The sequence below is a fragment of the Ferrimonas balearica DSM 9799 genome (assembly GCF_000148645.1).
Taxonomy (GTDB): domain Bacteria; phylum Pseudomonadota; class Gammaproteobacteria; order Enterobacterales; family Shewanellaceae; genus Ferrimonas; species Ferrimonas balearica.
Window position 1 is genome coordinate 4,063,671 of record NC_014541.1, and the last position, 215,489, is coordinate 4,279,159.

The window sequence follows — 215,489 nt, forward strand, 5'->3', positions numbered from 1 at the left end:
ATCGTTCTCGAAGAAGCGGTCGACCAAGTCCGCCCGGGCGAACCGGTCTGGGTACAACCTTTCGCCGATCTGATGTAGGAGAAGCCAATGGCTTTGATCGACGGTTTTGGACGCAAAATCAGCTACCTGCGCATGTCCGTTACGGACCATTGCGATTTTCGCTGTGTCTACTGCATGGACGAAGACCCCACCTTCCTGCCCCGTGATCAGGTGCTGACTCTGGAGGAGCTGCACCAGATCGCCCAGGCCTTTACCGAGCTGGGAGTGGAGAAGATCCGCCTGACCGGTGGCGAGCCGCTGGTGAAGAGCGACCTGACCTACCTGGTGGAACAGGTTGCCGCCCTGCCGGGCCTGAGAGACCTGTGCCTGACCACCAACGGTTCACGCCTCAAGAAGTTTGCCCAGCCGCTGCAGGCGGCGGGCCTGAAGCGCATCAATATCAGCCTCGACACGCTGGACCCGGAGCGTTTCACCGCAGTGACCCGCAACGGCAAGCTGGAGCGGGTGCTGGCCGGCATCGATGCCGCCATCGAAGCGGGCTTTGAGCGCATTAAGCTCAACACCGTGGCGATGAAGGGCAGCAACGATGATGAGATCCTCGACCTGGTGGCGTTCGCGCGCGACAAAGGCGTGGACATCAGCTTTATCGAAGAGATGCCGCTGGGCCAACTGGACGCCAACCGCCGCCAGCAGAGCCTGCTGACCAGCGATGAGGTGCGCGCCATCCTGTCTGAGCGCTACGAGCTGGTGCCCACCACCGAAAACACCGGTGGCCCCGCCCGTTACTACCGCATGCCGGACAGCGACATCCGGGTCGGCTTTATCAGCCCCCACAGCCACAACTTCTGTGACGAGTGCAACCGGGTGCGGGTGACCACCACCGGCCAACTGCTGCTGTGCCTGGGCAACGAGAACGCGGTGGACCTCAAGGCCATCGTTCGCGCCCATCCTGGCGATACCGAGCGCCTGAAGCAGGCGATCCTCGACGCGATGATGAAGAAGCCGGAGAAGCACGAGTTCCGCACCGACGGCGAAACTCAGATCCTGCGCTTTATGAGCTTTACCGGCGGCTGACGGTCCGCCCGGTACAAAAAAAGGCCAGCCCCGAGGGGCTGGCCTTTTTGTTGGTGTGCACCGGTCTCAGGCGAAATCGTCGTCACCGCCGAAGTCATCCCCACCAAAATCACCACCAAAGTCGTCACCAGCGTACTCATCACCGAAGCCGCCACCACCCGCGTACTGGGTGAAGTCCTGTTCTCCCGGGGCCTCGCAGTATTCGGAGGCGAAATCGCTGCCGCCGAGGAAGCTGCCGCCTTCGCTGGCCATCTCACTGCCGCTGTCAGCCAGATCGGCCGGAGCGTCGGTGACCTCATTGATGGTTTCGTTCACCACCTCGGTGGGGGCGTCATGGCTGAACAGCATGTCGCTGATCAGGTGGCCCGCCACCATACCTGCCGCCACACCAGCCGCGGTCTGCATAAAGCCGCCAAAGGCGCTGCCCTGGCTCACCGGCTTGGGCGGTTGTGGGGCCGGGCGCTGGGCACCAAACATCTTGCTCATGGCACCACGCTCGCTTTCACTGCGGTAGTGCGCGGCGCTCTGTTCCAGGTAGTCGTTCTTCTGCTTCAGCTCTTTGAGGGCCAGTTCCTGAACCAGAACCGCCTGGGTCAGTTTGTAGATCGCGTCAGGCTGCTGACCAATACGCTCGGCAATCAGGGCCGCCGCCTCAGCATCCTGAGGTTGGGACGGGGCCTGGCTCAGCTTAGTGGCCACATTTTCAATCAGTTCGCGCTCTTGCGGGGTCATGCTCTTTCTCAACAGGAAGGACTGAAACTTCATTTAGCACCCCGAAAACCGGCCTGTCCAGCATAAAGCTCCGCAATAACAGGGCGTTACAGAGCCGACAAACTTCCATCAACGGTTCCGCTGCCGGACCACAACAGAGCGGGCTCTGCGGGCATTTTTCCCCACCCTGTCTATACCTTAAGCGTGACTGTGCCAAAGGAGACCACCATGCGACTGCCCCTGATTGCCCTGGCCCTGTTGAGTCTGTTGCTGCTGCCCGCTCAGGCCAAGGACGACTTTCCCGATGTGACAGACGACGGCCTTAAACGGGTGCCCTCCAAGCAGGTGGAGGTGCTGTACTGGCGCGATGGTGCGTCGTTGGCGCCCTATCGCCGGGTGGCGATCCTCGACTGCTTTGTCGCCTTCCGCAAAAACTGGGAGCGAGACTACAACAGTGGTCGACGGGAGCTGTCGCAGCGGATTGACGGCAAGGACATGGCACGGATCCAGGCGGACCTGGCCAAGGAGTTCAGGGTGATCTTCACCCGCGAGCTGGAGCAGCGGGGCGGCTACGAGATCGTCAGCACCGACGTGGTGGACGATGACGTCCTGCTGCTGCGTCCCGCCATCATCAATCTGGATGTGGCGGCGCCGGACATCCCAAGCTCAAGCCCACAGCGTAACTATGTGGCGTCGGCCGGTTCCATGACGCTTTACCTGGAGCTTTATGATGCTGCCACCAAGGACCTGATTGGCCGCGTCGTGGACGCGCGCCAGGCTCGGGACAACGCCACATTTCAGTATGCTAACCGGGTGACGAACAAGGCAGAAGCGGATGCGATGTTGCGGCGCTGGGCTGACCTGCTGGTCAAAGCGCTGAATGAAGCGAAGAAGTGAAAGGCAGAAACGAAAAACCCCCGCAGTGCGGGGGTTTTTCTGAATAATGGGGTGGCTGACGGGACTTGAACCCGCGACAACCGGAATCACAATCCGGGACTCTACCAACTGAGCTACAGCCACCACTGTCGGGACTTCTGGCGTGCCAGAACTGTCAAAGAACCTCGGAATGGCGCGCCCAAGAGGATTCGAACCTCTGACCTCTGCCTCCGGAGGGCAGCGCTCTATCCAGCTGAGCTATGGGCGCTCTCTCTTTGACGGCGGACATAATACGTAAGCCCTATGGCGCCGTCCATGCTTTTTTGGCCCAATATCGGCCAAGTGGTGGAATTTTAACTAGCAATGGTAAAAAAGCATAGTAAAAACAACAAAAAACATTGAAGCCAGCTGCTTTTTTAGTCAATCTGTCTCGAATTACATTTTGAAACATCACATCGGCAAGGATCGCGGTGGCATGCCCAACCGGAAGGCGCAAACGTCGCAATCGGAACTGACGTTTCTAAAGCGGCGTATCAATCGATTGAAAAAAATGGCCAGTCGTTACAAGACGGCGGCCTCCCTGCAATCGATCCTGTTTCGCGTCTCCGAACTGGCCAATCATTGCCCCACCATGGAGCGGTTTTATCAGGAACTGGCCCCGCTGGTGCAGCAGTTTCCCGGCACCGAGAACTGCTACGTCGCCCTCTATAACCCGGCCGAAGAGCGCTTCGACTTCCCCTTCTTTCTGGATCAGCAGGACCCCCGTCCGCACATTGACGCAGAGCGTCTGATGGCGGGCTGCACCGGCTACGTCTATCGCCACGGTCAGCCCCTGTGTGTCGACAGCCAGGGGCTGGCCGCCCTGGTGGAGCAGGGCGAAGTGCAGCGCCTTGGGCACCCCGCTCAGGCCTGGCTGGGCGTGCCGCTGAAACAGCAGGACACCGTGGTGGGGGTGTTGGTGTTGCAGTCCTACCAAATCGGCTTCCGCTACAGCGATGCCCAGCGGGAGTTCCTCACCTTTATCGGCCAGCACCTGACCACCGCCATGGCCCGCCTGACCCAGCGCGAACAAACCGAACGTTTGATCGAACACCGCACCCAGGCCCTCAGTCGCGCCAACAAGGCACTGCAGGCTGAGGTGGCACAACGCCGCCGGGCGGAACGGCTGCAGGGCGCCCTGTTGGAGATCACCGAGATCACCGCCAGTGGCCGGGACATCAACAGCTTCTACCGGGCCATCCACTCGGTGCTGCGCCACCTGTTGTACGCCGACAACTGCTTCGTCGCCCTGCTCGCCCCTGACAATCAGTGGCTCACCTTTCCCTATTTCGAGGCCGGAGACGCCCTTGAAGCGCCCGTCACCCGCCCCCTCGGTGACGGCCTGACCGAACGGGTGATGGCCGCACAACGGCCGGTTCGACTCAGTCGCGAAACCATTGAGGCGGCCTACCGGGACGGCTCCCTGGGCCAGAATGTGGATCGCTGCCTGATCGACCTTCAGGACTGGATGGGTGCCCCGCTGCTGATCGAGGGTGAGATCCGCGGTGTGTTGGCGGTCTTCAGCCAGCACCCCCACTACGGCTACGACGACAAGGATCTGGAACTGCTGGGCTTTGTCTCCCAGCACATCAGCACCGCCATTGAGCGGCGCCAGGCGCTGGAGCAGCGGGTCCGCTACCGGGAAGAGCTGGAGCGCAAAGTGACGGAGCGCACCCGCGAGATGCACGCCATGAACGTCGACCTGCAGCGCCAGATCCAGCAACGGCGCAAAGCGGAGAACCGACTTCGCCACGATGCCCTGCACGACGCCCTGACCGGCCTGCCCAACCGGGCGCTGCTGCTGAACCGGCTCGATCAGGCCCTCAAGCACATCAAGCGCCACGCCAATGAACGCTTTGCCCTGCTGTTTATCGACCTGGACCGCTTCAAGCTGGTGAACGACTCGCTGGGCCACCTGGCCGGCGACCTCCTGCTGGAAACCATCGCCCGGCGCCTTGGCGAGTGCATCCGGGACAACGACACCCTGGCCCGGCTGGGCGGCGATGAGTTTGTGATCCTGCTGGACAGCATCCGCAACCGCCAGCATGTGGAGGAGGTGTCAGAGCGGATTCTGGAGCGGGTTCGCCAGCCCCTGCAGCTGGAAGGCAAAGAGTTCTTCCCCGGCGCCAGCATCGGCATCGCCCTGGCTGACCCACACCACAACGCTTCGCCCCAAAGCCTGCTGCGGGACGCCGACGCGGCGCTTTACCACGCGAAGTCGGCGGGACGCGGTGGCCTGCAGTTCTTCGACCGCAAAATGCACGCCGAGGCGGTGGCTGACCTGACCCGGGAGGCGCAGTTCCGCCAGGCCCTGAGCCAACGCGAAATCACAGTGCACTACCAGCCGGTGATGGATCTGGACCAGCAGCAGGTGGTGGGAATGGAAGCGCTGGCGCGCTGGCACCACCCGCAACTGGGCGAGCTGACCCCGGACCAGTTTCTGCCCTGGGCCTGCCACAGTGGTGCGGTGGCCGAGCTGGACCGCTATGTGCTGGAGCAGGTGTGCCGCGATTACCCCCACCTGCGCAGCAAGATTGGGCGCCACGGCTGGGTGCACGTCAACCTCGACCTCACCCACCTGCGCTCCAGCAGCAAGCTGGAACAGCTGGAGCAGTGCATCGAGTCACTGAGCATGCCCAAGGCACAGCTCGCTCTGGAGTTCTCCGAACGGGATCTGCTGGTCGATCAGCGCACCCTGCACGAGGGGCTGAACCGCTTACAGCGGTTGGGGGTGAAACTGGGGCTGGATGATTTTGGTACCGGCTACAGTGCCCTCACCCTGCTGCCCCAGCTTCCGCTGGACTTCGTCAAGGTGGATAAGGGCTACAGCCACAAGAGCACTCACTGCGAACGCCATCGGGCGGTGCTGGAGTCGCTGGTGGCGCTCTCCGCCGAACTGGGCTTTGTGCTGAGTGCCGAGGGGATTGAGCAGCCGGGTCAGCACCAGCTGCTCAAGGGCCTGGGGTGTCGCTGGGGCCAGGGCTACCTGTTTAACAGCCCGCAAGCCCTGGCGAAAGAGACGGCCAGCGAGTCCGGCTGACCCGTTACTGCTTATTGAGCATCGCCCGCAGCATCGCCACGTTGGTGCGGCCGGTGTTCATCCGCTCCTGCTCTGACGGCTGCTTCTGACGGTTTTCCCACACCAGATCATCCTGTGGCAGCTCCAGCAGGAAGCGGCTGGGCTCACAGCGGATCTGCTCACCGAACTGGCGACGCTCCCGGCACAGGGTGAAGATAAGCTCGCGCTGGGCCCGGGTGATGCCCACATAGGCCAGCCGGCGCTCCTCCTCCACATTGCCCTCATCAAGGCTGCTCTGGTGGGGCAGCAGGCCCTCTTCAGTCCCCACCATAAAGACGTAGGGGAACTCCAGGCCCTTGGAGGCGTGGAAGGTCATCATCTGCACCTGGTCCGCCTCCTCTTCTTCAGAGTTGCGCTCCATCATGTCCCGCAGGGTCAGACGGGTCACCACCTGACTCAGGGTCATCGGCTCCTCCAGATCATCCCCTTCGATCATGTCGGTGATCCAGCGATACAGCTCGGACACGTTCTTCATCCGCATCTCCGCCGCCTTGGGGCTGGGGGAGGTGTCGTAGAGGTGATCCTCGTAGTTGATCTCGCGCACCAGGTCCTTCAGCGCCGCCAGAGTGTCACCCCGCTCGGCGCGGTCACCCAGCTCCACCAGCCAGCGGGTAAACACCATCACGGTTTCCGCGGCCTGAGGCGGCAACACCTGCTCCAGCGCCGGGTCAAACGCCGCCGCAAACAGACTGATCTGACGCTCGTTGGCCAGTCGCCCCAGCTTCTCCAGGGTGGCCGGGCCCATGCCCCGCTTGGGCACGTTGCAGACCCGCAGGAAGGCGTTGTCGTCGTCCGGGTTCACCAGCAGGCGCAGGTAACCCATGATGTCCTTGATCTCAGAGCGGCTGAAGAAACTGGTGCCGCCGGAGAGCTTGTAGGGGATGCGGTTGGTCATCAGCGCCTTTTCAAACAGGCGTGACTGGTGGTTACCGCGGTAGAGAATGGCGTAATCCTTGAACTTGGCGTGGTTCACAAACTTGTGGCGCACCAGCTCTGCCACCACCCGCTCCGCCTCATGGTCCTCGTTGTTGGCCATGATCACCTTGAGCTTTTCGCCGTAACCCAGCTCGGAACGCAGGGTCTTGTCGTACACGTGCGGGTTGTTGGCGATCAGGATGTTGGCGGCATTCAGGATGCAGCCGGAGGAGCGGTAGTTCTGCTCCAGCTTGATCAGCTTCAGGGCCGGGAAATCCTTGCCCAGCAACACCAGGTTCTGCGGCTTGGCACCGCGCCAGGAGTAGATGGACTGATCATCATCCCCCACCACGGTAAAGCGGGCACGCTCACCCACCAGCAGCTTCACCAGCTCATACTGGCTGGTGTTGGTGTCCTGATACTCGTCCACCAACAGGTAGCGCAGCCGGTTCTGCCACTTCTCCCGCACCTCGGCATGGGAGGCCAGCAGCAGGGTCGGCAGCATGATCAGGTCATCGAAATCGAGGGCGTTATAGGCGGTCAGGTGGGCCCGGTAGCGCTCATACAGCTGGGCATGCAGGATCGCCTGCGGGTCACGCGCCAGCGTCAGCGCCTTCTCCGGCAGCACCAGATCGTTCTTCCAGTTGCTGATCTGGGTGATCAGCATGCGCAGCTGGTCTTTGTCTTCGTTCAGCTCGTCGGCGGTCAGCTCCTTGAGCAGCGCCAGAGTGTCCTGATCGTCAAACAGCGAAAAGCCGGGCTTCAGCCCCAGCACTTTATGTTCGCGACGGATGATGTCGAGGCCCAGGGTGTGGAAGGTGGAGATCCAGAGACCACGGGCCTCCGCTTTACCCAGGGTTTGGGCCACCCGCTCCTTCATCTCGCGGGCCGCCTTATTGGTGAAGGTCACCGCCGCGATGTTGCGCGCCTTATAGCCGCACTGCTGCACCAGGTAGGCGATCTTGTTGGTGATCACCCGGGTTTTGCCACTGCCGGCACCCGCCAGTACCAGGCAAGGCCCGGAGACGTAGTTCACCGCTTCTTGTTGCGCCGGATTGAGTTTCATCGTCCTACCTGTGAGCACACCGCATCGAGGGCGCGCATTCTATGCAAAATCGGGCCAGTTTGGCCACCTGTACTGCGCCGCTTTTCTGGTACCATGAAGCTATCAGTGACCAATGGAAGTCTATTATGATCACCCCGAACAAACTGGAGCAACTGGCACAACAACTGGGCGGCGCCCTGCCCCCGGGTCTGAAGAGTGCGGCGGACGATTTTGAAGCCAAAGCCAAGACCATTCTGCAGAGCCAGCTGTCCAAGCTCGACATGGTGTCGCGCGAAGAGTTTGACCGTCAGGCCGCCGTGCTGGCCAAGACCCGCATGATGGTGGAGCAGCTGGAAGCCCGCCTGGCCGCGCTGGAAGCCGAAAAAGGCGCCAACGACGATAACGCCTGATACTGACGCGGGCGCCCGCCCGTGGACAGGGCGGTGGAACCACCCGGTATCCACCGCCGGTTGTTGGCAAAACTGGCCAGCAACGACAACCCGCCGTATTCTTTAAGTATCTTCATTCGCCACCTAGGGAGTACACCGTGGCCCTTGAACCCATTCTGATTTTCATCGCCCTGCTGACCCTGTTCCTGGCCTACAAGTCCCGTCAGTTCCAGAAAGAGCACAAAGCCGCCAATGCCCTGGCCGAATCCCGCCTCAATGAGCTGGAAGCAGACGCCAAGGCACAATGTCAGAACTGGGACCCGGAGACGGAACCGGACCACGACCAGAAAGCCGCCATGAAAGCGGGCCTGGTGGCCGCATTTGAATTTGGCAGTGGCCTTAAAGGCGAGCCGCTCAAGCCTGACTCCCGCGATGTTCGCACGCTGTTGGCGGATTTTCTGGAGGGGGTCAGTAAGGCCCATGTCCGGGAAACCTGGCCGCTCTACCATCGTGCCCTGCACTGTGCCCTGCTGAAGGGCCAGCAAGCCGCTGAGCCGAAGATGGCGGAGCGGATTGGCGAGCAGGAGGGGCGTTTGCGCACCGCACTGAAAGCGGGCCAGGCACCTCTGTCGCCCAATAATCCGGCCAGTCCGGACTACCAGGAAAAAACCTGACTCTGAAAAGGGCGGCCGATGGGCCGCCCTTTTTGTTGGGTTACTCCCGCACCACGTGCAGGAAGTGCAGGTGCTTCTCGTACTGGTCGAGCATATCGCCCAGTACCTGCTCCCGGCTCCAGCCCATCACGTCATAGTCCTGGCCACCCTCGCGCAGGTGAACCTCGGCACGGAAGTACTTACTCTCTTCGTCCGACTCGTCCTCTTCGGTCATCACGAAGGAGGGGCGCATATAGGCGCGGGGCAGCACTTCGTATTCGAAGTCCATCTCATCGCCAAACAGCACCTCAAGCCGGGTCCGGTGGGTCTCTTCATCCTTATGCAGGTTTACCTCAACCCCCTGCTTGCGCAGCTCCAGCAGCATCTCCTCCATCGCCGGGTACACCACTTCATCAATAAAGCGGTTGACGTGGCTGCGTCGCGGAAACTGCATGGTGTTACGCAGGCGGCGCTGCCAGGGCACCGGATTGCGGGTCACCCGTGGCGCCAGATTGGCGGCCTGCTGGCTGTTCTTCTTATGAAGGTCCACCCGCAGCGCTTCCAGCAAACCGTAGGCGGCCACCATCAACACCACTGAGAAGGGCAGCGCGCTGGCAATGGCGGCAGTTTGCAGGGCCGACAGACCACCGGCCATCAACAGTACGACGGCGACGATGCCCATGGTGCTGGCCCAGAAGATGCGCTGCCACAGCGGGGTTTTGTCGTTACCGCCGGAGGCCAGCATATCCACCACCATGGAGCCGGAGTCGGCGGAGGTGACGAAGAACACCACCACCATCAGCATGGCGATGGCGGACAGCAGTGCCGACATCGGGAACTGCTCCAGGAACACAAACAGCGCCAGTGCGGAGTCCTGACTGATCACCTCGCCAAGCTGACTCATCCCATGGTGCAAGATCATATCGATGGCGCTGTTCCCAAACACGGTCATCCAGGCCAGGGTGAAGCCCGCCGGCACAAACAGCACCCCCATCACAAACTGGCGAATGGTGCGGCCCCGGGAGATGCGGGCGATAAACATGCCGACAAAGGGTGACCAGGAGATCCACCAGCCCCAGTAGAACAGAGTCCAGCCGCCAAGCCAGTCGGTGGGGTCATAGGCGTACAGATTGAAGGTTTTGCTGACGATCTCGGACAGGTAGCTGCCGGTATTCTCAACAAAGGTCTGCAGCAGCAGCACGGTGGGGCCCAACACCAGGATCAGGCCCATCAGGCCGACGGCCAGCAGCAGGTTCAGCTCAGACAGGCGGCGGATCCCCTTCTCCAGGCCCGAGACCACCGAGAGGGTGGCCAGTGCGGTGATGGCGATGATCAGCACCACCTGCACATTCTCGCTGACCGGGATACCAAACAGGTGCTGCAGGCCGCTGTTGACCTGCAGGACGCCAAAGCCGAGTGAGGTCGCGACCCCAAACACCGTGCCGATGATGGCAAAGATGTCGACCGCGTGGCCGATGGGGCCATAGATCTTGTCACCAATCAGCGGATAGAGGGCGGAACGCAGGGTCAGCGGCAGGCCGTGGCGGTAGGCAAAGAAGGCCAGGATCAACGCCACAATGGCGTAGATGGCCCAGGCGTGCAGGCCCCAGTGGAAGAAGGTCAGCTTCATCGCTTCCTTCGCCGCTTCCACGGTACCGGGTTCACCCACCGGGGGCGCCATAAAGTGCATCACCGGTTCGGCAACGCCGAAAAACATCAGGCCGATGCCCATGCCTGCAGAGAACAGCATGGCAAACCAGGACTTGTTGTTGAAGGCGGGTTCGGCGTGGTCGGGGCCCAGTTTGATGTCACCAAAGCGGGACAGCCCCAGGAAGGCCACGTAGAGCAGGATCAGCGCCACAGTCAGGACGTAGAACCAGCCCGCGTTGGCGATGATGTTGCTTTGAATGACGCTAAAGCGTTGGGCGGCAGGCTCGGGGAACAGGGCGGCATACCCCACCAGAGCCAGGATAAGTGCGGTTGACCACGCAAATACGGGTCGGTTCAGTGTTGAGCGCTTACTGGGCGCATCAGACATGATTCCTCCTTTGCCTCAGACACCGAGGCGATTGCCCCGGTACAACATGTCGGCGCCAGACGGGATCGACACTAAACCCAATAGATGACAAAGAGGGGGATGCAGAAAGGCACTGAATGACCCGGGCGGAAGCCCAGAGATCGCATCGCTCGAACCACGTCGGCGCATTGTAGGCGATCCGATCCGGGGTAAGAGCCCGCACCGCACCACAAGTAGCGGAAAGCCATAAAAAAGGGCTCTCCGGGGGGAAAAAACGGCATTGAGTATGTTCAATCGTTCAGTTTCGTGCAAATTGGCGACTCACAGAAACCAGAATTGGGTATCTGTCATTCTAGCTGGTGAGAGACGGCTCACACTTTTGTGCCAATTCTGGCCCGGTCCGGGTAACAATGATCGTGACAACAGTTGTGCCCGGTTGGGCCTGCTAGGCTTGCACTAATCTGGCTTCATCAATGGCAATACCATGACCCTAATCCGCACACTCGGCACCAAGTGGGCCGTTGCAGAACTGTCCGAATCCCTCAGCAAAGAGCTGGCCAAGGACATGCAGATCCACCGTTATTTCTCCGGCGCCACCACGCTGGATCAGGTGGCGGATAAGGTCATCACCCTGACCATGGCGGAAGCCCCGGAACTGCTGAAGGACGGCCCGGTGGATCAGTGGACCCTGCTGCCGGTGATGTCGATCGCCTTCCAGTCGATGATCGTGAAAAGCCTGCAGGGCGATGCCATGAGCCAGGCGGAGCACCTGATCATCCCGGTAACCCGCCATATCGCCCAGCAGCCGGACAGCGACGACCTGCCCGCCCCATACCGGGCGATGAAGTCCCGTATCCTGACCCTCTATCAGCAGTGGGACGCGGCCAAAACCGAACAGCGCAACGCCAGCCGCAATATGATGCGGCACCAATAAAAAAGGCGGGTTAATCCCGCCCTTTCAGCCATGCCGGGTCGCTGACCAGGCCCACCGTCTGCTCCGCCTCGAAGTCCGGGGCAAAATCATCCAGTTGCAGCACCAGCTCGCCGGTTTCGGCGTTGTAGCTAACCACCCGGCCGTGACCACGGCGACGGGGCAGGTGCTGGCCCATCTCATCCGGCCCACCGACCCGGTCAATCCGGCCATTACTCATGGTAATGATGGGATCGCACAGGTGCAGGGTTTCCGACACCGAGTGGCTGATAAACAGCATCGGGATCTTTTCAGATACCTTGGCCAGAAACGCCATCAGGTGTTGGCGGCTGGCCAGGTCCAGCGCCGCCAACGGCTCATCCAGCAACAGCAGTCGGGGCGACGCTGCCAGCGCCCGGGCGATGGCCACCCGCTGGCGCTGGCCGGCGGAGAGGGAGGGCGCAGGCTGGTCCAGCAGTTCGCGGAAGCGGCAGGCGTCCGCCAACTCCTCAATGCCGAACAGGGGCTGCTTCGCCTGCTGCTGCGCCAGCCGCAGGTTTTGCCGGACGGTCAGGTGGGGGAACAGGCGGCTGTCCTGAAACACCACACCGATGCGGCGGTGCTCCGGCAACATAAAGCGCCGTTGTTCGGTATCCTGCAACACCTCGCCATCAAGGGCGATGCGGCCATTCAGTCCCCGCTCCAGACCACAGATGGCGCGAAACAGGCTGGTTTTTCCCACCCCGGAGGGGCCAAACACGCCGATGATGCCGTTCACCGGCACCGACAGTTGCAGGTCAAAGGCGAATTCACCCAGCTGCCCTTTCAAGTCGAGCTCGAGACTCACTGAGCGTTCTCCTTACCAATAGCCCCAGGCGCGCTTACGCCGGTCCATACCGACGTAGATAAACAGCAGCAGCGCCAGGGAGGTGGCCAACATCAGGCCAGCCAGCATATGGGCACTGGCATAATCCAGCGCTTCCACGTGTTCAAACAGGGCAATGGCGATCACCTGGGTTTCCCCTGGAATGTTGCCGCCAATCATCAGCACCACGCCAAACTCCCCAAGGGTGTGGGCAAAGCCCAGCATCCCCGCCAGCACAAAGCTGTGTCGGGTCATCGGGAACACCACGTAGTGAAACCGTTTCCAGCGGCTCATGCCGAGGGTGGCGGCCGCTTCCAGCTCCCCTTTGCCCAGAGTGGCAAAGCTGGATTGCAGTGGCTGCACCACAAAGGGCAGCGAATAGATCATCGAGCCGATGATAAGGCCGGTAAAGGAGAAGGCCAGGGTGGTGCCGGTCATCGCCTGCACCCACTGTCCGGGCAGGTACAGCGGGGAGAACAGCAGCAGCAGGTAAAACCCCAGCACCGTGGGAGGCAGGATCAGCGGCAGCGCCACCAGCGCTTCCACCATGGGGCGCCAGCGCGCGCGACTGTGGGCCAGCCACCAGGCCAGTGGCGGCGTTACCAATAACAGCAGGCCGGTACTGATGGCCGCCAACTTCAGGGTGATCCAGAGGGCTTCCAGATCAGAAGGATTAATGGTCATCCGGGATAGCGTATCCAGCGGCGGACAGAAGTTCGTCCTGGGCCATAAGATAGTTCAGTAGCGCTTTCGCCTCGTCAGGGTGCGCACTGCGCTTGAGCACCACCGCCTGCTGACGCAGGCTGTCGTGCCATTGCGGCGGTACCAGCCAGTATTGCTCCACCGGCACCTTGGCCTGGCGCAGCTGAGCCAGGGCCACCAGCCCCGCCGGCACGTTACCGCTCTGCACGTATTGGAAGGTTTGCAGGATGTTGGTGCCCCGCACAACGTTGCCTTTCAATCGTTGCAGAATATCAAGATGTTCGGTGACTTGCTCGGCTGCTGCGCCATACGGTGCGATGCGGGGGTTGGCGATGGCCAAACGCCCCTGCCAGTCACGCAGGGTCTGCTCATCCGGGTGCTGGCCGGGAACCCAGAACGCGAGTAAGCCGATGGCGTAATCCTGCAGGGTCTCCTCCAGGCCAAGCCCCTGCTCTACCAACAGAGTGGGGCGCTCATCGTCTGCGGCCAGGAACAGGTCATAGGGGGCACCGTGCAGGATCTGGGTGTAGAGCGCACCGGTGGCGCCGGAGGAGACCTGCACCTTAATGCCGGTCTCCTCAGTAAAATCAGCGGCCACCTGATCGAGGGTGGTTTTGAAGTTGGCTGCCACTGCCACCGTCAACGTGGTGGCCTGCGCCGGTAACGCCAATACACACATTATCGCGAGGATCATCCCCCGCCACTGTTGCACCATGTCACCTCCTAGACGGGCTTGGCCCGGAACAGCTCGTAGTGACGTCGTGCATCACTGCCCAGCTGGGCTTTCAGAGCGCTGTAGTCCAGCAACTCGAGAGAACCGTAGTGGTTGATCAATATGCCATTCTGGCACAGCTCGGTGATCACTTTACTGCAATACTGACGGGTACTCCCGGTCACGGTGCACAGTTCTTCAATGGTGATTTTTATGGCGTTTTCGTTGCGTCGCAGCTTGGCCGAAAAAATCATCGCTAAGGTAATCATGAGGTGTTCTTTTTTACTCAAAATGGTTCTGAGCAATAAATGGTCTTCAACCATTCTTGAGTAGCGATGTTTTTTCTCAAGATAGCGTTCGAGAAAGCCATTATTTTCCCGACACAACTGATAAATGATATCCATTCCCAACCACTCTATTTCCGTGAACTCCAACGCACGAAAACAGACATTGTGATCAGCGCCACTGGTGGTGCCGCCGGAAAAGAGAAATTGATCGGAAAAAAGCAGTTCGGTACTGGAGACCGTGCCATCGTGGAAGCCCACCTGGCGGATCAGGGTGCCCTGACACACCAGTGCCAGTCCCATATTTTCGCAAGCCGGACAAAGTGTCTGCCCTTTGGCCAGTGTGATGTGATGCGTGTGCTGCGCCAGGGTGCGGATCACCCCAGCGTCCAGGCCCACCGAGCGCAACCGCGCTGGCAGAATCCCGTTCCCCCGGTAACTCATGACCACTCCCCCCTGTGTCGATGAAGCAGGGTAACGAGCCAGTCACTGTCATAAAGTGACTCAGGTTCAAATTGCAAAAGTGGCATTTCAAAGGCCGGAAATTCTGCCCCGAAGAATTTTTATTATCCGGATCACAGAACGGATTCGCCTCACCCTCAAATGCAAACAGGATGACATTCTGCCAAACACGCTAAATCCATAATTTCCGCCGTTCCTTTCCCCGGGAACAATATAGGTCTGGTTGAAACTGGAATCTCTGTGCCCCCGCACCTTGTCAGGACGACAAATACGGTTTTTGCCGTACCTAAAACTCAAATAAGAACGGTTTTCATTTATTAGGTGGTTAACCGATGATTCAATTATCCCGTCTTGTAAGCACCGGTTTGCTCGTCAGTGCGATGGCCTTCAGTGCCCACGCCAGTGACGACGTTCAGGCCCAGCTTATCGACAAGTTCCAGCAGGGACAGTACTCCGGCAAAGGCGCCGACGGTTGCCTGATGTGCCACGGCCGCGACGAGCAGGTCACCGCTCTGTTTGCCTCCCCCCACGGCAGTCTCGACACCAGCGCCAGCCCGATGGCCAAGCTGCAGTGTGAAACCTGCCACGGCCCGCAGGGTAAACACCGCGGCAAGAATGAGCCGATGATCAACTTCGGTGACGAGGCCAACGTCAGTGCCGAGCTGCAAAACTCCGTGTGTCTGAGCTGCCACGAAGACACCGAGCGCCGCGACTGGCACGGCAGCCGCCACGACTTCTCTGAAGTGGCCTGCACCGATTGTCACCAGATCCACACCGCCGACGACCCGGTGCTCTCCCCCGCGGGCGAAATCGCCACCTGCACCAGCTGCCACAGCAGCGAAGCGGCGGACATGATGAAGCGCTCCGCCCACCCGATGGCCGGCCAACACAGCGGCAGCGACATGAGCTGCACCAGCTGTCACAGCGCCCACGGCAGCCTGACCGAATCCGCCCTCAAGGAGGTCAGCCTCAATGACACCTGCTACAGCTGCCACGCCGAGAAGCGCGGCCCGGTGGTGTGGGAACACGCGCCGGTGACCGACAACTGCGCCAGCTGCCACAGCGTACACGGCAGCGTCAACGACGCCATGCTGACCCGCCGCGCTCCGCAGCTGTGTCAGAGCTGTCACGCCAGCGACGGTCACGCCAGCCGCGTCTACGACGGTCAGAGCAACGCCTTTGTCTCCGGCCAGAGCTGTCTCAACTGCCACAGCCAGGTGCACGGTTCCAACCACCCCGCTGGCAGCCTGCTTGAGAAATAAGGACGTCCGTGATGAAAGCGCAACTCTCCATGACTGCCCTGGCCATCCTCTCCGTGATGGCCCCGGCCCAGGGCGCCAGCTTCGCCCTGTCGCAAGCCAACACCCAGAGCCTGGACACCAGCAGCTGGGCCTGCAAACGCTGTGACGCGCCGCAGGCCAGCGGCACCATCGGCCTCAGCGCCGGTGCGGTGCAGAGCAACGACGACCACGTCGCCAACCGCTTCGGCGCCCGCGACGGTGCCGTGGCCGGGGTCAACGCCAACGCCACCCTCAACGGTGACGAAGAGGGCCGCCTCGACCTCAACGCCGACCAGCTCGGTATGAGCAGCGGCTACGGCCAGGCCCGCTACCGCGACAACCACCTCGACGCCCAGTTTGACTACGCCAAGCTGCGCACCGTCGACGCCACCGCGCAAACCCAGTACGGCTTTGACGGCCGCAACCTGGTGGCACTGGACCAGCCCATCGACGTGGACCTGGAACAGCGCCGTGAGCGCACCGGCCTGGGTCTGGCCTATCAGGACGTGATGGCGGGCCTGAACTGGCGCACCTACGCCCGTTACGACCACGAGTCCAAAACCGGCTTCAAATCCAGCAGCACCAGCTTCATCAAGAGCCCGGTCAACATCGCTGCGCCGGTGGACACCACCACCCAGACCTTCAACGCCGGCGCTGAGCTGGGCGGTGAGCAGTGGCACACCGCAGTCAGCTACCAGGGCTCGCTGTTCGAGAACAGCTACGACGGCCTCTACAACGGTGAGCGCGGTGCGGTTCAGGCCCTGGCGCCGAACAACGAAGCGCACCTGGTGGCCCTGTCCGGCCAATACCGGATGGGCAAAACCCGCCTGACCGGTCGCCTGACTCAGGGCTGGCTGTACCAGAACGACACCGACTTCGTTGACCCGCTGGGCGCACCCAACGGCATCACCAACGCCAACGGCGAAGTGCGTACCCAGGGCGCCAACCTGCGCCTGACCAGCGCCCTCTCCGGAGTGCGTCTGGCCGCCAAGTACGACTACTCCGACCGCGACAACCGCACCCCGGTGTTCGCCTACGACCAGAGCCTGTCCATCGACAGCCTCAGCGGCACCGCGCGGATGAACACCCCGCTGGACATCACCCGTCACCGTTACGGACTGGACGCCAGCACCCGCCTGTCCCAGCGCGTGGCGCTGGAAGCGGGCTACCAGGGTGAGCGCACCGAGCGCAGCCACAGCGTGCGGGAAACCACCGAGGACAACACCGTCTGGGCCCGCACCCGGGTCAGCGCCATGGACAACCTCGAGCTGGGCCTGAAAGCCAGCTACGGCCAGCGTGACGGCTCCCGTTACCAGGCCAGCGAAGCCACTTCCAGCGAAGACAACACCCTGCTGCGCAAGTACTACCTGGCCGACCGTGACCGCACCGAACTGAGCTTCGACGCCAGCTACAGCCCGTTCGCGGCGCTGAGCCTGGACGCCACCGTGCGCTACGCCAAGGACGACTACAGCGAGTCCGAGATTGGCCTGCTGGACGCCGACGACCTGAGCTACGACCTGTCCGCCAACTACCGCGTGACCGAGGCCCTGAACCTGCATGCGTTTGCCGGTCAGCAGTGGATTGAGTCCAACCAGGCGGGCAGCCAGAGCTTCGCCAGCGCCGACTGGACCTACCGCATCGAAGACCAGTTCGACTACGCCGGTGTGGGCGCCAGCTACGGCGGCCTGATGGACGACCGCCTGACCGTGGGCGCGGACTACCAGTACACCGAGTCCAGCTCCGACACCCAGGTGTCCGAGGGCCAGCCCTACGGTGACTACTTCCAGTGGGCCCACAGCGTGCGCGCCTACGCCGATTACGCGGTATCCACCCGCACCAGCGTGCGCCTGGATTACCGCTACGAACGCTACTACGACACCGATTATGCCGATGTCGCCAGTGACAGCATCCCCGGGCTTATCACCCTGGGCGACCTGGGCCACAACTACAACGCCCACCTGCTGATGCTGACCCTGACCTATTCGCTTTAACCATTGAGGTGACCTATGCAACGTCGTGACTTTCTCAAACTGAGTGCCACCGCCGGGGCGGTGTCCTGCCTGTCCGCCTGTGGCGGCAAAGATACCGAAAACGTCATCCCCGAGGTGCCGGCGGATGAGAACGTAAACTTCTCTGCCTGTCTGGTGAACTGCGGCTCCAACTGCCCGCTCAAGATCTTCAGCCAGGACGGCCGCATCGTCCGTGTTGAGACCGACCACTCCGGCACCGACCAGTACGGTGACCACCAGGTTCGCGCCTGTCTGCGTGGCCGCTCCATCAAGCAGCGTACCTACGCCGCCGATCGCCTCAAGGCCCCGATGAAGCGTAAAGCCGGCACCAAGCGTGGTGCAGGCATGTACGAAGAGATCACCTGGGAGCAGGCCTTCGCCGAGATCGGCCAGAAGGTGATGGATCTGCAGGGCACCTACGGCCCGCGCTCCATCTACCACCACTACGGTTCCGGCGCCTACTACGGCTTCGCCAGCAGCTCCTGCGTGCAGCGTGCCCTGCGCCTGTCCGGTGGCCACCTGAACTACTACGGCAACTACTCCTGGGCCCAGCTCAACGTAGCCAGCCCGGCCACCTTCGGCACCGGCGGCACCAGCGGTACCCGCCTGTCCGAGATCCGCAACTCTGACCTGGTGGTGGGCTTCGGCTTCAACCCGTTTGAGATCCGGATGTCCGGCTCCGGCGAGCAGATCGACTTCCTGCACGCCATCGAAACCCGTCGTCAGACCGGCGATCTGGAAGTGATCATCGTTGACCCGCGCTACACCGACACCACCCTGGGTAAAGAAGACCAGTGGCTGCCGATCCGTCCGGGCACCGACGGTGCGCTGGCCGAAGCGATCGCCTACCAGATGATCAGCACCGGCTGGGTTGACCAGAACTCCAAAGCGTTCCTCGACAAGCACGCCATCGGTTACGACAAGGCGTCCCTGGAGCAGGCCAAAGTCGACAACCCGGACTACGCGGACCTGATCAACTCCGACGAGAACTACCACGACTACATCATGGGTGTCGGCATCTACTCCATGCCCCACACCCCGGAATGGGCTGCGGCCAAGTGCGGTGTTCCGGTGCGTCAGATCGAGGCCCTGGCCGACAAGATCATGAACGCCAAGACCCCCTACATCACCATCGGTGCCGGCTGTAACCGTCACGCCTGTGGTGAGCAGACCATGCGCGCCCTGTACATGCTGCCGATCCTGACCGGTAAGCTGGGTGAGAGCGGTGTGAACAACGGCGAACTGCCGCGCAACTTTGGTCTTGGCCGCTCCGGCATGAGCGCAGGCAGCAACCCGGAATCCGCTTCCATCTGCTTCCACACCTGGGCCGAAGCGATTGAGCGCGGTGAAGAGATGGACGCCCTCTCCGACGGCGTTAAGGGACTGGCAGACGGCGAGAAGCTGGGCGTGAACATCAAGGCGGTGTTCTCCTCCTCCGGTAACGCGCTGATCAACCAGCACTCCGAGATCAACCACACCCGTCAGATCCTGGAAGACGAATCCAAGTGTGAGCTGATTGTGGTGACTGACTGCTGGATGACCGCCAGTGCCCGATTCGCAGACTACATCCTGCCGGACACCACCTGGGTGGAATCCAACGACCTGGCCAACGACAGCTACGCCTCCGGCGAAACCGGCTACCTGACCTTTATGTCCAGCAGCCTGGACCCGCTGTACAACTGCCGCAACCTGTACCAGATCGGTCTGGGCCTGGCTAAAGTGTTTGGCAAGGAAGCGGAGTACACCGAAGGCCGCAGCGAGCAGGAGTGGCTTGATCACCTGTACCAGGGCACCGTCTCCAGCAACCCGGAGCTGAACCTGCCGGCCACCTACTCCGAAGCACAGAAAGTGGGCTTCTACCGTCGCCACGCGCCGGACACCCACGTAGCGCTGAAAGACTTCGTCAAAGACGGCAAGGCGCTGTCCACCCCGTCCGGCAAGATCGAGATCTACTCCCTCGACTGGGCCAAGAAGCGCGCTGAATGGATCCCGGCGTCTGACAAAGACTACGACCAGATCACTCCGCTGCCCCACTACACCGAGGCGTGGCAGGGCTTTGAGGACACCGAAACCCGCGACGAATACCCGTTGCAGGTGGTGGGCTATCACACCAAAGGCCGCACCCACTCCAGCTACCACAACGTGGAATGGCTGCGCGAAGCGGTGGAAGACGCCGCATGGTTTAACCCGGCCGACGCCGCCAAATTCGGCATCAGCAAAGGCCAGATGATCACTCTGACCAGCCCGCAGGGCGCCATCCGCGTACGCGCCAAGATCACCCCGCGCGTCATGATGGGTGTTGTCGCTATGGCACAGGGCGCCTGGTACCAGGGCACCCGCGCCGGTGAAGTGGACCAGGGCGGCTGCATCAATGCGCTGACCAAGTACCACCCGACCCCGGTTTCCAAGGGCAACCCGCAGCACACCATCCGGGTAAAAGTGACCGCTTAAGATTTTGGAGAGATTGACCATGAACGAACCCAAGCAGTACGGCTTTTACGTCGATACCACCAAGTGCACCGGCTGCAAGACCTGTCACGTGTCCTGCAAAGACCGCAAGGATCTGCCCAAGGATGTGAAATGGCGTCGTGTGTACGAATACGGCGGCGGCAGCTGGCAGGAGAACGCGGACGGCTCCGTTGAGCAGAACGTGTTCAGCTACTACGTCTCCATCGGCTGCAACCACTGCAGCAACCCGGTGTGTGTGAAGGCCTGCCCCACCGGCGCCATGCACAAGCGTCGCAGCGACGGCCTGGTGCACGTTGACCAGGGCATCTGCGTTGGCTGTGAAGCCTGTGCCCGCGCCTGTCCTTATGACGCCCCGCAGATCGACAAAGATCGCGGCGTGATGACCAAGTGCGACGGCTGCTACGAGCGCATCGCGGAGAACCGCAAGCCGATCTGTGTGGAATCCTGCCCGCTGCGCGCGCTGGACTTCGGCCCCATCGACGAGCTGCGCGCCAAGTACGGCAGCAACGCGGACATCAACCCGCTGCCCTCTTCCAGCATCACCGCGCCCAACCTGTGCATTAAGCAAAACCGCAATGCCCAGGCCGGTGGCGAAGTGCTGAACTGGTTCGAAGTGTAAAAACCCCAACGGGGGTCGGCGCCCGCCGGCCCCCGTTACGCTATCCTGACTCCATCGTTCGTGGAGACGCTTATGACTGAACAGTTCCCTTACGCCGCGGTTGCCTGTGGCGTGCTGCATAATGTGCTTTACCGTAAACCCACCAGCGCCTTTCTGGACGAGCTGAAAAGCGCCGAACTGCCCCAGCAGTGGCCGCAGTTTGGCAGCGACGTCAGCGCCGCCCTGGCGATGATCCAAACCAGCCTGGAGCAGGACGATTTCGATGCCATCGAGCGTGACTACTACCAGCTGTTTGTGGGTCCGGGTCCGATGCAGGCCTACCCCTGGGGTTCGGTCTACACCGACAAGGAAAACCTGGTCTGCGGCGCCACCACCGTGGCATTCAAGCAGTTCTGCCGTGACCACGGCATCGCCTTTGAGCTGGCTCATAACGAGCCGGAGGACCATATCGGTCTGGTTCTGGCGGTGCTGGGCCAGTTGTTTGAGCAAGGCAATCAGGACGCGATCAAGGCCCTGCTGGCCCACCATCTGCTGCCCTGGAGCCACCGCGTTACCGACGCCATGGCGGAACAGGCGCAAACCGGCCTGTACCGTGGCTTCGGTCAGCTGACCGCAGCCCTGCTTAAGGACTGGCAGACGACCCTGCAGGTGACGCCGGATTCGATTCGGTTGTACAAATAAAAAAACCGCCCCGAGGGGCGGTTTTTTTTGGCCTTTTCACCGTCAGAAATTGACGGCCTGGGGCACGTGGCAAGCGCGGCACTGGTAGTACTGGCCCGCCACTTTGCGGCCCTCGAAGTGGGTCGCTGCCATCTTATGTTTGCCACCGCGGTGGCAGTTGATGCAGCTGTTCTTATCAAGGTTGATCGGGTAATCCGCCTTATGGGGGATCACCGGCGGCTGGGCGATCACCGAACGCTCAACCGAGGTGCCTTTGGCCGGGTATTGCGGCAGCGGCGCCACCGGGGACATCTCGGCCACCGGCACCGCACCGCGCATCGATTCCGGTGCGCTCTGGCTCGGTTCGCCACCGGACTGACAGCCCGCCAGGGCCAACACCAGGGTGATCAGCGACAGGGTCTTTTTCATGGTGTGCTCCTCAGGCCTTGGTCACTTTGACAGGGGTCTTCTTGAAATCGGTCTCTTTCGAGATCGGGTCGGTGGCATCCAGAATCAGCTTGTTAACCAGCTGGCTGGAGTCAAAGAAGGCCATAAACACCACACCACGGGGCATGGTATTGCGGTTTTTGGTGCTCACCCGGGTGCGCACTTCGCCACGGCGGTTGGAGACGATCACCTCATCGCCGTCCACCAGGCCACGGTCCGCCGCATCATCGGCGTTCATCACCACCTGGGCATGGGGCACCGCTTTGCGCAGCTCCGGAATGCGGGTGGTCATGGTGCCGGTGTGCCAGTGCTCCAGCACGCGGCCGGTGCACATCCACAGGTCGTGTTCGGCGTCCGGGCTCTCTGCCGGCGGCTCGTAGTCGTTGGCGATGATCACCGCCTTGCCATCCGGTTTGCCGTAGAACTGGAAGCCGGTACCGGCTTCGACGTACGGGTCCAGCCCTTCACGGAAGCGCCACAGGGTCTCTTTGCCCTTCACCACCGGCCACACCAGGCCTTCACCGAAGTAGGCGTCGAAGTCGCCCAGATCGTGACCATGGCCACGGCCAAAGCTGGCGTACTCTTCAAACAGACCCTTCTGCACGTAGTAACCGAACACCTGGTTCTCGTCGTTGAAGCGGCCCTTGCACTCGCGGGTGTGGTACTTGTCGATCTCGCCGTTGGCGAAGATCACCTCGTACAGGCTCTTGCCCCGGTACTGCGGCGCCAGCGCCAGCAGCTCTTCCGGCCACACATCTTCCATCACAAAGCGCTGGGAGAACTCCATCACCTGGCGCAGGTCAGAGCGGGCACCAGCCACCGGTTTCACCATCTGGTGCCAGTACTGGCCACGACGCTCACCGTTGCCGTAGGCGCCCTCTTTCTCCACCCACATGGCAGTGGGCAGCACCAGATCCGCCATGGAAGCGGTGACGGTCATGTAGGCGTCAGAGACGGTGATGAAGTTGTCCGGGTTGGTAAAGCCCGGCAGCGCTTCTTCGTTGATGTTCGGACCCGCCTGCAGGTTGTTGGTGCACTGGGTCCAGTAGCAGTTCATCACCCCATCCTTCAGCATGCGGCTGTGCTGGACGGCGTGGAAACCTGGCTTAGCCGGGATGGTGCCAGCAGGCACTTTCCAGCGGGCTTCGGTCAGGGCGCGGTGCTTGTCGTTCATCACCACCATGTCGGCGGGCAGACGGTGGGCAAAGGTGCCCACTTCCCGGGCAGTACCGCAGGCGGAGGGCTGGCCGGTCAGGGAGAAGGGGCTGTTGCCCGGCTCGGAGATTTTGCCGGTCAGCAGGTGCAGGTTGTAGATGGAGTTGTTGGCCCAGACACCACGCACATGCTGGTTGGCCCCCATGCACCACAGACTCATCACTTTGCGTTTCGGGTCGGCGTAGACCTTGGCCAGTTTCACCAGCGCATCAGCGGGCACACCGGTGTGCTCGACGGTGTACTCCAGCGAGAACTTCTCCAGGAACGCGGCGTACTCTTTGAAGCTGATGCCGGTGGTTTTGCCGGAGCCCGGGTTCTTGGCCGCTTTCTCACGGGGATCTTCCGGGCGCAGGCCGTAGCCGATGTCACCCTGAGCCATGGCGAACTTGGTGTGTTTGTTGACAAAGTCCCAGTTCACCGCGTCGTTCTGGATGATGTAGTTGGCGATGTAGTTGAGCAGGATCAGGTCGGACTGCGGGTGGAACACCATGCCGTTGTCGGCGATGTCGAAGCTGCGGTTCTGGAAGGTGGACAGTACATGCACTTCGCAGCCCTTATGGGACAGGCGGCGGTCGGTGATGCGGTTCCACAGCACCGGGTGGGCTTCGGCGGCGTTGGAGCCCCACAGCACGAAGGCATCAGCGTGGTCGATGTCGTCGTAGCAGCCCATTGGCTCATCAATGCCGAAGGCGCGGAGGAAGGCCACTACGGCAGAGGCCATGCAGTGACGGGCATTGGGGTCGATGTTGTTGGAGCGGAAACCGGCCTTCATCAGTTTGGCGGCGGCGTAGCCTTCCCACACGGTCCACTGGCCGGAACCGAACATGCCCACGGAGGTGGGGCCTTTGGCTTTGAGGCTGGCTTTCCAGCGCTTGGCCATCTCGTCGTAGGCGCGGTCCCAACTGACCGGGGTCAACTCGCCGTCTTTGGCGTACTCGCCATTTTTCATCCGCAGCAGCGGGGTGCTGAGGCGGCCTTCACCGTACAGTACTTTGGACAGCATGGAGCCTTTTACACAGGCCATGCCCTTGTTGACCGGGCTGTCCGGGTTGCCCTTGGTGGCAACAACGCGGTTGTCGCGGGTGCCCACCAGGATGTTACAGCCCACGCCACAGAAGCGGCATGGCGCCTTGTCCCAGTGCAGGTTGTCGTCGCCTTCGGCGGCTTGCACCATGCGGGTGGGCAGTACAGCCCCGGCAGCCGTGGCGGCCGCCAGTGCCGCGTTGGCCTTGATAAAGTGTCGGCGATCCAATTTCATCCGTTGTTTTCCCCCAGCTCGTCCAGGTTTTCTACCCGGTGGTAGGTCAATGAGGCAGACAGCACACCGGGCAGCGCAGACAGCGCATGCATGCCGGTTTGCAGGTCAACTCGGTTGTTTCGCTCCAGGGTCACCACCAGCTTGCCCTCTTCCGTCGCAGCATGGATCTCGGCGCCTTCCATCGCAGTGATGGCCTCACACACCGAAGCGCGCGACTCAGCGCGGCAATGCACCACCAAAGCGGCAATGTGATATTCGTTTGACACAGGGCTCTCCCATCACGAAACAGACGGCACATGATGGGTTTCGGGGCGGGACAGAGGTATACCCCAAGGGGGATAAATGAGGGAAAAGAGGGTGCCAAATCAAACTATTGGCACCCTTTAAGTAAAGGCTTTCACGCCACGCAGGGCGGGGTGGGATCCACCTCAACCCGCACAGCAAAGTGATGGCGGGATCACGCCCCACTGGCACGGCCTGCGGGGCGCTGTGGCTCAGAAGTTACGGGCCTGGGGCACGTGGCAGACCTGGCACTGGTAGTACTTTCCGGCCACCTTGCTGCCCTCAAAGTGGCTGGCCGCCATCTTCTGTTTGCCACCACGGTGACAGCTGATGCAGCCGTTTTTATCCAGGGTAATCGCATAGTCGGCGGAGTGCGGAATCACCGGCGGCTGGCCGATGGACACCACCTCAACGGCGCTGCCTTTGGCCGGGTAATCCGGTATGGCCGCCACCGGCGCAGTGCTGGCGACCGGCACCTCACCGCGCAGCGACTGCGGCACCGGCTGGCCATTGTCCGAGTTGCTCTGGCATCCGCTCAATCCCACCAGAACGGCCATCAGGGTCAGTGTTTTTTTCATCATCCTTTCCTCCTCAGGCCTTGGTCACTTTGACTGGCGTCTTCTTAAAGTCGGTCTCTTTCGAGATCGGGTCAGTGGCGTCCAGCACCAGCTTGTTGATCAACTGGCTGGAGTCGAAGAAGGCCATAAAGATCACCCCCGGGGGCATGGTGTAACGGCTGTCGGTGGTAACCCGGCTGCGGACCTCACCCCGGCGGTTGGAGACAATGACCTCATCCCCTTCAGCCAGACCGCGGGCGGCCGCATCATCGGCGTTCATAAACACCTGGCCGTGGGGTACCGCCTTGTGCAGTTCCGGTACCCGTCGGGTCATGGAACCGGTGTGCCAGTGCTCGAGAATTCGGCCGGTGCACATCCACAGGTCGTGCTCAGCATCCGGGCTCTCCGCCGGTGGCTCGTAGTCGTTGGCGATGATCACCGCCTTGCCATCCGGTTTGCCGTAGAACTGGAAACCCGCGCCGGCTTCGACGTACGGGTCATGCCCTTCGCGGAAGCGCCACAGGGTCTCTTTGCCGTCGACCACTGGCCAACGCAGCCCCTCACCAAAGTAAGCGTCAAAGTCGCCCAGATCGTGCTGATGGCCACGGGTAAACCCGGCGTACTCCTCGAACAACCCCTTCTGCACGTAGTAACCAAACGCCTGGTTCTCGTCGTTGAAGCGGCCCTTGCACTCGCGGGTCGGGAACTTGTTGATCTCGCCGTTGGCGAACATCACCTCATACAGGCTCTTGCCCCGGTACTCCGGTGCCAGTGCCAGCAGCTCTTCCGGCCACACGTCTTCCATCACAAAGCGCTGGGAGAACTCCATCACCTGGCGCAGGTCAGAGCGGGCTCCCGGCACCGGTTTCACCATCTGGTGCCAATACTGGCCACGACGCTCAGCGTTGCCGTAGGCGCCCTCTTTCTCCACCCACATGGCGGTGGGCAGCACCAGGTCGGCCACCGAGGCGGTGACGGTCATGTAGGCGTCGGAGACGGTGATGAAGTTGTCGGGATTGAGGTAGCCCGGCAGGGCTTCTTCGTTGAGGTTCGGGCCCGCCTGCAGGTTGTTGGTGCACTGGGTCCAGTAACAGTTCATCACCCCGTCTTTGAGCATGCGGTTGTGCAGTACGGCGTGGAAGCCCGGCTTACCCGGGATGGTGCCGGCGGGCACTTTCCAGCGCTGCTCGGTGATCTGGCGGTGCTTCTCCTTCATCACCACCATATCGGCGGGCAGACGGTGGGCAAAGGTGCCCACTTCCCGGGCGGTGCCACAGGCGGAGGGCTGGCCGGTCAGGGAGAAGGGGCTGTTGCCCGGCTCGGAGATCTTGCCGGTCAGCAGGTGCAGGTTGTAGATGGAGTTGTTGGCCCACACCCCACGCACGTGCTGGTTGGTGCCCATGCACCACAGGCTCATCACTTTGCGTTTCGGGTCGGCGTAGACCTTGGCCAGTTTCAGCAGGGCATCGGCGGGCACGCCGGTCTGCTCAACGGTGTACTCCAGAGTGAACTTCTCCAGGAACGCGGCGTACTCTTTGAAGCTGATGCCGGTGGTTTTGCCGGAGCCCGGGTTCTTGGCCGATTTTTCGCGGGGATCGGTGGGACGCAGGCCATAACCGATGTCCGGCGTGGCCATGGCGAACTTGGTGTGCTTGTTGACGAAGTCCCAGTTCACCGCATCGTTCTGGATGATGTAGTTGGCGATGTAGTTGAGCAGGATCAGGTCGGTCTGGGGATGGAAGATCATCCCGTTATCGGCCATCTCGAAGCAGCGCTGACGGTAGGTCGACAGGGCGTGGATCTCGCAGCCCTTGTGGGACAGGCGGCGGTCAGTAATGCGGTTCCACAGCACCGGGTGGGCTTCAGCGGCGTTGGAGCCCCACAGCACAAAGGTGTCGGTGTGCTCGATGTCGTCGTAACAGCCCATCGGCTCATCAATGCCGAAGGCACGAAGGAATCCGACCACGGCGGAGGCCATGCAGTGACGGGCGTTGGGGTCGATGTTGTTGGAGCGGAAACCCGCTTTCATCAGCTTGGCGGCGGCGTAGCCTTCCCACACGGTCCACTGGCCGGAGCCAAACATCCCCACGGAGGTGGGGCCTTTGGCTTTGAGGCTGGCTTTCCAGCGCTTGGCCATCTCGTCGTAGGCGCGGTCCCAGCTGACCGGGGTCAACTCGCCATCTTTGGCGTATTCGCCGTCTTTCATCCGCAGCAGCGGCGTGGTCAACCGGCCTTCGCCGTACATCACCTTGGACAGGAAGTAGCCCTTGACGCAGGCCATGCCCTTGTTGACCGGGCTGTCCGGATTGCCGCGGGTGCCCACAATGCGGTTATCACGGGTGCCCACCATAATGGAGCAACCCACCCCACAGAAACGGCATGGGGCTTTGTCCCAATGCACGTCATCCGGTCCTTCCGCGGCATTGACCATGCTGGCGGGGAGACTGGCTCCCGCTGCCGTGGCGGCCGCCAGCGCGGCATTGGCTTTAATAAAGTGTCGACGATCCAATTTCATTATTGATTCTCCCTCGGCTCATCTGGGGCTTCTACCCGGTGGTAGGTCAGGGATGCCGACAGGACGCCGGACAGGGTGGCAAGTGCTTCCATGGCCACCTGCATATCGGTGCGGTTGTCCCGCTCCAAAGTGACCACCATCTTGCCGTCATCGGTGCAGGCATGGACCTCACTGCCCTCCATTGCACCAATGGCACGACGTACTCCCCGAATGTCATCGGGCAGGCAATGCACGACAAAACTGCTGATGTGATATTCGTTGCTCACCCGGCCTCTCCTATGGCTGACCTCACAAACCCATAATGAAAATAGGGCTATTAAGTCGATATACCCCCTTGGGGGTAACCGAACAAAAAAGCGTCTGAGATCAAAAAAAACGGATTGTTGCCGAAATGTTGTTTCCACTTTTCTTCGGCAAGAGTGGGAGCCGGAGGGCAGATGTGAATCAGAGCTGGGCGAGAGAGGGGGCCAGGGAGTAGCCGGAACGGGTCAGCAAAGCATGTTGTTGCAGCAGGTAGTCCAGCAGCGCGCGGGCCGCTTGCGGGTGCGCGGTGCGCTTGAGGATCACCGCCTGTTGCTCCAGCGAACCGTGCCATTGGGGCGGCACCGGCCAATACTGGCTGGCGTCCACACCGCGGGCTTTCAGCAGGGAGAGCGCCACCAGACCGCCATTCACATTGCCGCTGTCGACGTACTGGAACGCCTGCACCACGCTGTTGCCACGCAACAGTTTGCCCTGCAGCGCCGGCCCCAAAGCCAGCCGCTCAATCACCGCCTCCGCGGCCGCGCCGTAGGGGGCAGTACGGGCATTGGCGATGGCCAGTCGACTGTGCCACTGGCGCAGCTCCAGCTCCGTTGCCGGGGCATTGCGGCACCAAAAGGCCAACACCCCCACCGCGTAGGTCACCCGCGAGTCGGGCAGGATCAGGTCCAGCTGCTCAAGCCGTTGCGGCCGGTCACGGTCGGCGGAGAGGAAAAGGTCGAAGGGGGCACCATGAACGATCTGGGTAAACAGGGCACCGCTGGCGCCACTGGAGACCCGGACACGGATGCCGCTGTCACGCTCAAAACCCTCGGCAATCTGCTCAAACAACGGGTGGAAATTGGCCGCCACCGCCACTTTCAGCTCGGTTGCCATTGCCGGTCCACCGGCCAAGCCACAGATCACCAGGCAGATTTGCCACAGCCGTTTCACCACGCTCTCCTCAACATAACAACGCGGCGCCATCATAGCAGGCGCCGCGCCGGACAGGTGAACGACATTACTTGGCCTCGCTGGTCAGCGTTTGCTGTGGCACGTGGCACTGTTTACAGAAGTAGTAAGCGTCGTTCAGCTCCCCTGCCGAGTCGTAGTGTGAGGCGTGGGTCGGCGTAGCCTTCATCTTGGCGGCCCGTGCAGGGTCATGGCAGCCCTTACAGCTGTTGCGCTCCCGGGTGATGGGGTAGCTGGCCTTATGGGGGATCAGCGGTGGCTGATGCACAAAGGTGCGGGGCAGCGCTTTACCCTTGGCCGGGTACTGCGCCATGGGGGGCGGGGACGCGCTGTCCGATACCGGGGTCGTCCCCCGCAGGGACTGCGGTGCCTCAGCCGCCCAGGTTAGTCCGGACAGGCCCAGAGTGGCCACCACGATCAGTTTCCAATGGGTCATGATGGCCTCCTCAGGCTTTGCTCACCTTAACCGCACACTTCTTAAAGTCGGTCTCTTTGGAGATCGGGTCCGTGGCATCCAGCATCAGCTTATTGACCAGCTGGCTGGCGTCGAAGAACGGCATAAAGGTCATGCCCTGGGGCGGCTTGTTGCGCCCTTCGGTTTCCACCCGAGTCTGCACCGTGCCCCGTCGACTGGTGACGGCCACCGCGTCCCCGCGCTTCAGGCCCCGCGCTTTGGCGTCCTCCGGATGCATGTAGAGCTTGGCGTTGGGGTAGGCGTTGTGCAGCTCCGGTACCCGGTTGGTCATGGTGCCGGTGTGCCAATGCTCCAGCACCCGTCCGGTGCAGAACCACAGGTCGTACTCTTTGTCCGGTTCCTCAACCGGCGGCTCATAGGGACTGGCGATCGCCACCGCTTTGCCGTCGGCATGGCCGTAGAAGTTAACGCCATCGCCCTTGGCGTAGGGGTCCTCGCCAACTTTGAAGCGCCACGGCGTTTCCTTGCCATCCACCACCGGCCAACGCAGCCCGCGGGTCTCGTGGTAAACCTCGAAGGGAGCCAGATCGTGGCCATGGCCTCGGCCGAAACCGGCGTACTCCTCAAACAACCCCTTTTGAACGTAGAAGTCGAAATCATCCGATTCGTCATTGAGCGGAGATTTGCATTCCGAACGGGGGAAGCGGTTGGTGGTGCCATTGGCAAAGAGCACCTGATAGAGGGTTTTGCCTTTCAGCTCCGGCGCACTCTCCAGCAGCTCTGCCGGCCACACCTCATCGGTTTTAAAGCGCTTGGAAAACTCCATCAGCTGCCACAGGTCAGAACGCGACTCCCCGGGTGCCTTCACCATCTGGTGCCAGAAGTGGGTGCGGCGCTCGGAGTTGCCGAAGCCCCCCTCCTTCTCCACCCACATGGCACTGGGCAACACCAGATCCGCCACCGAGGCGGTCACCGTCATGTAGGGGTCGGACACCACCAGGAAGTTGTCGGGGTTGAGATACCCCGGCAGCACTTCGTTGTTGGTGTTGGCGCCGGCCTGAAGATTGTTGGTGGTTTGGGTCCAGTAGCAGTTCATCACCCCGTCTTTCAGTTTGCGGCAGTGTTCAACGGCGTGGAAGCCGGGTTTCGGGGGAATGGTGCCGGCGGGCACCTGCCACACTTTCTCCACCTTGGCCCGATGATCCGGGTTCATCACCACCATATCGGCAGGCAGTCGATGGCAGAAGGTGCCCACTTCCCGGGCGGTGCCACAGGCGGCGGGCTGGCCGGTCAGGGAGAAGGGGCTGTTGCCCGGCTCTGAGATCTTGCCGGTCAGCAGGTGCAGGTTGTACACCGAGTTGTTGGCCCAGACGCCCCGCACATGCTGGTTAAAGCCCATGCACCACATGCTCATCACTTTGGTTTTGGGGTCGGCGTAGGCTTTGGCCAGCGCTTCCAGCTTGTCCTTGGGCACGCCGGACATCTCGGCCGCTTTCTCGAGGGTGTAGTCGGCGAGGTACTTTTTGTATTGTTCAAAACTGATCTCGGTGGTTTTGCCGGAGCCGGGATTTTTGGCTTGCTGCTCTCTGGGATCGTCCGGTCGCAGGCCGTAACCGATGTCCGGTGTGGCCTCGGCAAACCTGACGTGTTTCTTCACAAACGCCTCATTCACCGCACCACTCTGAATGATGTGGTTGGCGATGTAGTTCAGGATCACCAGGTCGGACTGGGGCTTCATGATCATGACGTTGTCCGCCAGATCCGCCGACCGGTTTTCCATGGTGGTCAGCAGGTGTACGCGGCAGTCGGGGTGGCTTAATCGCCGGGCTGTCACCCGATCCCACAGGATCGGATGCATCTCTGCCATGTTATGGCCCCAGGAGACAAACACGTCGGCGTGCTCGATGTCATCGAAATTGCCCATCGGCTCATCGATGCCGAAGGCCCGCATAAAGGCCACTACCGCAGACGCCATGCAGTGGCGGGCATTGGGCTCGATGTTGTTGGAGCGGAACCCGGCCTTCATCAGCTTAACCGCGGCGTACCCCTCCCAGATGGTCCACTGGCCGGAGCCAAACAGCCCGACGGAGGTCGGTCCCTTGGCCTTCAGGCTGGCTTTCCATTTCTCCTCCATCACATCAAAGGCCTGCTCCCAACTGACCGGAGTCAACTCACCACCCTTGTGGTATTTGCCCTCCTTCATTCTCAGCAGGGGCTGGGTCACCCGGCCATCGCCGTACATGATTTTCGACAGGTAGTAGCCCTTAACGCAGTTCTTGCCGTGGTTGACCGGACTCTCCGGGTCCCCCTGCGTAGCCTTGACCTGGCCATCCTGAGTGCCCACCAGCACCGAGCACCCGACTCCGCAGAAGCGACAGGGGGCTTTCTGCCATTTCAGGTCTTTGCCGGCCTCAGCTGCGCGCACCAGCGCCGCAGGCAACGTAGCACCAGCAACGGAAGCGGCAGCCAGAGCGGCCTTGGCTTTCAGAAAGCTGCGACGTGACACCTTCATATCCACTCTTCCTCTGTCAGGGGTTCGACCTGTTGGTAAACCAGCACGGTACTGAGCACGCCCGGGATGCCACGGATGTCATCCACCTTCGCCTGAATGGCGGGGCCATTGGTGCTTTCCAGGGTCACCACCAGTTTGTGTAAGGGGGTTTGCGCATGAACCTCTGCACCTTCGATGGCGGACAGGGCCGCCAGCACAGACTGCTGCGTGTCCGGGCGGTATTGCACCACCAGGCTGCTGATATGGTATTGAGACGCCATGACTCTCCCGAACGGCGGCTGGACGTCTTTACAAGATAGTTGAAATGGTTGAGCCCGCCGGATGGCGGGCTCAGAGGAAGAAAGTGAGGATCAGGTGTCGAGGTTGGCAAACTGCATCAGTGCGGCCAGCGAGTCGACTTCGAGCTTTTTCATCAGGTTGGCGCGGTGCACTTCGATGGTTCGCACCGCGACACAGAGGCTGTCTGCCATCTGCTTATTGGTGTGCCCCTTGATCACCAGTTTGAACACCTCGCGCTCACGCTCACTGAGGGAGTCGAGGCGGGCCCGCTGTTGCTGCTGGTCATAGCGGGACTGGCTGTGCTCCAGCCCCTTGCGCAGGGCCGCCGCCAGATCCTGCCCCTTCACCGGCTTCTGGAAGAAATCGAAGGCGCCGGACTTAAAGGCATCCACCGCCATCGGCACATCACCGTGGCCAGTCAGGAAGATCACCGCCAGCGGACTGTTGGCCGCCACCAGTCGACGCTGCAGGTCCTGACCACTGAGGCCCGGCATACGACTGTCGAGAATCACGCAACCGGGCTGGGACAGATCGACCTCCTGCAGGAACCGCTCACCGTCGTTGTAAGGCGTCAACGGCAAGCCGTAGCTCTCCATCAGAAAGCCGAGTGAATCGAGAATGGCGCTGTCGTCGTCAACCAAGTAGATGGCTGGAGCGATGGTCATGTGGAGATCCTCTGTGAGTGAACCTACGATAGGTATCTCATTTTGTGCAGCGGTGCGAATTGTGGATCGGTAACAGTGAGGCAGTTCACATCTGCGCAACAGTTAAGCCGATAAGCTGAGCCGATTCACCGCCCTGGAGTGCCCCCTTTGCCGTCGCTGCCCAAATACCTTCTGCCACTGCTGATGAGCCTGTTGGTTTTTCCGGTCAACAGTGCCGAACTCACTGTTGGGGTGCTGGCCAACTGGGGCTATCAGGCCGCCCAGGAGCGCTGGCAGCCGCTGATGCGACACCTGGAATCGGAGCTGCCCGGCACCACCTTCTCGGTGTTCCCGGGCACCTTTGAGCAGCTGAACCAGGCGCTGGAGTCAGGTCAGATCCAGTTTATCGTCACCAACCCGGGGCAGTACCTGTACCTGTCCAACCAGTACCCGCTGTCCTGGCTGGCCACCATGCGCTCGCGCCAGCACCAGGGCACCACCTACGCCATTGGCTCCGCCATTCTGGTGCGCGCCGACAGCCCCTATCGCACTCTGTATGACCTGAAAAACCGCACCGTGGCCGCCTCCGGCCCCCACGCCCTTGGCGGCTATCAGGCGGCGGTGGGCCTGATGCGCCAGCTGGGGATGCGACCGGAAACCTACTTTAAGCAGGTGAACTTCCTCGGCTTCCCGCTTGACCCGCTGGTGTATCAGGTGCGTGACCGTCAGGTGGACGCCGCCATCACCCCGTTCTGCACGCTGGAGGAGATGGTGAAGCGCGGCCTGGTCAACCCGGACGATTACCGCATCCTCAATCCCAGCCACCCGCCGGGTTACGACTGCGAGGTGAGCACCGCGCTCTACCCGAACTGGTCATTTGCCGCCAGTGAGAGTGTCGACACCCGCACCACCAAAGCGATCACCCAGGCGCTGCTGGATATCCAGCCGGACCACCCGGCCGCCATCGCGGGCCAGTTCTGGGGCTGGACCTCGCCCATCAGCCAGCTCAAGGTGATCCAGCTGTTTTCCGAGCTGCGTGGCCCCACCGAGCGGCTGACTTACTGGCAGCATTTCCAAAACTGGCTGAAGGACAACCGCCACTGGGGCCTGCTGGCGCTGGTGATCTTCCTGGCGGCCACTTTCTACCACTTCTGGCTGGAGTATAAATTCCGCCAGAAAAGCGAAACCCTGGTGCGCACCGAGCGTGCCCTGAAACAGAAAGCACTGCAGATGGAGCGGCTGCAGAGCGCCGCCATTATTGGCGAGATTGGTGCTGGCCTGGCCCATGAGATCAACCAGCCCATTGCTGCCATCACCAACTACAGCGAGGGCGGTATGGTGCGCCTGCAGAGCCAGACCAAGCCCGACACCGAGCTGTTGGCCCTGCTGGATAAGATCCACCAGCAGTCCTCCCGGGCCGGCGCCATCGTGCACCGCATCCGCGGCCTGCTGAAGCGCCGTGAAGCGGTGTTTGGCAAAACCAACCTGCTGACCCTGGTGGACGAAAGCCTGGCCCTGCTGCGCTCCGAGAGCGAACGCCACGGCATCCCAATCCGCTCCCGGGTTACCGGCGAACCCTACGTGGTGGAAGCGGATGCGGTGGGGATGCAGCAGGTGATGGTGAACCTGCTGAAAAACAGTCTGGATGCCCTGAAGGAGCATCCGCCGGAGCAACCGCTGATCTGGATTACCCTGCACTTCGACCCCGACCAGGTCACCCTGCAGGTGACCGATAATGGCCCGGGCCTGAGCCTGCCAGCGGAGCAGCTGATGGCCACCTTCTCCACCACCAAGGCCGATGGCCTGGGGCTGGGGCTTGCCATCTGTGCCGATATTGCCGCCGCCCACGACGGTCAGTTCAGCATCGACAATGGCCCGGAAGGGGGCTGTCAGGCCACCCTGCTGCTGCCCCATCAGCGCCGCTGATCCCCCCTTGTGGTTTACCACAATTGACGCCAACAAACGGCCCCGCTAGGGGCCGTTTTGCTGTCGATCCGGTTCACATTTTCACCACAACCCCCATTCGATATGTGGTTTACCACAATGTCCGCCTCCCACCCCCTTTGGGTATCTCTAGTGACGAATCCGGTGGCAGCGCCACCATCGCAATCGTCAGCGCCCGGCACGGAGCCGGGCTGAACAAGGGGAATCACGATGAAACTCGATCGGCGAACGTTCATCAAAGGGGCCGGTGCCAGTACCGCCGGCTGCGCCCTGGCCACCATCCTGCCGGGCAGCGTCGGGGCGATGGAGCCCGGTGCACTGAATGCCAAGGGCGAGGAGATCGCCAGCATCTGTGAAATGTGCTCCACCCGTTGCCCCATCTCCGCCCGGGTGGTGGGAGAGAAAGCGGTGTCCATTCTCGGCAACGCCAAGGCCAAGTCCTTTGGTGGCGCCGTGTGTGCCCGCGGTGGCGCCGGTCACAGCCTGCTGTACGACAAGCAGCGCATCGTGAAGCCCCTCAAGCGCACCGGCGCCCGGGGCGAAGGCAAGTGGCAGGAGATCGAGTGGAGTGAGGCCTACCAGCTGATCAGCGACAACCTCAACCGCATCAAGGCTGAGCACGGCCCGGAAGCGGTGGCGTTCTCCTCCAAGTCCGGTTCCCTGTCCGGCCACCTGTTCCATCTGGCCAAAGCGTTTGGCAGCCCGAACACCTTTACCCACGCCACCACCTGCCCGGGGGGTTACGTGATCGCCGCCAAGGCGATGTTCGGTGGCAAGATCAAGCGTGACCTCGGCAACTCCAAGTACATCATCAACTTCGGCCACAACCTGTACGAAGGGATCAACATGTCGGAAACCCGCGGCATGATGAAAGCCCAGATGGACAAGGGTGCCAAGCTGGTGGTGTTTGAGCCGCGCTTCTCCATCGTTGCCGACAAGGCAGACGAGTGGTTCGCCATCAAGCCCGGTACCGACGTCACCGTGGCACTGGCACTCTGTAACGTCCTGATCGAAGACAACCTGTACGACAAGGCGTTCGTGGCTCAGTACGTGGAAGGGTTCGAAGAGTTTGCCGCCGAGGTGAAAGCCTACACCCCGGAATGGGCTGAACGGATCAGCGACGTACCCGCCGCCGACATCCGTCGTATCGCGCACGAATACGCCGCTGCGGCGCCGCACGCCGTGGTGGATTTCGGCCACCGCGCCTCCTTCACTACCGAAGAGTTCGAACTGCGCCGCGCCCTGTACGCTGCCAACGTCCTGATCGGCAACATCGAGAAGAAGGGTGGCCTCTACTTTGGCAAGAAAGCCAAAACCTACAACAAGCTGGCCGGCGCTGATGTCACCCCCAGCCTGGGTAAACCGGGTGTGGAAGGGATGCCGAAAGCGACCGCCAAGCGCATCGACCAGGTGGATGAGCAGTTCGCCATGTGCTGGTCCTCCGGCGGCATCTACCAAACCGTGCTGGACGCCACCCTGCAGGGCGTGCCCTACCACCTCAAAGGTTGGGTGATCAGCCGCTCCAACCCGATGCAGACCATGACCGACCGCAAGCGCGTGGTAGAAGCCCTCAACAAGCTCGACTTCGTGGTGGCCTGTGACGTCTACATCAGTGAAACCGCCGCCTACGCCGACGTGATCCTGCCGGAGTGCACCTACCTGGAGCGCGACGAAGAGATCAGCGATAAGTCCGGCAAGAGCCCGGCCTACTACGTGCGCCAACAAGTGGTGGATGTGCTGGGCGACGCCAAACCGTCCTGGCAGATCTGGAAGGAGCTGGGCGATGCCCTGGGTCTGGGCCAGTTCTTCCCCTGGGACAACATGGACGCGCTGCAGATGGTGCAGGTGAAGGGCGATGCCCAGTGGCTGAACACCATCAAGACCGAAGGCTTTGTCAGCTACGGCGTACCGCTGATGCTGCGGGAAGCGAAGATGGTCAGCAAATTTGTGGAGAGCTACCCGGATGCCCGCACCCCGGACGCCGATGGCACCTACGCCAGCGCCCTGACCTTCAAAACCCCCAGCGGCAAGATCGAGCTGACCTCCGCCAAGGTGGAAGCGATGGCCCCGGGCCGTGGCGTGATTCGTTACCGTGAAGTGCGGATGAAGAAAGCCGACGAGCTGTTCTTTATCCAGGGCAAAGTGGCCATCCACACCAACGGCGCCACCCACAACATCCCGATGCTGGCCAACCTGATGTCCGACAACGCGGTGTGGATCCACCCGCTGACCGCATCGCAGCTGGGCATCGAAAATGGCGATCCCATCCGCCTCCACAACGACACCGGCAGCGAAGAGGGCCACGCCCTGCTGACCCCGGGCATCCGCCCTGACACCGTGTTTGCCTACATGGGCTTTGGTTCCAAGAACAAGGAGCTGGCACGGGCCACCGGACGCGGCGTGCACTGCGGCAACCTGCTGCCCCACGTCACCTCACCGGTGACCGGGATGAACCTGCACACCACCGGCGTCAAGATCAGCAAGCGTTAATCGGAGATGGCTATGAACAAGCGTTATGTAATGGTGCACGACGAGAATAAGTGCATCGGCTGTCAGGCCTGCAACGTGGCCTGCCGCAGCGAAAACCAGGTGCCGGAAGGGGTGACCCGCATTCAGGTCCGCATCGAAGGGCCCCACGGCAACTTCCCGCACCTGCACTTTAAGTACAACCGGGTCTCCTGCGAACAGTGTGAAAACGCGCCCTGTGTGCATGTCTGCCCGACCGGCGCCGCCTACGTGGGCGAAGACGGCATCGTCTCCATCAAGGAAGACAAGTGTGTGGGCTGTCTCTACTGCGTCGCCGCCTGCCCCTACAAAGTGCGCTTTATCAACCCGGAAACCCGGGTACCGGACAAGTGCAACTTCTGTAAGGACACCCGTCTGGCCCGTGGCGAACAACCGGCGTGCGTCAGCGTCTGCCCGACCCAGGCCCTGACCTTTGGCGACGCCAACGACCCCAACAGCCCGGTACGCGAGCTGCTGGACACCACCATCAACTTCCAGAACAAGGCTCACCTGGGCACGCAGCCTCGGGTCTACCGCATTCCTGGCCGTAAAGGAGGGATCTCCGCATGAACAATATCTGGGGCGACATGGCGCAATACGATCCCGTCGTTTGGAACTGGATCATCGCTGTATACCTGTTTATGGCGGGCCTCTCTGCCGGCAGCCTGCTGGTGGCCATCGGTCTGCGTTGGTACAAGGAGAAGCGCGGTTTGCCGGTGGAAGGTCTGCCGGTGATCAAAGCGTCGGCACTGATTGGCCCACTGGCGATCTGTGCCGGTATGGGACTGCTGGTGCTGGACCTGACCAAACCGTTCCACTTCTACCTCATCCTGATCAACTACAACCTCACCTCGGTGATGGCCTGGGGTGTGATCGCCCTGCTGGTCTACATCCCGCTGGTGTTCGTTTACGCCGCCCTGGTGTTTGAACGTCCGCTGGTGGAGAAGGTGCCGGCCCTGGCCGGGATGCTGAAGGTGGCCCGCACCCTCGAAGGCACCCTGCTGAAGGTGATCTTCGCACTGGCCCTGGCGGTTGGGGTGTACACCGGCTTCCTGCTGTCGGCGATGATCAGCTACCCGATCCTCAACACCGCAGTGCTGCCCGCCCTGTTCCTGGCCTCGGCCCTGAGCGTGGGTTCGGCCGGTAACATCCTGGTGGCCACCCTGTTCTTCAACAAGAAGGCCTCCGACTGTATCGAACAGGTGCACCGCATCGAGTACCCGGTGGCCTTTAACGAAGCGCTCTGCCTGGTGCTGCTGTTTGTTGGCCTGAACTTCTCCGGTCCGGCTGCGCAAGCCGCCACCGCCGCCATCACCACCGGCACCTGGGCCAGCGTGTTCTGGATTGGCGTGGTGGGTCTGGGCCTGGCGGTACCGGTACTGGCGAGTGTCTTTACCCCGGCCAAGCTGAAGCACAGCCGCGGCTTCCTGATTGCGGTGTCCTGCTGCACCATCATCGGTGTGCTGTCACTGCGTCACTTCGTGGTGTACGCCGGACAGAGCTACATCAGCTGAATCCGCCCCTCCCCTGAGGCAACCCAAAGCCCCCGCTTAAGCGGGGGTTTTTTCGTTGATGCAAACACCGAGATCCTGATTGTAAGAACCGCTGAATAATTACACTGCCAATACAAATTTCCTAAGTGCTCACCTATTCCTCGTCATGCTCACCATGATAGAAAAGAGTTCCGAAACCACTTCGCGTTTTATAAAAGGAAGCTGTCGCGAGTAGTCGGATAACTAAGACTAACCTTAAGTAATATTTGATAAGGAACATTGATTATGAAAGAGCTCAATCAACAAGAACTGCTGGAAGTTAATGGCGGAGTGATCCCACTGCTTATCGGCTTGGCAGCACTGCTTTATTCTGCTGAGGCACATTAACTTGACAGTGGCAGGAAGGAGTTTTCTTCCTGCCTTTTAGAAAATGATAAAAGTTGAAAACCTCCTCTACTCAATCGGCTCCAACACCATAATTAAAAATCTAAGCCTTGAATTTGGTCATGGGGATACACTCGTTACTGGCCCCAATGGATGTGGGAAAACCACATTACTTATGATCATTTGTGGCCTGATTAATCCAACACGCGGCTCTGTAACCGTTGATAAGGCGTTCCAGTCGGGAACACAAACATTTTCCCTATCTACTGAAGCCATCACTCCACCGCAGAACTTTACGGCCTCACAACTTCTATCGCTATTCAATCGGTATAATCATGTTGACGCAGAAAGGCAATGTGAGCTCATTGATAAAACAGAGATGTGCCAATTTCTCAATTTCAATATTGGAGAGTTATCCACTGGCTCAAAAAAGAAGCTATCGTTGATTACCGCAATATCTAAACGATCAAAAATACTGCTGCTTGATGAACCTTTTAATGGGCTGGATAATGAAAGTCTCTTAGTATTTGAGTCAACCCTTTCGGATGACACCCGAGGAAAAATCATTGTTGATCATAACAATAAATTGAAGATTAACAACACCTTCCATCTTGGCTGAGCATTCATCAGTGGTAAACTACATATCTAAATCGAGAAGGAAACCAAATATAAAACCAGACTCTGGTTCCTTAGCTATATTTTTGACCATTATCCTTATTTCCCCATTGGTAATGTTCTTTATCCCTGTACCTGGTTATATAATTCTGTCCGAAAACCAAATCCATACAAAAATAATATGCATTGCCGTCTATATAGCATTCGGGTTTGGAGAGTCGGTTTATTATCTATCGAGCTGGAACAGAGAAGAGATAATCTACTTCGTATACAGCTACGGAAAGCGTAGAACCGCAATCAAATTTGCCATAACGTTTTTTAGCCAAGGTTTAATATATCATTTCATCGTTCTCTCACCATTTTTTGTCGATTCAAGCATAGAAATGAATCCAGTATACATTTCACTGGCCTACCTCGGACTTCTAGTGATTTTGCTAATCAACTTAAACTTAAAAATACGCGGATTTAATATATCATTTAAGATTGATTATTTATCAATAAAACTACTTCTGATAGGTTTATCATCGGATATGATTCCCAGTGCAGTCGCTTTGGTTACTGCGTCCATAATATACCTATGGATAAAATCAGCGATTCCCATCAATGAGATGTATGCTTTTTATGCCCTGTTTATTTCAATAGTCAACCTTTTACTCGTGATATCGATAATAAGAAAAATGAAAAGTAATCTTAACGCTCACCGCCATTTCATCAATGTAACAAATCCTTTTCTGTTCAAGAAAATCATGCTTTGTCATAAAGTATTGAGTTTCTCGCTATTTTCTATCTTTATCCTAGTCATCCAGATTATTTGACGTTTTGCGTAGTAACACCATCCCCTTGCATTGGCTCTGGCCCCTCGCCGGCAGCCCCATGAACGGCACCGGATGACTGCGGCGCTTCGTGATGTACGCCCTACAATCCGACACTCTCTGGTCCTCCCCCTCTCCTTGCGATCGCCACTTCCCCGCGGAGGCCGTTCTTATATTCCTACTCAAGAATAAAACGCGAATATTCAGACAAATAGAGAATAAAGCGATTGATTATTCCAATTATTTACCTTAATTATTATCAATGTGTCATTAACCCGTCATACAAATCATAAGCTTACGATTTTCCCACAGTAACATTAACGTGACTTAAATTAGGATTGGTTAAACAAGATCATTCTGTTGAATAAATTCAAAAAAACTGACAAAAAGCCTCATGCCAAGGGCTACAGCGCGGCGCAATGCCACTTCATCAAGTCAGTAAAAGCATCAGATTCAAAAATAATATTGTCAAATAATATCAGCAGATTAACCGCGAGAAGATTATTCTCATTTTTCACCTTCCCAACGTTAAATAAGGCGTCATATATTGATCATAATCAATAGCGAAAAATCATCGTCTTAGTCGCTCTGCTTTACTTGTTTTTGGAGGCATCCAAGCCAAGGAGAGCATTATGAAAAAAAGCACGCTTTTTCCATCACTGATATGGGCCTCGCTGTTCCTCCCAACTCTGGCTCTGTCGCAACCGGTGCTCAGTCCAACCGGAGCCCCCATCCTGCTATCCGGTGGGGAGGGTGAACAAACCCCCGATCTGGACGCCACCTCAAAGACCAAGCTGGTCCGGCTGACCAACGGCGGCGCCTCAGATGGGCGCCTGATCACCGTCTTTGCCGATGGTTGGGGCAGCAGTGCATTCCCTGCCGGACATCGGGTGTATGACGTAAAAGCCGACATCGAGCGACCGGCCCGCGACATCTTTGCCCGTTATTCGGATGACGATGGCCAAACCTGGTCAGACACCGTCAACCTGTCGCAAACCGCTGCGCTGAGCTCCATCGCCACGCTCTGGCAGGGTGAAGACAGCGCGATCGCGCCGTTCTACGGCGACTCCGACAAACCCAACATCTTCAACTCCGGCACCATGGTGGTGGTCAGTTGGGTCGATAAGTATTGCGATCCGGACCAGCAAGGCAGTGTCAGCTACATCGAGCGGGACTTTCGCGAGATCCCCTTCAGCTGTGTCTACAGCGTCCGCTCCATCGATGGCGGCGCCACATGGCAACCTGCCCAGCGCCTCACCTCCGGCATCCGGGATGCCAAACAGGACGTCAATCGTGGCAGCAGCAAAGCCTGGGTCATCACCTGGCAAGAGGACCCGGCCGGATTGCTGCTCGGTGAAGCCGAAGGGCCCGGTCACGGTGCCTCAGGCGCCATCGTCTCCCACGGCACAGACATCTGGTACAGCTCGATCAGCACCGCATTCCCGGAAGGGGGCAAGCTGTCAGATAGTCCCTTTGGCAAAGGGATGCCGTTCTCGCCGCCAAGCCGAATCACCAACAACTGGACCAAGATGGAAGACAAGCGCAACGACGGCGACCCTATTCAGTCGGGGACCGAGGGCGCTTCCCGGGCCAATCTGGCTCTGGTCGGCGGTACCGTCGTCGTCGCCTATGAGGAGACCAAGGGCACCGAGGGGATCGACGAGGGGAAATACATCCGCTATCACAGCTTCCCCTTCAATCAGCCCCCCGCCAGCGTTGCCAATGCCTGCCTGAGTGAACTCAATGGCACCCCGCAGGATTGCCAGGATGACAACCTGCCCCCCAACGCCCAACTGCCTCAACGCATGGGCTGTATCCTCAGCGCACCGGAGCAGAACGGACGCCGGGTTCGCTTCCTGCCTCAAGCCAAACCGGGCCCTTCCGGCACCAAGTTGTTTATCTTCTGGAAGCAGGGTGAGTATGACCAGGGCGGCCCCTCCGACATCGTTGGACGACTGGCCACCGATTTTGCCGACCTGTCCAGCTTCCATCCGGCGCTGAACGTTGCTCCCGCCGATATCGTGGGCGGCTGCCTGATACGGGGTGAAGACGACGCCACCGAGCCGCTGCTGCAGGGCGCTTTTGCCAATGCACCCGCCATGAACCTGAGCCACGAGACCCCCCTTGGCGGTGATCTGGCCGCGCACAGCGACGACAATCCGATCGAGGATGCCCGCGCCCACCGGGGCTACATCCGCGGCGATACCCTGATCCTGGGCTACAGCTATACCCCCGATCTGGTGTTGGCACGCGCCACGGATCTGGAGCACTACAACTTCTGGATCCGGCGCTCGCTGGATGGTGGCCACAGCTGGGAGGCCGCCAGGGACATCACTTCCGAGTTGATCCTGGCGTACGTCAATCAGCACCCGGACTACACCGCAATGGCCCAGATCGACGTCAAAGAGCCTCGCATCGTCAAAGCCCCCGGCAGCAGCCCGGTGGCCTGCCCGACCGGCGATCCTGACGACCCCAGCACCACCGACCCGTCATTGTGCAGCAACCCGGAAGGCTTCATCGTTGCCGGTGGTCTGGTGGAGAACACCTATGAACACCTCGGCGCAGGCCGGGAGTTGGAGCTGTTCGTGACTCGCTCTCTGGACGCGGGAGCCACTTACGAGACGCCGCTCATCTTCACGGCCGCCAACAGTGAGGATTATGAGTCGCAACTGCGGGTCAGCCCCGACCTGAGCCAGACTTACGTGGTCTGGAACAGCGCCACAGAGGCACAGGGCGTTAACGGTTACTTCGTCACCCTGGCACCCCAGGAACCGGCACCGCAACCGCGCCGCATCACCTCCTCGGGGACTCTCGGCATGCTGGCACTGCTGATGTTGGGCCTGGTGCTGGCCATTATCCGTTTCAACTCAACGAAGCGGTGACAATCCACAGGGGGAGGCACCGCCTCCCCCCTTACGCCTGGCCATGCCAGCCATCCGGTTGATTATCTTCAGGCTCTGACTCCCCCCCAAAAAACGACAGCACGCCAGTTTACGGACACCCGGTTTCGACGCGCTTTGGCAGCGAAGTAATTGCTTGCCTTAATGGCCAAAATCCCTACAATCCGCCGCCTTCTCTTTGTCGTACTACTGAACGTTTTCATGACCAAAATGATTCAAGCCATGCTGATTCTGTCGGTACTGGCGCTCTCCGGCTGTGTGACCTTCCCGACTCCGGAGTCGGAGCAGGTCACCGTGATTTGGGATCATTCCGAGGCCATCACCCAATGCCAGCACAAAGGCACGGTGATTGGCTCTGAAGGCCACTTCTACGATTACTGGCTGCACGCCGATAAGGACATGGTGTGGGGTGCCCTGAACCAGATGCGGATCAAAACCGCAGCAATGGGCGGCGACACCCTCTACCTGTATCAGCCACTGGGGTTTCGAACCTCGGTGACGATGTTTGGTAATGCCTATGACTGCCGCCAGCAGCCCCAGGCAGCAGAGTAAAAGCGCCATAAAAAACGGCCCCGATATGGGGCCGTTTTTTGTTGGAGTCTGCCGCGCTTACTGGCGGGCTTCGTTCATCACCTGTTCCAGTGCCGCCAGGCACAGGGTGACGTTCTCTTCCCGGGCGGCGTAGCCCATCAGGCCGATGCGCCAGGCCTTACCGGCCAGGTCGCCAAGACCGGCACCGATCTCCAGATTAAAGCGGTTGAGCAGGGCGCTGCGAACGGCGCCATCGTCGATCCCTTCGGGGATGTAGACCGCGTTCAGCTGCGGCAGGCGATAAGCCTCCTCCACCACAAAGCCCAGGCCCAGCTTATCCAGACCCGCTTTCAGCTTGTCGTGCATGGCACGATGGCGGGCCCAGGCGTTCTCCAGGCCTTCCAGCTGCAGCAGGCGCAGGGACTCGTGCAGGGCGTACAGGCTGTTGACCGGCGCGGTGTGGTGGTAGCTGCGCTTGCCGTCACCGGACCAGTATCCCATCACCAGAGACTGGTCGAGGAACCAGCTGGAGATGGGCGCCTGACGGGCTTTCAGCTTCTCCACCGCGCGGGGGGAGAAGGAGACCGGCGCCAGGCCCGGCACGCAGGAGAGACACTTCTGGCTGCCGGAGTAGATGGCATCAATGCCCCACTCGTCGACGCGCAGCTCCACCCCACCCAGGGAGGTCACCGCGTCCACGATGCTCAAGACATCGTGCTCACGGGCCAGGGCACACAGGGCCTTGGCGTCAGACAGGGCGCCGGTGGAGGTTTCGGCGTGAACAAAGGCGAGGAACTTGGCGTCCGGATGCCGGTTCAGCGCATCCGCCACCTTATCCACTGACACCGGGGTGCCCCAGGCGTCGTCCACCACCACCGCTTCACCGCCGAGGCGTTCAACGTTCTGACGCATCCGTTCACCGAACACGCCATTGCGGCAGACGATCACCTTGTCGCCGGGCTCCATCAGGTTGACGAAGCAGGTTTCCATGCCGGCACTGCCCGGGGCGGAAACCGCGATGGTAAAGGCGTTTTCAGTCTGGAACGCATACTGCAGCAGCGCTTTGACCTCATCCATCATGGCGATGAAGGTGGGGTCGAGGTGGCCCACGGTGGGCTTGCCCAGGGCCTGCAGCACCTGCGGGTGAACGTCGGAGGGACCGGGGCCCATCAGGGTCCGGCGTGGCGGGTTGAAAGGTTGGATTGTCATCACTGGCGATTCCTGCTCGTTGACGCAAAGTTCCGGGTCAGATTGACCAAGTTATCATAGTTTTCTCACCCGTTTCGTTGATGGGACCATAAAAAAACCGGCGCCTGAGCGCCGGTTTTGTATCGGGATTTGTCGACCCTTATTCGGTGGTCTCTTTGGCCAAAGCCGCCTCGGCATCGTTATCGATGGTCTTGGCGAACAGGGTGTACATCACCGGCACCACGAACAGGGTAAAGAAGGTCCCCACGGACAGGCCCACGGTGATCACCAGGCCGATGTTGAAGCGGGATACCGCACCGGCGCCGTCAGCCAGTACCAGCGGCATCACACCCAGTACCATCGCAGCGGTGGTCATCAGGATCGGACGCAGACGCAGGGAGGCAGAGGCAATCACCGCCGCCGCTTTGTCCAATCCGGTCCGCTGCAGCTGGTTGGCGAACTCCACGATAAGAATACCGTGCTTGGAGATCAGGCCCACCAGGGTGATCAGGCCCACCTGGGTGTAGATGTTCAGGGTGGCCACACCCAGGAACAGCGGGATCATCGCACCGAAGATGGAGAGCGGTACGGTCACCAGTACCACCACCGGGTCGCGCCAGCTTTCAAACTGGGCAGCCAGTACCAGGAAGATCACCACCAGCGCCAGGGCGAAGGTGACGTACAGGGCAGAGCCCTCCTGCTCGTACTGACGGCTCTGACCGCCAAAGTCGTAGGCGTAGCCGGACGGGGCGATCTCCAGCAGCTTGCTGGACAGGAACTGGTGCGCGTCACCAATGGTGGCGGAGCCGGGCATCGGCATCGCTTCAATGGTGGCGGAGTTCAGCTGCTGGAACTGGGTCAGCGCGTTGGGGATCACCTCTTCGGTGATCTTCACCACGGTGGACAGCGGCACCTGCTGGCCGGATTCGGTCAGCACGTACAGGTCAGCAATGGACTCCGGGGTCATCCGGAACGGGCCATCGGCCTGCGGAATCACCTCGTAGCTGCGGCCCTGCATGTCGAAGTAGTTGGTGCGGAAGTCACCCAACTGGGCTGCCAGCACGGCACCGATGGACTGCATGGAGATGCCGAGCTGGCCGGCTTTCTCGCGGTCGATCATCACGTGCACCTGCGGCTTGTTCAGCTTCAGGGTGTTGTTCACCACCATAAACATGCCGGACTTGAGGGCTTCCTCTTTCAGCTGTTCCGCCACTTCATACAGTTGGGCGTGGTCCATGGTGGAGGTGATCACAAACTCCACCGGCAGGCCCATGGCGGTACCCGGCAGGGCGGGCGGGTTCACGGAGAACACGTCCATACCCGGGATCGACTTCACCATGTTCTGCAGGATCGGCTGAACCTCCATCTGGGTGCGCTCACGCTCACTCCAGGGCTTCAGCACCATACCGGACATAAACTGGTTTTCCGTCGGGTAGCCAGCAAACATAAAGGTTTGCTCGTACTCCGGCAGGCTTTCCGCCATCTTCTGGAACTGCTTGGCGTACTCGAAGCTGTAGTTCACGTTGGCGTTATCGGGGCCGGTGGCGATGTTGAAGATAAAGCCACGGTCCTCGGTGGGCGCCAGTTCAGAACGGGTCAGCATAAACATGGCGCCAATGGCGAACAGCAGCAGAACCGCCGCGCCCAGGATGGGGCCTTTGTAGTCGCGGACAATGTGCTCCAGCAGGCTGTGATAGCCGTCCTTCAGGCGACCGAAGTTCACGTCCAGCCAGTGAACGAACTTGCCTTCCAGCGCCTGCTTGTTCAGCAGCTTGGCACACATCACCGGGGAGAGGGTCAGCGCGATAAAGCCGGAGATCAGTACCGAACCCGCCAGGGTAAAGGCGAACTCAGAGAACAGAGAGCCGGTCAGGCCGCCCATAAAGCCGATGGGGGCGTACACCGCCGCCAGGGTGATGGTCATCGCGATAACCGGCATGGCGATCTCGCGGGCACCAATCACCGCAGCACGCACCGGAGAGAGACCCTCCTCCAGGTGTCGGTGCACGTTCTCCACCACCACGATGGCGTCATCCACCACCAGCGAGATGGCCATCACCATCGCCAGCAGGGTCAGCAGGTTGAGCGAGAAGCCCATGCCCATCATAAACAGACACACGCCCACCAGGGAGAGCGGTACGGTCACGATGGGGATCAATACCGAGCGCAGTGAACCCAGGAACAGGAACACCACCATGATCACGATGACCACGGCTTCGCCCAGGGTTTTCACTACTTCGTAGATGGACTCTTCGATGTACTCGGTGGAGTCGTGGGACAGGTGCTGCTCCATGCCCGGCGGCAGATCGCGGGCGATGTTCGGCAGGATCTCACGAACGTCCTTGGCCACATCCAGCGGGTTGGCATCCGGGGTGGTGTTGATGCCGATGTAAACCGCCGGCTTACCGGTGTACACCACGATCACCTTGTCGGACTTGGACGCCAGCTCAACGCGGGCCACGTCCTGCAGCTTCACCACCTGCTGACCATCGGTCTTCACGGTGATGTTGCGGAAGGACTCCACGTCCTGCAGTGAGGTGGAGGCACGCACCGGGGTCACGGTCAGGGAGTCACGGATCTCACCGGCCGCAGACTGGAAGTTGTTGCTGGCCAGAGCACGGTTGATGTCATCGGCAGATACGCCGTTGGCACGCATCCGCACCGGGTCCAGCCAGATCCGCATGGCGAACTGCTGCTCACCAATGATCTCCGCTTCCGCCACGCCATCCGCTTCGGTCAGCTTGGGCTGAACCACACGGCGCAGGTAGTCGGTCACCTGCACGCCACTCATGTTTTCACTGGTGTAAGCCAGGTACATGATGGCGCCACCACCGGCGGTCTCCTTAGCGATGATCGGCTCATCGATGTCGGTCGGCAGGCGGCCTTTCACCTCGTTCAGTTTGGTCAGCATCTCCGCCATCGCGGTGTTGGCGTCGTAACCCAGCTGCAGGTACACCTCAAGCTGGGAGAAGCTGGCCCGGGAGGTGGCCTTGATGTAGTCGATCCCTTCGGTGGAGGCGATCGCCTCCTGGATCGGGGTGGTCACAAAGCCCTGCACCAACTCCGCGTTGGCACCGGGGTACGTGGTGGTCACGTTGATCTGACCGATCTCCATGTCCGGGTATTCCCGGACCTGGAGATCCATCAGCGCTCGCACACCAAACACCAGCAGCAGTACGTTCAGTACCACTGCCAGCACCGGGCGGCGAATGAAAATATCAGTAAACATCCAGGATGCTTCCTCTTACTGCTTGGCCAGCTGAACCAGCGCTTCGTTGGCCAGCTTCATGGTGCCGGCGGTAACGACCTGCTCACCGGCAGTCAGACCGGACATCACCGCAACGGTATCACCGCGACGCTCACCCACCTTGACGTACTGGCGGTAAGCACGCAGCTGGCCTTCGTTGTCCTTGCGGACCACGAATACGGCGTCACCAAACGGGCTGTAAGTGATGGCGGTGGAGGGCACGGTAACCGGGTTGATCGGGTCGCGCTTGAGCAGACGGATGTCAGCGTACATACCCGGGGTCAGGCGACCGTCGCTGTTCGGCACTTCGGCACGAATGGCGATGTTACGGGTGTTCTCATCCACCTTGGCGTCCAGTGCAATCACCTTGCCCTGGAAGTCCACGTCGGAGTAAGCACTGGTACGGAACAGCACGGTCTGGCCTACGTACAGGGAGGGCAGGTATTGCTCCGGCACGGAGAAGTCAGCGTACAGGCTGGACACATCCTGCAGGGTCACCAGGGACTCACCGGCCTGAACGTACTGGCCCAGATCCACTTTACGGATACCCAGCACACCGGAGAACGGCGCAGTCACCGCTTTCTTATCGATGGTGGCTTCGGTTTGCGCCACGGCAGCCAGGGCCACTTTCAGGTTGGCGCTGGACTCATCGAACTCGGTCTCAGAGATGTTGCGGCGCTCAAACATGGTCTGGTTACGCTCAAACTTCACCTTGGCCAGCTCCGCCTGGGCGCGGTAGCTCTGCAGGTTGGCCTGCTCAACGCCGTCGTCCAGTTGCAGCAGCAGATCGCCTTTGTTGACCTTCTGGCCACTGCGGAAGTACAGGCCTTCCACCAGTCCGCTCACTTCGGCAGACATCTCGATGCCCGCTTTGGCAGTCAGGGTACCCACTGACGCAATTTCAGGGCGCCACTGTTCAGATTTGGCTTCCACCACGGAGATGGTGGCTGGCGGCGGCGCAAAACTGGCCAGCTGGGCCATGCCCTGCTGGATCTGCTGATATTTGATGCCACCCAGCACCAAAAGGAGGATCAGAAGGCCTCCAATGACCAACGCACTGCGTTTAAACATCCACTGCTTTCCTTTCTAAAGAACCGGCCTGCCGCCGTTGCGGCAACAATGCATAACCGAGAATTGATGGGAACGAGAATTCCGTTCCGGGGAACAAGTTAATCCGACCGTAAATGAAACCACAGGGATGCTGAAATTAAGCTGAACTGTCTCACTGTTTTGTTAATGAGCAGAACATTTTTTCGACCCAATCTCAGTAGGTTGCTAAGAAGATTACGAAAAAGGGGGCGAACGCCCCCAGATGTGATGATTTTGCTTTAGCCTCGCAAGAAAAAGCGGTATGCAGGACTGTTGCTGACCTCTTCGCAATCCATATCAAGGGCACACAGCTGCGCCCACAACTCGGCAAAGTCGGCGTCGCTCACCTCCATGCCCAGCAATACGCGGCCCGCCGCGGCACCGTGGTTGCGGTAATGGAACAGCGAGATGTTCCAGCGACTGCCCAGATCGGTGAGAAAACGCTCCAGGGCCCCCGGCGCTTCCGGGAAGCGGATCTGGAACAGTCGCTCATCCAGCGGTTCCGGTGGCAAGCCGCCCACCATATAGCGCACATGCAGTTTGGCGGTTTCGTCCGCCGACAGATCTTCGTGGGGATAGCCCGCCTCGCTCAGGGCATGGAGGATCTGCGCTTTCTCCTCGCTGTGCTTGAGACGGATGCCGACAAAGACGTTAGCGCGGTCGCGGCCGGAGAGTCGATAATTGAATTCGGTGATTAACCGCCTGTCCAGTAATCGACAAAACTGCAAGAACGCCCCTTGCCGTTCAGGAATGGTCACCGCCAGCACCGCCTCCTTGCCCTCGCCCAGTTCACAGCGCTCCGACACGTAACGCAGGCTGTGGAAATTGACGTTGGCGCCGGAGAGGATGGCGGCCAGATTCATCCCCGCGCCGCCCTCAGCGCAGTAGCGTTTCAGTCCGGCCAGGGCCAGTGCTCCGGCGGGTTCGGCAATGGCGCGGCGATCTTCATAGATGTCCTGTACGGCCGCGCAGATCTCGTCACTGTTGACGGTGATCACCCCATCCACACAGTGGCGGGCCAGCTCAAAGGGCGCGTCACCAATGCGTTTTACCGCCACACCGTCGGCGAACAGGCCCACCCTCGGCAGAGTCACCGGGGCATCGGCATCCAGCGCAGCCTTGAGGCAGGCCGCGTCTTCCGGTTCCACCCCATACACCTTGATGTGTGGCGCCAGCGCCTTGAGATAAGCGGCGATGCCGGCGATCAGCCCGCCGCCCCCCACCGGCACAAACACCGCGTCGAGGTCCCGCTTCTGTTGCAGCAACTCCTGCCCCACCGTGCCCTGCCCGGCAATCACCGCCGCATCATCAAAGGGCGCCACCATGGTCAGCCCCTCGGACTCACTCAGTTGGCGGGCATGCTGGTAGGCCGCATCAAAGTTATCGCCGTGCAGCACCACTTCGCCGCCATGGCGGCGTACCGCATCCACCTTAATGTCCGGGGTGGTTTGCGGCATTACGATCACCGCCCGTATCCCCTTGGCACTGGCCGCCAGCGCCACCCCCTGGGCATGGTTGCCCGCCGAGGCCGCAACCACCCCGGCCCTGGCCTGTTGCACGCTCAGACTGTGGATCTTGTTGTAGGCACCCCGCAGCTTAAAGGAGTGCACCGGCTGCTGATCTTCCCGCTTCAGCCAGACCGAACGGCCCAACCGACCGGACAGGCGATTCAGTGGGTCGAGCGAGGTTTGCACCGCCACATCGTAAACCGGCGCCAGCAGGATCTGACGCAGGGTCTGTTGCACCAGGCCTTCACCACCATTCATGCCCCATCCTCCAGCTTGCTGAGATCCCGCACGGCCCCCTTGTCTGCGCTGGTGGCCAGGTGGGCATAGGCTTTCAGCGCCGGCGACACCAGGCGCTCACGGTTGGGGCGATAACGGCAGTGTTCGGCGCGTTGGGCCAGCACTTCGGCGCTCACCTGCAGCTCAATCCGCCGGTTGGGGATATCGATGGCGATGACATCGCCCTCCTCCACCAGCGCAATGGTGCCGCCGCTGGCCGCTTCCGGTGATACGTGGCCGATGGAGAGGCCGGAGGTGCCGCCGGAGAAGCGGCCATCGGTGATCAGGGCGCAGGCCTGACCCAATCCCATCGACTTGAGATAGCTGGTGGGGTAAAGCATCTCCTGCATGCCGGGACCGCCTTTCGGCCCCTCGTAGCGGATCACCACCACGTCACCGGCCTGCACCTGACCGCCCAGAATGGCGCTGACTGCCGCATCCTGGCTGTCGAACACCCGCGCGGGGCCGGTAAAGGTGAGGCAGGATTCCGCCACCCCCGCGGTTTTCACCACGCAGCCATCGGCAGCCAGATTGCCGGACAGCACCGCCAGTCCGCCGTCCTGACTATAGGCGTGGTCAATATCGCGGATGCAGCCGTTTTGCCGGTCCACATCCAGGGTGGGCCAGCGGCAATCCTGGGAGAACGCCTGGGTGGTGCGGATCCCCGCCGGGCCCGCCCGGTAGAACTCCGCGACGCTGGCACAGGGGGCGTTGGCCACATCCCGCTCGGCCAGCACGGCCGCCAGCGACTGCCCCGCCACGTGGGGCACCTGAGTGTGGATCAGGCCGCCCCGGGCCAGCTCGGACAGCAGGGCCATCACGCCCCCGGCCCGATGCACATCTTCCATATGGTATTGCGGGGTGGCGGGAGCCACCTTGCAGAGATTGGGCACTTTGCGCGACAGCACGTCGATGTCGCTCATGGTAAAGGGCACCTGGCCCTCCTGAGCGGCCGCCAGCAGGTGCAGAATGGTGTTGGTGGAGCCGCCCATGGCGATGTCCAGCGCCATGGCGTTTTCAAACGCCTGGCGGTTGGCGATACCGCGCGGCAGGGCGGTGTCATCCTCCTGTTTATACCAGCGGTGGCACAGTTCAACGATGCGTCGACCCGCTTCCAGAAACAGCCCTTTGCGGTCGGCGTGGGTGGCCAGCATCGAGCCGTTGCCCGGCAACGCCAGGCCCAGCGCTTCGGTCAGGCAGTTCATGGAGTTGGCGGTAAACATGCCGGAGCAGGAACCGCAGGTGGGGCAGGCGCTGCGCTCAACTTGTTCGCTCTGTTCGTCAGAGACATTGGGATCCGCCGCCTGCACCATGGCGTCCACCAGATCGAGCTTGATGATCTGATCCGACAGCTTGGTTTTGCCCGCTTCCATCGGCCCGCCGGAGACAAAGATGGTGGGGATGTTGAGGCGCATCGCCGCCATCAGCATACCGGGGGTGATCTTGTCGCAATTGGAGATGCACACCAGCGCGTCGGCGCAGTGGGCATTCACCATGTACTCAACCGAGTCGGCAATCAATTCCCGGCTGGGCAGGGAGTAGAGCATCCCCCCATGACCCATGGCGATGCCGTCGTCCACGGCGATGGTGTTGAACTCCTTGGCCACCCCACCCGCTTCCTCAATGGCGCCCGCCACCAGTTCCCCCATGTTCTTCAGGTGCACATGGCCGGGCACAAACTGGGTAAAGGAGTTGGCGATGGCGATAATGGGTTTGCCAAAGTCGTCGTCGGTCATGCCGGTGGCGCGCCAGAGGGCACGGGCCCCCGCCATATTACGGCCGGCGGTGGTGGTGGCGGATCGAAGCTTCGGCATAACGGTGTCCTTGGTCGGGGTTGGCCCCGCACAGATGGTGAAAAAAAGGGGGCCGCCCACGCCCTGGTGTCGGCCCCGTCAGCACAAGCGTGGCGGTTACAGTTCCACCGCCATGGTGTGAGCGGCAAACGCCTGCTCATCGCTGGGAGTGTGGACGTAATCGAGCCAGCCCCACTTGTCTTCGGTGTCGCCGGTGAACAGGCCAAAGAACGCCTTTTGCATGGCGCCGGTGATCTCACCGCGGCGGCCCTCACCGATGGTGATGCCATCCACCGAACGCACCGGCACAATCTCGGCGGCGGTGCCGGTCATAAAGATCTCGTCGGCCAGGTAGAGCGCTTCCCGCGCCAGTGCCTCTTCACGCACGGTATAACCGGCGTCACGGGCCAACGTCATGATGGTGTCGCGGGTGATGCCCGGCAGGATGGCGGCGGTCACCGGCGGGGTGTAAAGCACGCCGTTTTTGACGATAAACAGGTTCTCACCGGCCCCTTCGGAGATCTGGCCGTTGACGTCCAGGGCGATCCCCTCGGCATAGCCATGACGTCGGGCTTCGCCGGAGATCAGCTGGGACGAGAGGTAGTTACCACCCGCTTTTGCTGCGGTGGGCATGGTGTTGGCCGCCAGCCGGTTCCAGCTGGAGACGCACACATCCACGCCAGTTTCGGCACTCTCATCACCGAGGTATGCGTTCCAGGGGAAGGCCGCCACAATCACCTCAGCCTGGCTGCCGGCAGGCACATTCAAACCCAGGCCGACATGGCCATAGAACGCGAGAGGGCGGATGTAGGCGCTGTCGAGGCCGTTCTGGCCTACCGAGTCGCGACAGGCCTGCTCAATCTCCTCCACACTCCAGGGGATCGGCATGCGGTAGATTTTGGCGGAATCAAACAGGCGCTGAATGTGTTCCTTCAGACGGAACACCGCCGGGCCCTTGGGGGTGTGGTAGGCGCGAATCCCTTCGAACACCGACGAACCGTAATGCAGGGCATGGCTGAGGACGTGCACCTTGGCATCCTGCCAGGGCACCATCTCTCCATTAAACCAGATGTAATCGGCTTGGCTCACGGTGAATACTCCTTCAAATGCTTAAGCGTTGGCTGCGGCGGCCGGGGCCGACTCGCAAGCCGTTTCGATGCGACAATCGGTCACATCGAACAATTTATCCAACTGACGGGTGAGTTGGTCAATCGGGCGTTCGCTGCTCACCGTTACCGCCATCTGCGATTGGTTGCCGGCGTACGCCATGTTCATATTGCGGACGGTGAAGCCGCGATGGCGGGTCACCCGCAGCACGCGCTCCAGTACATCCGGGCTGGGGTTCATCTCGATATACAGGGTGTGCTCGCTCATCGCTTTTCCTCCATCATCTCGTCATTTGACGCACCCGGCGGAACCAGGGGCCAGACGTTTTCCTTTTCTGAAATCGATACGTGCAACAGGTAGGGGCCTTCCGCTGCCAGCATCTCGGCCATCGCTTCCTCTACCTGGTCTTTGCGCCAGATATGGCGGCCGGGGATATTGAACGCCGCCGCCATGGTGACGAAATCCGGGTTGTCGGACAGGTCGGTTTCGCTGAAGCGCTCCTCGAAGAACAGCTCCTGCCACTGCTTCACCATGCCCAAGCGCTGGTTATCCAGCAGCACAATCTTGAGGGGCAGGCGAGCCCGCTTGATGGTGGTGAGCTCCTGCACGTTCATCATGAAAGAGCCATCACCGGAGACCAGCAGCGACAGGTCATCGGGACGGGCCAACTGGGCGCCGATGGCCGCCGGCAGACCAAATCCCATGGTGCCCAAACCGGCACTGGAGAGGTGGTTGCTGGGGCTGTCGAACCACATATGCTGAGCCACCCACATCTGGTGCTGCCCCACGTCGCAGGAAACCATGGCGTTGCGCGGCAGGGTTTCCGCCAGACGCTTCAGCAGGGCTGGCGCGTAGATGGTGGCACCGGGGTGGTCGTAACGATGGGCACACTGCTGTTTCTGCTCATCGCAGTGATCGCGCCATTCCGACACGTCCATCGGCATCGCCAGAGCGGGCAACACCCGGCGCAGATCGCCACAGTAGGAGACCATGGCATCCCGACGCTTGCTGATTTCGGCCGGGTCGATGTCCAGGTGAATCACCTTGGCGGTGGGGGCAAACGCATCGAGCTTGCCGGTCACCCGGTCATCAAATCGGGCGCCCACCGCAATCAGCAGGTCACACTCCTGAACCGCCTGGTTGGCCGCCCGGCTGCCGTGCATGCCGAGCATGCCGAGGAAGCCCGGTGTGCCGTGAGCAATGGCGCCAATCCCCTTGAGGGTGGTGACCGACGGCATGCCGGTGACCCGGATAAAGTCACGCAACTCCGCCACCGCACCGGCCATGCCGACACCACCACCCACGTACAGCAGCGGCTTGCGGGAATCGGCCAGCATCGCCTGGGCCGCTTCCAGTTCAAAAGTGTCATTGGCCGCCTGCGGCAGGGCACGAGGCCGGCCGTGATACGCCACCATCGCCTGCTGCACATCCTTGGGGATGTCCACCAGAACCGGACCAGGACGCCCTTCCGCCGCCAGCTCAAACGCCTGATGCAGGGTGTCACAGAGGGTGTCGGGCGAACTGACCAGGAAACTGTGCTTGGTGCAGGCCAGCGACAGGCCCAACACATCAATCTCCTGGAACGCATCGGTACCGATCGCCGCACTGGGCACCTGGCCGGTGATGGCCACCACCGGGATGGAATCCATCATGGCGTCCGCCAGCGCGGTGATCAGGTTGGTCGCGCCCGGCCCGGAGGTGGCCATGCAGACCCCCACCTTGCCGGAAGCGCGAGCGTAGCCGATGGCGGCAAACGCTGCGCCCTGTTCATGCCGACACAGCAGATGCTCTACCGGGCTGTCATACAGGGCATCGTAAATTGGCATGATGGCACCGCCCGGGTAGCCGAACAGAGTGCGAACTCCCTGTTCTGCCAACGCGCGTACTACCGCCTCCGCTCCGCTTATCATGGGTTTACTCTCCCCGCTTCAACCAGCTCATACGGCCACGCAAGTCCGCACCCACCGCTTCGATCGGGTGGCTGCACTCTTCGGTCTTGCGACGGTGGTAGTCCGCGTTACCGGACTGGTACTCATCGATCCACTCACGGGCAAACTGGCCGGTTTGGATCTCGGTCAGCACCTGCTTCATGGTCTCTTTGGCGCGGTCATCAACGATGCGATCGCCCCGGGTCAGTGCGCCGTAGGAGGCGGTGTCGGACACAAACTGGTGCATCCGGCTGATGCCGCCTTCGTACAACAGGTCAACGATCAGCTTGAGTTCGTGCAGGCACTCAAAGTAAGCCAGCTCCGGCTGGTAACCGGCTTCCACCAGGGTTTCCCAGCCTTTGCGAACCATCGCGATGGCGCCGCCACACAACACCGCCTGCTCACCAAACAGGTCGGTTTCGGTTTCCTCTTTGAAATTGGTGGTCAGTACCCCACCGCGGGTGCCACCTACGGCATCGGCGTAGGCCAGAGCCTTGGCGTGAGCACTGCCGGTGGCGTCCTGGTGCACCGCCATCAGACAGGGCACACCGGCACCACGCTCGTACTCGGTACGAACCAGGTAGCCCGGGCCTTTCGGCGCCACCATGGTCACGTCGATCTCGGCGGAGGGTTTGATCAGGTCATACAGGATGTTGAAGCCGTGGCTGAACATCAGCATCGCGCCCGGCTTGATGTTGGGTTCGATGTGATCGCGGTAGATCTGGGCCTGAGCCATATCCGGAGTCAGCATCATCACGATGTCGGCGTCCTTCACCGCTTCCGCAAAGGGCACCGGCTGCCAGCCCTCGGACTCGGCCTGTTGCCAGCTCGGGCCACCCGGACGCAGACCGATCACCACGTTGGCGCCACTGTCCCGCAGGTTCAGAGACTGGCCGCGGCCCTGACTGCCGTAACCGAGCACGGCAATGGTTTTTCCTTCCAGCAAACTCGGGTTGGCGTCCGCTTGGTGATACATCTGGGTCATGGTGTGGCTCTCCGTAAGTTAATGACCTGAAAATAAAAAACCCCCCGGACCTTTCGGTGCGGGGGGCTTGGTGTCGTTTTGGCTTCGTTGTTAGCTTCTGCTACTGCCTCGTGCCACACCCTGACCCCCGCAGGTGACGATAATCACCACGGTAATCACGACTAGCACTAGTTCGATGGCAGTACGGAACATTGGATTCACTCTCAACAAAACGGAAAAATTTGGTGCTCAAGTTCTGAGCTTTTTTAGAGTTAGCACAGCGAATTTTCAGATGCAAAGATTAATTTGCACTCAACCGAAAACGACTATGTAACAAATCGTTTCGTTATAGAACCATAGGCAACAACAGAGAAAAATGCTTGAATAACCAATACCTTTTTTGACTAAGGCAGGGGTTGGCTCACCACTTGGAGGTGGAAACATGAGTCTTTCCCGTGTGTTAAGTCGTGGCCAGTTGGGCATCGAAGCACCCCGGGTCACGGTGGAAGTTCACCTGGGCGGTGGCTTGCCCAGTTTTACCATTGTCGGTCTGCCCGAAGCCTCGGTGCGGGAGTCCCGCGAGCGGGTTCGGGCCGCCCTGCAGATGGCGGGGTTTGAGTTTCCGGCCCGACGGATTACCGTCAATCTGGCCCCCGCGGATCTGCCCAAACAGGGGGGGCGGTTCGACCTGCCCATCGCTCTGGGAATTCTTGCCGCATCAAAGCAACTTCCCGACATTTGCCTGCACAATCGTGAATTTTATGGCGAACTCAGCCTGTCCGGCGCCCTGCGCCCCATCCCCGGAGTGCTGCCCGCTATTGTCGCCGGCCATCAGGCCGGTCACCGTCTCTATCTGCCCGAAGAAAATGGCCCGGAAGCGGCCCTGGTCAGCGACGCCGATACCCAGCTCAGTCCCTCCCTGCTGGCGCTGGTGGCCGGGTTATTGGGGCAACAGCCCCTGCCCGGCCCTCCGGCTGCCAGTGCACCGCCACAGCCGAGTGAACACTGCCTGAGCGACATCATCGGTCAGGGCCACGCCAAGCGGGCCCTGATGATCGCCGCCGCGGGTCATCACCATCTCTTGCTGATGGGGCCTCCAGGCACCGGAAAAACCCTGTTGGCAAGCCGACTGGCCAGCCTGTTGCCCCCGCTGACCACCGAACAGGCTCTGGCCGTGGCAGCAATTCACTCGGTAGCAGGGATGAGCCGTACGCCGGCTCAACTCCATCAACGGCCATTTCGGGGACCTCACCATTCCAGCTCTGCGGCTTCCCTGGTGGGGGGCGGCAGCATTCCTCAACCCGGGGAGATCTCTCTGGCCCACCACGGCGTTCTGTTTCTCGATGAACTGCCGGAGTTTGCCCGCACTGTGCTGGACAGCCTCAGAGAGCCCCTTGAAAGCGGCGAAGTGGTGATCTCCCGGGCCAGCGCCAAGCTGACGTTTCCGGCCCAGTTCCAGCTGGTGGCCGCCATGAACCCTGCTCCCTCCGGCGAAACCGGCCAGCACAGCCGGGATACCCCGGAGCAGATCCGACGCTACCTCTCCCGCCTCTCCGGCCCCTTCCTAGACCGTTTCGATCTGACCATTGAGGTGCCCCGCCTGCCCCCCGGCAGCCTGACTCAGGGGCAACGTGAGGGCCCCACCAGTGACGAGGTCCGGGCCTTGGTGGCAGCAGCGCGACAGCAGGCGCTGACCCGCCAGGGCTGTCTCAATCAGGCGCTTGCCGGCCATCGGCTGGGCCCCGGTGTGGGGATCCCGGCAGCGGGCTTGCAGTACGCCGAACGGGCCGTCAGTAAGCTGGGATTATCGGTGCGTGCCTTTCACCGCATCCTGCGGGTTTCCCGGACCATCGCCGATCTGGCGGGTGAAGATCAGGTGGGCAAAGCCCATATGGCGGAAGCGCTGGGTTACCGGGCGATGGATCGTTTACTGAAAGAGTTGTCATCAATGACTGGATAATGCGGCCAAATCCCGGCTTGTTCGCTGCAGATAGCCTGAATTACCATAACCCCAGAGATGGATTTGAAGGAGTGGTTATGGTGTCCACGCTGCGTGGGCTGCTGTCGTTCAGCGGCTACGTCATCAACACCTTGTTCTGGTTTCCCTGGGTGATTCTGCTCGGCCTGCTGAAGCTGCTGCCCATCGCCCCGTTGCGACGGGGCTGCACGGTGCTGCTCGATGGCATCGCCGGGATCTGGATCGGCATCAACAACCTCAATCAGCGGCTGTTGTCCCGCACCCGGGTGATCACCCATGCCCTGCCGGAACTGAACCCCAAGCAGTGGTATCTGGTGATCGCCAACCATCAGTCCTGGGTCGATATCCTGATGTTGCAGCGGGTGTTTAACGGCAAAATCCCCTTCCTCAAGTTCTTTCTCAAGCGCGAGCTGTTGTACGTGCCGTTCCTGGGACTGTGCTGGTGGGCCTTGGATTTCCCCTTTATGCGCCGTTACAGCAAAAGCTTCCTGGCCAAAAATCCGCACCTGAAAGGCAAGGACCGGGAAGCCACCCGCAAAGCCTGTGAGAAGTTTCACTACCAGCCCGTCAGCATCATGAACTTTGTCGAGGGCACCCGCTTTACCCCGGCAAAGAAGGCGCGGCAGGAGAGTCCCTTCCCCACCCTGCTCAAACCCAAGGTGGGCGGCGTGGCCATGTCCCTGGACGCCATGGGGGGCAAGATGAAAAGACTGCTGGATGTCACCATCTACTACCCGGCCGGTATCCCCAGTTTCTGGGATTACCTGTGTGGCCGGGTACCGAAGGTAGAGCTGTGGATCGAGGAACACTGCCTCGAACCCATCAACCGGCTGGATTACCAGAAACGTGAAGACAAGGGGACGTACCAGAGCTGGTTAAACCAGATCTGGAGTGAGAAAGCGGGTAAGCTTGCCGCCCTGGAGCATCAACAAGAGAGACAGGATTGCTGAATGTTGTCGTTTTTGCCCGCGCCGATTCTGGCGCCGCTTAACGCCGTACTGGCCTGCCTGAGCGTACTGTTCTGGGGTGGCCTGATCATTCTGCTTGCCCCCATCAAACTGCTGCCCATCCCGGCATTGCGGCGGCAGATCAGTGCTCTGTGCAACGCCTGCATGCACGGCTGGGTCGCGACCAATTACGGGGTGCTGCGGCTCACCACCAAAACCCGCTGGGAAGTGGATGGCCTGTCCGAAAGCCAGCTTTCCAAGCAGGGCTGGTATCTGGTTCTGGCCAATCACCTGAGCTGGGCCGACATCGTGGTGGTCACCGTGGTGCTGCGCAACCAGGTGCCGATGCTGAAGTTCTTCCTCAAACAGCAGCTGCTCTATGTGCCCGTGATGGGACTGGCTTGCTGGGCGCTGGATATGCCCTTTATGCGGCGCTACACCAAGAGCCAGATCGCCAAAAATCCGGCCCTGAAAGGTAAGGACATTGAAACCACCCGCCGCAGCTGCGAGAAGTTCAAAGACCTGCCCACCTGCGTCATCAACTTTGTCGAAGGCTCACGCCTGACCCGCTCCAAGCACCAGCGTCAGCGCAGTCCGTTCCGCTACCTGATGAAGCCCAAGGCCGGTGGCATCGCCTTTGCGCTCAATACCCTGGGCAGTCAGTTCGACCAGTTGCTGGACGTCACCATCGTCTACCCGGATGCACCGGAAAACATCATGTGGGCGTTGCTGCAGGGCAAACTGGACCGCATCCATGTCAGTGTCCGCACCCTGCCTATGAGCGAAGTCCCCGTCGGCGACTACGACAGCGACAAGGCCTACCGCGTGACCTTCCAGCACTGGCTCAACGGCCTGTGGCTGGAGAAGGACCGCACCATCGCCAATGTGATCAATCAGCAGCAGGCGCCGGCGCCGTTCTATCAAGAGCTTGAGCCAACTGGTCAAGCTGAGTCTCGTTAAACACCTCGATGCCGTGCTGCCGAAGCAGCGCGGCCGTCACCCCCTCTCCCACCACCAACTGACCATCGAAACGGCCTGAATAGATGCGGGTATTGCCGCAGGACGGGCTGTTGGCTTTCAGCAGTGCCAGGCGAATCCCATAACGCTGGCACAGCGCCAGGGCCACCCGGGCCCCCCGGTGGAAGGCCAGACTGACGTCGTCGCCCCCCTCGGTTCTTACCCGGCCCTTTTCGCCAAGCTCTGCGGCTGGCCGGGGCACCGGCAACCCGCCCGCCACCTCGGGGCACACCGTCAACAGCAACCCCGCCTTCTCCCACTGGGCTAAACGGGGGTCTGCCAGCCCTTTGGCCTGGCCGTCATAACGTACCGGTTGGCCCAGCAAACAGGCGCTGGTCAGCACTCGGAAACCGGACGATTGTTGACAATCCATCTCATTCTCCATTCGTCGAAAGTCTAACCCACCCTGAGAAAGCCCCAATTTTAGCGGCTTTAATCGTAATCCGTTGCGAAAGATTGCCACTGATTCGATGACGCAAGCGTCAACATTTTGTTGACAATAATGGTGATCGCGCGCACAGTTTCTGCACCTTTTTTCATCAGCGCCCTGCGCAAATGGACAGTCTGTGAGCGAAAGCAAGCAACCGACCTTAGCCGACCGCACCCTGAGTGAGCTGCAAAATGCCATCATTCAGGGCGACCTTGCACCGGGCAGCAAGATCAATGAGCAGGAGCTGGCAGCCCGCTATGGTGTCAGCCGCGGCCCGCTGCGGGAAGCCCTGCAGCGACTGGAACAGCGCCGCCTGGTGGAGCGCATCCCCCATGTCGGCGCCACGGTGGTCAGGCTGACGCCGGAAAAGCTCCGCGACCTTTACCAGGTCCGGGCCGAGCTCGAGGCGATGGCCTGCCGGCTTGCCGCGCAACGCATCACCCCATCTCAGGTCAACGCCCTGACCGAACTGCTCGACCGCCAGCAGGTGGTGTTCTCACAGCCTGAGCTGCCCCCCATTCAGGACGACATCGATTTCCATTTTGGCCTGATCCAGGCCAGTGGCAATTCCACCCTGATCACCACCCTCACCGGTGATCTCTACTACCAGCTACAGATGTACCGCAACCAATGCAGCAGTGGACGACGTCCACTCGAGGCGCTGGCGCAACACCGCCGCATCCTCGACGCCGTGGCCCAGGGCGACGGTGAACTGGCCGCGCTGCTGATGCGCCGCCATATCGAGGCCGGCGCCCGTCACACCGCCCAGCTGCTGCGTCAAACCATGGAGGAGTTAACCGCATGACCCCAGGACAGAAATTTCGCCACGCCGTCGCCACCGCCAAGCCGTTGCAGATCGTCGGTACCGTTAACGCTTACTTTGCCCTGATGGCGGAGCGGGTTGGCCATCAGGCGCTGTACCTCTCCGGGGCCGGTGTTGCCAACGCCTCCTACGGCCTGCCGGATCTGGGCATGACCTCCATGAATGACGTGCTGATCGACGCCAGCCGCATCACCTCCGCCACCGATCTGCCGCTGCTGGTCGACATCGACACCGGCTGGGGCGGCGCTTTCAACATCGCCCGCACCATCAAAGAGTTCGAGAAAGCCCGTGTCGCCGCCGTGCATATGGAAGACCAGGTCGCCCAGAAGCGCTGCGGTCACCGCCCCAACAAGGCGGTGGTCAGCATCGACGAGATGTGTGACCGCATCAAAGCCGCCGTGGACGCCCGTACTGACGAAAGCTTCGTCATCATGGCCCGCACCGATGCGGTGGCGGTTGAGGGATTGGAGTCCGGCATTGAGCGCGCCCAGGCCTATCTGGAAGCCGGTGCCGACATGATCTTTGCCGAAGCGCTGACCGAACTGGACCAATACCGCCAGTTCAAGGCCCAGGTAAAAGCCCCGATCCTGGCCAACATGACCGAATTTGGTAAGACCGAGCTGTTCGACAAGGCCGACCTGTATGACGCCGGTGCCGACATGGTGCTCTACCCGCTGGGCGCCTTCCGGGCCGCCAACGCTGCCGCCCTCAAGGTGTTCGAGGCCCTGATGCAGGACGGTCACCAGCGCAGTCAGGTCGCGGCGATGCAGACCCGCGCGGAGCTGTACGACTTCCTCGGCTACCACAGCTACGAGGACAAGCTGGACACCCTCTTCAAAGAAGGCAAGTGAGCGGTCACTGAGAAGACTGACGGATTAGAACAAGGATAAGGAGCGTTAACATGACTAAGCCCATTGGTGGCGCCGGCCTGCGTGGCCAGAGCGCCGGTGAAACTGCACTGTGTACCGTTGGCAAAACCGGTGCCGGCCTGACCTACCGCGGCTACGACATCGCCGTACTGGCTGCCAAGGCCGAATTTGAAGAGGTGGCCTACCTGCTGCTGTACGGCAAGCTGCCCAATGTGACCGAACTGGCTGCCTACAAAACCAAGCTGAAGGGGATGCGCGCCCTGCCGGAGGCCCTGAAAACCGTGCTGGAGCAGATCCCGGCCGACGCCCACCCGATGGACGTGATGCGCACCGGCTGCTCCATGCTGGGCAACCTGGAAACCGAGCAGGACTTTGCCGAGCAGCACGACCACATCGACCGCATGCTGGCGATCTTCCCGGGCCTGATCAACTACTGGTACAACTACAGCCACCACGGCAAGCGTGTCGACGTGGTGACCGACGCCGATTCCATCGCCGAGCAGTTCCTCTGGACCCTGCACGACGCCAAGCCGGACCCGCTGCATGTGCAGGTGATGCACGCGTCGCTGATCCTCTATGCCGAGCATGAGTTCAACGCCTCCACCTTCACCGCCCGCGTCTGCGCCTCCACTCTGTCCGATATCCACAGCTGCGTGACCGGCGCCATCGGCTCCCTGCGTGGCCCGCTGCACGGCGGCGCCAACGAAGCCGCCATGGACATGATTGAGCGGTGGCAAACGGCCGACGAAGCGGAAGCTGAGATCATGGGTATGCTGGCCCGCAAGGATAAGATCATGGGCTTCGGCCACGCCATCTACCGCGAGTCCGATCCCCGTAACGCCATCATCAAGGCCTGGTCGCAAAAGCTGGCCGAGCAGGTGGGCGATACCCGCCTGTACGCGGTGTCTGAGCGTGTTGAAGCGGTGATGTGGCGCGAGAAGAAGCTGTTCTGTAACGCCGACTTCTTCCACGCCAGCGCGTACCACTTTATGAACATCCCCACCAAGCTGTTCACCCCCATCTTCGTGTGCTCCCGCGTTTCCGGCTGGACCGCCCACGTGATGGAACAACGCGCCAACAACCGCATCATCCGCCCCAGCGCGGATTACACCGGCCCGGAAAGCGCCGAATGGGTGGCCATCGAAGATCGCCCCTGAGTCACAGCGGGGGCCAATCGGCCCCCGTTTTGCCCCCAGCCGGGGGCCAGAACGAACAGTAAGGTGCCCGCAGTGAATAACACCGAATACCGCAAACCCCTGCCCGGAACCGGCCTGGATTATTACGATACCCGCGCCGCCATCGACGCCATCCAGCCCGGCGCCTACGCCACCCTGCCCTACACCGCCCGCGTCCTGGCGGAACAGCTGGTGCGCCGTTGCGACCCGGCCGAACTGACCGCCAGCCTGGAGCAGATCGCCCTGCGCAAACGCGACCGGGACTTCCCCTGGTACCCGGCCCGGGTGGTGTGCCACGACATTCTTGGCCAGACCGCGCTGGTGGATCTGGCCGGTCTGCGTGACGCCATCGCCGAGCAGGGCGGCGACCCCGCCGCCGTCAACCCCGTGGTCCCGACCCAGCTGATCGTCGACCACTCACTGGCGGTGGAATACGCCGGGTTCGACCCGGACGCGTTCGAAAAGAACCGCGCCGTGGAGGAGCGTCGCAACGCCGACCGCTTCCACTTTATCGACTGGTGTAAAACCGCCTTCAAAAATGTCGATGTGATCCCCGCTGGCAACGGCATCATGCACCAGATCAACCTGGAGAAGATGTCACCGGTGATTCAGGCTCGCGATGGCATCGCCTTCCCGGACACCTGTGTTGGCACCGACAGCCACACCCCGCACGTGGACGCCCTCGGTGTGATCGCCATCGGTGTCGGCGGTCTGGAAGCGGAAACCGTAATGCTGGGCCGTCCCTCGATGATGCGCCTGCCTCAGATCGTCGGCGTCAAGCTGACCGGCCAGCGCCAGCCCGGCATCACCGCCACCGACATCGTGCTGGCCCTGACCGAGTTCCTGCGCCGCGAGCGCGTGGTGTCCGCCTATCTGGAGTTCTTTGGTGAAGGGGCCGACAGCCTCACCATCGGCGACCGCGCCACCATCGCCAACATGACCCCGGAGTTCGGGGCCACCGCCGGCATGTTCTACATCGACCAGCAAACGCTGGATTACCTGACCCTGACCGGCCGCGAGCCGGAGCAGGTCAAACTGGTGGAGCAGTACGCCAAAACCACCGGACTGTGGGCCGATGACCTCAAGACCGCCCAGTATGAGCGGGTGCTGGAGTTTGATCTGGCCAGCGTCTGCCGCAATATGGCCGGCCCATCTAACCCGCACCGTCGCCTGCCCACCAGCGCCCTGACCGAGCGTGGCATCGCCACCGATCTGGCCGAAGCGCAGCAGCAGGAGGCCGCAGGCCAGCTGCCGGATGGCGCCGTCATCATCGCTGCGATCACCAGCTGCACCAACACCTCCAACCCGCGCAACGTAGTCGCCGCCGGGCTGGTGGCCAAAAAAGCCAATGCGCTGGGGCTGATCCGCAAGCCCTGGGTGAAATCCTCCTTTGCCCCCGGCTCCAAGGTGGCCCGACTCTACCTCGAAGCCTCCGGGCTGCTGCCGGAGCTGGAGAAGCTGGGCTTTGGCATCGTCGCCTACGCCTGCACCACCTGTAACGGCATGAGCGGCGCGCTGGACCCGGTGATCCAGCAGGAGATCATCGACCGCGATCTGTACGCCACTGCGGTGCTGTCCGGTAACCGTAACTTTGATGGTCGCATCCACCCCTACGCCAAACAGGCGTTCCTGGCCTCGCCGCCGCTGGTGGTGGCTTACGCCATTGCCGGTACCGTCCGCTTTGATATCGAGCAGGATGTGCTGGGTCACGACGCCCAGGGCAACGCCATCACCCTGAAGGACCTGTGGCCCTCAGACGACGAGATCGACGCCATCGTGCGGGATTTCGTCAAGCCGGAGCAGTTCCGCTCGGTGTACGAGCCGATGTTTGACCTCAGCGTCGACTACGGTGAATCCAACCCGCCGCTGTACGACTGGCGCCCCATGTCCACCTACATCCGTCGTCCCCCTTATTGGGAGGGCGCGCTGGCCGGTGAACGCACCCTTAAGGGGATGCGCCCGCTGGCGGTGCTGGGTGACAACATCACCACCGACCACCTCTCCCCCTCCAACGCCATCCTGGCCAGCAGTGCAGCAGGGGAATACCTGGCGAAGATGGGCCTGCCGGAGGAGGACTTTAACTCCTACGCCACCCACCGTGGCGATCACCTGACCGCCCAGCGCGCCACCTTTGCCAACCCCAAACTGCTCAACGAGATGGTGCGGGACGCCGGAGGCGAAGTGCGCCAGGGCTCACTGGCCCGCATCGAGCCGGAGGGCAAGGTCACCCGCATGTGGGAAGCGATTGAAACCTACATGGAGCGCAAGCAGCCGCTGATCATCGTGGCTGGCGCGGATTACGGTCAGGGCTCAAGCCGCGACTGGGCCGCCAAGGGCGTGCGTCTGGCTGGGGTGGAAGCGATTGTGGCCGAAGGGTTCGAGCGCATCCACCGCACCAACCTGGTGGGCATGGGTGTGCTGCCGCTGGAGTTCCAGCCTGGCACCACCCGCCTGAGCCTCGGCCTGGACGGCACCGAAAGCTACGATGTGCTGGGCCAGCGCACCCCGGGTGCCACCCTGACTCTGCTGGTGCACCGCCGTAATGGTGAAACCCTTGAGGTGCCGGTGACCTGCCGCCTCGACACCGCCGAAGAGGTACGGGTTTACGACGCCGGTGGTGTACTGCAGCGCTTTGCCAAGGATTTCCTGGCCAGTGAGGGGGCACGATGAGCCACCAACCGCAACGCCGCATCGCCGCCACCTACATGCGTGGTGGCACCAGCAAAGGCGTGTTCTTTAAGCTGACCGACCTGCCCGTCGAGGCGCAGGTGGCCGGGCCGCAGCGGGATGCCATCCTGCTGCGGGTGATCGGCAGCCCGGATCCCTACGGTAAGCACACCGACGGCATGGGCGGCGCCACCTCCAGCACCAGCAAAACCGTGATTCTGTCCCCCAGCGAGCGCCCGGAGCACGATGTCGACTACCTGTTTGGTCAGGTCGCCATCGACCAACCGGTGATCGACTGGAGCGGCAACTGCGGCAACCTGACGGCGGCGGTGGGCGCCTTCGCCATTGAGCAGGGGCTGGTGGCACCGGAACGGGTGCCGGACAACGGCTTCTGTACCGTGCGGATCTGGCAGGCCAACATCGGCAAGACCATTCTGGCCCGGGTGCCGATCACTGATGGTCAGGTGCAGGAGACCGGCGACTTTGAGCTGGATGGGGTGACCTTCCCCGCCGCCGAAGTGGCCGTCACCTTTACCGACCCCGCCGACGGTGCACTGTTTCCCACCGGCGCCAAGGTGGATGAGCTGGAGGTGCCGGAGTCGCTGGTGGCCGGTGGCCGCCTGCCAGTGACCTTGATCAACGCTGGCATCCCCACCGTGTTCGCCCGGGCCGAAGACCTGGGCTACCAGGGCACCGAGCTGCAGGAGGCGATCAATGGTGACCCGGCCGCACTGGCGCGCTTCGAGCAGCTGCGCGCCTACGGTGCCCTGAAGATGGGGCTGATCAGCGATTTGAGCGAGGCTGCCAGCCGCGCCCACACACCGAAGATCGCCTTCGTTACCGGCCCGAAAGCCTATACCGCCTCCAGCGGCAAAGCGATTGAAGCCAGCGACATCGATCTGAACGTGCGGGCCCTGTCGATGGGCAAGCTGCACCACGCCATGATGGGCACCGCCGCCGTCGCCATCGCCGTGGCCGCCGCCATTCCGGGTACCCTGGTCAATGAGGCCGTCGCGGGAGAGGTATCGGGTCAGGTCCGATTTGGCCACCCCTCGGGCACCCTGAAAGTGGGGGCGGAAGTGGTGGAGCAGGACGGCCAATGGCAAGCCCGTTCGGTGACCATGAGCCGCAGTGCCCGGGTGTTGATGGAAGGCGCGGTGCGCATCCCCATCTAACACCCTGACTAAAAAGCAAAAAGCCCCGTAATAACGGGGCTTTTTTGATGTCCGGTTACGCGACGGCTTACTCAGCCTGTTGCGCGCTGTCGTCCTGAGCCGCTTTCATTTCGGCGATCTGCTGCTCCAACTGCAGTACCCTCAGCTCCGCCTCCAGCTCATCCGCCCGCTTCTCGGCATCGCTGCGATTGTCCTGCCGCAAGGCATCGGCGGTTTCGGCATTACGGGCGTTCTCCCGGGCCTGCTCAGTGTCGTGCATGGTACCCGCCACCCCACCGGCCACCGCCCCGGCCACGGCCCCTTTGGCCGCCAACTCCGCATCACCGGTCAGCGCCCCGGCAGTCAGCCCCAACAGCGCCCCACCGGCCGCGCCCTTGTTGCGGGACACGTTCTCATTGTCGTGGTCAAAAGCGGGGCTGGCACAGCCCATCATCAGGGTGCTGGCAAACAGGGCAATCAGGATGCGTTTCATGGCGTCGTCCTCCGGTCACTGGTTCGGTGTCAGGCTCGAAACCGCTGGCCTGGGTTCAGGTCAGGCAGTGTGCAGGAGGACGACTGCAGTCGCGACTTAATTCAAAATTAAGCAGGCTCGGAGGGGACCATCTCCTGGGCGCCCATGTCGGCCTTGTTCTGGTACATCAGACGGTCGGCTTGCGCCAGCAACTGGTCCAGTGTTGTCGGCTGTTCGGGGTCCCAGGTCACCGTGCCGCAGGCAAACTCGATCTCATAGGGCTTATCCTGGCACAGCTGGTGTAAGCGGATACGCAACCGCTTCAGCAGCGCTTCCGCCGCCTGAGGACGACTGCGCGGGAACATCACCACAAACTCGTCGCCGCCCAGGCGGGCGGTCAGGTCATTCACCCGGAAGGTCTCCTGCATCGCCTGCGCCATCAACTTCAGTGCCACGTCGCCCTCGGCATGGCCCAGTTCATCGTTGATCGCCTTAAAGCTGTTGAGGTCGAGATAGGCGAGCATGGCTGACTTATCCCGGCTGGCACACAGCGTCAGGGCGTGTTCCGCCATCATCATAAAGCCGCGACGGTTGGACAGACCGGTCAGCTCATCCCGGGTGGCCAGTTCGGTCACGTTGATCTCGCGCTCGGTGATGCGGGCCAGGTCCCACAGCGCCTGACGTTCGGACTTCGACAGGGTACGCGGACGGGTGTCCTTGATGCAGAACGCGCCGATGCGCTGGCCATCCAGCGAGGTCAGCGGGCAGGCGGCGTAGAAGCGGATATAGGGCTCGCCGGTGACCATGGGGTTATCGACAAAGCGGGGATCATTGAGGGCGTCCGACACTTCGAACAGACCATCATCGAGGATCACGTGGCCACAGAACGAGATGGCACGCGGGGTCTGGGTCACGTCCACGCCGATGCGGGATTTGAACCACTGGCGATGCTCATCCACCAGACTGATGATGGCAATGGGGGTGTCGAACAGGCGCTGGGCCAGCCGGGTCAGGCGATCAAAGCGTTCTTCAATCGGCGTATCCAGCAGGTGCAGGCCACGCAGACTGGCCAGTCGCTGAGCTTCATCCAGGGGCCAGGCCGGTACAATCACAACAATTATCCTCTTGTCACCGGCCCACGTTGGAAGCCAAAAAGCGCCACTTTAACTGACGTTTAGTCTGGCGCCAGAGGCAAGCGCCGGATCTGAGAGATCGTTGGCAATTTGAACACGTTAGTGGGAACTGACTTACTCCTGCAACGCGGTTAATGAGGCCAAGTCCAGGGTAAACGGCCCCGCCTGCTTATCCGCGATCAGCAACCCCAGCTGCTGCACATCCTGCCAATCCAATGCCGGCGCGGAAGGTACCGGACGTCCGCGATAGGTGGCCTGAAAGTCATCCAGGGTGAAACGCAGCGTTTGCCACTGGCCCGCAACGGTATCGAAGCCCGCCGCATACACGACCCCGTCAAAGCCACCGTGGGTGCGCAGACGCAGCTGGTAACGCTGGCCATCACCGCGCACCCGCAAACTGAGCGCCACCATCTTCAGCGGTAGACGAACCGGTCGCCGGATGGAGGCAAAACCGCCCCCGTAAGCCAGCGACACCTCACCCTCAAAGCGGGCGCCCTCCTCAATCCGACGATAACGGGCCTGGGAGATCCCCCCCATTACCCCGTCGTTGACCGCCAGCCAGGGGGCCACCTCCTGTAAGTCCAACTGCCACATGCCGTTACCTCAATATCGGGTTCCATCCTGCTCTTATACTGAACTCAGGAGGGCATCATGCCAAATGGGTTCTGGCACGCTGCCGCAGATGCGATTCTGCTGCTGCACCTGCTGTTTGTGCTGTTTGTAATTATCGGCCTGCTGGCCGTGTGGCTGGGCCATCTCTTTGGCTGGCAATGGGTACGTCACCGCCGCTTTCGCCAACTTCACCTGCTGGCCATCAGCGTGGTGGTGGCACAGGCGTGGCTGGGGCAGCTTTGTCCGTTAACGATGCTGGAGCAATGGCTTCGTCAACAAGCGGGAGCTGGCCAGTTTGACGGCAGTTTCCTGGCCCACTACCTGCATCAGTGGCTGTTTTTCCAGGCGCCATGGTGGGTGTTTGTGCTGGCCTATTCGCTGTTTGCTTTGGCGGTGTTGCTCAGCTGGTGGTGGGTTCCCCCCAACCCCGGCAGAAAACGCTGATATTGCGGGAACATTTGCCCCTGTACAATCCCTCGCCACTCGTCTGAAAAGGCGTATCCGACCGGCTTAGGTATTGCTAGAATCGAGCCCTTAACCGTAGTAAGGACTGACACAGATGAGCCTGGAGTTACTGGAGCAACTGGAGTCCCGGGTACAAAATGCCCTGGACACCATGGAGCTGATGCAGCTGGAGCTTGAGGAAGAGAAACAGCGCAGCAGCGAACTGGCGTCACAGCAGCAGCAGTTGGAGCAGGAAAACCAGCAACTGCGGCAGGAACTGGCCGCCTGGCACAATAAGATCGAAGGTTTGCTGGGGCGTCTGCCCAGCGACAGCGCAGCCTGATGATCAAAAAAGGGTGGGACTTGTCCCACCCTTTTTGTTTCCGCTTTGTTTTCGCTTAATACCCCGGCGCGGGGGTCAGGATCTCATTCAGCTCGGTAATGGCCGAGCGAACCTTGGGCAGTGGCCGTTGCGGCATCACAAATCGCCCATTACGAAACTCCAGCATGCCCAGGTGTTTCACCATCACTACACCGTCACGAAAAATGCGCGCGTGCTTTGCGATCAACCGTGGTGCATAGAGCGGAAAAATTCTCACGACGACATCCCTTAATCGTTGATTCTCTTACGCCAGTTCAGACCGATCTTAGCGCAAGCCAGTTCCTTGTCAGAACAAATATTCGCTGCTGCGGGCAGGTTCAGTTCAGGCTGCTTGGTCAGACCTTCAGCATCCCTAAGATTTGCCTGAACTTGTCCGCAAAAACCGCGGGCATAGTACGGCCTTTTGACACAAAAAAAAGGCGGGCCCCGCTCCGGAGCCCGCCTTTTCTGTACAGAAAAGCTTACAGCAATTGCGTTACTTAGCCTTTTTTGGCCAGGTAGTTGAGCAGTTCAGTCAGCTCAGCGAGGGACTGTACGCTGCCCACGTCAACCACGTACTTGCTGTTGACCATCAGCGCCGGAACGCCGCGAATGCCGCTGTCCTGCTGGGCCTTCTTCCACTTCTTCATCATGCTGTTGACCATAAAGCTGTTGGCCGCCTTATCGAAGTCGGTGGCGGACACGCCGTTGTCGACAAACAGCTGACGGACGTCATTGCGGCTGGCAAAGGTACGGCGGGCATCATGGATGGCAGAGAACATGGCCGGTTTGATGGTGTCTTCCACCTTCAGCACTTCGGCAACCGCCAGGGCACGGGTCATCTCCGGGCCCATCTCACGGCCGATAAAATCCACGTGGTTCTGTTCAAACTTCACGCCTTCCGCCAGGCCAGCCTTAATCTGCGGCACGTAGTTCTTTTCGAAGGTGTAGCAGTGCGGGCAGTAGAAAGAGAAAAACTCGGTTACGGTCGGCTGCCCGCTGTAGGGGCTCTGGTTGAAGGTGGTGTAGTGGGTGCCTTCCTTGAAATCCGCAGCGTAAGCACTCAGGGGCGCCAGTACCAGGGCAAAGGCGAGAGCCAGCAAGTTCTTCATTGGGTGTTCTCTTTTAGTTAACAATTCAACGCAGCACCAAGAGTGCCACAGGAAGCTTAGGGAGTGTAGTCTGGCGTCAATGACAGCGGCGGTTCATCCAGCGCGGCCAATTGCTCCTTGAGGGCCAAAACCTGTTGCTCCCAAAATTTGTCCGTACCAAACCACGGAAAGTTCCGGGGAAAAGCCGGGTCACTCCAGCGTTTTGTCAGCCACGCCAGATAGTTGATCATGCGCAGCGCCCGCAGCGGCTCAATCCATTTCAGTTCCCGGCTGTCGAGGCTGGCAAAGGTCTCGTAGCCCTCCAGCAAGACATCCAGTTGCAGCAACTGGCTGGCCCGATCGCCGTTCAGCATCATCCACAGATCCTGAATGGCCGGGCCGGTCCGGGCGTCATCCAGATCGACAAAGCTGGGCCCCTCATCGACCCAGAGAATGTTGCCCGGATGCATGTCACCATGCAGGCGCAGTTGGGTCATCGACTCCGCCAGCGGCGCTTCGATGCGCGCCAGCACCTGATCCAGCACGGTGAAGAAGGGGGTTTCAATGTGGGGGCCCAGCTCCGCCTGTTGCTGCAGCACCTCGCGGGCTTCAAAGCCGAACTCCGCCACACTGAGCGCCGGACGGTGCTGAAACGGCTGACGCCGGCCAACCTGGTGCAAACGGCCCAGAAAACGGCCAACCGCTTCCAGCTGGTCGAGATTATCGACTTCGAACTGGCGGCCGCCCACGCTGTGCCAGAGAGCAAAGCGATAGCCGTCATGTTCAAACAGCGTTTCTCCATCGATGGCGATGGGGGCGGCTACCGGCACCTCGCTCTCCATCAGCTCCTGAGCAAACTGGTGCTCTTCGCGGATCTGAGCTTCGCTCCAGCGCTGCGGCCGGTAGAACTTGGTGACGTAGCGACGGCCATCTTCGGCCCGGAACTGATACACCCGGTTCTCATAGCTGTTCAGGGGCAGCAGGCCGGTGTCCGGATAAACCCCCAGAGACTCCACCGCATCCAGCACCCGGTCCGGGGTCAGCGAGTGAAAATCGAAGCGCGCTTCAGACATGCTCGGCCCCCACTTGTGCAGCGAGGAAGGCGAGGGTTTCGGCACCATCGAGCGCCCCGTCACTGGCCTCCAGCCACAGGCTGTCGCACAAGGCTTCAAACTGCAGGCCCAGTACCGTGTCCTCAAACCGGGCGGGCCAGAACAGGCGGTCAGCCCCCTGTTCCAGCGCCCCAAGCTGGCACTCCAGCCGGGCCATCAACTGCGGTGCCACCTCTGCGGCCTGCTCCTGAGTCAGCGGGCAGGGCCAAAGCAGCTGACCACGGTCAGCGCTGTATTGCGGGCGCCCTAGCTTGAGCAGGAGAGCGTTAACTGTTGGCTCCATGATGGGGCATCGCCTCGTAAATCGTCGAATTCTGGCTCGGGATCATAGGGGCGGCATAATGCCCGGTGCAAGCGATGCAGTGGGTCATTATCGCCCTGTTCCGCCGCCGCAATGGCCTCCTGGGCCAGATGAGTCCGTAGGATCAGGGCCGGATTGGCTTCGCTGCGGCGGGCCTGCCAGTCCGCCAGCCCATCCACTCCACCCAGACGTTGCTGGTAACGCTGCCACCAGTCGCTGAACCCGGCCACTCCGGCAAAGCGGCGATGCAGCGGGGTGTCCTGACTGGTCGGGTCCAACTGCGCGAACTCCCGCAGGGTATTGCTGTAATCCAGCCCGCCTTCGGCCATCCGGTTAAGCAACTCTGCGATCAGCGGCAGGTCCTCTGCTGTCGGGTCCGGCAGGCCCAGCCGCGCCCCCATCCGCGCCAGATAGCGCTCAACCAGCACCGGCTCATAGCACGCCAATGCTTGTCGAATGGCGGTTTCGTCGAGCCAGGGCGTGAGGGTGATGGCCAGTCGGTTGAGGTTCCACAGCCCGATGCCCGCCTGTTGGTCGAAGGCGTAGCGACCCTCGTGGTCGGAGTGATTGCAGATGTAGCCGGGGTCAAATCGGTTCATAAAGGCGAAGGGGCCGTAATCAAAGGTCTCCCCCAGGATCGACATGTTGTCGCTGTTGAGCACGCCATGGCAGAAACCGAACGCCTGCCAATCTGCCACGGTTCGGGCGGTGCGCTCCACCACCTCAACCAGCCAGGCCAGTTTGGCATCCGATTCGCTCCGCACCCCGGCAAAGTGGTGATCGATGGTGTCCTCGATCAACGCCTCCAGCTGAGACTGCTGACGGGTATAGAGAAAATATTCAAAGTGGCCAAAGCGCAGGTGGCTCTCGCTGACCCGTACTGTGATGGCGCCAGTTTCCTGCTCCTCCCGCCACACCGGAGTATCCGAGCCGATCACCGCCAGCGCGCGGGTGGTGGCGATCCCAAGATGGTGCAGGGCCTCACTGGCCAGAAACTCCCGCACCGCGCTGCGCAACACCGCCCGGCCATCGCCGCCACGGCTGTACGGGGTCGGGCCACTGCCTTTCAAAAAGACTTCCAGGCCATTTCTCTCACCCAGGTGCACGCCCCGGCCATCCCCCAGACGTGGGGTATAGCCACCGAACTGGTGCCCACTGTAGACCTGGGCAAAGGGCGGCCAGGGCAGGGAAGCGGTGGCGCCTGACAACTGAGCGAGAGCGGCGTCATCCTGCTCCAGGCCCAACCGCTGTCCCATCTCATCACTCCACCCCACCCACCTTGGGGCATCCAGAGGAAGCGGCATCACAGCGCTTCCCAACCAGGGCAACCGTTGGCCAATCCCCCCTTGCCATGCGGTATCCTTTTCCTTCAGAGTCCTACTCAAGCAACATTCCTTTTGATCATTTGGAGTATTCATGACATCCATCCTGCTGGTTGCACACGACAGTCCTTACGGCAGTGAACGTCTCTACAACGCGCTTCGGATCGCCCTGGCGACGCAAGAACACGCCGAACAACCGGTGCAGCAGAAGCTGTTCCTGATGTCCGACGCCACCGTCGCCGCCCTGTCTGGTCAGCAAACCCCGGATCTGAGCTATCACATCGGTCAGATGCTGGAGATCCTTCTGGCGCAGGGCGTCGAGATCGCCGTTTGCCGCACCTGTGCCGAAGCCCGCGGACTGACCCCGGATCGACTGATCGAAGGTGTCACCATCGGCACACTGGTGGATCTGACCCGGCAGACCCTCGCTGCCGACAAGGTGATCCACATTTGATCTCGATCGCGAATTCGGTGCATTACCCTTAAGCCCCCGGTTCACCCCGGTTAGGATAATTAAATCCGAGTTCAACACTAGGTTATACCATGAAGAGCGATCGGCTGGAGGGGCGACTTGCCCAGGAATTCCGCACCATTGGCCATATGATGCAGATCTACTGCAAAGGCCAGTGTGGTGACGTCTCGCGGGAGCAAGGCCTGTGTCAGGGCTGCCGTGAGCTGCTGGCGTACGCGGAACAGAAACTGGATCGCTGCCCCTACGGCGACACCAAGCCAACCTGTGCCAAGTGTCCGATCCACTGCTACAAGCCCGAGCCGAAAGAACAGATCCGCCAGGTGATGCGTTACGCCGGGCCACGCATGCTGCTGCGCCACCCTGTAGAGGCGATCCGCCACCTGTTGGACGAACGTCGCCCGGTGCCGGAAAAGCCACCGATGCGCGCAAACCGGCGGCGCAGCCGCCCTGCCAACGGGAGCTGACCGATGACAGTGCCGCCAGTCCCCGATTTACTCACCTGGCTGCACTTGGGAATCGCGCTGATTGGCTGCTTCAACTGCCTGCTTTTGGCCATTCTTCTGCTGTATTTCTATCGGGATCCGCTCCGGTCAGAGAGATATCTCGCCAGTTGGCTCGCCTTGCTGGCGCTCTACTTCGGACTGATGCCGGACCTCCTGCCCCCGGCAATGCTGCTGCCAGCCTACGCTTTGCAGTTTTTTGCCTTACCCTGTCTCTACCTGTACCTCTGCGCCCAACTTCGCCAGCGCAAGGTAAAAGCAGAACGGCACCTGTTGCTGCCTGCGTTGTTGTTTCTGTATGCCCTAATCACCTCGCTATTGCACGACAACCATCGTTTGTGGAGCCATACAAATGCGGAGGGATTACTTCTGTTCCTGCTGCCGGTGGGTGCCGTAGCGCAGTATCTCTACTACGCTGGCGTCACCTGGTTGCTGTGGCGACGCTGGGCCCACCCCGGCGCCACCGCTGCCGCCAAGCGCAGTACCCCGCATTACTCCTGGCTGCTGGTTCTGATGATCACCTCTGGCCTGGTCTGGTTACTGCGCCTGATTGGCGTGTCTGTACCACTGTGGACCGGACAACCCATCCCCCCTTGGATGCTGGTCAGTAAACGCATCACCATCATCAGTCTGCTGCTGTTTGGGCTGGCTTACGGACTCAGCCAAATCACCGCGTCCGCCTGGGGATTGCGCCGCCAGGCCCAAACCAATTCAAAGTCCAAAAGGCAGCCTCCCGAATCCGTATTGAGCTCCGAGGAGCTGGCCTTTTTGCGGGACCTCAATAAAAAGCCCTAACCCTTCTGCTCTTTGCGCTTTTTCGCTACCCTCGGCGATAAACACAAGGAGTTAAAACAATGACAACAGGACGTCTACCTTTGGCGCTGTCGCTGCTGGCGATGGTCGCTTCAGTTCACGCCGCCCCCCGCGACCATCAGATCACCCCGGAAGACTATTTCACCATCGCCCACCCCAGCGGCGTCGCGCTCTCGGCCGACGCAAAGCAGGCGGCTTGGGTCCAGTCCTATTGGGATAAGGAAAGTGATGGCCAGAAGCGCGACCTGTGGCGTATGGCCCTGCCCGATGGCACCCCGGAGCGACTGACCTTCAGCGAAGCGAACGAAGGCGCCCCCCAGTTCAGTGCTGACGGTCGCTACCTGTTCTTCCTGAAGGCGGAGCAGCGTGGCGAGGACGCCAAGGCCCCCTACAATGGCAAATCCCAGGTGTGGCGCCTGTCTCTGGCCAACGGCGATGTGGTGCCGGTCACCCGGGAAAAAGCCGGGGTCAGCCAGTTCGCCCTTGGCCCACAGGGTCAGGCGCTCTGGTTTACCGGCAATAAAACCCACCGGAACAGCGACCCCTTTGCCGCCCTGCGCAGCACGCACAGCGCCCCTCAGTACGGACATGGGGAAGTGACCGTCAATCCACTCTATCGCCTGGACCTGACCAGCTACCGCACCGAACTGGTGCTGGACGACAACAAGGTGGTGTGGGGCTTTGATATCAGTCCGGATGGAAACCGCATCGCCCGGGTCATCACCGACGATAATGAGCTTGTGCACCTGGAAGGCTGGTCAGATATCGCGATCTATGACCGCCAGCAGAACCGTGGCTGGACCCTGCCGGACCAAGCCTGGCGGGCCGATGCCCCGTCACCCTACGGCTGGCTGATGCAGCCACGCTGGAGCCCGGATGGCGAACGACTGGCGTTTCGGATCGACTACGACGGCTACCCCGGCCAGCTGTTCGTCACCGAACTCGACAGCGCCGGCGACGTCATCCGCCAAACTGACCTGCGCCGCCCCGGCGACGTTACCCTCAACGGCGACAACATCGCCTGGCGCCCGAACAGCGACGAAATCTGCTATCGCGGCAGTGAACATGCCCGGGTGCGGCTCTACTGCACCGACATGGACGGCGCTGAACAGGGGGATACCCGCATCCTGACCGAGGGCGATTTCGTGGTGGGTGGCTACGCCTTCTCGGCCAAAGGGCGTGACCTGGTGCTGACCCACAATGGCCTCGACCACTTCTACGAGGTGTACAGTGGCCGGGTCGGCAAAACGCCGCAGCAACGCACCGACATCAATCCCCAGGTCGCCCGCTGGCAACTGCCCCAGCTGAGCATCGTGCGCTGGACCGCGCCGGATGGCAGCCCGGTTGAAGGGATTCTGGAGCTGCCCCCGGGCTATCAGAAGAGTGATGGCCCGCTGCCGCTGGTGGTTCAGATCCACGGTGGCCCCACTGCCGCCACCCCTTATGCCCTGCAACACCGCACCTATGGCCGAAGCACCTTTGCGGCCCGCGGCTGGGCGCTGCTGTCACCCAACTACCGCGGCTCCACCGGTTACGGTGATAAGTTTCTGGTGGATCTGGTGGGCAAAGAGCACGACATCGAGGTGGCCGACATCGTGGCGGGCGTGGATAAGCTGATCGCCGATGGTGTGGTGGACGGTGACAAGATGGCCGTGATGGGCTGGAGTAACGGCGGCTACCTGACCAACGCCCTGATCAGCACCACCGATCGCTTCAAAGCGGCCAGCTCGGGCGCCGGTGTCTGGGACCAGCGCCTGCAATGGATGCTGGAGGACACCCCCGGCCACGTCATCAACTTTATGCAGGGTCTGCCGTGGGAGCAGCCGGAAGCCTATGACCATGGCTCCAGCCTGAGCCACGCCGCCAGCATCACCACTCCCACAGTGATCCATATGGGGGAGAACGACGCCCGGGTTCCTGCGCCTCACGCCTGGGGCCTGTATCGCACCCTGCGCACCTACCTCAACGTACCCACTGAGTTGCTGATCTACCCCGGTGAAGGCCACGGCCTGACCACCTATCAGCACAAACTGGCCAAGATGGAGTGGGACCTGCGCTGGTTTGAACATTACGTATTGGGTAAACCGGTGGAATAACCCCAACACCGAGGGCCGCAACTGCGGCCCTTTTTTCTGCCGGGCAAACACAAGAAAGGCCGCCTGGGCGGGCGGCCTTGGGACTTGGGCATTGGAGGGACCGATTGGGCTCGGCCCCAAGACCTGCGCTGGCACTGGCCGATAGAGCATCGGCTGAGCTTCCCTGCCCGTCCAACGGGGTCTCAGAGAATCAGAACGACCCCCTGTTGCGCAAACTTAAACCTTTTTATTAACCCACCAGCAAAAGTTTTAAACCGATGCCCCACATCAGTGCCCACACCAGCAGGTCGATGCCACGCCATACCGCCGGACGGGCCAGTACCGGGGCCAACCGGGCCGCGCCCAGGCTGAGGCCAAAGAACCAGAGGGTGGAGGCAGTCACCGTACCGGCGAAGAAGAACCAGCGCTCGTCGCCAAACTGGGCGCCGATGGACCCCAGCAACACCAGGGCATCGAGGTAGACGTGCGGGTTCAGCAGGGTCACGGCCAGGGTCGCGATGATCACGGTACGGCGGCAGCCCAAGGTGTCGCCACTGGCTTCCAGCTGGCTGCCCTTAATCGCCCGACGCAGCGATTGCAGGCCAAACAGCAGCAGGAAAGCCCCGCCGCCATAGCGGGCCACAGCCATCAGCAACTCACTCTCGCTGATCATCGCGCCCACACCGGCCACGCCGAGGCCAATCAGAATCGCATCACACAGCAGGCAGATCATCGCGACCAGCAGGTGATGGTGGCGCTTGAGGGCCTGGCTGAGCACAAACGCCCCCTGGGCACCGATCGCCATAATCAGTGCTGCACCAATACCCAAACCATTAAAAAACGCCGTAACCATCGAACCCTCCTGCCTGTTTAGGCGGGCAGTGTAGGGTTGCAGCAAATTGGAGAAAATCTAATAATCCTTAATCAATATCAGTTTTTTTAATTAACAAATCGGCGCTCGAATTATGCTCGATTACAAGCAGCTTCATGCCCTTGCGGAAGTGGTGCGACAAGGCAGTTTTGATAAGGCTGCCCGTAAGTTAAACCTGACCCAGTCGGCGGTATCACAGCGGGTCAGCACCCTGGAGCAGCGGGTCGGCCGGCCCCTTCTGGTGCGGGCCAACCCAGTGCGGGCCACCGAGGCGGGATTGTTGTTGCTGCGCCATCAGCAGCAGGTCGCGCTGATGGAGGCCAACCTGTCGGAAGCGCTGCTGACCGGCGAGCGCTCCGAGTTTGAGCGGGTGGCGCTGGCGGTCAACGCCGACAGTCTGGCCACCTGGCTGCCCCAGGCGCTGAGCCGCCTCTTCAATCAGCACCAGTTGTTGACCGAGCTGATCGTCGAGGATGAAGACATCACCCTGAACCGGCTCAAATCCGGGGAGGTGGCCGGCTGCATCTCCGCCATCGCCAAGCCGGTACAGGGGTGCCGTACCCAACCGCTGGGCACCCTGCGCTACCGTATGGCCGCTTCCCCAGCCTTTATCGAGCGCTACTTCGCTGGTGGCGTGGACGCCGCCAGCCTGGCCCACGCCCCCACCGTGGTGTACAGCCAGCACGACGACCTGATGAGCCGCTTTCTGGCCCGACACTACCCCACCCTGGGACACCTGCCGCCCCATCACCAGGTGCCCTCAGCCCAGGCTTTCGTCAACCTGGCCCTGCAGGGCATCACCTGGGCCCTGATCCCGGAACTGCAGCTGGCCCCACTGCAGGCCACCGGTGCGCTTCAGTCACCCAGCCCGCACCATCTGGATGTGCCCCTTTACTGGCACAGCTGGCGCCTCGAGTCCCCCACCATGACCCGCATTGCAGCGGTCCTGAAACAGCAGGCCCGAAGCCAGCTACTGAACGCCTGAATCCGCCTTTCATCAATTGGGGTGGCAAGCCTGAGAGAACCTGCCACCCTTACCCTCAGGGACCAAGAATGAGGGAAAAGTCATGATGTTACGGATCGTCATCCTGACCCTGGCACTGCTGGCCCTGCCCAGCCGGGCCGACTGGGACTTCAGCGCCATTAACCAAGGCAACTGGTACATCGGCGGGCAGCTCAACTACGGTTGGGTGGACACCAATTTTGGTGATGCCAACCCCGTCGCCCTGCACGTCCTCGGCGGCTACCAATTCAACCCCTATATCGGCATCGAGAGCCGCATCGGCCTTGGACTGGCTGACGATGAGGCGGCGGACAACATCCATATCGAAGTGGACTCCTATTACGGCCTCTATCTGACCGGCACCCTGCCGATGGGGGATTGGGTCAGGCTGTACGCTTTGGTCGGCGTGACGGATCTGTCACTGGAGCAGGATCTGGACAGCCAGAGCGACACTTTTGGCACCTCTGATCTCAGCTATGGCCTCGGTCTGAGCCTGCTGGCCACCGAGCGACTGTCGTTTTCGCTGGAGTTTATGCAGTGGCTGGATAAGGGCGAGTTTGATGTGGCGGGACTGAACCTGGGTGTGCGTTACGATTTCTGAGCCTCCTGCCACCTTACGTTTTGATATTCAATAACAAAACACCCTGCCCGGGGATGGCTTAGTGCGGTCGAATGCGGCATGATCTGGTCGGATTTTCAACAAGGAAGTGACCATGAAACGTTCTCTTATCGCGCTCGCTCTGGGTGGCGCAATGATCTCCGTCCCCGCCGCTGCCAACCTGGCTCAGGGTTATGGCTACATCGGCGGTCAACTGAATTACTTTGATCTGGATACCGGCCTCGCCAGCATCAACCCGATGGCACTGACTTTTCTGGGGGGCTACCAATTCAACCCCTATCTAGCCCTCGAAGGCCGGATTGGCGTCGGGATCACCGATGATGACCTGGACTTTTGGGGCGAGACCGTCAGCCTCGAAGTTGACCACTACTATGCGGGCTATCTGGTCGGTACCCTGCCGCTGACCGACTGGGTATCGGCCTATGGACTGCTGGGCTACGCGGAAACCAAAATCAGCGCCAGCTCAGGAGGCAATTCCGAGTCCGAAAGCGACAACGATTTGAGCTACGGCCTGGGGCTGAAGATGAACGCCTCCGAAAACGCCGGGTTCACTCTTGAGTACATCGAACTGTACGACGACGTCTCCAGCCTGAACCTGGGATTCACCTACCAGTTCTGATCGCCGAAAAACAAAAAACCCGCCAATCGGCGGGTTTTTTCGTTGCTCAGCCGCTTACAGCTTGTAGCTCAGCTGAGCACCGGCCAGCCAGACGCTGCCGGTCACTTCGCCATTGAACTGGGCCAAAGTGGCCTCACCCACGGTGAAGGACTCGGAGATCGGGGCATCACCCTGAGAGTGGATGTAGGTCACGGCCAGGTCCAGATTCAGACGGTCACTGAAGGCATAGCCCATACCGGTGCTGAACCACAGACGGTTAGAGTCCGGGATGCTCAGGGTACGGTGCTCATCTTCCACCGCGGTCATGTCGTAAGCCACACCGGCACGCACCACCATCTTATCGTTCAGGCGGTAGTCGGTGCCCACGGCAAAGCGCCAGTTGTCTTCGAACTGTTCCGCTTTCACCAGATCGCTGCTGCCATCCGGGAACTCGGCCACCAGGTCATCAAAGCGGCTCCACTGGGTCCAGTTGATGGACGCAGACAGGCGCCAGGCGTCGGTCAGCTGGTGGCTGGAAGCCAGTTCAGCGAACGCCGGCAGGGTCAGGGCCAGCTGGCCCGGCTTGGCCATGCCATCCGGAGCGTACAGCAGACCGCCTGCGTCACCTTCGAGGTTCAGCTCCACTTCGGAGTGATAAGACAGACCGATGGTGTGACCCTTAGCCGGCTGCCAGGTGGCACCCAGCTTGTAGCCCCAGGCGTAGTCGTCGCCAGAGAGGGACTTCAGTTCAGTGCCCGGCGCCACCGGCGGCAGGCCAACCATGCCCAGCAGCGGCGCTACGTCAGCGTCGGCCACCCAACCAGGAACGGTGCCACTGATGGCGCCATCGCCGTAAACAAAGCGCACACCGGCGCCGAGGCTGAACTGCTCGTTGACCGCGAACGCAATGTTGGGGTTGAACTCGACGGTGGTGATCTCGGTGTTGCTGCCGAAGATCGCCGCCGGGTGAGTGGCCGGCAGCTCACTCTTCAGGCCGTAGTTGGAGTTAATGGCCAGACCGTAGGCCCAGCGCTCACTCAGACGGTTGCTGTAGAAGAAGTTCGGCACCACGGCGTTGGGCACCAGATCGTCTTCGCTGGCATCGATGGTGCGCATGCCAAGGCTCATGTCCGGGTTCAGATGGGGATGGGTAATGGTACCCTCGGCCGCCACATCCGGCGCGACCAGAATGGCGCCCACAGACAGTTGGCGACCTTCCAGTTGAGTCAGCAGCGCCGGGTTACGGCCCTGTGCAGCAGCGTTATCTGCGATGGCGGCTTCACCGGCAAAGGCACGGCCCAGACCAGAGGCAGAGGTTTCCGCCAACTGGAAGCCAGCAGCATTCGCCTGACCGGCCAACAGCGCCGCAATGGCGCCAGACAACAAACGGTACTTCATACACTTCCCCATTCCAAAAATTGGCTTTTTTGTGATCCGCGCCATCATAAGAGCGAAACCAGCAGACACAACGCCTCAACATTGATTCGGGCTAACCTGCTGTGGATCCGGCGCAAGGCGGGGGGTTGTACCAGATATTAGAGTTTAAGCTCTAGCTTTTTTGAAAAAATTAGAGCGAACACTCGTAACATGAAATTCTATCTCTTTGATACAACGTGTTTTTATTTCGGGGTGGTGGGAAGTGGTAGGAGGAGTTGGGGGCAGTGAATTTCACTGCCCCGATACATTGTCACGACTTATCGCCAGCTCGGCGACTCGGCCTCGAACGCTTCAATGGCGGCCATATTGGCCAGAGTCAGGCCGATGGCGTCCTTACCTTCAAGCAGATTACAGCGAGCCGCCGCATCAAGGCTGAAACCATAGCGCTGGCCCTGATCATCCACCACCTCACACGCCTCCAAATCGACCGTGATTGAGACCCCGGGGTGGGCCACCACCCGGCTGGTCAGAGCCTGAACCTGAGCCTCTGGCAGCACCACCGGCAGCAGACCATTATTGATGGCGTTCTGGTAGAAGATGTCGGCAAAGCTGGGGGCGATAATGGCGCGAAAACCAAAGTCGGCCAGCGCCCACGGAGCGTGCTCGCGGCTGGAGCCACAACCAAAGTTCTCCCCCGCAATCAGGATGCTGGCACCGGCATACTGAGGCTGGTTCAGGGCAAACTCCGGATTGGGCTGATGCCCCTCATCATCGAGGTATCGCCAGTCGTGAAACAGGTGTACCCCAAAGCCCTCACGGGTCACTTTGGCCAAAAACTGCTTGGGGATCAGCTGATCGGTATCGATGTTGGCGTGGTTTAACGGCACCGCCACGCCCTGGTGTTGAACAAAAGCCTGCATCACTGAATCTCCTCAAACTGGCGCACATCGGCAAAGTGACCGGTCACCGCCGCGGCAGCCGCCATGGCCGGGCTCACCAGATGGGTGCGGCTGCCACGTCCCTGTCGACCTTCAAAGTTGCGGTTGGAGGTGGAGGCGCAGCGCTGTCCGGCAGTAAGACGGTCTTCATTCATCCCCAGGCACATGGAGCAGCCCGGCAGGCGCCATTCAAAACCCGCTTCAGTAAAGATGCGGTCGAGTCCCTCGGCTTCCGCCTGGGCTTTCACCTGATGGGAGCCGGGCACCACCATCGCCTGTACCCCCTCGGCGACTTTGCGGCCCCGGGCAATGGCGGCGGCGGCGCGCAGATCCTCAATCCGGGAGTTGGTGCAGGAGCCGATAAACACCGCATCCACCCGCACCTCCGACAACGCCTGATGCGGCTCCAGCCCCATATAAGCCAGCGCTTTGATCGCCGCACTCTGCTCAATGGGGTCAGCGAAGCTGGCCGGGTCCGGCACCCTGTCACCAATGGCCATCACCTGGCCGGGGTTGGTGCCCCAGGTGACCTGGGGGGCGATACTGGCGGCATCGATCACCACTTGTGCATCAAAACGGGCGTCGGCATCGCTGTGCAGCTCGGCCCAATCCTGTCGGGCAGCGTGCCAATCCTGGCCTTTCGGCGCATAGGGCCGACCCTCAAGGTAATCACTGGTGGTCTGATCCGGAGCAATCAGGCCCGCTTTCGCGCCCAGCTCAATGGCCATATTGCACACTGTCATCCGCCCCTCCATCGACAGAGCACGGATCGCCTCGCCACAAAACTCCACCACATAACCGGTGCCACCACCGTGGCCCACGGTGCCGATGATCGCCAACACAATGTCCTTGGCGGTGATGCCCGGCGCCACCTGTCCGCGCACCTCAATCTTCATGGTTTTGGCCCGGCGCTGGCGCAGGGTCTGGGTGGCCAGCACATGCTCCACTTCCGAGGTGCCGATGCCAAAGGCCAGAGCGCCAAACGCGCCGTGGGTTGCGGTATGGGAATCGCCACAGACAATGGTGCTGCCCGGCAGAGTCAGGCCCTGCTCCGGCCCCATCACATGGACGATGCCCTGATTGGGGTGGTGGATATCGAACAGCGTGATCCCAAACTCCTCGCAGTTTTTCTGCAGGGTCTCCACCTGGGTGCGGGCCAGCGCGGGCAGAGCCGAAATGGAAGCGCTGGTGGTGGAGGTGTTGTGGTCCATGGTGGCGATGGTGCGGTCGGGGCGACGCACCGGACGGCCGGCCTGGCGCAGACCATCGAAGGCCTGGGGCGAGGTCACCTCGTGCACCAGGTGGCGATCAATATAGATAAGTGGGGTTTCCCCCTCGGCCGTAGCGATCTGATGGCGTTGCCAGATCTTGTCATACAGGGTCTGGGCCATCAGCGGGCCTCCTTGATGCGTTGAACAATGGCGTCACCCATCTCACGGGTGGAGAGGGGGCGTTGCTGTGAGCCCGGCGCCAGCAGTTCACCGGTCAGGCAGCCATCGGCCAACGCGGCACTGACGGCACTGTCGATGGCATCCGCGGCAGCGCCTTCCCCGAGGCTGTGGCGCAGCATCAGGCTGGCAGAGAGGATCTGTGCCACCGGATTGGCGATGCCCTGGCCAGCAATGTCCGGGGCACTGCCGCCGGCCGGTTCGTACATACCAAAGCCGGACTCATTGAGGCTGGCCGAGGGCAGCAGGCCCATGGAGCCGGTAATCATCGCCGCTTCGTCGGAGATGATGTCGCCAAACAGGTTGCCACAGAGGATCACATCAAATTCACTGGCCCGGCGCAGCAGCTGCATGGTGGCGTTGTCGATGTAGATGTGTTCCAGAGTCACATCGGGGTAATCGGCGGCAATGGCAATCACCTCTTCCCGCCACAGCATTGAGGTGGTCAGGACATTGGCTTTGTCCACCGACAACACCCGGCCACGACGCTGACGGGCAGCATCAAACGCCATGCGGGCGATGCGGCGGATCTCAAAGCGGCTGTAGCGCATGGTGTCATAGCCATACTCCTGCTCACCCTCCCCTTCGCGGCCGCGGGGCTGGCCAAAGTAGATGTCGCCGGTCAGCTCGCGCACCACCAGCACATCCATGCCCTTGGCGGCGATATCGGCACGCAGGTAGGAGAGCGGCTCCAGACCCGGGTGGATCTTGGCCGGACGCAGGTTACAAAACAGGTTGAAGTGCTTGCGCAGGGGCAGCAGCGAGCCGCGTTCCGGCTGCTCGTTCGGAGGCAGGTGCTCCCACTTGGGTCCGCCCACCGAACCAAACAAAATGGCGTCCGCCGCTTCACAGCTGGCCAGAGTCTGGGCCGGCAGCGGCGTACCGTGGGCGTCGATGGCGGCGCCTCCAACCAACTGATGCTCGGCCCGAAAGGAAAAGCCAAACTGCTGACCCGCGGCGGCCAGCACCTTTTCCGCTTCCGCCATCACTTCAGGCCCGATGCCGTCACCGGCCAGGATGGCGATATTGTGCTCCCTCATGCGTCCCCCATGGCTTTATCTTGCTTCTGCTGATCGATGCGCTGCTGGCGATGGATCAGGTTGTAAACGTGGATCAGCGCCCGCGCGGACGCTTCGATGATGTCGGTGGACAGGCCCATCCCGTGGAAGGTGCGGCCCTGGTATTCCGCCGTGATGTCCACCTGGCCCAGAGCGTCATGGCCCTCGCCGGTGGCGCCGATATCAAAGCTCTGGATCGCGATTTTCTGGCCGGTCGCCCGCTCAATGGCCCGGTATACCGAGTCCACCGGACCGTTGCCGGTGGCCGCTTCGGTCACCACCTGCTGGCCAATGCCAATCTCAATGGAGCCGGTGGCAAAGTGGTTGCTGCCGGCCTGCACATTCAGTTGGCGCAGTACGTAATGCGCGTCGTCCTCTTTCTGGTTCTCGAAGAACAACAGCGCTTCCAGGTCGTAATCGAACACCTGGCCCTTCTTGTCGGCCAGCTCAAGGAAACGCTGGTACAGAGTGTCGAGATCGAAGTCCTGCTCCTGGTAGCCCAGCTCAGTCATGCGGTGCTTGATGACGTGACGGCCGGAGCGGGAGGTCAAATTCAGGGTGTTGCGCGGCAGGCCAACCGACTCCGGGGTCATGATCTCGTAGGTGTTCTGAGCTTTGAGCATTCCATCCTGATGGATGCCGGAGCTGTGGCTGAAGGCGTTGCTGCCGACAATCGCCTTGTTGGGCTGGATCGGCATATTACAGAGGCGGCTGACCTGGGAGCTGGTGCGGTAGATTTCGGTGGGGCGGGCGTTGGTGGTGAGGCCAAAGTGGGTCTGGCGGGTGTTAAGGATCATGATCACCTCTTCCAACGCCGCGTTGCCGGCCCGTTCGCCAATGCCGTTGATGGTGCCCTCCACCTGGCGCGCCCCGGCTTCAATGGCGGCAATGGAGTTGGCCACCGATAACCCGAGGTCATCGTGGCAGTGCACCGAGATCACCGCCTGATGGATATTGGGCACCCGCTCAAACAGGTTGGTGATGATGCCGCCGAACTCGGTTGGGGTGGTGTAACCCACGGTGTCGGGAATGTTGACCGTGGTGGCCCCGGCTTTGATGGCAGCCTCAACCATGCGGCAGAGGTTATCGATGGGGGTGCGACCGGCGTCTTCACAGGAAAACTCAACGTCATCGGTAAAGCGGCGGGCGTAGCGAACGGCTCCGGTGGCCATCTCCAACACCTGGTCGAAGTTGCGCTTCAGTTTGCTTTCAACGTGGATACTGGAGGTGGAGATAAAGGTGTGAATGCGGAACTGATCCGCCACTTTCATCGCTTCGGCGGCGGCGTCGATGTCGCCCTGAACCGCCCGGGACAACGCACACACCCGACTGTCGCGCAGGGTTCTCGCAATCTGCTGCACCGAATCAAAATCCCCCGGTGAAGAGACCGGGAATCCCGCTTCGATAATGTCGATGCCGGTGCGTTCCAGCGCCCGGGCGATCTGCAGCTTTTCATTCACTGACAGGCTGGCGGCCAGCGCCTGCTCACCATCGCGCAATGTGGTATCAAACAAAATGACCCGATCTGACATCCTTTCCTCCGTTCGTCGCTACACAGAACGCGGGCTTTTGCTTGTGGCATAAAAAAACCCGCGCAATCTGCGCGGGTTAGAGTCTGTTGCTCGAGCTCTGTCAGCCGGCCACACCCTCTGATCCCACGCAGCGTCCTGCTAGGATTAGAGTTAGTAGGTGGTGGCGGGCGAAGTGCGTCATCAGTCTCGTTATAGTGATTTGGTCTAAAAAGTCCTTTCCATAGTTGCGATGCTCAGCACGTTTGTCAACCGCTTTTTGTACCAAAAATAAACAGCGGACACGGCCAGCCGTTTGCCACTTGATCGCTCTGGGTGACCACGCTAGCCTGCCGATGTAATCAGGATGATAACCACGCTAAGGATTGACGGATTGGTAACCCTCCTCCGAGCCAGCCTGGGGCTGATGCTGCTGTGGCTCAGCAGCACCCTGCCGGTGCTGGCAAATGGTCCCATTCCATCGCTGGATTCTGTTGATTTAGCGATATCCAATATGGACACCTCTCAGGGTGACGTATTGGATGACTATTGGTCCAAACACTATGCTCAGGCCCCGCCGGACTGGCAGATGCGCTGGCACCTGCTGCGTTGTGAGGTGGCCCATATGGAGTCCGATGGTGCTGAAGTCCAGCGCCAGGTCTCTGAAGGCAAAGCGTTGGCAGCCCGCGCGGGCAATACGGTTGTTCCCCTCTACCTGTCACTCTGCGAATCCCGCTATCAATACTCCCAGCTCAACCTGGAAGTCGCACTGGCCATGCAGGACGACGTGATAAACCAAGCCATTGACCAAAATGATCCGGCCCTGCTCGCCCTTGCCTACACCGACCGTGCCATCACCCGCTCAGACTCAAGTTACGTTGCCCGGGCCATTGATGACCTGACCCTGGCTCTGCGCCAGGCGGAGCTTGTGAAACATGCACCGTGGCAAAGCGTGTCACTGCCCCAGATCTACTTCGTTTTTGGCCGCACTTTTTATTATCTGGAAAACTACGCCCGAGCTGACGAATCGATAAAGCAGGCCATTCAGCTGGTTGACCCGGACACCCCTCTGGCCTGGTTTATCCGCTTTAACTACGCCAACGTCCTGTCCTCTCAGGAGCGTCTGCAGGAAGCCCAGCATCAGCTGGATCGGCTCAATGATAATCCCCCCCATTTCGGTAAGTTTTACCGGGGCTACGTGGAACTGTTCCGGGCTGAGCTGCTGCTGCAGCTTAACCGTCCGCAGGAGGCCATCCCACTGGCGCGCCGGGCGGCCATGGATTTTGCCCGGGTGGACCTGACGGCCCCCTACGCTAAGGCGCTGATCATCGAAGGTCAGTCCAATGTGATGCTGGGCAATCGCGAGCAGGGCTGGGCCAAAATCGAACAAGCCCAAACCCTGCTGGCCGAGGTGGAGGAGAATCGGGGCGACTGGGGGTATCTGGCGAAAAGCTGGCGCTGGGCGGCCCGCTACCATCATCAACAGGGCAACGACACCGACGCCTATCTGGCGATGGAGCAGTACGCCAAGGTCTACGCCCGGTTTCTGGAGAAGCAACAGTCCGACCAGTTGGCCCAACAGCAGCAAAAGCTCAGTCAGGAGGTGGACCGCCACCGTCAACGCCTGGTCAGCAGCAGTGAAGCGCAGTTCCAGCTGGAGCAATCTCTGTTGATGTGGCGGGGCAGCACCGTGGTATTGGGGTTGATCGTGATGGGGGTATTTATCTGGCGGTTCTGGCCGGTTACCCATAACAAGGCGGCAGAAACCCCGCCGGAGGATTGGCGTGAACACCTGGTGCAGCTGATGAACCTGTCGCGGCAGAATGAACGCCCGCTGTCGGTGATCCTGGCCCGCGATACCGACCACCCGATCAGCCGTTTGGTGGCTCAGCTCGAGCGGGACCTGCGCCCCTCAGACCGGGTACTGCAGCCGGACCGCCACACCGCCCTGTTGTTGCTGGATCAGGCCACCGAAGGGGAGCTGGCCTGGCGTCTGGCCTCGCTGACGGACTTGATGCGCAACAGCGGTCGCACTGATGTGATGCTGGCCAAAGCCCGGGTGCACGGTTTTGATGACCCGGAGTCCCTGCTGTCACGGCTGGAGTATGAGCTGATAAGCCAGAGCATCCCCAGCCGTTCCGACCCCCAGAGCGGCGTTTAAACCACTTCGCTGTATTCGGCAATCAGGGTCAGGAACGCGTCACCATAGCGTTCCAGCTTGCGCTCACCCACGCCATTGATGGCCAACATCTCCCAGCGACTGCCCGGCAGTTGCGCCGCCATCTCCGCCAGAGTGGCGTCGTTAAACACCACGTAGGGCGGCACCCCCGCCTCGTCAGCCAGCTCTTTTCGCAACGCCTTCAACTTGGCGAACAGCTTGCGATCGTACTGGCTGGGCAGAGCACGACTGCGTCGGCTGGAGGGTTTCTTCAGCGCCAGGCGCGGCTCCGCCAGCTCCAATGAACGTTCCCCCTTGAGCACCGCCCTGGCGGCGGGATTGAGGGTCAGCACCATGGAGCGGGTAATGTCCTGGCTCAGCAGGCCGTGGTGGATCAACTGACGCAGCACCGACAGCCAGTGGTCGTGGCTCTTCTCCTTGCCGATGCCCCAGGTGGAGAGTTTATTGTGGCCCCGGTCCAGCACCGGCTGCGCCTGACTGCCACGCAGCACCTCAATCACGTGGCCCATGCCAAAGCGCTGCCCCACCCGGTAGACACAGGACAAGGCCTTACGCGCCTCCTCCGTGCCATCGTACCGTTTCGGCGGGTCCAGGCAGATATCACAGTTGCCACAGGGCTCATGGCTGGGCTCATCAAAGTAGTTGAGCAGCACCTGGCGACGGCAGATCTGCGCCTCCGCAAACGCCGCCATGGCGTTCAATTTGTGGATGTCCACCGGGTTGGGTTCACTCTCCCCCTGCTCCAGCAGGTGGCGAATCCGGGCGATGTCCGCCGGATCAAACAGCAGCAGAGCCTCTGACTCCAGGCCGTCCCGCCCGGCACGCCCCGTCTCCTGGTAGTACCCTTCAATCGATTTGGGCAGGTCCCAGTGCACCACAAAGCGCACGTTAGACTTGTTGATTCCCATGCCAAACGCCACCGTTGCCACCACGATGTCGACACGATCGCGCAGGAAACCCTCCTGAACCGCCGCCCGCTCATCCGAGGCCATGCCGGCATGGTAACCGGCAGCGACAAAGCCTTTCTGGCGCAGCTTCTCCGCCACCTCATCCACCCGGCGGCGGCTGCCGCAATAGACGATGCCCGCGTTACCCTTCTGCTGTTTCAGGTACTCGGTCAGCTGCTCCAGCGGACGCAGTTTCTCTGCCACGGTGTAGCGGATGTTGGGCCGGTCAAAGCTGGATTGGTGGTGGAACGGCTGCTGCAGGTTGAGGCGCTGGCAGATGTCCTGTCGGGTGGCGCCATCCGCGGTGGCGGTCAGCGCCATGATCGGCACCTGGGGAAAGCGCTGTTTCAGCCAGCCCAACTGGGCATACTCGGGGCGGAAATCATGGCCCCACTGACTGATGCAGTGAGCCTCATCCACCGCCACCAGAGACAGCGGCCAGTGGGCCAGGCGTTCCTGAATGTCGGCGCTGAGCAAGCGCTCCGGTGAGATGTAGAGCAGCTTGATTTCACCCCGATGAATGGCGCCCATCAGCTCCACCACCTCATGCCGCTCCAGGCTGGAGTTCAGGGCGGCCGCCGCCACGCCGGACTCACGCAGCGCGTCCACCTGGTCCTTCATCAGCGAGATCAGGGGGGAGATCACCACGGTCAGCCCCGGCAACACCAGCGCCGGCAACTGGTAGCACAGACTCTTGCCACCGCCGGTGGGCATGATCACCAGGCAGTCGCGCCCGGCCAGAGTCTGCGCCACCACCTCATCCTGACCCGGACGAAAGGCACGAAAGCCAAACACCTGCTGCAGGGTGTTCAGTGCAAGTTGTTGATCGGTCGACATGGCAGGGGCGGTGGCTTCCATCAAGGCGGCTAGAGGTGGTCACGAATGGGCGCTATTCTACTTATCCCGTCCCGGGTTGTCTGCCCGGTGACCGGAACCTGGCCAAAGGAGGGCCCATGACATCTCAACTGATCCTGGACAAGGTGTCCGCCATTTTTAGCGAGCAACTGCCGTTCCACCGCCATCTTGGCCTGAAAGTGGTGCGTTACGACACCGAGGGCGTTGAGGTCGCCATCGACATGGCTGACCACCTGATTGGCAATGTGCATCAGCAGATCCTGCATGGCGGAGTGACCGCCACTCTGCTGGATGTCACCGGCGGCCTGACCGCCTTTGCTGGCGTGGTCGCACGGGAGGTGGACCCCGGCATTGAGCTGCTGCAACAGAAGCTGCCGAAACTGGGTACCATCGACCTGCGGGTTGATTACCTGCGCCCCGGCCGTGGCCAGCGTTTTATCGCCACCGGTACCATCATCCGAACCGGTAACAAAGTGGCCGTGTGCCGGATGGAGCTGCACAACGAAGAGGGCAGTCACATCGCCTTTGGCACCGGCACCTACCTGGTTGGTTAGGCCGCTGGTGGAGGCAACACCGGCAGTGGCATAATGCCTGCCCCTTTCTGTCCAAACACCAGAGACCATGCCAGAGACCGAAGCCCGTAACGGCACGCTGTACGCGATCAGCGCCTACCTGATGTGGGGTTTTGCCCCGCTGTATTTTAAGGCGATCGCCTCTGTCGCACCGGATGAGATCCTGATGCATCGGGTGATCTGGTCCTTCTTTCTGGTGATCGCTCTGGTGTGGTTTGGCGGGCGCATGGGGGAAGTGCGGGCCCTGCTCAGGCAGCCGAAAAAAGTGGCACTGCTGGCCCTGACGGCGGTACTGGTCGGCGCCAACTGGCTGATCTTCATCTGGGCTGTCGCCAATGACCACGTGCTGGATGCCAGCCTGGGTTACTTTATCAACCCGCTGTTCAGCGTGGCGCTGGGCATGCTGGTGCTGGGTGAACGGCTGGGCCGCTTGCAGATGCTGGCCGTGGGCATCGCCACCCTCGGCGTGCTGGTGCAGCTGATCCAATACGGCTCAGTGCCCTGGATCTCGCTGGCGCTGGCCGGCAGCTTCGGCATCTATGGCCTGCTGCGCAAACAGGTCAATCTGCAGGCCAGTACCGGGCTGTTGGTGGAGACCGCCATTCTGCTGCCGCTGGCTCTGGCCTACTGGGCCTGGATCGACAGCCCGACCGCCAATTTTGCCAACAACCCGCTCTCCCTGAACCTGTTGCTGCTGGCCGCAGGGGTGGTCACCACGCTGCCGCTGCTGGCGTTCTCCGCCGCCGCCATCCGCATTCCGCTCTATCTGCTGGGCATGTTGCAGTACATCGGCCCCAGCATCATGTTCGTGATGGCCCTGACCCTGTTTGGCGAATCCCTGTCTGGCCCACAACTGCTGACCTTCGGCTTTATCTGGAGTGCGCTGGTGCTGCTGTCATTTGATGGCATCAAAAAGGCCCGACGCAAGCGCCGGGCCTTGAAACACGCAGTCTGAGCTCAGCTCAGGCTCAATAACTGGCGGTAGCTGTGCAGCGCCCCTTCGCGCTCGCCCAGCTGCTCCTGCACTCTGGCCAGGGCACGGTAGCGTTCGGCACTGGGTGCCTGCTCCACCGCTTTCTGGCGCCACTCTTTAGCCCGGCGCCAGGCCCGGTCCTGCTCCGCCAGCGCGGCATAGCAATCCTTCAGCTCCAGCAGGTCCGAATCCGGATATTTCCGTTGCAGGATATGGCTGACCGCCTCCGCCGCGTCCTCAGACAGAGCAGGCAACACCGCCAACAACGCCGGCTGCGGCGTCTCCTTGTCGAACCGATCCAGTACCAGCTTGCGGCCCGCGGCCGCGTCACCAAACCGGGCCAGGCCATTGGCGTAGGCCACCAACACCGATTCGGACCGCTTCAGCCGCCGTGACAGCCCCTGCCAGCGCTGCTCCAACGCTTCGCGATCCGGGCTCTGACTCAGGCAGACCACTTCGATCTCTTCCGGCAACGCCGCCAGCTCGGCTTCCGTCAGCACCTTGTGTTTGCTCAGGGCCGGCATCAACCGGGCCAGGGCATCCCAATCCTGCTGACGGCGATACAGCTCCAGCGCCAGTTTCAGCACCTGGGGCTGCTGACGCAGCTTGGCATCCAGCGCTTCCAGGCCCTGACGCGCTTGTGCCAGTTGCCCATCATCCAGCTGGTAACGCAGTCGGGTGACCTGCACCGCTTTCTCCGCTCCCGGCTGTTTCTGGGCTTCCGCCAGGTAGCGCTCACAGGCCTCGGGATCACCGCCATGGTGGGCCGCACGGGCCGCAGCCAGGTAGTTGATGACTGGGTATTCCCCCGCCTGGGCGCCTCTGGCCATCGCCTTTTCGGCCGCCGCCCAGTCTTCCTGAGCCAGTGCCAGTGCGCCCTGCAACGTGTGCTTGCGGCTGCGTTTGCGGCGCCAGCGTTGCGGTGAGGAGAGGGTGAAGCCGGTCAGGCCAATCAGCTTGACCACCAGATACTCCAGCAGCTGCAGCAGGCCAAAGAGCACCAGCAGCATCAGCACGCCTTTCACCACCGAGGTTTCGATGGTGTAGTCGCCGACGGCGATCAAAACATAGCCCTGGTTGGCCACCAGCTTAGGGCCGGCATAGAGGCCGGCCAGCACCAACAGGGTGTAGAACAGGATGCGGATCATGGCGCCACTCCCTGGCGACCAAGACGCTCGGACACCAACTCAGCAAGCGGGTCGGCGACGCTGAAACGCACCGGACTGGCGAGGCCAATCTGAGTATCGTGCCACTGATCCAGCTGGGCCAATGCCCCCTGCACCGCGCTGTCATCCAGATCGAAGTAATCCCGCATCCAGCCGCGAGCGGTGCCAACCGCTTCCCGGAACGCTTCGCTGTGGCCCTGGTACAGCGACAGCTGAGCCTGCATCAGCTTGCCCTTGATGTGCTCACGCAGGTACCACTCCTGCTCCGGCGCCATCAGCGGTTGCACCTGGCCCTGGCGGCGGCGCACGGTGATGAAGTCTTCGGTCAGGGCGTGCCAGCTGCTCGCCAGGTTGGTGCGCCAGTCGCTGACGGAATCGGTAGGGGTGGTCAGTTCCACCGGGTCGACCACTTCCGGCAGCTCGGCGGTGTTCAACGGCAGGGCGTCGATGCGCTTAATCAGGGACTCAATGCCCAGCGACAAACCGGCGCGATCCACCCGCGGCAGCGCCGACAGGGCGGCCATATCGTCGGCCAGTGCCTCGCGCAGCGGCAGCAGGTCGTTCTGACCCAGCATCTTCAGACGGTTATCGGCATCCTTAAGCAGGGCCAACGCGGTATCGGTGTCGTGCTCCAGCCAGACTTTGCGTGACGCCATCCGTACCAGGTAATCGGCCTCGGCCAATACCCAGTCGCTGGGCTGACGCTGAGCCGCGCGGCGCTGCGCTTCCAGTTGTTGTTCGCGCAGCGAGACCAGCGCCTGTTGCTGGTCGCTCTGGGCCGACTCACCGCGCTCGATACGGCGCTCCAGCGTTGCACTGCGCTCGTTCATGGCCTGGCGCAGCTCCTGCAACTGGCCACTGAGCTGGGCATTGTCCTGACGCAGCTGCTGCTCCTGCTGCCACTGCCAGCCAACAAACACCGCCGCGCCGATGGCGATGATCAGCGCCACCAGGCCAACAAACAGCCCACCATTGCTGGTGCTGTGCTGGATCACGGGAGTGGGTTGCGACTCGGGGGGGCGAACCGGCTCGGGCTCAGGAGCAGAGGCGGTTTCAATTTCGGGCTCGGGTTGGGTTCCCGGAATGGGCCCGGACAGGTCGGCCGAACCCGGGTGCGGTTCGGCCGAATCGGAGACACGGACAGCCTTGTCCGGTTGGGCATTGGACTCGGAAGCCGGCTCATTCGCCGGTACGTCAGCCTGATCGTCAGGACGGGCCTGGGGATCCTGCGGATCCTTCGGGGTCTTCTCCATAGTGATTCATACTTCCTAGGCAGCGGACAATGGCGTCATCCCCCGCTCCGCCCATTACCTGAATGCGCTGACAACCGCGCTGTTGCGCCAGTTCAGCAACTCGCTCCACAGGCACCAGCCACAAGCAATTGCGCAGCCAGTCGTGGTCAGATAAAGGCGTTACTGCAAAGAGGTTTGCAAGGATTTCGCCGCTGGTAGCCAGTATGACGTCTACCCCGTTTTGGCGCCAGCTTTGCACCGTTTGTGCTGGCCATTCAGGACGTTGGCGACGGTAAAGTTCCCAGAATTGTACGTCAAAACCGTCCGCCCGCAGGGTGGCGGCCATCACTTCACGCCCGCCAACCCCTCGTACAATCGCCATACGCTTGCCGGTCAGGTATTGCCAGTCCGGCAACGCCAGTACCCCTTCGGTGGTCTCTTCACCGGGCGGTGGGCAGATCGGTTCAACACCATAGCGCCGCAAGGCTGCGGCGGTGCCGCCCCCTACCGCGAAGTAGGCGATGTCCGGCCACTTGCCCTGCAAGCGTTGATGAGCGCAATCCACCGCAGTCGGGGACACAAAAAAAGCCCCGTCCACCGTATCCAGCGGGCTGGGGCCTGCGTCGGGGTTATCCACCAGGGTCACCATGGGAGCGCGCGTGGTGCGCACTCCCAAGGCCGCCAGCTTGTCCGCCAGCGGTCCGATGCGCCCGTCGGGACGGGTCAGCAACAGGTGCATCAGGCGTCTCCGTACACCCGTTTCAGGATCTCACCAGCACCCTGAGCCAGCAGGCGCTCAGCCAGTTCGATACCCAGTTTCTGAGCGTCCGCGACCGGACCACGCAGTTCGTCCTGGATGATCTTGCTGCCATCCGGGTCACCCACCAGGCCACGCAGCCACAGGGTGTCACCTTCGATCACGGAGTACGCGCCGATCGGCACCTGACAACCGCCTTCCAGGTGGGTGTTCATGGCGCGTTCCGCGATAACACGGGCGTGGGTCGGGGCGTGGTTCAGCACACCGATCAGCGCCAGCAGCTCGGCGTCGTCGAGACGACACTCGATGCCCACGGCACCCTGGCCGTTGGCCGGCAGTGACTGCTCCGGCTCAATAAAGGCGGTGATGCGCTCTTCCAGCTCCAGACGCTTAAGGCCCGCAGCAGCCAGGATAATGGCGTCGTACTCGCCGGCATCCAGCTTGGACAGGCGGGTGCCCACGTTGCCACGCAGGTCGCGCACGTCCAAGTCAGGGCGCATGGCGCGCAGCTGGCACTGGCGACGCAGAGAGGAGGAGCCCACGATGGCGCCGTGCGGCAGGTCATCCAGGTTCTTGTAGGTGTTGGAGACGAAAGCGTCACGCGGGTCTTCACGGTCACAGATGACGGCCAGACCCAGACCTTCCGGGAACTCCACCGGCACGTCTTTCATGGAGTGGACGGCGATATCGGCTTCGCCGTTCAGCATGGCCACTTCCAGTTCCTTAACGAACAGGCCCTTACCGCCCACTTTGGCCAGCGGCGTGTCCAGGATCCGATCCCCTTTGGTGGACATCTTCAGCAGAGTAACGGTCAGTCCCGGATGGGCCTTTTCCAGCTCGGCCTTAACGAACTCGGCCTGCCATAAGGCCAGCGGACTCTTCCGGGTTGCGATACGGATCTCTTTACGGGCCATCAGATCTTTCCCTTGGCTGTCTGAACTTTGTACCTTCTGGGTACGCTTGTGGCGGTCATGTTGCCAGTCTTTGCGCCCCCAGAAAAGGAATCGGCTCTCACCCTGATCACAAAAGCCGCCGCTTTGCAGGCAAAAGGGTGAACCAACTCACGCTTTCCTCTCCAGCAGGGAAAAGTGTTACCATGGTCACAATTTTCCCCAGTTAACTCTTTGAAAGCCGTTGCGAGATCTGCAGTCCGACATCGCGCTAAGCGAAACGCTTAATCAACACCGCCTGACCCTGGCCCAGCAACAGCTGGGCCAGGATCGCTTGGCGGCGTTTTTTCAGCTGCCGTGGCTGCTGCATCTCAACCAGCCCCAACTTCCCGGTTATCAGCCGGATGCCCCCAGTGGCTTCCCGCAGGCGCCCCTGCTGCCCTGCCCCAAAGCGTGGCAGCACTACGCCCCCGGCGCCCCGGAGTTGCTGGGCCTCTACACCATGGGCAGCACCGGCACCTTTGGCCAGGGGCCGGAGTCGGATCTCGACTGCTGGCTGGTGCATCCCCTCGGCCTGAGCGAGTCTGCCCGCGAAGCGCTGGCGCGCAAATGCGAAGCGCTGGAGCGCCACTTCGCCGCCAGCGGCCTGGAGCTCCACCTCTACCTGATCAGCCCCGACATGCTGGAGCAGGGCCAACCGGACCAGTTGTCGGCGGAGCACAGCGGTTCGGCACAAAACTGGCTGCTGCTGGAGGAGTTCTACCGTACCCAGATCCGACTGGCGGGCCACGCGCTGGCGTGGTGGCCGGGGGCGCCCCAGAACCACCCGGACCTGCTCAGTCTGGGCCAACTCAGCCATCTGCCCGCGTCGGAGTTCTTCGGCGCCGCGCTCTGGCAGCTGTTCAAGGGCCTCGACAAGCCCCACAAAGCCGGCCTGAAGGTGCTGCTGCTGGAAGCCTATGTGGCCGACTACCCGGACCAGCGCATCCTGCGCGATCAGCTCTGGTACCGCTTGCGGGCGGGCCACTCGATGGTGGTTCTGGACCCCTACCTGATGCTGTACCAGCGGGTCAGCGACTACCTGGAGCGGGAGAGTGACCGACGCCGCCTGACCATGGTGCAGCGCAGTTTCTACCTGAAGTGCGCGCTGCCCCTGAGCGATCCCAACAGCACCAAGGATTGGCGCTACCCGACACTCAGCGCCCTGACCAAGCAGTGGCGCTGGACCCGTGAGCTGATCCTCAGCCTGGACCAGGCCCGCCATTGGCACGCCGGCCAGCTGCGCTGGTGCAATGAGCGTCTCGACCAACTGATGCTGGCCAGCTACCAGCGCCTGACCGGTTTTGCCGCCCGCCAACGCTTCCGCAGCCGGCTCAGGTTTGATGAACTGGGGATCCTCACCCGTAAGCTCTACACCAAGTTCGAGGCCGAACCCGCCAAAGTGCCGCTGCTGAACCCGCTGTGGAGTGGCGATCTTGAGGAGGAGGCCCTGACCCTGGTGGCGGTGCGCGACAATCCCCACCACGCCAAGGGCTGGTACCTCTATCGCCGCCCTCCGCAGGACAACCAGCTGTTTGGTGAGAGTCCGCTGTACCATGCAGACTCCCGACTGGCCTGCATGGCCTGGGCCCTGAACAACGGCCTGATCGGCGAAAACACCCGCATCTACTGCCATCAGGGCGGACAAAGCTGGCACAGCCGCAAACTGTCCGATCTGTGCCAACGCCTGCGCCACGTTATCGTGCCGCCGCAGCAACCCACCATGGAGGCATTGCAGGCGCCCTGGCGGTACACCCGGGTGGTGGTGCTGTGCAACGTGGAGCAGGACCCGACACTCCACTGGCATGGCCAGAGCCTGATGATGGACCTGCAGGGTGCCCCGGTATTCGCCACCGGCCGGCCCAAGCGCAACCTGGTGGGCAGCCTGACCCTGCTGACCGAGAACTCCTGGGGGGAGCGTCACTGCTACCGCTTCGAGGAGGAGGAGGGGCTGCTGAAGCTGTTGGCCCAGCTGCTCAGCGGACTGGACCGCGCCAACGGGCCGCTGGCCATCGAGGTGTTCTGTGCCGCCAAGCGGCTGCGCAGCCAGATTGAAGACGCCATGGTGCAGTTGCTGGACCGGGTTCAGCGGCTCTACTGCCAAACCACCATGGAGCGCACTCAGGTCTGGCCGCTGGCCATTGGTCATCGCCAATATGGCCTGTTTATCGACCCCCGTGGCCTGCGCTGGCAGCGTCTCGACAAGGGCGCCGCGCTGTTGGGGCAACTGCGTCGCCACGGTGTGGTGGAGCTGCCCAAGCCTGACCTGGGGGATGACCCCTACGCCGGTGCACCGGCCATCCTGGGTCACTATGCCCGTAAGGGACTGGTTCAGATCTTCGTGCGTGAGCGCCCCTCCGGTATGGACATCTACCTGCTGGATGAACACAACGAACTGAAGCGGCTGAAGAGTGACAGCCAGGGATTGGACAGCCTGGTGGATGAGTTCAGCCACCTCTACGCCTTCCGACGAAGTAACCAGCGCGCCACCTTCGGGGCCGGGGGTTGCTTTAACCTGCCCCAGTTCTACCGCCTGAGTCGGGACGACGACGGCGAGCTGATGGTCGAACCCCTGGCGATCTGATCCCGTCTACGCTTCGTAATCAGGGATTTGGTTAACGAGGACGCCCATGCACCCCCACGCTCATTGGCTCGGCATCGCCGGCCTGACCCCTTTCTGGGGTCTGCCGCTGTTGGCCGGACTGGACCTGATCACAGCGGACAGCGCCCGCTACGGGTTGATCGCCTACAGCGCCGTGATCCTCTCCTTTCTCGGAGGCATCCACTGGTATGCCGGAGTGATCGCCCAGTCGCGCCCGACCCAAACCTACGTGGCGATGCTGCCCAGTATTGTCGCCTGGCTGGCGCTGGTACTGCTGCCCACCGGGCTGGCTCTGCTGGTGCTGCCTGTGGCCTTTGTCGCCCTGCTGCTGTACGACTTCCGCACCCTCAACCCGCCACCGGGCTACTGGAACCTGCGCGGCGTCCTGACCGCCGTGGCGGTGTTGTGCCACGGTTGGGCAGCGCTGCTGCACTGAACGGGTGACGACGCTTTGGCCAGGTCCTATGCTGGGGGTTTTCGGCAGGGAGCCCCCATCATGTTGAACCGTCTGCGCCACAGCCTCGTTGCCCTGGTCCTGCTGGTACTGCCAGCCTACGCCGACCCCGTCACCGTGGCTGACCAGATCCGCCACACCTACCAAACCCAGCTCTACACCCTGCCCGCCACCAAGGCGGGGCATTTCGGTTTGCGCATGTACCGGCAAAGCGGTGATCCCAAGTACGCCGCCGCCATCTGGCAGGATATGGCCCGGGTGGCCAGCACCCTGAACCAGATCAGCGCAGAGTTCACCACGCCGGATGCGATGCGCCAGGCCGGTGCCCAACGCCTGGCCAACTATCAGGACAGCGACGACGACCGCCGCCAGGCGCGTCAGCAGGCCACCGCCGACAAACCGGAATACCTGGTGCTCGGTGTATCACTGCTGGGGGCAATGGCACGCGCTGACGAGTATGGTCTCAAACACCGGGACGATGCCCGCCTGCGCGCCCTGATACGCCGCTTCGACTTTGCGGATTACAGCGAAGATCCAGCACTGGTCCGGGTCTGGGCAGCGCAACTGGCCAACCAGGTCTACTGGCTGCGCCAACTCAATGAGGGGGAGTACGTGGAGGGGTTTGTGCGGGCGTTTCGTGCCGCGTACCCGGACGTCGCGGACAGCACCCTGTCGGAGCGCGAGTACGGCAACAAGATCTACGGCATGACTCACCTGATATTCGCCGCATCCGGGTACTACCAGTATCCGGTCAGGCAGAGCGACCACGCTTGGATCTACGACTACTTCCGGGCTGAAATCGACACCATTTTGCGACGCTGCAAGGAGGACATCATTGCCGAAGTGGGACTGAGCTTCCTGCTGGCGGGGCTGGAGGATGATCCGGTGGTGGCGAAAACCCGGCAGGCCATCGCAGCAGCGGTGGACAAGCAGGCGGGGTTGATCCCCTCCGTGACGGGCAGCCTCAATCTGAAAGGCGGAGAGCACCGCAACGTGCTGGCGGTGATGCTGCTGGATTGGCAGGGTGTTCGACCCGGCCCCGACGTACCGGCCAACGCCGACTGGTTTGCGCCCTTGCCCTATGGCCTGACAGCCAAGTAGGACCGGGGCCATCGGGGAAACAGACAGCGGGCCGAACAGCCCGCTGGAAACGACTCAGAAGCGGATAACCTCACCGCCCTGCTTGGTGATCGCTTCGGCCAGGAAGCCGTACAGCTCAACGCCACTGCGGTCATCCTTCCACTCGCCCTCCTCGTAGGAGAAGTGGAAGCCGCCGAACTTGGTGGCCACCCAGATCTGATTCATCGCCTCCTGTTTGTTGATGATGATCTGGCTGTCGTCGGCGCACTCCAGCTCCAGCACGTTCCCTGCCTGCTCATAATCGAGGTCCAGGTCGGCGTCATCAATGGTGGCGGTGATGTGGTCCAGCACCGCGTCAGCGAGCTGGTGGTATTGGCTGTGATCCAGGGCCATAAAGGTTGTCTCTTTGCAATTGGCTGTGTCGATGCGATTATACGACCATCGAGAACAAAATCTGCCCCAATAATGCAACGACTCACCCTCGCACTGCTGTTGCTGCTTGGGCTTGCCGCTTGCGGCCAGAAAGGTCCGCTCTATCTGCCGGACGAGCCTGACACCAACCAGACCCAAACCCAGACGGAACCGGCTCCGGCCGAGGCCAATAACGACCAAAGGAATTGAGTTGGACCATTTCAGCTATCGACAGGGAGCGCTGAGCGCTGAAGAGGTGCCCTTGGCCGAGGTTGCCGCGGCTTACGGCACCCCCTGCTACGTCTACTCCCGCGCCACCATTGAGCGCCACTTTCACGCTTTTGATCGGGCGGTGGGCGACCACCCGCACCTGATCTGTTACGCCGTTAAGGCCAACTCCAACCTGGCGGTATTGAACCTGCTGGCTCGTCTTGGCAGCGGCTTCGATATCGTATCCGGAGGGGAACTGGCCCGGGTGATCCAGGCTGGCGGTGACCCCGGCAAAGTGGTGTTCTCCGGCGTCGGTAAAACCGCCGACGAGATGCGCCAGGCCCTGCAGGCCGGGATCTACTGCTTTAACGTGGAATCGGAAGCGGAACTGGAGCGCCTCAACGAGGTGGCCGGTGCCATGGGCCTGAAAGCGCCCGTGTCCCTGCGCATCAATCCCGATGTGGACGCCGGCACCCACCCCTACATCTCCACCGGCCTGAAAGAGAACAAGTTCGGCATCGCCATGGCGCGGGCGGAGCAGGTATTCCAGCGTGCAGCCAGCCTGCCGAACCTGCAAGTCAAAGGAGCCGACTGCCATATCGGCAGCCAGCTCACCACCCTGCCGCCCTTTATTGACGCCCTCGACCGCCTGCTGGCGCTGGTGGACCGTCTGGCGGAGCTGGGCATTGTGCTGTCCCACCTGGATGTGGGTGGCGGTCTCGGCGTGCGTTACGACGAAGAATCGCCGCCACTGCCGGACGAGTATGCCCGCGCCCTGCGCGAGCATCTGGGCAACCGGCCCCTGACCCTGATCCTGGAGCCGGGCCGCGCCATCATGGCCAACGCCGGGGTACTGCTCACCGAGGTGGCCTACCTCAAGACCGGGGAAGACCGCCACTTCGCCATCGTCGATGCGGCCATGAACGACCTGATCCGCCCCAGCCTCTACAGCGCCTGGCAGGCGATCATCCCGGTTGAGCCCCGCGACGGCCCCCATCAGACCTACGATGTGGTGGGCCCGGTGTGTGAAACCGGCGACTTCCTCGGCAAAGGGCGCGAACTGTGCATCGAGCCGGGTGACCTGCTGGCCGTCCGCAGCTCCGGGGCTTACGGCTTTACCATGGCATCCAACTACAACAGTCGGCCCCGGGCCGCCGAGGTGATGGTGGACGGTGACGCCCACCACCTGATCCGCGCACGGGAAACCGTGGAACAACTGTGGCAAGGCGAAAGCCTCCTGCCGTAAACTAGCCGGATAACCTCAGGATTAAGGCGTATCAACTTGATACATTTCAGCAAGATGCACGGGCTCGGCAACGACTTTATGGTGGTGGATGGGGTCACCCAGAACCTCTATCTGTCGCCGGACAAGATCCGCCAGTTGGCGGATCGCCACCTCGGCATCGGCTTCGATCAACTGCTGGTGGTGGAACCGCCCTACGATCCGGAACAGGACTTTCACTACCGCATCTTCAACGCCGATGGCAGTGAAGTGGAGCAGTGCGGCAATGGCGCGCGCTGTTTCGCCCGTTTTGTCCGGCTGAAGGGGCTGACCCACAAGAACCGCATCCAGGTCTCCACCCAGGGCGGCCCACTGGTGCTCGACCTCGATGGCGAGGACCGTGTGACCGTCAATATGGGCGTGCCCAACTTCGAGCCGGCATCACTGCCGTTTCGCGCCAACAAGGTGGAGAAAACCTATCTGCTGCCCACCGACGTGCAAACCGTACTGGCGGGCGCCGTGTCGATGGGCAATCCGCACTGCGTGATCCGGGTGGAGGATATCGACAGCGCCCCGGTGGAGAGCGTTGGCCCGCTGCTGGAGCGGCATGACCGCTTCCCCAAAGGGGTGAACGTGGGCTTTATGCAGGTGATGAACCCCAACCACATCCGCCTGCGGGTGTTTGAACGGGGGGCCGGCGAAACCCAGGCCTGTGGCACCGGCGCCTGTGCGGCCGCCGTAGTGGGCCAGTTCCAGGGCCTGCTGGGCGACAGAGTGCGGGTGGATCTGCCGGGCGGCAGTCTGCACATCCGCTGGGCCGGCGAGGGCAAACCGGTGTACATGACCGGCCCGGCTGTACACGTCTACGACGGACAGATCGAACTATGAGTCATGGATTGACCGACCCCAGCCAGCTGGATCCGATCCTGGTGCGTGAGTACCTGCTGGATCATCCGGACTTCTTTACCCGCTACCCGGACCTGCTGGTGTCGATGCGCATCCCCCATCCGGAGCGGGGAACGGTGTCCCTGGTGGAGCGGCAGATGATGATGCTGCGCCAGCGGGTCGGACAGCTGGAGGAGGAGATCACCTCGCTGTTGGCGATCGCCGCCCGCAACGAAGAGATCTACCGCTTCTACGGCAAGCTGATCTTTGATCTGCTGGCCTGTGAGTCGCTGGATCAACTGCAACGGGAGATGGCCGAGCAGCTGCGTCAGCGCTTTCGCTTTGGTCGGGTTCGGCTGCACGTCGCTCGTCCCGCCAACGAGTTTGAACACGAGGCGATGCACGGCATCCTGCGCCGCCGCCTCAGCAGTGACAACTACTACCTGGGGCGCCTGCCGGCGGCCGAAGCGCAGCTGATGGTCGGTCTGGAAACCGGCTCCGTGGCTCTAATCGGACTGGGTGAGCACAACAACTGGCACGGCGTGGTGGCCATCGCCTCCCACGACCCCGGCCACTTTGTTGCCGACATGGACACCCTGCTGCTGGACCAGCTCAAGCATCTGCTGACTTACCAGGTCAAGCAACTGCTGGCCAATGAATAACGCACTGCAGGCGTTCCGGGGCTACCTCGAAAACGAGCGTCAGTACTCGGCGTACACGGTACGCAACTACCTCAAAGAGCTGGAGCGCGCCCTGCCGCTGTTGCAGGCCCAGGGCCTGACCGACTGGCAAGGCCTGCGCACCCAGCACTGCCAGGCCCTGCTGGCCAAACTGCATCGCCAGGGGCTGTCGCCCCGCTCACTGTCGCTGACCCTCTCGGCACTGCGCCAGCTGATCAAATTCCTGCTGCGCGAAGGCACCCTCACTCACGACCCCATGGTCGGCGTGCAAGCGCCGAAGCAGGGGCGGCCACTGCCGAAAAATCTGGATGTGGACCAGGTCAACCGCCTGCTGGAGCTGAATGACGATGACCCGCTGGTTATCCGTGACCGCGCCATGATGGAGCTGTTCTACTCCTCCGGCCTGCGTCTGGCGGAGCTGGTGGCGCTGGATTGCCCACAGCTCAGTCTCACAGATCGTGAGGTGCGGGTGATGGGGAAAGGGGGCAAGGAGCGGATCCTGCCGGTGGGTAATAAAGCCTCTGAGTGGCTGGCCAAATACCTGGCATTGCGCCCCGCGCTGCTCAAGGGCAAAGAGTGTGCGGCCCTGTTTCTCTCCAACCGCGGCAGCCGCATCAGCCGTCGCAGCGTGCAGGCCCGACTGACCGAGTGGGGCCAGTCTCAGGCCCTCGACAGCAAGGTGCATCCCCACAAGTTGCGCCACAGCTTTGCAACGCACCTGCTGGAAGCCTCAAAGGACCTGCGCGCGGTGCAGGAGCTGCTGGGCCACGCCAACCTCTCCACCACCCAGATCTACACCCACCTGGATTTTCAGCACCTGGCCTCGGTGTACGACACCGCCCACCCCCGCGCCAAAAAGAAGTGATGGGCTGACGGCACCCGACCCAAACCGGGTGCCGTGTTATTGCCTTACTGCCAGGCCCCGAGATGCTCGGCGACAAAGCCAGCCAGATCCTGTCCGGGCTGTCCGGTCATCGCTTCCAGATCTGAGGTCACAGCACCGAACACCCCGATCCGGGTCAGTTCATACAGGAACTGGTAGAAACCCACCTGGGAATCCGTCAAACCCGCCTTGGTCAGTAGCGCACCATACTCGACAGGCGCGATATCCAGGTGGCTTACCTTATGCCCCAATGCCGACGACAGTGCGGCAGCCACTTCGGCGTGGGTCACCGCCTGCGGGCCGGTCAGTGTGTAAGCCGCGCCGTTATGGCGGGAATCCAGCAGGGCGGCAATGATGGCCGCGGCAATGTCCCGGGCCGCGATAAAGGACCCTTTGCCGTCGCTGGCCGGCGCCACCAAAACCCCCTGACGAATGCTGGCCACCTCGCCGGGTTTCAGGAAGTTATCGAAGAACCAGCTGGGGCGCACCACGGTGTAATCCAGCCCGCTGGCAAACAGCGCCCTCTCCACCTTGCGCAGGGGCGCTTCCTCATTGGCATCCACTCCCAATGCTGTGGACAGCACGATCTGTTTTACCCCGGCGGCTTTGGCCGCTTCGATAACCGGGATCATCACCTGATCGGCAATGACATCTGCCGGGCGGGGAATCATCACCAGCTTGTCGACGCCCTTCAGAGCTTCGAAGGTCTGCGGGCGGTCATAGTCAAAGGCCACCGCCTGAATTCCAGGCTGCGGTTTCGGGGTACGACTGCCAGCAATCACGGTCAGCCCGGTGTCGCTCAACTGTTGGATAAGGGCCTGGCCCAGGGCGCCGGACGCGCCGGTAACGAAGACGGTTGTCATGAGGTTTCTCCTAGCGAATGGGGCAACGGCGGAGAGTATGGCGCGATCCATTGGCAAAGATTATCCTGACAAACCGGAATTCATTGATCCGAAAAGGTGACAAGTCATGCAGGAGAGTCTGGCCCAGATACGGCGCTTGGCGATATTTGCCACGGTGGTCGAACAAGGCTCTTTCAGTGCCGCCGGGCGCAAGCTGGGGCTGGGGAGGGGTAAGGTCAGTGAACAGATCTCCGCTCTGGAGCAAGCCCTGTCAGTGCGCCTGCTGCAGCGCTCAACCCGGCAGCTCAGCGTCACCGCCGAAGGTCAGGTGCTTTATCGCCACTGCCGGGACCTGTTGCCCCAGGCCAGTCAGGGGTTGCGGGAAGTGCAGGATCTTGGGCCGGAGCCAATGGGACGACTGCGGCTCACCACCACCTCTGACGTGGCCCAGCAGGTGCTCAGTCCCTTTTTGAGCCGCTTTTGCCAGCAGTATCCGGGCATTCAGCTCGACCTTCAGCTGGCCGATGCGGTATTGAATCTGGTTGAAGAGGATATCGACATCGCCATTCGCATCGGCACGCCGGTGGACTCATCGATGGTCGGCATCGAGCTGGGCGCACTGCCCATGGGGCTGTACGCCGCCACCTCTTATCTGGCGCAATGGGGCGTCCCCGAGAGCCTGCCGGACCTGTCCGCCCACCGTGGCGTTCAGATGACCCGGATGCCCAATCTCAGCACCCTGATGCTGAGCAATGATGAGGGGGTCAGCCAACCTGCCGGGCTGCCGGTATTCCACCGGACCGATACGCCTGCCGGTAACGCCACGCTGGTGGAGCAGGGCTTGGGGATCGGCCTGTTGCCGCACTTTACCCTGAATCAGGCGGTCAGCGAGGGGCGGGTTCGTCCGGTGCTGCCTCAGTGGCAATACCGCCAACTGGCCATTACGCTGCTGTTTCCCTCCCGGGCCCAACTGCCTCGTCGAAGTCGCCTGTTTATCGACGCCCTGCGGGACTGGCTTCGTGATGGTGAGGGCAAAATGCGATTGCAGCCGGCTCAGCTCAACAGCAAGTAAGCCGCAAAGCCTGCCCAGCTCAACACCAGCAACGCCCATGCCACTCGGCCTGAGCTGGCTGGGCCCGCCCCCTCCATGACCACCTCTTCCGCCTCTTCGGCATCGCGGGCTTTGGCCCGTCGGGCCTGCTTGCGGGCCTTATCCGCGGCGCGGGCCTTGGCTTTCTGCTGCTTCTTGTACTCAGCGATGCCCTTCTCCAATCTAGGAGAAATGTTATGAACAATGATTCTCGGACTTTACAAGTGGTGATTTATCATTAACATCTTACTCAATGGCATTACCAATGGATTGAGTGGGTTACATGATTCAAACCGAGCAAGGATGCGTTGTTGAGACCTCAGTCATCACCAACTGCCGCTACAAAAAACCAATCGCAACCATCAACGAAGATGGTGAGGTTGTTATTGTGTACAGCCCGCATGATCAGAAGACTGGCGGAACTCTGATCAAAAAGGTCACGCTGCTAAACATGGTTGCGTACAACGACAAGGGGGAGGTGCTGTCCTTTAAGCCCATTGACGTAGCCAACAACTTCATCCTCAGCAAACACCTCAATGACGGCGTACAAAAGTCGGATCGGTACTCACAGGGATTGGCAATGTACTTCCAGTTCGTTCTGGATAGCCAAGCTGAGTGGGATGCCGCCTTCGAGCGGGGCGATGTCGACCCCGAGTGGGGGGATGTGCGTCCTGACTGGAACCACTTCCCACGCGCAAAGTCAGAACGCCTGACTTATCAGTTTCGCGACAAACTCAAAGAGCTTGCCACAGCCAGTGATGGGGCAATGGCCAAAAGCGTGGCCAAGAGCTACCTAAGTGCCGTTGTAAGCTTTTACAAATACTGGCTCCATCGCTCCCCCCATCTGATCTCAGGTGAACCGTTCGAGTTCGAGAACATCAGCCTACTTCTCGATGCTGGCGCAACGAGCATGAAACGCCATTACGCCAAGCAAATCCAAACCACAGATCTGCGCCTAAAGTTCGCTAAACCAAGCCTTTCCGGTGGAACATCGCTCGACCACCTCCGTCGTGACCTCAAGCCATTCACAAATGAAGAGTGGCGAGTACTGCACAATGTCATCGAGAAATCACGCCGAGTTATTCGCAAGGGAAAAAGTGGCAGGTTGGAGTCACTCCCCATCGAGTATTCTCTGCACTTCATGACTTGTCGCTTCACCGGATTGCGTTCCGAAGAAGCAGCCAGCCTTCACCTTGGCCAAATAGTTCGACCTGCCACCAAGATTGAAGAGGGGCGGGAGGTGTTCACACGAGGGATATTGAGTTTGGGTGTGGGCGATCAGTACGGCTCATGGACGAAAACGCCTGAGGCTGGCAACAAATCACGTACCACCATCATTCCCGCCAAACTGATGCAATCCCTCTATGAGTACACGCAGTCTGAGCGTTACAAGAAACGTCTGGCCAAGTTTAAGCTCTGGTGTGAGCAGCAACATGAATCAGGCAACACGGCGTTGTTTGAGGGGCATGACGGCGTTAACCGAGATCGGCATTACCTGTTCATTTCACAGACGGGTAAGCCGATGATGCTCAGCGTCAATGAATTCAGCAACCGCTGGACAGAAGTCCGGGACACAGCCAATCGCACCGAGGGGGTGCAGCGCCCAATCGTTGGCTCGCTCCACAACTTAAGAGCCACCTTTGCCGTTAATGTGTTCCGCCACCTCCTGAAAACGATAACACCGGACGATGCACTCGCTCGGGTTTCCTCCCTGTTGGGTCACGAAAATTACGACACCACTTTGATGTATCTGAAGATCGCGCAAGACCATCCTAGTGCGGATGAAATTTACGAAGACATTCTGAATTACACCGGGGTATTCGATGACTGGGAGGGTGCCCAATGAGCCGCAGACGCATCAGGATCGAACCCACCCAAATCGTTAAAACGGCCAGTGTCAGCACCCTGTCCATTGATGGCATGGAGTTCCGCACAAGTAATGGGAGGTCATTTCACCTAAAGCGTCTGCGCTATCGGTGGGTGCCAACACTGAGGCAGATCGAAAAGCACCCCGAGGCGCTGGTGAATGCGGAGCGAGACGACCAGATCCGTAGCTTACACAAGTTGCTGCAATCAAATCCTAACCGGGCATTGGCTGAGCTTAGAACTGGTGGGCTAGTCTATTTTCGCTACCTCGATAGCTTCAATTATTCAGGCGACCTGTTTGATATAGACACCATGGATGCAGCCCTCAAACACTTCAACAGGCTCGCATTAACAGGGGAAGCACCATCAGCAGCAACGCATGTTCTAGCCTTTCTACAGTATTGCCTCGGCTTGATGGGGCGAGCAGCCGACCGCCGCAAGTTGCCCAAAGTGAAGAAACCTGAAGCCAGCGGCAGACAGGGGGCATTGGATGCTGCGTCCATTAAGCTCGTTGCCCAAGTGCTGAGGAAGGGTCAATCGGGGTTCGCCAAGCACATTGAGGACGGCACGATACCGGAGATCCATCCCTGTTTTGACGAAGCGATCTTTAATAACACCGCCAAAGAGCAGGGTTGGTCGCCGAGGCAGTGTGCCGATAAGAAAAAGGGGCTGAGGTACTTAATGCGGCCATCGCAACGAGGAGGGAGCGAATACTTGCAGTCCTCGGCTCTGACAGCGCAGCAGCTTGAGTTTAAGCCTATTGCCGATCATGCCAGCCGCTGCGCCCTGTACACCTTCTTCATGCTCACTGGCATGAACTTCAGTGTGCTGGCCTCAATGACATTTGGCGATGTCACATTTACCAGCATCCACGGTGGGCGATACATTTTTCGTGGCCTAAAAGCCCGAGCTGGCTACAAAGAGATCGACAACTCTTTGGGCCTTAGCAAACACACCAAAGAGATGATCGAGGCTTGGTTTTCGACATCAAAGCAGATCTATCGGCGAATGGGCCATGAGCCAACAGCGGGCAAGCCGCTGTTCCCGTATTTCACTCGCAATAACGAGGTTTGGGATTTCACCCAGTGTGGCACCAGACCTCAAAGTATCAACTTAGTGATTGAAAAGGTGGTTGGGATCCCAATCTCTGCCAGCAAGTTCAGGAACACCAAAGCGGACATGCTGATGCGTGCGACCGAAAGTGTGTTTATTGTCAGTCAGGGCTTAAACAACACCGTCAAGGTCGTTGAACGTAGGTATACCAGTGGAGTGCAAGGTGACCATGAAAACAACCTCAAAGCCGTAAACGACGCTCAGTACGCCATTGCCAAGGGTGAGGAATTTTCAGCGGCGGTACAACAGGCAAAAGTGCTCAACAGCGACATTCTTTCCGACTATGACTACAAACAACGTCTGATGCGTGGTAATGCCCCGAAAACCACACTGACACCCTCGGGTATCCGCTGCCAAGGAGCCAGCCCGGACAAACTGATGTCCGAGTCTCGGAAAGCAAAAAATATGGGGTTCCCGCTGTCAGAGGGAGCGGAAAAATGCACCGACTTCCTAGCCTGTTATGACTGCGATAAGCATATGCTGATCGCCTCTGAGACGGACATTTGGCTGATGCTGTCCTTCCAGACTCAACTGGCGAGGATGGAAGACATTCCCGCCAAAAACTCTGCGCCAAAAGACAAGGCGAGGATGATTGAAGCGGTGATCGCAAGAACCCTGCAAAGAATGCAGGAAAAGGCTCCTAAGGCATATCAGCAAGCGGTCGAACGGATTGACCGAGCCGAATATCACCCGCTCTACAAGAGCCACATCAGCATCCAGTATTTAGTGGGGTAAGAATCGATGAACATGGCATTGCATCAGGTACTGCCTGAGCAGGAAGAAAACCCGTTTGTCTCGTTCAATTCAGCGGGGGAAGGTAAGTCCCGACTGTACGATGAAATCTGGGATTTCACAGCGCTAGCGCAACCAAAGCGGGAGGTTCGATTCACTGGGGTTGACCTGACCCACCGGCACAACATTCAGCGCCTGACCGCCCAGTACATGCAGCACAAAATAGCCCAGTCGAGCGCCAATCACTTCACCGTACACGCACTGGCTAGGTTCAAGGATAAGTTATGGGGCATCGCCAAGCACTGGGGCAAATCGGATTACTCTTTACTCTCTCATGACTGGGAGTGGCGTGACTGCAAAGCCTCTTTGAAGGGGAAATACGGTATCGAGACTCTGAAAGCTTTTGCAGGGATCATTAACGCACTGCATGACTTGGGGGTGACGTCCCGCCATACCACAGAGCGGGAAATGGTGGTGCTGAAGCATGTGGAGAAAACCGAACAACAGCATGTGGCTTTCCCTCCGGCCATGCATGCCCATTGGTTGACCGCAGCGGTTGAAATTGTTGAGAAATATCATCCTTACCGACAGGAAATCTCAACCTGCATGATGGAGTATACACGCCAGATGCTTGCCATTTATGACCAACATTTGGTGGAGAGTGGTACTACTGATTTCACACATGACGAACAGGTGAAGACTAGTGCTCGTTGCTGTAGAGCAGCACGCAAAATTGAGGCTGGTTCTAGCGTGCCGGGGCTGAAATGCGACTCGGATGCCACCTTTGTTTCCCGATTGGTGATGGCCAGCTTTATGGTGGTGGGGTTGTTTTCCGGGGCAAGAAAAACCGAACTCGTCTCGATGAATCCAAAAAGTTACCAGATAAAAGACGGTATCCCGGTGCTGATGGGTTTGACCTCGAAAGGTAACGAAGGGCAACCCATCACAGCGGTTTGGCAGACCCATCCCATTGCCAAGCAAGCGCTGGAGTTGGCCTACGACGCAACACAGTATGCACGAGAACTGCACAAGGTAATTTTGAGTCGGCATCGGGCCAAAGGACGTATTGATGAGGATCGCTATCAACGCGCCATGGTCGAATTGGGAGCTGCGTTCATACCAGCAGCCCTGCGCAACACGGCATTCGATGGCCAGCTCCGTACCTCTTATCACCTGAGCAGTATTGATAAAAGCTTTAACGCAGAGCGCTATTTCCAACCCGCAACGGCTGATGACGTCCGAGAGTTTGATTTGCTTAACCCATCCAGAGCCGGAGAGCTGGAAGTCGGCGGTTACTCCACCAAGTTTTCACCTCACGATATGCGGCGGTCTTTCGCTGTTTTTCTGGTGCGGAACAAACTGGGGAATTTGCTGACCATCAAGCACCAGTTCAAACACAAAAACCTCTCGATGTCTGGGTGGTACGCCAACAATGCCGAACTGGCCCGCATGGAAGGGATCATGCTGGATGGCGAATTGACGGCAATGTTTGATGAAGCCATGGAAGATGTGGCTGTCGATGCGCTGGATGAGGTGTACAACGAGTCGAGCCACTTATCTGGGGTGGAGGGAGAGCGCATTGCCAAGTCCAAGGAGGAAGCGCTACGTAGGGGTGAAACCATCCTGTTAAGTCGCAGCGAATTGCGGGCTCTGGTCAGAAGTGGCGACAAGTCCATCGTTATGCTCCCAACTGGATCTTACTGCACCAACCCCACCTGTGAGCGCCTGTGCTCCATCAGTCAATTCCACACTGAGAGCAAGCCCTGTGAGCACGAGATCATCACAGACCGAGGGGCACGAATTAAAGCCAGAGAGCACCGGAGTCTGGTCGAGAGCTTCAGGGAGATGAACGCCATGGAGGACTACGCGCTCTCCTCCATTCTGGAGGGGGAAAGACAGAAAATTTTGTATTTGGAGCAGACGTTGACCCAACACAATATCGACTTTGAACCCTTCAAGGATGAGATTAAGGCGGTAATGGCATGAGTGAGCAACTGAAATTATCCGAGGCACGATTACAGGCGGCTTTTGAGCGTTTGGTGTCGGGAAAGCCGCTTAAGGTAAAGGCCAGCGGCAGGCTGACACTGAACAAAATCAACAATGAGGCTGGATTCGCCAAAGGCTATGTCCACAAGTTCCCTGAGTTTATGGAGCGGATTAAGCCGCTGATCGAGGACTACAACTATAAACGCGAACAAGCACTGGCATCTGGACTGGACATCGAGATTGATGCCCCGTTGTCGGAGATGGATGTCCTCAGAGCCAAATTGAAGAAAGCTGAAAGGCTTAAAGAGAAATACCGTACTGAGCGTGACAATGCGGTTGAGGCAAGAAAGCAGTTGGAGATGAACTATTCAGAACTGTCATTCCGATACTACGAATTGCAAGAAACAGTTAAAGCGCAAGGTTCCGTTATGACACCAATCAAGCGTTAATGGAATTTTGAGTGAGGCACTCACAAATCTCACTTTCACTGTGAGTGCCTCACATTGGTAAAGGGACACCAATATGTCAGAAAATATGAAAAAAAAGCTACTTGGCCACTATGAAGAGGGGCTTATTGATTTCTATTACCTCTCAAACTGGGCAAACAAAAGGGTTGTAGACTTTTTTTATCTTGATGATGACTGCGTTAATGGTGACAAATACGAGATGAAGGATCATTTCGAACTTAAAGTGAGAAAAATTCATAGCACAGAGTTGTATGCGAAAGCACAAATCTGGGCAGGAAAAGATAAGCGACGCTCTCTGACAGATGAGGAAAAGGCAAACATTCGTTTTCAAGAGTACTCCGCTATGATGGATTTAATCTGTGAGGTATTCACAGATAAAGAGCTTAACAAGCTGTACGCCTCTGTTCGTAAAATCAAATCTGAGCGGAGTAAGAGAGGTGACGATAAGCCCACCAAAATCACCGTACGCTATGGAACAAGAGATGCCCTGAACAGCCTAGCCAAAGAGCGTGGATTAACCATGGATGCTTTGCTTCAGGAGTTGATTAAGGGATGCAATGTGCCTTCTGCGTGAGGTTAAGTGTGACTCTGTAGTTGCACCCTCCATACAGTTGCGCTTCGGGGAGATGATTCGGGTAAGAAGGAAGTTGGCGTTTCTTCCAGAAGGCTTTAAGCCTTTTTTGGCACCTAAATTGGATGATTTCTAAGCTCTATTTTGATACTTTGTAATAGTGTCAAATGAAGTCGAATCTAGGAGAAGGAGAACTTAGTGCGAGTCCACATTATGTCCGATCTTCATTTAGAGCATTTTAATAAGCCTTCTGACTGGATTCCTCCCATAGTCGAAGCTGATGCTCTTGTCCTCGCAGGTGATATTGGGGTCCTCGATGAACCCTATATCGATTGGCTTTCCTCCGTCTCCAAACGATACTCTGCGGTAATAATGGTTTTAGGGAATCATGAGTACTATCAAGATGGATTGACGGTGCAAACCGCTCATAGTGCATGGCTTAATGCTATAGAACGACTAGGGAATGCCTACTGCCTTCAAGACGAGTCTGTAATTATAGATAATGTTCGTTTTGTTGGAACGACACTGTGGACTGACTATAGCGTTCATGGTGAAGAAAGTCGTGGAGTCGGTATGCGACTCGCCGAGCAAAAGATGAATGATCATCGACGTATATCGATGTCAGATTCCATGGGCCAGAGAAGGTTCTTCCCCGATGATGCGCTGTCATTACATCTGAGCTCGAGAAAATATATAGAGAAGACACTAACAACTACTCATTCCGGCCCAACGGTTGTAGTGACACATCATGCGCCTCACCCCGTCTGCATTCATCCTAGATATCAGAATGACCTGCTTACAGTTGCGTACGCTAGTGATCTTGATGAGCTCATTAAACAGCACAGGCCAGAACTTTGGATCCATGGGCACCTCCATAACTGTGTAGACCGTGATGTGCATGGAACAAGAATAGTTTGTAATCCAAGAGGGTATCCTCTAGATATGTGGACTCCGCAGAATCAATGGTTTAAGCCTGACCTTGTCATTTCGGTTTGAAATATCACCCTCCCTTCTCTTAGGTTGACGTCAAAAAAATAATAGTCAGTCAACACTAAGTTCTGCTCACGATTCAGACGTGTCCTAACATCCGCAATGTGCTCAGCTCAAAATACAGAATGACTGCTCGAATCCAGACCAATAAAGAATCATTTCAAGGGCTATTTTTCGCTGAGGTTTTCGCATAAAGAAAGGGGCCATTCGGCCCCTTGGTTGGTGATTGCTTTAGTTGGTGAACACCGCTTTGTGCTCGTGGCCCTGTCCACACATCCAAGTGCGCTCTTTTACGGACTGGATGGAGTTACCGTCTTCGTCTTGTGCTGACGGCAGGGTGCGATACCAGTCTGCTGCCTGAGCCGTGTGACGAGCCATCGCAGCTTCGTCTCCGAGTTCAAAGTTCAACTCTTCGAACAGGGTGCCCGGAGGGTTGTTGTAAAGCACTTCCAGCGCACGACGACCAATTTCGCCGGTAAAATCATCGTAAACCGTGTCTCCACGGTTCTCGCCATGCCCAGTGAAGCCGAGGGCGTGCAGAAGTTCGTGGAAGGCGATTTCTCGCAGCATGTCGTAATCGTCACCAATAACGGCATGGTTCACCATTGCCCAGATGATGTTTACCTTTTGCTTCACATTAGCGGGGAAGGTGAACGATGACCAATCCGCCGGGGTGTTGTATGTCCACATCGTACCGTGGTCTACAAGGCCCGTGGTGCTATCAAAACTGAATGCAGTTTTGATAATGTAGTCACTACGTGAAAAATCCCACGGGTACGGGCCAGTTTGTCCCCACACTCGTTCTGACGGGATTTCAGCAGCAACATCTCCCTCAAAGTCATTGGACTCCCAATTTGCTTCATTTACGAACGGTGAGAGTACGATTGAGCCCTCTATTTCGAGGCCAATTGCTTCGTACGCCCGTTGTACTCGACCGGCTCCACCCCACTCCCAAATGTTCATTGTCATTTCAAGGTGGTTGTATGGGAAGGCGGTGATGCCATCTACATCGAGGGCTTCGAAGCCAACGATTTCATTGATCTCGTTAGCTGCGTCAATGTATGCACGGTAAACCACGGCATCGGTGCCCATGTCGCCGTTGTGGTTGTTCCAGTACAGTTTTACCGGCTCTGGTTGTTGTTCGCTACCGATCCATCGGTGCGTTCGATCTTCGTAACTGTACAGTCCAATGTCGGTGCAGCTGCCCGCATAGATTGCACCGGGTTGCTTAAAACCGTTTGAGCACTGAACGTCACGCAGGAAGTTCAGAACGCGAGTGTCGTCCACTTCCGGGTCAGGATCTGGGGTCGGGTCCGGATCAGGATCTGGGGTCGGATCAGGATCAGGATCAGGATCTGGGGTCGGGTCCGGATCAGGAGTCGGATCGGGATCTGGGGTCGGGTCCGGATCAGGAGTCGGATCAGGATCGACTACCGGAGGCGGGGTAGGGTTCGGGGTGTCGTCACTGGAGCCACCGCCACAACCGATGAGCATCAGTGACAGTAGAAGTGGATAGGACAGTCTTTTGAGTTGTTGCGACATGCTTTTCATCCTGAATTTAGTCGCGGGACAAATAGCATAAAATCACTTAACCAATTCATATTTAGTTAATTATTGTCATCAAGGTCATGAATTCACGTCGTTGGAGCATCCGCCGAAAGATGGGTATCTTTCCACAGCTGATGGCACGTATTCCTCAAGCCAATGGCCAGTTTCAGTGTCAGAGCGGACTTTGGGATGACGAAGGCTTGAGCCGTCTGTGCTCACACGATTAAGCTGGCGAAGAGGCGGCGGTAGGGACCGGCCCCGCGTTAACAACAGAAGCCCCCAGCGACCAGAAGCAGCGGTAGGCGATGGCCCTGCGTTAACAACAGAAGCAGCCAACGAAAACGGAGACGAAGATGAAGATGAAGGCAGAGCGCAAGATCACAGAGGCCAAGAAAGCCAAGCTCGGTGGCATGACGAAGTTGCGTGCGGCGTATCTGGAAGCCAAAGCGGAAGGGCGCGTTCGCAGCTGTCGAATCACAGGTGTGAGACTCAGTTTGTGAACCCCTCACAGCGCTGGCTAGAAATGTGAGGTACTCACAACCAAGAGCTACCCACTGCTAGTCTGGTGTAATAGTGGTGAGCTGGAAGAAAGAATTTCACCACAATTTTTCCAATTAAACCTTATTTGACTGAGTGGTGGCGAAACTCTCATGAAACATAGGGTCTCACCACTTTACTTCAAAGAAAAAACCTAGACTGTTAGTCGATGCCCTTGGCGATCAGCTTGGTTTGCTCTTTGGTCTGGCCCGGCTGCTGAGTGCCACGGGCGATCTTCATCGCCTCAGCGACCACTTCAGGGGAAACGGATTGTGCATTGGTGTTGGCTTTAGCCATGAATGGACCCTCTGTTGCAGTGGCGGCCATTGTAACCAGCGCCGGCAAACTCCTGCCACTGCCCGTCACAGCCGCGCGGCCTGATGCTTGGTCTGAATCGCGGCGGACTGGACAGCCCGGAGACTCAGCGCCATCATCGGGCCAAGCCACAGGAGAGCCCAATGCGCTTTTACCGCCGCCTGCAACCGGTGCAGGCCCTGAGTTTTGACCTCGACGACACGCTGTACGACAACACCCCGGTGCTGCAGGCCGCAGAGCGCCGCCTGTTGCAGCGCCTGCAAACCGAATCCCGGGACCCACGCGCCAGTGACCCTCAGTGGTGGCAGCAGCAGAAAGCCCAAACTCTGCAGCGTTCACCCGAACTGGGGCACGACACCACCCTGACCCGCCAGGCCACACTGGCGCATGGTCTGGCCGAACTGGGCCATCCCGCTCCGCAGGCCGCCAGCAAGGCACTGATGACGCAGTTCCTGATTTGGCGCAGTGAAATCGGCGTGTCGGAGCCGGTGGTTAATCTGCTGCTTGAGCTGGCCGAACGTTATCCGCTGGCGGTGATCACCAACGGCAACGCTGATGTGCGTCGATTCCTGCCCCAGGTGCCCTTTGCCACGGTGCATTGCGCTGGCCCCGACGGACCTCAGAAACCGGCACCGGCCCTGTTCCACCAATGCTGTCAGGCATTGGCGATCGCGCCAGCACAGCTGCTTCATATCGGTGACCACCCCGGCACCGACGTGCTCGGCGCCATCCGCGCCGGCTGCCAGGCGGCGCTGCTGCAGCCGGGCGCCAATGGTCGCATCCGCCCGTCAGGCCCCGCGTTGCCGACCCTGGAGTTTGACTCACTGGAAGCCCTGCGCCAGTGGTTATGACAAGGTATAATGGCGCCCCCTAGAGACTCCGCAGGCGCCAGACATGACCTCCAGATTGCAGCTCGACACCCTTAACGACAAACAACGTGCCGCCGTAGAAGCGGCACCCGGTGCCGTGCTGGTGCTGGCAGGGGCGGGCAGTGGCAAAACCCGGGTGCTGACCCATCGCATCGCCTGGTTGCTGGAGGAGCAGGGCGAAAGCCCCTACGCCATTCTGGCGGTGACCTTTACCAATAAAGCCGCGGCCGAGATGCGCCACCGTATCGAAGATCTGGTGCATGGCCCGGTCAACCGGATGTGGATCGGCACCTTCCACGGCCTCGCTCACCGTCTGCTGCGCGCCCACTATCAGGAGGCGGGTCTGCCCGAGGGGTTCCAGATCCTCGACAGCGACGATCAGCAGCGCCTGGTCAAACGCATTCTCAAAAGCCTGCAACTGGATGAGAAGCGCTGGTCACCCCGTCAGGCGGTGGGCTACATCAACGCCAAGAAAGATGAGGGGTTACGGCCCCAACACATCGACGCCGGTTACCACCCGGTGGAGAAAACCTTTCTGCAGATCTATCAGGCCTATCAGGAAGCCTGCGACCGGGCCGGCCTGGTGGACTTTGCCGAGTTGCTGCTGCGCGCCCACGAGCTGTGGCTGAAACAGCCGCACCTGCTGCGCCACTATCAACAGCGTTTCCGCCATATCCTGGTGGACGAGTTCCAGGACACCAACGCCATCCAGTACGCCTGGATCCGCATGCTGGCCTCCGATGGCAGCCACATCATGATCGTGGGCGACGATGACCAGTCCATCTACGGCTGGCGTGGCGCCCGGGTGGAGAACCTGCAAAAGTTTCTCGACGATTTCCCCGGCGCCCAGACCATCCGCCTGGAACAAAACTACCGCTCCACCAGCACCATCCTCAGCGCCGCCAACGCCCTGATCGCCCACAACGCCGAGCGGATGGGCAAAGAGCTGTGGACCGAGGGGGCCACTGGTGAGCCGATCAGCCTCTACTGCGCCTTTAACGAGCTGGAGGAAGCCCGTTATATCGTCGGCCGCATCAAGCAACACCTCGACGGCGGCGGAGCCCTCTCCGACTGCGCCATTCTCTACCGCTCCAACGCCCAGTCGCGGGTGCTGGAGGAAGCGTTGCTGCATCAGAGCGTGGCTTACCGCATCTACGGCGGCCTGCGCTTCTTCGAACGCCAGGAGATCAAGGACGCGCTGGGTTATCTGCGCCTGATCGCCAACCGCCACGACGACGCCGCCTTTGAGCGCATCGTCAACACCCCGACCCGGGGCATCGGTGATCGCACCCTGGACATCGTCCGCGCCACCGCCCGCGCCGAGGGCATCACCCTGTGGCGCGCCTGTCAGCGCCTGCTCAGTGAGCGCGGCCTGGCCGGTCGGGCCGCCTCGGCGGTGGCCGCCTTTATCAGCCTGATCGACCAGCTCGAAGAGGAGGTGATGGACGCGCCGCTCAAGCGCCAGGCTGACCACGTGATCAACCACTCCGGCCTGCGTGCCATGTACGAGGCGGAGAAGGGCGAGAAGGCCGAAGCGCGGATTGAGAACTTGAACGAGCTGGTGACCGCCGCCGGCTCCTTTGAGCGCCCGGAAGACAGCGAGGAGATGAGCGAGCTGAACGCCTTTTTGGCCCATGCCGCGCTGGAAGCCGGGGAAGGCCAGGCCGATGATAACGACGATGCGGTGCAGCTGATGACCCTGCACAGCGCCAAGGGGCTGGAGTTCCCGCTGGTGTTTATGTGCGGCGTGGAGGAGGGGATGTTCCCCAGCCAAATGGCCCTGGACGAGGGAGACCGACTGGAGGAGGAGCGCCGCCTTTGCTACGTGGGGATGACCCGGGCGATGCAGAAGCTCTACATCACCTACGCGGAATCACGCCGCCTGTATGGCCGTGAAACCTTTGCCAAGGCCAGTCGCTTTATCCGCGAAATTCCGCAGGAGCATCTGGACGAAGTGCGACTGACCACCCAGGTGTCTCAGCCGCGCCAGTACAACCGCTTTAATCAGTCAGAACAGCGCTTTAACGACACCGGTTTCAGCCTGGGCCAGCGCGTGCATCACCCCAAATTTGGTGACGGGGTGATCATCAATTACGAAGGCTCCGGCCCGCAAAGCCGGGTTCAGGTGGCGTTCGACGGCATGGGCGTCAAGTGGCTGGTGGTGGCGTACGCCCGTCTGGAAGCCCGGTAACTCAGGGGTTAATCCGGATCTTAGCCGGTGCCGGTTCGGCATCGGCTGAGCGCCAGATCAGCGCCCCGTTGGTTTCATAGTCGTTCTTGGGCAGGCAGTAGAGCAGTTTGCCCCCCACCTCCAATGGCGCCCCTTCAGAGTACTGCTGGCCCTGATACCAACAGGCACGAACAAACTCGGCACCATCCACCACCGGGATCGGTTTCGGACCTGTGCTGATCACCCGTGCGGGTCGCTCCACCTGAGCCAGGGCACCAGTGGTCACCAGCAGGCCAATCATCAAGACACGGATTTTCATCACTTCTTTCCCCCAAACGACTCATTCCAGACCTTGCCCCGAAAGCGCGGCGACTGTCCAGTCAGTAAAGCGACCCTGAGCCCGGCTCACTGCATCCCAACAATGGTGAAACTTTGTTCTCTTTTACCTGTGCAAAATGTAGCCCACAGCAAATTTTGTCACTTTTCACCTTGTAAATCGTGGGGTTAACCAACAAACAATGCGCTGAAATGTTGACCAGATCGCATTTTTGACAATTGCCTACCCCCCGAACACTCACACTGTGACCCACCCACTCCCCAGTCACGGGTGTAACCAATATGCTGGACCACCTAACAAAGAACGTGACTCACGCGCAACCAAACAATGGCGAGAATCGCCACAACGCCGTCACCGAGGAGACTTCATGTCGTTAGCCGAACGCGCACTCAATAACGCCGCCATCCGCGAAAGCAACAAGATCACCACCCCGCGCTGGATGCTGGACAGTCTTGAGCACGTGATGCAGTACTACACCAAGCGTCACCTGTGTCTCGACACTCAGGCGTGCGATGCGTTTCCGGCGCCGATCCCGGGCCGAAAGTACATGCTCTACATGCATGTGCCGTTCTGCCACACCCTGTGCTCCTTCTGCACCTTCCACCGCTTCCTGTTCAAGGAAGAGAAAGCCCGGGCGTACTTTATCAGCCTGCGCAAAGAGATGGAGATGGCCAAGGCGCTGGGTTACGACTTTGAAGAGCTGTACATCGGCGGTGGCACCACCACCGTGCTGGTGGACGAACTGGCGCGCACCATTGAGCACGCCCGCAACCTGTTCCCCGGCATCAAGCAGGTCTCCTGTGAGTCTGACCCGCTGCACCTGACCTCCGCCGAGTTCACCCAGCTGCATGGCCTGGTGGACCGTCTGTCTGTGGGCGTTCAGAGCTTCAACCGCGACATCCTGGCCCGCACCGACCGCCTGGAGAAGTTCGGCGAGCCGGAAGTGGTGTATGAAAAACTGCTGCGCGCCAAAGACAACTTCCCGATCCTGAACGTCGACATGATCTTCGGCTTCCAGGGTCAGACCGAGGAAGTACTGCAGAACGATATGGATATGCTGACCCGCCTGGGCCCGCGCCAGATCACCACCTACCCGCTGATGGTGACTCACCAGACCCGCAAGAGCGCCAAGGGCAACCTGGCCGCGGCGGATCAGGACATCCGTAAAGATTACGAGCTGATCCTCAACAGCCTCAAAGGCCATTACGATCAGCTTACCGCCTGGTCCTTCGGCAAGAGCAATGAAGAGGGCTTCGACGAGTACGTGGTCAACTACGACGACTACCTCGGCCTGGGTTCCGGCAGCTTCAGCTTCCTGCACGACACCCTGTACGTGAACAGCTTCTCGCTGCGTCGCTACCAGGAACGCATCGCGGCGGGCAAGATGGGCGTGGAGTCCTCCAAGCACTACAGCCGCCATGCGGTGATGCAGTACCGCTTCCTGCTGAACCTGTTTGGTGGCCGCATCTCCAAGAGCTACTTCAAGGATCAGTTCGGTGTCAGCCCCTACCTGGGCCTGGCTAAAGAGATGGCGTTTATGCACGCCACCGGCTGCCTGAAGCAGGACCCCACCGACGCTGACAAGCTGCAGGCCACCCCCAACGGCCTGATGATGGGCCTGCTGATGATGAAGAACTTCTACGCCGGCATGGACAACGTCCGCGCCGAGCTGCGCCGCCCCCTGGGCGCCAAAGACATGTAATGGTTATCGCGAAAAAGGGCGCCCCTGGGGCGCCCTTTTTTTATGACCGGATAATGACAACCCGGACGCCGCTGGCGATAATCCGGTGCACTAAATGTGTACCGAGCGCCAGCATGAGCCGAATCCTGATCATCGCCAACCTGAACTGTGACCACATTCTCCGCCTGAGCCGCCCGCTCAGCTCCGGTGCCCGGATCCACTACGAAGATCTCGGCCATCGCATTGGCGGTGGCGCCACCAATACCGGTCTGGGACTGGTTTGGGCCGGTCATCAGGTGGCCCTGTTGAGCCAGGTTGGCAATGATAAGTTGGGCGATTGGCTGCTGGATGAGGCCCGCCAACTGGGGCTGAACTGCGATCAGGTGCATCGGCTGGTTGGGCCGACCCAACCGCTTCAGTTGCTGATGGAGCCGGATGGCGAGCGCACCATTTTACGCCCCAACCGGCCACGCCTGTTGCTGCCCCAGCGTCTCGACTGGCAAGCCACTGACGCTCTCTACGTCAATCTGTCGGCCGAGCACCTGCCTAATCTGATGGCGGATGCCCTCGCCAGTACCTTGGTGGTGGCCCAGCTGCCCAAGGACCTGGCCGTCCGCCCCAGCCACTACCTGATCACCTCACAGGATGACCTGGCCCAACACGGCGTTGAGCCCAGCTTCGAGTGGGCCCAAAGCATTGCCGGGCCCAGCCTGCGCGCCTTTATCGTCACCGCCGGGGCGGAGGGCGCCTGTGCTTACCTGCCCGGCACCAGCCTGCAACAGAGCGCCGTGGCGGCCACGGTGGTGGACAGCACCGGTGCCGGCGACTGCTACGCGGCGGGCTTGATCCACGGTTTGCTGAGTCAGGGTGAGTTGAGCCAAGCGATGGCGGAAGCCGCCCGCTGGGCAGCGTTTGCGGTATCGGCGGAGAGCTCCATTCCCCCGCAGGCTCTGCATTCTTACCTGGCTTCGGCTTGACGCCTGACCACTTTGTGGTCAATAACCATTTAACCTGTCTGCACTTTCACCACGAACAACGGAGCCGGATGGAACTGGATCCCAGGCCAGTGCAATACAAGGGACTGCAGTGGCTGCTGATTTTTGCCACGTTGACGCCATTGGCCAGTGTCTTTCTTTACGAATGGTCCCAACCGCTGGAACGCCAGGCCCCCTACCTGCTGAACGCCACTCTGGCGGTTCTGCTGTGGGGCCTTAACCGTCGCGCCCACCGGCGCAAACGCTTTCAACTGGCGATGCCCATTGAGGTTCAGGGGCTGCTGCTGGGGCTGGCGGTCTCCACCGTGGTAGTGGCACGCCTCACCGGTAACGACGGGGGCCCCATCCTGCCGGTGTTCTCCGCCTACGTGATGTTTGTGTTTGCCTCAGTATTGGGGCTGCACAGCGCCGACCGCGCATTGTTGATGTGCCTGGCCCCACCCACTCTGGTGCTGCTATGGCCCAGTGGCGTGCTGTGGTGGCAGGAGTTGGCGGTGCTGGTGATCACCCTCTATCTCGGCTTTGCCGCCCGTCGTCAAATCAACCTGTGGATGCGGATGAGCCAGGCTCAGTTGCGCCAGAACAAACGCCTGCTGGAGAAGTTTCGCACCCTCTCCAATCAGGACCCACTGACCGGCCTCGGCAACCGTCGCTGCTTTGAGCAGCGTCTGGCCCAGTCCGTCAGCGAGGCCAAGCGCAGCAAAAACGCGCTGAGCCTGATCCTGCTCGATGTGGATTACTTCAAGCGCTACAACGACCACTTCGGCCATCAGGCCGGTGACGAGTGTCTGCGCACCGTGGCCCAGATCCTGCGCCTGTCCAGCCGTCGTCAGTCCGATACCCTGGCCCGCATCGGCGGTGAAGAGTTCGTACTGCTGCTGCCCAACACCGATAAGCGCGGCGCACAGCGACTGGCGGAGGAGATCCAGAGCCGGCTGCTGCAGGCGGATCTCGACCACCCTCAATCGGGCATTTCAAAGCGGGTTACCCTGAGTCAGGGCATCGCCCAGTGGCACCCCGGCCTGTCCGGTGACGCACTGATGCACCAGGCCGACAAAGCGATGTACGAATCCAAACTGGCGGGCCGAAACACCATCTCGGCCGCCTGAACCCTCGATAAAAAAGCGCGCCGGATGGCGCGCTTTTTTGATCACATATTGGGGTAGTTAGGACCGCCACCGCCCTCCGGCGTGACCCAGGTGATGTTCTGGCTGGGGTCCTTGATGTCGCAGGTTTTGCAGTGGATGCAGTTGGCCGCATTGATCTGCAGTCGCGGCGTTCCGCCCTCTTCAACAATCTCATACACCCCGGCCGGGCAGTATCGCTGCGCCGGTTCATCAAACTGGGCCAGGTTCACCTGCACCGGAATCGCCGCGTCAGTCAGCTTAAGGTGACAGGGCTGGTCCTCTTCGTGATAGGTGTTGGACAGGAACACCGAAGAGAGGCGATCAAAGCTCAGCTTGCCATCCGGCTTAGGGTACTGGATGGCCACAGCCTGGGCGGCGGGTTGCAGCTGGGCGTGATCACGATGCTCATCTTTAAGGGTGATGGGCAGGCGACCGCCAAACAGGTTCTGATCCAGGGTGTTAAACGCGCCCCCCAGCATGCTGCCGAATTTGTGCAGCGCCGGGCCAAAATTGCGGGAGCGATACAGCTCATCGTAGAGCCAGGAAGCTTTAAAGTGCGCTTCAAACTGGGTCAGGTCCTGCACACCGGCTTCAGCATCGCTCAGGGCTTCGGCCACCACTTCCGCCGCCAGCATGCCGGACTTCATCGCGGTGTGGCTGCCCTTGATCTTGGCGAAGTTGAGCGTGCCGGCGTCGCAGCCAATCAACAGGCCGCCGGGAAAGCTCATCTTGGGCAGAGAGTTGAAACCGCCCTTGGCGATGGCCCGGGCACCGTAGCTGATGCGCTCGCCGCCCTCCAGATGTTTGGCAATCTCCGGATGGGTCTTAAAGCGCTGGAACTCCTCAAAAGGGTTCAGGTTGGGGTTGTCGTAGTTCAGGTCGACAATCAGCCCCACCAGCACCTGGTTGTTGTCGGCATGGTAGAGGTAGCTGCCGCCGGATGCGCCATGCTCGGACAATGGCCAGCCGGCAGTGTGCACCACCTTACCGGGCTTGGTGGCGCCCTCCGGCAGCTGCCAGATCTCCTTAAAGCCCAGCCCATAGTGTTGCGGGCTGCGCCCGGCATCCAGCTGGTAACGGGCGATCAGCGCCTTACCCAGGTGGCCACGGCAACCTTCAGCAAACAGCGTATAACGGGCGCGCAGCTCCATGCCCGGCATATAGCCATCCTTCTCGCTGCCATCCAGACCGACGCCCATGTCGCCGGTGATCACGCCACCAATCACGCCATCCTGCTCAATCAGCTCGGCAGCACTGAATCCCGGGTAGATCTCCACCCCCAGTCCTTCGGCCTGCTCCGCCAGCCAGCGACACAGATTGCCCAGGCTGATGATGTAGTTGCCGTCGTTGTGCATCGTTTTTGGGGTCAGCCAGTTGGGGAACTGGCGTCCGCCTTTACTGTCCAGCAGCCAGATCTCATCATCGGTGACCGGGGTGTCCAACGGCGCCCCCTGTTCGCGCCATTCCGGCAGCAGTTCATTCAGGGCGCGCGGCTCAAACACCGCGCCAGAGAGGATATGGGCACCCACTTCGGAGCCCTTCTCCACCACGCAGACATTGAGTTCCGCGTTCAGCTGTTTCAGGCGGATGGCAGCGGACAGGCCAGCCGGGCCGGCACCCACCACCAGGACGTCAAATTCCATCGACTCGCGTTCCATCACTCTTCCTCGTGTGACTCTCTGCTGGAGCTTACGTTTACGTTATCGTCAGCTTACTGAAAAAGTGACCAAGTTCACAGAGGGAGGCGTAGGAACAGTACAGGAGGGCGGCAAGAATCGGACAAATTCGGCAAGATCCTCTCACGGCGGCCCGTCAAAATGTGATCCCAACTGATTGTCCGAGTCGCTGGCTATACTTTACACTGCAAGCAGTTGTTAACCGAGCCCGTCGGTACCTAAGTCCAGCAAGGGATATGGTCGTCGGGCCGTGGCATCAGGCCACCGGGGTAGATTGAGAAAGTTAATCTGCCTTCCTCTATTTTAGGAAAGGTGACACATGCGAGAGCTCCAGGACCGATTCGGTCGCAGCTTCCCATACCTGCGCCTGTCGATCACAGACGCCTGCAATTTTAAGTGCGAATACTGTCTGCCTAACGGCTACCACCCCGACGGCAAGCCCCGATTTATGACGCTGGACGAGATCCGGCGGGTTTTGCATGCCTTCTCCACGGTGGGCATGCGCAAAGTGCGCATCACCGGCGGCGAGCCCACCCTGCGTAAGGACTTCGAAGAGGTCCTGCAGCTGGCCGCCAACACCCCCGGCGTTGATACCATCGCCACCACCACCAACGGTTACCGCCTGGCCGAGCATGCCCGGGCCTGGCATCAGGCCGGTCTGTCTCAGGTCAACGTTTCGGTCGACAGCCTCGACCCTGCCAATTTCCAGCGCATCACCGGCGACAGCCGGTTTGATCTGGTGATGAAGGGGATCGACGCCGCCCTGAACGAGGGCTACCGCAAGGTGAAGATCAACGTGGTATTACTGAAGGGGCTGAACGGTGGCGAGCTGCCGCTGTTCCTCGACTACATCAAGCACCAGCCGGTCGACCTGCGCTTTATTGAGCTGATGGAAACCGGCCTGCACCACGACTACTTCCAGGCCCATCACTTGCCCGGCACGGTGATCCAGGCGCAACTGGAACGCCAGGGCTGGCAGTTGGATCCCCGCGGCCCGGACGATGGCCCGGCCCTCAACTACAGCCACCCGGATTACGCCGGCCGTATCGGCCTGATCATGCCTTACGCCAAAGATTTCTGTGCCAGTTGCAACCGTCTGCGGGTCTCCGCCATCGGCAAACTGCACCTGTGCCTGTTCACCGAGGCCGGCATTGAGCTGCGTGATCTGCTCGGCAGCGACGACCAGCAGGAAGAGCTGATCGCCCGGCTGCACGCCGCCCTGGGCCAGAAACACCAAACCCATTACCTCCACGAGGGGGACGCCGGAGCCACACCACACCTGGCCTCCATCGGCGGATAACGACAAAAAGCGACGCAAAGAGACACCTTATGGGACACCTTTCTCAAGCCAACTTTATCCCTTTGAACATCGCCGTTCTGACCCTGTCCGACACCCGCGACTGGGACAGCGACAAGTCCGGCCAATATCTGGCGGACCACCTGCAAGAGGCCGGTCACACCTTGGTGGATCGCCGCATCGTCAAAGACGACAAGTACACCATTCGTGCGGTACTGTCGGAGTGGATCGCTTCCGATAACGTGCAGGTGGTCATCACCACCGGCGGCACCGGCTTTACTGACCGTGACTCCACTCCGGAGGCGGTGATGCCGCTGTTCGACAAAGCGATCGAGGGCTTTGGTGAACTGTTCCGCCACATTACCTATCAGGAGCTGGGCACCAGCACGGTACAATCCCGTGCCGTTGCAGGAATGGCCAATAAAACCGCCATCTTCTGCCTGCCCGGTTCAACCGGTGCCTGCCGCACTGGCTGGACCAAGATCCTCAAGGAGCAGCTGGACGCCACCCACCGCCCTTGCAACTTTGTGACCCATTTGAAAGCAGTAAAGGAACCAGCATGAGCGGCTTTACCCACATCAACGCCCAGGGCGATGCCCATATGGTGGACGTGACCGAGAAGTCCGTCACTGAGCGCGAAGCCCGCGCCGAAGCCACCATCGTGATGGCACCGGACACCCTGGCCATGATCATGGAGGGGCGTCATCACAAGGGCGACGTGTTTGCCACCGCCCGCATCGCCGGCATTATGGCCGCCAAGAAAACCTCTGACCTGATCCCGCTGTGCCACCCGCTGATGCTGACCAAGGTGGAAGTGGATCTGGTCGCCGAGCCCGAACTGAACCGGGTGCGGATCCAGTCTGTCTGCAAACTGGCGGGCCAGACCGGGGTGGAGATGGAAGCCCTGACCGCCGCTTCCGTCGCTGCACTGACCATTTACGACATGTGCAAAGCGGTTCAGAAAGACATGGTGATCGAAGGGGTCCGCCTGCTGGAGAAGCGCGGCGGCAAATCCGGTCACTTTAAAATCGACCAGCAGTAAAGGCTTATCATGATCAACGTGTTGTTTTTTGCCCAGATCCGGGAAGTGATTGGTGTCGACAAGCTGGCGGTGGACGCCAGCGAAGGGCTGACCGCCGAAACCCTGCGTCAGCAACTGCTGGAGCGTGGTGACAAGTGGCGCCTGGCGCTGCAGGACAAAAACGTGCTGGTGGCAGTGAATCAAACCCTGTCCGGCTGGGACACCGCTCTGACCTCCGGTGACGAAGTGGCGTTCTTCCCGCCGGTGACCGGAGGCTGACATGATCGCGGTACAAACCCAGGATTTCAGCGTTGCCGACGAGTACGCCAAGCTGGCCGATAACCCCGGTTGCGGCGCGGTGGTGACCTTTGTGGGCAAGGTGCGTGACTTCGGCGACAGCCGCGGCGTCAGCGCCATGACCCTGGAGCACTACCCGGGCATGACCGAAGCGGTGTTGCACCAGATTGAAGCGGAAGCCCGCCAGCGCTGGCCGCTGGATGAGGTCACCATCATCCACCGTGTGGGTGAGCTGCAGCTGTGCGACCAGATCGTCTTTATCGGCGTCTCCAGCGCGCACCGTAAGGCGGCGTTCGCGGCCTGTGAATTCCTGATCGACTTCCTCAAGACCCGTGCCCCGTTCTGGAAGAAAGAGACCAGCGACGATGGCACCGTCTGGGTGGACGCCAAGGACGCGGACCAGCAAGCCGCCGAGCAGTGGCAGCGCTGAGCGTGTTCTGAACGCCATAAAAAAGGCCCGCGATTGCGGGCCTTTTTGCTGACGTGATTCACGTCAATTATTGGTTCCACTCCGCCATCAGGCGGTTGGCCAGCGCTTCGTCACGGGTCAGCAGTGCCGGCAGGCCGCCACGCTCCTGCTCCAGCACCAGGGTCAGTTTGTCGTCCTGAGCGGCCAGAGCCATCACCATGTCACGATCGCCCGGTTCCGCATCTTCCGCCTGGGTGAACTTCACCCACAGGAAACCTTCCTTCACTTCGTAAGGCAGGCACCAGTCCGCCTCATCGCCTTCGGCGATGCAGACCTGGTTGTTGTCCTTGAAGGTCATGGCCGCCATCATCGGATCAGCCTGAGAGCCGGAACCGGCGTCATCACTGATGAAGTACCAGGTGCCCAGAGCCGCTTCGGTGGTCCAGGATTGCCAGGTGCTTTCGTCAGTGAAATCGGTCTTGGCGTAAGCGTTCAGGTCACCGGCATCCGGCACGGACAGCGCCAGTTTGTCGCTGAAGTAGATAAAGCGATCGTTCTCGGTGGTGCCGTCAAAGAACAGCTTGTCGTCTTTGATTTCGTAGGTGCCGTCTTCCAGCATCTGGCCGTTTTCTTCGAAGTACAGGATACCGTCAACAAAGGCCACGCCCATTACGCCTTCGTCCTGGAAGTAGTAGGCGTTCATGCTGGCCAGGTAGCGCGCATCCGCCGTCGCATCGGTGCCTTCCAGGAAGTCAGCCAGGGTGAACTCCGGCACGGTAACCGCTTCCACGGAGACCTTCAGTACCGCTTCCACCGCCGCGTGAACGCCGTCGGTGGCGGTAACGGTGATCAGGTAATCACCACCTTTGCTCGGGGTGCCCTTCAGCACCAGGTCGTCGTCGCCTTCGATGGCGGCGGTGATGCCCGGCAGGGTGGTGGTCACGGTCAGCTTCAGCTGGTCATCTTCGTCGTTGAACAGGTCATCCAGGTCGATAACCTCATTGATCGCAACGCCTTCAGACAGCGCCAGTTTGGCCAGCTCCGCTTCCAGTTCCGCTTTCTCTTCCAGGTCCACGGTCGGGGCCTGGTTCGGGGTGTTCACCTCGATCTCAATCTCAACCGGGTAGGAGCGCGCACCATGCTCATCCGTGGCGTAAACGTGCAGCTCAATCTCGCCCGCTGCAACCGGGGTACCGGTCAGGGTGTTGGTGCTGGCGTTAAAGGCCAGGCCCAGCTTATCCAGCGCACGGCCCTCTTCGTCCACCACGGACAGGGTGATGGCGTCGTTGTCACGGTCAACAAAGGCGCCCGCCAGTTCGATGGTCTCGATGGCATCACCCAGGTCGATCTCGATCGCTTCCAGCGCGTCCTGCTCGGCCTCGGTCAGGGCGATAGCCGGACGGTGGTTTTCAGTCACCACGCCACCGGAGATCACCGGATCAAAATCTTCCAGGTCGTCATCGCTGGACTCCACCTTGTCCGCCACGATGTCGATCAGCTGCTCCAGAACGTCGTCCTGTACGGCTTCGTCCACCAGGGTTTCACCAATCACGGTGATGCCCTGTGCGGTTTTGTCACCCTTGGCGGCGTCGGCGATGTAGTCGCCGAACAGCTGCTCAGAAGTGGTGCCCAGCGCCGTGAACTGTTCAACCACAGCGGCTTCGGCGTCGGCCTGGGTGGTCACGCCATCGGCCATCTTGGCCACAACCAGGTTGGTCATCGGGCTGACCACAGCGGAGTCCGCCGGGGCTTTCAGCTCAAAGGTTTTGGTGACCAGGCCACGGCTGCTGTCGAGGGTCTTGCCTTCGATGGCCTTCACGCACAGGGCTTCACCCTTGTGCTTGGCCGGCACCTTGATGTTGCCTTCCACGTCGGTGGTGCCGATCAGGGTGTCGCACTGCTCACCCGCGTAAACCTCGGCATTCACCAGGTAGCCGTCGATGGCTTTTACGGTAAAGGAGACCTCTGGCGCAGCATCGTCGCTGCCACCACAACCGCTGAGTACCAGGGCGATGGACGCCGCCAGCAAACTGATTTTTTTCATTGTTATTCCGTCAATTTTGTTTTGTTCAGAGCCGTGTCCCGACTCCGGCCCACGACACGTTGGCGTATCGAAAAAAGGCGCGGCCATGCTAGACCAACATCGGGATTAACATGTTGAACTCAGGCACATTTTTTGGCAGGGAGGCGGGGTTTCGTTGGCGTTAGGACAGGAGTTGAACAGGAACCGTCGAGAAAATCATCGTGGGTCGCAACATGAACAATCGTTAATCTGTCCGCCACCTTGGCGAAAGGGGCAAGTCTCTATATTGGCGACAGTTATTCAGACAACCGATACAGAGCATCCCATGAAAAAACTGATCATCCCCACTCTGATGGCCACCACTCTGGCCGCTTGTGGTTCCAGCTCCAGCGACGGCAGCAACCCGCTGCCGCCTCAGGCCACTCTGCCCAGCGCCATTCAGGGCGCCCTGCAGAAAGTGGAAGGCAGCAACCTGTATGTGAATGGCGCCAAAATCCCCGCCTCCACCGCTCAGGTGGAGATGGATGATCAGCGCGCCAGCCTCGGTGACCTCAAGCCGGGCATGGTTCTGGACATCGACACCAACGGCTTCGAAGCCGTAGAAGTGGACTACGACGCGCTGCTGAAAGGCCCGGTTTCCGAGGTCACTGACAGCAGCCTGGTAGTGGCTGGCCAGACCGTCATGAGCGCTCAGGCCAACCAGTTCCACAGCGGCGACTTTGTTGAAGTAAGCGGCCATTACCAGGCCGGTGGCATCCAGGCCAGCTTTATCGAAGGCACCGATGACCTCGGCATCGTTGAGGTAGAGGGCCAGATGACCAACCTGGACACCCAGGCAAAGCAGTTCAATCTGGGCCAGCTGACCGTCAACTACGCCAACGCGGCGCTGGACGGTCGTCTCAGCAACGGCGCCTGGGTCGAAGTGGAAGGCAGCATCAACAAGCTGACCATGACCGCCACCGAAGTGGACGTTGAGCAAGCCCCGGGCTTCGACGAAGACGACAGCGTGGAACTGGTGGGCACCATCAGCTGGATCAACGACGACCAGTCCCTGATGACCCTGAACCAGCAGTGGCAGGTGGCCATCGACACCCAGACCCAGTTCGATGACGGCGAAAACCGCAGTCAGCTGAAAGTGGGCCAGCTGGTCGAAGTGGACGGTCTGTGGCAGGCGGAGCACAACCGCATTCGTGCCACCGAGATCGACATTGAAGATCAGGACCACGATGGCGATGACACCGCGTCCAGCCGTCAGTTCCAGGTGGAGGGCACCGCTCAGTACGCTGATGGCACCCTGTCCATCAACGGCATTGAACTGGTGCTGACCACCAACACCCAGTTCGAAGACGGCCTCAACCTGGCCACCCTGAACGGCAGCTATGTGCAGCTGGAAGGGTATGTGCAGGATGACCAGTTCCTGGTGATGGAAGTGGAAAGCGAGCAGCCGGAACTGTCCATCGACCTGCAGGGTCCGGTCAGCGCCAACCCGGTCAGCCTGTGGGGCTACAGCGCCACTGACGCCAGCCTCGACAGCCACGCCGGCCAGTGGGTTGACCTGGAGTGTCGCTTTGACCCTGCCAGCCAGCAACTGAGCGCCTGTCAGCTCGACCATTAATCTCCATCCGGCCCGGGAGCCTTCCCGGGCCGCCTGACCCTTTCCCTATCGAGGTATTGTTATGTCCCCCCTCCTCACCCGCAGCGCCGCGGCCCTGACCATCGCCCTTTCCCTTGCCAGCGCCCATGCTGCCAGCCAACCCAACACCGCAATCCAGTCTTTTCAGGTGGAGGGGATCGCCCACTACCAGGATGGCACCCTGCGGGTAAATGGGGTCACTCTGACGCTGGATAAAAGCAGCAAATTCGATGACTGGTGGCTGGGTAAATCCACCCTGGATGGTCGCTGGATCAAAGTGGAGGGCTTCCATCAGGCGGGCCAGTACCGGGTCAGCAAGGTGGATGGTGAAAACCGGGATAATGACATCGAGCTGAACGGCATGGTGCACGACAATGCCCTGTGGGGTTATCCGGCCAGCGATGAGAGTCTGGCACCGTTTAATAACCAGTGGGTGGCGCTGGAGTGCCAACTGGATGAGAGCGGAAAACAGATCAGCCTGTGCCATCTGGACGACTGATCCCATCGAAACCCGCAGCCCTGTGATAGAGTTCAGCCACAGGGCTGATTTGCGACCACGACACCGATGAAATACCTGATTTGGCTCCCTCTTATGCTGGCTAGCACTCTGCCAGCCCAGGCCGTGCCCCGGCTGTATGAACAGCTGGCCAGCAACGGGCCGCCAACACCGCTGCAGATCCTGCGCCAGGTGGAACAGCACTACCAGCACGAAGGCCGCATCGTCGAGTTTGAGCTGGAGGTGGAGAAAGGGGTGATCACCTACGAGATCAGCCTGGCCCGCAGCGACGACAACAACTTCCTCGAGCTGACCCTCGACGCCAGCGGTAAGGTGCTGGATCGGGAGCGTGAGCCCGGCGAAATGGATGATGAGTCCGAACTGGAAGCGCTGGCCGCCCTGGAGGACCAGGATTGGCAGGTTTCCCAGTTGGTGGAGCGTGCCATTGGCCAGCAGCAGGGCTACCTTATCGAAGCGCAACTGGAACACAACATCGGCATCAGCTACCTCGAAGTCGAATTGCTGACCGAAAAGGGCAAGCGCAAACTGGCGGTCGATCTGGCCACCGGGGAGCCACTGCCCATCCTGCAGTGGGACTGATATGAAGATCCTGATCATTGAAGACGACGCCACCAACCGCCAGTACCTGAGCAAAGGCTTCAGCGAACAGGGCTACGTGGTGGATTGCGCTGAAGACGGCCAGCAGGGGCTGATGCTGGCCACCAGCGAAAGCTACCGCCTGATTGTGCTCGACCGCATGCTGCCCAAGCTCGAGGGGCTGGCCCTGCTGGCCGCCCTGCGCGCCACCGGCAACACCACTCCGGTGGTGATCCTGTCAGCGCTGGGGGATGTGGATGAACGCATCAAAGGGCTGCGCGCCGGCGGCGACGACTACATGGTCAAACCCTTCTCCTTTGCCGAGCTGCTGATCCGGGCCCAGCGCCTGATGGAGCGGCCCAGCAACGACAGCCGCCCGAGCCAGCTCAGCCTAGCCAACCTGCATCTCGATCTGTTGGCCCACAAAGCCCGGGTGGATGACCACACCATGACCCTGCAGCCCAAGGAGTTCCAACTGCTGCGCTTTCTGCTGGAGCACCAGGGCCAGCTGCTGACCCGCACCCTGCTGTTCGAATCGGTGTGGGACTACCACTTTGACCCCGGCACCAACGTGATCGACGTGCACATCGCCCGGCTGCGCAAAAAACTGCAGGAAGCCGGTGCACGGGTGCACATCGAAACCGTGCGCGGCGCCGGTTACCGCATCGGCCCGGCAACTTGATATGGGCATTTCCGCCACCCCTCGCCGCAGTTCGGTCTGGCGCCTGACCCTCGGCCTCTCGGCCCTGACCGCCGCCATGCTGGTGGTCACCATGCTGCTGCTGTATCAACTGCTGGTGGGCGCCCAGCAGCGCGAGATCGACCGCCGCCTCAATGACGAAGCGCAGGAGCTGGCGGAGCTGGCCGAACAACTCTCCCCCCAACGCTTTGCCGACCAGCTGGTGATCAAGCTCAAAGAGAGCACCGTGCTGTTTGCCTGGCAGGGCCCGGACGGCATGATCGGCCCTTTCAGCCTGCTGCCCCCAAACGTCCCCAAATTGCCCAATACCGCCGCGGTTCCGGTGCTGGACCCGCGCCAGAAGCAGTTGCTGCTGTTCACCTCTGGACTGGTGGATACCCGCCATGGTCCGGTGATGGTGGCGGTCTCGACCCAGCAGCTCAGTCGCCTCAACCAGCAGTTTGTGCAAACCGCCGCGGTGGCCAGTGGCGCCACCTTGTTGCTGACCCTGGCCCTGGGCTACCTGTTTGCCCGCCGCCAGCTGCGCCGCCTGCGCCAGTTCAACCAACTGGCGGAACGGGTGGAGCAGGGGCAGCTGGATGCCCGCCTGCCGTTTCGAACCGATGGGGATGAGTTTGACCAGCTGGCCCGCCACTTCAACCGTGTGCTGGACAACATGACCGCCAGCCTCGATACCGTGCAGGGCATCAGTGACAACATCGCCCATGACCTGCGCACCCCGTTGACCCGCCTGCGGCTGGGGCTGGAACAGCGGCTCGACGCCGACCCCAGCCTGGGGCAGGAGCTGGAGCAACTGGACACCATTCTGGCCACCTTCGAAGCGATGCTGGCCCTGACCCGACTGGAGAAAGGCCAAAGGCAGGTGGAGCGTCAGCCGGTCGACCTGGCCGCCCTGGCAGAAGACGTGGTGGAGATGATGCAGCCCTCAGCGGAGCTGCACGACCAGACCCTGCAGATTGAGGGCGCCATGAACCGTGCGCTGGAGGGGGACCGGAACCTGTTGTTCCAGGCCCTGTTCAACCTGGTGGATAACGCCATCAAGTACGCCGGACCCGGTGCCACCATCACTCTCAGTGCCGATGGCAACGGCATCACCGTGGCCGACAATGGCCCGGGCGTCAGTCCGGCGGAGCGTGACAAGCTGACCCAGCGCCTCTATCGCGGCGATACCAGTCGCCAGCAACCGGGACTCGGGCTGGGTCTGGCCATGGTGCGGGCCATCTGCCACGCCCACGGCGGCACCATACGCATCGAATCCAACCACCCGGGACTGCGCATCACGCTGGGGCTGCCCAGCGGCGAACCGGCCCGGCTATAATGTCGGGCCCTTTGCCAAGCGAATTCACCATGCCGAGCCTCACCCCCAGCGTTATTCACCAACACCCTGACTTTGTCGTCGTCGTCAAACCGGCGGGGGTGCATTTCCACAGCCAGGATGGCAACGCCGGCCTGGTGGCCCAGCTGGAAGCGCAGCTGAATGAATCCCTCTATCCGGTGCATCGGCTCGACACCCCCACCTCCGGGCTGCTGGTGTTAGCCCGCCATCCGGCGGCGGCCGCCACCCTGACGGCGCTGTTCACCGCCCACCAGGTGGAGAAGCGCTATCTGGCTCTGTCCGGCCACAAGCCGAAGAAAAAACAGGGCACCGTGAAAGGCGGCATGGCCAAGGCCCGCCGCGGCGCCTGGAAGCTCACTCCCGGCCAGGAGAATTGGGCCATCACCCAGTTTGTCAGCCACAACCTGCGCCCCGGCATACGCGCTTTCCTGCTGCGTCCCCGCTCCGGCCGTACCCACCAGATCCGGGTGGCACTGAAAAGCCTGGGCGCCCCCATCCTCGGCGATGCCCTGTATGGCGGCAGTGACGCGGACCGCACCTACCTGCACGCCTGGAGTCTGGGGTTTGACTGGCAGGGCCAGTGGCAACAGTTCTGGCTGGCGCCGCAGCAGGGGGAGCAGTGGGGCGAGGAGTTGGCGCCGTTGCTGGCGCAGTGGCAACAGGACGATCCCGCCTGGCCAAAGGGCTGAGTCGCTATACTGGAGGCTCTGTCTCTGGGAGTCATCGCGATGGACGTCAACAAGCTGATCCTGGTTTTACTGGCCATTTTGCTGCCGCCCGTGGCGGTGTTTCTGCACCGCGGCATCGGCAGTGATCTGGTGATCAATATCCTGCTTTGCCTGTTCTTCTGGCTGCCCGGCGTATTGCACGCCCTCTACATCATCACCCGCTAAAAACGCAAAACGCCAGCCCGAAGGCTGGCGTGGTATGCCGTGAATTGGCCGCTTAACCGCAGACCGGACAACCCGGTCGCTTGGGCAGGCCCATTTCGCGGAACTCCATGGTCATGGCGTCGATCATCAGGATGCGGCCCGACAGGGTGCGCCCCATACCGGAGATCTGCTTCACCGCTTCGGTCGCCTGCAGACAGCCCACCATGCCCACCACCGGGGCCAGGATGCCACTCTCCACACAAGACAACTGTTGCTCGCCGAACAGGCTGGCAAAGCACTGATAGCAGGGCTTGTCCTCACCATAATCAAAGACGGTGACCAGCCCCTCCATGCGGATGGCAGCAGCGGAGATCAGCGGCACCTTCGCCTCGAAGCAGAACCGGTTCAGTTGTTCGCGGGTCATCAGGTTGTCGGTGCAATCCAGCACAATGCTGTGCTCGGCCACGGCGGCCGCCAGCTCCGGCTCATCCAGCAGACGGTCCACCACGTTGATGGTGACGTGGGGGTTCAGGCCGGACAACTCTTCGGCGGCGGAGCGCGCCTTATTGATGCCGATGCGGCTGTCCCGGTGCAGCACCTGCCGCTGCAGGTTGGACAGCTCAACATGGTCAAAGTCCACCAGGGTGATCTCACCGATGCCGGCGGTCACCAGATACTGAGCAGCGGCACAGCCCAGGCCCCCCGCCCCCAGCACCAGCGCTTTGGCCTGTTTCAACGCTTCCTGGCCATCCATGTCGAACGCCCGGATCACGATCTGGCGGTTGTAACGCAGCAGCTCCTGATCGGAGAGGATCTCGTCCATTACAAGCCTCCCAGCACCGCGTTAAAGGGCTCAACCGTGACCCGGCTGCCTGCGGCGGTGTCGCCCTGCTCGCGCGGCAGGATAATAAAGCAGTTGGCCCGGCTCATGGAGGTGGTCATGTCGGACCCCTGAGCGCCGGTGGAGGTGACGATCAGAGTGCCGTCTTCGGCGCGGGACAGAATGCCGCGTTGGTACTCCTGGCGGCCCGGCGCTTTGCGCAGGTCATCCTGCAGCACCGCGTCGAGGGTCAGAGCCGGACGGAAGGGCTCACCGGCCAGGTGGGCCAGCAGCGGCTGCACCAGCTGGTAGCAGGTCACCATGGAAGAGACCGGGTTCCCCGGCAGGCCGCAGAACCAGGCGTTGGGCAGACGGCCAAAGGCAAAGGGTTTGCCCGGCTTGATGGCCAGCTTCCAGAAGCTGATCTGGCCCATCTCGTCCAGCACTACCTTGATAAAGTCCGCTTCACCCACCGAAACGCCGCCGGAGGTGATCACCACATCCGCTTCCGCATCGGCGCGGCGGAACGCCGCACGCACCTGCTCAAGGTCATCGGGGATCACGCCCAGATCTCGCACCTCGCACCCCATGGCGGTCAGCATGCTGCGCAGAGCGTGGCGGTTGGAGTCATAGATTTCCCCCACCGCCAGCTCAGTGCCCGGGGCTTTCAGTTCATCACCGGTGGAGAACAGCGCCACCACCAGCTTGGGCCGCACCGGTACCTCAGCCACACCAACGGTGGCCAGCACACCCACTTCGGCGGCACTGATGCGGGTGCCCGCTCTCAACACGACAGTGCCGGCACGCAGTTCACTGCCGCGACTGCGGACAAAGTGGCCCGCACGGACGGACTCGGTAAATCGGACCCGGTCTTCGCCTTCGGCTTCCACCACTTCCTGCATCACGATGCTGTCCAGACCGGCGGGCAGGGCTGCACCGGTCATAATGCGCACGCACTGGCCCGGGCCCACTTCCCCCTCAAACGGCACCCCGGCAAACGCCTTGCCTGCCACGGTCAGCACCGCGCCCTCTGCCACGTCGGCAGCGCGAACGGCGTACCCGTCCATGGCAGAGTTGTCGAAGGGCGGCAGGTCGATGGCGGCGGCAATGTCCCTGGCCAGTACCCGACCCGGGCACTGTTCCAGCGACACCCACTGCTCCGTGTCCAGCGGCGCAACCTGTTCGCGCATCCGCGCAAGGGCATCAGCGGGCAGCATCAGCCCGGGTTGGCTACAGCAATCGTGACTCATCGGCTTGTCTCAAATTCCTGGGGTTTAACCGACATTATGCCACCGCCAGCACAATGTGCTGCCACATCGATCAACAAAGCCTTGCATTGGCGCCCGCGCTGCCTATAATTTCGCCCCTCGCTGGCCCCTGCCAGCAACCGAAACCGTAGTCCGGGTTCCCTCACCCCGTTAACCAAAAAGGTGACATTGATGCTTTCCTTGAGTGACGCGCAGATGAAGCGCGCCCTGGCCGTTCTGGTCAGTTTTCACATTCTGATTATCGCCTCCAGCAACTTCCTGGTGCAGCTGCCATTCCAACTGTTTGGCTACCACACCACCTGGGGCGCATTCTCATTCCCCTTCGTCTATCTGGCCACCGACCTGACGGTACGGATCTTTGGTGCCAGCGCCGCCCGTCGCATCATTTTCGGTGCCATGTTCCCGGCCCTGGTGATCTCTTATCTGGTTTCCGTGGTGTGGCATAACGGCGAGTTTGTCGGCCTGTCCGGCCTTAGTGAATTCAACACCTTTGTCGGCCGTATCGCCCTGGCCAGTTTTGCGGCCTACCTGTTTGGCCAGCTGATGGACATCAAGGTCTTTGCCAAGCTGCGTAAACAGGCGGCCTGGTTCGTGGCGCCGGCCGCCTCCACCGTGATCGGCAACTTTGTCGATACCGCGGTGTTCTTCTCCGTGGCGTTTTACGCCAGTGCCGATCCCTTTATGGCAGAACACTGGGTGGAAATTGCGACCGTCGACTACTTCTTTAAGCTCGCCATCAGTTTGTTGCTGTTTTTGCCGGCTTACGGGGTGCTTTTGCGCCTGTTGACCGATAGGATTCTGCGCCAGAACCCACAACAACATCCTCTGGCCTGATGAGCACTGCGCAACACTTCTCTTCCGACTGGCAGCAACGCTGCCGCCAATGGGCCGCCGCCGCAGGCAGCGACGGTGCCCATGACCTGACTCACATCGAACGGGTGGTGGCCACCGCCACCCGCTTGGGCCAGCACGCCAACGCCAACCTCGATATCATCCTGCCCGCGGCCTGGCTTCATGACGTGGTGCTGGTGGACAAGCGCGACCCGCGCCGCAGCCAGGCCTCCCAGCTGAGTGCTGATAAGGCGGTGGCCCTGCTGGCCGAGGCCGGGTACCCGACCCAGCTGCTGGACGCCATCCACCATGCCATCGCATCCCACAGTTGGTCGGCCGGCATCGAGCCCACCAGCCTGGAAGCCCAGATTGTGCAAGACGCCGACCGGCTGGATGCGCTGGGCGCCATCGGCCTGTCCCGCTGCCTGATGCTGGGGGGGCAGTGGAACCGCGAGCTGTACAACGCGGACGATCCGCTGGGCCAACAGCGCGACTGGGACGACAACCAGTACAACCTGGACCACCTGTTTATTAAACTGCAGCACCTGCCCGGTCAGCTTCGGACGGAAGCCGGTCGCATCGAGGGCCAGCGCCGCTGGGCCTGGATGCAGGGTTATCTCGACCAACTGGCCATCGAACTCGGACTCAAGCCATGATTCAGCAAACCATTCGCCCAGGCACCATCGAAGAGGTGGTGGCCATCAGTCAACAGATCCCGGAATTCAACGCTCCCTACGGCCGCGATGAGTACCAGCGCCGACTGGCCGATACCACTCACCTGATCCAGGTGGCAGAGGTGCAGGGCGAGCTGGCGGGTTTCAAGGTGGGCTACCAGCTGGACGATGGCGTGTTCTACTCCTGGATGGGCGGCATTGTGCCGGATTTCCGGGCATTGGGACTGGCCAGCCAGATGCTGGCGCAGCAGGAGCAGTGGGCCACTGAGCAGGGTTACCACAGCCTGAAAGTGAAAAGCCGCAACCGCTACGCCACCATGGTGGCGATGTTGCTGCGTCACGGATATCAGATAGAAGCCTTTGAAGATAAAGGGGAAACGGTGGCAGACCACCGCATCCACCTGCACAAAGAACTGAAAAAATAAGGATCCGAGCTTGCAAGAGTAAATGATATTGATTATCGTTTACTTGCGTTCCAATCCGGTGAGCCGCTCACACTCACCACCAACGCACATTGCTCACACATTGGCAGGCCAGCGCTCACACTGGCCTGTTTTTTTTGCGTTCAGCGCTGGCACATCGCCACAACCTGCTGCACCAGCTTATCGATGCCCTCAGCCGCCTCAGCAACATTGCCCGCCAACATATAAGCCGGTGACGACACCACCTGATGCACCTCATCCACTACGATGTCGGTCACCAGGCAGTCCTGGTGGGCGCCGCCCATCTGGGTGAACGCCTCAGCAGTGCCGGCGTCGGTGCCGATGGTGCCCTTTACCCCTTCACCATAAAGCTTCGGCAGCATGATCGGCGCGATGCAGAGAAAGCCACTGGGCTTGCCGGCGGCGGTAAAGGCCCGACAGGCCGCCATCACGTCCTCTTCCACCTCGCAGCCGGCACCGGCCACGGCAAAATCACACAGGTTTTTGGCGGCACCAAAACCGCCGGGCAGGATCACCGCGGCAAAGTCATCCACCACCAGTGCAGACAGTGGCTGGATCTCGCCTCGGGCGATGCGGGCCGATTCGACCAGGATATTGCGCTGTTCACCCTCGGCCACCTCGCCAGTGAGGTGGTTCACCACATGGCGCTGGTCGCGGTCCGGAGCAAAACACTGATAAGCCACACCCGCACGGGACAATGACAACAGGGTAAGGACCGATTCATGGATCTCGCTGCCGTCAAAAACGCCGCAACCACTCAAAATCACTGCGATGGGTTTCATGCCAAGACTCCTCTTTATTCCTTTAGTAGATTCAAACATATGTTCTATATGACTAAGGGTTTTAACAAATTTTTTACCGCGGGGTGGACCTGGTTAAATAGTATGCTAAGTTATCCTTCGACTTCAGGAAGGAACCTGTCGTTGTTCCCCCCTTCCCTGCCGATATCAGTCCAGTGCCAATGTCAATATCCACATTGCAGTGATCGGTCAGATCGCATTTTGAAGTCAAGCGATGATCCCTTGGATCCCGCATGGAAACTGGGTTTGCAGGAAAAACAGAGATCCCGATCACGGATCCCGATCCTTTTGTCCACAACCACTGTTCACAAAGTTATCCACAGCTTGAGCGCTGCGCTTTGCCATGCCTGACTCACTGGCAAATCGCCCCAGTAACATGGCATCCTAGCTGCCTTATATCCACAGATGAAACTGGCTTCTATGTCCCACTCAGCTCAAGCCCCACTGATCCTGGTTGATGGATCGTCCTACCTGTATCGCGCCTACCATGCGCCACCGCACCTGACCAACTCCCGTGGCGAACCCACCGGTGCGGTCTATGGTGTGGTCAACATGCTGCGCAGCCTGCTGAAGCAGTATGGGCCAAGCCATATGGCAGTGGTGTTTGACGCCAAAGGCAAGACCTTCCGGGACGAGATCTATGCCGAATACAAAGCCCACCGCCCGCCGATGCCGGACGATCTGCGCTGCCAGATCGAACCACTGCACGCCATCATTCGTGCCCTGGGCCTGCCGCTGATCTGCATCAGCGGTGTGGAAGCCGATGATGTGATCGGCACTCTGGCGCAACAAGCTGAGGCGGAAGGCCATGATGTGCTGATCAGCACCGGCGATAAAGATATGGCCCAGCTGGTCACCGATAAGATCACCCTGATCAACACCATGACCGATACCGTTATGGACGTTGAGGGCGTACACAACAAGTTTGGTGTGGGCCCGGAGCTGATCATCGATCTGCTGGCGATGATGGGGGATAAGGTCGACAACATTCCCGGCCTGCCGGGTGTCGGTGAGAAAACCGCGCTGGCCATGCTGCAGGGGATCGGCAGCCTGGAAGCGATCTACCAGGATGTCGACGCCGTGGCCGCTCTGGGCTTCCGTGGCGCCAAAACCATGCCGAAGAAGCTGGCCGAACACAAAGAGGCGGCCTTCCTCTCTTACACCCTGGCCACCATCAAGACCGATGTGGAGCTGGATCAGAAACCCTCGGAACTTCTGATTGGTGAGGCCGACCGTGACGCGTTGGCCAAGTTGTATGGCGATCTCGAGTTCCGTCGCTGGCTCAACGAAGTGCTGGATGGCGGCGCCATCCTGCCCGCCGGCAATGGCGATAATGGCGCCAGCGCCAAAGCCCCGGCCCAGAATGGTACGGAGCACGAGCTGATCCTGACCGAATCTCAGTTAGATACCTGGATCGAGAAGCTGAGCCAGGCCGAACTGTTTGCCATCGACACCGAAACCACCAGCATCGATTACATGGCCGCCGAACTGGTGGGCCTCTCCTTTGCCGTGGAAGCCGGAAAAGGCGCCTACCTGCCGGTCGCACACGATTACGAAGGGGCACCGGTTCAGCTGGACCGCGACACGGTCCTGGCCAAACTCAAACCGCTGCTGGAAGACACTGCGCCGCGCAAAGTGGGCCAGAACCTCAAGTACGATATGTCTGTGCTGGCCAAGTACGGCATCGCCCTGAACGGCATCGCCTTTGACACCATGCTGGAGTCCTACTGCTTTAACTCCACCGCCGGCCGCCACAATATGGATGATATGGCGCTCAAGTATCTGGGCCATAAAACCATCCACTTTGAGGACATTGCCGGTAAGGGCGCCAAGCAGAAGACCTTTAACCAGATCCCGCTGGAGGAGGCCGCTCCCTACGCGGCGGAAGACGCGGACATCACCCTGCGTCTGCACCAGCACCTGTGGCCACGCCTGCAGGAGCTGGCGGGACCGACCCGGGTATTTGAACAGCTGGAGCGCCCGCTGGTGCCGATCATGTCCGCCATGGAGCGTCACGGCGTACTGATCGACACCGATCAGCTGCACCAGCAAAGCAGCGAGATCGCCACCACCCTCGACAGCCTGGAACAACAGGCCCACGAGATCGCCGGCGAGGTGTTTAACCTGGGTTCCACCAAGCAGCTGCAAGCGATCTTCTTCGACAAGCTGGGCTACCCGGTCCTGAAGAAAACCCCTAAAGGGGCGCCCTCCACCGCCGAAGAGGTGCTGCAGGAGCTGGCACTGGATTACCCGCTGCCCAAGATCATCCTTGAGCACCGCAGCCTGGCCAAGCTGAAGAACACCTACACCGACAAGCTGCCGCAACTGGTTAAGCCGTCCGGTCGGGTGCACACCAGCTACCACCAGGCGGTGACCGCCACCGGTCGTCTCTCCAGCTCCGATCCGAACCTGCAGAACATCCCGATCCGTACCGCCGAGGGACGTCGCATTCGACAGGCTTTTATCGCGCCTGAAGGCTATAAGCTGCTGGCGATCGACTACTCCCAGATCGAACTGCGGATCATGGCGCACCTGTCGCAGGACAAGGGTCTGCTGGAGGCCTTTGCCGCCGGCAAGGACATTCACAAAGCCACCGCCGCCGAAGTGTTTGGCGTGGATTTTGACAGCGTGACCACTGAGCAGCGTCGCCGCGCCAAGGCGGTCAACTTTGGCCTGATCTATGGCATGTCGGCGTTTGGCCTGGCCAAGCAGCTGGATATCGGCCGTGCCGAGGCACAGGAGTACATCGACCGTTACTTCCACCGCTACCCGGGCGTACTGGAGTATATGGATCGCACCCGTGCCCAGGCCCACGATAAAGAGTATGTGGAAACCCTGATGGGCCGTCGCCTGCACCTGCCGGAGATCAACGCCCGCAACAAGATGCGCCAGCAGGCGGCAGAACGTACCGCCATTAACGCGCCGATGCAGGGCACCGCCGCCGACATCATCAAGAAGGCGATGCTGCTGGTGGCCGACTACCTCAGCCAGCAGGCGGAGGACGAAATCCACCTGATCATGCAGGTGCACGATGAACTGGTGTTTGAAGTGCGTGAAGGCGTGGCGGAACAGCACAAAGACGCCCTCTGTGAGCTCATGAGCCAGGCTGCCGAACTCGACGTGCCGCTGCTGGCAGAGGGGGGGCTGGGAGACAACTGGGATCAGGCCCACTGATCGAGTGAACCACTGCGGACGCACAACCCCGTGCGTCCGCGTGAATTTCATCACAAAAAATCGAATTCACCAGCGGCAGGGCTTTGACCTTGCCGCCGCTTTGGGTATCCTGTCTCGGTAGGGTACAGAGGTAAGATGTTCTATCTTTCAGACCTATTTATGATCGCCTTTTATGGTGATCGCCAAAATTTGGCACCCCGGCGACACTGTCGTCGGGGTTTTTTTGTGCCTGAATTTGGGCAAAGGGCCGCCAAAAAGTTAGAGCAAATACTTTAAATCGGGATTTGGGTAGGTTACATTGTCACCACTAGGCCTTCCCAAGTGACGGTTTAGTCTTGTTATCGTTGAAAAGCTTCTCCCCATAAAAGCTTTTATTACGCCGGCGACCACCTTTGGTCACCGGCTTTTTTCTTATTCGGGCTGGTCAATCTGGTTGGCCATATCGTCACGATGCAGCCACTCGTTCAGCACCTTCAGCGCCGGCTCTCGGCCAGTGCCCTTCAGTGACGAGAACAGTTGCACCACCACTTCGCCTTCCAGCTCCGCCAACTCCGCCTTTACATGGCGCAGAGTCTTGTTCTTTTCCGCCTGCTTCAGCTTGTCAGCCTTAGTCAGCAGCACCAGTACCGGCATACCGGCCGCCACACCCCAGCGGATCATATTGTGGTCCAGATCCTTGAGCGGATGACGCACATCCATCAGCACCACCAGCCCTTTCAGACAGCGACGATGCTCCAGGTATTCAGCCAGTGCCTGTTGCCACTTGATCTTCATCTCCAGCGGCACTTTGGCAAAACCGTAGCCGGGCAGATCCACCAGGCGCTTGTCCTCCGTTAAAGAGAACACGTTGATCAGCTGGGTACGGCCAGGACGCTTACTGGTGTGCGCCAGACCATTGTGATCGGTCAGGGTATTCAGGGCACTGGATTTACCAGCGTTGGAACGGCCTGCAAAGGCGATCTCCACCCCTTCATCGGGCGGCAGATGATGGATATCCGGGGCGCTGGTAACAAAGCGGGCCAGACGGAAATCGACTTGGAATTCGGTCACGGGGGTCTCCAATCAGGTCAGCAGAGCAGCGGGCCGGGATCACAAAACGACCCCGAGCTTAGACCTGGCTCAGATTTCGTGTAAAATGCCGCTGCGTGCTCCCCACAGTGTAACAGGGGACCCATGCCGCAGGGAAAGAAACGCCACCGATATAATAAGTTGGAACACCATGAAAAAGTTTGCTGTTGTCTTTGCTGTGCTGTCCATGTTCTCCACCCTGGCCCAGGCTGAGGGCAACCCTGAAGCGGGCAAGGCGAAAGCCGTGACCTGCATCGCCTGCCACGGAGCGGATGGCAACAGCCCCATTGAGATGTATCCGAAAATCGCCGGCCAACACACCGGCTACCTGGTTAAGCAGTTGAAGGAGTTCCGTCAGGCTGCCAAAACCGGTGGTCAGGAAGGCCGTAACGACCCCATCATGAGCGGCATGGCCATGGCACTGAGCGATGAAGACATCGCCGACGTGTCCGCCTACTTCGCCAGCCAGGCCATCAGTGAAGGCCCCGCTGCCGATGCTGCTGTACAAGAGAAAGGCCACCAGCTCTACATGGGCGGTGACGCTTCTCGTCAGATCACTGCCTGCGTTGCCTGCCACGGCGTCAAAGGTGAAGGCATGGGCCTGGCCGGTTACCCGGCACTGGCTGACCAGCATCCCGCCTACCTCAAGGCGCAGCTGGAGAAGTTCCGCAGCGGTGACCGCAACAACGATATGAACGGCATGATGGCCGGCGTCGCCAAGAACCTGAGCGACGAAGACATCGCCATCCTGGCGCAGTACATCTCCGCCATCGAGTAAGACTCCCTCGCGGAGAAAAAGCGGGCCATCTGGCCCGCTTTTTGTTTTTCAGTCACTTTATCTACCCAGGGTCCAATTCCCAGAGATTCCCCTAAATGGTCAGACCCTTTTCCAGGCGGACTCACCAATGGATACAATTTGGATACAGACAAGACCCATTGAGTTTGTAAGACATTTGCCATAGTTGGTGGCGGTAATGCCTGCGTTGTTAAAACCCCTTCTGCTGATAACCTTCGTTAAATCATTACCTTAGTGATTTAACAAAAAATATTGCGTTACATCTCATCACAAAAAAAGTTGCGATCCAGCTCAAATTACGTAGAGTAGGCACCGAAACGGAGCGGGTGACTGGTAACGGATATCAGCACCCACCAGGAAACTCTTTAGGATGAAGAGCGGCACTGGAAGCCACACTTAGGATAAGACGGGCCGGAGAGTCCGAACCCAAGGAAATTGGGTTTACAAGGATGGTACCTTGAACGTCAGGATGACGTGGTCGTTAGGAAGACGACTGACACTGTGTTACGGATGACGACACAGGAAAGAGAATAAAGGTCCGGAGTGACCACAAACAACAACTGCACGCATGGAAGCAGGCAATAATAAGACGGAAGTCAGACCGGGAAGTCTCATCGCAGGTAGGGAATGCCTGGTTAAAGAATAGGGGAGTGTCTAAGACACCCTTGGTAAGGCGGCAGAGTAATCTGCCGCCTTTTTTATCATCGTTTTGCATATAATGGCCCCCATCGACGTCCCGACAGGAAACCCCATGCTCTGCCCCCTGTGCCAGCACCCCGATACCGGCCATTACCACCAGGACAAGCGACGCCACTATTTCCAATGTCAGCGTTGCGATCTGGTGTTTGCCGATCCCGCCGCCCTGTTGCCTGCCCAGGCAGAGAAAGACCAATACGACAAGCACAACAATGACCCCGCTGACGCCGGTTACCGTCGCTTTCTGGCACGTCTGGCCACGCCACTGCAGGAGCGCCTGTCGCTGGGTGCTGAAGGGTTGGACTTTGGCTGTGGGCCGGGCCCCACCCTGTCGTTGATGATGACCGAAGCGGGTTTCCCCAGCGCCATCTATGATCCCTACTTCGCACCGGACCGCACTCCGCTGCGCCGCCAATACGATTTCATCACCTGCACCGAGGCGATCGAACACTTCTATCGCCCCGCGCGGGAGTGGCAACTGTTGGTGAGTCTGCTGAAGCCCGGCGCCTGGCTCGGCCTGATGACCAAGCTGGTGCGCGGCCCGCAGGCGTTTGCCCAGTGGCACTACAAGAACGACCCGACCCACGTCAGCTTTTTCAGCCAGCGTACCTTCGAGTATCTGGCCAAACGCGATGGCCTGGTGCTGGAGTTCATCGGCGCCGACGTTATTCTGCTGCAAAAACCGGCATAATCTGGTATAAACCCGCCCCCTATTGGAGGCTCTATGACCCGTATTAAGAAATCCCGAAAAGTAAATTCCAACGGCCCGACCCGGCCGGCCCGGGAGAAGGCCAACGCCGCCAAGGCCAGAGCCGGCAAGAAAGCCGGTAAAGGCCAGGCCAGCGGCAGCCGCCACAGCCAGTCCAAGCTGGCCCTGGCCCGCCAGGAGCGCGCCGAGACCGATCCGCGCCTGGGCAGCAAAACCCCGGTCGCCCTGTTCGTCGACAGCACCGCACCGGCCAAGCCGGCAGCCAAGGCACTGGCGCCGGATGTGGAACTGGCCAAGCTGGAGGCGGATCCGCGCCTGAACCTGCTGCTGGAGCGCACTGAAGCCGGTGAGACCCTCAAGCCGAAGGATCAGCAGTGGCTTGACGCCACTCTGGACCGCATCGCTGACCTGATGCAGCAGCTGGGCCTGGATGTGGAAGAAGATGACGCGTTTGAGGAAGAGAACGCCGACGGCGAGCCGGATCTGTTCAGCCGCTTTGAGCAGGGTGCCGACCTGCTGGATCAGTACAAGGAGTAACAATGCCAACATGGATGGTGGCCATCGCCACCGGGATCATCATCGCCCTGGCTGGCTACGCCGCTGCCCTGTTATGGCAATTGCGCCAGCAACGCCAACGTCAGGCCCGACTCAAGACTGAGCGCCGGGCCACGCTGGCGGAGCAGATCCAGCTTATCGCCAAAGCCTGTCTGGAAAAGCAGTGTGAGCCATCCGAAGGTGCACTGCGCCTGGTTAACCTGCTGCGCGCCCTGCCGGACAGCGATATGGACGCCCTGCGTCAGCAGTATCCGGTACTGCACGAGCTGTTCGACAAGGTGGCCGACCACCCCATTCTGGACGCGCGCAAAGCGCTTAAGCGCAATGAGCGCATGAAGCTGGATATGGAGCGCGCCCACTGGGAAGCTCGCCTGGGCCCGAAGCTGGACCCGGAGCTGACCCAACTGGCCGCGCTGCAGTAGGCCCTACTCGGGACACTGAGGGGGCGCCAGCGAACGTGCCTCCAGCAGCCCCTTCAGTTGTCTGAGCTCGCCGGTGCAGGCGTCCAGCGCTTGCTGTGACGCCCTGGCCACCGAGTGCCAGCCCTTATCCTGATATTTGTCCACGTCCATGCGGTGCAACCCCGCCAGTGACGATACCCGACACCAGCGCTTCTGCAGTGCCGCGTCATCCACCTGCTGCCAATGGCTTATCGGCTGCACTTTTTTGCCGATTTCACACACTCCGGCCTGCGCCAGCGGCGTCAAAACGACGCAAAGTGCCACGGCTGTCACAACTCTCCCTAGCATTAACAACACCTCCTTCGCAATTCTGTTGCCACATTGGTCAAATTTGGGGCCATGATCAATGGCGAGGTCGGCCAAAAGGTGCATAATGCGGACAGTCCGATCCCAAGGAGACGCTTTCGTGCAGGATAAAATCAGCTGGAATCAGGCCCTGATTGAGAAATACAACTACTCTGGGCCCCGCTACACCTCATACCCGACCGCCATCGAATTCCATAAAGATTTTTCCGATGCCGATCTCCGTCAGGCCATCATCGGCTCTGACAAGCGCGACCTTTCCCTTTATATCCACGTGCCCTTCTGCCACAAGCTTTGCTACTACTGTGGCTGCAACAAGATCATCACTCGCCACCCGCATAAGGCAGACCAGTACCTGGACTACCTCGAGCGTGAGATCAAAAACCGGGCACCGCTGTTCGCCGATTACACCGTTACCCAGATGCACTGGGGCGGCGGCACCCCGACCTTCCTCAACCACGAGCAGATCCGTCGCCTGACCGGCCTGTTGAAGCAGCACTTCAACTTCGCCAACGAAGGGGAGTTCTCCATCGAGATCGACCCGCGCGAGATTGAGCTGGAAACCGTGGATGTGCTGAAAGAGGTTGGCTTTAACCGCATCTCCGTTGGCGTCCAGGACTTCAATAAGGACGTGCAGAAGGCGGTCAACCGCGAACAGGACGAGCAGTTTATCTTCGACCTGGTGAAGTACGCCCGCGAGCAGGGCTTCCAATCCACCAACGTTGACCTGATCTACGGCCTGCCGCACCAGACCCCGGAAAACTTCCAGGAAACCCTGGAGCGCATCAAGGCGCTGAGCCCGGATCGCCTCTCCATCTTCAACTACGCGCACCTGCCGCACCGTTTTGCCGCACAGCGTAAGATCCACGAAGAAGATCTGCCGAGCCCGCAGCAGAAGCTGAAGATCCTGGAAAACAGCATCAACACCCTGACCGGTGAAGGCTACCAGTTTATCGGCATGGACCACTTCGCCAAGCCGGACGACGAGCTGGCCAAGCTGCAGCGCGCTGGCAAACTGCACCGTAACTTCCAGGGCTACACCACTCAGCCCGACGCCGACCTGCTGGGCCTGGGCGCTTCCGCCATCTCCAGCATCGGTAACGCTTACGCCCAGAACCAGGTGGCGCTGAAGGACTACTACGACGCCATCGACGCCGAAGGCCATGCGCTGGTGAAGGGCTGCTCTCTGGAGCGTGACGACTTTATCCGTCGTGCCGTGATCAAGCAGCTGATCTGCCACTTCGAGCTGGACACCACCACCATCGAGCGTGACTGGGACATCAACTTCAACGAGTACTTCGCCGAAGACCTCAAGCTGTTGACCCCCTTCATCGAAGACCAGCTGGTGGAAGTGGAAGGCAACATCATCCGCGTCACCGCCCAGGGCAACCTGCTGATCCGCAACATCTGCATGTGCTTCGACCGCTACCTGCGTGAGAAAGCCCGCCAGCAGCAGTTCAGCCGGGTTATCTGATCCCCGGGACAAAAAAAGCCGCCAGCAGGCGGCTTTTTTTATGTCCGGTTACCCCCCGCGGGCAGCCTTGCGAGCCCGCAGCTGCGCACGTTCCGCCTCGCTGATAAAAGCCAGCTCCAGGCCGTTGTGCTGGATCTGGCGCAACTGCTCAAGGGTCAGGCCGATACGCTGGTGCGCCATACGGTACTCAAACGGTACCGAGTTGGCGGAGACACCCGGGTCATCGGTGTTGAGACAAACCTTGATGCCCGCCTCAACAAACTGACGAATGGGGTGCACCTCGTAATCCGCCACGGAGTTTGCGTGCACATTGGAGGTGGGGCAGGATTCAATGCCGATGCCGCGCTCCGCCAGCATCGCCAGCAAACGGGGATCCTGAGTGGCGGTGGTGGCGTGGCCCAGACGAGTGGCGCCCAGCTCATTCACCGCCTGCCAGATGCTGCTCGGCGGCCCCGGTTCACCGGCATGGATGGTGACGTTCAGGCCAGCGTCACGCACCCGCTTAAAGTGGTCCACAAACAGGTCGCCCGGGAAGCCCTCTTCATCTCCGGCCAGATCACAGGCCACGAAGTGATCACGCTGGCGCAAAATCGCGTCCAGTTCACGGTGGCAGGCCTCCTGACCATCCCCCCGGCACAGAATGCCGATCAGGTTCACCTTCACCCCTGTGGCGCGGGCAGCGCTTTGAACGCCATCAATCACCGCTTCCACCACACCGTCCATGGCCAGGCCATGAGGCCCCGCCATATAGGCCGGGGAGAAACGCAGCTCGGCGTAATCCACCCCTTCCAGGGCCAAATCTTCCACATTCTCCCGCGCCACCCGGTGCACCGCATTGAGATCCCCCAGTACCGCCACCTGATAATCCAGCTTGGCCAGCAGGGCTTCCACGGAGGGGCAACGGTCCACGACCTGAAGATAGGGGCGCAGGGCGGCGAGGGTATCGGCGGGCAGCGCGATATTAAAACGGCGACCAAGGTCCAGTACGGTTTCCGGACGGACGCTGCCGTCCAGATGGCGGTGCAGATCGGTCAGCACCAGAGAAGCATCAATCATGGGTACAGTTCTGTTTTCTTATTGACCCGTTATGCCATCCCAATTGGCACAACGAATCCGCTACAATGGCGCAACCCCGCTCCCAGGAGTCGGTGGAAAAGGATAACGAAAACAAGGAAAAAAACGATGAAAAAGTGCCTGGGACTGGTGCTGTTGCTGCTGGCCGGCTGCGCCTCCACTCCGCCCCCCACCGAGCAACTCAACCAACTGATGGACGACACCTGGGCACAGCAGTTGGCGGCCTCACCGTCGCTGGCCCATCGCTATGGTGATGCCGACGCGGCCGGCCGGCTGTCTGACGTTTCTCCGGAATCCCTGGCGGCCCAAAACCGCGCTTACCAATCTCTGCTGGAGCGGGCCGAGGCGATCGACAGTGACAGTCTGTCGAGCCAGTCTCAGGTGGACCTCGCCATTCTGCTGGGGATCCTCAACAACCAGGTCGACAGCTACCAGTACAAAGAACACCTGCTGCCCATCTCCTCAGAAGGCGGCTTCCACGCCTATGTGGCCAGCTTTGCCCGCAGTGCCCGACTGGATGACGCCGAAGCGATCGAGCACTACCTCAGCCGTCTGCAGGCTCTGCCGGTCTACTTCGATCAACAGATAAGCTGGATGCGCCAGGGCATGGCGGAAGGGATCACCGTGCCCCGGGTGGTACTGCCGGGCTTTGAAGACAGCATCACCGCGTTTATTCCCGACAGCCCTGAGCAGAGCCTCTACTACCGCCCACTGGACGCATTGGGTGAGGAGCATGCCGATGCCAAAGCCCGGGGACTGAAACTGGTGTCTGAAGCGGTCATCCCCGCTTATCAGGGCTTCTACGACTTCTTCGTCAATGAATACCAGCCCGCTGCGCGCCAGACCATTGCCGCCAGCGACCTGCCCAACGGTCAGGCCTACTACGAAAACCGGGTACGCCACTTCACCACCCTGGGCATGAGCGCCGACGAGGTGCATCAACTGGGTTTGAACGAGGTGGCCCGTATCCGTGCTGAGATGGAGCAGGTGATTGCCGACCTGGGCTTTGAAGGCAGCTTTGCGGAGTTCCTCACCTTCCTGCGCACCGACCCCCAGTTCTATGCCACCAGCCCGGATGAGCTGCTGCGCTACGCCGCGTTCCTGTCCAAGCAGGCCGACGCCATGCTGCCCCGCTTCTTTACCACCCTGCCACGCACCCCCTATGGCATTAAGCAGGTTCCGGCCGAAATCGCGCCGAAATACACCACCGGACGTTACTCCGGCGCCAGCCGCGATGACCAGCCTGGCTACTACTGGGTCAACACCTACGCCCTCGATAAGCGCCCACTGTACGAGATGGAAGCCCTGACCCTGCACGAAGCGGTACCGGGCCACCACCTGCAGATCGCCCTGAGCCAGGAGCAGGAGGTGCACCTGCTGCGCCGTAACCACTACATCAGCGCCTTTGGTGAGGGTTGGGGCCTGTACGCTGAGAAGCTGGGCCTGGAAGGGGGCTTCTACCAGGACCCCTACAGCAACTTTGGCCGATTGACCTACGAGATGTGGCGGGCCTGCCGCCTGGTGGTGGACACCGGCATGCACGCCAAAGGCTGGAGCCGCGATCAGGCGCTGGCGTTCCTGGCGGACAACACCGCCCTGTCGCTGCACAATGTCGGCACTGAGATTGACCGCTACATCTCCTGGCCGGGTCAGGCGGTGTCCTACAAAGTCGGTGAACTGACCCTGTGGCGCCTGCGTCAGAAGGCCGAGGCGGAGTTGGGTGACCAGTTCGACCTCCGTGCCTTCCATGACCAGATCCTGGGTGGCGGCTCCATGCCGCTGGCCGAACTGGAGCGACAGCTGGATTTGTGGATCAGCAGCCAGCGCCAGGGGTAAACTCAAATCAGATTTCGCGGGGCCTCGGCCCCGCCTCACGTTGGGAGCCCTTATGGACAAGCACACCGAAACCGAAGTGCAGGCCGCCGTTTTTCGCCGTCTGCTCAGCCACCTCGACAGCCACAAAGAGGTGCAGAACATCGACCTGATGATCCTCGCGGATTTCTGCCGCAACTGCCTGGCCAAATGGTACATGGCGGAAGCCGGTGAGCGGGGTGTTGAGGTGGATTATGATGCTGCGCGGGAAGCGATCTACGGCATGCCCTACAGCGAGTGGAAAGCCAACCACCAGCAACCAGCCACGCCAGAACAACTGGCCGCTTTCGAGGCCCGTCAGGCCGCTAAGAAAGCCAATTCATGAGCGTGGATTCACTGTGGCAGCAGGTCGAACAGGGCCAGTTTGCCGGTGTCGATGGGGTGGCGGTGCACTACGCCATATTGCGCCACCCCAACGAGCGGGGGGCCGTGGCTCTCTGTACCGGCCGGGTGGAAACCTACCTGAAGTACGCTGAGCTGGTGGCTGAACTCTACGGGGCGGGCTTTACCCTCTACCTGTGGGACCACCGTGGGCAGGGCCTGTCCGGCCGGATGCTGGATAATCCCCACATCGGCCACGTGCGCCGCTTTGACGACTACATCGAAGATTTCCACCGCTTCTACCAACAACATATCGCCCCGGCAGGACACCGCTACCGCGCCCTGCTGGGTCACTCCATGGGTGGGGCCATTGCCACCGCTTACCTGCAGCGCTACCCCGAGCACTTCCAGGCTGCGGCCCTGTCTGCGCCCATGTACGGCATCCGGCTGCCGGTGGCCAAGGCGATACTGCAACCTCTGGTGTCGCTGTTGGCCAGCCTGACCCCGGGACGCTACGTCCCCGGCGGTCACGATTACGAGCCGGTGCGGTTTGAGGAAAACGAGTTAACCGGTGATGCCGGGCGATACCAAAGCTTTCGGGCCCTGTATGAGGCGCAGCCTCAGCTGCAGTTGGGTGATCCCAGCCTGAACTGGCTGAAAGAGGCGCTGCAACAGGTCGACCACCTGGCGGTGGCCGAGGTGACGGTGCCGATCCTGGTGATGCAGGCGGGACAGGACAGCATTGTCGACAATGCTGCGCAATGCGCCTTTTGCGCGCGCCAGCCCCAACACCAGCTGATCCGCTACGACGGTGCCCGCCATGAGATCCTGATCGAGCAGGACCCCATCCGCAGCGCCGCCATTACGGCGTCGATGCAGTGGTGGGAACGGCATGGAGCTGCTGCACCTTCAACAGTTTCAACAGCGAATCAAGCGGCCGTGGCGCGCTGAACAGGTAACCCTGGAAGCGACGTCCTCCCTGGCCCAGCAACACTTCGTAGCACGCTTCCTCATCAACGCCGTGGGCGGTCCACGGCAGCTCAAGGGCGCGGATCACCTGCACCTGAGCCCGCAGCAGGGCCTGGGCCTGGGGCCGCGCCAGTGAACCAAAGTGGCGGCAATCCAGTTTCACCTCGGTCAGCGGCAGCGCCAGCAGTTGCGCCGGGGCCATCAGACCGCTGCCCAGGTCATCCAGCACCAGGTCAACGCCCAACGCCACCAGTGCTTCCAGCCGGCTCAGTTCGTCATCCTCGCAGTTCAGCAACTCCCGCTCAGATAACTCAATCGCCAGCGCCTGACGGCCGATACCGTGGCGTTCCATCTGGTGGCGAAGCTGATCAATAAAATCGGTGGCCATCAGCTGACGCAGTGACAGGTTCAGACTCATACGGTCCACGCCATGTCGGCGCAGCGACGCCAAATCCCGGCAGGCTTGCTCCAGTTGCAGCTCAGTCAGCTGGTCGCTCATGCCGTAGCGCTTCAGCACCGGCAGGAACTGGTCAGGCAGGATCTCGCCTCGTTCCGGGTGGTGCCAGCGCAGCAGCGCTTCTACCGTCAGGATCTCCCGGTCCGGGTCCATCACCGGCTGGTAATGCAACCGCAATTGATTGTGTGTCAGGGCCTGGTGCAAGCCATCACGTAACCACAGCAGGCGACGCGCCTCCTGGTGCAGGGCGGGGCGGTAGACGCGGGTGCTGCTGCGTTCGTACTCTTTGGCGTCAAACACCGCCAGCTCAGCCTGTGCCAGCACCGTGTTGGTGTCCTGATCCGGCCCCGGCACAAACACACTGATGCCGATGGTGGCCCCCATATGCAACGGGGAGCCCTCCAGCAACCAGGGCTTGGCCAGACCATCATGAATTCTGCGCCCCAACTGCTCGGCCTGCTCCATCGGGGTATCTCCAGGACGACACGCCACCATCAGGGCGAATTCGTCCCCCTCCAGTCGCAGTATCATGCTGGCTTCCGGCACCAGCTTGTGCAGCCGCCTTTCCACCTGTTCCAGCAGGCGATCACCGGCCTGGTGGCCGTGGACATCATTGATCACCTTAAAATCATCCAGATCGAGGTAGAGCAGCAAAGCCCCATCGTTGGCCACATCAGCGGCCTGGACGGCGGGCTCAAGCCGACGCAGCAGGGCCGGGCGATTGAGGCCAGAGGCATGGCTGTCGCCGCTGAGCCCCAGCTGCGGCTGTCCCAGTTCATTGGTGATGTCGGTGTGGGTGCCAATCATGCGGCGGGGGCGGCCATCGCGGTCCCAATCCACCATCATCGCTTTGTCCAGTACCCAGATGTAATGACCATCCCGGTGGCACAACCGATGCAGGTTCTCAAACTCGCCAATATGGCCCTCGATGTATTCCTGCAACTGGCGCAGTACCCGGCCGCGGTCCTCCGGGTGCAAACGCTGTTCCCAGGCATCGAAGCTGGACACCAGCTCATCGTCACGGTATCCCAGCATCGCCTTCCAATGGTGGGAGAGGAACACGGTGTTGGTGTCCAACTGCCAATCCCAGACGCCCAACTTGAGCCCTTCGACCGCGTACAACCAGCGCTGCTCACTGGCCACCAACTGGGCATAGCTCTCGCGCAAACGCTGATTGCTCTGGGCCATGCTGTCACTGAGGTCCACCAGCTCCGCCAGCCCCTGATCGGTGGGCAGTTTCAGCTCGGGCTCGCCCAACCGCGGCACTTGTCGGGTCAGGGCATTCATTGGCACCACCAGATAGCGGTAACCCAGCATCAGTAAGCCCACGGCCAGCACCAGCGCCACCACCCACAGCCAGGAGAGGCGATCGGTAAACTGCTTTTGAGTGATGGTATTGAGGGGGGTCAGATCCTGCTCAAGGTAGAGCAGGCGAGGTACCAGCTGGGGCTTTAGCTGCACCAGGGGATAGTAGATCTGCAGGCTGCCGCGCATCGGATCCTGATGAAACTGCGCCCGCCCGGCCAACAGCGCTTTGCGCGCCAGTTCACTCTGGTAGCCATCCAACAGGCGGTTGGCCTGGCCTCCACGCCAGATCAGCTGGCTGCCGAAATAGATGCGTTGGTCCCGGTCGACAATCGCGGCTGACAGCAGACTGCTCTCCTGCGCCCACTGCAACATGATCTGCTCCGCCACTTCGGCGGTTCGGCTGCTGCCGCCGGTCACCAGCATCTGTTCCAGCTGTTGGGCCCGCTGCTTCAGCAGGTGGCGCTGGGCGTCCTGCAGATGGCTGCGCATCATGTCCCGTCCCAGGACAAAATCCACTCCCACCAGCGTGACGACATAGAGCAGCAGCGATACGCTCATCACCAGCAGTAACGGCCAGCGGGGTTTAGGCAACCGGGCCAGCAACGGCCAGCGCGTTGATGGGGTCACGGCCTGACTTCCTTGTTGGGTTCCTGCTTCCTAGCATACCGATCCGTTCAGGGCGATGATAGGGTCAGAAAGTGAACACCATTACCTGCCAGAAAATCCCGTTAAGGGCAGTGATTCTGCCCATCAGAGAAACACCAGAGAAGACGAGAAAAAGGCGTGAAAACCATCCCGGCAGGTTGCGGCAAGGGACAGGTCGGTTTAGGTTGAAAGGATGCAGCCCCAATTCCGCCACTTAAGCTTTCGAATACCCCCGGCAAACCGTGATTTTGCCGGGGACGTAGCTCAATGGTAGAGCAGCGGGTTTATACTCCGTAGCGCCAGATAAGCGGCTGGTTGTGGGTTCGAGTCCCACCGTCCCTACCATCTCAATCAGGCGTGCTGGCCCGCCACATAGCCGCTGCTCCAGGCCCACTGGAAGTTAAAGCCCCCCAGCCAGCCGGTTACGTCCATCACCTCTCCCACAAAAAACAGGCCAGGTACTGACTTGCATTCCATGGTTTTGGAGGAGAGTTCGTCGGTGTCGACGCCGCCCAGGGTCACTTCGGCAGTGCGATAACCCTCATCACCGGCCGGTTTCAGTTGCCAGCCATTAAGCTTGCCCGGAATGGTCTCCAGTGCGGCCTTGTTGAGCTGGCCCAGAGGCAGGTTCTGCCAGCCGTGGTAGGCCACCAGGGCTTCCGCCAGGCGCGCCGGGAAGTGCTCAGACAGCCAGGTCAGCAGCTGTCGCTTGGGCGAGCGCTGGCGGGCTTCGGTCAGGGACTGGGCTGCATCCAGTGACGGCAGCAGGTCGATGGTGACGGCCTCACCGCTCTGGCGGTAGTTGGACGCCTGCAGCACCGAGGGGCCGGACAGGCCACGGTGGGTGATCAGCATCTGCTCGGTAAAGCTCGGCCCCCGGGCAGCCTGAACGCTGGTGGTCAGACTGATGCCGGACAGCGGCTCGAAGTGCTGTTTTTCAACGGGTTGCAGGGTGAAGGGCACCAGACCCGCACGGGTAGGGCGCACCTTCAGGCCAAACTGCTCAGCAATTTGGTAGCCGAACGGGGTGGCGCCCAGCTTCGGCATCGACAGGCCACCGGTCGCCACCACCAGCGATTCACACTGGATGCGACCGGCGCTGGTGGCGAGGCTGAAGCCGCCCTCCACCTGACTGACCGCTTCGATGGTGGTACGCAGCCGGATCTGCACCTGGCCCTTGTCGCACTCCGCCAGCAGCATGCTGACGATATCTTTGGCGGAATCATCACAGAACAGCTGGCCGTGGTCGCGCTCGTGGTAGGCGATATTGTGTCGCACCACCATATCGAGGAAATCCCACTGGGTGTACTGAGCCAGCGCCGACTTGGGAAAGTGCGGGTTGGCACAGAGGTAGTTGGCCGGCTCCATATACAGGTTGGTGAAGTTGCAGCGGCCGCCGCCGCTGATCAGGATCTTCTTGCCCGCCTGTTTGGCGTGATCCAGCACCATGACCCGGCGACCACGGGCCGCCGCGGTGGCTGCACACATCAAGCCGGCGGCACCGGCGCCGATCACTACCACATCTGTCTGCATTATTGATTTCCGTCAGCAGTCTGAATGAACAAAAAGGGGATGCCTCGGCATCCCCTTATAACCTTAGCGCCGCATCACTCCGGCTTCATGTCCCGCCCAAGCAAGGCCCGGGCGGCATCCTGTACCGGTTTGCCCTCATAGAGCACCTGATACAGTTGATCAGTAATCGGCATTTCGACCCCCTGACGTTTGGCCAGCAGGTACACCTCTTTGGCGTTACGGTAGCCCTCGACAACCTGACCGATCTCCTCCATCGCCAGCTCCACCCCTTTGCCCTGGCCCAGGGCCAGACCGAAGCGGCGGTTACGTGACAGGTTGTCGGTACAGGTCAGCACCAGATCACCCAGACCGGCCATGCCCATAAAGGTGTCCTTGTCGGCACCCAGTGAGCAGCCCAGTCGGCACATCTCCACCAGACCACGGGTGATCAGGGCAGTACGGGCGTTGGCGCCAAAGCCAATGCCGTCGGACATGCCGGCGCCAATGGCGATCACGTTCTTCACCGCACCACCGAGCTGCATGCCGATAAAGTCCGGGTTGATGTACACCCGCATCCAAGTGCCGCAGTGCAGCAGCTGGGCCATCTCTTCGGCAAACTCCGGGTCGGTGGCGGCCAGGGAGATGGCGGTAGGCAAACCGGCGGCCATCTCTTTGGCAAACGTCGGGCCGGACAGCACCGCCAGCGGGATGCTATCGCCGAGGATCTCACGGGCCACATCCTGAAGCAGGCGACCGGTTTCCGGCTCCAGCCCCTTGGTGGCCCAGAGGATTCGGGCGTCATCACGCAGCAGCGGCTTGGCGCGGCTGAGCACTTCACCGAAGACGTGGCTGGGCACCACCACCAACACATCGCGGGAGGCGGCCAGGGCTTTGGCCAGATCGGCCTCTACCACCAGCGGGTCAGGGAAGGCGGCACCGGGCAGGAACGCGTCATTGCAGCGGTCCTGTTCCAGCTGGGCCATATGCTCGGGCTCGTGGCCCCACAGTACGGTGCGATGGCCGTTGCGGGCCAACGAAATAGCAAGGGCGGTGCCGTATGACCCCGCCCCGAGTACCGTAATCGCGGCTTGTTCAGTCAACTGAAAAGCTCCTGAGGTAATTAGGCGTCTGCCTGAGCACCTTCAGCGGCGGCTTCTTGCTGACGCTTCTGCAGGTATTGGGCAAACAGGGCATCGAAGTTCACCGGCGCCAGGTTCAGCGGCGGGAAGGTGCCACGGTTAACCAGGCTGGCCACGGCTTCGCGGGCGTACGGGAACAGGATGTTGGGGCAACCGGCGCCCAGGGCGTGGGCCAGTTGCGGCTCAGGCAGGTTGGAGATGGTGAAGATACCGGCCTGCTGCACTTCGCACAGGAACGCCACGTCTTCGCCCACTTTGGTGGTCACGGTGATGGAGATCACCACTTCGAAGGTGTCGTCTGCCAGCTTGCTGGAGCGGGTGTCCAGGTCCAGCTTCACTTCCGGCTTCCACTCTTTCTGGAAGATGGTCGGAGAGTTCGGAGTCTCGAAAGAGATGTCCTTGGTGTATACGCGCTGGATCTGGAACTGCGGAGCAGCTTGTTCGTTAGTGGCGGCGTTGTTGGTTGCTTCAGCCATTGTTTTTCCTACCTTAAATTTGTTCGTTATGTCGGGCTTCCATTCGCCGAGCCGGACGCCAAAGTGTCAGGCGACCAACGTTGCTGCGGACGGGTCCCCGTTATAGGGGTCGTTGATGGGGGCTGCGGCCGCCTCTGCGACCGCCATCCAATCAGCGTTTTTTCTTCCGTACCACCGGCAGATTCGCGGCGTTCCAGTCGGTCATGCCACCGTGCAGGTTGTAGACCTGCTCGAAACCGGCTTTAACCAGTACCTGGGCCGCCTGGGACGAACTGATCCCGGCGTTGCACACCACAATGATGGGGTCGTTCTTAAACTTTTCAACCGCCCCCAGCTGATTATTTTTGATCTGGGACAGGGGCACATTGATGGCGTCGACGATGTGGCCTTTCTTAAATTCGTCGGCACCGCGCACGTCCAGCACCTTGGCATCCTGACGGTTGATCAGCAGGGTAGCTTGCTGGTGAGAAACGGTTTTGAACTTGGTCAACTTGCTCTTAACCAGAGACATGATGAACATCGCCAACAGGGCGACCCAGATCAGGCTGAGTACCGGGTTGCGGGCGAAAAAGTCGATGTATTCCTGCATGAAAGTGCCTGTTAACTGACGCTATGAGTGAAATAACGGGCAGCAAGTATACCCTGTCATTTCCAAGGATGCAGCGTTGATGCGGCGGGATGGGGACGGCGCTGGTTTGCAGCGGAGCCCTCGGTGTACACTGAGTCACACTCAGCTAATCGACATCGGCGCCCCCGATAGTGACGGCGCCCAACGCAAGGACTCACCATGACTGTCGCCCGCAAACCCCTGGCGCTGATCATCCTCGATGGTTGGGGCTACCGCGCCCCCAGTGCCGACAACGCCATTACCAACGCCAATACGCCCGTACTCGACGCCCTGTTTGCCGAGCGTCCCAGCACCCTGATCTCCGGTTCCGGCCTGGATGTGGGCCTGCCGGACGGGCAGATGGGTAACTCCGAAGTGGGCCACATCAATCTGGGAGCCGGCCGTGTGGTCTACCAGGAGCTGACCCGAATCGGTAAGGCGATCAGCGACGGTGAGTTCCAGCACAACCCGGCAATGGCCAAGGCGGTGGACGATGCCGTGGCCAAGGACAAAGCGGTGCACATCATGGGCCTGCTCTCCCCGGGCGGCGTGCACAGCCATGAGGATCACCTCGAGGCGATGGTGCGCATGGCCGCTGAGCGTGGTGCTGAGCGCATCTACCTGCACGCCTTCCTGGACGGTCGCGACACCCCGCCGCGCAGCGCCGAAGCCTCCCTGGCCCGATTTGACGCACTGTTTGCTGAGCTGGGCAAAGGCGCCATCGCCAGCATCGTCGGTCGCTACTACGCCATGGACCGTGACCAGCGCTGGGAGCGCGTCGAGCAGGCGTACCAGCTGCTGACCGAAGGCAAAGGCGCGCATCAAGCTGACCACGCCGTCGACGCCCTGCACGCTGCTTACCAGCGCGATGAAAACGACGAGTTTGTTGCTCCCACCGTGATTGGCAGCCCGGCACCGATGGCCGATGGCGACGCACTTATCTTTATGAACTTCCGCGCCGACCGCGCCCGCCAGATCACCCGCGCCTTTGTCGACCCCGGTTTTGACGGTTTTGCCCGGGCCGCCACGCCCAAGCTGAACTTCGTGATGCTGACCCAATACGCTGCGGACATCGACGCGCCCTGCGCCTTCCCGCCGGTGGACCTGGTCAACACCTTCGGCGAGCTGATGGCCAAAGCCGGCAAGAAACAGCTGCGCATCAGTGAGACCGAGAAGTACGCCCACGTGACCTTCTTCTTCAATGGCGGCGTGGAAACCCCGTTTGAAGGCGAGCAGCGCATCCTGATCAACTCCCCCAAGGTCGCCACCTACGACCTGCAGCCGGAGATGAGCAGCGAAGAGCTGACCGACCGCCTGGTGGCCGCCATCGAGTCCGGTGAGTTCGACGCCATCATCTGTAACTACCCCAACGGCGACATGGTGGGTCACACCGGCAATTTCGACGCGGCGGTCAAAGCCTGTGAAGCGGTCGACCGCTGCATCGGCCGGGTGGTCGAAGCGCTGGAGAAAGTGGGGGGCGAGTGCCTGATCACCGCCGACCATGGCAACGCCGAACAGATGAGCGACGTCAACACCGGTCAGGCCCACACCGCCCACACCAGTGAGCCGGTGCCGCTGATCTACGTCGGCCGCGACGCCGAACCCCGCCAGGGTGGCGCGCTGTCTGACATCGCTCCCACCATGCTGTACCTGATGGGCCAACCAATCCCCGCCGAGATGACCGGCCAGCCACTGCTGACCCTGAAATCGTGAAACGACTGCTCTCCCTGACCCTGCTCCTCCTGCTGGCCACCCCGGTGGCCAGCCAGGAGGACGTGGCGCAACAACAGGCCCAGCTGGACAAGCTGAGCCGCGAAATCCAGCAGCGCCAAGCCAAGCTGTCCAAAGCCCAGGTGGCCAAGGACGGCCTGCAGGCGGAGCTGCGCCGCACCGATAAAGCGATCAGCGACAGCGCCCAGGCGCTGAAAGGGCAACAGCGCGCCCTGGCCAAAAGCGAAGCCACCCTGGCGGAGCTGGGCCAGCGTCAAAGTGAGCTGGAAGCCTCGCAGCGACGCCAACGCGACCAGCTGGCCGCCCAGGTGCGCACCGCCTGGATGAGCGGCGGGCAGGACCACACCGCCCTGCTGCTCGGCAACGATGACCCCGCTACGCTGGAGCGGATGCTGGTGTACTACCAGTACCTCAACCAGGCCCGCATTGACGCCATCGAGGCACTGAAAGCCACCGCCGCCGAACTGGCGTCGGTGATCAGCCAGCAACAGCAGGAGCGCGACCGACAGGCCGATCTGCTGCGTCAGCAGGAGCGGGAGCGGAGCCGCCTGGCAGAGCGTCAGAAGGAGCGCCAGACCGCCCTGGCCAAGCTGGAACGCCAGCTTCAGCGCGACAGCAACCAGCTGGCGCTGATGCAGGAGGACCGGGAAGTGCTGGAGCGAGCCATCACCGAAGCGCTGGAGGCCCTGGCCCGCAGCGCCACCCTGGATGGATTGGCCGACAGCAAAGGGCGTTTGCCCTGGCCCACCTCGGGCAAGGTCTCGAAGGGTTTTGGCAGTCACCGTGAAGGTCAGCTGAAGTGGAATGGCTGGCTGATGAGTGCTCCGGCAGGCCGGGAGATCAAAGCCATCAGCGCCGGTCAGGTGGTGTTTGCCGACTGGCTGCGCGGCTTTGGTCTGGTGGTGGTGGTGGACCACGGCGAGCATTACCTCAGCCTCTATGGCCACACTCAGGCCCTGCTGAAACAGGTGGGGGATGACGTCAAACCCGGCGAGGTAATCGCCCTGACCGGCAGCTCCGGTGGCCTGCGGCAACCAGGTCTATACTTCGAAATACGCCATCGAGGGCGCGCCGTCGATCCCAAGCCGTATTTGAAAAAGGGATAGCGTCGCCGGCCCTCCTGATCAGGAGGGCAGCCCATGCGGCGCATTATCCCCTTTCTGGTCGGCCTCCTGCTCTGCGCGTCCAGCGCGTTTGCCGGGCAGGAGTATCACAAGGATGCGGCTTCGCCGACCCAGCAGGATACCCAGGCTTTGGTCAACGCGGTTCAGGAGTTGATCGAGGATTACTACGTCGACGAGGTGGATCAGCAAGCCCTGCTGGACGGCGCCCTCAAAGGCATGCTTGAGGTTCTCGACCCGCACTCCACCTACCTGCGTCCCCACACACTGTCCCTGCTGCGCGACAACAATCGCGGCCACTATTACGGCTATGGCCTTGAGGTGTCCGTGGATGAGGGCGAGATCCGGGTGGTCTCCCCCATGGCGAACTCCTCAGCGGAGTACGCCGGTGTGCAGCCCGGCGATGTGCTGTTGAAGGTCGATGAACTGGAGGCCGATCCGGACGACCTCGACCCCATGATCGCCTACATCAAGCAAGCCAGCCTGGATGACCGTCCGGTGCACCTGACCCTGCGCCGGGACAGCGAACCGGAACTGCTGGTGCTGAGACTGCTGCCCTCCGAGGTGGAGGTGGTGTCCAGCGAATCCCACCGTCTGCCGGGCAACATCGGTTACCTGCGCATCACCAGCTTTAACCAACGCACCGCCTCTGAGATCCGGCTGGCAGCACACCAACTGTCACAAGCGCCGCTGGATGGGCTGGTGCTGGACCTTCGCAACAACCCCGGTGGCTTACTGGATGCCGCGGTGCAGGTGGCGGACATGTTTCTCAGTGAAGGGGTGATCGTCACCACCCACGGCCGTTTCTTCGATGCCAACAGCCAGTACAGCGCCAGCCGCTTTACCCTGTTCCGTGATCTGCCGGTAGTGGTGATCATCAACGAAGGCAGCGCCTCCGCCGCCGAGATCCTGGCTGGCGCCCTGCAGGACCAGGGCCGGGCCCTGCTGGTGGGGGAACGCTCCTTTGGCAAGGGCACGGTGCAGAGCCTGATCCCGCTGCTGTCCGGCGGCGGCGCCATCAAGCTCACCACGGCCCGCTACGCCACCCCAAACGGCACCTTTATCGATCAACAGGGCATCGATCCCGACGTCGCAGTGGAAGCCAAGGAAGATGGCGATATACTGAGCAATAACAATCCCTTGCTGAGTCTTCAGGATGATCCTCAGTTACTGGCAGCGTACGACCTTCTGGTCCCCAAATCGGCTCAGCTGGGCCGCCCTTAGTCTCGCCCTGTTCTGCGGCCTGGCCCATGCCGGGCCGCGACTCTCCCTGATCATCGACGACATCGGCGCCCGCGAAGCGGACCGCGCCGCCCTCACGCTGCCCACTGAGGTCACTCTGGCGTTTCTGCCGCACACCCCCTGGGGGCGGGAACTGGCCCTGCAGGCCTGGCGCCAGGACCGGGAACTGATGTTGCACCTGCCGATGGGCACCACCGGTCCCAAATCCCCCGGCCCCTGGGCCATTGAGCCGGGCCAGGACCGCTGGCAGGTGCAGTACCGGGTGAAAAAAGCCCTGGCGGACATCCCCTTTGTAACCGGCGTGAACAACCATATGGGCAGCGCCGTCACTCCCGATCCCGACCGTATGGCCTGGGTGATGGAGGTGCTCAGCCTGAAGGGACTCTACTTTGTCGACAGCGTCACCACCTCAGACAGCCGCGCTTACGAACAAGCGCTGGCCTGGGGGGTCGCCACCAAGAAAAGGGATGTGTTTCTCGACCCGGACCGGGCCGAAGGGACGCTGGAAAAGCAGTGGGCTGAAGCATTACGCCAGGCCGATAAGTTTGGCGAAGTGGTGGTGATCGGGCATCCCTACCCGGAAACCCTGACGTTTCTTGAAGCGACCCTGCCAACCCTGGCCGAACAGAATATCCAGCTGGTGCCGCTGTCGACGCTGTTTACCCCGCCCGTACTGTCGCCGCTTCCAGTTCAGTCAGCACGCTGAGGGCCACCGCATCGGTGCTGCCACAGATGTCCGGGTCGGGCTTAAAGTCACTGCACACCGCCGGACGACCCGGTTGGCCGAAGATTTTGCACAGATTGCGGTCATCCAGCTGAATGCAGCGCACTCCGGCGGGCTTGCCGTTGGGCATGCCCGGAATGGGGGAGGTGATGGATGGGGCGATGCAACAGGCTCCGCACCCCAGTCGACACTGCATAATGGACTCCAAACAACAGAAAAACGGGCCGTTTGGCCCGTTTTTTCAACAATTCAAAAGCTTACACTTCCATCGCTGACTTCAGCTTCTTGATGGCGTTTTTCTCCAGCTGGCGAATGCGCTCTGCTGAAACCTGGTAGCGATCAGCCAGCTCCTGCAGGGTGGCCTTTGGCTCATCCAGCCAGCGGGCCATCAGGATATCGCGGCTGCGCTCATCCAGAGTATTGAGCGCGGCGTGCAGACGCTGCTGCGACTGGCGGTCCCAATCCTCCTGCTCCAGCGCTTCGGCATGGTCAGACTGCTTGTCCTCCAGGAACAGGGCCGGAGCAAAGGCGCCTTCATCGTCGTCACGTTCCGGGGCGATATCGAAGGCGGCATCGACGGCGGCCATGCGGGCCTCCATCTCCATCACTTCGCTTTCGCTGACCCCCAGCTCGTCGGCGACGGTGCTGACCTCTTCGGCACTGAACCAGCCCAGGCGTTTCTTCGCCTTGCGCAGATTGAAGAACAGTTTGCGCTGGGCCTTGGTGGTGGCCACTTTAACGATGCGCCAGTTCTTCAGCACGTATTCGTGGATCTCTGCTTTGATCCAGTGCACCGCAAAAGAGACCAGGCGAACCCCGATATTGGGGTCAAACCGCTTCACCGCCTTCATCAGGCCGATGTTGCCCTCCTGGATCAGGTCCGCCTGGGGCAGACCGTAACCGGCATAGCTGCGGGCCACATGCACCACAAAGCGCAGGTGCGCCATGATCAGGTGCTTGGCGGCGTCCAGGTCACCTTGCTCCACCTGGCGGGCCAGGTATTGCTCCTCTTCCGCGGACAGCATGGGGATGGCATTCACCGCCTGGATATAGGACTCCAGGGTGCCGTGCCCTTGGGGCACCACCATCAAGGCCATATTTGGGCGGGTGTCGCTCATGCTGTACCTCGTTCGTTGCGGGATGGGGGAGTCTAGCACGCCCCAACGGTAAAGGTTAAGGGAGGCGCCAATCGACGGATTCCGGGTTCAGACTCCATTTGGCTGGCCCGGTTCCCTCAACGTGGTTCGATGGCGCGCAGATGACGACGGACCGACAGCCAGGCCCCCAGCCATCCCAGCCCGCAGGCGAACAGGATCAGCAGGCCGCTTTGGCTGCCGCTCAGCCCCTCCAGCCGGATCTGACTGCGGTAGAGGCTGAGCAGCTGAGCCACCGCCCCGTCGAGCCAGATCAGCATGGCATTGACCAGCACCATGGCGATCAACGCCGCCAGCAGGCCCAGCCAGATACCACCGTACAGGAAGGGACGGCGGATAAAGGCTTCGGTAGCCCCCACCAGCTTCATCACTTTGATCTCGTGGAAACGCTGCATGATCGCCAACCGGATGGTGTTTCCGGTGATCAGCACCACCGCCAGGATCAACAGGGCTGCCAGGGCACTGCCGGACTGGCGTCCAACCTGTCCCAGAGCCTGCAGTCGCTGCAGCCAATCCAGGTCGAGTCGCGCCATCGCCACCTCCGGCAACTGCGCCAGCTTATCGCGCAGATCCCGCGCGGCATCCGCTTCGCTGTAACGGGAAGAGGGCTGCACCCGTACTACTGCGGGTAGCGGGTTACTGTCGAGGTATTTGAGCGCTTCACCAAACTGGCTGTGGGACTGGAACTCCGCCAGCGCCTCATCCGGGCTGAGGTAGTGCACCTCAAGAATCTCCGACATGGAACGCAGCTGAGTCACCACACTCTGGCGCCGGGTTTCGTTGCTGTCGAGGCGCAGAAACAGGCTGATCTCGGCGGCACTCTGCCACTGTGCCTCCACTTTGGCGGCGTTGTTGGAGAGCACCATCAACAGCGCGGGCAGAGACAGGCTGAAGCCCAGCACCAGCATGGTCATCAGCGAGGTCATCGGGGTGCGCCAAAGCTCACCGAGGCTGCTCAGTGCCTGGCGCAGATGCTGTTGCAGGCCGCTTTTCAGGCGCTGCGAGAAAGGCAGTTTGGCTTTCACAGGGCCACCTCCTCGCTGACCATACGGCCCTGACGCAGGGTCAGGGTGCGGTAGCGCATGCGGGCAATCAGGCCCAGATCGTGGGTGGCGATCAGTACAGTGGTGCCGGACGCGTTCAGGGTTTCAAACAGGCGCAGGATGTCCATCGACAGCTTGGGGTCGAGGTTGCCGGTGGGTTCATCCGCCAGCAGCAGCGGCGGGCGGTTGATCACCGCACGGGCGATGCCCACGCGCTGCTGTTCACCACCGGACAGTTGGATCGGGGCGTAAGCGGCTTTGTCGCCGAGGCCAACCATATCCAGCGCCCCCTCCACCCGTTTGCTGATCTCACTGCTTTTGAAGCCTTCGATCACCAACGGCAGCGCCAGGTTGTCGTAGACGCTGCGGTCCATCAACAGGTTGTGGTCCTGAAAGATGATGCCGATATTGCGGCGCAGATAGGGCACATCGCCGCGCTTCATCTTGGCGATGTCCTGACCGTGAATGGTCACCTTGCCGGTGGTTGGGCGCTCAATGGCGGTAATCAGCTTGAGCAGGGTGCTCTTGCCTGCGCCGCTGTGGCCGGTGAGGAAAGCCATCTCTCCCGGTGCCAAGCCAAAGGACACATTTTCCAGCGCCATACGGCCGCCGGGGTAGATCTTGTTGACCTGCTCAAACTGGATCATCGCTTACGCGGACTCCTGCTCGCTGAATAGCGCGTCGATAAAGGCCTGGCTTTCGAATGGACGCAGATCGTCAATCCCTTCACCAACGCCGATGTAACGTACTGGTATACCAAACTTATCCGCCAGAGCGAAGATCACGCCGCCCTTGGCGGTGCCATCCAGTTTGGTCAGGGTCAGGCCGGTCAGCCCCACCGCTTCGTTAAAGATCTGGGCCTGGCTGATGGCGTTCTGGCCGGTGCTGGCGTCCAGAGTGAGCATCACTTCGTGCGGCGCGTTCTCATCCAGCTTCTTCATCACCCGGACGATCTTCTTCAGCTCGTCCATCAGGTGGGCCTTGTTCTGCAGGCGGCCGGCGGTGTCCGCAATCAATACATCCACGTTACGCGCTTTGGCAGCCTGCAGGGCATCGAAGATCACGGAGGCACTGTCGGCACCGGTGTGCTGGGCAATCACCGGAATGTTGTTGCGGTCACCCCAAACCTGCAGCTGCTCAACCGCCGCGGCACGGAAGGTATCCCCCGCCGCCAGCATGACGGATTTGCCTTCCGCCTGGAACTGCTTGGCCAGCTTGCCGATGGTGGTGGTCTTACCCACGCCATTTACCCCCACCATCAGGATCACGAAGGGGCCGTTGGGATTCTCAATCACCAGCGGCTGATCCACTTTGGACAGGGTGTCTTTCAGCTCAGATTTCAGGTGAGCAAACAGCGCGTCGGAATCTTTCAGCTCGCCGAAGCTGGCTTTGTCGGTCAGGCTGTCGATGATGCGGGAGGTGGTTTCCACCCCAACGTCCGCCAGCAGCAGCTGGGTTTCCAGCTCCTCAAACAGCTCATCGTCGATCTTCTTGCCCTTAAACAGGGCCATAAAGCCGCCACCAATGTTTTCACTGGTGCGACGCAGACCGGCTTTCAGGCGGGCAAAGAAACCCTGCTTTTCCGGCGCTTCTGCGGCGGATTGCTCAGCCGCAGCGTTTTCGGCAGCAATGCGCTCGGCTTCAGCCTGTTCAGCCGCTACGCGCTCGGCCTCAAGGCGTTCCGCTTCAGCTTGCTCAGCAGCAACACGCTCGGCTTCGATGCGAGCCGCTTCAGCTTGCTCAGCAGCAGCACGCTCCGCTTCGATGCGAGCCGCTTCAGCCTGCTCAGCAGCCACACGCTCCGCTTCGATGCGAGCCGCTTCGGCCTGCTCGGCAGCAACACGCTCCGCTTCGATACGAGCCGCTTCAGCCTGCTCGGCAGCAACCCGTTCCGCTTCGATGCGAGCCGCTTCGGCCTGCTCGGCAGCCACACGCTCCGCTTCGATGCGTTCCGCTTCAGCCTGCTCAGCAGCAACCCGTTCCGCTTCAATACGGGCCGCTTCGGCCTGCTCAGCAGCTACACGCTCGGCTTCGATGCGGGCCGCTTCGGCCTGCTCGGCGGCAACACGCTCGGCTTCGATACGGGCCGCTTCAGCCTGCTCGGCAGCCACACGTTCGGCTTCGATGCGAGCCGCTTCGGCCTGCTCGGCAGCCACGCGCTCCGCTTCGATACGGGCCGCTTCGGCCTGCTCTGCGGCCACACGCTCGGCTTCGATACGGGCCGCTTCGGCCTGCTCGGCAGCAACACGCTCGGCTTCGATGCGCTCCGCTTCAGCCTGTTCGGCAGCAAGGCGTTCCGCTTCCAGACGCTCCGCTTCGGCCTGTTCTGCACTGGCCTGCTGGGCGGATTCGGTTACTTCGGGGCGCTGCGGCGCCTCCTCCTTTTTCTCCCGGCGAAACCAGGAAAATAAGCCTTTGGCCATCTTTTCTTACCCTTTACTGCCGGCCGGGCTGACAACACCCGCCCGGGCCTTGCTAAAATAGCGATTTTTCTGGGGCCTTAGTCTACCCAGAATTACCGCAAAAACCGAGGTCACCATGGCGAGAGCCCCCCGTCGTAACGCCAATCCACGCTCCGAATCCCGAACTCCGGGACAGATCCGCCTTATCGGCGGCCAGTGGCGTGGTCGCAAGCTGCCGGTGACCGATGTGGTAGGTCTGCGCCCCACCACTGATCGGGTGCGGGAAACCCTATTTAACTGGCTGATGCAGGACACCCGTGGTGCCCGTGTGCTGGACTGCTTTGCCGGCAGCGGTGCGCTGTCACTGGAAGCGCTGTCCCGCTTTGCCGCCAGCGCCACCATGCTGGAACTGGACAGCGCTGCGGCGCGCCAGTTGATGGCCAACCTGGCCACCCTGAAGGCCGACAACGGCAAAGTGATCAGCGGTGACAGTCTGGCGTTTCTGGCCAAACCGGCCGAGGCGCCTTACGACATCGTGTTTATCGACCCGCCGTTCCGCAAAGGGTTGTTGGCGCCCTGCATCGAACACCTGAGCCAAAATGGCTATCTGCGCCCCGGCACCTGGATCTATCTGGAAACCGAATCCGAACTCGATATGCCTGCGCTGCCCGCCGGCTGGTCACTGCATCGGGAGAAAGTGGCTGGCCAGGTGGCGTTCCGTCTCTATCAATACCGACCCACTGAGAACCCTGTATGACCCAGTTCCTGTCCTGGGCCAAGGCCGGCATGGCCGCCGCCTGGCTGATCATGATCGTTAACCTGATTTTCCCCTGGCCAGCGCCCTATCATCTGGCGCTGCAGATCCTGTTGCAGATCACCCTGGCCGGCCACCTGGCGATCTGCGGCGGTTTCCGCGTGCGCCAGGGCAAGCCGTTGAGCTGGGCCCACTACCGCGAACTGATGCTCTACGGGGTGTTTGCCCTGCTCAGCTGGCGCCATCAGGCGCGTTCCGGCGAGTAAACGAATGCGGGGGCCTATTGGCCCCCGTAAGTTACTTTCCGATCGCCAGGTATTGGGCGATGCCATCGAGGAACATCTGCACCGAGATCATCACCAGCACCATCCCCATCAGGCGCTCCAGCGCCACCAGGCCACGCTCACCCAGCAAGCGGTGGAACAGGCCGGAGAACATCAGGATGGCGGCGGAGATGCCCCAGGAGAGCAGCAGGGCGATGGTCCAATCCATCATCTTGCCTGGTTCGGTATGTGCCAGCAGCAACAGCGCGGCCAATACCGAGGGGCCCGCAATCAGTGGGATCGCCAGTGGCACCAGAAACGGTTCCTGACCGGCATCGAGTCCGGTTACCCCTCCGGGGGTGGGGAAGATCATGCGAATCGCGATCAGGAACAGGATGATGCCGCCGGCAATGGACACCGACTCGGTACGCAGGTTGAGGAACGACAGCATCGCTTCACCGGCGTAGAGGAAAAGCAGCATAATGCCGAGGGCAAACAGCAACTCGCGGATCAGGATGATGCGACGGCGCTTGGGATCAACGTGACGCAGGACCGACAGAAAGATTGGCATATTGCCCAGCGGGTCCATGATCAGGAACAGCATCACCGCCGCAGACAGGATATCCATTAAGAAAACTCCAATTTATCGACTGCACACTTCTGTTTTACTGAACAAAAGTATAATTTATTCGTCTCCGCAAAATGGTACCACCCGACCAGGACGATTCGGTTGGGAATGCAAAAACTATGATCAAAACCCTGCCGGTCAACCAAGTGACTCTGGGCATGTACGTGGTGGATATCCCCGGCCATTCAATGATGGCCATCCGCCAGCAAGGATACATTCGTACACCGGAAATGCTGACCCTGCTGCGTAAGCAGGGGGTGAAACGCGTTGTTATCGACACCAGCCGCTCGCTGACCCGTGTGGCAACACCGACCGCACCCAAAGCGCCGGAACAGGCCAAGTCTGCCCCCGCCAAGGCTTCCCTCAAGGAGGAGATGCCCCGCGCCCGTAAACTGTACAACCAGGCTCGCCAACTGCAGCACCGGATGATGCACGACGTCAAACTGGGCAAACAGCTTGAACTGGAGCCGGTTGAGCAGATGGCGGATCAGTTCATCAGCAGCGTATTCCGCAATGCCAGCGCCCTGAACTGCCTGCGCCTGATCAAGGACAAAGACGACTACCTGTTGGAACACTCCATCGGCGTGTCGATCCTGATGACCCTGTTCGCCCGCCACCTTGGCTACAGTGGCAGCGTCCTGCACAAAATCTGTGTGGGTTCACTGCTGCACGACATCGGCAAGGTGATGATCCCAAGCGAGATCCTCAACAAGCCCGGCAAACTCACCGATGAAGAGTTTGTCATTATGAAAAGCCATGCCGCCCACAGCCGCGACATCATCCAGTCCACGCCCGGCATCAGCCCCATCAGTCTTGATGTGGCCGCGATGCACCATGAGAAACTGGATGGCACGGGCTACCCCGATGGGCTCAAAGGCGAAGAGATCACCACCTATGGCCGTATGATTGCCATCTGTGACATCTACGATGCCATTACCGCAGACCGCAGTTACCACAAGGGCGCGCCACCGACGGTGGCACTCAAACGCTTGCTGGAGATGACCCCACACCAGCTGGATCGGGAACTGATGCAGGCGTTTATTCAGTGCATCGGTGTTTATCCGCCGGGCACCATGGTGGAGCTGTCCAACGGTTTGCTGGCGGTGGTGCAGGAAACCAATGAGGGTAAACCGCTGAAACCCATCGTTAAAGCGGTCTACAATCCGAAGAGCCGAACCCACGTGATGGCCACGGTGATCGACCTGTCGTCACCGCACTGCAGCGACAAGATTGTGCGGGCCGTCAGCCCCCGTGATTATCGGTTGGAACTGGACAACTACCTCTAACGCTTATACCTTGGCGCCCCCCCGCCAAGGTGTGTCCGGAGACCACAATGAACTACCTGATCGCCAGTGTTCTTATCCTGGCCGTTGGCCCGTTGCTTTATCACGGCTTTCGCCACCAAACCCGCGTGCTCGATGCCATTGGTGCCTTTGTGGTGGTGTCGCTGTTTGGCCTGGTGCTGTTCGATATCCTGCCGGAACTTTGGCATCACGGCGGTTTCTGGGTGGTGCCCGCCATCCTGCTCGGTTTCTTTGGCCCCACGCTGGCGGAGAAGGCGTTCCATCGTCACTCCCGATTGGCCCACAACCTGACCCTTGCGCTGGGCCTGACCGGCCTGCTGGTGCACACCTTGACCGATGGCAGTGCCATCTACCTGGTCAGCCAGCAGCAGGCCAATGACCTGCTGGCGCTGGGGGTGGTGCTGCATAACCTGCCGGCGGGCCTCGCTATCTGGTGGCTGCTGCGACCGCAGTTTGGCCGGGTGATCGCCGCCGCCATGTTGGGCACCCTGATGTTCTTTACCGTGGTGGGCTTCTTCCTGGGCGACGAACTGCTGGCGATGATCAGCGTTTCGGGTTCGGTATATCTGCAAGCCTTCGTCACCGGTTCTATCCTGCACGTATTGGTGCATCGTCCCCATGAACACCATCATGAGTCGCATCACCATCATGACCACGGTCATGGCCACCGTCGCTGGCGACCGAGCCGAGGCCACTACCTGGGCAGTGCGCTGGCACTGATCTTCCTGGTGCTGGTGATGCTGTCCCATCATGAACATGGCCACCACGGCCACCTGCACGGCGACGCAGATCCGACCCATAACCACAGCCACTAAGGAGACTGGTGATGCTGGCGACCCTCTCAGCCTTTATCCTCAAATGTGCCGGTTGGCGCATCGAAGGCGCGCTGCCGGAACGCCGTAAGTACGTCGCCATCGTCGCCCCGCACACCAGCAACTGGGACTTTATTATCGGCCTGCTGGCCCGCTTCCAGCTCGACATTCCCGCCCGCTTTATCGGCAAGCACCAGCTGTTCCGGCCACCGCTGGGGTGGCTGATGCGGGCCTTGGGCGGACGTCCGGTGGTGCGCACCCAGTCCAATAATCTGGTGGAGGATGTGGTCGCCATGTTCCGGCAGGAGCCGGAATTTGTGCTGGCCCTGGCGCCCGAAGGCACCCGCAGCCCGGTGTCCCACTGGAAAACCGGCTTCTACCACATCGCCCGGGGCGCCGGCGTTCCCATCGTACCGGTGGCTCTGGATTTCCGTCATCGTGCCATCGTGATTGGCCAGCCCCTGACCCCTGGCGAGTGCAAAGCCGCTGATATGGCCCAGTTGCTGGCCTTCTTCCGTCCCCACCGGGGCCGCTTTGCCCAGCCCATCCCGCATTACCAGCCACGGGATAAACGATCCTCATAAAAAACGCCCCGCAGATGCGGGGCGTGCTCGTTTTAGTGCCCAAAGGGGCGTCCCATCTGCCTCAGGTCAGCACCGGTGGGTTTCTGCATCGCGCGCAGCTCAAACTGCGGCAGCACCGCCAGGGCGTGGTCAAAGATGTCCGCCTGTATCCCTTCGTAGATCGGCCAACGGGTGTCGTTGGTAAAGCAGTAGATCTCCATGGGCAGGCCATTTTCCGTGGGCTCCAGCTGGCGCACCATCAGGGTCATCTCCTTGAGGATCATGGGATGATGCTCAAGGTAGGCCTGCAGATAAGCCCGGAAGCAACCCAGGTTGGTCAGCTTGCGGCCATTGGCCGGCTGCTCCAGATGGGGCACGCCCGCATTCGCTTCGGTCAGCTCCTTGCGCTTATTGGCCAGATGCGGACGCATCAACTCGATCTGATCCAGGCGCTCATACAGGGCTTCATCGAGAAAACGCACGGAATGCAGGTCCAGCAACAGGGAACGCTTAATCCGGCGTCCACCGGCCTCCTGCATCCCACGCCAGTTACGGAAGGCATCCGCCACCATGGCATGCGCCGGGATCATGGTGATGGTCTTATCAAAGTTCTGCACCTTCACCGTGGTCAGGCTCACCTCAATCACGTCACCATTGGCGCCGTATTTGTCCATCTGCACCCAGTCACCGCGACTGACCATGCGGTTAGCGGACAACTGCACCCCGGCGACAAAGCCGAGAATGGTGTCGCGGAACACCAACAACAGCAAACCGGTCGCCACACCCAAACCGGACAGCAGGTAAAGCGGTGACTTTTCCAGCAACACCGAGATAAACAGGATGGCGGCAACCAGAAACAGGAACAGTTTGCCCAGCTGGATAAAGCTCTGTACCGGCAGACGACGGCTGACCGGGCTTTGCAGCGCCACAGCCTGCACCGTATCCAATACCGCGAAAATCAGGCGGATCACCACCACCAGAATCAACAACTCCAGTGCCATGGTGGCGGCATGATCCCACCAGGGCCAGGCCGCAAACACCAGTGGGGTAAACAGGTCCAGAATCACCAGCGGGACAATGATGGCGGTCTTCTCCACCACCCGGTTTTGCTTAAAGGGCCCCGCCCATGGCCCAACCAGCCGGTCACTCAGCGTGCTGATGGCGCGTCCGGCTACCCGTTTCAGCACCGCATGTCCTACCCAGGCGATCACCAGTGCGATCAGAGCCAGGATAACGAAGGTTTGCCAGTCGCTGCTCTCCACTGGCAGGCCCCATTGCTGCAACGTATCCACCAGGCGGTGGCGCAGCCCGGAGCGAATTTCAGTGTCCAAATCTGTATCTCGTTTGTCAGGTGATTACCCATCAGGATAGCGACCGAAACCGCCTTAAGAAACCAAAAACCCCCGCAATTGCGGGGGTTATCAATGGCCGGTTCGACGATTACAGCGAGGGCAGCAAGGTGGCTGGGATCAAGCTGTTGTAGCGGGCCGAAGCCAGCAGAGCGGTGGCCTTTTCAATATCGGGCGCAAAGAAGCGGTCCTTATCGTAGAACGCCACGGTTTCCCGCAGCTGGGCCTTGGCGGTTTCCACCGCTGCACTGGCTTTCAGGGGCGCACGGAAATCGAGGCCCTGGCAAGCCGCCAGCAACTCCACCGCCAGCACCCCCCGGCTGTTGGCCGCCATCTCCCGCAGACGACGGGCGGCAAAGGTCGCCATCGACACGTGGTCCTCCTGATTGGCGGAGGTGGGCAGGCTGTCCACGGAAGCCGGGTGGGCCAGTGACTTATTCTCACTGGCCAGGGCGGCGGCTGTTACCTGGGCAATCATAAAGCCGGAGTTCACTCCGCCGTTGTCCACCAGGAATGCCGGCAGTCCAGACAGGTGGCGGTCGATCAGCAGGGCGATGCGACGCTCAGCCAGGGCACCAATCTCGCTGATCGCCAGCGCCAGGTTGTCGGCGGCCATGGCGACCGGTTCGGCATGGAAGTTGCCGCCGGAGATGAAGTCCGCCCCCTCATCGGTGGGGAACACCAGCGGGTTGTCGGTAACGCCGTTGGCTTCCACCAGCAGCACCTCGGCGGCCTGACGGATCTGGGTCAGGCAGGCGCCCATTACCTGCGGCTGGCAGCGCAGAGAGTAGGGGTCCTGCACCTTATCGCAGTTGGCGTGGCTGTCGCCCAGTTCGGATTCTGTCCCCAGCAGGTGACGGAAGGTAGCAGCAGCATCAATCTGGCCATGCTGGCCGCGGACTTCGTGCACCCGCGGGTCAAACGGACGGCGGCTGCCCAGAGCGGCTTCCACACTGATGGCACCCACTACGGAACCGCCAGCCCACAAGTCTTCGGCGTGGAACAGCCCCTCAAGCGCCAGTGCGGTGGAGGCCTGGGTGCCGTTCAGCAGGGCCAGGCCCTCTTTGGCGGCCAGGGTCATCGGTTTGAGTCCCGCCTTGGCAAGGCCATCTGTAGCCTTGATCACCTGGCCGTGATAGCGCACTTCACCTTCACCGAGCAGCGGCAGCACCATGTGGGACAGCGGGGCCAGGTCACCGGACGCGCCTACCGAACCTTTTTCCGGCACGATGGGGTAAACCCCGGCGTTGACCAGCGCAATCAGAGCGTCGATCACCTCACGGCGGATGCCGGAGAAGCCACGGGCCAGAGAGTTGATCTTCAACACCATCATCAACCGCACGGTGGCGTCGTTCATCGGCTCACCGGTACCGGCGGCGTGGGACAGAACGATGGAGCGTTGCAGCAACTCCAGATCATCCTTGGCGATGCGGGTGTTGGCCAACAGACCAAAGCCGGTGTTGATGCCGTACACCACCTGGTCACGTTCAATCACCTGGGCCACCGCAGCGGCGCTGGCATCGATGGCCGGGTAGGCGGCCTCATCCAGTACCAGGTTGACACCCTCGCGGCTGATGGCACGCAGTTGGGGCAGGCTCAGCTGGCCAGGATTCAGGGTCAGGTTCAGCATCAGTCGTTCTCCAGCATCGGCAGGTCGAGGCCCTGCTCCCGAGCACAGTTTTTGGCAATCTCATATCCGGCGTCAGCGTGACGCATCACCCCGGTGGCGGGGTCATTCCACAGTACCCGGCTGATGCGCTTGTCCGCCGCATCAGAGCCGTCACAGCAGATCACCACCCCAGAGTGCTGGGAGAAGCCCATACCGACACCACCGCCGTGGTGCAGGCTGACCCAGGTGGCGCCACCGGCGGTGTTAAGCAGGGCGTTCAGCAGCGGCCAGTCGGAGACCGCATCGGAGCCATCCTGCATGCTCTCGGTTTCCCGGTTCGGAGAAGCCACGGAGCCGGAATCCAGGTGGTCACGGCCGATCACCACCGGACCTTTCAGTTCACCGTTTTTGACCATCTCGTTAAAGGCACGACCCAGGCGGGCGCGGTCCTTCAGGCCCACCCAGCAGATCCGGGCTGGCAGTCCCTGGAACTGGATGCGTTCGCGGGCCATATCGAGCCAGTTGTGCAGGTGTGGGTCGTCCGGGATCAGCTCCTTCACCTTCTGGTCGGTTTTGTAGATGTCTTCCGGATCACCGGAGAGGGCCACCCAGCGGAACGGGCCAATCCCCTCGCAGAACAGCGGACGGATGTAGGCGGGCACAAAGCCGGGGAAATCGAAGGCGTTGGCCACGCCCTCTTCAAACGCCATCTGGCGAATGTTGTTGCCGTAATCGAGCGTGGCGGCACCACGCTCCTGCAGGGTCAGCATCGCCTGCACCTGCACCGCCATGGAGGCCTTGGCCGCGGCCACCACGGTTTTGGGCTCAGATTCGCGCATCGCCTTGGCCTGTTCCAGGGTCCAGCCCTGGGGCAGGTAACCGTTCAGCGGGTCATGGGCGGAGGTCTGATCGGTCACCACGTCCGGCGTAATGCCACGTTCAACCAGCTCGGCAAACACATCGGCCGCATTACCCAGCAGGCCCACGGAGATCGCCTGGCCGTTAGCCACGGCGTCATCGATCATCGCCAGCGCCTCATCCAGGGTTTTGGCTTTCTTATCGACGTAGCCGGTACGCAGACGGAAATCGATGCGGGTTTCATCGCACTCTACCGCCAGACAGGCAAAACCGGCCATGGTGCCGGCCAGCGGCTGGGCGCCGCCCATGCCCCCCAGACCACCGGTCAGAATCCAGCGCCCTTTGGCCACACCGTCAAAGTGCTGCTTGGCCACCGCCACAAAGGTTTCATAGGTGCCCTGAACGATGCCCTGACTGCCGATGTAGATCCAGGAGCCCGCGGTCATCTGGCCGTACATGGCCAGGCCCAGCTTATCCAGCTCGTTAAAGTGGTCCCAATTGGCCCAGTGCGGCACCAGGTTGGAGTTGGCGATCAGCACCCGAGGCGCATCGGCGTGGGTTTTGAACACCCCCACCGGCTTACCGGATTGGACCAGCAGGGTTTCATCCTCTTCCAGACGTTGCAGAGTCGCGACAATCTGGTCAAAGCAGGGCCAATCCCGCGCCGCCCGACCAATGCCGCCGTACACCACCAGGTCCTCCGGACGCTCGGCCACCTCGGGATCCAGGTTGTTCATCAGCATGCGCAGCGGGGCTTCGGTCATCCAGCTTTTGGCGGACAGCTCACTGCCTCGGGGGGCGCGGATCACCCGGCTCGGGTCATGGCGCGGATCCTTAGTCATCGTTACTTCCTTATCGTGATGTTGACTCAACCATCAGGTGGCCACCGAGCCGGAACCGGCTTCCCGGGTGCAACAACCTGGCATAACTCACCACGCCCTGGGACGACCAGGTGCGGCGACAGATCTGTAAACAGGGCTCGGCCCCGGCCAACTTCAGCAGCGTTTGCTGGGTATCGTTGGGGGCCACCGCTTCCACCAGGTGGTGCGCCTGAGTCAGCGGTGCCACCTGGGACAGGTATTCATGGGGGGTCTGGCTGGTAAAGGGCTGGTCCAGATAATCGGGCACCAGTGCCGGGTTGACGTAGCGGTCTTCCAGCTGGACCGGCTGCCCGTTCTCCAGGTGCAACAGGCTGGAGCGATAGATGGTGCTGCCGGCCGGCACGGCCAGGGCAATGGCCACTTCCGTCTCCGCTGCCACCGGCTTGAGCAGCAGCAGTTGCGCACTGTGCTGATGGCCACGCTCGGCAATCTCCTCGGCAATGTTGCGGATCGCCATCATGCTGCCCTGAGATTTAAAGGGCGCGACAAAGGTGCCCAGCCCCTGACTGCGCACCAGTACGCCTTGCTCCACCAGTTCGGTCAGAGCACGGCGGGCGGTCATGCGGCTGCAGGCAAAGCGCTGCGCCAGCGCATTTTCAGAGGGCACCTGCTCGTGCTCCTGCCAACGCCCCTGCTCAATCTCATCACTGATGGCCCGCTTAATGGCCTCGAATTTTGGGATCACCCCAGCCTCTCGCTCCGTCGATTTCGGTTATCACCATGTCATACCGAGGTTGTATATACAAGAATATACCGCCACAATGCCATTACAACCCTGGCAGTGGAGAGACGCAGAATGGATTGGGATCAGCTCTGGATTGAGGTCAACCTGGCGACCATGGATCCGGCTCAGAACGGGCCCTACGGCGCCATTGAAGACGGTGCCGTCGCCATTAAAGACGGCAAAATCGCCTGGCTGGGACCGCGCAGTGCACTGCCGGAATTCGATCCCTTCTCTTTGCCGGTTTACCGCGGCCATGGCGGCTGGCTGACACCGGGATTGATCGATTGCCATACCCACCTGCTGTTTGGCGGCAATCGCGCCAACGAGTTTGAGCAGCGCCTTAATGGCGTCAGCTATGCCGAGATCGCCCAGGCGGGCGGCGGCATTCTCTCCACCGTTCGCGCCACCCGTGCTGCTGACGAAGAGACCCTGTTCCAGGGCGGGCGTAAGCGCCTGAACAGCCTGCTGCGTGAAGGAGTGACCACGGTGGAGGTGAAGTCCGGCTATGGCCTTGACCTCGACACCGAGCGACGCCTGCTGGAGGTAGCCCGCCACTTGGGGGCCATGCACCCCATTGAGGTGGTCACCACCTTTCTCGGGGCTCACGCTCTGCCGCCGGAGTTTAAGGACAACGCCGACGGTTACATTGAGCATGTGATCAACCAGCAGTTGCCCGCCATTGCCGCTGACGGGCTGGCGGACGCGGTCGACGTCTTCTGTGAACACATCGCCTTTGATCTGGACCAGACCGAAGCGGTATTTCAGGCCGCCAAGGCCCACGATCTGCCGGTCAAGCTCCATGCTGAGCAGCTCTCCAATATGGGCGGCTCCGCGCTGGCGGCCCGTTATCAGGCCCTGTCGGTGGACCACATCGAATGCCTCGATCAGGCTGGGGTGGAAGCCATTGCCCAATCCGGTACCGTTGCGGTACTGCTGCCCGGCGCCTTCTTTACCCTGAAAGAGACCCGCCTGCCCCCCATCGACCTGTTGCGTCAGCATAAGGTGCCGATGGCGCTGGCATCCGACTTTAACCCCGGCAGCTCCCCCCTTTGCTCCACCCTGTTGATGCTCAATATGGGCTGCACCCTGTTTGGCCTCACTCCGGCAGAAGCGCTGGCCGGGGTCACCCGCCATGCCGCCCAGGCACTGGGCCTGCAGGAGCGAGTGGGGCAGATCAAGGTGGGGATGGAAGCGGACCTGGTTCTGTGGGAGATTGAACAGCCGGCCGAGCTGGCCTGGCAGTACGGCTGTAACCCGTGCCGCGAGGTGATGAAACACGGTCAGTTGGTGACGCTCAGATAGTGACTTGGTTTCGCACCCGGTTTTTCTGGCATCGCCGCAGGCCGGGGGCTACTATCGACTGGAATTAAAACGACGACTTGAAGAGGACGTATGGGAGTTCAAGCCATCATCGTGGATACCGCCGGCACCACGACCGATTTCCAATTTATTAAGGACACACTCTTCTCCTACTCCGCTGACGCCCTTCCAGAGTTCCTGGAGCACCACCACAACGACTTCGCCGTCAGCAACCTGCTGGCGGACATCCGTGCCCACGCCAATGAGCCGGACGCGGACCTGCCACGACTGGTTGAGCTGATCCGCGAGTGGATCGCCGCCGACAACAAGCTGACTGCCCTGAAGACGCTGCAGGGTCTGGTGTGGAAGCAGGGTTACCTGAAAGGCGATTTCAAAGGCCACGTCTATGCCGATGCCGCCGAAGCCCTGAAAGCCTGGAAAGCCGCTGGCAAACGCCTGTACAGCTACTCCTCCAGCTCAGCCGACGCTCAGGACCTGCTGTTCAAGCACAGCAATGAGGGCGATCTCAGCGCGCTGTTCTACGGTCACTTCGACACCAACCTGGGTCAGAAGAAAACCGTGCAGGCTTACAAGAACATCCTCAATGTGGTCAGCCTCTGGCCCAAGCATGTGCTGTTCGTTTCCGATGACGTCGAGGAGCTCAACGCCGCCCGTGACGCCGGCTTGCGCACCTGTCAGGTGGTTCGGGGAGAAGGGGTCCGCCGCGGCGACCACAACATCGTTGATGATTTCAGCCAACTGAAGCTCTGAGTCCCGCCCCGATGACCGACAGCAAACTTAACCGGGCCATTCACTGGAGTGGTCCCGCCATCGGCGTGGCCATCCTGCTGCTGGTGGCCTTCACCTGGTTACAGAGCCTGTGGCAGTGGCCGCTGCTCAACGCCATGATGATGGAATACCTGGGCCACGAGGCTGCCCCTCTGCAGGTGCAGCTGGCCACCGCAGCGCTGTTGCTGCTCAACACCCTGTGGCTGGGCTGTGGTGGCTATCTGGGCTACACCCTGGTGCGACGTCGCGAACTGTCCCCCTGGGTGTACTACCTGTGCGCCTTTACGCTGCTGTTCGGTGGCGTCGTTTCCAAACTGCTGGCGCTACTGGCGGTGTTGCGACGGCTGCTGAGGGACGCGGTCAGCAACGTCGTCCACTAAGACAAAAAGGCGCCAACGGCGCCTTTTTTGATCCCCGTTACTCGGGACTGAGGTGTGCCTCAAGGGCGGTTCGGATCGGAGCCGGAATCGGTGCCGACTGATTGGCTTCATAGTCGAAGTGCACCATCACCGCCTTGCCCCGCGCCGTGATTTTACCGTCCTGCACCACCTGCTGACTGACATCGAAGGAAGCGCCGCCCAGACGGGTGATGCGGGTTTCGATAGTGACCGGCTGGCCGTAGTAGGTCTGGGCCAGGAAATCGACGTGGACGCTGGCCAGAATCAGGTTCCAACGGCTCAGGTCGAGCTGTGGCACAAAGAGTTCAAAGATCGGAGTACGCCCCTCCTCGAACCACACCGGAATCACGGTGTTGTTGATGTGTCCTAGGGCGTCGGTTTCCATAAACCGGGGATCAAACTGGGTGGTAAACATCGGGCCTCCTGCCAATACGAACCCCGTTATAACAAAAAAGGCCCCCAGTGGGGGCCTTTGTCTGCCAGCGTTTACGCTTTGGCAGGGGCAACCTTTCGGTACATCGCTTCAATCTCTTTGGCGAAGCGCTGGTTGATCACCTTACGGCGCAGCTTCATGGTCGGGGTCAGTTCACCCCGTTTCATGCAGAACTCGCGGGGCAGCAAGGTGAACTGCTTCACCTGCTCAAACCGGGCCAGCTCCGCCTGCACCGCTTTCAGACGCTCCTCAAAGTGCGCTTTCACCGTGGCATGGTTCACCAGCTCAAGTTTGTCCTTGTACTGGATACCCACTTCGCGGGCCCAATGCTCCAGTGCTTCAAACGCCGGTACGATCAGCGCAGACACGTAATTGCGGGCGTCGGCGATGATCGCCACCTGCTCCACCAGCGGGTCACGGGACACCATGCCCTCAACACGCTGAGGGGCGATGTACTTACCGTTAGAGGTCTTCATCAGCTCCTTGATGCGATCGGTGATCAGCAGGCGACCCTGGGCATCCAGGTAGCCACAGTCACCAGTCTTGAGCCAACCGTCCTCATCGAAGGCTTCGGCGGTGTCCTGCGGGCGGTTGTAGTAGCCGCGCATTACGGTATCGCCCTTCACCAGGATCTCGTCATTGGCGCCGATCTTCACCTGCACTTCCGGCAGCGCGCTGCCGTTGGTGCCGATGCCAATCTCACCCATACGGTTGGCGGTCACGGAGGCGGTGGTTTCGGTCATGCCGAAGCCACAGAGCACAGTCAGACCAACGGACTGGAAGAACTGGTTTACCACCGGATCCAGTGCCGCGCCACCGGCAGGCATAAAGCGGATGCGACCACCCAGCTTTTCACGCACCTTAGAGAGCACCAGCTTGTCAGCCAGCGCCAGCTTGGCACGGCCAAAGGCACCCATGGCAGGGCCACCCTGTTCCGCTTCAAAGCGCTTCAGCCCCTGTTTCAGGGCCCACATAAACAGGCCACGCTTGTGGGCCGGGGCCTGCTCGAGCTTCTCCATCACGGCGGAGTAGATCTTCTCGTACAGACGGGGAACGGCACACATCACGTGGGGACGGATCTCAGCCAGCGCATCCTGTACCGCCATCGGGTCAGCCAGGTAAGCGTTGGTGCCGCCCTGAGTCAGCACATACAGGCTCCAGCCACGCTCAAATACGTGAGAGAGGGGCAGGAACGCCAGGGAGACGTCGCCCACACCAAACGGCAGGAACTGGGCATGCTGACGCACGGTGCTGGCAAAGTTGGTGTAGTCCAGCATCACACCCTTGGGCTCACCCGTGGTGCCGGAGGTGTAGATCAGGGTCAGCAGGTCATCCAGACGACGATCGGCGATGCGCTGTTCCAGCTCAGCCTGGTATTGGCTGTGCTCGGCATCGATCAGGGCTGACATGTGGTGAAGGGTGACCTCACAGGACTGCACCTGCAGAGCATCATCCATCAACACGATGTGCTGCAGGGTAGGGCAGTGGGCCACCAGGGCCAGCGCTTTGGCGTACTGCTCCTCACCCGCAACGAACAGCACCTTGGCACCGGCATCATTGATGATGTAGGCGGCCTGCTCATCGGTGTTGGTCGGGTAGATCGGGGCAATCACGGCACGGCACTGCATGCTGGCGACGTCGGCAATCGCCCACTCAGCGCAGTTCTGGGCGAAGATCGCCACTTTGTCCTGGACCTCGACACCCAGGGCCAACAGCGCGCGTGACAACGCGTCCAGCTGCTCGCCAAAGCGCTTCCAGGAGATGTCCTGCCATTGACCGGCAACCTGATGGCGCAGGGCCGGGGCATCGCCCAGCTGCGCGATCCGCTGACGCAGGACCGGAACCAGATGCAATTGCTCTAATGACGGTTTCACCACTCTCTTCCCCATCGTTTCTGTTATTAAGCGTACAGTTGTACTCTCTTTGGCTGCGCATAGTACCCATTTTGTTCCCGTGGGAGCAGTAAAATCGAGCACTTTTGCGTGCAGTCGCACAGTTTTTCGACACCTGTTTGCTACCAGTTCAGCTCTGTTGGCCGCCGATTTCAGGCTTGAAAGAGTTGAGTTAACAGGCGTATGCCGGAATCATCTAGAGTAAAAAACCTAATTCAGACGGGCAGGCAGTGATTCAGGCCATAGGGCAAAAAGTAGAAGGCAGAAACGACAAAACCCAGCCGGAAGGCTGGGTTTCTGAAGAATGGTGCTGATACCCAGATTCGAACTGGGGACCTCACCCTTACCAAGGGTGCACTCTACCAACTGAGCTATATCAGCATGTTCAAGCGGCGCTTGAAACGACAAAACCCAGCGTGGAGCTGGGCTATGTCTAATTAGGAGCCTGGCGGTGACCTACTCTCGCATGGCAACTGCCACACTACCATCGGCGCGGTCGCGTTTCACTTCTGAGTTCGGCATGGGATCAGGTGGGGCCACGACGCTATTGCCACCAGGCAAAAATCGTACAATTCGGAAAAGCTGTTTCTCGATGTAAGAGCTTCTTACAAGGTCGGATATCCGACTCACAAAACCACTTGGGTGTTGTATGGTTAAGCCTCACGGGTCATTAGTACAGGTTAGCTCAACGCCTCACAACGCTTACACACCCTGCCTATCAACGTCGTAGTCTTCGACGGCCCTTTAGGACTCTCGAGGAGTCAGTGAGAACTCATCTTGAGGCTCGCTTCCCGCTTAGATGCTTTCAGCGGTTATCGATTCCGAACTTAGCTACCCGGCAATGCCACTGGCGTGACAACCGGAACACCAGAGGTTCGTCCACTCCGGTCCTCTCGTACTAGGAGCAGCCCCTCTCAATTCTCAAACGCCCACGGCAGATAGGGACCGAACTGTCTCACGACGTTCTGAACCCAGCTCGCGTACCACTTTAAATGGCGAACAGCCATACCCTTGGGACCGACTTCAGCCCCAGGATGTGATGAGCCGACATCGAGGTGCCAAACACCGCCGTCGATATGAACTCTTGGGCGGTATCAGCCTGTTATCCCCGGAGTACCTTTTATCCGTTGAGCGATGGCCCTTCCATTCAGAACCACCGGATCACTAAGACCTACTTTCGTACCTGCTCGACGTGTCTGTCTCGCAGTTAAGCTGGCTTATGCCTTTGCACTAACCTCATGATGTCCGACCATGATTAGCCAACCTTCGTGCTCCTCCGTTACTCTTTGGGAGGAGACCGCCCCAGTCAAACTACCCACCAGGCACTGTCCGCAATCCCGATAAGGGACCAACGTTAGAACATCAAACATACAAGGGTGGTATTTCAAGGACGGCTCCACAACGACTGGCGTCATTGCTTCAAAGCCTCCCACCTATCCTACACATGTAGGTTCAATGTTCAGTGCCAAGCTGTAGTAAAGGTTCACGGGGTCTTTCCGTCTAGCCGCGGGTACACTGCATCTTCACAGCGATTTCAATTTCACTGAGTCTCGGGTGGAGACAGCGTGGCCATCATTACGCCATTCGTGCAGGTCGGAACTTACCCGACAAGGAATTTCGCTACCTTAGGACCGTTATAGTTACGGCCGCCGTTTACCGGGGCTTCGATCAAGAGCTTCGTCCGAAAACTAACCCCATCAATTAACCTTCCGGCACCGGGCAGGCGTCACACCGTATACGTCCTCTTACGAGTTTGCACAGTGCTGTGTTTTTGATAAACAGTTGCAGCCACCTGGTATCTGCGACTCCCACTAGCTTAGAGAGCAAGTCTCATCACCGGCAGGAGCGTACCTTCTCCCGAAGTTACGGTACCATTTTGCCTAGTTCCTTCACCCGAGTTCTCTCAAGCGCCTTGGTATTCTCTACCTGACCACCAGTGTTGGTTTGGGGTACGGTTGCTAATTACCTGAAGCTTAGAAGATTTTCCTGGAAGCATGGCATCAACCACTTCACCACCGTAGTGGCTCGTCATCAGCTCTCAGCGTTATGTGAACCCGGATTTGCCTAAGTTCACCGCCTACTACCTTAAACACGGACAACCAACGCCGTGCTGGCCTAGCCTTCTCCGTCTCTCCATCGCAGTAATCAGCAGTACGGGAATATTAACCCGTTTCCCATCGACTACGTCTTTCGACCTCGCCTTAGGGGCCGACTCACCCTGCCCCGATTAACGTTGGACAGGAACCCTTGGTCTTCCGGCGAGCGGGTTTTTCACCCGCTTTAACGTTACTCATGTCAGCATTCGCACTTCTGATACGTCCACGGAACTTCTCAATTCCGCTTCAACCGCTTACAGAACGCTCCTCTACCAAGCACAACAAGTGTGCTTCCGCAGCTTCGGTGTATCGCTTAGCCCCGTTACATCTTCCGCGCAGGCCGACTCGACTAGTGAGCTATTACGCTTTCTTTAAAGGGTGGCTGCTTCTAAGCCAACCTCCTAGCTGTCTAAGCCTTCCCACATCGTTTCCCACTTAGCGATAACTTTGGGACCTTAGCTGGCGGTCTGGGTTGTTTCCCTCTCCACGACGGACGTTAGCACCCGCCGTGTGTCTCCCGTGATTGCACTCATTGGTATTCGGAGTTTGCATGGGGTTGGTAAGTCGGGATGACCCCCTAGCCCAAACAGTGCTCTACCCCCAATGGTGAGACACGAGGCGCTACCTAAATAGCTTTCGAGGAGAACCAGCTATCTCCCGGTTTGATTGGCCTTTCACCCCTAACCACAAGTCATCCGCTAATTTTGCAACATTAGTCGGTTCGGTCCTCCAGTACCTGTTACGGCACCTTCAACCTGCCCATGGCTAGATCACCCGGGTTTCGGGTCTACACCCTGCAACTATGACGCCCAGTTAAGACTCGGTTTCCCTACGGCTCCCCTATTCGGTTAACCTTGCTACAGAATGTAAGTCGCTGACCCATTATACAAAAGGTACGCAGTCACCCTCGAAGGGCTCCTACTGCTTGTACGTACACGGTTTCAGGTTCTATTTCACTCCCCTCACAGGGGTTCTTTTCGCCTTTCCCTCACGGTACTGGTTCACTATCGGTCAGTCAGGAGTATTTAGCCTTGGAGGATGGTCCCCCCATGTTCAGACAAGATAACACGTGTCCCGTCCTACTCGATTTCACACTGTGGTCGTTTTCATGTACGGGGCTATCACCCTGTGTCGCCAAGCTTTCCAGCTTGTTCCACTAACTTCCTCAATGCTTAAGGGCTAATCCCCGTTCGCTCGCCGCTACTAAGGGAATCTCGGTTGATTTCTTTTCCTCTGGGTACTTAGATGTTTCAGTTCCCCAGGTTCGCCTCAGTTACCTATGTATTCAGTAACTGATGACACCTTATGGTGCCGGGTTTCCCCATTCGGACATCTCAGACTCAAGTGGCTCTTACCGCCTCATCTGAGCTTTTCGCAGGTTAGCACGTCCTTCATCGCCTCTGACTGCCAAGGCATCCACCGTGTACGCTTAGTCGCTTAACCATACAACCCCAAGGGGTCTTGCTTGAGCTTTGGTAGAACCAAATCTCGTTGCAACCGTAATGAGCTTTGCAAAGCACATTACGCATATGACGCAACCAAATGTTTCGTTATTCAGCTTTCGCTGAATCGCCGGATATCAAGACACTTGCAAGAAGTTTACTCTTACAATTTCTCGAGAAATTTATCAGCTTATCCAAATTGTTAAAGAACGGTTCCAAATCAACACTTTCGCATTGACTCAGACAATCTGTGTGAACACTCGACGCAGGCAAGAATTCATGTCGTTAAGGAGGTGATCCAGCCCCAGGTTCCCCTAGGGCTACCTTGTTACGACTTCACCCCAGTCATGAACCACAAAGTGGTGAGCGTCCTCCCGAAGGTTAAACTACCCACTTCTTTTGCAGCCCACTCCCATGGTGTGACGGGCGGTGTGTACAAGGCCCGGGAACGTATTCACCGTGGCATTCTGATCCACGATTACTAGCGATTCCGACTTCATGGAGTCGAGTTGCAGACTCCAATCCGGACTACGACCAGCTTTATGGGATTGGCTCACTCTCGCGAGTTGGCAACCCTTTGTACTGACCATTGTAGCACGTGTGTAGCCCTACCCGTAAGGGCCATGATGACTTGACGTCGTCCCCACCTTCCTCCGGTTTATCACCGGCAGTCTCCCATGAGTTCCCGCCATTACGCGCTGGCAACATAGGACAAGGGTTGCGCTCGTTGCGGGACTTAACCCAACATTTCACAACACGAGCTGACGACAGCCATGCAGCACCTGTCTCAGAGTTCCCGAAGGCACCAAACCATCTCTGGTAAGTTCTCTGGATGTCAAGGGTAGGTAAGGTTCTTCGCGTTGCATCGAATTAAACCACATGCTCCACCGCTTGTGCGGGCCCCCGTCAATTCATTTGAGTTTTAACCTTGCGGCCGTACTCCCCAGGCGGTCTATTTAATGCGTTAGCTTTGGAACCCACGCCTCAAGGGCACAGACTCCTAATAGACATCGTTTACGGCGTGGACTACCAGGGTATCTAATCCTGTTTGCTCCCCACGCTTTCGCATCTGAGCGTCAGTCTCTTGCCAGGGGGCCGCCTTCGCCACTGGTATTCCTTCAGATCTCTACGCATTTCACCGCTACACCTGAAATTCTACCCCCCTCTCAAGGACTCTAGCCAAGCAGTATCAAATGCAATTCCCAGGTTAAGCCCGGGGCTTTCACATCTGACTGACTTGGCCGCCTGCATGCGCTTTACGCCCAGTAATTCCGATTAACGCTCGCACCCTCCGTATTACCGCGGCTGCTGGCACGGAGTTAGCCGGTGCTTCTTCTGCGAGTAACGTCACAGCTAGCGGGTATTAACCACTAACCTTTCCTCCTCGCTGAAAGTGCTTTACAACCCGAAGGCCTTCTTCACACACGCGGCATGGCTGCATCAGGCTTTCGCCCATTGTGCAATATTCCCCACTGCTGCCTCCCGTAGGAGTCTGGGCCGTGTCTCAGTCCCAGTGTGGCTGATCATCCTCTCAAACCAGCTAGAGATCGTCGCCTTGGTGAGCCATTACCTCACCAACTAGCTAATCTCACTTAGGCTTATCCAATCGCGCAAGGTCCGAAGAGCCCCTGCTTTCCCCCGTAGGGCGTATGCGGTATTAGCAGTCGTTTCCAACTGTTGTCCCCCTCGACTGGGCAAATTCCTAAGCATTACTCACCCGTCCGCCGCTCGCCGCCCAACAAATCCCCCGAAGGTTCAATGTTGTCGCTGCCGCTCGACTTGCATGTGTTAGGCCTGCCGCCAGCGTTCAATCTGAGCCATGATCAAACTCTTCAATTAAAGATTTTGATTTGCTTCCGTAGAAGCTACTCAATGAATACTGAATTAACTTGGTGTCACTCAGTAGCATCGAGAAAATGATGATTTCTCAACACTGCGTGAGTGCCCACACAGATTGTCTGATAACTTGTTAAAGAGCGTTGCCTCACTCGAGGCAGGAGGCGCATTCTACGCGTTTCTCCGTCATCGTCAAGGGCGTTTTCAACTTTCCTTTCCGACCGTCTAAGTTTTAACCAGGACCTCTTGGAGGCCTTGGTGGCTCAGCGTTTTGTGTTCCGCTTTGCCCCGTCGACAGGGAGCGCATTATAGGGCCGGGATTTTTCCTCGCAAGGGTTTTCTTATAAAAAAAACGCGTTCGGATATTTTTCACTCCGAACGCGTCTTTTTTCCGCATTTTGTTTATTTTCGGGTCTACATACTGCTTATAAACCGCGATTCCGTTTCGGTGCTCAGGGTACCGTCTTCGCTTTTCAGCTCAAATACGATGTGGGTCATCGGCTGTTTCAGGTAGAACGGATCCACCGCAATGCTGATCGGCAGAGTAAATACCTCACCGGCAGCGACAGTCACCGATTGCTTTCCATCCCAACGGTATTCCGGCAGGCCACTGACCGCCAGTTCAAACTGCTGCGGTTGTTCAGTCTTGTTCAGCAGGCGCAGGGTATAGACGTTCTCGACCAGTCCGTCACGGGTTTCCCGGAAAAGTTGGTTGCGATCCCGCAGCACATCGATCTGCACCGGTGCCAGAGTGAGCAGGGTATAGATAAAGCCGACCACCATAACGGTGAGCACCGCGCCATAACCCAGCAGCTTGGGTCGGGCGACCTTGGACTGCCCCCCCTCCAGTTGGCGCTCGGTGGTGTAGCTGATCAAGCCCTTCTTGTAGCCCATCTTAGCCATGACATCGTCGCAGGTATCGATGCAGGCACCGCAGTTGATGCATTCATACTGCAGGCCATTACGAATATCGATGCCGGTCGGGCACACCTGAACACAGAGGCTGCAATCGATGCAGTCACCCAGCCCCAGGGCTTTAGGATCCTGTTTACGGCCACGGGGACCACGCTCTTCACCCCGCTTGCTGTCGTAACCGACGATAAAGGTGTCGGTATCAAACATCGCCGACTGGAACCGGGCATAGGGGCACATGTGCAGACACATGATCTCTCGCATCCAGCCCGCGTTGCCGTAGGTGCAGAAGGTAAAGAACAGGGTCCAGAAGTAGATGGCCGCCGGTGCCTGTCCGGTAAAGAAGTCCAGATACAGGGAACGACTGGGGTAAAAGTAGGAGAGAAAGGTGAGGGCGGTGATCAGGGCGATGCCCAGCCAGGCGCCATGCTTGGCACTCTTGCGCCACAACTTGTTCCAGTCCCAGGGGGCTTGATCCAGTTTAATGCGCTTATTGCGCGGTCCCTCAATCTTCTCTTCAAACCAGATGAAGATGAAGGTCCACACCGACTGCGGGCACATATACCCGCACCAGACCCTGCCAAGGAAGGTGGTAAAGAAGAACAGGGCGAACGCCGCAATCATAAAGAGCAGCGCCAGCAGGATAAGGTCCTGTGGCCAGATCGTCAGGCCGAACACATAAAATTTACGCTGGGCCAGATCAAACAGCACCGCCTGTCGGTCACCCCAGGGCAACCAGGGCAGCAACAGAAACAGCCCCATCATTACCCAGCCCATCCGTCGTCGCAGCTGTGACCACACGCCGTCGGTCTTGCGCACATAGATGCGGTTTCTGGGATTACCTCGTGCGGCGGCGCTTTTGGCCGGCTGCACTTTTATGGGTTGTCCTCGCTCACGGGGGGACGGGTTGGACTGCTGATCCATAGAACGGCCTAACTCCTCACATCATTGGGGCACACCCTAACAAGAACGCAACATGGCAAGGGTGAGCCTGATCACGGATGATACTAAAAAGTCGATCACGACGGATCACTGGCATCGATGAAAGCCATAAAAAAGGGCGCCCATGGGGCGCCCTTTTCTTGATTCCCATGGATCACTCCACGGTCACGGACTTGGCCAGGTTACGCGGCTGGTCCACGTCGGTGCCCTTGATCAGCGCCACGTAGTAGGAGAGCAGCTGCAGCGGCAGGGTGTAGATGATCGGTGCGATAAACTCGTTGCAGTGCGGCACCGGGATCACCTTCATGGTGTCATCGCTGGCGAAATGGGCATCCACGTCGGCAAACACGTACATCAGGCCGCCACGGGCGCGCACCTCTTCCACGTTGGACTTCAGCTTCTCCAGCAACTCGTTGTTCGGCGCAACGACGATCACCGGCATGTCGGCGTCGATAAGGGCCAGAGGACCGTGCTTCAGTTCACCGGAGGCGTAGGCTTCGGCGTGGATGTAGGAGATCTCTTTCAGCTTCAGCGCCCCTTCCATGGCAATGGGGTACTGGTCGCCACGGCCCAGGAACAGGGCGTGGTGCTTGTCGGCAAAATCTTCCGCCAGCGCTTCGATGGCATCGTTCAGGCTCAGTGCCTGCTCCACTTTGCTCGGCAGGGCCTGCAGGGCAGAAACCAGCTCACCGATGGTCTGCTCAGTCATGCCGTTGTGAACGCCGATGGCACCGGTCAGCATCAGCAGCGCCGCCAGCTGCACGGTGAAGGCCTTGGTGGAGGCCACACCAATCTCGGCACCGGCTTTCATCATGTAGGCCATATCGGACTCACGCACCAGGGAGGAGCCCGGTACGTTACAGATGGTCAGGCTGGCCATGTAACCCATCTCCTTGGCCAGGCGCAGGGCGGCCAGGGTGTCCGCGGTTTCACCGGACTGGGAGATGGTCACCAGCAGGCTGTTCGGGAACACGTGGGATTTGCGGTAGCGGAACTCAGACGCGATCTCGACATTACAGGAGACACCGGCGTGCTGCTCCAGCCAGTAGCGGGCGACCATACCAGCGTGGTAGCTGGTACCACAGGCGATGATCTGTACATGCTTTACCTGGGCCAGCAGCTCAGCGGCGTTGTCACCAAAGGCGTCGAGGGCCACTTTACCGTTGGCCAGGCGCCCCTCCAGAGTACGCTGCAGCGCCGTCGGCTGCTCGTAGATCTCTTTCATCATGTAGTGACGGTACGGGCCTTTGTCGCCGGCATCGTGGCTGACTTCGGACTCGTTGATTTCGCGTTCCACGCGCTCGCCGTTGAGGTCGTAAATGGTGACATCACGACGGGTGATCTCGGCCACGTCTCCCTCTTCGAGGAAGGCAAAGCGGCGGGTCACCGGCAACAGGGCCAGCTGGTCAGACGCGATAAAGTGCTCACCCAGGCCGTAACCCACCACCAACGGGCTGCCGGAACGGGCAACAACCAGGCGCTCTGGGTCACGGCAATCCATCACGACGGTGCCGTAGGCGCCTTCCAGTTGCTTAACGGTAGCCTGAACCGCCGCCAGCAGGGAGTCATGACTTTTGCGCTCATGGTGAACCAAATGCGCGATCACTTCGGTGTCAGTGTCAGAGCTGAACACGTAACCCAGGCCTTGCAGCATGGTGCGCAGAGCCACGTGGTTTTCGATGATGCCGTTGTGCACCACGGCGATGTCGTCACTGGAGACGTGAGGGTGCGCGTTGCGCTCAGAGGGTTCACCGTGAGTCGCCCAGCGGGTGTGGGCAATACCGGTACCGCCCGCCAGCGGCGTCTGCTCCAGCGCGGTGGCCAGTTCCTGCACCTTACCCAGACGACGCAGACGACCCATTTCACCTTCGCTGTTGAGTACCGCCACACCGGCAGAGTCATAACCCCGGTATTCCAGACGCTTGAGGCCCTCAACCAGGATCTCCGCCACATCACGTTGCGCTACGGCGCCAACAATCCCACACATAGATCTACTCCTAATCTTCAGCACGGGCGCAGATCACCTGCACCCCGTGTAATTCAATCTGTTGTCGCGACGCGTTATCGAGTCGCTCATCGGTGATCAACCGGGTGACCTTGTCCCAGGGCAGCTCCAGGTTGGGGATGCGTCGGCCGATTTTGTCCGACTCAACCATCACGTTGACCTCTCGGGCAACCTCAGCCATGACCCGGGACAGGCCGATCAATTCATTAAAAGTGGTGGTACCACGAGCAATGTCGATGCCATCGGCACCGATAAAAAGCTGGTCAAAGTCGTACGCCCGCAACACCTGCTCGGCCACCTGACCCTGAAACGACTCCGAATGGGGATCCCAGGTGCCTCCGGTCATCAAAAGCGTAGGCTCATTCTCCAACTCCCGAAGGGCGTTTGCGCTGTTCAGAGAGTTGGTCATCACCACCAGTCCGCGCTTTTCCCCCAACTCGCCAATCAGGGCTGCGGTGGTGCGGCCACTGTCGATGACGATCCGTTGGTGGTCGCGGATCTGGGCGGCCGCGGCCCGGCCAATCGCCGCTTTGTAGCGGGAGGGGCTGTGACTGGGGTCGTCCTGCAGGATCTCCGAGGGCATGGCGATGGCCCCACCGTAACGGCGCAGCAGCAGACCACTGGCTTCCAGGGTGGCCAGATCTTTGCGGATGGTCACCTCAGAGGTGCCCAGCTCCCGTGCCAGCTGATCCACACTGACTTCGCCCTGCTCACCGAGCATGGCCATGATGCGGTGGCGGCGCTGTTGGGTGTTCCGTTTCGACATGCTCTAGATAAGTTTCGTTTCGAAAGTTCGTAAGTATAAAAACAAAACAATTGAGATCAAGCGAAACGAAAAAAGGCGGCCATAAAAGGCCGCCTTTTCACTCAAATTTGCCGTTTCAGCGCTGCTTTTGGGGACGCTGCCAGCCTGCAATGTGCTTCTGCTTGGTGCGGGTCAGTACCAGTTCCCCTTCACCCACGTTCTTGGTGATGGTGGAGCCAGCGGCAATGGTAGCCCCCTTGGCGATGCGCACCGGCGCGACCAACTGGCTGTCGGAGCCGACGAACACCTCATCCTCAATCACGGTCAGGTGCTTGTTGGCACCGTCGTAGTTGCAGGTGATGGTGCCCGCGCCAATGTTCACCTTATCACCCACTTCGGCGTCGCCGATGTAGGCCAGGTGGTTGGCCTTGGAACCTTTGCCCAGACGTGCCTTCTTCATCTCGACAAAGTTGCCGATGTGGCTGTCGTGAACCAGCTCTGCGCCGGGGCGCAGTCGGGCAAACGGTCCGGCGGTGCAGACTTCACCCACAGTGGCGCCTTCCACAATGGTGTATGGCTTGATGACGCTGCCCTTGCCGATATGGCAATCCTTGAGCAGACAGCCAGCGCCGATCACCACGTCGTCCTCAATGGTGACATCGCCTTCGATCACCACATTGACGTCGATGGTGATGTCGGAACCGTTGGTCAGCGTACCGCGCAGATCAAAGCGGGCCGGGTCGATAAGGGTTACGCCGGACAGCATCAGCTGCTCTGCCGCACGCGCCTGGTAAGCCCGCTCCAGTGCTGCAAGTTGCAGACGGTTGTTGGCACCTTCCACCTCAATGGCGCTGTCCGGATGAGCGGTTTCCACGCCACCTTCGGCCGCCGCCATGGCGATCACGTCGGTCAGGTAGTATTCCCCCTGAGCATTGTTGTTGGACAGGTTGGCCAGCCAGCGCTTCAGTGCCTTACCCGGGGCCACCAGAATGCCGGTGTTCACTTCGGTGATGGCCAACTGCTCCGGATTCGCATCCTTCTGCTCGACAATGGCCTTGACCACGCCACCCTCGCGCACGATACGGCCGTAACCGGTGGGGTTATCCAGGCTCACCGTCAGCAAGCCGATGCCATTATCCGGCTGCACCGCCAGCAGGCGCTCCAGAGTCTGAGTCTGGATCAGCGGCACATCACCGTAGAGCACCAGTACCGTGCTGTCGTCATCCCAGTCAGCCATGTTAACGGCATGACCGGTGCCCAGCTGCTCCGCCTGCAGCGCCCATTCCACCGTATTGTGTCCCAGCGCAGCTTTGAGCTGGTCGGCGCCATGGCCATACACCAGGTGAGTGCGGTGAGGATTCAGGGGGGCGGCGGCATCGATGGCGTGTTGCACCATCGGCTTACCCGCGACCGGGTGGAGCACTTTGGGCAGTTTGGACTTCATCCGAGTACCCATCCCTGCGGCCAGGATGACGACTTCCAACTTCATGTAAACGATCTCTATGGTTTGAACTGGGGGCATATTATACGCACAGTAGGACGTAAAATAAGGGGCTGCTTATCATCATGCCGGTGCTCTCCACCGTCACCCGCGCGCATTTCGGCCTGCTGCTCTATGCGCTGCTGATCACCACGTCTTTCCCGCTGGCTCACTACCTGGGTAGCCAGTATCCGCCGTTGCTGACCACCTGGCTGCGATTCCTGTTGGCCAGTCTCGGCTTTGTGCTGGTGCTCGGCTGGCGACGCCAGCTTGTCTGGCCCGGCTGGCCCGCGGTACTCCGCTACGGCCTTATCAGCCTGCCACTGACCGGATTCTTCCTGCTGATGTTTGTCGCGGGGGAGAGTGCCACAGCCCTGGCCATGGGCAGCTTGGCGACTCTGGTTCCCCTGTTCAGTGCCGCGCTGGCCTGGCTGGTCTGGCGTACTCCGGTTCCGTTAGTACGTTGGCTGGCACTGCTGCTGGGCGCGATCGGAGCGTTGTGGGTATTAACACAAGGGGAGTGGCAACGGTTAGGGCAGGGTGGCTGGCCCATTGGCAATACGCTGTTTCTGGCCGCGTGCCTGTTGATGAGCAGTTATCCGCTGCTGTTGAAGCAGCTGCACCGGGGAGAGCCGATGCTGCAGGTCACCAGTTGGTCGCTGTTTACCGGCACCGCCCTGCTGACGCTGGCGATGCTGGTTACTGGCAGCCAATGGATTTGGCCGACAAGCGTGCAATGGAGTGCCATCGCTTGGCTGGCCACCGGCTCCACCATGCTGACCTTCTTTCTGTTCCAGTCCGCCGCTCTGGTGGTGGGCGCCAGCAGTGCGCACGCCTACAGCTTGCTGACCCCGGCGCTGGTGGTGCTGCTCAATAGCCTACTGCTGCAGACCTGGCCGGGTTGGCAGCCATTGCCGGGCATCCTGCTGACGGTATTGGCGCTGTTCTGGTTGCTGTTTCAGGATCGACAGGCATAAAAAAAGCGCCGCTGATGCGGCGCTTTTTCATATGGGAATGTTTACTTACCCAGGCTCTTACGGATGGTTTCAACCACACGCAGCTGAGCCAGAGCTTTCGCCAGCTCAATCTGGGCCGTGTCGTAATCAAAGTCCACACCGGCGTTGGCGATGCGCTCTTCCGCGTTGCGCTTAGCTTCGCGGGCCGCTTCTACGTCGATGTCTTCCGCCCGTACGGCTACATCAGCCAATACGGTCACGCAATCCGGCTGAACTTCGAGGATGCCACCAGACAGGTAGATCACCTCAACTTCGCCGTGTTGCTTAACGATACGAACCATACCGGGCTTGATGGCAGTCAGCAGCGGGACGTGACCGGGCAGGATCCCCAGCTCACCCTCGGTACCGGTCACTTGCAGGGTTTCTACAAGGCCAGAGAAGAGGCGCTTTTCTGCGCTGACGACATCCAAGTGAACAGTCATTGCCATCTCATCCTCCCGGATCGATTAAACGTTCTTGCCTTTCTCGATGGCTTCGTCGATAGAACCCACCATGTAGAAGGCCTGCTCCGGCAGGTGATCGAATTCACCTTCCAGAATCCCTTTAAAGCCACGGATGGTTTCTTTCAGCGGAACGTACTTACCAGGGGCACCGGTAAATACTTCTGCTACGAAGAAGGGCTGAGACAGGAAACGCTCAATCTTACGGGCGCGGGCTACGGTCTGCTTGTCCTCTTCGGACAGTTCGTCCATACCCAGGATGGCAATGATGTCTTTCAGCTCTTTGTAGCGCTGCAGTACAGACTGCACGCCACGAGCCACATCATAGTGCTCCTGACCGATAACCAGCGGATCCAGCTGACGAGAGGTGGAGTCCAGCGGGTCGATCGCCGGGTAGATACCGCGGGCAGCGATATCACGGCTCAGTACCACGGTCGCATCCAAGTGAGCGAAGGTGGTAGCCGGAGACGGGTCAGTCAAGTCATCCGCAGGTACGTAAACGGCCTGTACGGAGGTGATGGAGCCGGTCTTGGTAGAAGCAATACGCTCCTGCAGAACGCCCATCTCTTCCGCCAGAGTCGGCTGGTAACCTACTGCAGAAGGCATACGGCCCAGCAGTGCGGATACTTCAGTACCGGCCAGGGTGTAACGGTAGATGTTGTCAACGAACAACAGTACGTCACGACCTTCGTCACGGAACTTCTCAGCCATGGTCAGACCGGTCAGTGCTACGCGCAGACGGTTACCCGGCGGCTCGTTCATCTGGCCGTATACCAGAGATACTTTGTCCAGTACGTTGGACTCTTTCATCTCGTGGTAGAAGTCGTTACCTTCACGGGTCCGCTCGCCCACACCGGCAAATACGGAGTAACCGGAGTGCTCGATGGCGATGTTACGGATAAGCTCCATCATGTTAACGGTCTTACCCACACCCGCGCCGCCGAACAGACCTACTTTACCGCCCTTAGCGAACGGACAAACCAGGTCGATTACCTTTACGCCGGTTTCCAGCAGCTCGGTGGCGCTGGATTGGTCTTCGTAGCTCGGAGCCTCGCGGTGGATAGACCAACGCTCTTCTTCGCCGATATCACCGGCTTCGTCGATAGGCTCACCCAGTACGTTCATGATGCGACCCAGGGTCGCAGTGCCCACCGGCACCTGGATGGTGTTACCGGTGTTGGTTGCTTTCAGGCCGCGACGCAGACCCTCTGACGCACCCATTGCGATGGTACGGACTACGCCGCCGCCCAGCTGCTGCTGAACTTCCAGCACCAGGCTGGCACCATCATTGGATACGGTCAGGGCGTCATAGACCTGAGGTACGGCGTCTTGCGGAAATTCCACGTCGACTACCGCACCGATCACCTGAACAACAGTACCTGTGCTCATGATAAATCCTCTGATTCTGTCTAAACCGTTGCCTTAAACCGCTGCGGCACCGGCACAAATCTCGCTAAGCTCCTGAGTAATAGCAGCCTGACGAGCCTTGTTGTATACCAGTTGCAGATCGTCGATCAGGTTACCCGCGTTGTCGGTTGCGGCTTTCATCGCAACCATTCGGGCGGCCTGTTCTGACGCGGCGTTTTCCACCACACCTTGATACACGACGGACTCAACGTAGCGAACCAACAGCTTATCCAGCATCGGTTTCGGCTCGTCGGGCTCGTACACGTAGTCCCAGGCGTGGGGCTTTTCAGACGCGTCCATCTTGGGCAACGGCAGCAGTTGATCGATCACCGGATCCTGCTTCATGGTGTTTACAAATTGGTTGTACACCAGGTACAGACGATCCAGTTTGCCCTCATCGAAGGCATCCAGCATCACTTTCACGGAGCCGATCAGGTCAGTCAGGCCCGGTTCATCACCGAGACCAGACACCTGAGCGACCACATTACCGCCAAAGGTTTGGAAGAACTGGGCGCCTTTGGAACCCACGGCAGCGAACTGCACACGAGCGCCTTGGGCTTCCCAGTCTTTGGCTGACTTCAGTACCTGCTTGAACAGGTTGACGTTCAGACCACCGCAAAGGCCACGGTCGGTGGAAACTACGATGTAGCCCACGTTCTTGACTTCGCGTTCTTCCAGGTAAGGATGCTTGTACTCGAGAGAGCCTTGCGCGATGTGACCGATCACCTTACGCATGCTTTCTGCGTAGGGACGGCTGGAGTTCATGCGCTCTTGCGCACGACGCATCTTGGATGCGGCCACCATCTCCATCGCAGAAGTGATCTTCTGAGTGTTTTTCACACTCGCGATCTTGGTTCGGATCTCTTTAGCGCCGGACATCTCTTACTCTCCTTGACCTGTTACCAGGTTTGGGTGGCAACGAACTTGTCCAGAGCAGCCTGCATCTGACCTTCGATATCACCGTTGTAATCACCGGTGTCGTTGATCAGCTTCATCAGCTCAGCGTGTTCGCTGTTCATGTAGGAAAGCAGAGCGGCTTCAAAGGCACCAATCTTGGCCACTTCGATGGACTTCAGGAAGCCCTTCTCAGCGGAGAAGATCACCACGGCTTGATCGGCAACGCTCATCGGAGCGTACTGCTTCTGCTTCATCAGCTCGGTAACGCGCTCACCATGCTCCAGCTGGGCACGGGTGGCGTCATCCAAGTCAGAGGAGAACTGAGCAAATGCGGCCAGTTCGCGGTACTGAGCCAGTGCGGTACGGATACCACCGGACAGCTTCTTGATGATCTTGGTCTGGGCAGCACCACCTACACGGGATACAGAGATACCCGGGTTCACAGCAGGACGCAGGCCGGCGTTGAACAGGTTGGTTTCCAGGAAGATCTGACCGTCGGTAATAGAAATTACGTTGGTCGGTACGAATGCAGATACGTCACCAGCTTGGGTTTCGATGATCGGCAGCGCGGTCAGAGAACCGGTTTGGCCTTTCACTTCACCGTTGGTGAAACGCTCAACGTACTCCGCGTTTACACGGGAAGCACGCTCCAGCAGACGGGAGTGGAGGTAGAATACGTCACCCGGGAACGCTTCACGGCCCGGCGGACGGCGCAGCAGCAGAGAGATCTGACGGTAAGCAACGGCCTGCTTGGACAGGTCATCGTATACGATCAGCGCGTCTTCACCGCGGTCACGGAAGTATTCACCCATGGTGCAACCAGAGTACGGAGCCAGGTACTGCAGAGCAGCCGCTTCAGAAGCGGAGGCCACCACAACGATGGTGTTCTGCAGAGCGCCGTGTTCTTCCAGCTTGCGTACTACGTTGGCGATGGTGGAGGCCTTCTGGCCAATCGCTACGTAAACACACTTAATGCCGGAATCACGCTGGTTGATGATGGCGTCGATGGCCATCGCAGTCTTACCAGTCTGACGGTCACCAATGATCAGCTCACGCTGACCACGACCGATCGGAATCATGGCATCAACAGACTTATAACCAGTCTGTACCGGCTGGGATACGCCTTCACGGTCAATTACGCCCGGGGCAATCACTTCAACAGGAGCAAAACCATCGTTGTCGATGGGGCCCTTGCCGTCGATTGCTTCACCCAGGGTGTTAACCACGCGGCCCAGCAGGCCACGGCCTACCGGAACTTCCAGAATACGGCCAGTGGATTTAACTTTAACGCCCTCAGCCAGGTCGGCGTACGGGCCCATTACTACCGCACCTACGGAGTCACGCTCCAGGTTCAGTGCGATGGCGAAACGGTTGCCAGGCAGCTCGATCATCTCGCCCTGCATCACATCGGCCAGGCCGTGGATGCGGACAATACCGTCGCTTACAGAAACGATGGTACCTTCGTTGCGAGCTTCGCTGACAACATTGAACTGCTCAATACGGCTCTTGATCAGTTCGCTGATTTCAGTGGAATTCAGTTGCATGCTCACATCCCCAATTAGGATTGCAGCGTATCGGACAAGCGGCTGAGCTTGCCGCGTACCGACCCGTCGATAACCAGATCACCGGCGGTAATTACCACCCCGGCGATCAGTTCCGGATTGACGCTGCAGTTCAGCTTCACTTTGCGTGCCAAACGTTGTTCCAGTGACGCTGCGATATTGGCCAGTTGCTCGTCGCTCAGTTCGACAGCGGATTGCACCTCAGCGGTGATCTCCTTCTGCCACTCTTCACGCAGTTCAATGAACTGTTGAGCAACCGCCGGCAGCGCTACCAGGCGTCCATTTTCTGCCATCACCTTGATCAGGTTCTGGCCATGCTCGTCGATTTGCTCGCCGCCGATCTGGATAAAGATCTGAGCGAGCTGCTCGGCGTTGACCTGGCCGGACAGCAGATCTGCTACGGTCTCATTGACCGTAACTTCGGCCAAAAAGGCCAGCATCTGTGCCCACTGGTCCACCGCCTGCTTTTCGACAGCAAATTCGAAAGCGGCTTTGGCGTAAGGGCGAGCAACGGTGGTCAGTTCAGACATTTAGCCCTCTCCCTTTGCTTACAGCTCCGCAGCCAGCTTTTCGACAATGTCACTGTGCGCGTCGGCATCAATGGAACGCTGCAGAATCTTCTCTGCACCCGCAACAGCCAGAGTGGCTACCTGGGCGCGAAGTTGATCCCGAGCGCGGTTACGTTCGGCTTCAATTTCCGCATGGCCTTGAGCAATGATCTTGGCGCGAACAGCTTCGGCTTCTGCCTTAGCTTCTTCCACGATTTGAGCACCGCGCTTGTTGGCCTGTTCGATGATCTCAGCCGCTTGTTGCTTGCCTTCTTTGATCTGGTCGGTCGCTTTCAGCTGCGCCAGATCAAGGTCCTTGCTTGCGCGTTCGGCATTAGCCAGACCGTCAGCAATCTTCTTCTGGCGCTCCTCGATGGCAGCCAGCAGCGGCGGCCATACGAACTTCATGCAGAACCAAACAAAGATGATGAAGGCGATGGCCTGACCGATAAGGGTCGCGTTGATACTCACAACGGCATCTCCTCTCTAATCCAAAGCAAGTTTCGCCCTAAGCGAAACCCTTAAATGCATTGCGGATTGGGGGCCTTACGCGAACAGCATGTACATGGCGATACCAACACCGATCATCGGTACGGCATCCAACAGACCCGCTACGATGAACATCTTGGTCTGCAGAGCAGGGGCCATTTCAGGCTGGCGAGCGGTCGCTTCCAGGAATTTGCCACCCAGGATAGCGAAGCCAATAGCGGTACCCAGGGCACACACACCAATCAGTACAGCAACAGCGATGTAGGTCAGTTCCATGATTGTCTCCAAATAAGCTTGAACTAACGAAAAAAATTATTATTTGCCAGGATCTCAGTGGTCTTCACTTGCCATGCTGAGATACACAATCGTCAGCATCATGAAAATGAAGGCCTGCAACACAATCACCAGGATGTGGAAAATCGCCCACAGAATGTGGAGAACCACACCCAAAGAACCGATTACCATGCCGCTGGTGTAGAGAATGGCGATAAGAATAAAGATCAATTCGCCGGCATACAGGTTACCGAACAGACGGAGCGACAGAGAGATCGGCTTCGCCAGCAGGGTGACTGTTTCCAGTACGAAGTTGAACGGGATCATTACCGGATGGTTGAACGGGTGGAGTGTCAGCTCCTTAACAAACCCAGATACCCCTTTCACCTTGATGCTGTATCCGATCATCAGAACGAATACGCCCAGAGCCATCGCCAGGGTGATGTTCAAGTCGGTCGTAGGAACGATCTTGAAGTACTCAACACCAGACAGATAAGCGGCGTGGGGGATAAAGTCCACCGGAACCAGGTCCATCAGGTTCATCAGGAATACCCAGACGAAGATGGTCAAAGCCAGAGGAGCGATGAGTTTGCTGCGGCCGTGGAACGTGTCCTTCACAGTACCGTCAACCCACTCCACCATCATCTCGACAAAGCACTGAAGCTTGCCAGGGACGCCAGTGGTCGCGCGTTTACCGACACGGTGAAACAGCCATAGGAAGAGGACACCGAGACCAACCGAGAACAGTAATGAATCAAAATGCCAGGTCCAGAAACCCGCATCGTCACAAGCTTTAAAGAATGAAAGACCGTCATCGGTCATACACACTTTACCGTTTGTGAGATGGTGGCGGATATATTCCTGCGGAGTGTCTGCCATCGTTCATCCCAATTGTTTTTATTTGAAAAACAAAGGTGCTGCCCAATGTGCCATCAACGCCCCGATGTAGCCGACGAACAGGGCGCCTGGGTAAGCCAGATCTGTCGTGGACAACACGTAGGTGAACAGCACCATGGTTAGCATCAGTTTGATCGTCACGCCGAGATAGAACAGGCCGAGCACAGAAACCGCGTCCCTTGCACGAACCTTGTAAAATGCCAGTGTGGCGAACACAAAACTGGGTACGGTAGCGATTGAGCCGCCTTTAGCCGTCAGCATGGCCGCTTCCCGTCCCCAGACCAGGTAACCTAACCCACTCATCAACAACGTCATCCCCAGCTGTGCGAATACTACTTGGTAGGCCGCACTCCGTCGCTGGCGAGCCAGTTGGCTAATCAATGAATCAAGCTCCGCTGAGTTTTTATGGAAAAAAATCGGCCTTAGCCGATTTCCACCTTAAAAGCCTGCGAAAGTATACCGGAGTGGGGTTCGGATGCAACTTAGCCGAAGGTGGGTGAGTGTGATCCGTGGCACGTCAGAAAGACATAATTCGACCTGCGTATCACACAAAAACGCAGGCGTATGAATCGACGAGGGGTTTCGGCGAGAAAGTTTCGAAAAATAAGGAGTTTTAACCAAAGGGGAGAAAAATTTCAGTTCTCTCCCCTCCGGTCTGTGGCCAATTAACGCTCAGACAGCTCTGGGGCCAGTTTGATCAAGATCCCATCCAGCTGGTCGAGATCCGTGTAGTTGATCACAAGCTTACCTTTGCCCTTACGTCCGTGGTTGATGGCCACCTGAGCGCCGAGGCGCTCGGTCAGCTGCTCCGCCAGACGGGCAATGTCCGGGTCAGGCTGAGCCGGTGTGGCCACCGGAGCCGGTTCCAGCAGTTTCTGAACCAGCTTCTCAGTATCCCGAACGGTCATCTCCTTGCCAGCCACCTGACGAGCCGCCAGGGTTTGGGCATCGCCGTTGAGCGCCAACAGGGCGCGGGCGTGGCCCATCTCCAGGTCGCCGTGCTCGAGCAGGGTTTTCACCTCCTCGTTGAGGCTGTTCAGGCGCATCAGGTTGGTGACCGTAGCGCGGGACTTGCCCACCGCTTCCGCCACCTGAGCGTGGGTCAGCTCAAATTCGTCAGCCAAACGCTTCAGCGCAATCGCCTCTTCCATCGCGTTCAAGTCTTCACGCTGGATGTTCTCAATCAGCGCAATGGCGACGGCGGCGTTGTCTTCCACCTGCTTAATCAGACAGGGGACGGTATCCAGGCCAGCCATCTGGGCCGCACGCCAACGGCGCTCACCGGCGATGATCTCATACCGGTCACCGGCCAGCTGGCGCACGATGATGGGCTGAATCACGCCCTGGGCCTTGATGGAGCTGGCCAGCTCCTCCAACGCATCGTTAGCCATATCCCGACGCGGCTGGTAGACACCACGACGCAGCGCATCGACCGGCAACTGCGACAGCGACTCCCGCTCCGGCTGAGTGGCACCAATGTCGGTGCTGGGTTGACGTTGGGCAACGGCCTGGCTGCCACCGAGCAGGGCATCCAGCCCTTTGCCTAATCCACGTTTTTTCGGGGACATCTGATTCCTCTTAAGCCTGTTCGGCCTCGGTCACTCGGACGGACTCCGCCCGACGCAGCATCTCACCGGCCAAAGCCAGGTAGGCTTTCGCACCGGCGCTGCTCTTGTCGTAATACATCGCAGGGGCACCAAAGCTTGGTGCTTCGGCCAGACGCACGTTACGTGGGATAACGGTGCGGTAAACCTTGTCACCAAAGTGCGTTTTGAGCTGGTCAGAGACGTCGTTGGCCAGTCGATTGCGCGGGTCATACATGGTGCGCAGAATGCCTTCGATGGTCAGGCTCGGGTTGACCACCTGAGCCAGCTTGCCAATGGTGTCCATCAGGGCGGTGAGGCCCTCCAGCGCGTAGTACTCGCACTGCATCGGGATCACCACCGAGTCGGCTGCGCCCATGGCGTTTACCGTCAACATATTGAGTGACGGGGGGCAGTCGATAAAGATGTAATCGTACTGGTCGAGGATCGGTTCCAGCGCATTGCGCAGCCGAACTTCACGGGCAAAGAACTCCATCAGCTTGATCTCAGCCGCCGTCACATCGGCGTTGGCTGCAATCAGGTCGTACTTGCCGCTGGTGTCGCGAACAATCACCTCTTCGGCGGGCTTCTCATCCACCAGCAGCTCGTAAGCGGTGTTCTCCACCTCGTATTTGTCGACACCGCTGCCCATGGTGGCATTGCCCTGTGGGTCCAGATCGATCAACAACACCTTGCGCCGGGTCGCCGCCATGGACGCCGCCAGGTTGATGCTGGTGGTGGTTTTACCCACCCCGCCTTTCTGGTTTGCAATCGCGATCACTTTTGCCACTGCAGTTCCCTCAATCCACTTTTTTGACTTGCACCAGGTGACGCTGTGCGTCCAGCCCCGGTACCTTCAGTGCCACGGTATTCATCACTTCAAAACCGGCTGGAATGGCGGCCAGTTCCTCCGCATCCAGCTGACCTTTCAGGGCCAGGAAGTGACCCTCAGCGGTGGGCAGGTGCGCACACCAGGTCAGCATATCCTCGAGCGAAGCGAAGGCACGGCTCAGTACCACATCGAAGCCCGGATCAGGCTGATACGCCTCTACCCGGCTCTCGACCGCGGTGACGTTGGTCAGCCCCAGGCTGTGAATCACCTGGCGGATAAAACGGATGCGTTTGCCCAGGCTGTCGAGCAGGACAAACTCTTTGTCAGGATTGCAGATCGCCAGAGGTAAGCCGGGCAGACCCGGGCCGGTTCCCACATCGATAAAACGACGGCCCTGCAGATGGGGGCCGACGACGATGCTGTCCAGAATATGCTTCTCGAGCATATCCATGGGATCCCGAACCGAGGTGAGGTTGTACGCCTTATTCCACTTATCCAGCATACGCACCAGCTCAACCAGCTGGGCCTGTTGCTCGGCACTGACAGTAAGACCACTGTCGTTAATCAGGGTCGACAGGCGTTTTGCCAACACGGAAGGGTTCCCCTAAGAAAAGCGTTTTAAAGGATCATTATGAAGCCCGCGGCAGGGCATGGGAAGCCCCGCCGCAGGCCAGAGACAGCACGTTATGCGCTCTTGCGAAGCAGACCGTGCTTTTTGAGGTAGACCAGCAGCAGCGAGATGGCCGCCGGGGTCACGCCGGAGATGCGGGACGCGCTGCCCAGGGTCTCCGGTTTGTGTTCCATCAGTTTGGCCATCACTTCGTTGGACAGCCCTTTCACCTGGCGGTAATCCAGATCCAGCGGCAGCAGAGTCTGCTCATGACGACGGGCTTTCTCGATCTCGTCTTTCTGACGCTCAATGTAGCCGGCGTACTTCACCTGGATCTCAACCTGCTCAGCGGCCTGCTCGTGATCCAGGGCCGGGCCCAGATCCTCAACCGCCATGATCTGATCGTACGTCAGCTCAGGACGACGCAGCAGATCTTCCAAGTTGGCCTCACGGGTCATCGGCGACTTCAGCAGCGGATTCAGCGCCGCAGCGGCCGCACTGTCTTTCTGCACCCAGGTGCTGCGCAGGCGCTGGCGTTCCAGCTCGATCGCCTCCACCTTGGCGTTGAACTTGGCCCAACGCTCATCGTCAATCAGGCCCATCTCACGACCCATCTCAGTCAGGCGCAGATCCGCGTTGTCCTCGCGCAGCAGCAAGCGGTGCTCGGCGCGGGAGGTGAACATGCGGTAGGGCTCCTGAGTCCCCAGGGTAGACAAGTCGTCCACCAGCACACCCAGGTAAGCCTGATCACGACGGGGCGCCCAGCTCTCCTCACCGCGAACACGACGTGCCGCGTTCAGACCGGCCAGCAGACCCTGGGCACCGGCTTCTTCATAGCCAGTGGTGCCGTTGATCTGACCGGCGAAGAACAGGCCTTCAAGGAACTTGCTCTCCAGGCTGGCTTTGAGGTCACGGGGATCAAAGAAATCGTACTCGATCGCGTAACCCGGGCGCAGGATTCGGGCCTGCTCAAAGCCTTTAATGGAACGCACCAACTCCAGCTGCACATCGAAGGGCAGGGAGGTGGAGATGCCGTTGGGGTAGATCTCAATGCTGTTCAGCCCTTCCGGCTCAACAAAGATCTGGTGCGAGGTTTTATCAGCAAAGCGCATCACCTTGTCTTCAACAGACGGGCAGTAGCGCGGGCCGATCCCCTCGATCACCCCGGTGTACATCGGGCTGCGATCCAGACCAGAGCGGATGATCTCATGAGTCCGCTCATTGGTGTGGGTGATGTAACAGGAGATCTGGCGCGGCTGTTCCGACCGGTCACCAATATAGGAGAACACCGGGGTCGGGTTGTCACCGGGCTGCTCCTGCATCACTGAGAAATCCAGGCTGCGGGCATCCAGACGGGCAGGGGTGCCGGTCTTCAGACGGTCAATGCGCAGCGGCAGTTCACGCAGTCGGTGGGCCAGCCGCACCGCATTGGTGTCACCAATCCGGCCACCGGCGTAGTTGTCCAGGCCGATGTGGATCTTGCCGTCCAGGAAGGTACCAACGGTCAACACCACCGCCTCGGCACCAAAGTGGATGCCAGCATCGGTGATCACACCCGTCACCTTATCGCCTTCCAGGATCAGGTCATTCACGCCCTGCTGGAAGATCTGAAGGTTGGGCTGGTTAAACAGGATCTGTTGGATCGCCTGACGGTACAGGGCGCGATCCGCTTGTGCACGAGTGGCACGTACTGCCGGGCCTTTTGAGGCGTTCAGCGTACGGAACTGGATACCAGCGCGATCGGTTGCGCGAGCCATGGCGCCACCGAGGGCGTCAATCTCCTTAACCAGGTGTCCTTTACCAATACCACCAATGGCGGGGTTACAGGACATCTGGCCCAGGGTATCCAGGTTGTGGGTCAGCAAAAGGGTGCGGGCCCCGGTCCGGGCACTGGCAAGAGCCGCCTCGGTTCCGGCATGGCCGCCGCCGACCACGATCACATCATAATGTTCCAGCACTCGCATGCGTTGCTACCCTATCGGTTCTAAAAAAGCGCTGCATTCTATCACCGCTTCTGGCCTTAGAGAAGGTTACTTCTTAACCATTCCGGTCTCCCTCGATCCCTAATATTTAAAAGATCTATTTAAAGATCCTTTGTTGTTCTTACTATTAGTGAATACGATCTCTGTGGAAAAGTGGCTGTAAGCCTTGATGCGACTGGGTTTCAGAAGGATCGCTTGCTGTGATCTACCCGCGATCAACCCGGATCAAAACATGAGGATAGATCGCGATCTTATGCACAGGGGTGGATCGAGTGGATCTTCGACTGGGAGTAAAACCCAGTTTGATCACCGTTAGATCCAACCTTATACACAGATCCCTGTGGTTAGATCCTTGATCTGTGTATAAGGTGGATAGACTTGTGGAAAGATCGGGGATGGGGCGGATTAAACGATCCGATCCTGCCAGCTCTCAAGCCAGCTTAGTGCTTGATCTTCAGGGATTTCTTGCGCCTGTACATCAATGCTGATGCGGTCCACAAGGGGGATCGCACCCAGTGATCGCAACAGCGGATCCAGCTGATCAAGTGCGCCACAAAATGTGTCATAGCTGGAATCACCGATACCACAGAGGGCGATCCGGGTGCCGCTCAGATCCGGTTTTTGCTCGCTCAGTTGGGCGTGGAAAGGGTGCAGATTGTCCGGTAATTCACCGGCACCGTGGGTGGAAGTGACCACCAACCACAGCGGGGCGGCTTCCAGATCGGCCAGTTCGGGGTCCAGAGTGGCGGTGACCTGGTGGCCATCCTGCTCCAGTTGTGCCTGCAGTTCGTCCGCTACGGCTTCGGCGCCGCCCATAGTGGTACCAATGATCAGGGCGATGTGGGCCATGGTTCTCTCCTGTTGAGGGCTGACCGGCGGGTCAGCGAATGAGGGACATTGTCCAAAGAGCGGCAGGGAAATGCCAGCCACAAAAAAGCCCACCTGGATGGTGGGCTTTGACGTTGTGCGAAGGGCTCACTTGCCGATGCAGAAGGAGGAGAAGATCCGTCCCAACAGATCATCGGAGCTGAACTCACCGGTGATCTCAGCCAGTGCCTGCTGGGCCAGGCGCAGCTCTTCAGCCAGCAGCTCACCCGCCATAAAGACCTCAAGCTGCTCTTTACCCTGCTCCAGGTGCAGGGCCGCCTGCTGCAGTGCTTCCAGGTGGCGCTGGCGCGCCATAAAGCCGCCTTCGGTGGTGCCCTGGTAGCCCATACAGGCTTTCAGGTGCTGTTTCAGCGCTTCCACCCCTTCACCGGTTTTGGCGCTCAGACGGAACATCGGATGGCCACCGGCCTGGCCGTGGTCCACCGCTTCCCCGGTCAGATCCGCCTTGTTGCGGATCAGGGTCAGCCCCATCTCCTGCGGCAGGCGATCGATCAGCTCCGGCCAGATGGCGGCGGGATCGGTGGCGTCGGTTTCCGTGCCATCCACCATCAGCAGCACGCGGTCTGCCTGAGCGATTTCGCTCCAGGCACGTTCAATGCCGATGCGCTCTACCTCGTCTGACGCGTCGCGCAGACCGGCGGTATCGATGATGTGCAGTGGCATACCATCAATATGGATGTGCTCACGCAGCACGTCACGGGTGGTGCCGGCGATGTCGGTCACAATGGCAGACTCGCGGCCAGCCAGAGCGTTCAGCAGGCTGGATTTACCGGCATTGGGACGCCCGGCAATCACCACCTTCATCCCCTCGCGCATCAGCGCGCCCTGGCGGGCACTGCGGCGCACCTCGGCCAGTCGGGTCTCGATGGCGGCCAGGTCACCGGCAATGCGCCCGTCGGAGAGGAAATCCACCTCTTCATCGGGGAAGTCGATGGCGGCTTCCACATAGATGCGCAGGTGGGTCAGCTGCTCCACTAACTGATGGATCTGACCGGAAAATTCACCCTGCAGTGACTGCATAGCGCTGCGTACCGCCTGCTCGGAGCTGGCCTCGATGAGGTCGGCAATGGCCTCCGCCTGAGCCAGGTCGAGTTTGTCGTTGAGGAACGCGCGCTCGGAGAATTCGCCGGGACGGGCGGTGCGCAGACCCGGAATGGTGAGGATGCGGCGGATCAGCATATCCAGCACCACGGGACCGCCATGGCCCTGCAGTTCCAGCACATCTTCACCGGTAAAGGAGTTCGGGCCTTTGAACATCAGTGCGATGCCCTGGTCCAGCACCTGGCCGCTGTCGTCTTTAAACGGCAGGTATTCGGCGTAGCGGGTCTTCGGCACTTTGCCCAAGACATGGATAGCGACGGTTTCGGCCAGGGGGCCGGAAACCCGGACGATGCCAACCCCACCCTGACCGGGAGCGGTCGCCTGGGCAACAATGGTGTCCTGATGATCAGTCATACAATTTGGTTCTAGTGGTTTGTGGCAAGTGTACTAAAAAAGAGGGCGGCGCAAGCGCCGCCCCCTGGGGTTATTTCAGTCCCTGTTTTTCCAGCGACCGGTAGATGAACAACTGCTGGGCGATGGCGACCAGGTTGCCCACCAGCCAGTACAGAACCAGACCGGACGGGAACCACAGGAAGAACACGGTGAACATGACCGGCATGTACTGCATGATCTTCTGCTGCATCGGGTCCATGGTGGCCATGGTCGGCTGCATCTTCTGCATCGCGAACATGGAGATGCCCATCAGTACCGGCAGTACGTAGTAGGGGTCTTTCACGGACAAGTCGGTGATCCAACCAAAGAACGGGGCGTGGCGCAGCTCCACACTCTCCAGCAGTACCCAGTAGAAGGCGATGAAGATCGGGAACTGCAGCAGCAGCGGCAGACAGCCGCCCATCGGGTTCACCTTCTCTTTCTGATACAGCTCCATCATGGCCTGACTCATGCGCTGACGGTCATCGCCGAAGCGCTCTTTCAGGTCAGCCAGTTTCGGCTGCAGCTTGCGCATCTTCGCCATGGAGGTGTACTGCGCCTTGGTCAGCGGGTACATGAAACCACGGATGATCAGGGTCATCAGGATGATGGCCACACCCCAGTTGCTCACCAGGCTCTGCAGGAACATCAGCAGGCTGTGCAGCGGTTGGGCGATAAACCACAGCCAACCGTAATCCACCACCAGGTTGAGGGTGGGGGACAGGGCAGACAGGGCTTCCTGGTTTTTCGGACCAACGTACAGGGTGGCACCCAGAGTCTGTTCAGCACCCGGGGCGATCTGAACCGCCGGCTGTTTTACGCCGATGATGGCATCGCCGGACACCACGTTGGAGTAGATGTCGTTGGTGCTGTCAGCAGAGGGAACCCAGGCAGACACGAAGTAGTGCTGCAGCATGGCGATCCAGCCACCCTGAGTGGCTTCGGCCAGGTTGTTCTTCTCCATCTTGTCGAAGGCGTACTTCTCGTAGCGGGTGTCCGCAGTGGAGTAAGCACCGCCACGGTAAGTCGGCATCATCATGCTGCCTTCGCTCTTACCGATGGATTGCTTCAGCTGGCTGTACATCTGCACCTGGATGGCGGCGTCGCTGGTGTTGTGAACCAGGTAGTCCACGCGCACATCGTAGTGGCCACGGGTAAAGGTGTAGCGCTTTTCAAACTTCACGCCGTTGGCGTCAGTAAAGATCAGCGGTACCACCAGAGTGTCCTGGCCGTCCTGCAGGGTGTAATTGGCCGCTTGTGCCTGGTACACCGGACGCTGGCCGCTGGCGTGCGGGCCATTCAGACCAATCAGGCCACTCTGGGCAATGTAGGTGAAGCCATTTTCGTTTTCGAGAATGGTCAGGGCTTCATCACCACCTTGCTCCACTTTGTGTTCCGGCAGAGCGGCATACACCACATCGCCGCCAGTGGCGTCGATGGTCAGCTTCAGCGTGTCGGTTTGAACCTGGATAAGGCGATCAGAGATCGTTGCACCAGCTGGTGCGGCACTTTTCGCAGCGGATTGCGGAACATCATTGGCCTTATCTGCGGTCGCCACGGTCTGGGCGGCCGGAGTTTCGGCTTGCGGGGCTTGATCCAGCGTCCACTGTTGCCACAGCAGGAAGCTGACAAACAGCAGCCCGATAAGGATTAAATTACGTTGAGAATCCATAGGTTATTGATCTCTGCCTCGTTTGGCGGGTGGTACCGGGTCAATGCCGCCCGGATGCAAAGGGTGACATTTTAGTATGCGGCGGATGGCTAACCAACACCCATAAAGCACGCCGTGGCAAGAAATTGCCTGAATAGCGTAATGGGAGCAGCTGGGAGAGAAGCGACAGCTAGGGCCCAGAAGGGGACTGATCCCTTTCTGGTATCCCTTAACCAGCAGGATTAAGACTCGTTGCAGCGGCGAGAGAGCTTGCGCCATAACTTGTCGACCAGCTTGTGCAGGGCGGCGTTATCCAGAAGTTCGACCCCTTTTTTACCGATCACGACGATGTCCACGGCGGGCAGGTCATGTTGGTGGAGGCGAAAACTGTCTCTGACAATCCGCTTGATGCGGTTGCGTTGACACGCTTTTTTGACTTGTTTCTTAGCGATGGTCAACCCAATACGAGGGTGGGCCAGTTCGTTAGGAACAGCCAAAAGTGTCAGTTGGGGGGAAGCTGCCCGGACCGGGTTAGCAAAGACGGGTTTGAAGTCGCCGGGAGTCAGCAGACGCTGCTCCCGGCTAAAGGTGTATCGCACCATAGAGGCGCTCCGAGTAAATGACTTACGCGGACAGGCGAGCACGGCCTTTGGCACGGCGACGGGCCAGTACCTGACGACCATTCTTAGTGGCCATACGGGCACGGAAACCGTGGTTACGCTTGCGCTTCAGTACGCTCGGTTGAAAAGTACGTTTCATGGCTTTTACCGTTCAGTTAACTGTACAGATTAACTTTCGACGCCAGAGCTTAGCGCCTTGGCGGGTCAAAAAAGAGGCCGAATTCTAATAA

198 protein-coding genes, 4 tRNA genes, 3 rRNA genes, 1 pseudogene and 1 riboswitch (1 of these 207 only partly in view) are annotated in these 215,489 nt (G+C 60.2%); of the genes and pseudogenes, 99 read left to right on the plus strand and 107 right to left on the minus strand.

The window, feature by feature from the left end:
• Together FBAL_RS18405 and moaA (FBAL_RS18410) are read left to right on the plus strand one after the other, a co-directional pair.
• Positions 1-78: the final stretch of a bifunctional molybdopterin-guanine dinucleotide biosynthesis adaptor protein MobB/molybdopterin molybdotransferase MoeA gene (locus FBAL_RS18405; RefSeq protein ID WP_013347107.1), read on the plus strand. The gene continues 1,716 nt to the left of window position 1, outside the view; 78 of the gene's 1,794 nt are visible here — the last part of the coding sequence; the start codon falls outside the window, past its left edge; it ends in the stop codon at positions 76-78.
• 9 nt (positions 79-87) lie between these two features.
• Entirely contained in the window at positions 88-1,074 is a 987-nt protein-coding gene (moaA, locus tag FBAL_RS18410) for a GTP 3',8-cyclase MoaA (protein WP_013347108.1), read from the plus strand.
• 66 nt (positions 1,075-1,140) lie between these two features.
• On the opposite strand, the gene FBAL_RS18415 is transcribed toward moaA (FBAL_RS18410), so the two are convergent.
• On the minus strand, positions 1,141-1,839 hold the full coding sequence (locus tag FBAL_RS18415) for a DUF2076 domain-containing protein (RefSeq protein WP_245544363.1): 699 nt from the start codon (positions 1,837-1,839) through the stop codon (positions 1,141-1,143).
• A 174-nt stretch (positions 1,840-2,013) separates the two neighbouring features.
• Here FBAL_RS18415 and FBAL_RS18420 point away from each other — a divergent pair, with 174 nt between their 5' ends.
• Positions 2,014-2,682, plus strand: a complete 669-nt coding sequence (locus FBAL_RS18420; RefSeq protein ID WP_013347110.1) for a DUF3313 family protein — start codon at positions 2,014-2,016, stop codon at positions 2,680-2,682.
• A gap of 47 nt (positions 2,683-2,729) precedes the next feature.
• Here FBAL_RS18420 and FBAL_RS18425 read toward each other — a convergent pair.
• Both FBAL_RS18425 and FBAL_RS18430 read right to left on the minus strand, forming a co-directional pair.
• Positions 2,730-2,805, minus strand: a tRNA-His gene (locus FBAL_RS18425).
• Positions 2,806-2,852: 47 nt separating this feature from the next.
• Positions 2,853-2,929: transfer RNA gene (locus FBAL_RS18430), tRNA-Arg, on the minus strand.
• Between the two features lie 282 nt (positions 2,930-3,211).
• Between FBAL_RS18430 and FBAL_RS18435 the strand changes: the two genes are divergently transcribed.
• Positions 3,212-5,740, plus strand: a complete 2,529-nt coding sequence (locus FBAL_RS18435; RefSeq protein WP_049779598.1) for a bifunctional diguanylate cyclase/phosphodiesterase — start codon at positions 3,212-3,214, stop codon at positions 5,738-5,740.
• Between the two features lie 4 nt (positions 5,741-5,744).
• On the opposite strand, the gene rep is transcribed toward FBAL_RS18435, so the two are convergent.
• Positions 5,745-7,760 carry a DNA helicase Rep gene (gene rep / locus FBAL_RS18440; RefSeq protein ID WP_013347112.1) on the minus strand — a complete coding sequence of 672 codons (2,016 nt, stop codon included), beginning with the start codon at positions 7,758-7,760 and terminating at the stop codon, positions 5,745-5,747.
• A 125-nt stretch (positions 7,761-7,885) separates the two neighbouring features.
• On the opposite strand from rep, the gene ubiK reads away from it, so the two are divergent.
• Both ubiK and FBAL_RS18450 read left to right on the plus strand, forming a co-directional pair.
• Positions 7,886-8,149: a ubiquinone biosynthesis accessory factor UbiK gene (gene ubiK / locus FBAL_RS18445; RefSeq protein WP_013347113.1), complete on the plus strand. Its 264-nt coding sequence runs from the start codon at positions 7,886-7,888 to the stop codon at positions 8,147-8,149.
• 137 nt (positions 8,150-8,286) lie between these two features.
• A complete protein-coding gene (locus FBAL_RS18450) occupies positions 8,287-8,802 on the plus strand; it encodes a hypothetical protein (RefSeq protein ID WP_013347114.1) in 516 nt (171 codons plus the stop codon).
• Positions 8,803-8,842: 40 nt separating this feature from the next.
• Here FBAL_RS18450 and FBAL_RS18455 read toward each other — a convergent pair whose 3' ends face one another.
• The gene (locus FBAL_RS18455; protein ID WP_013347115.1) at positions 8,843-10,819 is read right to left on the minus strand and encodes a BCCT family transporter; all 1,977 of its coding nucleotides are present in this window, start codon (positions 10,817-10,819) and stop codon (positions 8,843-8,845) included.
• Positions 10,820-11,282: 463 nt separating this feature from the next.
• Between FBAL_RS18455 and FBAL_RS18460 the strand changes: the two genes are divergently transcribed.
• Positions 11,283-11,732, plus strand: a complete 450-nt coding sequence (locus FBAL_RS18460; protein ID WP_013347116.1) for a hypothetical protein — start codon at positions 11,283-11,285, stop codon at positions 11,730-11,732.
• 10 nt (positions 11,733-11,742) lie between these two features.
• Here the strand turns inward: FBAL_RS18460 and FBAL_RS18465 are convergent, their stop codons facing one another.
• The 4 genes from FBAL_RS18465 to FBAL_RS18480 are packed head-to-tail and all read right to left on the minus strand — an operon-like array spanning position 11,743 to position 14,652.
• Positions 11,743-12,555: an ATP-binding cassette domain-containing protein gene (locus FBAL_RS18465; RefSeq protein ID WP_013347117.1), complete on the minus strand. Its 813-nt coding sequence runs from the start codon at positions 12,553-12,555 to the stop codon at positions 11,743-11,745.
• Between the two features lie 12 nt (positions 12,556-12,567).
• The gene (gene modB, locus FBAL_RS18470; RefSeq protein WP_013347118.1) at positions 12,568-13,257 is read right to left on the minus strand and encodes a molybdate ABC transporter permease subunit; all 690 of its coding nucleotides are present in this window, start codon (positions 13,255-13,257) and stop codon (positions 12,568-12,570) included.
• On the minus strand, positions 13,247-13,990 hold the full coding sequence (gene modA, locus FBAL_RS18475; protein WP_013347119.1) for a molybdate ABC transporter substrate-binding protein: 744 nt from the start codon (positions 13,988-13,990) through the stop codon (positions 13,247-13,249). Before modA (FBAL_RS18475) ends, modB begins: the two co-directional genes overlap by 11 nt.
• An 8-nt stretch (positions 13,991-13,998) precedes the next feature.
• The gene (locus FBAL_RS18480; protein ID WP_148226783.1) at positions 13,999-14,652 is read right to left on the minus strand and encodes a Crp/Fnr family transcriptional regulator; all 654 of its coding nucleotides are present in this window, start codon (positions 14,650-14,652) and stop codon (positions 13,999-14,001) included.
• A gap of 413 nt (positions 14,653-15,065) precedes the next feature.
• Here FBAL_RS18480 and FBAL_RS18485 point away from each other — a divergent pair, with 413 nt between their 5' ends.
• The 5 genes from FBAL_RS18485 (at position 15,066) to FBAL_RS18505 (ending at position 21,791) form a co-directional block, all read left to right on the plus strand.
• Complete coding sequence (locus FBAL_RS18485; protein ID WP_013347121.1) at positions 15,066-15,995, plus strand: DmsE family decaheme c-type cytochrome; 930 nt, start codon at positions 15,066-15,068, stop codon at positions 15,993-15,995.
• Between the two features lie 11 nt (positions 15,996-16,006).
• Entirely contained in the window at positions 16,007-18,004 is a 1,998-nt protein-coding gene (locus tag FBAL_RS18490) for an MtrB/PioB family decaheme-associated outer membrane protein (RefSeq protein ID WP_013345985.1), read from the plus strand.
• A 15-nt stretch (positions 18,005-18,019) separates the two neighbouring features.
• Positions 18,020-20,473 (plus strand): DMSO/selenate family reductase complex A subunit, encoded by a 2,454-nt coding sequence (locus FBAL_RS18495; RefSeq protein WP_013347122.1) that lies wholly within the window; start codon positions 18,020-18,022, stop codon positions 20,471-20,473.
• 19 nt (positions 20,474-20,492) lie between these two features.
• Positions 20,493-21,110 (plus strand): DMSO/selenate family reductase complex B subunit, encoded by a 618-nt coding sequence (locus FBAL_RS18500; protein WP_013347123.1) that lies wholly within the window; start codon positions 20,493-20,495, stop codon positions 21,108-21,110.
• 72 nt (positions 21,111-21,182) lie between these two features.
• Positions 21,183-21,791: a TorD/DmsD family molecular chaperone gene (locus tag FBAL_RS18505; RefSeq protein WP_013347124.1), complete on the plus strand. Its 609-nt coding sequence runs from the start codon at positions 21,183-21,185 to the stop codon at positions 21,789-21,791.
• Positions 21,792-21,833: 42 nt separating this feature from the next.
• On the opposite strand, the gene FBAL_RS18510 is transcribed toward FBAL_RS18505, so the two are convergent.
• The 11 genes from FBAL_RS18510 to FBAL_RS18560 form a co-directional block, all read right to left on the minus strand.
• Entirely contained in the window at positions 21,834-22,199 is a 366-nt protein-coding gene (locus tag FBAL_RS18510) for a nitrate reductase cytochrome c-type subunit (protein ID WP_013347125.1), read from the minus strand.
• Between the two features lie 10 nt (positions 22,200-22,209).
• Positions 22,210-24,690, minus strand: coding sequence for a nitrate reductase catalytic subunit NapA (napA, locus tag FBAL_RS18515; protein WP_013347126.1), 2,481 nt, complete (start codon positions 24,688-24,690; stop codon positions 22,210-22,212).
• The gene (locus FBAL_RS18520; protein WP_013347127.1) at positions 24,687-24,956 is read right to left on the minus strand and encodes a chaperone NapD; all 270 of its coding nucleotides are present in this window, start codon (positions 24,954-24,956) and stop codon (positions 24,687-24,689) included. Before FBAL_RS18520 ends, napA (FBAL_RS18515) begins: the two co-directional genes overlap by 4 nt.
• Positions 24,957-25,184: 228 nt before the next feature.
• On the minus strand, positions 25,185-25,553 hold the full coding sequence (locus FBAL_RS18525) for a nitrate reductase cytochrome c-type subunit (RefSeq protein ID WP_013347128.1): 369 nt from the start codon (positions 25,551-25,553) through the stop codon (positions 25,185-25,187).
• A gap of 10 nt (positions 25,554-25,563) precedes the next feature.
• On the minus strand, positions 25,564-28,044 hold the full coding sequence (gene napA / locus FBAL_RS18530; protein ID WP_013347129.1) for a nitrate reductase catalytic subunit NapA: 2,481 nt from the start codon (positions 28,042-28,044) through the stop codon (positions 25,564-25,566).
• Positions 28,044-28,310, minus strand: coding sequence for a chaperone NapD (locus FBAL_RS18535; protein WP_013347130.1), 267 nt, complete (start codon positions 28,308-28,310; stop codon positions 28,044-28,046). Before FBAL_RS18535 ends, napA (FBAL_RS18530) begins: the two co-directional genes overlap by 1 nt.
• A 178-nt stretch (positions 28,311-28,488) precedes the next feature.
• A complete protein-coding gene (gene modA / locus FBAL_RS18540; RefSeq protein WP_013347131.1) occupies positions 28,489-29,238 on the minus strand; it encodes a molybdate ABC transporter substrate-binding protein in 750 nt (249 codons plus the stop codon).
• A 67-nt stretch (positions 29,239-29,305) separates the two neighbouring features.
• Positions 29,306-29,692 carry a nitrate reductase cytochrome c-type subunit gene (locus FBAL_RS18545; protein ID WP_013347132.1) on the minus strand — a complete coding sequence of 129 codons (387 nt, stop codon included), beginning with the start codon at positions 29,690-29,692 and terminating at the stop codon, positions 29,306-29,308.
• A 10-nt stretch (positions 29,693-29,702) separates the two neighbouring features.
• Entirely contained in the window at positions 29,703-32,183 is a 2,481-nt protein-coding gene (gene napA / locus FBAL_RS18550) for a nitrate reductase catalytic subunit NapA (RefSeq protein WP_013347133.1), read from the minus strand.
• Positions 32,180-32,443, minus strand: a complete 264-nt coding sequence (locus FBAL_RS18555; RefSeq protein WP_013347134.1) for a chaperone NapD — start codon at positions 32,441-32,443, stop codon at positions 32,180-32,182. The genes napA (FBAL_RS18550) and FBAL_RS18555 overlap by 4 nt, the downstream gene beginning before the upstream one ends.
• 90 nt (positions 32,444-32,533) lie before the next feature.
• On the minus strand, positions 32,534-33,127 hold the full coding sequence (locus FBAL_RS18560; RefSeq protein WP_013347135.1) for a response regulator transcription factor: 594 nt from the start codon (positions 33,125-33,127) through the stop codon (positions 32,534-32,536).
• A gap of 138 nt (positions 33,128-33,265) precedes the next feature.
• Between FBAL_RS18560 and FBAL_RS18565 the strand changes: the two genes are divergently transcribed.
• From FBAL_RS18565 to FBAL_RS18600, 8 genes are all read left to right on the plus strand, one after another.
• Positions 33,266-35,032: a sensor histidine kinase gene (locus FBAL_RS18565; RefSeq protein WP_425357357.1), complete on the plus strand. Its 1,767-nt coding sequence runs from the start codon at positions 33,266-33,268 to the stop codon at positions 35,030-35,032.
• A gap of 228 nt (positions 35,033-35,260) precedes the next feature.
• The gene (gene phsA / locus FBAL_RS18570) at positions 35,261-37,540 is read left to right on the plus strand and encodes a thiosulfate reductase PhsA (RefSeq protein WP_013347137.1); all 2,280 of its coding nucleotides are present in this window, start codon (positions 35,261-35,263) and stop codon (positions 37,538-37,540) included.
• 12 nt (positions 37,541-37,552) lie between these two features.
• Positions 37,553-38,125, plus strand: coding sequence for a 4Fe-4S dicluster domain-containing protein (locus tag FBAL_RS18575; protein WP_013347138.1), 573 nt, complete (start codon positions 37,553-37,555; stop codon positions 38,123-38,125).
• On the plus strand, positions 38,122-39,069 hold the full coding sequence (gene nrfD / locus FBAL_RS18580) for an NrfD/PsrC family molybdoenzyme membrane anchor subunit (protein WP_013347139.1): 948 nt from the start codon (positions 38,122-38,124) through the stop codon (positions 39,067-39,069). The genes FBAL_RS18575 and nrfD overlap by 4 nt, the downstream gene beginning before the upstream one ends.
• Before the next feature lie 264 nt (positions 39,070-39,333).
• Positions 39,334-39,435: a class IIb bacteriocin, lactobin A/cerein 7B family gene (locus tag FBAL_RS20025; RefSeq protein ID WP_083771256.1), complete on the plus strand. Its 102-nt coding sequence runs from the start codon at positions 39,334-39,336 to the stop codon at positions 39,433-39,435.
• 43 nt (positions 39,436-39,478) lie between these two features.
• Positions 39,479-40,051, plus strand: coding sequence for an ABC transporter ATP-binding protein (locus tag FBAL_RS18585; RefSeq protein WP_013347140.1), 573 nt, complete (start codon positions 39,479-39,481; stop codon positions 40,049-40,051).
• Positions 40,052-41,491: 1,440 nt separating this feature from the next.
• A complete protein-coding gene (locus FBAL_RS18595) occupies positions 41,492-43,741 on the plus strand; it encodes a sialidase family protein (RefSeq protein WP_013347142.1) in 2,250 nt (749 codons plus the stop codon).
• A 219-nt stretch (positions 43,742-43,960) separates the two neighbouring features.
• On the plus strand, positions 43,961-44,311 hold the full coding sequence (locus FBAL_RS18600; RefSeq protein ID WP_013347143.1) for a DUF4156 domain-containing protein: 351 nt from the start codon (positions 43,961-43,963) through the stop codon (positions 44,309-44,311).
• A 57-nt stretch (positions 44,312-44,368) separates the two neighbouring features.
• On the opposite strand, the gene FBAL_RS18605 is transcribed toward FBAL_RS18600, so the two are convergent.
• From FBAL_RS18605 to ilvC, 9 genes are all read right to left on the minus strand, one after another.
• Entirely contained in the window at positions 44,369-45,499 is a 1,131-nt protein-coding gene (locus FBAL_RS18605; RefSeq protein WP_013347144.1) for a pyridoxal-phosphate-dependent aminotransferase family protein, read from the minus strand.
• Positions 45,500-45,638: 139 nt separating this feature from the next.
• Positions 45,639-48,707, minus strand: coding sequence for an efflux RND transporter permease subunit (locus tag FBAL_RS18610; protein WP_013347145.1), 3,069 nt, complete (start codon positions 48,705-48,707; stop codon positions 45,639-45,641).
• 15 nt (positions 48,708-48,722) lie between these two features.
• The gene (locus FBAL_RS18615) at positions 48,723-49,796 is read right to left on the minus strand and encodes an efflux RND transporter periplasmic adaptor subunit (RefSeq protein WP_013347146.1); all 1,074 of its coding nucleotides are present in this window, start codon (positions 49,794-49,796) and stop codon (positions 48,723-48,725) included.
• A 257-nt stretch (positions 49,797-50,053) separates the two neighbouring features.
• Positions 50,054-51,580: a threonine ammonia-lyase, biosynthetic gene (gene ilvA / locus FBAL_RS18620; RefSeq protein WP_013347147.1), complete on the minus strand. Its 1,527-nt coding sequence runs from the start codon at positions 51,578-51,580 to the stop codon at positions 50,054-50,056.
• Positions 51,577-53,412: a dihydroxy-acid dehydratase gene (ilvD, locus tag FBAL_RS18625; RefSeq protein WP_013347148.1), complete on the minus strand. Its 1,836-nt coding sequence runs from the start codon at positions 53,410-53,412 to the stop codon at positions 51,577-51,579. The genes ilvA and ilvD overlap by 4 nt, the downstream gene beginning before the upstream one ends.
• A 96-nt stretch (positions 53,413-53,508) precedes the next feature.
• Positions 53,509-54,480 (minus strand): branched-chain amino acid transaminase, encoded by a 972-nt coding sequence (locus FBAL_RS18630; protein ID WP_013347149.1) that lies wholly within the window; start codon positions 54,478-54,480, stop codon positions 53,509-53,511.
• Positions 54,481-54,501: 21 nt separating this feature from the next.
• Positions 54,502-54,765 (minus strand): acetolactate synthase 2 small subunit, encoded by a 264-nt coding sequence (gene ilvM / locus FBAL_RS18635; RefSeq protein ID WP_013347150.1) that lies wholly within the window; start codon positions 54,763-54,765, stop codon positions 54,502-54,504.
• Positions 54,762-56,408 carry an acetolactate synthase 2 catalytic subunit gene (gene ilvG / locus FBAL_RS18640; protein WP_013347151.1) on the minus strand — a complete coding sequence of 549 codons (1,647 nt, stop codon included), beginning with the start codon at positions 56,406-56,408 and terminating at the stop codon, positions 54,762-54,764. Before ilvG ends, ilvM begins: the two co-directional genes overlap by 4 nt.
• 4 nt (positions 56,409-56,412) lie before the next feature.
• On the minus strand, positions 56,413-57,411 hold the full coding sequence (gene ilvC / locus FBAL_RS18645; RefSeq protein ID WP_013347152.1) for a ketol-acid reductoisomerase: 999 nt from the start codon (positions 57,409-57,411) through the stop codon (positions 56,413-56,415).
• A gap of 421 nt (positions 57,412-57,832) precedes the next feature.
• On the opposite strand from ilvC, the gene FBAL_RS18650 reads away from it, so the two are divergent.
• The 3 genes from FBAL_RS18650 (at position 57,833) to FBAL_RS18660 (ending at position 61,275) form a co-directional block, all read left to right on the plus strand.
• Entirely contained in the window at positions 57,833-59,350 is a 1,518-nt protein-coding gene (locus FBAL_RS18650) for a YifB family Mg chelatase-like AAA ATPase (protein WP_013347153.1), read from the plus strand.
• A gap of 77 nt (positions 59,351-59,427) precedes the next feature.
• Complete coding sequence (locus FBAL_RS18655) at positions 59,428-60,318, plus strand: acyltransferase (protein WP_013347154.1); 891 nt, start codon at positions 59,428-59,430, stop codon at positions 60,316-60,318.
• Positions 60,319-61,275, plus strand: coding sequence for an acyltransferase (locus tag FBAL_RS18660; protein WP_013347155.1), 957 nt, complete (start codon positions 60,319-60,321; stop codon positions 61,273-61,275).
• On the opposite strand, the gene FBAL_RS20030 is transcribed toward FBAL_RS18660, so the two are convergent.
• Positions 61,205-61,705, minus strand: coding sequence for a 2-thiouracil desulfurase family protein (locus FBAL_RS20030; protein WP_013347156.1), 501 nt, complete (start codon positions 61,703-61,705; stop codon positions 61,205-61,207). The two genes, FBAL_RS18660 and FBAL_RS20030, sit on opposite strands and share 71 nt — an antisense overlap.
• A 193-nt stretch (positions 61,706-61,898) precedes the next feature.
• Here FBAL_RS20030 and FBAL_RS18665 point away from each other — a divergent pair, with 193 nt between their 5' ends.
• The 5 genes from FBAL_RS18665 (at position 61,899) to prpF (ending at position 68,471) form a co-directional block, all read left to right on the plus strand.
• Entirely contained in the window at positions 61,899-62,567 is a 669-nt protein-coding gene (locus FBAL_RS18665; RefSeq protein WP_013347157.1) for a GntR family transcriptional regulator, read from the plus strand.
• The gene (prpB, locus tag FBAL_RS18670) at positions 62,564-63,436 is read left to right on the plus strand and encodes a methylisocitrate lyase (RefSeq protein ID WP_013347158.1); all 873 of its coding nucleotides are present in this window, start codon (positions 62,564-62,566) and stop codon (positions 63,434-63,436) included. The genes FBAL_RS18665 and prpB overlap by 4 nt, the downstream gene beginning before the upstream one ends.
• A gap of 50 nt (positions 63,437-63,486) precedes the next feature.
• Positions 63,487-64,611 (plus strand): bifunctional 2-methylcitrate synthase/citrate synthase, encoded by a 1,125-nt coding sequence (prpC, locus tag FBAL_RS18675; protein ID WP_013347159.1) that lies wholly within the window; start codon positions 63,487-63,489, stop codon positions 64,609-64,611.
• Positions 64,612-64,674: 63 nt separating this feature from the next.
• Complete coding sequence (gene acnD, locus FBAL_RS18680; RefSeq protein WP_216086798.1) at positions 64,675-67,299, plus strand: Fe/S-dependent 2-methylisocitrate dehydratase AcnD; 2,625 nt, start codon at positions 64,675-64,677, stop codon at positions 67,297-67,299.
• Positions 67,296-68,471, plus strand: a complete 1,176-nt coding sequence (gene prpF, locus FBAL_RS18685; protein WP_013347161.1) for a 2-methylaconitate cis-trans isomerase PrpF — start codon at positions 67,296-67,298, stop codon at positions 68,469-68,471. Before acnD ends, prpF begins: the two co-directional genes overlap by 4 nt.
• 67 nt (positions 68,472-68,538) lie before the next feature.
• Here the strand turns inward: prpF and FBAL_RS18690 are convergent, their stop codons facing one another.
• The 3 genes from FBAL_RS18690 to FBAL_RS18700 form a co-directional block, all read right to left on the minus strand.
• Positions 68,539-68,943, minus strand: coding sequence for a hypothetical protein (locus tag FBAL_RS18690; RefSeq protein ID WP_013347162.1), 405 nt, complete (start codon positions 68,941-68,943; stop codon positions 68,539-68,541).
• A 107-nt stretch (positions 68,944-69,050) separates the two neighbouring features.
• Positions 69,051-70,034 carry a sensor domain-containing diguanylate cyclase gene (locus FBAL_RS18695; protein ID WP_013347163.1) on the minus strand — a complete coding sequence of 328 codons (984 nt, stop codon included), beginning with the start codon at positions 70,032-70,034 and terminating at the stop codon, positions 69,051-69,053.
• A gap of 135 nt (positions 70,035-70,169) precedes the next feature.
• Positions 70,170-70,649, minus strand: coding sequence for a CIA30 family protein (locus tag FBAL_RS18700; protein ID WP_013347164.1), 480 nt, complete (start codon positions 70,647-70,649; stop codon positions 70,170-70,172).
• Between the two features lie 57 nt (positions 70,650-70,706).
• On the opposite strand from FBAL_RS18700, the gene FBAL_RS18705 reads away from it, so the two are divergent.
• Both FBAL_RS18705 and FBAL_RS18710 read left to right on the plus strand, forming a co-directional pair.
• A complete protein-coding gene (locus tag FBAL_RS18705) occupies positions 70,707-71,111 on the plus strand; it encodes a DUF2784 domain-containing protein (protein WP_013347165.1) in 405 nt (134 codons plus the stop codon).
• 115 nt (positions 71,112-71,226) lie between these two features.
• Positions 71,227-71,454 carry a cell division protein ZapB gene (locus FBAL_RS18710; RefSeq protein WP_013347166.1) on the plus strand — a complete coding sequence of 76 codons (228 nt, stop codon included), beginning with the start codon at positions 71,227-71,229 and terminating at the stop codon, positions 71,452-71,454.
• Positions 71,455-71,509: 55 nt separating this feature from the next.
• Here the strand turns inward: FBAL_RS18710 and FBAL_RS18715 are convergent, their stop codons facing one another.
• The 5 genes from FBAL_RS18715 to FBAL_RS18735 all read right to left on the minus strand — a co-directional run bounded on the left by FBAL_RS18715 (position 71,510) and on the right by FBAL_RS18735 (position 75,316).
• The gene (locus FBAL_RS18715) at positions 71,510-71,710 is read right to left on the minus strand and encodes a DUF1107 domain-containing protein (RefSeq protein ID WP_013347167.1); all 201 of its coding nucleotides are present in this window, start codon (positions 71,708-71,710) and stop codon (positions 71,510-71,512) included.
• Positions 71,711-71,972: 262 nt separating this feature from the next.
• A complete protein-coding gene (locus tag FBAL_RS18720) occupies positions 71,973-72,584 on the minus strand; it encodes a thiol:disulfide interchange protein DsbA/DsbL (RefSeq protein WP_013347168.1) in 612 nt (203 codons plus the stop codon).
• 56 nt (positions 72,585-72,640) lie between these two features.
• Positions 72,641-73,636, minus strand: a complete 996-nt coding sequence (locus tag FBAL_RS18725) for a serine/threonine protein kinase (protein ID WP_013347169.1) — start codon at positions 73,634-73,636, stop codon at positions 72,641-72,643.
• Positions 73,629-73,958, minus strand: a complete 330-nt coding sequence (locus FBAL_RS20035) for a DUF3630 family protein (RefSeq protein ID WP_013347170.1) — start codon at positions 73,956-73,958, stop codon at positions 73,629-73,631. Before FBAL_RS20035 ends, FBAL_RS18725 begins: the two co-directional genes overlap by 8 nt.
• Positions 73,922-75,316 (minus strand): protein adenylyltransferase SelO, encoded by a 1,395-nt coding sequence (locus tag FBAL_RS18735; RefSeq protein ID WP_041251900.1) that lies wholly within the window; start codon positions 75,314-75,316, stop codon positions 73,922-73,924. The genes FBAL_RS20035 and FBAL_RS18735 overlap by 37 nt, the downstream gene beginning before the upstream one ends.
• Positions 75,317-75,392: 76 nt before the next feature.
• Between FBAL_RS18735 and FBAL_RS18740 the strand changes: the two genes are divergently transcribed.
• The 4 genes from FBAL_RS18740 to FBAL_RS18755 all read left to right on the plus strand — a co-directional run bounded on the left by FBAL_RS18740 (position 75,393) and on the right by FBAL_RS18755 (position 79,179).
• On the plus strand, positions 75,393-75,752 hold the full coding sequence (locus tag FBAL_RS18740) for a DsrE/DsrF/TusD sulfur relay family protein (protein WP_013347172.1): 360 nt from the start codon (positions 75,393-75,395) through the stop codon (positions 75,750-75,752).
• Between the two features lie 89 nt (positions 75,753-75,841).
• Positions 75,842-76,234 carry a nitrous oxide-stimulated promoter family protein gene (locus FBAL_RS18745; RefSeq protein ID WP_013347173.1) on the plus strand — a complete coding sequence of 131 codons (393 nt, stop codon included), beginning with the start codon at positions 75,842-75,844 and terminating at the stop codon, positions 76,232-76,234.
• Between the two features lie 3 nt (positions 76,235-76,237).
• The gene (locus FBAL_RS18750; protein ID WP_013347174.1) at positions 76,238-77,065 is read left to right on the plus strand and encodes a hypothetical protein; all 828 of its coding nucleotides are present in this window, start codon (positions 76,238-76,240) and stop codon (positions 77,063-77,065) included.
• A 59-nt stretch (positions 77,066-77,124) separates the two neighbouring features.
• On the plus strand, positions 77,125-79,179 hold the full coding sequence (locus FBAL_RS18755; RefSeq protein ID WP_013347175.1) for a S9 family peptidase: 2,055 nt from the start codon (positions 77,125-77,127) through the stop codon (positions 79,177-79,179).
• Between the two features lie 229 nt (positions 79,180-79,408).
• Here FBAL_RS18755 and FBAL_RS18760 read toward each other — a convergent pair whose 3' ends face one another.
• Complete coding sequence (locus FBAL_RS18760; RefSeq protein ID WP_013347176.1) at positions 79,409-80,011, minus strand: LysE/ArgO family amino acid transporter; 603 nt, start codon at positions 80,009-80,011, stop codon at positions 79,409-79,411.
• Between the two features lie 112 nt (positions 80,012-80,123).
• Here FBAL_RS18760 and FBAL_RS18765 point away from each other — a divergent pair, with 112 nt between their 5' ends.
• From FBAL_RS18765 to FBAL_RS18775, 3 genes are all read left to right on the plus strand, one after another.
• Entirely contained in the window at positions 80,124-81,014 is an 891-nt protein-coding gene (locus FBAL_RS18765) for a LysR family transcriptional regulator ArgP (protein ID WP_013347177.1), read from the plus strand.
• Between the two features lie 82 nt (positions 81,015-81,096).
• The gene (locus FBAL_RS18770; protein WP_013347178.1) at positions 81,097-81,633 is read left to right on the plus strand and encodes a porin family protein; all 537 of its coding nucleotides are present in this window, start codon (positions 81,097-81,099) and stop codon (positions 81,631-81,633) included.
• A gap of 112 nt (positions 81,634-81,745) precedes the next feature.
• The gene (locus FBAL_RS18775) at positions 81,746-82,270 is read left to right on the plus strand and encodes a porin family protein (protein ID WP_013347179.1); all 525 of its coding nucleotides are present in this window, start codon (positions 81,746-81,748) and stop codon (positions 82,268-82,270) included.
• A 54-nt stretch (positions 82,271-82,324) separates the two neighbouring features.
• Here FBAL_RS18775 and FBAL_RS18780 read toward each other — a convergent pair whose 3' ends face one another.
• The 5 genes from FBAL_RS18780 to leuA all read right to left on the minus strand — a co-directional run bounded on the left by FBAL_RS18780 (position 82,325) and on the right by leuA (position 88,602).
• A complete protein-coding gene (locus FBAL_RS18780; protein WP_013347180.1) occupies positions 82,325-83,647 on the minus strand; it encodes an outer membrane protein transport protein in 1,323 nt (440 codons plus the stop codon).
• Between the two features lie 296 nt (positions 83,648-83,943).
• A complete protein-coding gene (gene leuD / locus FBAL_RS18785) occupies positions 83,944-84,546 on the minus strand; it encodes a 3-isopropylmalate dehydratase small subunit (protein ID WP_013347181.1) in 603 nt (200 codons plus the stop codon).
• Positions 84,546-85,955 (minus strand): 3-isopropylmalate dehydratase large subunit, encoded by a 1,410-nt coding sequence (leuC, locus tag FBAL_RS18790; protein ID WP_013347182.1) that lies wholly within the window; start codon positions 85,953-85,955, stop codon positions 84,546-84,548. The genes leuD and leuC overlap by 1 nt, the downstream gene beginning before the upstream one ends.
• Positions 85,955-87,052 carry a 3-isopropylmalate dehydrogenase gene (gene leuB, locus FBAL_RS18795; protein WP_013347183.1) on the minus strand — a complete coding sequence of 366 codons (1,098 nt, stop codon included), beginning with the start codon at positions 87,050-87,052 and terminating at the stop codon, positions 85,955-85,957. The genes leuC and leuB overlap by 1 nt, the downstream gene beginning before the upstream one ends.
• A complete protein-coding gene (gene leuA / locus FBAL_RS18800) occupies positions 87,049-88,602 on the minus strand; it encodes a 2-isopropylmalate synthase (protein WP_013347184.1) in 1,554 nt (517 codons plus the stop codon). Before leuA ends, leuB begins: the two co-directional genes overlap by 4 nt.
• 370 nt (positions 88,603-88,972) lie before the next feature.
• Between leuA and FBAL_RS18805 the strand changes: the two genes are divergently transcribed.
• A complete protein-coding gene (locus FBAL_RS18805) occupies positions 88,973-90,739 on the plus strand; it encodes a tetratricopeptide repeat protein (RefSeq protein ID WP_013347185.1) in 1,767 nt (588 codons plus the stop codon).
• On the opposite strand, the gene recQ is transcribed toward FBAL_RS18805, so the two are convergent.
• The gene (recQ, locus tag FBAL_RS18810; protein ID WP_013347186.1) at positions 90,736-92,562 is read right to left on the minus strand and encodes a DNA helicase RecQ; all 1,827 of its coding nucleotides are present in this window, start codon (positions 92,560-92,562) and stop codon (positions 90,736-90,738) included. The two genes, FBAL_RS18805 and recQ, sit on opposite strands and share 4 nt — an antisense overlap.
• Before the next feature lie 95 nt (positions 92,563-92,657).
• Here recQ and FBAL_RS18815 point away from each other — a divergent pair, with 95 nt between their 5' ends.
• Positions 92,658-93,113: a thioesterase family protein gene (locus FBAL_RS18815; protein ID WP_013347187.1), complete on the plus strand. Its 456-nt coding sequence runs from the start codon at positions 92,658-92,660 to the stop codon at positions 93,111-93,113.
• A 67-nt stretch (positions 93,114-93,180) separates the two neighbouring features.
• Positions 93,181-94,086: an EamA family transporter RarD gene (gene rarD / locus FBAL_RS18820; RefSeq protein ID WP_013347188.1), complete on the plus strand. Its 906-nt coding sequence runs from the start codon at positions 93,181-93,183 to the stop codon at positions 94,084-94,086.
• A gap of 2 nt (positions 94,087-94,088) precedes the next feature.
• Here the strand turns inward: rarD and FBAL_RS18825 are convergent, their stop codons facing one another.
• From FBAL_RS18825 to hemC, 4 genes are read right to left on the minus strand one after another with little or no spacing between them, the layout of a single operon-like run.
• On the minus strand, positions 94,089-95,252 hold the full coding sequence (locus FBAL_RS18825; protein WP_013347189.1) for a heme biosynthesis HemY N-terminal domain-containing protein: 1,164 nt from the start codon (positions 95,250-95,252) through the stop codon (positions 94,089-94,091).
• Entirely contained in the window at positions 95,249-96,523 is a 1,275-nt protein-coding gene (locus FBAL_RS18830; protein WP_049779604.1) for a uroporphyrinogen-III C-methyltransferase, read from the minus strand. Before FBAL_RS18830 ends, FBAL_RS18825 begins: the two co-directional genes overlap by 4 nt.
• Positions 96,477-97,241, minus strand: coding sequence for a uroporphyrinogen-III synthase (locus FBAL_RS19745; protein WP_013347191.1), 765 nt, complete (start codon positions 97,239-97,241; stop codon positions 96,477-96,479). Before FBAL_RS19745 ends, FBAL_RS18830 begins: the two co-directional genes overlap by 47 nt.
• Positions 97,241-98,173, minus strand: coding sequence for a hydroxymethylbilane synthase (gene hemC, locus FBAL_RS18840; protein WP_013347192.1), 933 nt, complete (start codon positions 98,171-98,173; stop codon positions 97,241-97,243). Before hemC ends, FBAL_RS19745 begins: the two co-directional genes overlap by 1 nt.
• Before the next feature lie 220 nt (positions 98,174-98,393).
• On the opposite strand from hemC, the gene FBAL_RS18845 reads away from it, so the two are divergent.
• The 3 genes from FBAL_RS18845 to FBAL_RS18855 are packed head-to-tail and all read left to right on the plus strand — an operon-like array spanning position 98,394 to position 102,345.
• Entirely contained in the window at positions 98,394-100,772 is a 2,379-nt protein-coding gene (locus tag FBAL_RS18845) for an adenylate cyclase (RefSeq protein ID WP_013347193.1), read from the plus strand.
• Between the two features lie 46 nt (positions 100,773-100,818).
• Complete coding sequence (locus tag FBAL_RS18850) at positions 100,819-101,226, plus strand: DUF3429 domain-containing protein (protein ID WP_013347194.1); 408 nt, start codon at positions 100,819-100,821, stop codon at positions 101,224-101,226.
• 60 nt (positions 101,227-101,286) lie between these two features.
• Positions 101,287-102,345 carry a DUF3541 domain-containing protein gene (locus FBAL_RS18855; RefSeq protein ID WP_013347195.1) on the plus strand — a complete coding sequence of 353 codons (1,059 nt, stop codon included), beginning with the start codon at positions 101,287-101,289 and terminating at the stop codon, positions 102,343-102,345.
• A 54-nt stretch (positions 102,346-102,399) separates the two neighbouring features.
• Here the strand turns inward: FBAL_RS18855 and cyaY are convergent, their stop codons facing one another.
• Positions 102,400-102,717: an iron donor protein CyaY gene (cyaY, locus tag FBAL_RS18860; RefSeq protein WP_013347196.1), complete on the minus strand. Its 318-nt coding sequence runs from the start codon at positions 102,715-102,717 to the stop codon at positions 102,400-102,402.
• A 72-nt stretch (positions 102,718-102,789) separates the two neighbouring features.
• Between cyaY and lptM the strand changes: the two genes are divergently transcribed.
• Genes lptM through xerC form a run of 5 tightly spaced genes read left to right on the plus strand, consistent with a single transcriptional unit; the run spans position 102,790 to position 106,597 of the window.
• Complete coding sequence (lptM, locus tag FBAL_RS20040) at positions 102,790-102,945, plus strand: LPS translocon maturation chaperone LptM (protein WP_013347197.1); 156 nt, start codon at positions 102,790-102,792, stop codon at positions 102,943-102,945.
• Position 102,946: 1 nt separating this feature from the next.
• A complete protein-coding gene (lysA, locus tag FBAL_RS18865) occupies positions 102,947-104,191 on the plus strand; it encodes a diaminopimelate decarboxylase (RefSeq protein WP_013347198.1) in 1,245 nt (414 codons plus the stop codon).
• A 36-nt stretch (positions 104,192-104,227) separates the two neighbouring features.
• Positions 104,228-105,055: a diaminopimelate epimerase gene (dapF, locus tag FBAL_RS18870; RefSeq protein WP_216086799.1), complete on the plus strand. Its 828-nt coding sequence runs from the start codon at positions 104,228-104,230 to the stop codon at positions 105,053-105,055.
• Complete coding sequence (locus FBAL_RS18875; protein WP_013347200.1) at positions 105,052-105,714, plus strand: DUF484 family protein; 663 nt, start codon at positions 105,052-105,054, stop codon at positions 105,712-105,714. The genes dapF and FBAL_RS18875 overlap by 4 nt, the downstream gene beginning before the upstream one ends.
• Positions 105,707-106,597: a tyrosine recombinase XerC gene (gene xerC / locus FBAL_RS18880; protein WP_013347201.1), complete on the plus strand. Its 891-nt coding sequence runs from the start codon at positions 105,707-105,709 to the stop codon at positions 106,595-106,597. Before FBAL_RS18875 ends, xerC begins: the two co-directional genes overlap by 8 nt.
• A gap of 44 nt (positions 106,598-106,641) precedes the next feature.
• Here xerC and FBAL_RS18885 read toward each other — a convergent pair whose 3' ends face one another.
• Entirely contained in the window at positions 106,642-107,478 is an 837-nt protein-coding gene (locus tag FBAL_RS18885; protein WP_013347202.1) for an NAD(P)H-binding protein, read from the minus strand.
• 106 nt (positions 107,479-107,584) lie between these two features.
• Here FBAL_RS18885 and FBAL_RS18890 point away from each other — a divergent pair, with 106 nt between their 5' ends.
• On the plus strand, positions 107,585-108,529 hold the full coding sequence (locus FBAL_RS18890; protein WP_013347203.1) for a LysR family transcriptional regulator: 945 nt from the start codon (positions 107,585-107,587) through the stop codon (positions 108,527-108,529).
• Here the strand turns inward: FBAL_RS18890 and FBAL_RS18895 are convergent.
• On the minus strand, positions 108,511-108,729 hold the full coding sequence (locus FBAL_RS18895; RefSeq protein ID WP_049779606.1) for a DUF2956 family protein: 219 nt from the start codon (positions 108,727-108,729) through the stop codon (positions 108,511-108,513). The genes FBAL_RS18890 and FBAL_RS18895 overlap by 19 nt on opposite strands.
• 101 nt (positions 108,730-108,830) lie before the next feature.
• On the opposite strand from FBAL_RS18895, the gene FBAL_RS18900 reads away from it, so the two are divergent.
• From FBAL_RS18900 to FBAL_RS20045, 6 genes are all read left to right on the plus strand, one after another.
• The gene (locus FBAL_RS18900) at positions 108,831-110,393 is read left to right on the plus strand and encodes a site-specific integrase (protein WP_013347204.1); all 1,563 of its coding nucleotides are present in this window, start codon (positions 108,831-108,833) and stop codon (positions 110,391-110,393) included.
• Complete coding sequence (locus FBAL_RS18905; protein ID WP_013347205.1) at positions 110,390-112,261, plus strand: hypothetical protein; 1,872 nt, start codon at positions 110,390-110,392, stop codon at positions 112,259-112,261. The genes FBAL_RS18900 and FBAL_RS18905 overlap by 4 nt, the downstream gene beginning before the upstream one ends.
• 6 nt (positions 112,262-112,267) lie before the next feature.
• On the plus strand, positions 112,268-114,244 hold the full coding sequence (locus FBAL_RS18910; RefSeq protein ID WP_013347206.1) for a site-specific integrase: 1,977 nt from the start codon (positions 112,268-112,270) through the stop codon (positions 114,242-114,244).
• Positions 114,241-114,693, plus strand: coding sequence for a hypothetical protein (locus FBAL_RS18915; RefSeq protein ID WP_013347207.1), 453 nt, complete (start codon positions 114,241-114,243; stop codon positions 114,691-114,693). The genes FBAL_RS18910 and FBAL_RS18915 overlap by 4 nt, the downstream gene beginning before the upstream one ends.
• Positions 114,694-114,766: 73 nt before the next feature.
• Complete coding sequence (locus tag FBAL_RS18920; protein WP_013347208.1) at positions 114,767-115,285, plus strand: hypothetical protein; 519 nt, start codon at positions 114,767-114,769, stop codon at positions 115,283-115,285.
• A gap of 195 nt (positions 115,286-115,480) precedes the next feature.
• Positions 115,481-116,278: a metallophosphoesterase gene (locus FBAL_RS20045; RefSeq protein WP_013347209.1), complete on the plus strand. Its 798-nt coding sequence runs from the start codon at positions 115,481-115,483 to the stop codon at positions 116,276-116,278.
• Between the two features lie 225 nt (positions 116,279-116,503).
• Here FBAL_RS20045 and FBAL_RS20555 read toward each other — a convergent pair whose 3' ends face one another.
• Positions 116,504-117,814, minus strand: a complete 1,311-nt coding sequence (locus FBAL_RS20555; protein WP_013347210.1) for a hypothetical protein — start codon at positions 117,812-117,814, stop codon at positions 116,504-116,506.
• Positions 117,815-118,173: 359 nt separating this feature from the next.
• On the opposite strand from FBAL_RS20555, the gene FBAL_RS20505 reads away from it, so the two are divergent.
• Complete coding sequence (locus FBAL_RS20505) at positions 118,174-118,320, plus strand: hypothetical protein (protein WP_013347211.1); 147 nt, start codon at positions 118,174-118,176, stop codon at positions 118,318-118,320.
• A 202-nt stretch (positions 118,321-118,522) separates the two neighbouring features.
• On the opposite strand, the pseudogene FBAL_RS20125 reads toward FBAL_RS20505, so the two are convergent.
• Positions 118,523-118,654 (minus strand): annotated as a pseudogene (locus FBAL_RS20125) (DUF2956 family protein); the annotation flags it as partial.
• 161 nt (positions 118,655-118,815) lie between these two features.
• On the opposite strand from FBAL_RS20125, the gene FBAL_RS18935 reads away from it, so the two are divergent.
• Positions 118,816-119,523: an HAD-IA family hydrolase gene (locus FBAL_RS18935; RefSeq protein WP_013347212.1), complete on the plus strand. Its 708-nt coding sequence runs from the start codon at positions 118,816-118,818 to the stop codon at positions 119,521-119,523.
• Positions 119,524-119,566: 43 nt separating this feature from the next.
• Positions 119,567-121,732, plus strand: coding sequence for a DNA helicase II (gene uvrD / locus FBAL_RS18940; RefSeq protein WP_013347213.1), 2,166 nt, complete (start codon positions 119,567-119,569; stop codon positions 121,730-121,732).
• A gap of 1 nt (position 121,733) precedes the next feature.
• Here the strand turns inward: uvrD and FBAL_RS18945 are convergent, their stop codons facing one another.
• Entirely contained in the window at positions 121,734-122,030 is a 297-nt protein-coding gene (locus FBAL_RS18945; protein ID WP_013347214.1) for a DUF1496 domain-containing protein, read from the minus strand.
• Between the two features lie 385 nt (positions 122,031-122,415).
• On the opposite strand from FBAL_RS18945, the gene FBAL_RS18950 reads away from it, so the two are divergent.
• The 3 genes from FBAL_RS18950 (at position 122,416) to FBAL_RS19750 (ending at position 125,833) form a co-directional block, all read left to right on the plus strand.
• Entirely contained in the window at positions 122,416-123,750 is a 1,335-nt protein-coding gene (locus tag FBAL_RS18950) for a coproporphyrinogen III oxidase family protein (RefSeq protein WP_013347215.1), read from the plus strand.
• Between the two features lie 113 nt (positions 123,751-123,863).
• Complete coding sequence (locus tag FBAL_RS18955; RefSeq protein ID WP_013347216.1) at positions 123,864-124,706, plus strand: PfkB family carbohydrate kinase; 843 nt, start codon at positions 123,864-123,866, stop codon at positions 124,704-124,706.
• Between the two features lie 68 nt (positions 124,707-124,774).
• Positions 124,775-125,833, plus strand: a complete 1,059-nt coding sequence (locus FBAL_RS19750) for a GGDEF domain-containing protein (RefSeq protein WP_013347217.1) — start codon at positions 124,775-124,777, stop codon at positions 125,831-125,833.
• A 41-nt stretch (positions 125,834-125,874) separates the two neighbouring features.
• Here FBAL_RS19750 and FBAL_RS18965 read toward each other — a convergent pair whose 3' ends face one another.
• Positions 125,875-127,509 carry an electron transfer flavoprotein-ubiquinone oxidoreductase gene (locus FBAL_RS18965; protein WP_013347218.1) on the minus strand — a complete coding sequence of 545 codons (1,635 nt, stop codon included), beginning with the start codon at positions 127,507-127,509 and terminating at the stop codon, positions 125,875-125,877.
• A 205-nt stretch (positions 127,510-127,714) separates the two neighbouring features.
• Positions 127,715-127,858: riboswitch (molybdenum cofactor riboswitch) on the plus strand.
• Between FBAL_RS18965 and moaA (FBAL_RS18970) the strand changes: the two genes are divergently transcribed.
• The 5 genes from moaA (FBAL_RS18970) (at position 127,847) to moaE (ending at position 130,572) form a co-directional block, all read left to right on the plus strand.
• Complete coding sequence (moaA, locus tag FBAL_RS18970) at positions 127,847-128,827, plus strand: GTP 3',8-cyclase MoaA (RefSeq protein ID WP_013347219.1); 981 nt, start codon at positions 127,847-127,849, stop codon at positions 128,825-128,827. (Overlaps the previous riboswitch by 12 nt.)
• Positions 128,828-128,856: 29 nt before the next feature.
• Positions 128,857-129,387, plus strand: a complete 531-nt coding sequence (gene moaB / locus FBAL_RS18975) for a molybdenum cofactor biosynthesis protein B (protein WP_013347220.1) — start codon at positions 128,857-128,859, stop codon at positions 129,385-129,387.
• Complete coding sequence (moaC, locus tag FBAL_RS18980; protein ID WP_013347221.1) at positions 129,384-129,866, plus strand: cyclic pyranopterin monophosphate synthase MoaC; 483 nt, start codon at positions 129,384-129,386, stop codon at positions 129,864-129,866. Before moaB ends, moaC begins: the two co-directional genes overlap by 4 nt.
• Positions 129,867-129,875: 9 nt before the next feature.
• On the plus strand, positions 129,876-130,124 hold the full coding sequence (gene moaD / locus FBAL_RS18985; RefSeq protein ID WP_013347222.1) for a molybdopterin synthase sulfur carrier subunit: 249 nt from the start codon (positions 129,876-129,878) through the stop codon (positions 130,122-130,124).
• A gap of 1 nt (position 130,125) precedes the next feature.
• The gene (moaE, locus tag FBAL_RS18990; RefSeq protein WP_013347223.1) at positions 130,126-130,572 is read left to right on the plus strand and encodes a molybdopterin synthase catalytic subunit MoaE; all 447 of its coding nucleotides are present in this window, start codon (positions 130,126-130,128) and stop codon (positions 130,570-130,572) included.
• 67 nt (positions 130,573-130,639) lie between these two features.
• Here the strand turns inward: moaE and FBAL_RS18995 are convergent, their stop codons facing one another.
• A complete protein-coding gene (locus FBAL_RS18995) occupies positions 130,640-132,595 on the minus strand; it encodes a putative Ig domain-containing protein (RefSeq protein ID WP_013347224.1) in 1,956 nt (651 codons plus the stop codon).
• A 304-nt stretch (positions 132,596-132,899) separates the two neighbouring features.
• Between FBAL_RS18995 and FBAL_RS19755 the strand changes: the two genes are divergently transcribed.
• From FBAL_RS19755 to FBAL_RS20050, 7 genes are all read left to right on the plus strand, one after another.
• Positions 132,900-134,189: a DUF5666 domain-containing protein gene (locus FBAL_RS19755; protein WP_013347225.1), complete on the plus strand. Its 1,290-nt coding sequence runs from the start codon at positions 132,900-132,902 to the stop codon at positions 134,187-134,189.
• A 61-nt stretch (positions 134,190-134,250) separates the two neighbouring features.
• Entirely contained in the window at positions 134,251-134,706 is a 456-nt protein-coding gene (locus tag FBAL_RS19005) for a hypothetical protein (protein ID WP_041251379.1), read from the plus strand.
• Positions 134,707-134,799: 93 nt separating this feature from the next.
• Positions 134,800-135,303 (plus strand): PepSY domain-containing protein, encoded by a 504-nt coding sequence (locus FBAL_RS19010; protein WP_049779608.1) that lies wholly within the window; start codon positions 134,800-134,802, stop codon positions 135,301-135,303.
• A gap of 1 nt (position 135,304) precedes the next feature.
• The gene (locus FBAL_RS19015; RefSeq protein ID WP_013347227.1) at positions 135,305-135,982 is read left to right on the plus strand and encodes a response regulator transcription factor; all 678 of its coding nucleotides are present in this window, start codon (positions 135,305-135,307) and stop codon (positions 135,980-135,982) included.
• A 1-nt stretch (position 135,983) separates the two neighbouring features.
• Positions 135,984-137,318, plus strand: coding sequence for a sensor histidine kinase (locus tag FBAL_RS19020; RefSeq protein WP_013347228.1), 1,335 nt, complete (start codon positions 135,984-135,986; stop codon positions 137,316-137,318).
• A 29-nt stretch (positions 137,319-137,347) separates the two neighbouring features.
• Positions 137,348-138,025 (plus strand): TIGR01621 family pseudouridine synthase, encoded by a 678-nt coding sequence (locus FBAL_RS19025; RefSeq protein ID WP_041251380.1) that lies wholly within the window; start codon positions 137,348-137,350, stop codon positions 138,023-138,025.
• A gap of 39 nt (positions 138,026-138,064) precedes the next feature.
• Positions 138,065-138,229 carry a YqaE/Pmp3 family membrane protein gene (locus FBAL_RS20050; protein ID WP_013347230.1) on the plus strand — a complete coding sequence of 55 codons (165 nt, stop codon included), beginning with the start codon at positions 138,065-138,067 and terminating at the stop codon, positions 138,227-138,229.
• 52 nt (positions 138,230-138,281) lie between these two features.
• On the opposite strand, the gene moeB is transcribed toward FBAL_RS20050, so the two are convergent.
• Entirely contained in the window at positions 138,282-139,031 is a 750-nt protein-coding gene (gene moeB / locus FBAL_RS19035; protein WP_013347231.1) for a molybdopterin-synthase adenylyltransferase MoeB, read from the minus strand.
• Positions 139,031-140,278, minus strand: a complete 1,248-nt coding sequence (gene moeA / locus FBAL_RS19040; RefSeq protein WP_013347232.1) for a molybdopterin molybdotransferase MoeA — start codon at positions 140,276-140,278, stop codon at positions 139,031-139,033. Before moeA ends, moeB begins: the two co-directional genes overlap by 1 nt.
• A 189-nt stretch (positions 140,279-140,467) precedes the next feature.
• Here moeA and FBAL_RS19045 point away from each other — a divergent pair, with 189 nt between their 5' ends.
• The 3 genes from FBAL_RS19045 to FBAL_RS19055 are packed head-to-tail and all read left to right on the plus strand — an operon-like array spanning position 140,468 to position 142,226.
• Entirely contained in the window at positions 140,468-141,130 is a 663-nt protein-coding gene (locus FBAL_RS19045; protein WP_013347233.1) for a 7-cyano-7-deazaguanine/7-aminomethyl-7-deazaguanine transporter, read from the plus strand.
• On the plus strand, positions 141,130-141,783 hold the full coding sequence (locus FBAL_RS19050; RefSeq protein ID WP_013347234.1) for an HD domain-containing protein: 654 nt from the start codon (positions 141,130-141,132) through the stop codon (positions 141,781-141,783). Before FBAL_RS19045 ends, FBAL_RS19050 begins: the two co-directional genes overlap by 1 nt.
• Positions 141,780-142,226 (plus strand): GNAT family N-acetyltransferase, encoded by a 447-nt coding sequence (locus tag FBAL_RS19055; protein ID WP_013347235.1) that lies wholly within the window; start codon positions 141,780-141,782, stop codon positions 142,224-142,226. The genes FBAL_RS19050 and FBAL_RS19055 overlap by 4 nt, the downstream gene beginning before the upstream one ends.
• Before the next feature lie 140 nt (positions 142,227-142,366).
• On the opposite strand, the gene elbB is transcribed toward FBAL_RS19055, so the two are convergent.
• Positions 142,367-143,026: an isoprenoid biosynthesis glyoxalase ElbB gene (gene elbB / locus FBAL_RS19060; protein WP_013347236.1), complete on the minus strand. Its 660-nt coding sequence runs from the start codon at positions 143,024-143,026 to the stop codon at positions 142,367-142,369.
• A 438-nt stretch (positions 143,027-143,464) separates the two neighbouring features.
• On the opposite strand from elbB, the gene polA reads away from it, so the two are divergent.
• The gene (gene polA / locus FBAL_RS19065; RefSeq protein WP_041251911.1) at positions 143,465-146,218 is read left to right on the plus strand and encodes a DNA polymerase I; all 2,754 of its coding nucleotides are present in this window, start codon (positions 143,465-143,467) and stop codon (positions 146,216-146,218) included.
• A 411-nt stretch (positions 146,219-146,629) separates the two neighbouring features.
• On the opposite strand, the gene yihA is transcribed toward polA, so the two are convergent.
• Complete coding sequence (yihA, locus tag FBAL_RS19070; protein ID WP_013347238.1) at positions 146,630-147,268, minus strand: ribosome biogenesis GTP-binding protein YihA/YsxC; 639 nt, start codon at positions 147,266-147,268, stop codon at positions 146,630-146,632.
• A gap of 169 nt (positions 147,269-147,437) precedes the next feature.
• Between yihA and FBAL_RS19075 the strand changes: the two genes are divergently transcribed.
• From FBAL_RS19075 to FBAL_RS19090, 4 genes are all read left to right on the plus strand, one after another.
• Positions 147,438-148,064 (plus strand): c-type cytochrome, encoded by a 627-nt coding sequence (locus FBAL_RS19075; protein WP_013347239.1) that lies wholly within the window; start codon positions 147,438-147,440, stop codon positions 148,062-148,064.
• Between the two features lie 769 nt (positions 148,065-148,833).
• Complete coding sequence (locus tag FBAL_RS19080) at positions 148,834-149,469, plus strand: class I SAM-dependent methyltransferase (RefSeq protein ID WP_013347240.1); 636 nt, start codon at positions 148,834-148,836, stop codon at positions 149,467-149,469.
• 33 nt (positions 149,470-149,502) lie between these two features.
• Positions 149,503-150,024: a Der GTPase-activating protein YihI gene (gene yihI, locus FBAL_RS19085; protein ID WP_013347241.1), complete on the plus strand. Its 522-nt coding sequence runs from the start codon at positions 149,503-149,505 to the stop codon at positions 150,022-150,024.
• A 2-nt stretch (positions 150,025-150,026) separates the two neighbouring features.
• Positions 150,027-150,464 carry a DUF2489 domain-containing protein gene (locus tag FBAL_RS19090; RefSeq protein ID WP_013347242.1) on the plus strand — a complete coding sequence of 146 codons (438 nt, stop codon included), beginning with the start codon at positions 150,027-150,029 and terminating at the stop codon, positions 150,462-150,464.
• 3 nt (positions 150,465-150,467) lie between these two features.
• Here the strand turns inward: FBAL_RS19090 and FBAL_RS19095 are convergent, their stop codons facing one another.
• Positions 150,468-150,776 (minus strand): hypothetical protein, encoded by a 309-nt coding sequence (locus FBAL_RS19095; RefSeq protein ID WP_148226785.1) that lies wholly within the window; start codon positions 150,774-150,776, stop codon positions 150,468-150,470.
• Positions 150,777-150,876: 100 nt separating this feature from the next.
• On the opposite strand from FBAL_RS19095, the gene hemN reads away from it, so the two are divergent.
• Positions 150,877-152,280 carry an oxygen-independent coproporphyrinogen III oxidase gene (gene hemN, locus FBAL_RS19100; RefSeq protein WP_083771261.1) on the plus strand — a complete coding sequence of 468 codons (1,404 nt, stop codon included), beginning with the start codon at positions 150,877-150,879 and terminating at the stop codon, positions 152,278-152,280.
• A 48-nt stretch (positions 152,281-152,328) separates the two neighbouring features.
• On the opposite strand, the gene add is transcribed toward hemN, so the two are convergent.
• Positions 152,329-153,336, minus strand: a complete 1,008-nt coding sequence (gene add / locus FBAL_RS19105) for an adenosine deaminase (protein ID WP_013347245.1) — start codon at positions 153,334-153,336, stop codon at positions 152,329-152,331.
• A gap of 126 nt (positions 153,337-153,462) precedes the next feature.
• On the opposite strand from add, the gene FBAL_RS19110 reads away from it, so the two are divergent.
• From FBAL_RS19110 to FBAL_RS19120, 3 genes are read left to right on the plus strand one after another with little or no spacing between them, the layout of a single operon-like run.
• Positions 153,463-155,190: a DUF885 domain-containing protein gene (locus FBAL_RS19110; protein WP_013347246.1), complete on the plus strand. Its 1,728-nt coding sequence runs from the start codon at positions 153,463-153,465 to the stop codon at positions 155,188-155,190.
• 52 nt (positions 155,191-155,242) lie between these two features.
• Positions 155,243-155,551, plus strand: a complete 309-nt coding sequence (locus FBAL_RS19115) for a DUF1244 domain-containing protein (RefSeq protein WP_013347247.1) — start codon at positions 155,243-155,245, stop codon at positions 155,549-155,551.
• Positions 155,548-156,498 carry an alpha/beta fold hydrolase gene (locus FBAL_RS19120; RefSeq protein WP_013347248.1) on the plus strand — a complete coding sequence of 317 codons (951 nt, stop codon included), beginning with the start codon at positions 155,548-155,550 and terminating at the stop codon, positions 156,496-156,498. Before FBAL_RS19115 ends, FBAL_RS19120 begins: the two co-directional genes overlap by 4 nt.
• On the opposite strand, the gene FBAL_RS19125 is transcribed toward FBAL_RS19120, so the two are convergent.
• Entirely contained in the window at positions 156,410-158,908 is a 2,499-nt protein-coding gene (locus tag FBAL_RS19125; RefSeq protein ID WP_013347249.1) for a putative bifunctional diguanylate cyclase/phosphodiesterase, read from the minus strand. The genes FBAL_RS19120 and FBAL_RS19125 overlap by 89 nt on opposite strands.
• A gap of 271 nt (positions 158,909-159,179) precedes the next feature.
• Here FBAL_RS19125 and FBAL_RS19130 point away from each other — a divergent pair.
• Positions 159,180-159,271 (plus strand) — tRNA-Ile (locus FBAL_RS19130).
• Between the two features lie 6 nt (positions 159,272-159,277).
• On the opposite strand, the gene FBAL_RS19135 is transcribed toward FBAL_RS19130, so the two are convergent.
• The 4 genes from FBAL_RS19135 to FBAL_RS19150 all read right to left on the minus strand — a co-directional run bounded on the left by FBAL_RS19135 (position 159,278) and on the right by FBAL_RS19150 (position 162,642).
• The gene (locus tag FBAL_RS19135; protein WP_013347250.1) at positions 159,278-160,459 is read right to left on the minus strand and encodes a BaiN/RdsA family NAD(P)/FAD-dependent oxidoreductase; all 1,182 of its coding nucleotides are present in this window, start codon (positions 160,457-160,459) and stop codon (positions 159,278-159,280) included.
• A gap of 74 nt (positions 160,460-160,533) precedes the next feature.
• A complete protein-coding gene (gene gpsA / locus FBAL_RS19140; RefSeq protein ID WP_013347251.1) occupies positions 160,534-161,538 on the minus strand; it encodes an NAD(P)H-dependent glycerol-3-phosphate dehydrogenase in 1,005 nt (334 codons plus the stop codon).
• 20 nt (positions 161,539-161,558) lie between these two features.
• Positions 161,559-162,053, minus strand: a complete 495-nt coding sequence (gene secB / locus FBAL_RS19145; RefSeq protein ID WP_013347252.1) for a protein-export chaperone SecB — start codon at positions 162,051-162,053, stop codon at positions 161,559-161,561.
• A 151-nt stretch (positions 162,054-162,204) separates the two neighbouring features.
• Positions 162,205-162,642: a rhodanese-like domain-containing protein gene (locus tag FBAL_RS19150; RefSeq protein WP_013347253.1), complete on the minus strand. Its 438-nt coding sequence runs from the start codon at positions 162,640-162,642 to the stop codon at positions 162,205-162,207.
• 198 nt (positions 162,643-162,840) lie between these two features.
• Between FBAL_RS19150 and gpmM the strand changes: the two genes are divergently transcribed.
• From gpmM to FBAL_RS19170, 4 genes are read left to right on the plus strand one after another with little or no spacing between them, the layout of a single operon-like run.
• Positions 162,841-164,373, plus strand: coding sequence for a 2,3-bisphosphoglycerate-independent phosphoglycerate mutase (gpmM, locus tag FBAL_RS19155; protein WP_013347254.1), 1,533 nt, complete (start codon positions 162,841-162,843; stop codon positions 164,371-164,373).
• On the plus strand, positions 164,370-165,497 hold the full coding sequence (locus FBAL_RS19160) for a murein hydrolase activator EnvC family protein (RefSeq protein WP_013347255.1): 1,128 nt from the start codon (positions 164,370-164,372) through the stop codon (positions 165,495-165,497). Before gpmM ends, FBAL_RS19160 begins: the two co-directional genes overlap by 4 nt.
• A gap of 33 nt (positions 165,498-165,530) precedes the next feature.
• A complete protein-coding gene (locus tag FBAL_RS19165; RefSeq protein ID WP_013347256.1) occupies positions 165,531-166,736 on the plus strand; it encodes a S41 family peptidase in 1,206 nt (401 codons plus the stop codon).
• Positions 166,669-167,460, plus strand: coding sequence for a divergent polysaccharide deacetylase family protein (locus FBAL_RS19170; RefSeq protein ID WP_013347257.1), 792 nt, complete (start codon positions 166,669-166,671; stop codon positions 167,458-167,460). Before FBAL_RS19165 ends, FBAL_RS19170 begins: the two co-directional genes overlap by 68 nt.
• On the opposite strand, the gene FBAL_RS19175 is transcribed toward FBAL_RS19170, so the two are convergent.
• From FBAL_RS19175 to ftsY, 5 genes are all read right to left on the minus strand, one after another.
• Positions 167,414-167,674 (minus strand): YkgJ family cysteine cluster protein, encoded by a 261-nt coding sequence (locus FBAL_RS19175; RefSeq protein ID WP_013347258.1) that lies wholly within the window; start codon positions 167,672-167,674, stop codon positions 167,414-167,416. The two genes, FBAL_RS19170 and FBAL_RS19175, sit on opposite strands and share 47 nt — an antisense overlap.
• Before the next feature lie 61 nt (positions 167,675-167,735).
• Positions 167,736-168,596, minus strand: coding sequence for an RNA polymerase sigma factor RpoH (rpoH, locus tag FBAL_RS19180; protein ID WP_013347259.1), 861 nt, complete (start codon positions 168,594-168,596; stop codon positions 167,736-167,738).
• Positions 168,597-168,712: 116 nt separating this feature from the next.
• Positions 168,713-169,657: a permease-like cell division protein FtsX gene (ftsX, locus tag FBAL_RS19185; protein ID WP_013347260.1), complete on the minus strand. Its 945-nt coding sequence runs from the start codon at positions 169,655-169,657 to the stop codon at positions 168,713-168,715.
• Positions 169,654-170,322, minus strand: a complete 669-nt coding sequence (gene ftsE, locus FBAL_RS19190; RefSeq protein WP_013347261.1) for a cell division ATP-binding protein FtsE — start codon at positions 170,320-170,322, stop codon at positions 169,654-169,656. The genes ftsX and ftsE overlap by 4 nt, the downstream gene beginning before the upstream one ends.
• Before the next feature lie 3 nt (positions 170,323-170,325).
• Positions 170,326-172,098, minus strand: coding sequence for a signal recognition particle-docking protein FtsY (gene ftsY, locus FBAL_RS19195; protein WP_013347262.1), 1,773 nt, complete (start codon positions 172,096-172,098; stop codon positions 170,326-170,328).
• Between the two features lie 115 nt (positions 172,099-172,213).
• Here ftsY and rsmD point away from each other — a divergent pair, with 115 nt between their 5' ends.
• Together rsmD and FBAL_RS19205 are read left to right on the plus strand one after the other, a co-directional pair.
• Positions 172,214-172,834, plus strand: a complete 621-nt coding sequence (rsmD, locus tag FBAL_RS19200) for a 16S rRNA (guanine(966)-N(2))-methyltransferase RsmD (protein WP_013347263.1) — start codon at positions 172,214-172,216, stop codon at positions 172,832-172,834.
• A complete protein-coding gene (locus tag FBAL_RS19205; RefSeq protein ID WP_013347264.1) occupies positions 172,831-173,097 on the plus strand; it encodes a DUF1145 domain-containing protein in 267 nt (88 codons plus the stop codon). The genes rsmD and FBAL_RS19205 overlap by 4 nt, the downstream gene beginning before the upstream one ends.
• Before the next feature lie 31 nt (positions 173,098-173,128).
• Here the strand turns inward: FBAL_RS19205 and FBAL_RS19210 are convergent, their stop codons facing one another.
• Entirely contained in the window at positions 173,129-173,722 is a 594-nt protein-coding gene (locus FBAL_RS19210; RefSeq protein WP_013347265.1) for a YhgN family NAAT transporter, read from the minus strand.
• 119 nt (positions 173,723-173,841) lie between these two features.
• Between FBAL_RS19210 and FBAL_RS19215 the strand changes: the two genes are divergently transcribed.
• The 3 genes from FBAL_RS19215 to FBAL_RS19225 are packed head-to-tail and all read left to right on the plus strand — an operon-like array spanning position 173,842 to position 176,422.
• A complete protein-coding gene (locus FBAL_RS19215; protein WP_013347266.1) occupies positions 173,842-175,008 on the plus strand; it encodes a cyclic di-GMP phosphodiesterase in 1,167 nt (388 codons plus the stop codon).
• Positions 175,009-175,055: 47 nt separating this feature from the next.
• Complete coding sequence (locus FBAL_RS19220) at positions 175,056-175,841, plus strand: ZIP family metal transporter (RefSeq protein WP_013347267.1); 786 nt, start codon at positions 175,056-175,058, stop codon at positions 175,839-175,841.
• 11 nt (positions 175,842-175,852) lie between these two features.
• Positions 175,853-176,422 (plus strand): lysophospholipid acyltransferase family protein, encoded by a 570-nt coding sequence (locus FBAL_RS19225; RefSeq protein ID WP_013347268.1) that lies wholly within the window; start codon positions 175,853-175,855, stop codon positions 176,420-176,422.
• A gap of 32 nt (positions 176,423-176,454) precedes the next feature.
• Here the strand turns inward: FBAL_RS19225 and FBAL_RS19230 are convergent, their stop codons facing one another.
• The 4 genes from FBAL_RS19230 to hutC form a co-directional block, all read right to left on the minus strand.
• Complete coding sequence (locus tag FBAL_RS19230) at positions 176,455-177,732, minus strand: mechanosensitive ion channel family protein (RefSeq protein ID WP_013347269.1); 1,278 nt, start codon at positions 177,730-177,732, stop codon at positions 176,455-176,457.
• 109 nt (positions 177,733-177,841) lie between these two features.
• On the minus strand, positions 177,842-179,380 hold the full coding sequence (gene hutH, locus FBAL_RS19235; RefSeq protein ID WP_013347270.1) for a histidine ammonia-lyase: 1,539 nt from the start codon (positions 179,378-179,380) through the stop codon (positions 177,842-177,844).
• Positions 179,380-181,059: a urocanate hydratase gene (gene hutU, locus FBAL_RS19240; RefSeq protein WP_013347271.1), complete on the minus strand. Its 1,680-nt coding sequence runs from the start codon at positions 181,057-181,059 to the stop codon at positions 179,380-179,382. The genes hutH and hutU overlap by 1 nt, the downstream gene beginning before the upstream one ends.
• A 10-nt stretch (positions 181,060-181,069) precedes the next feature.
• Positions 181,070-181,783 carry a histidine utilization transcriptional repressor HutC gene (hutC, locus tag FBAL_RS19245; RefSeq protein WP_013347272.1) on the minus strand — a complete coding sequence of 238 codons (714 nt, stop codon included), beginning with the start codon at positions 181,781-181,783 and terminating at the stop codon, positions 181,070-181,072.
• 111 nt (positions 181,784-181,894) lie between these two features.
• Between hutC and hutI the strand changes: the two genes are divergently transcribed.
• The 3 genes from hutI (at position 181,895) to FBAL_RS19260 (ending at position 184,290) form a co-directional block, all read left to right on the plus strand.
• On the plus strand, positions 181,895-183,124 hold the full coding sequence (gene hutI, locus FBAL_RS19250; RefSeq protein ID WP_013347273.1) for an imidazolonepropionase: 1,230 nt from the start codon (positions 181,895-181,897) through the stop codon (positions 183,122-183,124).
• Between the two features lie 90 nt (positions 183,125-183,214).
• Complete coding sequence (gene mtnC, locus FBAL_RS19255; RefSeq protein ID WP_013347274.1) at positions 183,215-183,892, plus strand: acireductone synthase; 678 nt, start codon at positions 183,215-183,217, stop codon at positions 183,890-183,892.
• Positions 183,893-183,903: 11 nt separating this feature from the next.
• Positions 183,904-184,290 carry a hypothetical protein gene (locus tag FBAL_RS19260; protein WP_013347275.1) on the plus strand — a complete coding sequence of 129 codons (387 nt, stop codon included), beginning with the start codon at positions 183,904-183,906 and terminating at the stop codon, positions 184,288-184,290.
• Positions 184,291-184,327: 37 nt separating this feature from the next.
• On the opposite strand, the gene FBAL_RS19265 is transcribed toward FBAL_RS19260, so the two are convergent.
• The 10 genes from FBAL_RS19265 to glmU form a co-directional block, all read right to left on the minus strand.
• On the minus strand, positions 184,328-184,723 hold the full coding sequence (locus FBAL_RS19265; protein WP_013347276.1) for an acyl-CoA thioesterase: 396 nt from the start codon (positions 184,721-184,723) through the stop codon (positions 184,328-184,330).
• Between the two features lie 71 nt (positions 184,724-184,794).
• Positions 184,795-186,630 carry an AMP-dependent synthetase/ligase gene (locus FBAL_RS19270; RefSeq protein WP_013347277.1) on the minus strand — a complete coding sequence of 612 codons (1,836 nt, stop codon included), beginning with the start codon at positions 186,628-186,630 and terminating at the stop codon, positions 184,795-184,797.
• A 308-nt stretch (positions 186,631-186,938) separates the two neighbouring features.
• Positions 186,939-187,014 (minus strand) — tRNA-Thr (locus FBAL_RS19275).
• Between the two features lie 62 nt (positions 187,015-187,076).
• Positions 187,077-187,191, minus strand: a 5S ribosomal RNA gene (rrf, locus tag FBAL_RS19280).
• A gap of 91 nt (positions 187,192-187,282) precedes the next feature.
• A 23S ribosomal RNA gene (locus FBAL_RS19285) occupies positions 187,283-190,172 on the minus strand.
• 285 nt (positions 190,173-190,457) lie between these two features.
• Positions 190,458-192,010 (minus strand): 16S ribosomal RNA (locus FBAL_RS19290).
• Together the 16S, 23S and 5S rRNA genes with 1 tRNA gene alongside form the textbook arrangement of a ribosomal RNA operon.
• Positions 192,011-192,421: 411 nt before the next feature.
• Positions 192,422-193,843 (minus strand): cytochrome c oxidase accessory protein CcoG, encoded by a 1,422-nt coding sequence (ccoG, locus tag FBAL_RS19295; RefSeq protein ID WP_013347278.1) that lies wholly within the window; start codon positions 193,841-193,843, stop codon positions 192,422-192,424.
• 172 nt (positions 193,844-194,015) lie between these two features.
• Positions 194,016-195,848, minus strand: a complete 1,833-nt coding sequence (gene glmS, locus FBAL_RS19300; RefSeq protein WP_013347279.1) for a glutamine--fructose-6-phosphate transaminase (isomerizing) — start codon at positions 195,846-195,848, stop codon at positions 194,016-194,018.
• A 10-nt stretch (positions 195,849-195,858) separates the two neighbouring features.
• Complete coding sequence (locus tag FBAL_RS19305; protein WP_013347280.1) at positions 195,859-196,632, minus strand: DeoR/GlpR family DNA-binding transcription regulator; 774 nt, start codon at positions 196,630-196,632, stop codon at positions 195,859-195,861.
• Between the two features lie 115 nt (positions 196,633-196,747).
• Positions 196,748-198,100, minus strand: a complete 1,353-nt coding sequence (gene glmU / locus FBAL_RS19310) for a bifunctional UDP-N-acetylglucosamine diphosphorylase/glucosamine-1-phosphate N-acetyltransferase GlmU (protein WP_013347281.1) — start codon at positions 198,098-198,100, stop codon at positions 196,748-196,750.
• Between the two features lie 77 nt (positions 198,101-198,177).
• Here glmU and FBAL_RS19315 point away from each other — a divergent pair, with 77 nt between their 5' ends.
• Positions 198,178-199,068, plus strand: a complete 891-nt coding sequence (locus FBAL_RS19315; protein WP_013347282.1) for a DMT family transporter — start codon at positions 198,178-198,180, stop codon at positions 199,066-199,068.
• A 41-nt stretch (positions 199,069-199,109) separates the two neighbouring features.
• Here the strand turns inward: FBAL_RS19315 and FBAL_RS19320 are convergent, their stop codons facing one another.
• From FBAL_RS19320 to rpmH, 19 genes are all read right to left on the minus strand, one after another.
• Positions 199,110-199,535 carry a F0F1 ATP synthase subunit epsilon gene (locus tag FBAL_RS19320; protein WP_013347283.1) on the minus strand — a complete coding sequence of 142 codons (426 nt, stop codon included), beginning with the start codon at positions 199,533-199,535 and terminating at the stop codon, positions 199,110-199,112.
• A gap of 18 nt (positions 199,536-199,553) precedes the next feature.
• Positions 199,554-200,936 carry a F0F1 ATP synthase subunit beta gene (gene atpD / locus FBAL_RS19325; RefSeq protein ID WP_013347284.1) on the minus strand — a complete coding sequence of 461 codons (1,383 nt, stop codon included), beginning with the start codon at positions 200,934-200,936 and terminating at the stop codon, positions 199,554-199,556.
• Between the two features lie 33 nt (positions 200,937-200,969).
• Positions 200,970-201,833 (minus strand): F0F1 ATP synthase subunit gamma, encoded by an 864-nt coding sequence (atpG, locus tag FBAL_RS19330; RefSeq protein ID WP_013347285.1) that lies wholly within the window; start codon positions 201,831-201,833, stop codon positions 200,970-200,972.
• A 20-nt stretch (positions 201,834-201,853) separates the two neighbouring features.
• A complete protein-coding gene (gene atpA, locus FBAL_RS19335; RefSeq protein WP_013347286.1) occupies positions 201,854-203,395 on the minus strand; it encodes a F0F1 ATP synthase subunit alpha in 1,542 nt (513 codons plus the stop codon).
• Positions 203,396-203,409: 14 nt separating this feature from the next.
• Positions 203,410-203,943: a F0F1 ATP synthase subunit delta gene (atpH, locus tag FBAL_RS19340; RefSeq protein ID WP_013347287.1), complete on the minus strand. Its 534-nt coding sequence runs from the start codon at positions 203,941-203,943 to the stop codon at positions 203,410-203,412.
• Between the two features lie 18 nt (positions 203,944-203,961).
• Positions 203,962-204,432, minus strand: coding sequence for a F0F1 ATP synthase subunit B (gene atpF / locus FBAL_RS19345; protein ID WP_013347288.1), 471 nt, complete (start codon positions 204,430-204,432; stop codon positions 203,962-203,964).
• Positions 204,433-204,507: 75 nt separating this feature from the next.
• Positions 204,508-204,738: a F0F1 ATP synthase subunit C gene (gene atpE, locus FBAL_RS19350; protein ID WP_083771263.1), complete on the minus strand. Its 231-nt coding sequence runs from the start codon at positions 204,736-204,738 to the stop codon at positions 204,508-204,510.
• Between the two features lie 42 nt (positions 204,739-204,780).
• Positions 204,781-205,602: a F0F1 ATP synthase subunit A gene (gene atpB / locus FBAL_RS19355; protein WP_013347290.1), complete on the minus strand. Its 822-nt coding sequence runs from the start codon at positions 205,600-205,602 to the stop codon at positions 204,781-204,783.
• 18 nt (positions 205,603-205,620) lie between these two features.
• A complete protein-coding gene (locus tag FBAL_RS19360; RefSeq protein WP_013347291.1) occupies positions 205,621-206,001 on the minus strand; it encodes an ATP synthase subunit I in 381 nt (126 codons plus the stop codon).
• A gap of 284 nt (positions 206,002-206,285) precedes the next feature.
• Positions 206,286-207,188, minus strand: coding sequence for a ParB/RepB/Spo0J family partition protein (locus FBAL_RS19365; RefSeq protein WP_013347292.1), 903 nt, complete (start codon positions 207,186-207,188; stop codon positions 206,286-206,288).
• 10 nt (positions 207,189-207,198) lie between these two features.
• Entirely contained in the window at positions 207,199-207,993 is a 795-nt protein-coding gene (locus tag FBAL_RS19370) for a ParA family protein (RefSeq protein WP_013347293.1), read from the minus strand.
• A 10-nt stretch (positions 207,994-208,003) separates the two neighbouring features.
• Complete coding sequence (gene rsmG, locus FBAL_RS19375) at positions 208,004-208,627, minus strand: 16S rRNA (guanine(527)-N(7))-methyltransferase RsmG (RefSeq protein WP_013347294.1); 624 nt, start codon at positions 208,625-208,627, stop codon at positions 208,004-208,006.
• A 92-nt stretch (positions 208,628-208,719) separates the two neighbouring features.
• The gene (mnmG, locus tag FBAL_RS19380) at positions 208,720-210,609 is read right to left on the minus strand and encodes a tRNA uridine-5-carboxymethylaminomethyl(34) synthesis enzyme MnmG (RefSeq protein ID WP_013347295.1); all 1,890 of its coding nucleotides are present in this window, start codon (positions 210,607-210,609) and stop codon (positions 208,720-208,722) included.
• A 423-nt stretch (positions 210,610-211,032) separates the two neighbouring features.
• Positions 211,033-211,476: an FMN-binding protein MioC gene (mioC, locus tag FBAL_RS19385; RefSeq protein ID WP_013347296.1), complete on the minus strand. Its 444-nt coding sequence runs from the start codon at positions 211,474-211,476 to the stop codon at positions 211,033-211,035.
• 126 nt (positions 211,477-211,602) lie between these two features.
• Positions 211,603-212,970 (minus strand): tRNA uridine-5-carboxymethylaminomethyl(34) synthesis GTPase MnmE, encoded by a 1,368-nt coding sequence (gene mnmE / locus FBAL_RS19390; protein WP_013347297.1) that lies wholly within the window; start codon positions 212,968-212,970, stop codon positions 211,603-211,605.
• 70 nt (positions 212,971-213,040) lie between these two features.
• Complete coding sequence (yidC, locus tag FBAL_RS19395; protein WP_013347298.1) at positions 213,041-214,660, minus strand: membrane protein insertase YidC; 1,620 nt, start codon at positions 214,658-214,660, stop codon at positions 213,041-213,043.
• Positions 214,661-214,663: 3 nt separating this feature from the next.
• Complete coding sequence (gene yidD / locus FBAL_RS20055) at positions 214,664-214,918, minus strand: membrane protein insertion efficiency factor YidD (RefSeq protein ID WP_013347299.1); 255 nt, start codon at positions 214,916-214,918, stop codon at positions 214,664-214,666.
• The gene (gene rnpA / locus FBAL_RS19400) at positions 214,882-215,241 is read right to left on the minus strand and encodes a ribonuclease P protein component (RefSeq protein ID WP_013347300.1); all 360 of its coding nucleotides are present in this window, start codon (positions 215,239-215,241) and stop codon (positions 214,882-214,884) included. Before rnpA ends, yidD begins: the two co-directional genes overlap by 37 nt.
• A 22-nt stretch (positions 215,242-215,263) precedes the next feature.
• Complete coding sequence (gene rpmH / locus FBAL_RS19405; RefSeq protein WP_013347301.1) at positions 215,264-215,398, minus strand: 50S ribosomal protein L34; 135 nt, start codon at positions 215,396-215,398, stop codon at positions 215,264-215,266.
• Positions 215,399-215,489: the final 91 nt, after the last annotated feature.

What these genes read in the sequence shown, in the direction of transcription:
- moaA (WP_013347108.1), top strand. Translation starts at nt 88, where the DNA reads ATGGCTTTGATCGACGGTTTTGGACGCAAAATCAGCTACCTGCGCATG.
- FBAL_RS18415 (WP_245544363.1), bottom strand. Translation starts at nt 1,839, where the DNA reads ATGAAGTTTCAGTCCTTCCTGTTGAGAAAGAGCATGACCCCGCAAGAG.
- FBAL_RS18420 (WP_013347110.1), top strand. Translation starts at nt 2,014, where the DNA reads ATGCGACTGCCCCTGATTGCCCTGGCCCTGTTGAGTCTGTTGCTGCTG.
- FBAL_RS18435 (WP_049779598.1), top strand. Translation starts at nt 3,212, where the DNA reads ATGGCCAGTCGTTACAAGACGGCGGCCTCCCTGCAATCGATCCTGTTT.
- rep (WP_013347112.1), bottom strand. Translation starts at nt 7,760, where the DNA reads ATGAAACTCAATCCGGCGCAACAAGAAGCGGTGAACTACGTCTCCGGG.
- ubiK (WP_013347113.1), top strand. Translation starts at nt 7,886, where the DNA reads ATGATCACCCCGAACAAACTGGAGCAACTGGCACAACAACTGGGCGGC.
- FBAL_RS18455 (WP_013347115.1), bottom strand. Translation starts at nt 10,819, where the DNA reads ATGTCTGATGCGCCCAGTAAGCGCTCAACACTGAACCGACCCGTATTT.
- FBAL_RS18460 (WP_013347116.1), top strand. Translation starts at nt 11,283, where the DNA reads ATGACCCTAATCCGCACACTCGGCACCAAGTGGGCCGTTGCAGAACTG.
- modB (WP_013347118.1), bottom strand. Translation starts at nt 13,257, where the DNA reads ATGACCATTAATCCTTCTGATCTGGAAGCCCTCTGGATCACCCTGAAG.
- modA (WP_013347119.1), bottom strand. Translation starts at nt 13,990, where the DNA reads ATGGTGCAACAGTGGCGGGGGATGATCCTCGCGATAATGTGTGTATTG.
- FBAL_RS18485 (WP_013347121.1), top strand. Translation starts at nt 15,066, where the DNA reads ATGATTCAATTATCCCGTCTTGTAAGCACCGGTTTGCTCGTCAGTGCG.
- FBAL_RS18490 (WP_013345985.1), top strand. Translation starts at nt 16,007, where the DNA reads ATGAAAGCGCAACTCTCCATGACTGCCCTGGCCATCCTCTCCGTGATG.
- FBAL_RS18495 (WP_013347122.1), top strand. Translation starts at nt 18,020, where the DNA reads ATGCAACGTCGTGACTTTCTCAAACTGAGTGCCACCGCCGGGGCGGTG.
- FBAL_RS18500 (WP_013347123.1), top strand. Translation starts at nt 20,493, where the DNA reads ATGAACGAACCCAAGCAGTACGGCTTTTACGTCGATACCACCAAGTGC.
- FBAL_RS18505 (WP_013347124.1), top strand. Translation starts at nt 21,183, where the DNA reads ATGACTGAACAGTTCCCTTACGCCGCGGTTGCCTGTGGCGTGCTGCAT.
- FBAL_RS18510 (WP_013347125.1), bottom strand. Translation starts at nt 22,199, where the DNA reads ATGAAAAAGACCCTGTCGCTGATCACCCTGGTGTTGGCCCTGGCGGGC.
- napA (WP_013347126.1), bottom strand. Translation starts at nt 24,690, where the DNA reads ATGAAATTGGATCGCCGACACTTTATCAAGGCCAACGCGGCACTGGCG.
- FBAL_RS18525 (WP_013347128.1), bottom strand. Translation starts at nt 25,553, where the DNA reads ATGATGAAAAAAACACTGACCCTGATGGCCGTTCTGGTGGGATTGAGC.
- napA (WP_013347129.1), bottom strand. Translation starts at nt 28,044, where the DNA reads ATGAAATTGGATCGTCGACACTTTATTAAAGCCAATGCCGCGCTGGCG.
- FBAL_RS18545 (WP_013347132.1), bottom strand. Translation starts at nt 29,692, where the DNA reads ATGACCCATTGGAAACTGATCGTGGTGGCCACTCTGGGCCTGTCCGGA.
- napA (WP_013347133.1), bottom strand. Translation starts at nt 32,183, where the DNA reads ATGAAGGTGTCACGTCGCAGCTTTCTGAAAGCCAAGGCCGCTCTGGCT.
- FBAL_RS18555 (WP_013347134.1), bottom strand. Translation starts at nt 32,443, where the DNA reads ATGGCGTCTCAATACCATATCAGCAGCCTGGTGGTGCAATACCGCCCG.
- FBAL_RS18560 (WP_013347135.1), bottom strand. Translation starts at nt 33,127, where the DNA reads ATGACCATCGCTCCAGCCATCTACTTGGTTGACGACGACAGCGCCATT.
- phsA (WP_013347137.1), top strand. Translation starts at nt 35,261, where the DNA reads ATGAAACTCGATCGGCGAACGTTCATCAAAGGGGCCGGTGCCAGTACC.
- FBAL_RS18575 (WP_013347138.1), top strand. Translation starts at nt 37,553, where the DNA reads ATGAACAAGCGTTATGTAATGGTGCACGACGAGAATAAGTGCATCGGC.
- nrfD (WP_013347139.1), top strand. Translation starts at nt 38,122, where the DNA reads ATGAACAATATCTGGGGCGACATGGCGCAATACGATCCCGTCGTTTGG.
- FBAL_RS20025 (WP_083771256.1), top strand. Translation starts at nt 39,334, where the DNA reads ATGAAAGAGCTCAATCAACAAGAACTGCTGGAAGTTAATGGCGGAGTG.
- FBAL_RS18585 (WP_013347140.1), top strand. Translation starts at nt 39,479, where the DNA reads ATGATAAAAGTTGAAAACCTCCTCTACTCAATCGGCTCCAACACCATA.
- FBAL_RS18595 (WP_013347142.1), top strand. Translation starts at nt 41,492, where the DNA reads ATGAAAAAAAGCACGCTTTTTCCATCACTGATATGGGCCTCGCTGTTC.
- FBAL_RS18600 (WP_013347143.1), top strand. Translation starts at nt 43,961, where the DNA reads ATGACCAAAATGATTCAAGCCATGCTGATTCTGTCGGTACTGGCGCTC.
- FBAL_RS18605 (WP_013347144.1), bottom strand. Translation starts at nt 45,499, where the DNA reads ATGACAATCCAACCTTTCAACCCGCCACGCCGGACCCTGATGGGCCCC.
- FBAL_RS18610 (WP_013347145.1), bottom strand. Translation starts at nt 48,707, where the DNA reads ATGTTTACTGATATTTTCATTCGCCGCCCGGTGCTGGCAGTGGTACTG.
- FBAL_RS18615 (WP_013347146.1), bottom strand. Translation starts at nt 49,796, where the DNA reads ATGTTTAAACGCAGTGCGTTGGTCATTGGAGGCCTTCTGATCCTCCTT.
- ilvA (WP_013347147.1), bottom strand. Translation starts at nt 51,580, where the DNA reads ATGAATGGTGGTGAAGGCCTGGTGCAACAGACCCTGCGTCAGATCCTG.
- ilvD (WP_013347148.1), bottom strand. Translation starts at nt 53,412, where the DNA reads ATGCCGAAGCTTCGATCCGCCACCACCACCGCCGGCCGTAATATGGCG.
- ilvM (WP_013347150.1), bottom strand. Translation starts at nt 54,765, where the DNA reads ATGAGCGAGCACACCCTGTATATCGAGATGAACCCCAGCCCGGATGTA.
- ilvG (WP_013347151.1), bottom strand. Translation starts at nt 56,408, where the DNA reads ATGATAAGCGGAGCGGAGGCGGTAGTACGCGCGTTGGCAGAACAGGGA.
- ilvC (WP_013347152.1), bottom strand. Translation starts at nt 57,411, where the DNA reads ATGACCCAGATGTATCACCAAGCGGACGCCAACCCGAGTTTGCTGGAA.
- FBAL_RS18650 (WP_013347153.1), top strand. Translation starts at nt 57,833, where the DNA reads ATGAGTCTTTCCCGTGTGTTAAGTCGTGGCCAGTTGGGCATCGAAGCA.
- FBAL_RS18655 (WP_013347154.1), top strand. Translation starts at nt 59,428, where the DNA reads ATGGTGTCCACGCTGCGTGGGCTGCTGTCGTTCAGCGGCTACGTCATC.
- FBAL_RS18660 (WP_013347155.1), top strand. Translation starts at nt 60,319, where the DNA reads ATGTTGTCGTTTTTGCCCGCGCCGATTCTGGCGCCGCTTAACGCCGTA.
- FBAL_RS20030 (WP_013347156.1), bottom strand. Translation starts at nt 61,705, where the DNA reads ATGGATTGTCAACAATCGTCCGGTTTCCGAGTGCTGACCAGCGCCTGT.
- prpB (WP_013347158.1), top strand. Translation starts at nt 62,564, where the DNA reads ATGACCCCAGGACAGAAATTTCGCCACGCCGTCGCCACCGCCAAGCCG.
- prpC (WP_013347159.1), top strand. Translation starts at nt 63,487, where the DNA reads ATGACTAAGCCCATTGGTGGCGCCGGCCTGCGTGGCCAGAGCGCCGGT.
- prpF (WP_013347161.1), top strand. Translation starts at nt 67,296, where the DNA reads ATGAGCCACCAACCGCAACGCCGCATCGCCGCCACCTACATGCGTGGT.
- FBAL_RS18690 (WP_013347162.1), bottom strand. Translation starts at nt 68,943, where the DNA reads ATGAAACGCATCCTGATTGCCCTGTTTGCCAGCACCCTGATGATGGGC.
- FBAL_RS18700 (WP_013347164.1), bottom strand. Translation starts at nt 70,649, where the DNA reads ATGTGGCAGTTGGACTTACAGGAGGTGGCCCCCTGGCTGGCGGTCAAC.
- FBAL_RS18705 (WP_013347165.1), top strand. Translation starts at nt 70,707, where the DNA reads ATGCCAAATGGGTTCTGGCACGCTGCCGCAGATGCGATTCTGCTGCTG.
- FBAL_RS18710 (WP_013347166.1), top strand. Translation starts at nt 71,227, where the DNA reads ATGAGCCTGGAGTTACTGGAGCAACTGGAGTCCCGGGTACAAAATGCC.
- FBAL_RS18720 (WP_013347168.1), bottom strand. Translation starts at nt 72,584, where the DNA reads ATGAAGAACTTGCTGGCTCTCGCCTTTGCCCTGGTACTGGCGCCCCTG.
- FBAL_RS18725 (WP_013347169.1), bottom strand. Translation starts at nt 73,636, where the DNA reads ATGTCTGAAGCGCGCTTCGATTTTCACTCGCTGACCCCGGACCGGGTG.
- FBAL_RS20035 (WP_013347170.1), bottom strand. Translation starts at nt 73,958, where the DNA reads ATGGAGCCAACAGTTAACGCTCTCCTGCTCAAGCTAGGGCGCCCGCAA.
- FBAL_RS18740 (WP_013347172.1), top strand. Translation starts at nt 75,393, where the DNA reads ATGACATCCATCCTGCTGGTTGCACACGACAGTCCTTACGGCAGTGAA.
- FBAL_RS18745 (WP_013347173.1), top strand. Translation starts at nt 75,842, where the DNA reads ATGAAGAGCGATCGGCTGGAGGGGCGACTTGCCCAGGAATTCCGCACC.
- FBAL_RS18750 (WP_013347174.1), top strand. Translation starts at nt 76,238, where the DNA reads ATGACAGTGCCGCCAGTCCCCGATTTACTCACCTGGCTGCACTTGGGA.
- FBAL_RS18755 (WP_013347175.1), top strand. Translation starts at nt 77,125, where the DNA reads ATGACAACAGGACGTCTACCTTTGGCGCTGTCGCTGCTGGCGATGGTC.
- FBAL_RS18760 (WP_013347176.1), bottom strand. Translation starts at nt 80,011, where the DNA reads ATGGTTACGGCGTTTTTTAATGGTTTGGGTATTGGTGCAGCACTGATT.
- FBAL_RS18765 (WP_013347177.1), top strand. Translation starts at nt 80,124, where the DNA reads ATGCTCGATTACAAGCAGCTTCATGCCCTTGCGGAAGTGGTGCGACAA.
- FBAL_RS18770 (WP_013347178.1), top strand. Translation starts at nt 81,097, where the DNA reads ATGATGTTACGGATCGTCATCCTGACCCTGGCACTGCTGGCCCTGCCC.
- FBAL_RS18775 (WP_013347179.1), top strand. Translation starts at nt 81,746, where the DNA reads ATGAAACGTTCTCTTATCGCGCTCGCTCTGGGTGGCGCAATGATCTCC.
- FBAL_RS18780 (WP_013347180.1), bottom strand. Translation starts at nt 83,647, where the DNA reads ATGAAGTACCGTTTGTTGTCTGGCGCCATTGCGGCGCTGTTGGCCGGT.
- leuD (WP_013347181.1), bottom strand. Translation starts at nt 84,546, where the DNA reads ATGCAGGCTTTTGTTCAACACCAGGGCGTGGCGGTGCCGTTAAACCAC.
- leuC (WP_013347182.1), bottom strand. Translation starts at nt 85,955, where the DNA reads ATGGCCCAGACCCTGTATGACAAGATCTGGCAACGCCATCAGATCGCT.
- leuB (WP_013347183.1), bottom strand. Translation starts at nt 87,052, where the DNA reads ATGAGGGAGCACAATATCGCCATCCTGGCCGGTGACGGCATCGGGCCT.
- leuA (WP_013347184.1), bottom strand. Translation starts at nt 88,602, where the DNA reads ATGTCAGATCGGGTCATTTTGTTTGATACCACATTGCGCGATGGTGAG.
- recQ (WP_013347186.1), bottom strand. Translation starts at nt 92,562, where the DNA reads ATGGAAGCCACCGCCCCTGCCATGTCGACCGATCAACAACTTGCACTG.
- FBAL_RS18815 (WP_013347187.1), top strand. Translation starts at nt 92,658, where the DNA reads ATGACATCTCAACTGATCCTGGACAAGGTGTCCGCCATTTTTAGCGAG.
- rarD (WP_013347188.1), top strand. Translation starts at nt 93,181, where the DNA reads ATGCCAGAGACCGAAGCCCGTAACGGCACGCTGTACGCGATCAGCGCC.
- FBAL_RS18825 (WP_013347189.1), bottom strand. Translation starts at nt 95,252, where the DNA reads ATGATCCGCATCCTGTTCTACACCCTGTTGGTGCTGGCCGGCCTCTAT.
- FBAL_RS18830 (WP_049779604.1), bottom strand. Translation starts at nt 96,523, where the DNA reads ATGGAGAAGACCCCGAAGGATCCGCAGGATCCCCAGGCCCGTCCTGAC.
- FBAL_RS19745 (WP_013347191.1), bottom strand. Translation starts at nt 97,241, where the DNA reads ATGCACCTGTTGCTGACCCGTCCCGACGGGCGCATCGGACCGCTGGCG.
- hemC (WP_013347192.1), bottom strand. Translation starts at nt 98,173, where the DNA reads ATGGCCCGTAAAGAGATCCGTATCGCAACCCGGAAGAGTCCGCTGGCC.
- FBAL_RS18850 (WP_013347194.1), top strand. Translation starts at nt 100,819, where the DNA reads ATGCACCCCCACGCTCATTGGCTCGGCATCGCCGGCCTGACCCCTTTC.
- FBAL_RS18855 (WP_013347195.1), top strand. Translation starts at nt 101,287, where the DNA reads ATGTTGAACCGTCTGCGCCACAGCCTCGTTGCCCTGGTCCTGCTGGTA.
- cyaY (WP_013347196.1), bottom strand. Translation starts at nt 102,717, where the DNA reads ATGGCCCTGGATCACAGCCAATACCACCAGCTCGCTGACGCGGTGCTG.
- lptM (WP_013347197.1), top strand. Translation starts at nt 102,790, where the DNA reads ATGCAACGACTCACCCTCGCACTGCTGTTGCTGCTTGGGCTTGCCGCT.
- FBAL_RS18875 (WP_013347200.1), top strand. Translation starts at nt 105,052, where the DNA reads ATGAGTCATGGATTGACCGACCCCAGCCAGCTGGATCCGATCCTGGTG.
- xerC (WP_013347201.1), top strand. Translation starts at nt 105,707, where the DNA reads ATGAATAACGCACTGCAGGCGTTCCGGGGCTACCTCGAAAACGAGCGT.
- FBAL_RS18885 (WP_013347202.1), bottom strand. Translation starts at nt 107,478, where the DNA reads ATGACAACCGTCTTCGTTACCGGCGCGTCCGGCGCCCTGGGCCAGGCC.
- FBAL_RS18890 (WP_013347203.1), top strand. Translation starts at nt 107,585, where the DNA reads ATGCAGGAGAGTCTGGCCCAGATACGGCGCTTGGCGATATTTGCCACG.
- FBAL_RS18900 (WP_013347204.1), top strand. Translation starts at nt 108,831, where the DNA reads ATGATTCAAACCGAGCAAGGATGCGTTGTTGAGACCTCAGTCATCACC.
- FBAL_RS18905 (WP_013347205.1), top strand. Translation starts at nt 110,390, where the DNA reads ATGAGCCGCAGACGCATCAGGATCGAACCCACCCAAATCGTTAAAACG.
- FBAL_RS18910 (WP_013347206.1), top strand. Translation starts at nt 112,268, where the DNA reads ATGAACATGGCATTGCATCAGGTACTGCCTGAGCAGGAAGAAAACCCG.
- FBAL_RS18915 (WP_013347207.1), top strand. Translation starts at nt 114,241, where the DNA reads ATGAGTGAGCAACTGAAATTATCCGAGGCACGATTACAGGCGGCTTTT.
- FBAL_RS18920 (WP_013347208.1), top strand. Translation starts at nt 114,767, where the DNA reads ATGTCAGAAAATATGAAAAAAAAGCTACTTGGCCACTATGAAGAGGGG.
- FBAL_RS20555 (WP_013347210.1), bottom strand. Translation starts at nt 117,814, where the DNA reads ATGTCGCAACAACTCAAAAGACTGTCCTATCCACTTCTACTGTCACTG.
- FBAL_RS20505 (WP_013347211.1), top strand. Translation starts at nt 118,174, where the DNA reads ATGAAGATGAAGGCAGAGCGCAAGATCACAGAGGCCAAGAAAGCCAAG.
- FBAL_RS18935 (WP_013347212.1), top strand. Translation starts at nt 118,816, where the DNA reads ATGCGCTTTTACCGCCGCCTGCAACCGGTGCAGGCCCTGAGTTTTGAC.
- uvrD (WP_013347213.1), top strand. Translation starts at nt 119,567, where the DNA reads ATGACCTCCAGATTGCAGCTCGACACCCTTAACGACAAACAACGTGCC.
- FBAL_RS18945 (WP_013347214.1), bottom strand. Translation starts at nt 122,030, where the DNA reads ATGAAAATCCGTGTCTTGATGATTGGCCTGCTGGTGACCACTGGTGCC.
- FBAL_RS18950 (WP_013347215.1), top strand. Translation starts at nt 122,416, where the DNA reads ATGTCGTTAGCCGAACGCGCACTCAATAACGCCGCCATCCGCGAAAGC.
- FBAL_RS18955 (WP_013347216.1), top strand. Translation starts at nt 123,864, where the DNA reads ATGAGCCGAATCCTGATCATCGCCAACCTGAACTGTGACCACATTCTC.
- FBAL_RS19750 (WP_013347217.1), top strand. Translation starts at nt 124,775, where the DNA reads ATGGAACTGGATCCCAGGCCAGTGCAATACAAGGGACTGCAGTGGCTG.
- FBAL_RS18965 (WP_013347218.1), bottom strand. Translation starts at nt 127,509, where the DNA reads ATGGAACGCGAGTCGATGGAATTTGACGTCCTGGTGGTGGGTGCCGGC.
- moaA (WP_013347219.1), top strand. Translation starts at nt 127,847, where the DNA reads ATGCGAGAGCTCCAGGACCGATTCGGTCGCAGCTTCCCATACCTGCGC.
- moaB (WP_013347220.1), top strand. Translation starts at nt 128,857, where the DNA reads ATGGGACACCTTTCTCAAGCCAACTTTATCCCTTTGAACATCGCCGTT.
- moaC (WP_013347221.1), top strand. Translation starts at nt 129,384, where the DNA reads ATGAGCGGCTTTACCCACATCAACGCCCAGGGCGATGCCCATATGGTG.
- moaD (WP_013347222.1), top strand. Translation starts at nt 129,876, where the DNA reads ATGATCAACGTGTTGTTTTTTGCCCAGATCCGGGAAGTGATTGGTGTC.
- moaE (WP_013347223.1), top strand. Translation starts at nt 130,126, where the DNA reads ATGATCGCGGTACAAACCCAGGATTTCAGCGTTGCCGACGAGTACGCC.
- FBAL_RS18995 (WP_013347224.1), bottom strand. Translation starts at nt 132,595, where the DNA reads ATGAAAAAAATCAGTTTGCTGGCGGCGTCCATCGCCCTGGTACTCAGC.
- FBAL_RS19755 (WP_013347225.1), top strand. Translation starts at nt 132,900, where the DNA reads ATGAAAAAACTGATCATCCCCACTCTGATGGCCACCACTCTGGCCGCT.
- FBAL_RS19005 (WP_041251379.1), top strand. Translation starts at nt 134,251, where the DNA reads ATGTCCCCCCTCCTCACCCGCAGCGCCGCGGCCCTGACCATCGCCCTT.
- FBAL_RS19010 (WP_049779608.1), top strand. Translation starts at nt 134,800, where the DNA reads ATGCTGGCTAGCACTCTGCCAGCCCAGGCCGTGCCCCGGCTGTATGAA.
- FBAL_RS19015 (WP_013347227.1), top strand. Translation starts at nt 135,305, where the DNA reads ATGAAGATCCTGATCATTGAAGACGACGCCACCAACCGCCAGTACCTG.
- FBAL_RS19020 (WP_013347228.1), top strand. Translation starts at nt 135,984, where the DNA reads ATGGGCATTTCCGCCACCCCTCGCCGCAGTTCGGTCTGGCGCCTGACC.
- FBAL_RS19025 (WP_041251380.1), top strand. Translation starts at nt 137,348, where the DNA reads ATGCCGAGCCTCACCCCCAGCGTTATTCACCAACACCCTGACTTTGTC.
- FBAL_RS20050 (WP_013347230.1), top strand. Translation starts at nt 138,065, where the DNA reads ATGGACGTCAACAAGCTGATCCTGGTTTTACTGGCCATTTTGCTGCCG.
- moeB (WP_013347231.1), bottom strand. Translation starts at nt 139,031, where the DNA reads ATGGACGAGATCCTCTCCGATCAGGAGCTGCTGCGTTACAACCGCCAG.
- moeA (WP_013347232.1), bottom strand. Translation starts at nt 140,278, where the DNA reads ATGAGTCACGATTGCTGTAGCCAACCCGGGCTGATGCTGCCCGCTGAT.
- FBAL_RS19045 (WP_013347233.1), top strand. Translation starts at nt 140,468, where the DNA reads ATGCTTTCCTTGAGTGACGCGCAGATGAAGCGCGCCCTGGCCGTTCTG.
- FBAL_RS19050 (WP_013347234.1), top strand. Translation starts at nt 141,130, where the DNA reads ATGAGCACTGCGCAACACTTCTCTTCCGACTGGCAGCAACGCTGCCGC.
- FBAL_RS19055 (WP_013347235.1), top strand. Translation starts at nt 141,780, where the DNA reads ATGATTCAGCAAACCATTCGCCCAGGCACCATCGAAGAGGTGGTGGCC.
- elbB (WP_013347236.1), bottom strand. Translation starts at nt 143,026, where the DNA reads ATGAAACCCATCGCAGTGATTTTGAGTGGTTGCGGCGTTTTTGACGGC.
- polA (WP_041251911.1), top strand. Translation starts at nt 143,465, where the DNA reads ATGTCCCACTCAGCTCAAGCCCCACTGATCCTGGTTGATGGATCGTCC.
- FBAL_RS19075 (WP_013347239.1), top strand. Translation starts at nt 147,438, where the DNA reads ATGAAAAAGTTTGCTGTTGTCTTTGCTGTGCTGTCCATGTTCTCCACC.
- FBAL_RS19080 (WP_013347240.1), top strand. Translation starts at nt 148,834, where the DNA reads ATGCTCTGCCCCCTGTGCCAGCACCCCGATACCGGCCATTACCACCAG.
- yihI (WP_013347241.1), top strand. Translation starts at nt 149,503, where the DNA reads ATGACCCGTATTAAGAAATCCCGAAAAGTAAATTCCAACGGCCCGACC.
- FBAL_RS19090 (WP_013347242.1), top strand. Translation starts at nt 150,027, where the DNA reads ATGCCAACATGGATGGTGGCCATCGCCACCGGGATCATCATCGCCCTG.
- hemN (WP_083771261.1), top strand. Translation starts at nt 150,877, where the DNA reads ATGCGGACAGTCCGATCCCAAGGAGACGCTTTCGTGCAGGATAAAATC.
- add (WP_013347245.1), bottom strand. Translation starts at nt 153,336, where the DNA reads ATGATTGATGCTTCTCTGGTGCTGACCGATCTGCACCGCCATCTGGAC.
- FBAL_RS19110 (WP_013347246.1), top strand. Translation starts at nt 153,463, where the DNA reads ATGAAAAAGTGCCTGGGACTGGTGCTGTTGCTGCTGGCCGGCTGCGCC.
- FBAL_RS19115 (WP_013347247.1), top strand. Translation starts at nt 155,243, where the DNA reads ATGGACAAGCACACCGAAACCGAAGTGCAGGCCGCCGTTTTTCGCCGT.
- FBAL_RS19120 (WP_013347248.1), top strand. Translation starts at nt 155,548, where the DNA reads ATGAGCGTGGATTCACTGTGGCAGCAGGTCGAACAGGGCCAGTTTGCC.
- FBAL_RS19135 (WP_013347250.1), bottom strand. Translation starts at nt 160,459, where the DNA reads ATGCAGACAGATGTGGTAGTGATCGGCGCCGGTGCCGCCGGCTTGATG.
- secB (WP_013347252.1), bottom strand. Translation starts at nt 162,053, where the DNA reads ATGGCTGAAGCAACCAACAACGCCGCCACTAACGAACAAGCTGCTCCG.
- FBAL_RS19150 (WP_013347253.1), bottom strand. Translation starts at nt 162,642, where the DNA reads ATGCAGGAATACATCGACTTTTTCGCCCGCAACCCGGTACTCAGCCTG.
- gpmM (WP_013347254.1), top strand. Translation starts at nt 162,841, where the DNA reads ATGACTGTCGCCCGCAAACCCCTGGCGCTGATCATCCTCGATGGTTGG.
- FBAL_RS19165 (WP_013347256.1), top strand. Translation starts at nt 165,531, where the DNA reads ATGCGGCGCATTATCCCCTTTCTGGTCGGCCTCCTGCTCTGCGCGTCC.
- FBAL_RS19170 (WP_013347257.1), top strand. Translation starts at nt 166,669, where the DNA reads ATGATCCTCAGTTACTGGCAGCGTACGACCTTCTGGTCCCCAAATCGG.
- FBAL_RS19175 (WP_013347258.1), bottom strand. Translation starts at nt 167,674, where the DNA reads ATGCAGTGTCGACTGGGGTGCGGAGCCTGTTGCATCGCCCCATCCATC.
- rpoH (WP_013347259.1), bottom strand. Translation starts at nt 168,596, where the DNA reads ATGAGCGACACCCGCCCAAATATGGCCTTGATGGTGGTGCCCCAAGGG.
- ftsE (WP_013347261.1), bottom strand. Translation starts at nt 170,322, where the DNA reads ATGATCCAGTTTGAGCAGGTCAACAAGATCTACCCCGGCGGCCGTATG.
- ftsY (WP_013347262.1), bottom strand. Translation starts at nt 172,098, where the DNA reads ATGGCCAAAGGCTTATTTTCCTGGTTTCGCCGGGAGAAAAAGGAGGAG.
- rsmD (WP_013347263.1), top strand. Translation starts at nt 172,214, where the DNA reads ATGGCGAGAGCCCCCCGTCGTAACGCCAATCCACGCTCCGAATCCCGA.
- FBAL_RS19205 (WP_013347264.1), top strand. Translation starts at nt 172,831, where the DNA reads ATGACCCAGTTCCTGTCCTGGGCCAAGGCCGGCATGGCCGCCGCCTGG.
- FBAL_RS19210 (WP_013347265.1), bottom strand. Translation starts at nt 173,722, where the DNA reads ATGGATATCCTGTCTGCGGCGGTGATGCTGTTCCTGATCATGGACCCG.
- FBAL_RS19215 (WP_013347266.1), top strand. Translation starts at nt 173,842, where the DNA reads ATGATCAAAACCCTGCCGGTCAACCAAGTGACTCTGGGCATGTACGTG.
- FBAL_RS19220 (WP_013347267.1), top strand. Translation starts at nt 175,056, where the DNA reads ATGAACTACCTGATCGCCAGTGTTCTTATCCTGGCCGTTGGCCCGTTG.
- FBAL_RS19225 (WP_013347268.1), top strand. Translation starts at nt 175,853, where the DNA reads ATGCTGGCGACCCTCTCAGCCTTTATCCTCAAATGTGCCGGTTGGCGC.
- hutH (WP_013347270.1), bottom strand. Translation starts at nt 179,380, where the DNA reads ATGCTGAACCTGACCCTGAATCCTGGCCAGCTGAGCCTGCCCCAACTG.
- hutU (WP_013347271.1), bottom strand. Translation starts at nt 181,059, where the DNA reads ATGACTAAGGATCCGCGCCATGACCCGAGCCGGGTGATCCGCGCCCCC.
- hutI (WP_013347273.1), top strand. Translation starts at nt 181,895, where the DNA reads ATGGATTGGGATCAGCTCTGGATTGAGGTCAACCTGGCGACCATGGAT.
- mtnC (WP_013347274.1), top strand. Translation starts at nt 183,215, where the DNA reads ATGGGAGTTCAAGCCATCATCGTGGATACCGCCGGCACCACGACCGAT.
- FBAL_RS19260 (WP_013347275.1), top strand. Translation starts at nt 183,904, where the DNA reads ATGACCGACAGCAAACTTAACCGGGCCATTCACTGGAGTGGTCCCGCC.
- FBAL_RS19265 (WP_013347276.1), bottom strand. Translation starts at nt 184,723, where the DNA reads ATGTTTACCACCCAGTTTGATCCCCGGTTTATGGAAACCGACGCCCTA.
- FBAL_RS19270 (WP_013347277.1), bottom strand. Translation starts at nt 186,630, where the DNA reads ATGGGGAAGAGAGTGGTGAAACCGTCATTAGAGCAATTGCATCTGGTT.
- ccoG (WP_013347278.1), bottom strand. Translation starts at nt 193,843, where the DNA reads ATGGATCAGCAGTCCAACCCGTCCCCCCGTGAGCGAGGACAACCCATA.
- glmS (WP_013347279.1), bottom strand. Translation starts at nt 195,848, where the DNA reads ATGTGTGGGATTGTTGGCGCCGTAGCGCAACGTGATGTGGCGGAGATC.
- FBAL_RS19305 (WP_013347280.1), bottom strand. Translation starts at nt 196,632, where the DNA reads ATGTCGAAACGGAACACCCAACAGCGCCGCCACCGCATCATGGCCATG.
- glmU (WP_013347281.1), bottom strand. Translation starts at nt 198,100, where the DNA reads ATGAAGTTGGAAGTCGTCATCCTGGCCGCAGGGATGGGTACTCGGATG.
- FBAL_RS19315 (WP_013347282.1), top strand. Translation starts at nt 198,178, where the DNA reads ATGCCGGTGCTCTCCACCGTCACCCGCGCGCATTTCGGCCTGCTGCTC.
- FBAL_RS19320 (WP_013347283.1), bottom strand. Translation starts at nt 199,535, where the DNA reads ATGGCAATGACTGTTCACTTGGATGTCGTCAGCGCAGAAAAGCGCCTC.
- atpD (WP_013347284.1), bottom strand. Translation starts at nt 200,936, where the DNA reads ATGAGCACAGGTACTGTTGTTCAGGTGATCGGTGCGGTAGTCGACGTG.
- atpG (WP_013347285.1), bottom strand. Translation starts at nt 201,833, where the DNA reads ATGTCCGGCGCTAAAGAGATCCGAACCAAGATCGCGAGTGTGAAAAAC.
- atpA (WP_013347286.1), bottom strand. Translation starts at nt 203,395, where the DNA reads ATGCAACTGAATTCCACTGAAATCAGCGAACTGATCAAGAGCCGTATT.
- atpH (WP_013347287.1), bottom strand. Translation starts at nt 203,943, where the DNA reads ATGTCTGAACTGACCACCGTTGCTCGCCCTTACGCCAAAGCCGCTTTC.
- atpB (WP_013347290.1), bottom strand. Translation starts at nt 205,602, where the DNA reads ATGGCAGACACTCCGCAGGAATATATCCGCCACCATCTCACAAACGGT.
- FBAL_RS19365 (WP_013347292.1), bottom strand. Translation starts at nt 207,188, where the DNA reads ATGTCCCCGAAAAAACGTGGATTAGGCAAAGGGCTGGATGCCCTGCTC.
- mnmG (WP_013347295.1), bottom strand. Translation starts at nt 210,609, where the DNA reads ATGCGAGTGCTGGAACATTATGATGTGATCGTGGTCGGCGGCGGCCAT.
- mioC (WP_013347296.1), bottom strand. Translation starts at nt 211,476, where the DNA reads ATGGCCCACATCGCCCTGATCATTGGTACCACTATGGGCGGCGCCGAA.
- mnmE (WP_013347297.1), bottom strand. Translation starts at nt 212,970, where the DNA reads ATGACTGATCATCAGGACACCATTGTTGCCCAGGCGACCGCTCCCGGT.
- yidC (WP_013347298.1), bottom strand. Translation starts at nt 214,660, where the DNA reads ATGGATTCTCAACGTAATTTAATCCTTATCGGGCTGCTGTTTGTCAGC.
- yidD (WP_013347299.1), bottom strand. Translation starts at nt 214,918, where the DNA reads ATGGCGCAAGCTCTCTCGCCGCTGCAACGAGTCTTAATCCTGCTGGTT.
- rnpA (WP_013347300.1), bottom strand. Translation starts at nt 215,241, where the DNA reads ATGGTGCGATACACCTTTAGCCGGGAGCAGCGTCTGCTGACTCCCGGC.
- rpmH (WP_013347301.1), bottom strand. Translation starts at nt 215,398, where the DNA reads ATGAAACGTACTTTTCAACCGAGCGTACTGAAGCGCAAGCGTAACCAC.